160 protein-coding genes, 3 other RNA genes, 5 pseudogenes and 1 riboswitch are annotated in these 218,935 nt (G+C 64.9%); of the genes and pseudogenes, 69 read left to right on the forward strand and 99 right to left on the reverse strand.

Annotated features, from left to right (window positions below):
- Nucleotides 1–9: 9 nt before the first annotated feature.
- The 4 genes and pseudogenes from GGR61_RS10980 to GGR61_RS10995 all read left to right on the forward strand — a co-directional run.
- On the forward strand, nt 10–1,152 hold the full coding sequence (locus tag GGR61_RS10980) for a type IV secretion system protein (protein ID WP_184621505.1): 1,143 nt from the start codon (nt 10–12) through the stop codon (nt 1,150–1,152).
- A gap of 33 nt (nt 1,153–1,185) precedes the next feature.
- Complete coding sequence (locus GGR61_RS10985) at nt 1,186–1,701, forward strand: DUF4189 domain-containing protein (RefSeq protein ID WP_260287528.1); 516 nt, start codon at nt 1,186–1,188, stop codon at nt 1,699–1,701.
- 199 nt (nt 1,702–1,900) lie between these two features.
- A complete protein-coding gene (locus GGR61_RS10990; protein ID WP_184621395.1) occupies nt 1,901–2,575 on the forward strand; it encodes a hypothetical protein in 675 nt (224 codons plus the stop codon).
- Nucleotides 2,572–3,207, forward strand: a pseudogene (locus tag GGR61_RS10995) (DUF6792 domain-containing protein); the annotation flags it as partial. The gene GGR61_RS10990 and the pseudogene GGR61_RS10995, both read left to right, overlap by 4 nt.
- Nucleotides 3,208–3,463: 256 nt before the next feature.
- On the opposite strand, the gene GGR61_RS11000 reads toward GGR61_RS10995, so the two are convergent.
- On the reverse strand, nt 3,464–3,988 hold the full coding sequence (locus GGR61_RS11000; protein ID WP_326520247.1) for a hypothetical protein: 525 nt from the start codon (nt 3,986–3,988) through the stop codon (nt 3,464–3,466).
- A gap of 250 nt (nt 3,989–4,238) precedes the next feature.
- On the opposite strand from GGR61_RS11000, the gene GGR61_RS11005 reads away from it, so the two are divergent.
- Nucleotides 4,239–6,266: a sodium-translocating pyrophosphatase gene (locus tag GGR61_RS11005; RefSeq protein WP_184621397.1), complete on the forward strand. Its 2,028-nt coding sequence runs from the start codon at nt 4,239–4,241 to the stop codon at nt 6,264–6,266.
- Between the two features lie 266 nt (nt 6,267–6,532).
- On the opposite strand, the gene GGR61_RS11010 is transcribed toward GGR61_RS11005, so the two are convergent.
- Nucleotides 6,533–7,015: a hypothetical protein gene (locus GGR61_RS11010; RefSeq protein ID WP_184621398.1), complete on the reverse strand. Its 483-nt coding sequence runs from the start codon at nt 7,013–7,015 to the stop codon at nt 6,533–6,535.
- A gap of 197 nt (nt 7,016–7,212) precedes the next feature.
- Between GGR61_RS11010 and ppa the strand changes: the two genes are divergently transcribed.
- Nucleotides 7,213–7,749, forward strand: a complete 537-nt coding sequence (ppa, locus tag GGR61_RS11015; protein ID WP_005990841.1) for an inorganic diphosphatase — start codon at nt 7,213–7,215, stop codon at nt 7,747–7,749.
- A 113-nt stretch (nt 7,750–7,862) separates the two neighbouring features.
- A complete protein-coding gene (locus GGR61_RS11020) occupies nt 7,863–9,011 on the forward strand; it encodes an HDOD domain-containing protein (RefSeq protein WP_184621399.1) in 1,149 nt (382 codons plus the stop codon).
- 285 nt (nt 9,012–9,296) lie between these two features.
- On the opposite strand, the gene GGR61_RS11025 is transcribed toward GGR61_RS11020, so the two are convergent.
- The 4 genes from GGR61_RS11025 to thiC form a co-directional block, all read right to left on the reverse strand.
- Nucleotides 9,297–12,266 (reverse strand): TonB-dependent receptor, encoded by a 2,970-nt coding sequence (locus GGR61_RS11025; RefSeq protein ID WP_184621400.1) that lies wholly within the window; start codon nt 12,264–12,266, stop codon nt 9,297–9,299.
- Between the two features lie 48 nt (nt 12,267–12,314).
- Nucleotides 12,315–13,208 (reverse strand): helix-turn-helix domain-containing protein, encoded by an 894-nt coding sequence (locus GGR61_RS11030; protein ID WP_184407757.1) that lies wholly within the window; start codon nt 13,206–13,208, stop codon nt 12,315–12,317.
- Between the two features lie 110 nt (nt 13,209–13,318).
- Nucleotides 13,319–15,655 carry a winged helix-turn-helix domain-containing protein gene (locus GGR61_RS11035; RefSeq protein WP_184621401.1) on the reverse strand — a complete coding sequence of 779 codons (2,337 nt, stop codon included), beginning with the start codon at nt 15,653–15,655 and terminating at the stop codon, nt 13,319–13,321.
- A 428-nt stretch (nt 15,656–16,083) separates the two neighbouring features.
- On the reverse strand, nt 16,084–17,961 hold the full coding sequence (thiC, locus tag GGR61_RS11040) for a phosphomethylpyrimidine synthase ThiC (RefSeq protein ID WP_184621402.1): 1,878 nt from the start codon (nt 17,959–17,961) through the stop codon (nt 16,084–16,086).
- Nucleotides 17,962–18,075: 114 nt separating this feature from the next.
- Nucleotides 18,076–18,172, reverse strand: a riboswitch (TPP riboswitch).
- Nucleotides 18,173–18,514: 342 nt separating this feature from the next.
- Between thiC and GGR61_RS11045 the strand changes: the two are divergent.
- Nucleotides 18,515–18,793: pseudogene (locus GGR61_RS11045) on the forward strand (TonB-dependent receptor plug domain-containing protein); the annotation flags it as partial.
- A 290-nt stretch (nt 18,794–19,083) separates the two neighbouring features.
- Nucleotides 19,084–21,054 carry a prolyl oligopeptidase family serine peptidase gene (locus GGR61_RS11050; protein ID WP_184621403.1) on the forward strand — a complete coding sequence of 657 codons (1,971 nt, stop codon included), beginning with the start codon at nt 19,084–19,086 and terminating at the stop codon, nt 21,052–21,054.
- 9 nt (nt 21,055–21,063) lie between these two features.
- On the opposite strand, the gene GGR61_RS11055 is transcribed toward GGR61_RS11050, so the two are convergent.
- Both GGR61_RS11055 and ggt read right to left on the reverse strand, forming a co-directional pair.
- Complete coding sequence (locus tag GGR61_RS11055) at nt 21,064–22,902, reverse strand: methyl-accepting chemotaxis protein (RefSeq protein ID WP_184621404.1); 1,839 nt, start codon at nt 22,900–22,902, stop codon at nt 21,064–21,066.
- A gap of 78 nt (nt 22,903–22,980) precedes the next feature.
- On the reverse strand, nt 22,981–24,690 hold the full coding sequence (gene ggt / locus GGR61_RS11060; RefSeq protein ID WP_184621405.1) for a gamma-glutamyltransferase: 1,710 nt from the start codon (nt 24,688–24,690) through the stop codon (nt 22,981–22,983).
- 644 nt (nt 24,691–25,334) lie between these two features.
- Between ggt and ilvC the strand changes: the two genes are divergently transcribed.
- The 5 genes from ilvC (at nt 25,335) to GGR61_RS11085 (ending at nt 31,097) form a co-directional block, all read left to right on the forward strand.
- Entirely contained in the window at nt 25,335–26,336 is a 1,002-nt protein-coding gene (gene ilvC / locus GGR61_RS11065; protein ID WP_184621406.1) for a ketol-acid reductoisomerase, read from the forward strand.
- Nucleotides 26,337–26,378: 42 nt separating this feature from the next.
- Entirely contained in the window at nt 26,379–28,100 is a 1,722-nt protein-coding gene (gene ilvG / locus GGR61_RS11070) for an acetolactate synthase 2 catalytic subunit (RefSeq protein ID WP_184621407.1), read from the forward strand.
- Nucleotides 28,084–28,341, forward strand: coding sequence for an ACT domain-containing protein (locus tag GGR61_RS11075; RefSeq protein ID WP_184407634.1), 258 nt, complete (start codon nt 28,084–28,086; stop codon nt 28,339–28,341). Before ilvG ends, GGR61_RS11075 begins: the two co-directional genes overlap by 17 nt.
- Before the next feature lie 75 nt (nt 28,342–28,416).
- On the forward strand, nt 28,417–29,538 hold the full coding sequence (locus GGR61_RS11080) for a threonine dehydratase (RefSeq protein WP_184621408.1): 1,122 nt from the start codon (nt 28,417–28,419) through the stop codon (nt 29,536–29,538).
- Nucleotides 29,535–31,097, forward strand: coding sequence for a 2-isopropylmalate synthase (locus GGR61_RS11085; protein WP_184407636.1), 1,563 nt, complete (start codon nt 29,535–29,537; stop codon nt 31,095–31,097). Before GGR61_RS11080 ends, GGR61_RS11085 begins: the two co-directional genes overlap by 4 nt.
- A gap of 1,011 nt (nt 31,098–32,108) precedes the next feature.
- On the opposite strand, the gene GGR61_RS11095 is transcribed toward GGR61_RS11085, so the two are convergent.
- The 4 genes from GGR61_RS11095 to leuC form a co-directional block, all read right to left on the reverse strand.
- Entirely contained in the window at nt 32,109–32,909 is an 801-nt protein-coding gene (locus GGR61_RS11095) for an inositol monophosphatase (protein WP_184621409.1), read from the reverse strand.
- 44 nt (nt 32,910–32,953) lie between these two features.
- On the reverse strand, nt 32,954–34,027 hold the full coding sequence (leuB, locus tag GGR61_RS11100) for a 3-isopropylmalate dehydrogenase (RefSeq protein ID WP_184621410.1): 1,074 nt from the start codon (nt 34,025–34,027) through the stop codon (nt 32,954–32,956).
- Between the two features lie 76 nt (nt 34,028–34,103).
- A complete protein-coding gene (leuD, locus tag GGR61_RS11105; protein ID WP_184407639.1) occupies nt 34,104–34,751 on the reverse strand; it encodes a 3-isopropylmalate dehydratase small subunit in 648 nt (215 codons plus the stop codon).
- Between the two features lie 67 nt (nt 34,752–34,818).
- Entirely contained in the window at nt 34,819–36,267 is a 1,449-nt protein-coding gene (gene leuC, locus GGR61_RS11110; protein WP_184621411.1) for a 3-isopropylmalate dehydratase large subunit, read from the reverse strand.
- Between the two features lie 120 nt (nt 36,268–36,387).
- On the opposite strand from leuC, the gene GGR61_RS11115 reads away from it, so the two are divergent.
- The gene (locus GGR61_RS11115; RefSeq protein WP_184621412.1) at nt 36,388–37,272 is read left to right on the forward strand and encodes a LysR family transcriptional regulator; all 885 of its coding nucleotides are present in this window, start codon (nt 36,388–36,390) and stop codon (nt 37,270–37,272) included.
- 179 nt (nt 37,273–37,451) lie between these two features.
- Here GGR61_RS11115 and GGR61_RS11120 read toward each other — a convergent pair whose 3' ends face one another.
- Nucleotides 37,452–38,186 carry a class I SAM-dependent methyltransferase gene (locus GGR61_RS11120; RefSeq protein WP_184621413.1) on the reverse strand — a complete coding sequence of 245 codons (735 nt, stop codon included), beginning with the start codon at nt 38,184–38,186 and terminating at the stop codon, nt 37,452–37,454.
- A gap of 485 nt (nt 38,187–38,671) precedes the next feature.
- On the opposite strand from GGR61_RS11120, the gene GGR61_RS11125 reads away from it, so the two are divergent.
- From GGR61_RS11125 to GGR61_RS11135, 3 genes are read left to right on the forward strand one after another with little or no spacing between them, the layout of a single operon-like run.
- Entirely contained in the window at nt 38,672–40,051 is a 1,380-nt protein-coding gene (locus GGR61_RS11125; protein ID WP_184621414.1) for a cytochrome P450, read from the forward strand.
- Nucleotides 40,044–40,958, forward strand: a complete 915-nt coding sequence (locus tag GGR61_RS11130) for a sulfotransferase domain-containing protein (protein ID WP_184621509.1) — start codon at nt 40,044–40,046, stop codon at nt 40,956–40,958. Before GGR61_RS11125 ends, GGR61_RS11130 begins: the two co-directional genes overlap by 8 nt.
- Nucleotides 40,955–41,656, forward strand: a complete 702-nt coding sequence (locus GGR61_RS11135; protein WP_184621415.1) for a sulfotransferase — start codon at nt 40,955–40,957, stop codon at nt 41,654–41,656. Before GGR61_RS11130 ends, GGR61_RS11135 begins: the two co-directional genes overlap by 4 nt.
- 40 nt (nt 41,657–41,696) lie before the next feature.
- Here GGR61_RS11135 and GGR61_RS11140 read toward each other — a convergent pair whose 3' ends face one another.
- Nucleotides 41,697–44,651, reverse strand: a complete 2,955-nt coding sequence (locus GGR61_RS11140) for a ligand-binding sensor domain-containing diguanylate cyclase (RefSeq protein ID WP_184621416.1) — start codon at nt 44,649–44,651, stop codon at nt 41,697–41,699.
- A gap of 383 nt (nt 44,652–45,034) precedes the next feature.
- Here GGR61_RS11140 and GGR61_RS11145 point away from each other — a divergent pair, with 383 nt between their 5' ends.
- The 3 genes from GGR61_RS11145 (at nt 45,035) to GGR61_RS11155 (ending at nt 47,877) form a co-directional block, all read left to right on the forward strand.
- Complete coding sequence (locus GGR61_RS11145; protein ID WP_184407758.1) at nt 45,035–45,688, forward strand: TetR/AcrR family transcriptional regulator; 654 nt, start codon at nt 45,035–45,037, stop codon at nt 45,686–45,688.
- 129 nt (nt 45,689–45,817) lie between these two features.
- Nucleotides 45,818–46,474, forward strand: coding sequence for a protein-L-isoaspartate O-methyltransferase (locus GGR61_RS11150; RefSeq protein ID WP_184621417.1), 657 nt, complete (start codon nt 45,818–45,820; stop codon nt 46,472–46,474).
- 20 nt (nt 46,475–46,494) lie between these two features.
- Entirely contained in the window at nt 46,495–47,877 is a 1,383-nt protein-coding gene (locus tag GGR61_RS11155) for a TolC family outer membrane protein (protein WP_184407644.1), read from the forward strand.
- Between the two features lie 205 nt (nt 47,878–48,082).
- On the opposite strand, the gene waaA is transcribed toward GGR61_RS11155, so the two are convergent.
- Entirely contained in the window at nt 48,083–49,399 is a 1,317-nt protein-coding gene (gene waaA, locus GGR61_RS11160; RefSeq protein WP_184621418.1) for a lipid IV(A) 3-deoxy-D-manno-octulosonic acid transferase, read from the reverse strand.
- Between the two features lie 76 nt (nt 49,400–49,475).
- Here waaA and GGR61_RS11165 point away from each other — a divergent pair, with 76 nt between their 5' ends.
- Nucleotides 49,476–50,396: an LpxL/LpxP family Kdo(2)-lipid IV(A) lauroyl/palmitoleoyl acyltransferase gene (locus GGR61_RS11165; RefSeq protein WP_184621419.1), complete on the forward strand. Its 921-nt coding sequence runs from the start codon at nt 49,476–49,478 to the stop codon at nt 50,394–50,396.
- A gap of 64 nt (nt 50,397–50,460) precedes the next feature.
- On the opposite strand, the gene GGR61_RS11170 is transcribed toward GGR61_RS11165, so the two are convergent.
- Genes GGR61_RS11170 through GGR61_RS11180 form a run of 3 tightly spaced genes read right to left on the reverse strand, consistent with a single transcriptional unit; the run spans nt 50,461 to nt 53,096 of the window.
- Nucleotides 50,461–51,795: an O-antigen ligase gene (locus GGR61_RS11170; protein WP_184407647.1), complete on the reverse strand. Its 1,335-nt coding sequence runs from the start codon at nt 51,793–51,795 to the stop codon at nt 50,461–50,463.
- The gene (locus GGR61_RS11175) at nt 51,776–52,888 is read right to left on the reverse strand and encodes a glycosyltransferase family 4 protein (protein ID WP_184621420.1); all 1,113 of its coding nucleotides are present in this window, start codon (nt 52,886–52,888) and stop codon (nt 51,776–51,778) included. The genes GGR61_RS11170 and GGR61_RS11175 overlap by 20 nt, the downstream gene beginning before the upstream one ends.
- Nucleotides 52,889–52,898: 10 nt before the next feature.
- On the reverse strand, nt 52,899–53,096 hold the full coding sequence (locus tag GGR61_RS11180) for a zinc-finger domain-containing protein (protein WP_016902555.1): 198 nt from the start codon (nt 53,094–53,096) through the stop codon (nt 52,899–52,901).
- 319 nt (nt 53,097–53,415) lie between these two features.
- Between GGR61_RS11180 and GGR61_RS11185 the strand changes: the two genes are divergently transcribed.
- Nucleotides 53,416–56,778 (forward strand): GH92 family glycosyl hydrolase, encoded by a 3,363-nt coding sequence (locus GGR61_RS11185; protein ID WP_184621421.1) that lies wholly within the window; start codon nt 53,416–53,418, stop codon nt 56,776–56,778.
- A gap of 316 nt (nt 56,779–57,094) precedes the next feature.
- Here the strand turns inward: GGR61_RS11185 and GGR61_RS11190 are convergent, their stop codons facing one another.
- Together GGR61_RS11190 and GGR61_RS11195 are read right to left on the reverse strand one after the other, a co-directional pair.
- Complete coding sequence (locus GGR61_RS11190; RefSeq protein ID WP_184621422.1) at nt 57,095–59,413, reverse strand: NADP-dependent malic enzyme; 2,319 nt, start codon at nt 59,411–59,413, stop codon at nt 57,095–57,097.
- 166 nt (nt 59,414–59,579) lie between these two features.
- The gene (locus GGR61_RS11195) at nt 59,580–60,953 is read right to left on the reverse strand and encodes a dicarboxylate/amino acid:cation symporter (RefSeq protein ID WP_184621423.1); all 1,374 of its coding nucleotides are present in this window, start codon (nt 60,951–60,953) and stop codon (nt 59,580–59,582) included.
- Between the two features lie 284 nt (nt 60,954–61,237).
- Between GGR61_RS11195 and GGR61_RS11200 the strand changes: the two genes are divergently transcribed.
- The 3 genes and pseudogenes from GGR61_RS11200 to GGR61_RS11210 form a co-directional block, all read left to right on the forward strand.
- Complete coding sequence (locus GGR61_RS11200) at nt 61,238–62,410, forward strand: porin (RefSeq protein ID WP_184407652.1); 1,173 nt, start codon at nt 61,238–61,240, stop codon at nt 62,408–62,410.
- Between the two features lie 205 nt (nt 62,411–62,615).
- Complete coding sequence (locus GGR61_RS11205) at nt 62,616–65,261, forward strand: PAS-domain containing protein (protein ID WP_184621424.1); 2,646 nt, start codon at nt 62,616–62,618, stop codon at nt 65,259–65,261.
- Between the two features lie 250 nt (nt 65,262–65,511).
- A pseudogene (locus tag GGR61_RS11210) lies at nt 65,512–65,751 on the forward strand (Atu4866 domain-containing protein); the annotation flags it as partial.
- Nucleotides 65,752–65,849: 98 nt separating this feature from the next.
- Here GGR61_RS11210 and GGR61_RS11215 read toward each other — a convergent pair.
- The 4 genes from GGR61_RS11215 to GGR61_RS11230 are packed head-to-tail and all read right to left on the reverse strand — an operon-like array spanning nt 65,850 to nt 69,651.
- Entirely contained in the window at nt 65,850–66,488 is a 639-nt protein-coding gene (locus GGR61_RS11215) for a response regulator transcription factor (protein ID WP_024938967.1), read from the reverse strand.
- A 34-nt stretch (nt 66,489–66,522) separates the two neighbouring features.
- Entirely contained in the window at nt 66,523–67,575 is a 1,053-nt protein-coding gene (locus GGR61_RS11220) for an ABC transporter substrate-binding protein (RefSeq protein WP_184621425.1), read from the reverse strand.
- Nucleotides 67,572–68,957, reverse strand: coding sequence for a sensor histidine kinase (locus GGR61_RS11225; RefSeq protein WP_184621426.1), 1,386 nt, complete (start codon nt 68,955–68,957; stop codon nt 67,572–67,574). The genes GGR61_RS11220 and GGR61_RS11225 overlap by 4 nt, the downstream gene beginning before the upstream one ends.
- On the reverse strand, nt 68,950–69,651 hold the full coding sequence (locus GGR61_RS11230) for a response regulator (RefSeq protein ID WP_184407658.1): 702 nt from the start codon (nt 69,649–69,651) through the stop codon (nt 68,950–68,952). The genes GGR61_RS11225 and GGR61_RS11230 overlap by 8 nt, the downstream gene beginning before the upstream one ends.
- A 243-nt stretch (nt 69,652–69,894) precedes the next feature.
- On the opposite strand from GGR61_RS11230, the gene GGR61_RS11235 reads away from it, so the two are divergent.
- The 4 genes from GGR61_RS11235 (at nt 69,895) to GGR61_RS11250 (ending at nt 74,573) form a co-directional block, all read left to right on the forward strand.
- Complete coding sequence (locus tag GGR61_RS11235; RefSeq protein ID WP_184621427.1) at nt 69,895–71,088, forward strand: porin; 1,194 nt, start codon at nt 69,895–69,897, stop codon at nt 71,086–71,088.
- 106 nt (nt 71,089–71,194) lie between these two features.
- Nucleotides 71,195–72,523, forward strand: a complete 1,329-nt coding sequence (locus GGR61_RS11240) for a CitMHS family transporter (RefSeq protein ID WP_184407660.1) — start codon at nt 71,195–71,197, stop codon at nt 72,521–72,523.
- A 117-nt stretch (nt 72,524–72,640) separates the two neighbouring features.
- On the forward strand, nt 72,641–73,381 hold the full coding sequence (phbB, locus tag GGR61_RS11245; RefSeq protein WP_184407661.1) for an acetoacetyl-CoA reductase: 741 nt from the start codon (nt 72,641–72,643) through the stop codon (nt 73,379–73,381).
- Nucleotides 73,382–73,541: 160 nt separating this feature from the next.
- Nucleotides 73,542–74,573 carry a LacI family DNA-binding transcriptional regulator gene (locus GGR61_RS11250; protein ID WP_184407662.1) on the forward strand — a complete coding sequence of 344 codons (1,032 nt, stop codon included), beginning with the start codon at nt 73,542–73,544 and terminating at the stop codon, nt 74,571–74,573.
- 141 nt (nt 74,574–74,714) lie between these two features.
- On the opposite strand, the gene GGR61_RS11255 is transcribed toward GGR61_RS11250, so the two are convergent.
- Nucleotides 74,715–76,034, reverse strand: coding sequence for an MFS transporter (locus GGR61_RS11255; protein WP_184621428.1), 1,320 nt, complete (start codon nt 76,032–76,034; stop codon nt 74,715–74,717).
- A 266-nt stretch (nt 76,035–76,300) separates the two neighbouring features.
- On the opposite strand from GGR61_RS11255, the gene GGR61_RS11260 reads away from it, so the two are divergent.
- From GGR61_RS11260 to GGR61_RS11270, 3 genes are all read left to right on the forward strand, one after another.
- Nucleotides 76,301–78,754, forward strand: coding sequence for a TonB-dependent receptor (locus GGR61_RS11260; protein ID WP_184621429.1), 2,454 nt, complete (start codon nt 76,301–76,303; stop codon nt 78,752–78,754).
- Between the two features lie 81 nt (nt 78,755–78,835).
- Nucleotides 78,836–78,911, forward strand: a non-coding RNA gene (locus GGR61_RS11265) — sX9 sRNA.
- A 22-nt stretch (nt 78,912–78,933) separates the two neighbouring features.
- On the forward strand, nt 78,934–80,874 hold the full coding sequence (locus GGR61_RS11270; protein ID WP_184621430.1) for an alpha-amylase family protein: 1,941 nt from the start codon (nt 78,934–78,936) through the stop codon (nt 80,872–80,874).
- Between the two features lie 726 nt (nt 80,875–81,600).
- Here GGR61_RS11270 and GGR61_RS11275 read toward each other — a convergent pair.
- The 3 genes from GGR61_RS11275 to rsgA all read right to left on the reverse strand — a co-directional run bounded on the left by GGR61_RS11275 (nt 81,601) and on the right by rsgA (nt 84,875).
- Nucleotides 81,601–82,281, reverse strand: coding sequence for a type 1 glutamine amidotransferase domain-containing protein (locus GGR61_RS11275; protein ID WP_184407760.1), 681 nt, complete (start codon nt 82,279–82,281; stop codon nt 81,601–81,603).
- Between the two features lie 240 nt (nt 82,282–82,521).
- A complete protein-coding gene (locus tag GGR61_RS11280) occupies nt 82,522–83,784 on the reverse strand; it encodes a flavohemoglobin expression-modulating QEGLA motif protein (protein WP_184621431.1) in 1,263 nt (420 codons plus the stop codon).
- A complete protein-coding gene (gene rsgA, locus GGR61_RS11285; protein ID WP_184621432.1) occupies nt 83,784–84,875 on the reverse strand; it encodes a ribosome small subunit-dependent GTPase A in 1,092 nt (363 codons plus the stop codon). The genes GGR61_RS11280 and rsgA overlap by 1 nt, the downstream gene beginning before the upstream one ends.
- Before the next feature lie 153 nt (nt 84,876–85,028).
- Between rsgA and GGR61_RS11290 the strand changes: the two genes are divergently transcribed.
- The 4 genes from GGR61_RS11290 to GGR61_RS11305 all read left to right on the forward strand — a co-directional run bounded on the left by GGR61_RS11290 (nt 85,029) and on the right by GGR61_RS11305 (nt 88,322).
- Nucleotides 85,029–86,300, forward strand: a complete 1,272-nt coding sequence (locus GGR61_RS11290) for a pyridoxal phosphate-dependent aminotransferase (protein WP_184407668.1) — start codon at nt 85,029–85,031, stop codon at nt 86,298–86,300.
- The gene (locus GGR61_RS11295; RefSeq protein ID WP_184407669.1) at nt 86,300–86,959 is read left to right on the forward strand and encodes an SGNH/GDSL hydrolase family protein; all 660 of its coding nucleotides are present in this window, start codon (nt 86,300–86,302) and stop codon (nt 86,957–86,959) included. Before GGR61_RS11290 ends, GGR61_RS11295 begins: the two co-directional genes overlap by 1 nt.
- Complete coding sequence (locus tag GGR61_RS11300; RefSeq protein ID WP_184621433.1) at nt 86,956–87,381, forward strand: hypothetical protein; 426 nt, start codon at nt 86,956–86,958, stop codon at nt 87,379–87,381. Before GGR61_RS11295 ends, GGR61_RS11300 begins: the two co-directional genes overlap by 4 nt.
- A gap of 269 nt (nt 87,382–87,650) precedes the next feature.
- The gene (locus tag GGR61_RS11305; RefSeq protein WP_184621513.1) at nt 87,651–88,322 is read left to right on the forward strand and encodes a methyltransferase; all 672 of its coding nucleotides are present in this window, start codon (nt 87,651–87,653) and stop codon (nt 88,320–88,322) included.
- Between the two features lie 34 nt (nt 88,323–88,356).
- On the opposite strand, the gene GGR61_RS11310 is transcribed toward GGR61_RS11305, so the two are convergent.
- The 3 genes from GGR61_RS11310 to GGR61_RS11320 form a co-directional block, all read right to left on the reverse strand.
- Nucleotides 88,357–88,432, reverse strand: a non-coding RNA gene (locus GGR61_RS11310) — sX9 sRNA.
- Between the two features lie 314 nt (nt 88,433–88,746).
- Nucleotides 88,747–90,930 (reverse strand): TonB-dependent siderophore receptor, encoded by a 2,184-nt coding sequence (locus tag GGR61_RS11315; protein WP_184621434.1) that lies wholly within the window; start codon nt 90,928–90,930, stop codon nt 88,747–88,749.
- A 288-nt stretch (nt 90,931–91,218) separates the two neighbouring features.
- Nucleotides 91,219–92,010: a polysaccharide deacetylase family protein gene (locus tag GGR61_RS11320; RefSeq protein ID WP_184621435.1), complete on the reverse strand. Its 792-nt coding sequence runs from the start codon at nt 92,008–92,010 to the stop codon at nt 91,219–91,221.
- Nucleotides 92,011–92,055: 45 nt separating this feature from the next.
- Between GGR61_RS11320 and grxD the strand changes: the two genes are divergently transcribed.
- Nucleotides 92,056–92,982 carry a Grx4 family monothiol glutaredoxin gene (grxD, locus tag GGR61_RS11325; protein WP_184621436.1) on the forward strand — a complete coding sequence of 309 codons (927 nt, stop codon included), beginning with the start codon at nt 92,056–92,058 and terminating at the stop codon, nt 92,980–92,982.
- A 449-nt stretch (nt 92,983–93,431) separates the two neighbouring features.
- Here the strand turns inward: grxD and GGR61_RS11330 are convergent, their stop codons facing one another.
- Nucleotides 93,432–93,998 (reverse strand): DUF924 family protein, encoded by a 567-nt coding sequence (locus GGR61_RS11330; RefSeq protein WP_184621515.1) that lies wholly within the window; start codon nt 93,996–93,998, stop codon nt 93,432–93,434.
- Nucleotides 93,999–94,132: 134 nt separating this feature from the next.
- On the opposite strand from GGR61_RS11330, the gene GGR61_RS11335 reads away from it, so the two are divergent.
- The 7 genes from GGR61_RS11335 to GGR61_RS11365 all read left to right on the forward strand — a co-directional run bounded on the left by GGR61_RS11335 (nt 94,133) and on the right by GGR61_RS11365 (nt 101,627).
- Nucleotides 94,133–95,533 carry an amidohydrolase gene (locus tag GGR61_RS11335; protein WP_184407674.1) on the forward strand — a complete coding sequence of 467 codons (1,401 nt, stop codon included), beginning with the start codon at nt 94,133–94,135 and terminating at the stop codon, nt 95,531–95,533.
- Nucleotides 95,530–96,810: an amidohydrolase family protein gene (locus GGR61_RS11340; protein WP_184621437.1), complete on the forward strand. Its 1,281-nt coding sequence runs from the start codon at nt 95,530–95,532 to the stop codon at nt 96,808–96,810. Before GGR61_RS11335 ends, GGR61_RS11340 begins: the two co-directional genes overlap by 4 nt.
- Nucleotides 96,811–97,398, forward strand: a complete 588-nt coding sequence (locus GGR61_RS21375; protein ID WP_326520627.1) for a DUF2809 domain-containing protein — start codon at nt 96,811–96,813, stop codon at nt 97,396–97,398.
- Between the two features lie 138 nt (nt 97,399–97,536).
- Nucleotides 97,537–97,863 (forward strand): hypothetical protein, encoded by a 327-nt coding sequence (locus GGR61_RS11350; protein ID WP_184621516.1) that lies wholly within the window; start codon nt 97,537–97,539, stop codon nt 97,861–97,863.
- Between the two features lie 226 nt (nt 97,864–98,089).
- Entirely contained in the window at nt 98,090–99,688 is a 1,599-nt protein-coding gene (locus GGR61_RS11355; RefSeq protein ID WP_184621438.1) for a rhamnogalacturonan lyase B N-terminal domain-containing protein, read from the forward strand.
- Nucleotides 99,689–100,111: 423 nt separating this feature from the next.
- Complete coding sequence (locus GGR61_RS11360) at nt 100,112–101,056, forward strand: DegV family protein (protein ID WP_184407677.1); 945 nt, start codon at nt 100,112–100,114, stop codon at nt 101,054–101,056.
- Between the two features lie 232 nt (nt 101,057–101,288).
- Nucleotides 101,289–101,627: a hypothetical protein gene (locus GGR61_RS11365; protein WP_184407678.1), complete on the forward strand. Its 339-nt coding sequence runs from the start codon at nt 101,289–101,291 to the stop codon at nt 101,625–101,627.
- Between the two features lie 232 nt (nt 101,628–101,859).
- Here GGR61_RS11365 and GGR61_RS11370 read toward each other — a convergent pair whose 3' ends face one another.
- Both GGR61_RS11370 and GGR61_RS11375 read right to left on the reverse strand, forming a co-directional pair.
- Complete coding sequence (locus GGR61_RS11370; RefSeq protein ID WP_184621439.1) at nt 101,860–102,786, reverse strand: EamA family transporter; 927 nt, start codon at nt 102,784–102,786, stop codon at nt 101,860–101,862.
- Nucleotides 102,783–103,574: a PhzF family phenazine biosynthesis protein gene (locus tag GGR61_RS11375; protein WP_184621440.1), complete on the reverse strand. Its 792-nt coding sequence runs from the start codon at nt 103,572–103,574 to the stop codon at nt 102,783–102,785. Before GGR61_RS11375 ends, GGR61_RS11370 begins: the two co-directional genes overlap by 4 nt.
- A gap of 128 nt (nt 103,575–103,702) precedes the next feature.
- Here GGR61_RS11375 and GGR61_RS11380 point away from each other — a divergent pair, with 128 nt between their 5' ends.
- The gene (locus GGR61_RS11380; RefSeq protein WP_184621441.1) at nt 103,703–105,118 is read left to right on the forward strand and encodes a PLP-dependent aminotransferase family protein; all 1,416 of its coding nucleotides are present in this window, start codon (nt 103,703–103,705) and stop codon (nt 105,116–105,118) included.
- Between the two features lie 348 nt (nt 105,119–105,466).
- Here the strand turns inward: GGR61_RS11380 and fghA are convergent, their stop codons facing one another.
- The 4 genes from fghA to GGR61_RS11400 all read right to left on the reverse strand — a co-directional run bounded on the left by fghA (nt 105,467) and on the right by GGR61_RS11400 (nt 108,449).
- Nucleotides 105,467–106,297 (reverse strand): S-formylglutathione hydrolase, encoded by an 831-nt coding sequence (gene fghA / locus GGR61_RS11385; protein ID WP_184407682.1) that lies wholly within the window; start codon nt 106,295–106,297, stop codon nt 105,467–105,469.
- A 59-nt stretch (nt 106,298–106,356) separates the two neighbouring features.
- Nucleotides 106,357–106,932 (reverse strand): S-(hydroxymethyl)glutathione synthase, encoded by a 576-nt coding sequence (gene gfa / locus GGR61_RS11390; RefSeq protein WP_184407683.1) that lies wholly within the window; start codon nt 106,930–106,932, stop codon nt 106,357–106,359.
- 67 nt (nt 106,933–106,999) lie between these two features.
- Entirely contained in the window at nt 107,000–108,109 is a 1,110-nt protein-coding gene (locus tag GGR61_RS11395; protein WP_184407684.1) for an S-(hydroxymethyl)glutathione dehydrogenase/class III alcohol dehydrogenase, read from the reverse strand.
- 64 nt (nt 108,110–108,173) lie between these two features.
- The gene (locus GGR61_RS11400; RefSeq protein ID WP_184407685.1) at nt 108,174–108,449 is read right to left on the reverse strand and encodes a metal-sensing transcriptional repressor; all 276 of its coding nucleotides are present in this window, start codon (nt 108,447–108,449) and stop codon (nt 108,174–108,176) included.
- 493 nt (nt 108,450–108,942) lie between these two features.
- On the opposite strand from GGR61_RS11400, the gene GGR61_RS11405 reads away from it, so the two are divergent.
- A non-coding RNA gene (locus GGR61_RS11405) (sX9 sRNA) lies at nt 108,943–109,019 on the forward strand.
- A 46-nt stretch (nt 109,020–109,065) separates the two neighbouring features.
- Here the strand turns inward: GGR61_RS11405 and GGR61_RS11410 are convergent.
- Complete coding sequence (locus GGR61_RS11410; RefSeq protein WP_184621442.1) at nt 109,066–110,166, reverse strand: glycosyltransferase; 1,101 nt, start codon at nt 110,164–110,166, stop codon at nt 109,066–109,068.
- Between the two features lie 137 nt (nt 110,167–110,303).
- Between GGR61_RS11410 and GGR61_RS11415 the strand changes: the two genes are divergently transcribed.
- Together GGR61_RS11415 and GGR61_RS11420 are read left to right on the forward strand one after the other, a co-directional pair.
- Nucleotides 110,304–111,023, forward strand: coding sequence for a response regulator transcription factor (locus GGR61_RS11415; protein WP_326520249.1), 720 nt, complete (start codon nt 110,304–110,306; stop codon nt 111,021–111,023).
- Nucleotides 111,020–112,540 carry an ATP-binding protein gene (locus tag GGR61_RS11420; protein ID WP_184621443.1) on the forward strand — a complete coding sequence of 507 codons (1,521 nt, stop codon included), beginning with the start codon at nt 111,020–111,022 and terminating at the stop codon, nt 112,538–112,540. Before GGR61_RS11415 ends, GGR61_RS11420 begins: the two co-directional genes overlap by 4 nt.
- Before the next feature lie 230 nt (nt 112,541–112,770).
- Here GGR61_RS11420 and GGR61_RS11425 read toward each other — a convergent pair whose 3' ends face one another.
- Nucleotides 112,771–114,135, reverse strand: a complete 1,365-nt coding sequence (locus GGR61_RS11425) for a glutamate--cysteine ligase (protein WP_184621444.1) — start codon at nt 114,133–114,135, stop codon at nt 112,771–112,773.
- A gap of 215 nt (nt 114,136–114,350) precedes the next feature.
- Between GGR61_RS11425 and GGR61_RS11430 the strand changes: the two genes are divergently transcribed.
- The gene (locus tag GGR61_RS11430) at nt 114,351–115,046 is read left to right on the forward strand and encodes a VIT family protein (RefSeq protein WP_184621445.1); all 696 of its coding nucleotides are present in this window, start codon (nt 114,351–114,353) and stop codon (nt 115,044–115,046) included.
- A gap of 172 nt (nt 115,047–115,218) precedes the next feature.
- Here GGR61_RS11430 and yihA read toward each other — a convergent pair whose 3' ends face one another.
- On the reverse strand, nt 115,219–115,842 hold the full coding sequence (gene yihA, locus GGR61_RS11435) for a ribosome biogenesis GTP-binding protein YihA/YsxC (protein WP_184407691.1): 624 nt from the start codon (nt 115,840–115,842) through the stop codon (nt 115,219–115,221).
- A 144-nt stretch (nt 115,843–115,986) separates the two neighbouring features.
- Between yihA and GGR61_RS11440 the strand changes: the two genes are divergently transcribed.
- The 8 genes and pseudogenes from GGR61_RS11440 to GGR61_RS11475 form a co-directional block, all read left to right on the forward strand.
- Complete coding sequence (locus GGR61_RS11440) at nt 115,987–116,784, forward strand: c-type cytochrome (protein ID WP_184621446.1); 798 nt, start codon at nt 115,987–115,989, stop codon at nt 116,782–116,784.
- 97 nt (nt 116,785–116,881) lie between these two features.
- A complete protein-coding gene (locus GGR61_RS11445) occupies nt 116,882–117,532 on the forward strand; it encodes a thiol:disulfide interchange protein DsbA/DsbL (protein WP_184407693.1) in 651 nt (216 codons plus the stop codon).
- Nucleotides 117,533–117,623: 91 nt separating this feature from the next.
- Nucleotides 117,624–118,442: a thiol:disulfide interchange protein DsbA/DsbL gene (locus GGR61_RS11450; RefSeq protein WP_184621447.1), complete on the forward strand. Its 819-nt coding sequence runs from the start codon at nt 117,624–117,626 to the stop codon at nt 118,440–118,442.
- Nucleotides 118,443–118,491: 49 nt separating this feature from the next.
- Nucleotides 118,492–119,229 (forward strand): endonuclease/exonuclease/phosphatase family protein, encoded by a 738-nt coding sequence (locus GGR61_RS11455; protein WP_184407764.1) that lies wholly within the window; start codon nt 118,492–118,494, stop codon nt 119,227–119,229.
- A 134-nt stretch (nt 119,230–119,363) separates the two neighbouring features.
- Entirely contained in the window at nt 119,364–121,343 is a 1,980-nt protein-coding gene (gene betT, locus GGR61_RS11460; protein WP_184407695.1) for a choline BCCT transporter BetT, read from the forward strand.
- Between the two features lie 40 nt (nt 121,344–121,383).
- Nucleotides 121,384–122,856 carry a betaine-aldehyde dehydrogenase gene (betB, locus tag GGR61_RS11465; RefSeq protein ID WP_184621448.1) on the forward strand — a complete coding sequence of 491 codons (1,473 nt, stop codon included), beginning with the start codon at nt 121,384–121,386 and terminating at the stop codon, nt 122,854–122,856.
- A 157-nt stretch (nt 122,857–123,013) separates the two neighbouring features.
- On the forward strand, nt 123,014–124,684 hold the full coding sequence (betA, locus tag GGR61_RS11470) for a choline dehydrogenase (protein WP_184621449.1): 1,671 nt from the start codon (nt 123,014–123,016) through the stop codon (nt 124,682–124,684).
- A 192-nt stretch (nt 124,685–124,876) separates the two neighbouring features.
- A pseudogene (locus GGR61_RS11475) lies at nt 124,877–125,125 on the forward strand (MarR family transcriptional regulator); the annotation flags it as partial.
- 242 nt (nt 125,126–125,367) lie between these two features.
- Here the strand turns inward: GGR61_RS11475 and GGR61_RS11480 are convergent.
- The gene (locus GGR61_RS11480; RefSeq protein ID WP_184407698.1) at nt 125,368–128,247 is read right to left on the reverse strand and encodes a TonB-dependent receptor; all 2,880 of its coding nucleotides are present in this window, start codon (nt 128,245–128,247) and stop codon (nt 125,368–125,370) included.
- Nucleotides 128,248–128,517: 270 nt separating this feature from the next.
- Here GGR61_RS11480 and GGR61_RS11485 point away from each other — a divergent pair, with 270 nt between their 5' ends.
- Both GGR61_RS11485 and GGR61_RS11490 read left to right on the forward strand, forming a co-directional pair.
- The gene (locus GGR61_RS11485; protein WP_184621450.1) at nt 128,518–130,491 is read left to right on the forward strand and encodes a transglycosylase SLT domain-containing protein; all 1,974 of its coding nucleotides are present in this window, start codon (nt 128,518–128,520) and stop codon (nt 130,489–130,491) included.
- Between the two features lie 659 nt (nt 130,492–131,150).
- Nucleotides 131,151–132,383, forward strand: a complete 1,233-nt coding sequence (locus GGR61_RS11490) for a multifunctional CCA addition/repair protein (RefSeq protein ID WP_184621451.1) — start codon at nt 131,151–131,153, stop codon at nt 132,381–132,383.
- Between the two features lie 166 nt (nt 132,384–132,549).
- On the opposite strand, the gene GGR61_RS11495 is transcribed toward GGR61_RS11490, so the two are convergent.
- The 24 genes from GGR61_RS11495 to GGR61_RS11610 all read right to left on the reverse strand — a co-directional run bounded on the left by GGR61_RS11495 (nt 132,550) and on the right by GGR61_RS11610 (nt 167,395).
- Nucleotides 132,550–135,213: a TonB-dependent receptor gene (locus GGR61_RS11495; protein ID WP_260287569.1), complete on the reverse strand. Its 2,664-nt coding sequence runs from the start codon at nt 135,211–135,213 to the stop codon at nt 132,550–132,552.
- Nucleotides 135,214–136,433: 1,220 nt separating this feature from the next.
- Complete coding sequence (nagA, locus tag GGR61_RS11500; RefSeq protein WP_184621452.1) at nt 136,434–137,588, reverse strand: N-acetylglucosamine-6-phosphate deacetylase; 1,155 nt, start codon at nt 137,586–137,588, stop codon at nt 136,434–136,436.
- A gap of 2 nt (nt 137,589–137,590) precedes the next feature.
- Nucleotides 137,591–138,619, reverse strand: coding sequence for an SIS domain-containing protein (locus GGR61_RS11505; RefSeq protein WP_184407704.1), 1,029 nt, complete (start codon nt 138,617–138,619; stop codon nt 137,591–137,593).
- 5 nt (nt 138,620–138,624) lie between these two features.
- Complete coding sequence (locus tag GGR61_RS11510) at nt 138,625–139,692, reverse strand: LacI family DNA-binding transcriptional regulator (RefSeq protein WP_184407705.1); 1,068 nt, start codon at nt 139,690–139,692, stop codon at nt 138,625–138,627.
- Nucleotides 139,693–139,732: 40 nt separating this feature from the next.
- Nucleotides 139,733–141,070: a sugar MFS transporter gene (locus GGR61_RS11515; protein WP_184407706.1), complete on the reverse strand. Its 1,338-nt coding sequence runs from the start codon at nt 141,068–141,070 to the stop codon at nt 139,733–139,735.
- A 45-nt stretch (nt 141,071–141,115) separates the two neighbouring features.
- Nucleotides 141,116–141,838 (reverse strand): GntR family transcriptional regulator, encoded by a 723-nt coding sequence (locus GGR61_RS11520; protein WP_184407765.1) that lies wholly within the window; start codon nt 141,836–141,838, stop codon nt 141,116–141,118.
- A 258-nt stretch (nt 141,839–142,096) separates the two neighbouring features.
- Nucleotides 142,097–143,257, reverse strand: a complete 1,161-nt coding sequence (locus GGR61_RS11525) for a heparan-alpha-glucosaminide N-acetyltransferase domain-containing protein (RefSeq protein WP_184621453.1) — start codon at nt 143,255–143,257, stop codon at nt 142,097–142,099.
- A gap of 118 nt (nt 143,258–143,375) precedes the next feature.
- Nucleotides 143,376–145,751, reverse strand: a complete 2,376-nt coding sequence (locus tag GGR61_RS11530) for an alpha-N-acetylglucosaminidase (RefSeq protein ID WP_184621454.1) — start codon at nt 145,749–145,751, stop codon at nt 143,376–143,378.
- Nucleotides 145,748–148,642, reverse strand: a complete 2,895-nt coding sequence (galA, locus tag GGR61_RS11535) for a beta-galactosidase GalA (RefSeq protein ID WP_184621455.1) — start codon at nt 148,640–148,642, stop codon at nt 145,748–145,750. The genes GGR61_RS11530 and galA overlap by 4 nt, the downstream gene beginning before the upstream one ends.
- Nucleotides 148,643–148,801: 159 nt before the next feature.
- Nucleotides 148,802–151,510, reverse strand: coding sequence for a TonB-dependent receptor (locus GGR61_RS11540; RefSeq protein ID WP_184407710.1), 2,709 nt, complete (start codon nt 151,508–151,510; stop codon nt 148,802–148,804).
- 731 nt (nt 151,511–152,241) lie between these two features.
- Nucleotides 152,242–152,961, reverse strand: coding sequence for a type II secretion system protein N (gene gspN / locus GGR61_RS11545; RefSeq protein WP_184621456.1), 720 nt, complete (start codon nt 152,959–152,961; stop codon nt 152,242–152,244).
- On the reverse strand, nt 152,958–153,416 hold the full coding sequence (gene gspM, locus GGR61_RS11550; protein ID WP_184407712.1) for a type II secretion system protein GspM: 459 nt from the start codon (nt 153,414–153,416) through the stop codon (nt 152,958–152,960). The genes gspN and gspM overlap by 4 nt, the downstream gene beginning before the upstream one ends.
- Nucleotides 153,413–154,507, reverse strand: a complete 1,095-nt coding sequence (gspL, locus tag GGR61_RS11555) for a type II secretion system protein GspL (protein ID WP_184407713.1) — start codon at nt 154,505–154,507, stop codon at nt 153,413–153,415. The genes gspM and gspL overlap by 4 nt, the downstream gene beginning before the upstream one ends.
- Nucleotides 154,504–155,496, reverse strand: a complete 993-nt coding sequence (gene gspK, locus GGR61_RS11560; protein WP_184621457.1) for a type II secretion system minor pseudopilin GspK — start codon at nt 155,494–155,496, stop codon at nt 154,504–154,506. The genes gspL and gspK overlap by 4 nt, the downstream gene beginning before the upstream one ends.
- Entirely contained in the window at nt 155,493–156,095 is a 603-nt protein-coding gene (gene gspJ / locus GGR61_RS11565) for a type II secretion system minor pseudopilin GspJ (RefSeq protein WP_184621458.1), read from the reverse strand. Before gspJ ends, gspK begins: the two co-directional genes overlap by 4 nt.
- Entirely contained in the window at nt 156,092–156,472 is a 381-nt protein-coding gene (gene gspI / locus GGR61_RS11570; RefSeq protein ID WP_184621459.1) for a type II secretion system minor pseudopilin GspI, read from the reverse strand. The genes gspJ and gspI overlap by 4 nt, the downstream gene beginning before the upstream one ends.
- Nucleotides 156,456–156,908 (reverse strand): GspH/FimT family pseudopilin, encoded by a 453-nt coding sequence (locus tag GGR61_RS11575; RefSeq protein WP_260287580.1) that lies wholly within the window; start codon nt 156,906–156,908, stop codon nt 156,456–156,458. The genes gspI and GGR61_RS11575 overlap by 17 nt, the downstream gene beginning before the upstream one ends.
- 51 nt (nt 156,909–156,959) lie before the next feature.
- On the reverse strand, nt 156,960–157,424 hold the full coding sequence (gspG, locus tag GGR61_RS11580) for a type II secretion system major pseudopilin GspG (protein WP_184407718.1): 465 nt from the start codon (nt 157,422–157,424) through the stop codon (nt 156,960–156,962).
- Between the two features lie 28 nt (nt 157,425–157,452).
- The gene (gene gspF, locus GGR61_RS11585; RefSeq protein ID WP_184407719.1) at nt 157,453–158,655 is read right to left on the reverse strand and encodes a type II secretion system inner membrane protein GspF; all 1,203 of its coding nucleotides are present in this window, start codon (nt 158,653–158,655) and stop codon (nt 157,453–157,455) included.
- Nucleotides 158,642–160,141, reverse strand: a complete 1,500-nt coding sequence (gspE, locus tag GGR61_RS11590; RefSeq protein ID WP_260287583.1) for a type II secretion system ATPase GspE — start codon at nt 160,139–160,141, stop codon at nt 158,642–158,644. The genes gspF and gspE overlap by 14 nt, the downstream gene beginning before the upstream one ends.
- Before the next feature lie 4 nt (nt 160,142–160,145).
- The gene (gene gspD / locus GGR61_RS11595; protein WP_184621461.1) at nt 160,146–162,230 is read right to left on the reverse strand and encodes a type II secretion system secretin GspD; all 2,085 of its coding nucleotides are present in this window, start codon (nt 162,228–162,230) and stop codon (nt 160,146–160,148) included.
- Nucleotides 162,227–163,045: a type II secretion system protein N gene (locus GGR61_RS11600; protein ID WP_184621462.1), complete on the reverse strand. Its 819-nt coding sequence runs from the start codon at nt 163,043–163,045 to the stop codon at nt 162,227–162,229. Before GGR61_RS11600 ends, gspD begins: the two co-directional genes overlap by 4 nt.
- A gap of 159 nt (nt 163,046–163,204) precedes the next feature.
- Complete coding sequence (locus tag GGR61_RS11605; protein ID WP_184407723.1) at nt 163,205–165,844, reverse strand: TonB-dependent receptor; 2,640 nt, start codon at nt 165,842–165,844, stop codon at nt 163,205–163,207.
- Nucleotides 165,845–165,922: 78 nt separating this feature from the next.
- A complete protein-coding gene (locus GGR61_RS11610) occupies nt 165,923–167,395 on the reverse strand; it encodes a hypothetical protein (RefSeq protein ID WP_184407724.1) in 1,473 nt (490 codons plus the stop codon).
- 187 nt (nt 167,396–167,582) lie between these two features.
- On the opposite strand from GGR61_RS11610, the gene GGR61_RS11615 reads away from it, so the two are divergent.
- Both GGR61_RS11615 and GGR61_RS11620 read left to right on the forward strand, forming a co-directional pair.
- Entirely contained in the window at nt 167,583–168,443 is an 861-nt protein-coding gene (locus GGR61_RS11615; RefSeq protein ID WP_184621463.1) for a 2OG-Fe(II) oxygenase, read from the forward strand.
- Between the two features lie 339 nt (nt 168,444–168,782).
- On the forward strand, nt 168,783–170,828 hold the full coding sequence (locus GGR61_RS11620) for a TonB-dependent receptor (protein ID WP_184621464.1): 2,046 nt from the start codon (nt 168,783–168,785) through the stop codon (nt 170,826–170,828).
- Nucleotides 170,829–171,071: 243 nt separating this feature from the next.
- On the opposite strand, the gene GGR61_RS11625 is transcribed toward GGR61_RS11620, so the two are convergent.
- Both GGR61_RS11625 and GGR61_RS11630 read right to left on the reverse strand, forming a co-directional pair.
- On the reverse strand, nt 171,072–171,485 hold the full coding sequence (locus GGR61_RS11625) for a VanZ family protein (RefSeq protein ID WP_184621465.1): 414 nt from the start codon (nt 171,483–171,485) through the stop codon (nt 171,072–171,074).
- On the reverse strand, nt 171,473–172,726 hold the full coding sequence (locus GGR61_RS11630) for an SAM-dependent methyltransferase (protein ID WP_184621466.1): 1,254 nt from the start codon (nt 172,724–172,726) through the stop codon (nt 171,473–171,475). Before GGR61_RS11630 ends, GGR61_RS11625 begins: the two co-directional genes overlap by 13 nt.
- Between GGR61_RS11630 and GGR61_RS11635 the strand changes: the two genes are divergently transcribed.
- On the forward strand, nt 172,725–173,462 hold the full coding sequence (locus tag GGR61_RS11635) for a pteridine reductase (protein WP_184407729.1): 738 nt from the start codon (nt 172,725–172,727) through the stop codon (nt 173,460–173,462). The genes GGR61_RS11630 and GGR61_RS11635 overlap by 2 nt on opposite strands.
- Here GGR61_RS11635 and GGR61_RS21140 read toward each other — a convergent pair.
- The 6 genes from GGR61_RS21140 to GGR61_RS11660 all read right to left on the reverse strand — a co-directional run bounded on the left by GGR61_RS21140 (nt 173,455) and on the right by GGR61_RS11660 (nt 178,685).
- Nucleotides 173,455–173,583 (reverse strand): hypothetical protein, encoded by a 129-nt coding sequence (locus GGR61_RS21140; RefSeq protein WP_260287590.1) that lies wholly within the window; start codon nt 173,581–173,583, stop codon nt 173,455–173,457. The genes GGR61_RS11635 and GGR61_RS21140 overlap by 8 nt on opposite strands.
- A gap of 67 nt (nt 173,584–173,650) precedes the next feature.
- Nucleotides 173,651–174,166 carry a 2-amino-4-hydroxy-6-hydroxymethyldihydropteridine diphosphokinase gene (folK, locus tag GGR61_RS11640; RefSeq protein ID WP_184621467.1) on the reverse strand — a complete coding sequence of 172 codons (516 nt, stop codon included), beginning with the start codon at nt 174,164–174,166 and terminating at the stop codon, nt 173,651–173,653.
- A gap of 93 nt (nt 174,167–174,259) precedes the next feature.
- Entirely contained in the window at nt 174,260–175,762 is a 1,503-nt protein-coding gene (locus GGR61_RS11645; protein ID WP_184621469.1) for a hybrid sensor histidine kinase/response regulator, read from the reverse strand.
- A 3-nt stretch (nt 175,763–175,765) separates the two neighbouring features.
- Nucleotides 175,766–176,206 (reverse strand): response regulator, encoded by a 441-nt coding sequence (locus tag GGR61_RS11650; RefSeq protein WP_184407732.1) that lies wholly within the window; start codon nt 176,204–176,206, stop codon nt 175,766–175,768.
- Nucleotides 176,203–178,014 (reverse strand): ATP-binding protein, encoded by a 1,812-nt coding sequence (locus GGR61_RS11655; protein WP_184621470.1) that lies wholly within the window; start codon nt 178,012–178,014, stop codon nt 176,203–176,205. The genes GGR61_RS11650 and GGR61_RS11655 overlap by 4 nt, the downstream gene beginning before the upstream one ends.
- Nucleotides 178,015–178,313: 299 nt before the next feature.
- Nucleotides 178,314–178,685, reverse strand: a complete 372-nt coding sequence (locus GGR61_RS11660; RefSeq protein WP_184407734.1) for a BON domain-containing protein — start codon at nt 178,683–178,685, stop codon at nt 178,314–178,316.
- Nucleotides 178,686–178,834: 149 nt separating this feature from the next.
- Here GGR61_RS11660 and GGR61_RS11665 point away from each other — a divergent pair, with 149 nt between their 5' ends.
- On the forward strand, nt 178,835–179,893 hold the full coding sequence (locus tag GGR61_RS11665; RefSeq protein ID WP_184621471.1) for an oxidoreductase: 1,059 nt from the start codon (nt 178,835–178,837) through the stop codon (nt 179,891–179,893).
- A gap of 225 nt (nt 179,894–180,118) precedes the next feature.
- Here GGR61_RS11665 and gnd read toward each other — a convergent pair whose 3' ends face one another.
- The 8 genes from gnd to GGR61_RS11705 form a co-directional block, all read right to left on the reverse strand.
- Nucleotides 180,119–181,060, reverse strand: coding sequence for a phosphogluconate dehydrogenase (NAD(+)-dependent, decarboxylating) (gene gnd, locus GGR61_RS11670; protein ID WP_184621472.1), 942 nt, complete (start codon nt 181,058–181,060; stop codon nt 180,119–180,121).
- 21 nt (nt 181,061–181,081) lie between these two features.
- Nucleotides 181,082–182,395, reverse strand: coding sequence for a hypothetical protein (locus GGR61_RS11675; RefSeq protein WP_184621522.1), 1,314 nt, complete (start codon nt 182,393–182,395; stop codon nt 181,082–181,084).
- A gap of 186 nt (nt 182,396–182,581) precedes the next feature.
- Nucleotides 182,582–182,962 carry a glycine zipper 2TM domain-containing protein gene (locus tag GGR61_RS11680; RefSeq protein WP_184407738.1) on the reverse strand — a complete coding sequence of 127 codons (381 nt, stop codon included), beginning with the start codon at nt 182,960–182,962 and terminating at the stop codon, nt 182,582–182,584.
- Between the two features lie 126 nt (nt 182,963–183,088).
- Complete coding sequence (locus GGR61_RS11685) at nt 183,089–183,862, reverse strand: DUF2242 domain-containing protein (protein ID WP_184407739.1); 774 nt, start codon at nt 183,860–183,862, stop codon at nt 183,089–183,091.
- Nucleotides 183,863–183,935: 73 nt separating this feature from the next.
- Nucleotides 183,936–185,000, reverse strand: a complete 1,065-nt coding sequence (locus GGR61_RS11690; protein ID WP_184621473.1) for a DNA methyltransferase — start codon at nt 184,998–185,000, stop codon at nt 183,936–183,938.
- Nucleotides 184,993–186,099, reverse strand: coding sequence for a radical SAM protein (locus tag GGR61_RS11695; RefSeq protein WP_184621474.1), 1,107 nt, complete (start codon nt 186,097–186,099; stop codon nt 184,993–184,995). Before GGR61_RS11695 ends, GGR61_RS11690 begins: the two co-directional genes overlap by 8 nt.
- A 16-nt stretch (nt 186,100–186,115) precedes the next feature.
- Complete coding sequence (locus GGR61_RS11700; RefSeq protein ID WP_184621475.1) at nt 186,116–187,519, reverse strand: nicotinate phosphoribosyltransferase; 1,404 nt, start codon at nt 187,517–187,519, stop codon at nt 186,116–186,118.
- Between the two features lie 115 nt (nt 187,520–187,634).
- Nucleotides 187,635–188,690 (reverse strand): bifunctional nicotinamide-nucleotide adenylyltransferase/Nudix hydroxylase, encoded by a 1,056-nt coding sequence (locus GGR61_RS11705; RefSeq protein ID WP_184621476.1) that lies wholly within the window; start codon nt 188,688–188,690, stop codon nt 187,635–187,637.
- Between the two features lie 160 nt (nt 188,691–188,850).
- On the opposite strand from GGR61_RS11705, the gene GGR61_RS11710 reads away from it, so the two are divergent.
- Nucleotides 188,851–189,723, forward strand: coding sequence for an endonuclease/exonuclease/phosphatase family protein (locus tag GGR61_RS11710; protein ID WP_184621478.1), 873 nt, complete (start codon nt 188,851–188,853; stop codon nt 189,721–189,723).
- A gap of 57 nt (nt 189,724–189,780) precedes the next feature.
- Here the strand turns inward: GGR61_RS11710 and GGR61_RS11715 are convergent, their stop codons facing one another.
- Nucleotides 189,781–190,665, reverse strand: coding sequence for a LysR substrate-binding domain-containing protein (locus GGR61_RS11715; RefSeq protein ID WP_184621480.1), 885 nt, complete (start codon nt 190,663–190,665; stop codon nt 189,781–189,783).
- A 188-nt stretch (nt 190,666–190,853) separates the two neighbouring features.
- Here GGR61_RS11715 and GGR61_RS11720 point away from each other — a divergent pair, with 188 nt between their 5' ends.
- A complete protein-coding gene (locus tag GGR61_RS11720) occupies nt 190,854–191,597 on the forward strand; it encodes a sulfite exporter TauE/SafE family protein (protein ID WP_184621482.1) in 744 nt (247 codons plus the stop codon).
- Nucleotides 191,598–191,787: 190 nt separating this feature from the next.
- On the opposite strand, the gene GGR61_RS11725 is transcribed toward GGR61_RS11720, so the two are convergent.
- The 4 genes from GGR61_RS11725 to GGR61_RS11740 all read right to left on the reverse strand — a co-directional run bounded on the left by GGR61_RS11725 (nt 191,788) and on the right by GGR61_RS11740 (nt 196,330).
- On the reverse strand, nt 191,788–193,947 hold the full coding sequence (locus GGR61_RS11725) for a carboxy terminal-processing peptidase (protein ID WP_184407766.1): 2,160 nt from the start codon (nt 193,945–193,947) through the stop codon (nt 191,788–191,790).
- A 388-nt stretch (nt 193,948–194,335) separates the two neighbouring features.
- Nucleotides 194,336–195,349, reverse strand: a complete 1,014-nt coding sequence (gene lipA / locus GGR61_RS11730; protein ID WP_184621484.1) for a lipoyl synthase — start codon at nt 195,347–195,349, stop codon at nt 194,336–194,338.
- A 16-nt stretch (nt 195,350–195,365) separates the two neighbouring features.
- Nucleotides 195,366–196,064, reverse strand: coding sequence for a lipoyl(octanoyl) transferase LipB (gene lipB / locus GGR61_RS11735; protein WP_184621486.1), 699 nt, complete (start codon nt 196,062–196,064; stop codon nt 195,366–195,368).
- Complete coding sequence (locus GGR61_RS11740; RefSeq protein WP_184407749.1) at nt 196,052–196,330, reverse strand: YbeD family protein; 279 nt, start codon at nt 196,328–196,330, stop codon at nt 196,052–196,054. Before GGR61_RS11740 ends, lipB begins: the two co-directional genes overlap by 13 nt.
- A 262-nt stretch (nt 196,331–196,592) precedes the next feature.
- Here GGR61_RS11740 and GGR61_RS11745 point away from each other — a divergent pair, with 262 nt between their 5' ends.
- Entirely contained in the window at nt 196,593–197,654 is a 1,062-nt protein-coding gene (locus GGR61_RS11745; protein WP_184621488.1) for a lipid A deacylase LpxR family protein, read from the forward strand.
- Nucleotides 197,655–197,776: 122 nt separating this feature from the next.
- On the opposite strand, the gene GGR61_RS11750 is transcribed toward GGR61_RS11745, so the two are convergent.
- The 12 genes and pseudogenes from GGR61_RS11750 to GGR61_RS11805 form a co-directional block, all read right to left on the reverse strand.
- On the reverse strand, nt 197,777–198,982 hold the full coding sequence (locus GGR61_RS11750) for a D-alanyl-D-alanine carboxypeptidase family protein (protein ID WP_184407751.1): 1,206 nt from the start codon (nt 198,980–198,982) through the stop codon (nt 197,777–197,779).
- A 260-nt stretch (nt 198,983–199,242) separates the two neighbouring features.
- Nucleotides 199,243–200,637 (reverse strand): septal ring lytic transglycosylase RlpA family protein, encoded by a 1,395-nt coding sequence (locus GGR61_RS11755; RefSeq protein ID WP_184621490.1) that lies wholly within the window; start codon nt 200,635–200,637, stop codon nt 199,243–199,245.
- On the reverse strand, nt 200,634–201,782 hold the full coding sequence (mltB, locus tag GGR61_RS11760) for a lytic murein transglycosylase B (RefSeq protein ID WP_184621492.1): 1,149 nt from the start codon (nt 201,780–201,782) through the stop codon (nt 200,634–200,636). The genes GGR61_RS11755 and mltB overlap by 4 nt, the downstream gene beginning before the upstream one ends.
- A gap of 423 nt (nt 201,783–202,205) precedes the next feature.
- A pseudogene (locus GGR61_RS21380) lies at nt 202,206–205,151 on the reverse strand (peptidoglycan-binding protein).
- 740 nt (nt 205,152–205,891) lie between these two features.
- On the reverse strand, nt 205,892–206,350 hold the full coding sequence (locus GGR61_RS11770) for a hypothetical protein (RefSeq protein WP_184621494.1): 459 nt from the start codon (nt 206,348–206,350) through the stop codon (nt 205,892–205,894).
- Nucleotides 206,351–206,376: 26 nt separating this feature from the next.
- The gene (locus GGR61_RS11775; protein WP_184621496.1) at nt 206,377–206,838 is read right to left on the reverse strand and encodes a hypothetical protein; all 462 of its coding nucleotides are present in this window, start codon (nt 206,836–206,838) and stop codon (nt 206,377–206,379) included.
- A gap of 45 nt (nt 206,839–206,883) precedes the next feature.
- A complete protein-coding gene (locus GGR61_RS11780) occupies nt 206,884–208,587 on the reverse strand; it encodes a type IV secretory system conjugative DNA transfer family protein (protein WP_184621498.1) in 1,704 nt (567 codons plus the stop codon).
- A gap of 302 nt (nt 208,588–208,889) precedes the next feature.
- Nucleotides 208,890–210,008 (reverse strand): rod shape-determining protein RodA, encoded by a 1,119-nt coding sequence (gene rodA, locus GGR61_RS11785; RefSeq protein ID WP_184621500.1) that lies wholly within the window; start codon nt 210,006–210,008, stop codon nt 208,890–208,892.
- Complete coding sequence (mrdA, locus tag GGR61_RS11790) at nt 210,005–212,065, reverse strand: penicillin-binding protein 2 (protein WP_184409085.1); 2,061 nt, start codon at nt 212,063–212,065, stop codon at nt 210,005–210,007. The genes rodA and mrdA overlap by 4 nt, the downstream gene beginning before the upstream one ends.
- A gap of 3 nt (nt 212,066–212,068) precedes the next feature.
- The gene (mreD, locus tag GGR61_RS11795; protein WP_184409086.1) at nt 212,069–212,554 is read right to left on the reverse strand and encodes a rod shape-determining protein MreD; all 486 of its coding nucleotides are present in this window, start codon (nt 212,552–212,554) and stop codon (nt 212,069–212,071) included.
- Complete coding sequence (gene mreC / locus GGR61_RS11800; RefSeq protein WP_184409087.1) at nt 212,551–213,813, reverse strand: rod shape-determining protein MreC; 1,263 nt, start codon at nt 213,811–213,813, stop codon at nt 212,551–212,553. The genes mreD and mreC overlap by 4 nt, the downstream gene beginning before the upstream one ends.
- 165 nt (nt 213,814–213,978) lie before the next feature.
- Nucleotides 213,979–215,025, reverse strand: a complete 1,047-nt coding sequence (locus GGR61_RS11805) for a rod shape-determining protein (RefSeq protein WP_104533130.1) — start codon at nt 215,023–215,025, stop codon at nt 213,979–213,981.
- 286 nt (nt 215,026–215,311) lie between these two features.
- Here GGR61_RS11805 and GGR61_RS11810 point away from each other — a divergent pair, with 286 nt between their 5' ends.
- Nucleotides 215,312–216,244 carry a carbohydrate kinase family protein gene (locus GGR61_RS11810; RefSeq protein WP_184409088.1) on the forward strand — a complete coding sequence of 311 codons (933 nt, stop codon included), beginning with the start codon at nt 215,312–215,314 and terminating at the stop codon, nt 216,242–216,244.
- Between the two features lie 398 nt (nt 216,245–216,642).
- Complete coding sequence (locus GGR61_RS11815) at nt 216,643–218,616, forward strand: sigma-54-dependent Fis family transcriptional regulator (RefSeq protein ID WP_184621503.1); 1,974 nt, start codon at nt 216,643–216,645, stop codon at nt 218,614–218,616.
- Nucleotides 218,617–218,935 lie beyond the last annotated feature (319 nt).

The raw sequence follows: 218,935 nt of genomic DNA on the forward strand, positions 1-218,935 counted from the left end.
ACTGCCTCAATGCCGACTGTCACAGCAGCCCGGTGTGCGCCGCGTGCGACAAGCCGGTTGCAGCCGCTGGCGGACGCCAACCTCGGCGACTTCGTTTTCTTCAAGCTGGTCAACGACTACTTCAACCGGGAAATCCAGGAATTCGGCCTGGAGCTGATGGGGCGGGCCATGAAGTGGGTCAGCACCATCGCGTTGACCGTCACCACGCTGTGGGTGCTGATCCTGGGTTACCGCATCGCCACCGGGCAGTCGCGCGAGAGTGCCATGGCCACGATGATCAAGGCCGGCAAGGTCGCCATCATCATCAGCATTGCCTCGGCCCTCGGGGCCAACGGCGCCATGCTGCACCAGACCATGACCGAGAACCTGGACAAGGAAATCCATCATCTGTTCACCGGCGATGAGGGCACTGCCGCCGATGCCATCGACGAGAACCTGGCCTACACCCAGATTGCGCTGGCCACACTGGATGCGGTGCGGGTGGAGTCAAGCCAGCCGGAAATGCTGGAAAAGAAGGGCCGGGCCGTGATGCTGGCCGGCTTCGGTACAGCCAGCCCACCGATGGCCGCAGGCGCGATGCTGTTGCTGTTCAAGTTCACCATGGCCTTCTTGATCGGTATCGGGCCCCTCTTCATCCTGGCGCTGGTCTTCGACCAGACCAAGGATCTGTTCAAGAAGTGGCTGTTCTACGTCATCGGCACCTTGTTCTCGATGTCCATGCTGTCGGTGGTGACGGCCATGGTGCTCAAGTTCACTGCCAAGGTGGCCGCTGCCTACTGGGCGGTCAAGTTCATCCCCCTGGCCAGCGCCGAAGGCCTCTCCAGCCAGGCCCTGCAACAAGGCGGCATCGGCCTGATCATGACCATGCTCATCGTCACCGTACCGACCATCGCCGCCGCGCTATGGCAGGGCAATATGGGCACGTTCATGGCCTACTCGGCGTTTGGTGCCGCAGCAAGCCCCGGACCGCAGGGGCAGCCGGCTGGGTCGTATATGCCGCAGCAGGCTGCTAGAAACAACAGCCAAGGAGATGAACGCAGCACAGAGTCCGCTAACGCTACTAAAGCAATCGCTGGCGGTTCAAATCCAACATTAACGCAGGCTCCAGGTTCACGAGGCAATGCCGGCAGAAGTGAAGGCAGTGCTACATAGCCGACCTAGTTATCGGAACGCAGCGAATTATCAATGAAAATATATATTTTTCCTATTATTCTTGTGATGTTGAATGCTTTCCCAGCACTGGCAGAACAAGGCTGCCCACCCGGGCAATACCCAATCGGTGGACAGGGTGCAGCAGCATGCGCACCAATTCCACAAGGAAACTCCATCAATCAAGCCCCTCGTCCACTTGGGAAGTGGCTCAAAACTTGGGGCGCCATTGCCCATGATCCTGTTGATGGCGTGCTAGGCGTTTCATCAGGAAAGATTTCCAAGCGGGACGCTGAAAAGGACGCACTTATGAAGTGTACCGAAGCTGGAGGAACTAGGTGCAAAGACTGGGCAAGCTACCAAAATCAGTGCGCCGCAGTCGCAGGCCCGCAAAAAAATGGGGTTAACGTTGCAGGAGCATTACAATTTTCCAGGGGCCCATCTCTCGAAGACGTAAAACATAACGCGGAAAATGAATGCGCCTCTTCAAGCGGACTTACATGCGCTATCCTTTATTCCAATTGTTCGGAACAAGTATTTAAATCATACTGAATGTTCCACCTCTACAGCTGCAGGCTTGTGGCACGGCAATACAGGCAAGCTCTTCACCACATAGTATTTAATGATGTAACACCCCAAAACCCCTGCTCATAGCAGTGGTATTGCGCAGCGCTAATATCAACCGTAGCGTTCGCCAGCTGCATGATGCGATCACCGCCGCCGAGCGGTCTGCACGGTGCACAATGGCGACATGAACGGTTATCTGAAGATCAAGATTTTGGGCTGCCTTTTCCTCACGCTCCTGGCAGGGTGCAATCCCATGAACGCTGCTTCTGAGAAACACGACACCAACGCGACGACCGACGACGACGACGACGACGACGACGAGCCGGTCTATCGCAAGAATCCGAATCCGACGCAAGCGTACCGGATAACGATGACCATCGAGGATGCGCCCGGGCCGTTTGAGTGGATCTCGGGCACGGCCTTCTACCAGATGACCAATCACAAGCAATGCACTCCAATCGAGCCCATTGCCGGGGTGTGGAGCAAGCCTGATGAAGATGGCATCCCCATCCACTTTGAGAAGCGCGATGCATCCACATACGTCGCGACGATCTACGCAGATGGCATGGTTGATGCGGACAACTATGCCAAGGGAGTCTGCCGATGGGAGCTCACTAGCATAGATGTTTCGTTAAAAGCTACCGGAAAACACGAAGAAACCAGGTTTCAGCCAGGCCTATACAAAGATAAATTATTGAGCGGCAGTCCGGCTGCGACCTATTTCTGGTCAGGTGGGTATCCCGAAGATGAGATGAGCAACTACCCCGACTCAGGCCACTCAGACCCAAGTCAATTCAAGGAAGATTTGCGCAAAGAGTTGTTCAAAGTGACTTTGATAGCCAGAAAGGACGCACTATGACTCTGACCGCACAACAATATGCTGCGCTGGCAAGCGATGTTTATAAAAAGCCAGATGAAACTGGCGAAAATAGTCGGACGGCAAATATCGGCGACGCTCCCTATAAGCGGCTCGAGTACATTGATACTCCGTCCGGCTATCAAGGCATCATCTATCAGCGAATAGATACAGGCGAAATTGTCGTCGCCCATCGCGGCACCGAATTTGATCGTCAACCCAAACAAGATGGCGCCTACGCAGATGGTGGCATGGTTGCAGCTCGTCATAATAACCAAACTGCCGATGCAATTGAATTCACCCGACATGCAATGGAGATAGCTGAGCGGCGAGGCAAGCGTGACGGGCATACACCGGCAGTCACCGTCACTGGCCACTCGCTCGGGGGCGATCTGGCACAGGTCACGGCGCATCACTATGGCCTTAAAGGCGAGACCTTCAATGCGTACGGCGCGGTTAGCCTGGATCGCCGTATTCCCGAAGGTGGCTCGGATGTGATCAATCACGTGATGGCTGGCGACGCGGTCAGTGCTGCCAGCAAGCACTACGGCCAAGTGAAGCTCTATGCCGCGCCGCAGGAGATCGCTTTGCTGGAACAGGCCGGTTACGCCAGTGACCGCAGCGTGTTGAATGCTGGGCTTCGCGGCCAAGGTAGATTTGTCCGAGCGTGTGCCCTCCCAGCAGGAGAGCATTCGTCAGTTGCAGTTGCTGGATATGCATCTATCCCCGCAGGATGTTAACCGTCTTCCAAAGCCGCTTTCCCTAGCTTTCCCTATGAGCAATGAATATATGTACCTTAGTCCGTCAAGACTTTTTTAAAGGCAATCGTCATTCAAGCATCATATTCACTCTACGACTGTTAACTCGGCAACGGCTCACCCGCTTACATTTTCACTGGCAGGCCTTGCCTTCCATCGTCTGCTGCGCAGCAAACATCGGCACTTGCGGGATCTTGCCGGCGGCGGCCTGCTGCTTTGCCTCTTCCAGATAGATGCGTGACTGGCCTTGTCCGTCGAGTTGCGGCTTGGCATCCACCGGCTTGCGCCACACGCGTACAACCGCCTGCTGCGCTGGGCAAGCTGCACTCGGCACGCGGATCACATCGTTGAAGATCCAGCCCGACGCAACGCTGGGTGCAGCCTTGGCGAAATCCACGAAGCGCGCACGCGGTTGACACGTGGGGCTGCTACGTACCACCGACAAGGTGTAGGGCTGCGCCGCGTTGCCGGTGAACACACCTTCCAAGCGAGCGCAGGCTTCGGGAATCTGGCGCAAGGTGTGCACGGCACCGACCGCTTGCGCGGTTCCGGGTGCACGCTGTTTCAACTCGGGGGTCGGGTCGGCCGCAAGCGCGTGGCCACTGAGCAACAGTGCAGCGATGATCACGGCATATTTCGACGCGGCATGGTTTGACATAGTCACTCCTGGATCAGATCGGTCACGTTGCCCGCAGGCTGTCACGTGGCGACTGAACAGCACGCCAAAGCCGGCATGCTGGCAGCCACGCACTCCGCGGCGCATACTCGGCCGCAATCCGGCCACCATGAACACTCGCGACGCGCATCGCGGTCCCTGTGGCCGTCGAGTCTGTCTCCACTGTCCACTCGCTGCGTGCATCGCCCTTCGTTCGTCCGACCGGACGACATCCATTCTCTTGGGAGGGGTCATGCTGGAACACTACGGGTTACTGCTTGCGCTGGCTTGCGCGGTCTTGGCAATCGTCTATGGAATCGTATCGGCACGCTGGGTGATCGCGCAGCCCAGCGGCAACGCACGCATGCAGGAGATCGCCGCGGCGATCCAGGAAGGCGCGCGTGCCTATCTCAACCGGCAATACCTCACCATTTCGGTTGCCGGCGGCGTGTTGTTCGTGCTGGTCGGACTGTTTCTCAGTTGGTACACCGCCGTGGGGTTTGCGATCGGCGCGGTGTTGTCCGGGCTGGCCGGCTATATCGGCATGAACGTCTCGGTGCGCGCCAACGTCCGTACCGCCGAGGCGGCGCGGCATGGCATCGGCCGTGCGATGGATGTGGCGTTCCGTGGCGGCGCCATCACCGGCATGCTGGTGGTGGGCCTGGGGTTGCTCGGGGTGGCCGGCTACTACGCGGTGCTGCAGGCAATGGGATTGCCGTTGGAGCAAAACCTGCACGCGCTGGTAGGGCTGGCATTCGGCTCGTCGCTGATTTCGATCTTCGCCCGCCTCGGTGGCGGCATCTTCACCAAGGGCGCGGACGTGGGCGCGGACCTGGTCGGCAAGGTCGAAGCCGGGATCCCCGAGGACGACCCGCGCAACCCGGCGGTGATCGCAGACAACGTCGGCGACAACGTTGGCGACTGCGCAGGCATGGCGGCGGACCTGTTCGAAACCTTTGCGGTCACCGTGATCGCCACCATGCTGCTCGGCAGTCTGACGCTGGCCGAAACCGGGCCGCATGCCGTGCTCTACCCGCTGGTTCTTGGCGGGGTGTCGATCGTTGCGTCGATCGTGGGTGCGTCTTTCGTCAAGGTCAAAGCGGGCGGCTCGATCATGGGCGCGCTCTACAAGGGCGTGATCGTGTCCGGTGTGCTGGCCGCGCTGGCCTATTGGCCGATCACCCAGTCGTTGATGCGCGACAACAGCCACGGTGCAACATCGTTGTATGTCTGCGCCTTGATCGGACTGGTCCTCACCGGCCTGATCGTGTGGATCACCGAGTACTACACCGGCACCCAATACGCACCGGTGCAGCACGTGGCCTCTGCCAGCACCACCGGACACGGCACCAACATCATTGCCGGCCTTGGCATCTCGATGAAGTCCACCGCGCTGCCGGTGATCGCGGTGTGCGCAGCGATCTGGGGCGCGTTCCACTTCGGCGGCCTCTACGGCATTGCGATCGCTGCCACGGCAATGCTGTCGATGGCCGGCATGATCGTGGCGCTGGATGCCTATGGCCCCATCACCGACAACGCCGGCGGCATCGCTGAAATGGCCGAACTGCCGCCGGAAGTGCGCGCAATCACCGACCCGCTGGATGCGGTCGGCAATACCACCAAGGCGGTCACCAAGGGCTATGCGATCGGCTCGGCGGCGCTGGCGGCGCTGGTGCTGTTTGCCGACTACACCCACAACCTGCAGGCAGCCAATCCCACCGAGGTCTTCGCCTTCGACCTGTCGGACCACACCGTGATCATCGGTCTGTTGATCGGCGGCCTGATCCCGTATCTGTTCGGTGCAATGGCGATGGAAGCGGTGGGCCGCGCGGCCGGCGCGGTGGTCGAGGAGGTCCGCCGTCAGTTCCGCGAGATCCCCGGCATCATGGCCGGTACCGCCAAACCGCAATACGACCGCGCGGTGGACATGCTGACCCGCTCGGCAATCCGCGAAATGATCGTGCCCTCGTTGTTGCCGGTGGTGGTCCCGATCGTGGTCGGGCTGCTGCTGGGGCCGCGCGCTTTGGGTGGCTTGTTGATCGGCACCATTGTCACCGGGCTGTTTCTGGCCATTTCGATGACCACCGGTGGCGGCGCCTGGGACAACGCCAAGAAGTACATCGAGGACGGCCATTTCGGCGGCAAGGGCAGCGAAGCGCACAAGGCGGCGATCACCGGCGACACCGTGGGCGACCCCTACAAGGACACGGCCGGGCCGGCGATCAATCCGCTGATCAAGATCATCAACATCGTCGCACTGCTGCTGGTGCCGTTGCTTTGAGTGCAACTTGCAACCCGCCGCGCCGTTGGTGAGCGCGTGCGATCGGCGCCCCGGTGCGGGACGTGCCCCTGCACGTCCCGCCTCCTGCGCCAGCCCAGGCTGTGCGGCTGCCGCTAATAGCCATCGCGTTGGTCCCAATACCAACCGGTGTGCGGGCCTTCGATGTCCATTTGCAACAGGCCCGATCCCATCGCCACTGCACAGCCCCTGGGCACGGTCATTGCCTTGGGCGAGATGCGGGCCGCCGCAACAGACCTACCAGCCGCTTACAGACAACCGATCAGCCCGTCGTAGATGGGAGGCGCACCATGCGGCAGTGGCTCGAACAAGGGGTTGGTCACCGCCAGGGTGCGATACATCTCGTCCAGGCGGGTCCCCGCTTTCAAGGGTGCCGTGCAGCGCCAGACCCGGCTATCCGAACGTAGGAACCCACTGCGCGGATCCACACTCACCTCACTGGCGCCAAACGTCCAGATACAGCTGCCGATCACACCGGTCGCCTGGTTCACCGAGCAGCGAAAGCGCAAGGGCTGGTAGTCGCTGAAGTCCCCGCCGCAGAAGGTGTCGCCACAGATCTGGTCGAAGTCGTGATCCAGCCGCTGTTCCAGATCGACAAACGCCTCCCAGCCCTCGCCATTGGCGGGCCAGTCCACCGCGTCAACGAAGGTCGGCGGTGGCGTGGCGGCCACAGCCAGTTGGGCGAACGGCGACAGCAGCAAAACGACGAGTACACGTGCAAATCTGGACATGGCGATTCCCGCGCAGTGAATGAGCCTGCAGCGTGCGCTGTGGCGCTGGCTGCAACGATCGGGAACCTGCCCGCGATGAATGCAGGCTATGCCGCATCGCGCCCTCAGGAGATTGCCCATTCAGTGTCGCTGCACCGCAACAGCCGAACGCGTAGAATCGCGCCCTACACACTAGCTGACGCCTCGGAGTTACGCGCATGGGTCTTGAACTGGTCACCTCCGGCAAGAATCTGCCGGAAGAAATCAACGTCGTCATCGAAATCCCCAAGGATTCGGAGCCGGTCAAGTACGAAGTGGACAAGGCCAGCGGGGCGATCTTCGTCGACCGCATCCTGTCGACCCCGATGCGCTACCCCTGCAACTACGGCTACGTGCCCAATACGCTGTGCGGCGATGGCGACCCGGCCGATGTGCTGGTGGTGCTGCCGCTGCCGCTGGTGCCTGGCTCGGTGGTGCGTTGCCGTCCGGTGGGCGTGCTGCGCATGAGCGACGAAGCCGGTAGCGACGAAAAGATCCTGGCGGTGCCGATCGAGAAGATCTTCTCCGGCTATGCGCACATCGAGGACATCAACCAGGTGTCCAGCCACTGGATGGAACGCATCGGCCATTTCTTCGAGCATTACAAGGACTTGGAGAAGGGCAAGTGGGTCAAGCTGGATGGGTGGGGCGGCGCGGCAGAAGCCAAGCGCATCCTGGTGGAGTCGGTGGAACGCTATAATTCCGACGCTCCCTGATCCTTTGATCGTGGTGCAGCCCCGCAGCCAAGGGGCGATCGGGATCACGCTTTGGGCGTGATCCCGGTGACCGCCGTTGGCGGATTAGGTACATTGCCGACAGCGTTTGGCCGGTGTCTGTCACCGGTGACTCTTGGGGAAGTGTCTTGCGTATTCTGTTTGTTGGGGACGAAGCCAGTCTTCCGTCCGATCTGATCGACTATGTCGCCGATCTCGGCGATGACTGGCAAGCCCAGCGGGTAGCCGATGGCAATTCGGCGATCGAAGCCGCTGCCCTGTCGCCGTTCGATGCGGTCATCGTTGCACCCGTGTTGCCTGATCTCACGTCCGCCACGTTATTGGGGCAGATCCGGACACTGCGCCCGGACACCATCCGCATCGCGTTGATCGATGTCCAGGATGGCCAGCGCACGCCGCCGGCACGCATCATCGGCGTGGCGCATCGCTTTCTGCCGATGCCGCTATCGCCGGAAGTCATGCTCGAAGCGATCACCAGCCTGGAAGAGTTGCGCGACCTGCTCGGCAATCCGCGACTGCGCGCCACCATCGGACGCATCGAAAAACTGCCCTCGCCGCCGCATCTGTACCTGAGCCTGATGCACGCATTGGAGGAGGATGACGGCGCCGATGCTGCCGACATCGCCAAACTGATCACCGGTGACCCGGCAATTGCGGCCAAGGTGCTGCAGCTGTGCAATTCGGCGTTTTTCTCCGGCGGCCGCAGCATCACCGATTTGCGCACGGCCGTGACCCGCCTGGGCGTGGCGACGTTACGCGACCTGGTACTGGCCAGCGAGGTGTTCTCGGTGCAGACCCTGAGCCCCGCCGAGCGTAGCTCGATGCAACGCCGTGCCCTGCTCTCTTCGCGTCTGGCCGCCAAGGTATTGCCGCCGACCAGCGCAGAACTCGGCTCGACCGCCGCGTTGCTGGCCGATATCGGGCTGTTGTTGCCTGGTGTGCGCGACGAGCGTGAACCGCCAATGGAAGGCGGCGACGAGCGCCTGTGTCACACCGAAGCCGGTGCCTATCTGCTCGGCCTGTGGGGCCTGCCGATGCCGATCATCGAAGCGGTGGCCTTCCATCGCCACCCGCAGCGCTCGAGCCTGCGTAGCTTCTGGGTCACCGGCGCGGTGCACGTGGCCACCGCACTGGCCAGCGGCGAGGCCGTGGACGAAGAGTATCTGACCAAGGTCGGCGTCATTGCCCGCCTGCCCGCCTGGCGCGAGCAGGCCGATACGTTGTTGGGGCTTGCTGAGGCCTGAGTGCGGCAAGACTTGCGATCAAGCGAAAAGGGCGCGACATGGTCGTGCCCTTTTTCTTTGCGTCGTGGTTGAGCAGGCGGCGATCGATGCACCAGCTATCTGCACGGTGCATGGGACGGTTCTGATAGCTCTCGTCTCGATACCGACGTATGTTTTTCTGCAAGTGCTCGTACGGCTGCACGCAGCTTTTGCAAGCGAATCAACGCAACGCCGCTAACCCGCACGGTTGCGACGAATAAAAAAAGCGGGCCTTTCGGCCCGCTCTTTTTTCCGACGCTTCGATGATCAGAAGCGCTGGTTGTATTGCATGAACAGGAAGCGGTCGTAATCGAGCATCGGATCGATCGCAGCACTGCTGCTGTTGGTGATCGAGTAGCTGATCGGCGGCTTCTTGTTCCACACGTTACGTGCACCGATGGTCACGCTGCCGTCCCACGGCGCCTGCCAGGTGAGCGAGACGTCCTGGTAGGAGATCGAGCCCTTCTTGTTGGAGCCAGTGCCGCCGCCCCATGCCGGGTTCGGGGTCTGGTAGCCAGGGTTGTTGCACTCGATTCCAGCCTGTGCATCCCAGCAGTAGTCACGGAAACCACCGTAGTAACGCAGGTCCCAGCTGGCCGACAACGCATCACGCGACCAGTTCACGCCCAGCGTTGCACGCACGCGCGGGTAGTTCCAGTAACCCGCATTGTTCGCCCAATCCGCGCCCGCCTCTGCCTGCGACTTGTAGGTCGCCAGGTAGTTGGTGTCGAGGTTGACGGCGAACTTACCGATACCCATTTCCGGCAGACGGTAACGCACGCCGAAGTTGTAGCCTTCGGTTTCCAGGCGACCCAGGTTGACGTTGCCACGGCTCAGCGTGGTGACCTGACCGGTGACCGAATCACGGCCGTAGTCGGCGCAGTAGCTGGCCAGGTTGTTGAGGTAGCAATTGTTCAACACATCATTGGCGGTCAGCGCGGTGATGATGTTGGAGATCGAAATGCGGTACCAGTCCAGCGAGAAGTCCAGGCCCTGCACCCAATGCGGGCTGTACACCATGCCCACGGTACGGGTGATGCTGTATTCCGGCTCCAGCTCGGCATTACCCACGCCCGAGTTGAACGGCGCATTGCCCTGCACATCGCGGCGCGTCACCGGGTTGCCCGCGGTATCGGTCTGGCGGAAACCAGCCGGCAAGCCTTCGCCTGCGCAACGTGCTGCCACGCCGCCGGTGCCCAGCGAACCGAAGGTGGCATCGCATGGATCGGTGAAGGTATCGAACGTCTGCGAGCCGCCACCGAAGGTGTCCGACAGCGTCGGCGCACGGAAACCGGTGCCGTAGGTGCCACGCACCAGCAGGTCGTCGATCGGCTTCCAGGTGAAGCTGAACTTGGTGTTGGTGGTATCGCCGAAGCGGCTGTAGTTGCTGTAGCGCGCGGCGACGTCGAACGACAGTTCCTTGGCACCCGGCAGATCCTTCAGCACCGGAATCAACAGTTCCAGATAGGCTTCGTTGGTCTGGTAGCTACCTTCGGTTGCCTGCGCGGCCAGGTCGGTGGTGTAACCGGCGCTGGACAGCATGTCCGGATAGTCGTAACCGCTGATTTCGCGGTGTTCGAAACCGGCCGCAAAGCCCAGCTCACCTGCCGGCAATTCGAACAGGCCGCCAGTGATGTTGGCGGTCCACTGCTTGCTCAGGCTCTGCTGCGTCGACTGACCCAGTGCATTGATGTACTGCAGCACATCCGGGTTAGAGGCCGACGGGCCGCCCAGGATGTTGAACGGGGTGCACTGGCCCAGGGCGTTGCTGGTGCCCAATGGCAGCGGGCTGGCCGCAGTGCCGCACTGCACCTGACCCTGTGCATTGAGGAACGACGGACCGAGTGCTTTCTGCAACGCCAACAGGTTGATGTTGCCGCGCGACACCTGGGTGACGTCGTACTTGTTGTAGTTGAAGCCCACGTCCCAGTTCCAGCCGTGGCTGCCGACGTCGAACACGCCTTCCAGCGCCGCATCGAAGTGGGTGGACTTGACGTTGCCTTCGGTGGTGCGCGGCAACTCGATGGTACGGCGGAACCAGCTATTGATGTCCTGGCCCATCGGGTTGTAGTAGCTGCTGCCACTGATCGCCACCGGGAACTGTGGCTGCGAACTTGCTTGCAGCGGGTAACCAGCGATCTGGCGAAGGGACTCGCGCTCGGAGTACATCGCGGTCGACTTGAAGGTGATGCTGTCGGTGATGTTGTAGCTGCCGCTGGTGAAGACCGACTTGTTCTTGCTGGACTGCTGCAACATCATCTGGTCGACGGAGTTGTAGTAGTCGTCCACGCCCGCGCCAACGTGATAGTTGGAGAGGTCGCGCGAATCGGCACCAACGCCCTTGCCGTCGAAGGAGCCAGTGTGATTGAGCACCCACTGATTCGGCGTCCACGTCCCCTGGCCAGCACCGACAACGTTACCCCTGGCATCGCGATAATCGCCCGCGCCCACAGTACCCGCTGCACGCGGATCGTTGAAACGACCCCACGGGCCGGTCGCGCTCAAGCTGTCTTCGATATGGTTCGGGCCCGACGAGTAACGGGTCAGCGCGCGATCCTTGGCCCACACCGGGTCTTCCTGGGTGTAGTTGACGCCGAACACTAGCGAGGAGCGGTCATTGCTGGTGCCGGCGGTGAAGGAGTACTGCTCCTTGGAACCGTCGCCGCGACCATTCTGGCCAAAGTAGGCAGACGCTTCGGCGCCCTCGTAGTTCTTGCGCAGGATGATGTTGACCACGCCGGCCACTGCGTCGGAGCCGTAGATCGCCGAGGCGCCGTCCTTCAGGACTTCGATGCGCTCGATCAGCGAGCTCGGAATGGTGGACATGTCGCTCAAACCAGACAGGCTGCTGGTCCAACGCTTGCCGTTCACCAACACCAGGGTACGGTTCTCGCCCAGGTTGTACAGGTTGACGTACTGGCCGCCCTGCTCCGGGTCGGAGGTCAGCACGGCAGCCTTGCTGTAGGTCTGCGTACCGGCAATCGACAGGTTCTGGAGGATGTCGCCAACGCTGACCAGGCCGGACTTCTGAATGTCCTGCTGGGAGACGGTGAATACCGGCTGTGCGGTTTCGACGTCGACCGAGCGGATGCGCGAGCCGGTGATTTCGATGCGGTCCAGCGTCGTGGTCGACGGGGCGGACTGCTCTTGTGCATTGGCGGCAAATGCCGGCGTCAACGCGATCGCAATACCGGCGGGCAACAGGCCCAGCCGCACTGCGGAGGTGCGAAGGTTCATCAATCTCTCCAGGGTTCGTTAGTGGCGCGTTAAACGCCCCCGTGCAAATTACGTTTGCGTGAACGCCGTCGCTTTGCGCGTCACGTTACGTGGCTTTGCCGAATCTGGCGGATTTGTCGTTTGGTCGCGGTAATGCGAAGCGGAGACACCGAAGCGCGCACGAAAGGCACGCGCGAAGCTGCAGCAATTGTCGAAGCCGCTGGCGGCGGCAACCTCGCCGATCATCATCGACGTGTCGCGCAGCAGATCGGAGGCGCGCTCCAGCCGCAGGCGTGCCGACAAGGCCTGCGGGCTTTCTTCGTACAGGCTCTGGAACGTCTTGGAGACGTACCAGCTGGAGAAGTTGGTCAGCTGCGCCAGTTCGGCGATGCGCACGACGCGGTCGCTGTTGCCTTCCAGATACAGCCGGGCGCGTTGCATGCGCCCGAACACCTGACGGCGGCGGCTGCGCGAGCGGCCCGGGCACCGTTGTTCCTGTTCGGTGAAGCCGCGTTGCATCGCGGCCAGATGCAACAGCAACGGGCGTGCCGAGGCGCTGCCGCTCTGGGCCGCGGCGTTGCGCCACAACCGCAATGCAATGCGTAGGTCGCTGCGCGCCAGGTGGCTGCGTCCCGGATACAGCGTGGCGTCGGTCAGCTCGGCCAGCGACTGCAGGCTGTCGCCATCGAGGCTGACGCCGACGCACAAGGCGCTCCGGTCGGCCTGCACCGTCGGATGCGATTCCTTGTCGAAGGCGATCCAGTCACCGGCGCGCAGACGGAACCGCCCTTCCTTGGATTCCACCCAGGCGCGCCCGCGCAGCTGCACCCATAAGGTGAAGGTAGCCGCCGCAGTACGGATGCTGCCCAGGCGCGAGACTGCCAGACAGGTGGTCGATGTCGACCCGCTGGCACTATCCAGCGCGAGGGCGAGCCCACGATCTGCAGTGATGACCTGTTGCATGTTGGCAGCCCCCTGTACAAAAGAGGGCATAGTGTTTTGCCGAATCTGGCGCCCGTCAGGAAGTCCCGACGAAGGCGTTCCGAAATCGCCACGAAACCTTTCCGAAGAAGTTACGAGACGATTTTTCTCAGCAGGAACAACAGGTTGGATACCCAGCCTACGCTTACCAAAGCGCGTTCCGGCAGCGGCATGTAGGCGATAGCACTGCCATCTTCCTCTGCCAACGCCACGTAGAGCGCGCCACTGTGCTGATCCGCGCTGAACCCGTTGATGGTGGTGTACTTGGACACATCCAGGCATCGCCCGGCACCACCACGCAACTCGATGTCATAGGTGGCACAGGCGTCGTTGGACGCCAGGTAGTGCACCTTATTCGGCAGGCCAGGCGCCCAGCTGCGGTAGCGCCAGCGCGATGGCTGTTGCGGGTTGATCGAGTGCAATGTGTCGGCTGCCAGCGACGGCGCAATCTGCAACAGCCCTCCGCCACTCAACCGGGTCAGCAGCACCTGTCCGCTGGTACGGTCCAGCCGTAGTTGTGACACATCCTGCAACGACGCCAGCGCACGCCAGGGACTGCTGCGCCTGTCGTACAGCGTGGCGAAGGTGCGCCCATCGGCGGCGGCCGCAAGCACCATCAACCGGTCAGGATCGGGAAGATGGATCGCCTGCAACGGGTGGGCCTGCGGCACAGGCAGGCGCTCGACCTTGCCACTGCCCGGAGTCACCTCGAACAGCCCCACATGCCCTCGCGCGTCGCTGCCAGTGACCAGTATTCGCTGCGCATCGGCCGACCAGTCAGCGGCCTGGTGCGCATCGGGTTGTATCCCTTCGATCAACCGCACCGAACCCGGTTTGGTGACATCGCCCCACCACAGCGCATATGCACCGGAGCGGTTGGAGGCGAAGATCAGCTGGCGCCCGTCCGGCGCGATCATCGGCTGGCTGTCGCGCCCGTTCGAAGGGAACAGGCGTCGCCGGATGTAGCCACCATTCATCCGGTCGCCAATGACCTGGTACACCCCGAATTGCGGCTTGCGCTGCACGAATACCAGATGGCCATGCGCCACATCCGGCGCCTGCGCGTCATCCACCCCCAGGTCGTACAGGCGCCGGTCGTGCAAGTCCAGGCGATACAGCCGCGCCTCGCTATCGACCCGGCGCCCGAAAATCAGTCCACTGCCATCCGGCAACCAACTCCAGCCACGGATATCGGCGCTGTCGTGGGTGAGCCGTTCGGCGGTTCCGCCAGTGGCCGGAATGCGCCACAGATCGCCAAACTGCGGATTGCGCAGAAAGACGATCCAGCGGCCATCGGGCGAATAGCGCGGCTTGTAATCGAAGTCGTTCGGTTGCGCGCTGTAGGTCAGCGTCTGCCATTGCCCGGTTTCCAGATCCAGCCGGCGGATGCGCGGCGCGCCACGCGCACCGGTCATGCTGCCGAACAACAACGCGCGGCCGTCCGGCGACCAACTGAAACTCAGCATGTCCGCGCCGTCGCAGCGCGCCACCTCGTGGGCAGCGGCCGGACCGTGTGCGGCGGCCACCATGATCTTGCAGTGGCCATCCGGGGCCTGCCTGGAGAAGGCGATTTCGCGCCCATCCGGCGACCAGGCCGGCAATCGATCGGAGATGCCGGGCGCGGGTGTGTCCAGCACCCGTGGGTAAGCGTTATCGGTGGTCTTGACGAGAATCGAGGTGCCGAGTCGATCGCGGGTCAGCGAGGCATACGCCACCATTGCGCCGTCCGGCGACAGGCTCGGTGTGAGGTCGAAACCGCCACCTGCAGTGATGATCTGATAGGGCCGCTTGGGACTGCCCATTACCGCAGACGACGCCTCGACGGCGTCGGCCGGCGCACGCAACCACCAAGTGCGCGCAGCCAGGCCCAGCACCACCAGTAACGCCACGCTGGACACCGCCAATGCCATCCAACGGCGTTGCCGCGCCAGATTTGCAGGACGTGGAAGCGAGGATGCGGGTTGCTCGTCTGCAGCGTCGCCTGGCGATGCAGCTGCAGCAGTAGCCACTACCTCAGTGCCCAGGTCGTCCTGGGCATGCACGTCGCCAGACGCTGCGACGCCGATGCTGGCGGCAGTCCCGGCCGAGCTGTCCGATTGTTCTTCCCAGGCCACCGGCGCCAGCAGGCGATAGCCGGTCTTGGCGATGGTTTCGATATGTTCCGACCGCTGGCTGCCATTGCTGGCGAGCGCCTTGCGCAGCTGCGTGATCGCCTGGGTCACCACGTCGTTGGTCGGCAAGGTGTCGGGCCAGACCTCGGCCAGCAGCTGCTCGCGCGTGACGACTTGGCCGGGCCGCCGCGCCAGCGTCAACAGAACCGCCAGCGATTTCGGTGCCAGGCGCATCGGGTGCCTGGCACCTGCCACGTGCACTTCGCGCGAGGCAACATCGACCATGCACTGGCCGACACGCAGCCGGTCCGATGGCATTGCATTAACGGGAGGAACACTCATTGGCAAAACACGCATCGGCATGCAAGGACGGCAAGAGCGAATCGCGCAGACCCTGCGAAACGCCAAATTCAGCAAAGGACCACAACCAACTGTGTCATGCATCCAATTGGTGCAAATTTTACTCTATGCCCTGTTGCTTCCTTACGACGGGCGGCAACGTCAGGCTCTCTCTCTCGCCGACGAATTCAAATAATTACGATGTTCCCTTCGCGCCTCTGGCGCGATTTTTTTATCTGCGGTTCAGGGAAATCCGTCGAAATCCTTATGTGGTGTAACCGCTTGCACTGCGATCGCACGGCGGCACTTGCGGACCACGGTGCGATCTGATGATGACTAAGCTGAATTTTTCTTAAGCGCTCAGTCCGCGGCAATGTCGTCAATGCATGCCGGCATGCCGCGTGTTGTCAGGTGGCGCGATACACCTGCGCGCCTTGCGCAAGAAATTGCGCCGACTTTTCCTCCATCCCGACGGTCAGCGCGCGCTCTTCGCCCATGCCGTGCTCGGCTGCGTAATCGCGCACATCCTGGGTGATCTTCATCGAGCAGAAATGCGGCCCGCACATCGAGCAGAAATGCGCCAGCTTGTGCGCGTCCTTGGGCAGGGTTTCGTCATGGAACTCCTTGGCCTTCTCCGGATCCAGGCCGAGGTGGAACTGGTCGTCCCACCGGAACTCGAAGCGCGCCTTGCTCAAGGCATTGTCACGCACCTGCGCACCGGGATGCCCCTTGGCCAGATCGGCCGCATGCGCGGCGATCTTGTAGGCCATGATGCCGTCGCGCACGTCCTGCCGGTTCGGCAGGCCCAGATGCTCCTTTGGCGTGACGTAACAAAGCATCGCGGTGCCGAACCAGCCGATCATTGCCGCACCGATCGCGCTGGTGATGTGGTCGTAACCCGGCGCGATATCGGTGGTCAACGGTCCCAAGGTATAGAACGGCGCCTCGCCGCATTCGCGCAACTGCTTGTCCATGTTCTCCTTGATCAGCTGCATCGGCACATGCCCCGGACCTTCGATCATGGTCTGCACATCGTGCTTCCACGCAATCTTGGTCAGCTCGCCCAGCGTTTCAAGTTCACCGAACTGCGCCGCGTCGTTGGCATCGGCAATGCAGCCCGGACGCAACCCATCGCCCAGCGAAAACGCCACGTCGTAGGCCTTCATGATCTGGCAGATGTCTTCGAAGTGCGTGTAGAGAAAGTTTTCCTTGTGATGGGCCAGACACCACTTGGCCAGGATCGACCCGCCGCGCGAGACGATGCCGGTGACGCGTCTGGCCGTGAGCGGTACATAACGCAGCAACACACCGGCATGAATGGTGAAGTAGTCCACGCCCTGCTCGGCCTGTTCGATCAAGGTATCGCGGAAGATCTCCCAGGTGAGTTCTTCGGCACGGCCATCGACCTTTTCCAGCGCCTGATAGATCGGCACCGTCCCGATCGGCACCGGCGAGTTGCGGATGATCCACTCGCGCGTTTCGTGGATGTGCTTGCCGGTGGACAGGTCCATCACCGTGTCGCCTCCCCAGCGGATCGACCACACCAGTTTTTCCACTTCTTCGGCAATCCCCGAGGACACCGCGCTGTTGCCGATGTTGGCGTTGATCTTGGTCAGGAAATTGCGGCCGATGATCATCGGCTCGCTTTCCGGATGATTGATGTTGTTGGGCAGGATCGCGCGGCCACGTGCGATTTCGTCGCGCACGAATTCCGGCGTGATGCGTTGCTGGATCACGGCACCGAAGGCTTCGCCTGGGTGCTGCTTGCGCAGGATCGCGTCGGTCACCGCGTCCAGGCGCTGGTTTTCGCGAATCGCCACGAATTCCATTTCCGGGGTGATGATGCCGCGGCGCGCGTAATGCATCTGGGTGACGTTGGCACCGTCGCGCGCCACCCGTGGCAGGTGCCGCGCGGGGAAACGCACCGCATCCAGGCGCGCGTCGTGCTCGCGGCCGCGCCCGAAGCTGGAACTCAAGCCTTCCAGCGCCACGGTATCGTCGCGTTCTGAAATCCAGCGCGCGCGTAGCGGCGCCAGACCGGCGGCAAGATCGATCGCAGCGTGCGGGTCCGTATACGGCCCGGACGTGTCGTAGACACTGAGCGGCGCATTGTCTTCGCCACCGAACAAGGTGGGCGTGCGGGTCAAGACGATCTCGCGCATCGGCACCTGCAGATCGTCGCGCGAGCCCTGCACGAAGATCTTGCGGGACCCTGGAATCGGCTGGGTCACAGCCTCGGACAGCGACTGGGCTTGTTGCTGCAAAACGGTAGGCGCGGCATGCATGGCGTTCGTCCTGTGTGCTGGAAAACCAGCACCCACGGCGCTGGCTCTGCGAAGGATTCGCAGGCGGACGAAGCGGCGGCGCTCAATGGCGAGGTACCCGTGCAGGCACGGACCATCGCATCTAACGAAGCTTCCCTACGCCGGTATCAGCCGGATCAGGTTCGAAGGGACTGTCTCAACCGCAGCCATCGCGGTACCCCCACTTCGGCGGCGATTAGATCACATCGCACTCGGCGAGGACATGCGTCCACGCGCGTCTTGCAGGTCAGCACTGCGAACGCACTGCATGCGCCGAACCACAACGACGTAGCGATTTGCGAAAAACGGTCGCGAAAATCGCTCGCTCATTCTCGCTAAGCCTGCGTGCCATGCAGATGAAACCGCACGCACAGCCGGCGTCATTCAACCCGGACCACATCGCCGCTCATCCTCTACCGGGAAACCGCCGCACACATGACGATGCCGACGCTCCACCCGACCATGCGCAAGGGCTCGCTCGCGCTCGCGATTGGCTTATGTGTCACCCACGCAGCTGCTGCGCAGGGCCAGATCGACGGGCCTGTCCGGCTCGGTGGCTCTCAATCCCATGCCCTCGGCGATCGTCGAGCGGGTGGAAGTGCTCAAGGACGGCGCTTCGTCGATCTATGGTTCCGACGCCATCGCCGGCGTGGTCAACATCATCACCCGCAGCGATTTCGATGGTGCCGAAGTCAACGCCTATGTCGACCAGTACGGCCAGGGCGATGGTCAGCGCGGCTCGTTCGATACCGTGGGCGCCACCCGCGAGCGCGGCAATCTGGTGATCGGGCTGTCCAGCGTCAAGGAGGATGCGGCGTACCCCGGTCGTCCGACCCGATCCTGCGCCACGTCTGCGGACCACAACGGCCTCCCGCAGGAGGTCGTTGTCTTTTGCCAGCGCTGACACGCAACAGGCCGCCTGGCGCGTCGCCCCCGACAGCGCCATGCGAGGACATTCTCACAACACCCCCATCGGTAATCTGGCGGCAATACAACAAGAAACTGCTCGCTCTCCCTGCCGCCGATCTTCGGCGGCTTTTTTTCGCTTGTCATCGCCACCCGCATTTCGTTATGGTTCCGTGAAATAACCAATGGACGATGCAGATGCACGGGATGCAACGATGCGCTTGGGCCGCAGCGGCACTGCTGTCGCTGCTGGCGGGTGGTGTGGTGGCGGCTTCCCCGCCGCCTGTCGAGGCCTTTGTCGAATCGGGCCCGATTTCCTCGCCCTCCATGTCGCCCGACGGCAAGCATCTGGCGGTCAGTGCAGAGCTGGGTGACGGCAACTACGCACTGGTGGTCTACCGGATCGCTGACATGCAATCGACCACGATGCTGCGCCTGCCGCGCTATGAGCTGCCGGTACGGATTGCCTGGGTCAGCGACCGTCGTCTGGTGATCGGCAAGGGACGCAAGCTCGGCTCGCTGGAAGAACCCACCCCGATGGGCGAGATCATCGCCACCGACCTGGATGGCACCAATCAGCGCTACGTCTACGGGTATCTGCAGAGCACACGCAATGCGGGACTGGAGCGCGGATTCGGCTATATCGAAGGCCTGCCGAGTCGCCGCAATGGTCACTTCTACATGCGCCGCCTGTCGCTTGGGTCGCGCCACTCGATGCTCTACGACGTCGACACCACCACCACCACCCATCGCCTGATGGCCGACATCGACGTCCCCGACCTGCGGTTCGTACTCGATCACGATGGCGTGGCGCAATACGCCTACGGCACCGATGACGACGACAACTCGCTGTTGTTTCGCCGTGCGGGCAATGGCTGGTCGCCGATGCCCCAGGTCCAGGCCAACTGGCGCCCGATCGCATTTGCGCGGCAGCCGGGTCGGCTCTATGGCTGGTACACCGAGGCGGATGGCCCTGCGGTCCTGGTAACCACCGATCCCGATGGACAGCAACGCAGCGTGCTGGCGTCAGACCCGTTCTATAGCGTGGACGATCTGCAATGGGGGCCGGCGCCGCAGACGCCGTTCGCGGCTCGGCTCGGACCGGGCCGGCCGACGCTGCGCTACTTCGAGCAGGACACTACCGAGACGCAACTGCACCGGAGCCTGAGCCAGACCCTGGCCGGCCAGTACGTGGACTTCATCAATTTCACCGCCGACGGCAATGTCCTGCTGCTGAAGGCCTATAGCGACCGCGATGCCGGGGCCTGGTACATCTTCGACCGGCCGAGCAACACGCTGAAACTTGTCATCAAGGCACGCACTGCATTGCAGGCGGCGCAGATGAGCGAGCGTCGCATGGTGACGTTCCAGGCCCGCGACGGCTTGATCCTGGACGGCGTCCTCACCGTCCCCGGCACCGCTGCCGATGGCGTACGGCTGCCGATGATCCTGCTGCCGCACGGCGGCCCGCATGCGCAAGGAGATGGGTGGGCGTTCGATACCGACGCGCAGTTCTTGGCCAGCCGCGGCTATCTGGTGCTGCAGGTCAATTACCGCGGCGGGCTTGGCCGTGGCAACCGGTTCGAGCGCTTGGGCTATCGCCAGTGGGGCGAACGTATCCAGGATGACCTGATCGACGGCGTGCGCTGGGCGGTGAGCCAGGGGCTCGCCGATCAGACGCGTATCTGCAGCTACGGCGCCAGTTTCGGTGCGTATGCCGCGATGATGGTGCAAGTCAAGGCGCCGACACTGTTCCGCTGCGCGGTCGGCGTTGCAGGCATCTACGATCTGCAAATGATGTACAGCAAGGGCGACATCAATCGCAGCGACTACGGCATGAATTATCTGGAGCGCGCCATCGGCCATGACACTGCCGAACTGGCCGCCCACTCACCGGTGATGCTGGCCGATCGCATCAAGGTGCCGGTGCTGTTGGTACACGGCGAAGAAGACGAACGCGCACCATTTGCCCAGGCAAAGAGCTTGCGCGCGGCGCTGACGCGCAGCGGCAATGCGCCGCAATGGATGGCCGTTCCCAAGGAAGGACACGGCTTCTACAAGGACGCCAACCAGGTGACGTTTTATCGCACCCTGGAACGCTTTCTGGGCGAACAGCTTGGGAGCGCGGCGACACCGCCCTCCGCTGCGGCATCTACTGCGGCGCAGTAACGACGGCACCTACTCCAGCGTATAGCCCACCCGCAAGCCGCCCCAGTGCTTGCGGCCGACGAAGATCGGTGCCGACAGGTCGAACATGATCTGGCCGGTGTCGCGGCGGTAGACCTGCAGACGATAGGGGTCGGTGTGCGCACCGACGCTGCGGCCGACGCGGTCGGTGAACTTGCGCTTGGTGCGGTTGCCGACCAGGTCGCGCTTGGCGTCGCCGGTCAGTGGCTGGGTGAAACGCAGATTGTGGGTGGGCACATAGCCATCGGGATTGGCGCAAATGGCGAAGACGATCCACGGATGCGCCTCCAGCAATGGTTCTTGCAAGGCCGGCAAGACCTGATCGCAGAGCGCATCGAAGTCGGTACTGAACTTGGGTGGCTCCACGCCGGGGATCTGCGTATAGGTGCGTGCGAACAGCGACGCTTCATCGATCTGGCCGCGCGCTATCGCCTGCGCCAATGCGGCGCCGATGCGGCCGGCGGTGGCCACGGCCAGTTCCTTGACCAGGGCATGCCGGGGCACGTGCAGCGGGTCGGGCGGCAGGCGGAACAGGCCCACGCAATCGCGCAGTGTTTCGGTGCCACGCTCCAGCGCTTCGCTGCGTTCGGCCACATGCGCGGCGTGTTGCAGATTGCTTCGCCCCAACGCGACCACGCCCTCCACGGCACGCTCGATACCGCGAATCTCGCCATCTTGCGCCTGGATACGCCCGGCCACCGCCGTCATCGCGCCGCTGGCCTGGCCGAGCACGTGGGTGATGCCCTGAAGCACCGCCTCGGTGCCACGTGCCGAGGCGGCGCCCTCGCCCACTGCAGCACTGGTTTCGGCCAGAATCGCGCGCACGTCGCGGGCTGCTGCAGCGGCGCGCTCGGCCAGGCGACGGATCTCGGTGGCGACCACCGCAAACCCGCGCCCGGCATCGCCGGCATGCGCCGCTTCGATGCCGGCGTTGATCGACAAAATATTGGTCTGGAACGCCACCGAATCGATGACTTCGATGACTTCGCCGGCGCGCGCAGCGCGACGTTCCACTTCATGCATGGCCTGGCCCAGGGCATGTGCGGCAGCTACGCCTTGACGTGCGCTGTCATCGGCGCTGGCGGCCAGCCCAATGACCTGCGCCAGCTCGGTGTTGACGTCCTGCAGGTTCGACGACAACCGCTCCACTGCCGTACGTGCGCCATCCAGCGCCACGGTCTGCGCTTGCGACTGGCGCACCATCTCGTCGTTTTCGGCGACCAGCGGCGGTACTTCGGCAGCGATCTGCACCGACAACGCCACCGCCTGCCGGATCGCTTCGGCCAGGTTGCCGAAGCCAGCCTGCAGACGACGGCCGATGTCGGTCTCGGCCAGCGCGGGCGGCAACGACAGGTCCAGCTCGCACCCGGCCAGCGCCTCGGTGGTGCGCTCAAGCACGGTGCGATCGTCGTGTTCGGCCTGCAGTCGCGCCACCAACGGCTGCAGCAGTGGCGAAATCGGCACCGGCAGGCTGTCGTCGGCCAGCCGGGTCGCTTCGCGTAGCAGGATGGCGGTTTCCACATGCGGCAGCGACAGCATCCAGCCGCCATGCGCACGATCGCGCACATAGCGCACGCGCCTGGCCGGGTCGTCGCCCGGTGCGGCCCATACACCTTCTTCGCCGATCAAATCGGCTGCATCCAGGCCCCACAGCACCTGCGCGGGCGCGCCCTGCAACTCGCGCGCGGTCTTGCCCAGTAGGTCCAGGCCGGCACGATTGCAGGCCACCACGCAGGCATCGGCAGACAACCGCAACAAGGCGACCGGTGCATCGGGCAGCACGGCCGCATCCGTGTGCGGCGGCAGATCAGACGGTTGCATCGCAGTCATTAGGAGTTCTCCGAACCCAGTCGAACCATTAGCGGCATGGCATGCGGATATCTGCAGCAGTGGGCAGGCGCCGGCTGCTCAATAGCCGGCCGCCTGTCCGTCCTTGCGGCTTTCCGACGCGCCGTAATAGACCCCGTTGACCGGGTCGCGCGCAATGGCCTGGTAACCGCCGTAGGGGCCATCGGCAAAGATCACCCGGTGGCCCTTGCGCATCAGCGCACGGATGGTGTCGTAAGAGAAGCCGGTTTCCAGATTGAGTTCGCCGCCATCGCTCATCGCGGTCGCCTGGCCGGTCGGCTCGGTGGAGCCTTCGTGCTGGATGCGCGGGGCGTCGCCGGCTTCCTGCAGATTCATATGGAAGTCCACCAGATTCATCACGATCTGCGCATGCCCCTGCGGCTGCATCGCCCCGCCCATCACGCCGAAGCTCAGCCACGGCTTGCCGTCCTTGGTAACGAAGGCCGGAATGATGGTCTGGAACGGGCGCTTGCCCGGCGCATAGCCGTTGGGGTGATCCTTCTTGAGCACGAACATCTCGCCGCGGTCCTGCAGGATGAAGCCCAGCCCTGGAGGCGCCATGCCGCTGCCCATGCCGCGATAGTTGGACTGGATCAACGACACCATCATGCCGTCGGCATCGGCCACGGTCATGTAGATGGTGTCGCCCTCCTCCAACTGCTTGGGCGTGCCCGGCTGCACTTCCTTGAGTGCCTTGTCCATGGAGATCAGCGCGCGACGTTGTGCGGCGTAGTCCTTGGAGATCAGCTTTGCCAACGGCGCCGGTTGAAACGCCGGGTCGGCATAAAAGCGCGCGCGGTCGGCGAAGGCCAGCTTCTTGGCTTCGGTGAACAGATGCACATGCTCGGCAGAGCCGAACGGGATTTTGGAAAAGTCGTAGCCCTCCAGGATGTTGAGCATCTGCAACGCGGCAATGCCCTGACTGTTGGGCGGCAATTCCCACACATCGTAACCACGGTAGTTGGTGCTGACCGGCTCGACCCACTCACCGTGGTGGCTGGCCATGTCCTCGTAACTGAGAAAACCGCCGTTGGCCTTGAAGTACGTCCCGATGGTGCGCGCGATGGCGCCCTTGTAGAACGCATCGCGGCCGCCGTCGGCGATCTGCTGCAGCGTATTGGCCAGGTTCGGGTTCTTCCACAGCTCGCCCTTGCGCGGGGCATGCCCGTCGATGGTGAACTGCTCCTTGAAGCCCGGGTATTGCGACAGACGCGGCACCGAGCGGTCCCAGTAATAGGCGATCGTCTCGGCGACCGGATGGCCTTCGCGGGCGTAGCGGATCGCGGGCGCCAGATTCTGTGCCATCGGCTTGCGACCGAAACGCGCGTGCAGCGCGAACCAGCCATCCACCGCGCCCGGTACCGACACCGGCAACGGGCCGGTCGGCGGGATGTCCTTCAACCCGCGCCGCTGGAACTCGGCCAGCGTCAGCGATTTGGGCGAGCGGCCCGAACCGTTGTAGCCATAGAGCTTGCTGGTCTTGGGATCCCAGACGATGGCGAACAGGTCCCCACCCACCCCATTGCCGGTCGGCTCCATCAGCCCCAGTGCGGCATTGGCGGCGATCGCCGCATCCACCGCCGAGCCGCCGTCCTTCATCACATCCAGTGCGATCTGGGTGGCCAACGGTTGCGACGTGGCCGCCATCGCATGCGGCGCGATGACCTCGGAACGGGTGGCGAACGGCTGCCCGGTGATGCGATCGGCGGCGCCGAGAGGTGGCGCGAGCAGCGCCAGGGCAGACACCAACAAGACAGTTACGCGACGCATGACAGGAAGGCCCCCAAGACGCAATTTGTGAGTCGCCAACCATACCAGCGGGACATGCCAGGTCGCTCGATCCACGCCTTTGGGCATGGCAGATCCCGCGCAATGGGTGACCTGGGTTGTCTGTTTCCACGCAGCGCCGATCCTGTTTCAGCAGTAACCATGCTGTCACCACGCGGCTTCGCGCAATGGACTGCCTGTCTCTGCAGCCGTTTCACCCGCAAGGGTTGACACCCCACTGGCGACGATGGTTATCTCGGATCCATGCCGCAACGCCACACCACCTCGAATGCCCCGATGTCCGCGCCTGTCGGCGCGTCGGCAGCGTCGCTTCTTGTGCTCGTACTTATTACCTCGCCAACCGGTGCGGGACGAGACTTCGTGTAGGCAACAGACACACAAGGCTTCGATCAGACCCCGCACCGGCAACGGCGCGGGGTTTTGCTTTTCAGGGACAACCAAAAGTTTCGAATGACATGAACCACACCACTGACATCGCCGTCATCTGCCCCAGCCGCGCCGACCGCTGCGCTGGTGCTGTGCCTGCATCGCCGGTGTCATCGTCCATCCCCGCATTGCTCGGCCGGCCAGCCGCTGATGCTGCCCGCTGATCTTTTTCCCACTGCCAACCCCGCAAGGACTACTCCATGAGCAACGACATCCAACCGAAAATCGCGATCATCGGCTACGGCAGCCAGGGACGCGCCCATGCCTTGAACCTGCGCGATTCCGGCTTCGACGTCACCGTCGGCCTGCGTCCCGGTGGCCCGACCGAATCCAAGGCGCAGGCCGACGGCTTCACCGTCGTGGCGCCGGGCGAAGCGGCGAAGAGCGCCGACCTGGTCGCAATCCTGACCCCGGACATGGTGCAGAAGAAGCTCTACGAAGAGGTCATCGCCCCGAACATGAAACAGGGCGCCTGCCTGCTGTTCGCGCATGGCCTGAACGTGCATTTCGACATGATCAAGCCGCGTGCCGATCTGGACGTGGTGCTGGTCGCGCCGAAAGGCCCGGGCGCGTTGGTGCGTCGCGAATACGAAATCGGCCGCGGCGTGCCGTGCATCTACGCGGTCTACCAGGACACCAGCGGCAAGGCCGAGCAGTTCGCGCTGACCTATGCCGGCGGCCTGGGCGGCGCACGTGCCAACATCATCAAGACCACCTTCAAGGAAGAAACCGAAACCGATCTGTTCGGTGAGCAGGCGGTACTGTGCGGCGGCGCCTCGTCGCTGGTGCAGGCCGGTTTCGAAGTGCTGGTGGAAGCCGGCTACCAGCCGGAAATCGCGTATTACGAAGTACTGCACGAATTGAAGTTGATCGTGGACCTGTTTTACGAAGGCGGCATCACGCGCATGCTGGAATTCGTGTCCGAAACCGCACAATACGGCGACTATGTCAGCGGCCCGCGCGTGATCGACGCCAGCACCAAGGCGCGCATGAAGGACGTGCTGACCGATATCCAGAACGGCACCTTCACCAAGAACTGGGTGGCCGAATACGACGCCGGCCTGCCGAACTACACCAAGTTCAAGCAGGCCGATCTGGAGCACCCGATCGAGGAAGTGGGCAAGAAGCTGCGCGCCAAGATGGTGTGGCTCAACGGCGAACAACAGGCCGCCACCGCACCTGCGAATCAACAAGCGGCGTAATGCCGCCGCACCCCCACCGCTAACACCGAAGGTCCGCAACGCATGAACACCTCCGCACACAGCACGCCCCGCAACGGCGCGCGCTGGCTGACGCAGGCCCTGGAAGCCGAGGGCGTGGAAACGCTGTTCGGTTATCCGGGCGGCACCATCATGCCGTTCTACGACGCCCTGGTGGATTCCAGGCTCAAGCACATCCTGGTCCGTCACGAACAGGGCGCCGCGCTCGCCGCCAACGGCTACGCCCGCGCCAGCGGCCGGGTCGGCGTGTGCGTGGCCACGTCCGGCCCGGGCGCGTCCAATCTGGTCACCGGCATCGCCGACGCGATGCTCGACTCGGTGCCGATGGTGTGCCTGACCGGCCAGGTCGCCACGCCGTTACTGGGCACCGATGCGTTCCAGGAGCTGGACGTGTTCGGCATGACCATGCCGATCGTCAAACACAGCTTTCTGGTGCGGCGGGTGGAGGAGCTTCCGGAAATCGTGCGCGAGGCGTTTCGCATCGCGCGCGAGGGACGCCCCGGGCCGGTGTTGATCGACCTGCCCAAGGACGTGCAGATTGCCAATGCGGCGCATCTACCCGACCACGTGCCGGCGGCGGTGCTGCCGCCACCGGCACCGGCGGACGCGAAATTGGCCGAAGCACTGGCGGCCATCGCCAGTGCCGAGCGCCCGGTGGTATACGGCGGCGGCGGCATCGCCTTGGCCGGCGCGGTGGACGCATTTCGACACTTCGTCGAAGCCACCGGCGTGCCTACCGCGCTGACCTTGCGCGGCCTGGGTGCGTTGCCGCATGCACACCCGGACTACCTGGGCATGCTGGGCATGCACGGCACCCGTGCGGCCAATATGGCGATCCAGGAATGCGATCTGCTGGTGGTGGTCGGCGCACGTTTTGACGACCGTGCCACCGGCAAATTGAGCGAGTTCGCCCCGTTTGCGCGCGTCATCCATTTGGATGCCGACGCCTATGAAATTTCCAAGCTGCGCACGGCCGACATCGCCGTACCCGGCGATGTGACCATCAGTCTGAAAGCCTTGAGCGCGGCGCGCGGCAACTGCCAGGCATGGCGCACGCGCTGCTTTGCCAACCGCGAAAAATTCGGCGCGCGTTACGATGCGCCCGGTACCGATATCTACGCACCAGCGCTGCTCAAGCGCCTGAGCGAAGTGGCCCCGGCCGACACCATCATCGCCTGCGACGTGGGTCAGCATCAGATGTGGGTGGCCCAGCACTGCCGCTTCAATGACCCACGCAATCACCTCACCAGCGGCGCGCTCGGCACGATGGGGTTTGGCCTGCCGGCGGCGATGGGCGCGCAGTTCGCCTGCCCCGACCGCACCGTGGTGCTGGTCTCCGGCGACGGCAGCTTCATGATGAACGTGCAGGAGCTGGTGACGATTGCGCGCTGCAAGCTGCCGGTGAAGATCGTGCTGCTGGACAACAGTTCGCTGGGCATGGTGCGGCAGTGGCAGGAACTGTTCTTTGCCGAGCGTTACAGCGAAATCGATCTGTCCGACAACCCGGACTTTGCCGCGCTGGCGCAGGTCTTCGGCATCCCCGCCAAGCGCATCATCGCGCGTGGCGATGTGGATGCGGCGCTGGCCGAGCTGCTGGCGCAGCCCGGCCCCGGCCTGCTGCATGTATCCATCGATGCGCGTGCCAACGTGTGGCCGCTGGTGCCACCCAACAACGCCAACAGCACCATGCTGGACAGCAATCCCGCACACGCGGTCAAGGAGACGCCCAATGCGTTACCGGCTTGATCTGGTGCTGAAGTCGGCCGAAGGCGCACTGGTGCGCGTGATCGGCATGACCGAGCGACGCGGCTTCCGCCCGTGCGCCATCCAGGGCGGCACGGTCCCGGACGATGCCGGCCGCTGGCATCTGCAACTGGATGTGGACAGCACCCGTCCGCCGGAAACGCTGCGCCTGCAGTTGCAGAAGGTGTACGACTGCGAATCGGTGGCGATCACTGCACTGGATTCGGTCGAGGCCGCGGCATGAACGCCCCGACCTCGCACGACCAACAAACCGCTGTCCGGAGGTGTCTTCTTCCGGATTGGCCGTGCGCGTGCCGCAATGCCTGATTCCGGCCGCCCGTCACTGCAGGAGCCCGACGTAAGCGACGTGGCCGTCAGCGTAGCCGATGTGCTGGCTGCGCAGGCACGCCTGCGCAAGTACCTGTCGCCCACGCCGCTGCATTACGCCGAGCGCTTCGGGGTGTGGTTGAAGCTGGAAAATCTGCAGCGCACCGGCTCCTACAAGGTGCGCGGCGCACTGAACGCGTTGCTGGCCGGCCTGGAACGCGGCGACGAGCGCCCGATCATCTGCGCCTCGGCCGGCAACCATGCGCAAGGCGTCGCGTGGTCGGCGTATCGGCTGGGCGTGCAGGCCATCACGGTGATGCCGCACGGTGCGCCGCAGACAAAGATCGCTGGCGTCGCACATTGGGGCGCCACCGTGCGCCAGCATGGCAACAGCTACGACGAGGCATTTGCGTTTGCGCGCGAGCTGGCCGACCAGAACGGTTACCGCTTTCTGTCTGCCTTCGACGATCCCGACGTGATCGCCGGGCAGGGCACGGTCGGCATCGAACTGGCCGCGCATGCGCCGGATGTGGTGATCGTGCCGATCGGCGGCGGCGGGCTGGCGTCGGGCGTGGCACTGGCACTGAAGTCGCAAGGCGTACGCATCGTCGGCGCGCAGGTGGAAGGCGTCGATTCGATGGCGCGCGCGGTGCGCGGCGATCTACGCGAAATCACCCCGGTGCCGACGCTGGCCGATGGCGTGAAGGTCAAGATTCCCGGCTTCCTGACCCGCCGTTTATGCGCGAGCCTGCTCGACGATGTAGTGATCGTGCGCGAAGCTGAATTACGCGAAACCCTGGTGCGGTTGGCACTGGAAGAACACGTCATCGCCGAGGGCGCTGGGGCACTGGCATTGGCCGCTGGTCGCCGCGTTTCAGGCAAACGCAAATGTGCGGTGGTCTCTGGCGGTAATATCGACGCAACTGTCCTGGCCACCCTGTTGTCCGAGGTACGGCCGCGGCCGCCACGCAAGCCGCGCCGTCGCAATACCGAGCGACTTCGTAGCGAACGCAGCACCAAGCCACCTCCCGAAAAAACCAACGCACCTTCCCGCCCATCCGCAGTCGCTTCAACGCCTGTCACCGCCATCGCCGTAGAGGAGTCTTCCTGGTGAACACGACCGTATCCAACCAGACCCCGCGTATCCGAATTTTCGACACCACCCTGCGCGACGGCGAGCAATCCCCCGGCTGCAGCATGACGCCCCAGCAGAAGCTGGTGATGGCGCGCGCACTGGACGAGCTCGGTGTGGACATCATCGAGACCGGCTTCCCGGCCAGCTCGCATTCCGACCGCGAAGCCATCGCGATGATCGGCCGCGAGTTGCGTCGCCCCACGCTGGCAGTGCTGTCGCGCTGCCTGCAGGCCGATATCGAAACCTCCGCACGTGCGCTGGAGGCGGCCGCCAATCCGCGCCTGCATGTCTTCCTGTCCACCAGCCCGCTGCACCGCGAGCACAAGTTGCGCATGAGCCGCGAACAGGTGCTGGAATCGGTGCACAGGCATGTGACGCTGGCGCGCGGCTACATCGACGACGTCGAATTTTCCGCCGAAGACGCCACTCGCACCGAGGAGGATTTCCTGGCCGAGGTCACCCGCGTGGCGATCGCCGCCGGCGCCACCACGATCAACCTGCCGGACACGGTGGGCTTCACCACCCCGGAAGAAATTCGCGGCATGTTCTCGCGCCTGATCGCCAGCGTGGAAGGTGCCGACACCGTCATCTTCAGTGCGCACTGCCACAACGATCTGGGACTGGCGGTTGCCAATTCGCTGGCGGCTATCGAAGGCGGCGCGCGTCAGGTCGAGTGCACCATCAACGGCATCGGCGAGCGCGCCGGTAACTGCGCGGTGGAAGAAATCACCATGGCACTCAAGGTCCGTGGTGCGTTCTACAACATCGACTCGGCCATCAACACACCACGTATCGTGTCCACCTCGCAGCTGCTGCAGCGCCTGGTCGGCATGCCGGTGCAGCGCAACAAGGCGGTGGTGGGCGGCAATGCGTTTGCGCACGAGTCGGGCATCCATCAGCACGGCATGCTGCGCCATCGCGGCACCTACGAAATCATGCGCCCGGAAGACGTGGGCTGGGAATCCTCGCAGATGGTGCTGGGCCGCCACAGCGGCCGCGCGGCAGTGGAGCAGCGTCTGCGTGCGTTGGGGTACTTGCTGGAAGAAGAAGAGGTCAAGCTGGTCTTCGAACAGTTCAAGACACTGTGCGAGAAGCAGCGCGTGGTCTCCGACGCCGATCTGCAGGCGCTGATGCAAGACGCCACCGTGCAGGAAGGCTATCGTCTGGCCTCGATGACCATCAGTGATGTCGGCAGCCGCGCCAATGCGCTAGTTGAATTGTCCGATCCGGAAGGCAATCGTGTTGCCGAAACCGCGCAAGGCAATGGTCCGGTGGATGCGCTATTCGGTGCGCTGGCGTCGGCCACCGGTGTGAAGTTGGAATTGGACAGCTATCAGGTGCACAGCGTGGGCATCGGTGCGGACGCACGTGGCGAAGCCAGCCTGAGCGTGCGCCACGACGGCGTGGAATACGAAGGCACCGGCACCAGCAAGGACATCATCGAAGCCAGCGCGCTGGCGTGGTTGGATGTCGCCAACCGCTTGTTGCGTCAGCGCCAGCGTGGCGTGGTTGCTGGTAAGACGGCTGCGGTGGCGTAGCGCTGCCATCTGCTAAACGATGTAAACCTGACGGCCGGCGGAGTGATCTGCTGGCCGTCTTGCTTTTTGGTGGTTGGTGATTTGAACGTTTTCCAAGAATGCATTGCGTGCCGATCAGCAGCCGCGAAGAGTGGGAGCGCGGCGCCGCATCGACCAATCCCACGCACGACGTCTGCCGGTTTCGCGCAAACGCCTCGATCACTGAGGGCGCTTGCACGCGTACCGGCGTGGGACACGCCGCGAGTACGTCCCTGTAGGCTCTTCTGCGGCATCCATGCCGCAGAAGGTCCCACGCCGGTACGCGCACAAGCGCCTCCGAATATTGTTGGAGACTGAAGGAAAAGCGACGTCTGGTTGATTGATGGTGCTTCAGAACGCGGCTTTCGCTGCAACAGTAAAGGCGAAGCATTGAAGTGATCCTAGCGACATCGCCTGCCGAGTCGGCGGGCCCGGCGTGTGCCTGAAAGCATTGTTTGCCGATCAGCGGCAGCGATAGTGGGAGCGCGGTGTTACGTCCGGGGGCAGGACCATGTACCGGCATGGATGCCTCCACATAGTCCTCATGGATAAATCCACGGCGTGTCCGGATAACTGATGCGGCACCGCGCCATCAATGAGCACCACAAACGAAAACGGCCATCGCCCGATAAAGCGATGACCGGTATTACCTAATGAAACTCTTCCATGAGCAGGCCAACGATGCCGCGGCCATCGTACTTGCCAACGCGTGCAGATAGTCGCTGCCGGTACAGAAGGCGCGCACTCCCGCACCTGCCAAAACGATCACGCCGATGGTCCTGTCGTACCCGGCGCGGTGCAGCGCGGCTATGAGCTCATCGCAAGCCTGCCGACGAAATGCGTTCAGCTTGCCTGGCGGTTGATGGTGATCCACTCGAAGCCATTGCGTCGCTCGCACAACGGATCTTCAAACTCAATCGGCTACTCCAGTTGGTGAGGTACAGGGTCATGGGAAGACAAGACAGCGCACCGGCGTACCGCGCCGTAAATCTTCTAGAGATGTTTACGAACGAGCTTTGCGACTTGCCGATGTAGCGCGGGTGCACCGGCAAGGACTGCGTACTCCTTGTCGTGCGCGGTCTCGGTCAGATCGAAAGACAGAAGATCACCCGTGATGGTGGTGTAAAGCCCCCCAGATTCCTGGACAACCAGGGACGGTGCTGCGATGTCCCATAGCCGCGTGTTGCGGTTAAGCATCCCTCCAAGCCTTCCGGTGCACGTTAAGGCGGAATCGACCAGACTGTTGGTCGTCCTCAAATTTCGCACGCTCCGAAGAACGTCGAAAAGCAGCCGACCATCCCGTTGCTCGTGCAATTCATCAGGCGCGTCCATGCCGTACGCCCACAGTACGTTACTCAGCTCCGTCTCTTCAGTTACGCGAATCCGCTGACCATTAAGAAATGCGCCTCGACCGCGCTCGGCAACGAACAACTCGCTGCTTTCTGGCAAGTACATGACTCCGAGCTCTGGCGTTGCGTCGCGCATCAGCGCGATCAGTACGCCGTACCAGGGTAGCCCCGCCGCATAGTTGGAGGTTCCATCCAGCGGGTCGACGACCCAGGTATATGGGCTTTCGGGATGGAGCTTGACTCCACTCTCCTCCGCAATGGTCGAGTGGTTTGGAAATGCTCGGTGCAAACCATCAAGGATCAGCCTTTCCGCGCCGATATCCGCCTCTGTCACGACATTAAACTGGTCGCCCTTGGCGACTACCCTGCCGATGTTCGACCGGTTGCGCATCAGATAAGCGCCGGCCTCTTGAGCCACAGCCATGGCCACAGCCAGCATCTTCATCTAGTTGACCCTCGCCAGTACAAAAGACAAGCGAATGAACGGCTTTACAGCGCAGCCACCACCGCATCACCCATCGCGACCGTGCCGACCTTGGTCGTGCCTTCCGACCAAATGTCGGCGGTGCGCAGGCCTTGGTCGAGTACCTTGCCGACAGCGTGCTCGATCGCATCGGCAGCGGCGGCCTGCGCGAAGGTGTAACGCAACATCATCCCCACCGACAGGATGGTCGCCAACGGATTGGCGATTCCCTTGCCGGCAATGTCCGGTGCCGAGCCATGACACGGCTCGTACATGCCCTTGCTGTTGGCATCCAGCGACGCCGAGGGCAGCATGCCGATGGAACCGGTCAGCATGGAGGCCTGGTCGGACAGAATGTCGCCGAACATGTTGTCGGTCACGATCACGTCGAACTGCTTGGGTGCGCGCACCAGCTGCATCGCCGCGTTGTCCACGTACATGTGCGACAGCGCGATGTCCGGATAGTCCTTGGCCACTTCTTCGACGACGGCACGCCATAGCTGGCTCGACGCCAACACGTTGGCCTTGTCCACCGAACACAGCTTCTTGCCGCGCAGACGGGCCATCTCGAAGCCGGCCTTGGCGATGCGGCGGATCTCGCTTTCGCTGTACGGCAACGTGTCGTAGGCCTGGCGCTCGCCGTTGTCCAGCGTGCGGGTGCCGCGCGGCTGGCCGAAATAGATGCCGCCGGTGAGTTCGCGCAGGATCAGCAGATCCAGCCCGGCCACCACCTCCGGCTTGAGCGTGGAGGCATCGGCCAACTGCGGATACAACAGCGCCGGGCGCAAGTTGGCGAACAACCCCAGCTGCGAGCGGATCTTGAGCAGGCCACGCTCCGGGCGCAGCGCTGGATCGATGGTGTCCCATTGCGGCCCACCGACCGCACCCAGCAGCACCGCGTCGGCAGCGCGCGCGCGCTCCAGCGTTTGGTCGGCCAACGGGCTGCCGTATTTGTCGTAGGCCGCGCCACCCAGTTCGTCGTACACCAGGGTGAAGCCCAGGCCATGTTGCGCGTCGATCCGCGTCAACACCTTGACTGCTTCGGCCATGATCTCCGGGCCGATGCCGTCACCAGGAAGAATCAGAATCTGCTTGCTCATGCAATCCTCGTCAGTGAAATCAACACAGCGCAGCACGTCCCTGGCGTAACCGGATCGTTGGCACGTGCCGGCGAAATTACTGCAGCGCGCCGAACAGCCACGGTTGGCGCGCGCGATGGCCTTGCTCGAAATGACCGATTGCATCGGCGTCCTGCAAGGTCAGGCCGATGTCGTCCAGCCCGTTGAGCAGGCAGTGCTTGCGGAATGCATCGATCTCGAAGCTGTATTCCACGCCATCGGGACGGCGCACGCGTTGTGCGGCCAGATCCACGGTGAGCTGGTAGCCCTCGGTGGCAAAGCACTCCTCGAACAAGGCGTCCACTTCTGCTTCGGCCAACACGATCGGCAGCAAGCCGTTCTTGAAACTGTTGTTGAAGAAGATATCGGCAAAGCTGGGCGCGATCACTGCGCGGAAGCCATATTCGTCCAGTGCCCACGGCGCGTGTTCGCGCGAGGAACCGCAGCCGAAGTTCTCGCGTGCCAACAACACGCTGGCACCTTGATAACGCGGAAAATTGAGCACGAATTCCGGGTTGATCGGGCGCTGGCTGTTGTCGCGGCCGGGCTCGCCGATATCCAGATAACGCCATTCGTCGAACAAGTTCGGCCCGAAACCGGTGCGCTTGATCGACTTGAGGAATTGCTTGGGAATGATCTGGTCGGTATCGACATTGGCGCGATCCAGCGGGGCGACCAGGCCGGTGTGTTGGGTAAAAGGTTTCATAGGAAGGCCGGGATTAGGGATTGGGAATTAGGGATTCGAAAGGGCTGCGATACGCGAGAACGGGCTTTTACGAATCCCGAATCCCCATTCCCAAATCCCCAAGCTCACGCACATCGACGAAGTGGCCGCTCACCGCCGCCGCCGCCGCCATTGCCGGGCTGACCAGGTGGGTGCGTCCGCCGGCGCCCTGGCGGCCTTCGAAGTTGCGGTTGGAGGTGGAGGCGCAATGTTCGCCGCTGCCCAGCTTGTCCGGGTTCATCGCCAGACACATCGAGCAACCGGGCTCGCGCCATTCGAAACCGGCATCCAGAAACACCTTGTCCAGGCCTTCCGCCTCGGCCTGCGCCTTGACCAGGCCCGAGCCCGGCACCACCAGCGCCTGCTTGATGGTGGAAGCAACCTTGCGGCCCTTGGCCACCGCAGCGGCGGCGCGCAGGTCTTCGATCCGCGAGTTGGTGCATGAGCCGATGAACACCCGATCCAGGCGGATGTCGGTGATCGGCTGATTGGCCTTCAGGCCCATGTACTTGAGCGCGCGCTCGATCGAATCGCGCTTGGTCGGGTCCTGCTCGGCGGCCGGATCCGGCACCTGCTGATCCACCGCCAGCACCATTTCCGGCGACGTGCCCCAGCTGACCTGCGGCTTGATGTCTTCGGCGCGCAGCTCCACCACCGTATCGAAGTGCGCGCCCGGGTCGGAGACCAACGTCTTCCACAGCGCCACGGCAGCGTCCCAGTCCGCACCCTTGGGCGCGAACGGGCGGCCTTGCACGTAGGCAATGGTTTTCTCATCCACCGCCACCATGCCCACGCGCGCACCGGCTTCGATGGACATGTTGCAGATGGTCATGCGGCCTTCCATCGACAACGCGCGGATCGCGCTGCCGGCGAATTCCAGCGCATGCCCGTTGCCGCCGGCGGTGCCGATCTTGCCGATCACCGCCAGCACGATGTCCTTGGCGGTCACGCCGAACGGCAGCGTGCCGTCCACGCGGACCTGCATGTTCTTCATCTTCTTGGCGATCAGGCATTGCGTGGCCAGCACATGCTCGACCTCGGAGGTGCCGATGCCATGCGCCAGCGCGCCGAACGCGCCATGGGTGGAGGTGTGCGAATCGCCGCAGACCACGGTCATGCCCGGCAACGTGGCGCCCTGCTCCGGGCCGACCACGTGCACGATGCCTTGGCGCGCATCGTTCATCTTGAACTCGAGGATGCCGAAGTCGTCGCAGTTCTCGTCCAGCGTCTGCACCTGCAGGCGCGAGACTTCGTCGGAAATCGACTCCAACCCACCCTGACGCTCGGCGCGCGTGGTCGGCACGTTGTGGTCGGGTGTGGCGATGTTGGCGTCGATGCGCCACGGCTTGCGCCCGGCCAGGCGCAGGCCTTCGAACGCTTGCGGCGAGGTCACTTCGTGCAGGATGTGGCGATCGATATAGATCAGCGACGAGCCATCGTCGCGGCGCGTGACCTCGTGCATGTCCCACAGCTTGTCGTACAGCGTCTTGGCAGTCATTGCGGCGATCCGGTTGACGGTTGGTGGGAGCGCCCACCTGGCTGAGCTCGATGCTAGGAGCTTGCCTTGGATTACGCAAATTCATATTGTTTATTCAACAAATGAATTTTAGGAATAGAAGTGGATCTTGCGAGCCTGAGCGCGTTCGTGGCGATTGCCGAAAGCGGCAGCTTTTCGGCCGCCGGCGAGGCATTGCATCTCACCCAACCGGCGGTGAGCAAGCGCATCGCCATGCTGGAGGGCCAGTTGTCCGCCCGCCTGTTCGACCGCCTCGGCCGCCAGGTGGTGCTGACCGAAGCCGGCCAGGCCCTGCTGCCGCGCGCGCAACGCGTCCTCGCCGAACTGGATGACACCCGCCGTGTGCTGGAACATCTGGGTGCAGCCGTCGGCGGACGCCTGAGCCTGGCCACCAGCCATCATGTCGGCCTGCATCGCCTGCCCGCCCTGCTGCGCGGCTTTACCGCACAACACCCGCAGGCAGCTTTGGACATCCGGTTCCTGGATTCGGAATTGGCGTACGCGGCAGTGCTGCGCGGCGAGGTGGAACTGGCGGTGACCACCTTGGCGCCCGACACGCGTGCGCCGCTGCGTGCGCAACCGATCTGGCACGACCGCCTGCATTTTGTGGTGGCACCCGATCATCCGCTGGCAGCGATGACCACCGTCGCGCTGGAGGATGTGGTGGCACATCCGGCGGTGCTGCCGGATCCGGGCACCTTCACCCATCGCATCGTCGCCGGCCTGTTCGCCGCGCGTGGATTGGCCCCGAGCCTGCGCATGACCACGAATTATCTGGAGACGATCAAGATGCTGGTGTCGGTGGGCCTGGCCTGGAGCGTGTTGCCGCAGCGCATGATCGACCATCAGATCGTGGCGCTGCCGCTGGCCGATGTGACGCTGTCACGCGAGCTGGGCTGCGTGACTCACGGCGGGCGCACCTTGTCGCGCGCGGCGCAGGCCTTCGTTGCTTTGCTGAAGGCACAGGCCGATTTGCTGCAGCTCTAACGCTGCTCTGCTTCAAACCACGAATCGAATTGCAGCAATGGTCGATTGCTAGCGCAACACACGTGATGGACGAGAAACAGCACCCACATCGATCCCGGGATCGCGGGGCTTACACCGATCCGACCCCATGACGCAGCTGACCTTCCTGGGCTGCCTTGCGATGAAGCAGCGCGGACGACTCAGGCCGTGGAGGCGTCCGCCGGAACGTAAACCGAGATCTGGATTCGGCTATGCGCAGCATAGGGTTCGCGCCCCCAGTCCCCCCACCGCACCTGCAGGCGCAACCCTGCGATCCGCGCCATCAGATCAAGTTCCGATGGCCAGACATAACGCCGGCGCTCGGTGAAGATGCGCGTGCCATCCTCGCCCAGAACTACCACGCGCTGATCGAGGCGCTGCTGCACCGGGTCCGGTTGCGAGCACACCAGCATCACTGCGGCGCCCGTGCCCTGCGTCTCAGGTACGTTGATTACCTGGCTCACCTTTCCGCCGCTGTCGAACACTTCGGCGCCGGGCACTGCAGTCTGGATCACGAGCTTGCCATCGGGTGCCAAGCAGCGCGCCGCATTGACGATGCAGCGCAACTGCTCGGCCTGGGTGAACAGATAGCCGAAAGAGGCCACCGCGTAGATCAGGCCGAATGGGCCAGTTACGGGCATGTCGGCAAAATCGGCGCAAACCAGTTGCAGCTGTTCGCTACCGGGTTTTGCACGCAATGCCTCCAGCATCGCCGGTGCATTGTCGATACCAGCGACCGGCACGCCGCGCTGCGATAACGGCAGTCCGATGCGCCCGCTGCCGATACCCAACTCCAGTGATGTCCGTCCATCAGCCAGTTCGGCCAGGGTTTGCACGCATCGCTGCAGCGCCTGCGCCGGCCAACGATCATGAAAGCTGTCGTAGAACACGGACATCCGATCGTACTGGTGAGTGACAGGCATACACACCGCGCGCGCTTGCAGACCAACGACGATAACACGCGGCGATGGCTGCACTGCGGCGTTTGCAACAGAGGCAGGTGCGCAAGATACTTCGGATATAGCGACTTCCTTGCGCTATATGGATTGACTCATAGGGCACACAACCCAATGATAAATTTCAGCCATCCAATGATTCCTTTGATTCCTTACTAACACTTCCCCGTCACCCGCTTTCTTCCCATAACTCTTGAGGAATATCCTTATGAAGCATTTTTTCGAGGCACTGTCGCGCTGGGTTCAGGTCATCAGCGGCCGCAAGCTCGGCTATATCTACACATACTGACCATCCAGACTGTTGCGGGAACGGAGGTCTCCGCCCCCTTTCACGCGGCCGCGCACCCTGGTGCATTGCCGGCTGCTTTTATCTTCGGAATTGGTAACGTGCACATGTTCAGTCGCCGGCAATCTACGAGGCGAGCATGAGTTCAGGTGGCAAGAGCACTATCCCCCCCGGTCCGACCGGACACTGGGCATTCGGCAACCGGGGGCAGTTTTCCGACGATCCCTTGGCGTTCCTGCAAGACTGCGCGCGCAAGCATGGCGATGTAGTCAAGGTTGCTAAACGAACCTATCTGCTCGCCGCACCGGCCGCAATCGGTACGGTTCTGGGCGACGACGGTACGCTTTACGGCAAGGCCGATCCGGACCCGGGTGTGCGGCGCCCTGCATTTCCTGCTTCCGTGATGAACAGCACGGGCGCAGTCTGGCAGCATAAGCGGCGGACGCTGCAACCTGCATTTTCTGCGGCCTTGGTGCGCGAGGCCGCAGCACAGGCATTGGCTGCCACCCGGTCACTGCTGCGCGAGCAGGACGAGTGCAGTGCAACGCAGGACATGCGCGCACTAATGAATGGGCTGTGCGCGCAATTGGGCGCCGGCTTCCTGCTCGGTGATCCAGCGCACGCACCGGATCTGCTGCGCATGTTGCCTATGGTCGATGCCATCTTGCAGCAGACCCGCCGTCCATCCGTCGCGCCGGCGTGGTGGCCATCGGCAAACCGGCATCGCTTGCGCCGCGCACGCGCGGATCTTGACCTGGCGCTGGACCGGATACTGGCGCGAAGCGCGCAGCGGCCGCCGCACGCAGCATCGGCCTTGGCGCTGCTGCTAGCCGAAGCCACGCACGGCGACGGCGACTGGTGCCGCGACGAAGCGGCAGCGATACTGATGTCGGCACTGGAGCCGATGTCGGCAGCGCTGACCTGGACCGTGTTGCTACTCGCTCAGCACCCGCACATCGCGCAGCAGGTTGCGCAGGAAGCCAACGCGCTGGACGATGCCAACGGCGCATCAGGCACCAACTTGCTCGACCGGTTGCCGCTGGCGCGGGCCTGCGTTAAGGAGGCCTTGCGTCTGTATCCACCGGCCTGGATAACCGCAAGGATTGCGCAACGCGACACCACGCTGAATGGCTTCGATGTCCCCTGCGGCACCCAACTGCTCGTCAGTGCATGGGTCGTGCATCGCGACGGGCGCTATTTTCCCGATCCCGAAATTTTCCTGCCCGCACGCTGGCTCGACGACACCGCCACCCGCTTGCTGGCGCGGTATAGCTACTTCCCTTTTGGCGGCGGCCCGCGCAGTTGCATCGGCAGCATGTTGGCGCTGACCCAGATGACCGTAGTCATCGCCACCGTATTGCGTACGTGCAACCTGCAACTTGCACCTGACGCGCGGCCCTCGCCCTTTCCCGCGCTAGTGTTGCGGCCACTGGATGTGCGCATTGCGCTGCAGCCACGACCTATACGCGCAGCGCCTGCCGCCACAGTGTGTCCCGCTCCGGTGTCGCCCGATGCTTAGTCAGCAATTTCGCAAGAAAACCCGGGAATATTCCAACCGATTTTTCGATTCCAGCGTATGGAACGACCTGGCACTGCGCGAGGGCGATATCGTGATCGCCAGTTACGCCAAAGCAGGCACGACCTGGCTGCAGCAGATCGTGGCCCAGCTGATTTTCGCCGGCGAGCCGGACATTGATGTCTCGGCCATCTCCCCTTGGGTAGACGGCGTCTATCCGGACAAGGCGACCAAGCTCGCACTGCTGGAGGCGCAGAGCCACCGGCGCTTCATGAAGACACACCTGCCGGCCGATGCGCTGGTCACCAGCGCGCTCGCCAAGTATCTGTACATCGGCCGCGACGGCCGCGACATAGCGCTGAGCCTGTACGACCATCAATGCGCGGTGAGCCAGGATGCACAGGCACGCCTGCGCGCTGATGGCGGCACATCCGGGCAGTTGCGTGTGGTACCGCCGCCAAGCCTGCCGCGCGATGCCTACGTGGCGCACTGGCTGGAGTACGACGGGGCCCCGTTCTGGCCACTATGGGAAAACGTGCGCTCGTGGTGGGAACGAGGCGAGGATGCGAACGTGCTGCTGCTGCACTACGCCGATCTGCTCGATGACCTGCCCGGCCAAATCCGCCGCATCGCCGCTTTTCTCGGCATTCCGGTCCCTGCCGACAGGTGGGACGCGATTGTGGCGCACTGCCGCTTCGACTACATGCGTCAGCATGCGGCGCGTTATGTTCCGCAGGGTGCCGGGTTGTGGCGCGAAGGCGGCAAGGCGTTTTTCAACCGGGGCCAAATCGGCCGCTGGCGTACCGCCTTGCCGGCTGAGCTAAATAGCGCCTACTCCCGACGCGCAGACGCGGAGCTAGGCATGGATGCAGCACACTGGCTGGCACACGGCCGGGCGCGAACGTCGTGAGTCTCCAGCTGATTGGAGCCGGCCTGGGTCGTACGGGCACTCTTTCGCTGAAGCTGGCGATAGAGCGGCTCGGTGTGGGCCGGTGCTATCACGCGATGGAATTGGCGGCGAACCTGCGTCAGGACTTGCCGCAATGGGAGGCGGCGATCGATGGGCGCCCGGACTGGGACAGGCTTTTCGCCGGCTATGCGGCGACCACCGACTATCCCGGCTGCTGTTTCTGGATGGAACTGGCCGCGCGTTTTCCGCACGCCAAGGTGATCCTGACCGTCCGTGATCCTGACGCGTGGTTCGATTCGGTAAGCGCGACTATTTTTTCCGACAGCGACAGCGTGCCGTCGCTATTTGGCACCCAAGGCCAGCGCCTGAGTCAGTTCCTGCGCCGCGATCTGCGCGCGCACCTCGGCGAGCGCGCCTTCATGACTGACTACTTCCGGCGCTGGAACCAGGCGGTGATCGAGCATCTACCGGCGCCGCGCCTGCTAGTGCTCAACACCGACACCGAATCGAACTGGGAACGACTGTGCGCATTCCTGGAGCGGCCAGTGCCGGCGCTTTCCTATCCGCGCGTCCATCTGCGGGGCGCCGGCGTGCCAGCACCTAGGCTGCCGACGGAGCCGGAACTGATCGAACGCCGCATGCGCGCCTATCTAGACAGGCTCGCCGAGGAGGCATTCACGCCGCCAACGGGCGGATGAGCGGCGGCATGCGCATGAATCATGCAGCACTGCATCAGCGCTACGGGCCCACCAACTGCGCCCGCCCCTGCCGCTTTGCCTGATACAAGCGGCGATCGGCCAACCCCAGCAATTCGCGCCGCGTCGGTGCCTCTTCGCTCATCGCCATGCCCATGCTGGCAGTGCACTGCACCTGCACGCCCTGCACTTCCACGCTGATCGCAGCCAGGCGTTGGCGCATGCGCTCGAACAGCGCCTGGGCCTGCGCCACATCGAGGCCGGTCGCCACCAGCAGAAACTCCTCACCGCCATGACGCGCCGCGAAGAAATGCACCTGATCCTGTTCGCTCAAGGCCTGACCCACCGCACGCAGCACCGCATCGCCCACCTCGTGCCCGTACGCGTCGTTGATGCGTTTGAAGTGGTCGATATCCATCAGCGCCAGCGACAACGCGGCGCCACCGGCGTGCGCCTCGTCGAACCATTGCTGCAGCACCCGCTCTGCCTCGCGTCGGTTCGGCAATGCGGTGAGCACATCGTGGCTGGCGCGATATTCCAGCTGTCGCATCAACGCCTCGCGTTCCTGGCTGGCCTGCTGCAACGCGAGATTCTTGTCGCTCAGTTCGCGCGTACGACGGTCGATGACCGTATTGAGTTGGCGTTGACGACGACGATAACTGGCCGTGCGCCACAAATAAAAGCCGTAGATCAGCCCGCTCAGGCAGGCGATGCCCACCGCGAGCACTTCGGCGCGACGCCACCACGGCGGCGCCAACGCGATGAACAAGCTGGCCTCGCCCACCAGGTCGGCCTGTCGCCAGTCCACCGGCAGCGACATCGCCTGCACGCGAAACCGGAAGCGCCCCGGCGGCAGATTGGTGTAGATCGCTTCGCTGGCATTGTCGCTGTCGATCCACTCCGGATCGAACCCCTCCAGACGGTAGCGATAGCGCAACTTGTCCGGGCCGCGAAAATTCAGTCCCGCAAAATTGATGGCGATCCGTCGGGTCTGCGCGCCGAACCGATGCAGGCCGCTCAGCGGCTGCGCCATGCCATCGACCAGCAGCCGCTCGAACACGATCGGCACACGATGGCCTTCCAGGGTGCCCACCCGCGCCGGATCGATCACGCCCAGGCCGGCAGAAGTGGGGAACAACAGCTGCCCGGCGTGGGTCAGCCAGCCGGCCGGTGCACTGCTGCCGTTGCCTTGATTGCCAGGCATGCCATCGCTGCGATCCACCACTTCCACACTCAGTTGTTCGCGGATGCCGGCATCGACCTGATCGAAATCGCCGCGCGCGATGCGGAACACGCCGTGGTGGCTCGACAGCCACAAGTAGCCGCGGCCGTCGTCGATCACGCGAAACACCTTGTCGCGCGGCAGCCCGACGCGGTGGTCGTAGACGGTGAACTGCTCGCCATGCAGCCGCAGCAGGCCACGGTCGCTGGCAATCCATAGATCGCCACCGCCATCGCGCAGGAAATCGAACACGTTCTGCGCCGGGAAGTCCTGCTCCCCCAACCACTCACGCGTATTGCCGTTGGGCGCTAGCGCGGTCATGCCGCGATCGGTGCCGATCCACACCACGCCCAACGTATCGCGATACAGCACCTGCACCGAACCTTCCGGCACACCGTCGGCGGCGCCGTAACGGCGCGCCTGGCCATTGCGCCAGTGCACCAACCCGCCCGCCGTGCCGATCCACAGGGCATCGCCATCGGGCAACACCGAGCGCACCGTCATCGATGGCAGACCATCGGCCACCCCGATGCGCGACAGCGCGCGGCCTTGCGCATCCAGGCGTACCACTCCCTGGCTGTAGGTGCCGGCCCAGACACCGCCATCACCGGCATCGGCCAATGCCAGCACCGACTGCTCCCGCACGCGTCCGCGGTCGTCGGGCAGCAGCGACACCCGGCGGGTGATGCCGTTGCGTAATCGGTCCAGACCGACCGCGCTGCCTACCCACACCGTGCCATCGCCGGTCTGCAGCACGCTGCGGACGTAGTCCGACGCCAACCCGTCCTCGTGGGTGACGCCATGCGCGGCGCCTTCGGCAACCCGGAACAGGCCGTGCGTGCTGCCAGCCCAGATCAGGCCTTCGGCATCCTCCAGCAGCGCCGGACTGGAGACGCCGGAGATCGGGATTTCTTCGTCCGGGGTATTCCGGCTGCTGTGCACCATCAGCATGCCCGACGGCATGCTCATCCACAGATGCCCGCGGCGGTCCAACAGCAACGCATCCACGCGCTGGCCCCGATGGAATCGCTGCAAGCCGCCGCCGCCACGCTCCCACCACCACACGCCATCATCGCTGGCGACCAGCAAGCCGCCCTGACGGTCGCCGGCAAGCCGCCGCACCGGCACGCTGCGCATGCCGTGGGCCTTGCCCCAGGCTACCGCCGCGCCGCCCTCGCGCGGCAGGCGATACAACCCTACCTCGGTGCCGATCCACAGAGCGCCGCTATCGTCGGCCAGCAATGCCGTGATGCGCGCACGCGGGAGCCCGGCCCGTTGCCCCACATCGACCGCGCGGCCGTTCGCTTCGATCCAATACAACGTCTGCGGCGTGCCGACCCACAGCGCGCCGTCCGCAGCTCGCAACAGCGCACTGACGGCCAAATGGCGCGCGGACGCATCGCCCAATTGCTGCCATCGACCATCCTGATAGTGATAGACCCCATCGAAGGCAGTGCCGAACAGCATGCCGCCGGCGCTGTCGCGCACCACCACGAACACGCCTCCGAGTTCGACCCCCGGCGTGTTCTGCCTGTCGTAGACCGTGAAGTCGCGGCCATTGAAGCGCGCTGCGCCTTCCCAGGTGCCCAGCCAGAGCTGCCCATCCTCTGCCTGCGCCACCGTGTGCACCAGGTTGTGCGGCAGGCCGTCGTCCATGGTCCAGCGCGTGACCGTGTGGTGGGTGGTGTGGTCGAGCGCCTGCGCAACGGCCGGACAGGCGCCGAACAGCCCGCAGCAGAGCAACGCCCACAGCCACAGTCGCCCGATCCGCTGCACGCATGTGCTGCGAACGCAGCCTGCATGCGTATGCGCCCTGGACGTATCCACCCTCCAAATCCCCCTGTATCCATCTATCGAAGATACCCGCCGGTATGGTACAGACAGACTGCGGCAATCTATCACCGCAGTTTTCCTCGCATCCTAAAATTCCGCACCTGCCGGTAACCCACGGCATCCGGTGACATACGCTGTTTGCGGGGACCGCCCTGGAACGCCCCCACAGGACCGGATCGCAGCCGGCGATGCCATCGATTCCCCATGCATCGACGCCTACGGCACATCGCTTCGCCGCTCTCTCGAATCGCCCCTCCAGGCCCCGGCCTGATGCGTTCATCGCAGCCGAGTATAAATATAGAACCCGATGGTCTAGTATTGGCGCCATGTCCAGTTCGCCCCCCCTCACGTCCAAAACCAAGAGCAACGGTCCCGGGCGCCCCAAGGATCTTGGGAAACGTGCCGCCATCCTGGGCGCTGCCCGCACCATGTTCATGGAACAAGGCTATGCGGGGGTCAGCATGGATGGGATCGCGGCCCAGGCCGGCGTATCCAAACTGACCGTCTACAGCCATTTTGGCGACAAGGAGAGCCTGTTTTCCGAGGCGATCCGTGCGCAATGCCAGCACATGATGCCGGACGACCTGTTCGATCACGCCCCCAAGGGAACGCTCCGCGATCAGTTGATCGAAATCGCCAACGCCTTCTTCGCGATGGTCAGTACCGACTCGGCGATCGCCACCCACCGCATGATGATGGCGCCGGGGACCGGCGACGTGCATGTGCGCGAAATGTATTGGGCCGCCGGACCCACGCGAACCAAGCAGGCGCTCGCAGACTTTCTTTCGGCGCGCGTGGCCGATGGCCAGCTGGAGATCCCCGATCTGGCCCGTGCCGCCTCGCAATTCTTCTGCCTGCTCAAGGGCGAGCTGCACGCGCTGATGATGTGCGGCCTGCATGGTCAGCCCACCCGCGCACAGGTGGATGCACACATCCAGGCCAGCGTGGACTTCTTCTTGAGGGCCTATGCGCCCCGCTGATCGCCCCCGGCCTTTGGTGGCGATGACTTCCGGCACTGCGCCGGTTGCCGCCGCGCAGCGATGCTAGATGCACCAGGCGCCCCCGCGCACCGCTAAAATGTTTGCCCCACCGCGTTGGATACCCGCACCATGACGATCGATTTCTCCCAGGCCCGCGAAAAGATGGTCGAACAGCAGATCCGGCCGTGGGACGTGCTGGACCTGCGCGTGCTCGACGTGCTGGCGCGCCTGCCGCGCGAAGCCTTCGTACCGGAGGCCTACAAGACCCTGGCCTATGTCGATGTGGAGATCCCGCTGTCGGCCGGCCACAAGATGATGAAGCCGGTCGTGGAAGGCCGCATGTTGCAGGCGCTGGATCTGCAGCCGGGCGAAGATGTGCTGGAAGTGGGCACCGGCAGCGGCTATTCCACCGCCTGCCTGGCCGCGCTGGCGCGCGAGGTGGTCAGCCTGGAGATCGACCCGGCACTGGCGACGGCCGCACGCGCCAATCTGGACAGTACCGGCCTGGGCAGCAATGTGCGCATCGAAACCGCCGACGTGTTCGGCTGGCAGAGCGAGCGCCGTTTCGATGCCATCTGCGTGACCGCTGCGGTCGATACGCTGCCGACGCAGTGGCTGCAATGGTTGCGCCCGAACGGCCGGCTGTTCGTGGTGCGCGGTCACGAACCGGTGATGGAAGCAGTCCTGGTCCGTGGCGAAGTCAACGCCGCGCGCATCGAATCGTTGTTCGAAACCGACATCGCCTATCTCCAGGGCGCCGCACCGACGCCCCGATTCCAATTTTGATCCCCAAGGAAGCTTCCCCGATGATCCGCCGATCCCTCGTTCTGGCCCTGGCCGCCGCCCTGTCTCCAATGGCTGCGCACGCCACCGACCTGCTGCAGGTCTACGAAATGGCCCGCAACGGCGATCCGCAGCTAGCAGTGGCCGAGTCCACCCGCCTGGCGAATCGGGAGGGCCAGGTGCAGGCCCGCGCGGCGTTGTTGCCGCAACTGGATGGCAGCGCCGGTTTCACCCAGTCGCACCGTGAATTGGAAGGCGTGGACGGACGCTCCACCACCAAGCAACGCTCCTACGCGATCCAGGGCAGCCAGACCATCTTCAACTGGGCCCAGTTCGCCAACCTGCGCGCGCAGCGCGAAGTGGCCAAGGCCGCCGACTTCACCCTGGAATCGGCCAACAACGACCTGATCACCCGCACCTCGGCTGCATATTTCCAGGTATTGGTGGGCATCGAATCGCTGGCGGCAGCAGAAACCAACGAGGCAGCGGCCAAGAAGCAGTTCGACTACGCCGACAAGCGCCTGGAAGTGGGTCTTGCCCCGATCACCGACGTACACGAAGCCCGCGCCCAGTACGACCAGGCGCGTGCCGACACCATCAACGCACGTAATACGCTCAAGGATTACTACCAGGCGCTGACCGAGCTGACCGGCCAGCCGGTGGTCGGCTTGCGCGCGCTGCCGGAGGAATTCCGTCCGGAAGTGCCGGCCGCCTACGCCAATGTCGATCAGCTGGTGTCCACCGCCATCGCCGACAATCCGGCGCTGAAAGCGCAGCAGCTGCAGGTCAGCGCCGCCGAGGCCCAGGTCAATGCGGCACGTGCAGGCCATTACCCGACCTTGAACCTTGGTGCCAATGTCGGCCGCAGCAATAGCTGGGGCGGTGCCAGCACGGTCGATCAGGCGGCAGGCAACTTCACCACCAACGGCCGCGACATCGATACCGACTCGATCGGCATCACGCTGTCGATTCCGATCTTTGCCGGCGGCGCCACCCAGTCGGCGGTACGTCAGGCGCTTTCGCAGCGCGATATCCAGCAGGACACCTACGAGCAGCAGAAGCGCGCGCTGGATCGCAATACGCGCAATGCCTATCAGACCGTGGTCGCCGGCATCAGCGAAGTGGAAGCCCGCCGCCTGGCCGTGGTCTCCGCACAGGCCGCATACGACGCCTCGCAGGTAGGTCTGGAAGTCGGTACGCGCACCGTGCTGGACGTGGTGCAGAATCAGCGCACGCTGTTCCAGGCGCAGCTGAACTATGCGCAGTCGCGCTACAACTTCCTGCAGAACCGCCTGCTACTGGGCCAGGCCATCGGCAAGCTCGACATCAGCGACCTGCAGGATGTGAACCGCCTGCTGTCGCAGGACGCCGAGTCAAAGCTGCAGGGCAGTGGCTCGCTGCAGTAAAGCCGGCGGCGACATCACTGCAGAAGAAGGCGGGCACAGGCCCGCCTTTTTTGTGCGTGCCCTGGGTGGAGGTCGCCGCGTGCAATGATTGGGTTGTGCATCGCCGCGCCTGACTCCCGTCACGACAACAGCGCAAACGGCCGCGACGTGAAAGCATGTATGGCGTGACGGTCGCAATGCAACGATGCACTGCGCGAAGGCATCGTCAGGACGAAGCCCCGTCGTCGACCACTGGCGGCAGGTCCGGCGCAATCTGCACCAGCGTGCGCGCCACTGCCCCCTTGCCATTGGCAACCAACGCCAATCCGTTGGCCGCCATCGCCTCGCGCTGCGCCGGGTCGCCGAGCAGACGCGCCAGATCGTGATACACGCAATCGGCATCCTCGCAAATGGCCACCGCCTCGGCTTCGCGCATGCGCCGCGAAATCTCCGAGAAATTATGCAGATGCGGGCCGGTCACTGCAGGCGTTCCGACCGCTGCCGGTTCGAGCAGATTGTGCCCGCCGATCGGCTGCAGGCTGCCGCCGACGAAGGCGACCTGCGCGCAGGCATAGAAGCTCATCAGCTCGCCCAGGGTATCGAGCACGAACACCTTGTCGCGTGCCTGCGGCCATTGCTGCGTCTTGCGCGTGGACACTGCCCAGCCGCGCTCGCGCGCCAGCGCTTCGACCCTGGCAAAGCGCTCCGGGTGACGCGGCGCCCACAACAGCAGCAAATCGGGAAACTGCACCAGCAGGCGCGCATGGAGATCGGCCACCGCCGACTCTTCGCCTTCATGCGTGCTGGCCGCGATCCACACCGGTCGCGTTACCGGCACATGGGTGCGGAACTGCGTCACCAACGCCTGCAGTTGCGTCGGCGCGGCGATATCGAATTTCAGATTGCCCAGCGCGGTCACCTGATCGGGACGCGCGCCCAGCGTGAGGAAGCGCGCTGCGTCGTCCTGCGACTGCGCCGCCACGCAGGTGACGGTACGCAGTGCGCGGCTGATCAGCGGCGCCAGCACGCGGTAACCGCGCAGCGACCGCGCCGACAAACGCGCATTGAGGATGTACACCGGAATCTTGCGGTCGCGGCAGCCAAACAGCATGTTCGGCCACAGTTCGGTTTCCAGAATCAACGCCAGACGCGGGCGAAAGTGCTCCAGGAAGCGACCGACGCTGCCGGGCACGTCGTAGGGCAGATAGACATGGTCCACCGCATCGCCCCAGACCGCGCGCACGCGCTCGGAACCGGTCGGCGTGATGGTGGTGATGACCCAGCGGATATCCGGGCGCTGCGCACGCAGCGCATTGACCAGCGGCGCGGCGGCGTTGACCTCGCCCACCGACACCGCATGCAGCCATACGCGTGGACGCCCGCGGGCATGCGGATAGGACGCATAGCGCTCGTTCCAGCGATTGAAGTATTCGCGTACACGGAAGCCGCGCCACACCAGGTGGTACACCGTCACCGGCAGCAACAGGTACAACAGCGCCGAGTACAGCCCGCGCAACAGCCATTCGATCGGATCTTTCCGCATCGGTGCAGGATACGGGAGCGTTGCAGCGTGCGCATGTGCACGCTGCCCGGCGTGCGTGATCCCTTAGACTTGACGCATGTCCGAATCCGCCACCGTCGCCGTCCGCCCTTCCCTGCGCAACCCCAGGCACTGGCCCATGTATCTGGGTCTTGCGGTCATGGTGCTTGCCGGGCGCCTGCCCTGGATGCTGCAGCGTGCGCTGGGCCGTGGCGTGGGGTGGATCGCGATGCGTCTGGCGGGCACGCGTCGGCGCGCGGCCGAGGTCAACCTCAAGCTGTGTTTTCCAGAGCAGGACGATGCCTGGCGGGCGCGACTGCTGCGCGATAGTTTCGATGCGCTGGGCGTGGGCCTGTTCGAATTCGCGCGTGCATGGTGGGGCAGCATCGATGCCATTCGCCCCGGCGTGCAGATCGAAGGCCTGGAACACCTGCAGCAGCTGCAGGAGCAAAAGCGCGGCGTGTTGCTGGTGTCCGGCCACTTCATGACGCTGGAAATGTGCGGACGGCTGCTGTGCGATCACGTGCCGCTGGCCGGCATGTACCGCAAGCACCGAAACCCGGTATTCGAATGGGCGGTCAAGCGCGGCCGCTTGCGCTATGCCACGCACATGTTCGCCAACGAGGATCTGCGCGCCACCATCAAGCATCTCAAGCGCGGTGGCTTGCTGTGGTACGCGCCGGACCAGGACATGCGCGGCAAGGACACCGTGTTCGTGCCGTTTTTCGGGCATCCGGCCTCCACCATCACCGCCACCCATCAGCTGGCGCGGCTGACCGGTTGCGCGGTGGTGCCGTACTTCCATCGCCGCGAAGGCGGCCGCTACATCCTCAAGATCGCACCACCGCTGGCAGGCATTCCATCAGACGATGTGATCGCCGATACCACGCAGGTCAATGCAGCGATCGAGGACATGGTGCGCGAGGCGCCGGACCAATACCTGTGGATCCATCGCCGCTTCAAACGCCAGCCGGGTGGGCGCAGCGATTTCTATCGGTGATGTCGGTTGTTTGGATGCCTGCGATGCAGGCATCCGCAGATGCCACGCTTCGAGCCAACCTGGGTTATCGCGGCAGCAGCCGGTCTGCATCGTCGTTGAGCAAGGCGCCGGCATACAACGCGGCCAGCATCAGGCTCAGGCCGCCCCAGAAGCTGGAATAGAACGCCAGATGCGTATTGAACGGGAACACAGTGGCGACCAGTGCGATCATCGCCGGCCGCGCCTGCTCGCGTGCCGCCACACTGGAATAGCGCCACGCACGCCAGGCCTGCGCCGCACCGGCCAGCCACAGCAGTAAACCGATCACGCCGGTTTCGGCCAGGATTTCCAATACGATCTGGTGCGCATGGAAAGCCGGCCCGGCGCCCCAGGCAGGTGCCTGTCCGGGGGCCGGATTACAGGCTGGATATGCCTGACGGAAACCGCGCGCACCGACTCCATTGAACGGATGTTCGCGAATCATGCACAGCGCCGCGCCCCAGATCTGCGCACGCCCGGACAAGGCCTGATCCACGCCTTGTTCGCCATTGCCGAAGGCCAATGCGGTGCGCTGGACCCGCTCGCGCGCTTGCGGCGCCACGGCGACCACGCCGACGGCCAGGAGCGCGCCGACCAGCGCCACGCCCAGCAGACGACGGCCACCCAGCAACTGCCAGCCGGACAGCAGCACGATCACGCCATAGGTGATCCACGACGCGCGCGAGCCGGCCAAGACCAGCACCACCCCGACCGCCGCCGCCGCGCCTGCCCAGGCCCAGGCGTTGCGCCGCCCGAGCGCCAGCAACAGGAACGGCGACAGGCTGGCCAGGGTCTGCCCGAACTTGAGATTGCACGGCCCCAGCACGCCGCTGAGGCGGTCCACCAACGCCAACTCCTGCGGCGTACACAGGCCATGGCCACTGATCAGCTGCTTGAGCTGATCCAGCCCGAAGAACAGCGGACTGCTCCCGAATGCGGCCTGCAGCAACGCATCCAGCGTCCACACCCCGCCAATCACCGCCAGACCAGCGAAGGTGCGGCGGCGGCGCTGCGGATTGGCGACCGCAATCGCGCACAACCACATGAAAGGCAGGTAGCGCAGATCGGTCGCCGATTTGCGCAACGCGCGGCCGACATCCACCGCGTCGAACGCCGACAGCATCTGTGGCAACCAATAGGCCATGAACAACACGCTGGTCAGCGCCCAGGCCGCGCTGCTAAGCAAGCGTGTGCCGCCGCGGAACCGCGCATGCAGCAAGCGATATCCAGCGAATACCGCACCCAGCGACAGCACCGTTTCAGCCAATCCGGGCGTGGGCCATAGCGCCACGAACAGGATGACCCACAACGGGGCCCAGCGACCAGCATCGGGCGTCAACACAGGCGTGTGCGGGATGGCCTCAGCGGCGGAGTTCGTCATAGACCTTCAAGGTGGCCGATTGCATGGCCTGCAACGTATAGGGGAGGACGGCGGGCGGTGTCGGCGCCTGCTGCAGCAAGGCCAGCGCCTGCGTGCGCAGGGCGTTGGCATCGAAGGCCGGCACGGCGCCGCCGGGTTGCAACTCGGCGAGCAGTTCGCCGACGCCGCCGTGCGCCCAGCCCAGTACCGGCCGGCCCACCGACAAGGCCTCCACCACGGTGCGGCCGAAGGCCTCGGGTTTGCGCGACAGCTGCAGCACCAGATCGCTGGCTGCATAGGCCTCGGCGATGCGTGCGGTGGGCTCGGTGAACGCGACCGCATCGGCCACCCCCAGCCTGGCCGCCTCGGCCTCCAGTTCGCGCACATAGGCTTCGCGCCCCGGCTCGCGCGCGCCCGGCAACCACAGCCAGGCCGGCACGCCGGCAGCCCTTACATCGGCCAGCAATTGCAGGCCGTCGGCATGCCCTTTCAGGCGCGTGCCGCGACCGGGCAACAACAACAGCGGCGCGTCGACCGGCAGGCCGGGCAACAGCGTCTGTGCCCACTTGCGCGCGCGGTTATCAGGCTGCGGACGACGCGGAAACTGCACGATATCGACACCGCGCGGGATCGTGCGCAAGCGCGCGGGGTCGGTCTGCGGATAATGCGTGCACACATACTCGCGCACTGTCTGCGAGACGCAGATCACCCGCTCGCCGTAGGTCATCACCGCGCTATAGCGACTGGGCGAATTGAGCCCGTGCACGGTCGTGACAAAGCGCGGACGCGTCGCCTCGGACATACCCCGCAGCGCGTACCAGCCCAACCATGCGGGAAGGCGCGAGCGCGCATGCACGATGTCGGCGCCCAGTTCGGCAAACAACCGGCGCAGGCCGACCACGTGGCGCAAGGTCAGCAGCGACTTGCGCCCGATCTCCAGGGTGAGATGTTCGCCGCCCGCCTCCAGCAACGGCTGCACCAGGCGGCCGCCGGCCGAGACGACCACCGCGCGGTGGCCGGCGCGCACCAGCGCAGCGGCGATTTCCAGGGTGGAGCGCTCGACGCCGCCGGACTGCAGCGCCGGCAGCAGTTGCACCACGGTAAGGCGGTGCATCCGGCCAGGATCAGTCGGCGAGTACGAACAACGCGCCGCAATACGGGCACTTGGCTTCGCAGTTGGGCTCGTCTTCGATCGGCAGATACACCCGCGGATGCGAGTTCCACAACGCCATCTGCGGGGTCGGGCAGCTCAGCGGCAGATCGCTGCGGTGCACGGTGTAGCGCGATTCGGCATTGGCGGGCGCGGTGGCGGTCTGGCTCATGGCGTCACGATCAAGGGGCAAAGGCAGAGCGCGGATTCTAGCAGCCTGGGTGGTGATCGGCCCATTGACCTCGCCGCGCGCGATGGCGCAGGCGATCGTTTCACTGGTTGCCGGTCAGGTTGCCGAGGTGGTCTGCGGATGCGGTGGCCGCCTATGCGCTCCAACAGCCACTGTCGCTGCAGGGCACGACACTGCGCCCCCACCATCGCGCCTATCATCGGGGCAAACGGCGTTCCGTCATCCGGCTGGTTCAGCTGAAAGACGATGCAGTGACCCACCGAACGTCATGCCGTGTCCGCCGCCAAGGAGCCATCACTACGTGACCATGCCTATTGTCCTGCTGCGCCAACCTGGGCTGCTGCGCTCGATCGCTGTTGCCCTGGCTGGCATCGTACCGTTGCCGGTGATTGCAGCAACTGGGTTCGCAACCGCGTTCGAAGACGGCGAGCCGTTGCCGGTCAACGCCGAGGCAGGCGATGTACGGATTGCGATCGGCACCGGACCGGCGACGCCTTATGCGGCCAAACCGAACGCCGGCTACAGCGGTGCGCATGCGTTGCGGTATGACAGCCATGGTGCGGGCGGGCGACGCACCTTGTTTATGCGTGATATTGCGATCGGCGCCGATACGACGCTGTCGTGGCTGGTGTTGCCGGAAAGTGTGGGCAGCGATCATGTGGCCTCGACCTATGTGTCGCTGGATCTGTTGCTGGACGACGGCACGCGCGTGTCCGCCAGCACTGCGCGGGATCAACATGGCATTGCGCTCGGCGCGCGGGCGCAGGGCGCGTCGAAGACGCTGTATCCACAGCAATGGGCGCGCAAGGTCGTGCGACTCGGCGATGTGGCTGGATTGCGCGGGCGGCGTGTGGTGGCGATCGAACTGGACGTGGCACCGCCGGCAGGCGCGACTGGCGCTGGCTGGATCGACGACATCGCCATCGCCGAAGTACCGCGCGCGGTTCCCGCGCGGCCATCGGATTGGGTGCTGACCACGCGTGGAACGCAGTCCAACGGCACGTTTTCGCGCGGCAATAATTTCCCGGCAACGGCGGTGCCGCATGGCTTCAACTTCTGGACGCCGGTGACCGATGCGGGGACGCTGACCTGGCTGTATCGCTGGAACGAGCAGAACGACGCGGACAATCGGCCACGCCTGCAGGCGCTGTCGCTCAGCCACCAACCCAGCCCGTGGATGGGCGATCGGCAGACCTTCCAGGTGATGCCGTCGCTGAGTGCAGGCGTGCCGCAAGCCGATCGCAACAAGCGCGCGCTGGCGTTCTCGCATGCCAACGAAGTCGCGCGTCCTTACCGCTATGCAGTGCAGCTGGACAACGGTATCCATGCCGAGATTGCGCCGACCGACCATGCGGCGCTGTTCCGCTTTCGTTTTCCCGCCCAGGGCGATGCCAATCTGCTGTTCGACAACGTGGATGCACGCGGCGGGTTGCACCTGGACGCGGCAACGCAAACGCTCTCCGGCTATACCGACGTGCGCAGCGGTCTGTCCACGGGAGCCACGCGCATGTATGTCTATGCCAGCTTCGATACACCCTGGAAGCGCAGCGGCCTGAGCGAGACGGGCCGGCCGACCGGCTGGGTCAAGTTCGAGGCCGGCGCTACGCGACAGGTGCAGATGCGCATTGCCACCTCGCTGATTTCGCTCGATCAAGCCAGGCACAACCTGGCGCTGGAGATCGCACCGCAGGCAAGCTTCGAGCAGATCGCTGCACGTGCGCAGGATGCCTGGGATGCGTTGCTGGCGCGCTTCGAGGTGCCCGACGCCACGACCGACCAGAAGACCACCCTGTATTCCAATCTGTACCGACTGCATCTGTATCCCAACTCCGGCCATGAAAATGTCGGAAGCGCCAGTGCGCCGGACTGGCGTTACGCCAGCCAGAACAGCTGGTCCGACGACAACATCGACGGCAGCGCAGTGCGCAGTTTCGCCCCGATCCGCGATGGCCGGGTCTATCTCAACAATGGGCTGTGGGATACCTTCCGCACCGCGTGGCCGGCGTATGCGCTGTTCGCACCCGACGCTGCCGGCGGCCTGGTACAGGGTTTTCTGGAGCAATCGCGGGCCGGCGGCTGGGTGGCGCGCTGGTCTTCGCCTGGCTACGCAGATTTGATGGTCGGCACCAGTTCCGATGTTGCGTTTGCCGATGCCTGGCTCAAGGGCGTGCAGGGTTTCGATCCCGCCGAGGCATACGCTGCCGCGCTCAAGAACGCCACCGTGGTGGCGCCCGACAGACACGTCGGCCGCAAGGGCATGGCACGTTCGACCTTTCGTGGTTACGCCGCTACCGACACGCATGAAGGCATGTCGTGGTCGATGGAAGGTGCGCTCAACGATTTTGGTATCGCCAACATGGCCGATGCGCTGTCCAGGCAGGCGAATACGGCGGCAGCGCGCGCGCGTTATGCAACCGAAGCGCTGTATTTCCGTCACCGCGCGGCCGGGTATTCGGCGCTGTTCGATCCGGCAATCGGCTTTTTTCAGGGCCGCACACCCAACGGCGATTGGCGCGTGGATGCGGCGCACTACGACCCGCGCGTATGGGGCAATGACTACACCGAATCCAGCGGCTGGACGTTTGCATTCACCGCACCGCACGACGGCGAAGGGCTGGCCGCGCTGTATGGCGGACGCGCGGCGTTGGCCGCCAAACTGGATACCTTCTTTGCCACGCCGGAAACCGCCGAAGCCAAGTTCGCCGGTTCCTACGGCGACACCATCCACGAGATGACCGAAGCGCGCGATGTGCGCATGGGCATGTACGCGCACAGCAACCAACCGGCGCACCACATTCCATGGATGTATCTGTATGCCGGGCAGCCGTGGAAAACCCAACGTATCACCCGCGAGATCCTCGCACGCCTGTACCTGGGTAGCGACATCGGCCAGGGCTATCCCGGCGATGAAGACAACGGCGAGATGTCGGCGTGGTATCTGTTCGCGGCGCTGGGGCTGTATCCGTTGCGCATGGGCACGCCGGAGTATGTGATCGGCTCACCGCTGTTCAAACATGCCAGCGTGCGCTTGCCCGGCGGCGCTATGTTGACGGTCAATGCGCCACAAAACTCGCCGCAAAACGTGTATGTGCAGTCGCTCAGGCTCAACGGCAAACCATGGCGCAAGACCTGGTTGCCGCATGCAGACATCGCCAAGGGCGCAACGCTGGATTTCGTCATGGGCCCGGAGCCTTCGCGCTGGGGCACCGGGCCGAACGATGCACCGCCGTCGCTCACCGCGCCTGGTCAGCGCCCTGCTCCCTGGCGCGATGTGCTCGGAGACACCGCGCGCATTGCGCTCGCCGATGGCAGCGATATGGCTGCGTTGCACGATGACGATGCGGGGACGGTTGCGGCGGTGTCGTCTGCATCCGCGTTGACGCTGAGTGGCCTCGACCATGGCACGCCGACGCTCTATACCTTGACCAGCGGCAATGCGGCGATTGCGGCAAGTGGATGGACCTTGGAAGCGCGTGCGTCTGGCGGTGCGTGGACGCTGATCGATCAGCGCCGCGACGAGGCGTTCGACTGGCCACTGCAGACGCGACCGTTCCGTATTGCCGCGCCGGGCAGGTATGCGGAGTATCGGTTGCGATTGACCGCGCCTGCGAAGGTCCAGCTGGCGGAGATTGAGTTGCTGGGTGCGGAAAGTGCGGCGCGTTGACGCGGATCTTGTTGGACGTCCTCTTGAAACACGGCGCCCTGTGCGCGAGCGCTGTGCTGCGATCCAGGCGCACGCGATGGCCGCTCACTCCACCAGCTAGAGCGCTCTCACTTGGGAATGCTGGAAAACCGCACCCTCACCCGGACGGGCGAGGGGCTTGCAAGCGTTGCAGGCAGTGCCGGCAGGCCACGCACTGCCATTGCCGATTTGATCTTCCGGTCAACCAAAGGGCGTCAGGGCAACGACATTGCACGCCATAGCCGTTGCCTGATCAGCCAGCGCGTCTTCTGGCGTGGCCCTTCCCGCGAGGGCTATCTCAGCCGTTGCCCTTCTCGGCCTTTTCGGCAGCGCTCTTTTCGGCATCGCGCTGGCGGCGGATCTGCGCATCCACCGCAGCGATCGCGGTCATGTTCATCACCCGGCGCGAGGTGGCGCTGGTGGTGAGGATGTGCACCGGCTTGGAGATGCCCATCAGGATCGGGCCGATCGCCACGCCGTCGGTGAACACGCGCACCAGGTTGTAGGCGATGTTGGCCGCTTCCAGGTTCGGCAGCACGAACAGGTTGGCGCGACCCTTGAGCGTGCTGTTGGGCATGATCTGCTTGCGCAGCGCTTCGTCCCAGGCGGTATCGCCCTGCATCTCGCCATCGATGTTGAGCTCGGGCTTGCGCTTGAGCAGCGCCTCGCGCACCTGGCGCATCTTCAGCGCGTCGCGCGAGTCGTGGCTGCCGAAGTTGGAGTGCGACAGCAGCGCGATATTGGGCTCGATACCGAACAGCTTGAGGCGGTAAGCGGCCTGCAACGTGGCTTCGACCACCTGCTCCACGGTGGGGTCTTCCTGCACATGCGTGTCCAGGAAGAAGAACACGCCCAGCTGGTTGATTACACCGGTCATCGCCGAGGTGGAGCTCACCCGCGGTTCCAGCGGAATCACGCTGCGTGCGTAGCCCAGCTTCTTGTGGAAACGGCCCACCACGCCGGACAGCATCGCATCGGCTTCGCCGCGCGCCACCATCACCGCGGCGATCAGGGTCGGACGCGAGCGCATCAGTTCCTTGGCGGCGGTGACGGTCACGCCGCGACGTTCGGTGAGCGCGTGGTAGTACTGCCAGTATTCGTTGAAGCGGGGGTCGTCGAGGATGTTGGTGATCTCGAAGTCCACGCCGGCGGTCAGGCGCAGGCCCATGCGCTCGATGCGCGCTTCGATGACGTCCGGACGGCCGATCAGGATCGGGAACGCCAGGCCTTCGTCGACCACGTTCTGCACCGCGCGCAACACCACTTCTTCTTCGCCTTCGGCATACACCACGCGCTGCTTGTCGGCGCGCGCGCGGTCGTAGACCGGCTTCATCATCAGGCTGGTGCGGTAGACGAACTGGCCGAGCTTGTCGCGGTAGGCCTCCATGTCGTCGATCGGGCGCGTGGCCACGCCCGAATCCATCGCCGCCTGCGCCACCGCCGACGACAACTCCACCAGCAGGCGTGGGTCCAACGGACGCGGAATCAGATAGTCGGGGCCGAAGCTCGGGGTCTCGCCACCGTAGGCTGCGCCCAGGTCGGAGGCTTCGCGCCGCGCCATCGCCGCGATCGCCTTGACGCAGGCGATCTTCATTTCCTCGTTGATGCCGGTGGCGCCCACGTCCAGCGCGCCGCGGAACAGGTACGGGAAGCACAGCACGTTGTTGATCTGATTCGGATAGTCCGAGCGGCCGGTGCCGATGATGCAATCCGGGCGCACCGCCTTGGCCGCTTCCGGGGTGATCTCCGGGTTGGGATTGGCCAGCGCGAAGATCACCGGCTGGCGCGCCATCGTGGCGACCATTTCCGGCTTGAGGATGCCGGCCGCCGACAGGCCGAGGAAGATATCGGCACCTTCGACGATTTCGGCCAGGGTGCGCTTGTCGGTGTCGCGCGCATAGCGCTGCTTGTCCGGGTCCAGGTCGGTGCGGCCGGTGTGGATCACCCCGTCGCGGTCCAGCGCCAGGATGTTCTCCGGCTTCAGGCCCAGCGAGACCAGCATGTTGACGCAGGAAATGCCCGCCGCGCCCATGCCGGTGGTGGCCAGCTTGACCTCTTCGATCTTCTTGCCGGTGACCACCAGCGCGTTGAGCACGGCCGCGCCGACGATGATCGCAGTGCCGTGCTGGTCGTCATGGAACACCGGAATGTTCATGCGCTCGCGCAGCTTGCGCTCGACGATGAAGCACTCCGGCGCCTTGATGTCTTCCAGGTTGATGCCGCCGAAGGTCGGCTCCAGGCTGGCGATGATGTCCACCAGCTTGTCCGGGTCGTTCTCGTTGATCTCGATGTCGAACACGTCGATGCCGGCGAACTTCTGGAACAGCACGCCCTTGCCTTCCATCACCGGCTTGGACGCCAGCGGGCCGATGTTGCCCAGGCCCAGCACGGCGGTGCCGTTGGTGATGACCGCCACCAGATTGCCGCGCGCGGTGAGCTCGCTGGCCTGGGTGGGTTCTTCGACGATCGCCTCGCAGGCGAACGCCACGCCCGGCGAATACGCCAGCGACAGATCGCGCTGGGTCAGCATCGGCTTGGTCGCGGAGACCCTGATCTTGCCGGCCGGCTGCTGGCGGTGATAGTCGAGGGCGGCCTGTTTGAAGTCGTCGTTGGACATCGGCTGTGTGGTTCTCAAAGGCGCAGAAGAGTCGATTCTACCCGTCTGCCTGAACAAGGGCCTGTCGCGCAGCTGTCACTGCGGCAGGAACATCGAACGCACTGCAACGCGAAACGGCCCTGCACCCCATCGGGATCGCCGATGGAATGCAGGGCCGCAAGACGCATCAGCGCAAGCTGGCCGGTGCGGTGCCTGGTTCGCCGACCGGGGCCTGCAACGGCGGTTCGCCGCCATCCAGGGCCAGCTTCAGCTGGTCCCGATCCAGGGCATTTTCCCAGCGCGACACCACCACCGTGGCGACCGCGTTGCCGATGAAGTTGGTCAAGGAGCGGCATTCGCTCATGAAACGGTCCACGCCCAGGATCAGCGCCATGCCGGCCACCGGCACTTCCGGCACCACCGCCAGCGTCGCGGCCAGGGTGATGAAGCCGGCACCGGTGACGCCCGCCGCGCCCTTGGAGCTGAGCATCGCCACCGCCAGCAGCGCGAGCTGGTGACCCAGGGTCAGTTCGGTATTGGTCGCCTGGGCGATGAACAGCGCCGCCAGGGTCATGTAGATGTTGGTGCCGTCCAGATTGAACGAGTAGCCGGTCGGGACCACCAGGCCCACCACGGACTTCTCGCAGCCGGCCTTTTCCATCTTCTCCATCAGCGATGGCAGCGCCGACTCCGACGACGAGGTGCCCAGCACCAGCAGCAGTTCGGCCTTGAGGTAGCGGATCAGCTTGAGCACCGAGAACCCGCACAGCCGGCAGACCAGCCCCAGGATCACCAGCACGAACAACAGCGAGGTCAGGTAGAACGACCCCACCAGCCAGGCCAGGTTGACCAGCGATTCCACCCCGTACTTGCCGATGGTGAAGGCGATCGCACCGAAGGCACCGAGCGGTGCGGCGCGCATCAGGATGTGGACCAGCTTGAACACCGGCGCGATCAGCGCTTCCAGGAAGTGCAGCACCGGCTTGCCGCGCTCGCCCACCAGGGCCAGCGAGACGCCGAACAGCACTGCCACGAACAGCACCTGCAGGATGTTGGGCCCGGTCAGCTTGCCGTTGACGACCTGGTCGCCGGTGAAGGCCCCGATCAGCGAGTTGGGAATGATGTCCATCAGGAACCCGACCAGGGTCAGGTCGTGCGACTTCTCGACGTAGCTCTTGACCGCGCTCTGGTCCAGATCGGCCGGATTGATGTTCATGCCGGCGCCGGGCTGCACCACGTGCGCCACCACCAGGCCCACCACCAGTGCCAGGGTGGAGAAGAACAGGAAGTAGGCCATCGCCTTGCCGAACACCCGGCCCACCGTCTTGAGGTGGGTCATGCCGGCGATGCCGGTGACGATGGTCAGGAAGATCACCGGCGCGATGATCATCTTCACCAGCTTGATGAAGGCATCGCCCAGCGGCTTGAGGCTCTCTGCGAAGGCCGGTTCAAAGTGGCCAAGCAGGGCACCCAGGACGATCGCCACCACCACCTGGAAGTACAGCTGGCGGTAGAAGGGGACAGGCGCCGGCAAAGGGCCGGCAGGCTTGCTGATGTGCATGACGCCACTCCGAGGGAACTGGAAGGTGCCTGAGCAGGCACCCGGTGCACGCATTCTGGCCGTACGTCACAGCTGCGGCCGATAGCCCATTGGTACTACGCGCTGTCCGTGGGCTGAACGTGGTCTTACACTTCAGACGCGCCATCGCCGGCCGTTAATTGCGTTTAACGCAGACACCGCCTTCAGGGTTGTCGCCGTCCGGAACCTGCGCGCTTGCTGAAGCTATTCAGTGCGAACGCCATGGCAGGACGCCCGGCCCCTACTCACAGTCGAAGACCACTCCTATGCGCATCAATCCGCTCGTTCTTGCGTTGGCCATCGCCGCCGCGCCCGCTGCCGCCAACGCGGCCACCTCGCTGGAAAACTGGCCGACCAAGTACACCTTCGGTGATGGCACCGAGGTTGGCGTGACCGGCAACTATGCCTACGACGACAACAACTTTTCCGGCGACGACCGCCTGGAAGACCGCACCGATTTCCGCCGCAAGGAATTCGGCGCCACGATCCGGAAGAAGGGCGTGTACGACGCCGGCGTCAACTTCGATTTCGAAGCCAAGCTGTGGCTGGACGTGTTCTTCCGCGTCGAGACCAAGGCGCTGCTGGGCCAGGATTACGGCCGTGTGCGCCTGGGCTACATGAAGGTGCCGGTGGGCCTGGAAGCGCTGCAGGCCTCGCGTGCGGGGACCTTCATGGAACTGGGCCTGCCGATCCAGGCGGTGTTCCAGGGCCGTCGTACCGGTGCGGAGTGGACGCTGGAGCGTCCGCAATACCTGTTGCAGGCCGGCGCTTACGGCGGCAAGGACCTGCAGGGCGACAACCCCGGCACCACCCAGGCGCTGCATGCGGTGTGGACCCCGATGAAGGCCGAAGGCGACGTGCTGCACCTGGGCATCGCCGGCTCGGTCGAAAACCCGCGCGGTTTCAGCGACGGCCGCGGCGTGTCCTTCAGCCCGCGCGTGCGCCTGCGTGCCCGTCCGGAAGCCGGCCTGACCGACGTGCGCCTGATCGACACCGGCACCATCCTGGATGTGGACCACGTGATCCGCGCAGGACTGGAAGCGGTGTGGATCCATGGCCCGTTCTCGCTGCAGAGCGAAGCGCTGCGTGCCGAAGTGGCGCGCAACGACAACCAGCCGCACTTCATCGCGCAGGGCCAGTACCTCTACGGCACCTGGACGCTGACCGGCGAATCGCGCACCTATGTCGCTGGCGTGCCGGGCAACATCAAGCCGGCGCACGACTACGGCGCCGTCGAGCTGACGGCCCGCTACAGTCGCCTGGACCTGGAAGACAACCGCGTCAGCGGCGGCCGCCAGCACGACACCACCATCGGCGCCAACTGGTACCTCACCAGCCACTTCAAGATGCAGGCCAACTACAGCTGGGTGGATGCCACGCGCAACGGCGTGCATGAGACCCCGCACGTGATGGAACTGCGTGCGCAGGTGCAGTTCTAAGCGTCGTCGCCACATCCGCTGTACGGCGGTATGACCGCCGCGCAGCGTGTGTGATGCCTGTTTCAAGGCACCACTTCCGCCACTGCGTGGTCCCATGCGACCGCATCCTTCCCGGGTGCGGTCGCAGTCGTTTAGGGCAGTGGTCGGTAAGTGCGGTCACGGCAATGGCTGACCGATCGACCGACAGACCGCCATACTTGCCGGCATGTACGCCTCGCAACGTCGCCGCCTGCTGCTCACCCTGACCATCGTGCTGGGGGGCATGGTGGTGGCCATGGTCGCGGCAGGGCACTTTGTCGAACAGAGCGCCCTGCACGACGAAAGCGCCACCGTGCGGCGTCAGCTGCGCCTGTATGCGCAGGCCTTGCAGCAGCGCATCGATCGCTATCGCACCCTGCCGCAGATCCTGGCGCTGGACCCGGAGTTGCGCGCCGCAGTGTCCGTCCCGTTGTCGCCCGAACAGGTGGAAGGGCTCAATCGCAAACTGGAGCGCGCCAACAACGTCACCCAATCGTCCACGCTCACGTTGATCAACCGCAACGGCGTCGCGCTGGCCGCCAGCAACTGGCGCGGCGCGCGCAGCAACGTGGGCGTGGATTACGCGTTCCGGCCGTACTACCAACAGGCATTGGCCAACGGCACCGGCAGTTTCTACGGCATCGGCATGACCACCAGTGAGCCGGGCTATTTTCTGTCGCAGGCCATTGTCGACAGCGCCGGTCAGGTGCAGGGCGTGGTGGTGATCAAGATCGCGCTGGCCGCGCTGGAGCGCGAGTGGCTGCAGACGCCCGATATCGTGCTGGCTTCCGACGCGCACCAGGTAGTGTTCCTGGCCAGCCGCCCGCAATGGCGCTACCGCATGCTCGCTCCACTCAGCGTCCGCGATCGCAGCGAATTGCAGAGCACCCGCCAATACGCCGATCAGCGATTGCTGCCACTGCGGCGCCGGTTGATCGAGCAGACCGGCAACGGCGGCGTGCTGGCCGAGGTGCGCGACCCCGCACTCGCCAGCCCGGTGCTCTGGCAGAGCCTGGACGTGCCCGAAAGCGGCTGGCGCCTGCACCTGCTGCACGACACCCGCGCCAGTGCAGCGGCCGGGCGCGCCGCAGCGATTGCGGCCGCCGGTACCTGGTTGGCGCTGTCGTTGCTGTGGTTGTTCGTGCAGCAACGGCGACGGCTATCGGCCTTGCGCCAGCGCAGCCGGCACGAGCTGGAGACAGTGTTGCAGCAACATGCCGAGGAGTTGCGCACTGCCCAGGATGGCGTGGTCACCGCCGCGCAACAGGCCAACGCCGGCCTGAGCCGCAGCCTGGAACATCTGCCGCAGGGCGTGGTGGTGATCGACGAGGCGCTCAATCTGGTGGCGTGGAATTCGCGCTACGTGGAATTGTTCCGCTTCCCGCCGGAGCTGCTCAAGATCGGCCGCCCGATCGAGGAGTTGTTCCGCTTCAATGCGCGCCGTGGCCTGCTCGGCCCGGGGCCGATCGAGGCCGCCATCGAGCGCCGCCTCAACCATTTGCGCAGCGGCAAACCGCATATGCGCGAGAGCGAGAAGGAAGACGGCACGGTGCTGGAAATCCGTGGCAATCCGCTGCCCGATGGCGGATTCGTCACCAGCTACGCCGACATCACCAGCTACAAGAACGCCGCGCGCGAACTGCGCTCGCTGGCCGATGCACTGGAACACCGCGTGGCCGAGCGCACCCGCGACCTGGCTGCCGCCAAGCGCGAAGCCGAGAACGCCAACCGTTACAAGACCCGCTTCGTCGCCTCGGCGGTGCACGACCTGCTGCAACCGCTGAACGCCGCGCGCATGTTCGTGTCGGTGTTGCGCGGGCAGGTGCCCGACGCCGGCAGCGCGCGCGTGGTCGACAGCATCGAAGGCGCGCTGGCCGCGCAGGACGCCATCCTCAACAGCCTGCTGGATATCTCGCGCCTGGAAGCGGGCAGCCTGAAAACCCAGGTCCGCGATTTTGCGATCGCCCCGCTGCTGGAAACGCTGGCGCGCGAATTCGGCATCCTTGCCGAAGACCGTGGTCTGCTGCTGGACTGGGTGCCGACCTCGGCGGTGGTGTTGAGCGATGAAAACCTGCTGCGGCGCATCCTGCAGAACTTCTTGTCCAACGCCATCCGCTACACCCCGCGCGGCCGCGTCCTGATCGGTTGCCGCCGCCGTGGCGGCTGGCTGCGCATCGAAGTCCACGACCAGGGGCCAGGCATTCCCGAAGCGCTGCAGCACGAAATCTTCGAAGAATTCCGGCGCCTGGACGACGGTGTCGCCAACGATCGCGGCGCCGGCCTGGGCCTGGCGATCGTGGAGCGCATCGGCCGCCTGCTCGGCCACCGCATCGGCCTGCGTTCCACGCTTGGCGGCGGCAGCGTGTTTTCGGTCAGCGTGCCGCTGGGCGAGCGCGCAGCCATCGCCAGACAATTGCCACCACCCACCATCCCTGCGGAAAACGCCAACGACCCGATCCTGCACGGTTGCCGCATCTGGTGCGTGGACGACGACCCGCGCGTGTGCGAGGCCACCCGCACCCTGCTGGAACGCTGGGAATGCCGGGTGGATTTTGCCGGCGGCCCCGACGATGCGCTGGCCGCCGCCAATGCCGAGGACGTACCGGAACTGCTGCTGCTCGACGTGCGCATGGGCGAGCATGACGGCCCCACGCTGCTGCCGCAGTTGGTGCAGCGCTGGCACCGCGAACCGCGCGTCATCCTGGTCACCGCAGAGCCCGACCCTGCCCTGCGCGAACACGCGCTGGAACTGGGCTGGGGATTCCTGTCCAAACCGGTACGCCCGCCGGCACTGCGCGCGTTGGTGACACAGATGTTGCTGCGGCGCGGGTAGTTTCGAGCGGCCAGCGCTGCATGCTTCACCGCAACGGAGTCAGGGCGGCAGGCCACGCACCCATCGGAACTGACTCACGCTTCGGTGGATCGACAGAGCGCTCGCTGCGACGCCGGTGATCCACAAGCGCCTGCGCCTGGTGACGCCGGCTCGGCGCGGGCTGCGCGCGAGGTGGAAACGGTGTGGGTACCGAACGAACGACCCGGCACCACCTTGTCCGCGCTCCGGCACGGCGTCTTCCCGGCAACCGCATCCGTTCGTCGGCCTGTCGGTCACCCGCGATGGGCGCATCCGGCAGGCGTTGCTGCCCAATGGTCGGCACGACGAAACACGCGACAGGCGACAAAGCGCCTACCAAGGCCGTGATGCGATGGCCGGCAGCCAGACCCGCTATTGGGACGACAGCGGATTCACCGCCGATGGCAGCGTCGTCACCAACGACGCGCTGCAGCACGCTGGAATGCGGTTCCATCGTCGACGGACGGACTGACCACACGCACACCGCCGCCGCGCAGTGCATCGACGCGACGCGCAGCGCTGCACTGACCTCGCCGACCTCGAAAGCGGGCTGCCGAACAGTCGCCTTGCTCAGCCCTCGCCTTCCGGCTCCAGCGCCTTGACCAGCACCGCCGCTTGGGTGCGGCTGTAGCAGTCCAGCTTTTTCAGGATGGCGGTGACATGCACCTTAACGGTGTTTTCGGCCAACCCCAGCTCGTGTGCGATCTGCTTGTTGAGCAGGCCATCGGCCAGGCTCAGCAAGACCCGGAACTGTTGCGGGGTGAGCTGGGCGAGTTTGGATGCCAGTTGCGCATCGGCCTCCGAGCGCTCGGCGGTCATCGGCGGAAACCAGGTGCCGCCCTCCAGTACGCTGGCCACGGCGGTGCCGATCGATTCGGCCGGGGTGGATTTGGGAATGAAGCCGGCCGCGCCGAATTGCTGCGCGCGCCGGATCACACGGGGGTGATCGTTGGAGGAGATCACCACCACCGGGATGTCCGGATGCTCGCCACGCACGTGCAACAGCGCCGAGAACCCGCGTGCGCCCGGCATGGCCAGGTCCAGCAGCACCAGCTCGGCCTGCGGATGCGAGCGCAGCATCGCGCTCAACGTGGCAGCGCTGGAGGCCTCCACCACATCGGCCTGCGGCAAGGTCTGCTGCAGCACGTGGATCACGGCGGCACGGAACAGCGGGTGGTCGTCGGCGACGAGAATGGTGAGATCGGCCATGCGCCAAGTCTGGCACATGGGCGGTGTGCCGCAACTATCGCGGTGGCTGCGTGCTCGCGCGCCAGGCGTCCAGAAACTGCCGGCGCTTGAGTTTGTCCAGATACACCAGCAGGCCGGGGCCGAGCGGGATCGGGCGGAACGGCGGCTGCGCCGGACCGCCACGGCCACCGGCGGCCGGCAGGATCGGCAGCAGCCGCGCCTCGTGCGAGAGAACCTGCTGGCCGCGTGGCGACAGCAGGTAATCGAGAAAGCGGCGCGCTTCGGGTGCATGCGGCGCGCTCTTGGGAATCACCGCAGTCCGCAGCGCCACCAGGGTGTAATCCTGCGGCTGCACGATACCCAGCGGCGCGCCGGCATCGATGCGCGTCTGGGCGTAGGAACCGAGCACGTTGTAGGCCAGCAACAACTCGCCACGGCTGACGCGATCGAGCAAGGCACCGGTGCGTTCTTCCAGCTTGACCTGGTTTGCGCCCAACGCCGCGAGCAAGGCACCGGCGATGCTGCCCACTTGCCCGTCCTGGGTGGCGAACAGATAGCCCACGCCGCTGCGCTCCACATCGTACGTGCCGACCCGGCCACGCAGCGGCGCATCGGGCGCACGCAACAGGGCCAGCAATTGCCGACGCGTGCGCGGCACCCGCGCAGCATCGAGCTTGCGGGTGTTGTAGACGATGGCCACCGGCTCGTAGCTGATACCGAACACTTCGTGCCGCCATTGCGCCCATGCCGGCAGCGCTTCGGTCTGCGCGGAACGATGCGTCAGCGCGTGGCCGTCGTTCACCAGTTTGGTCTGCAGGTCCATGCTGGCGCTGATCAACATGTCCGCACGCGGCGCGCGCGGCTGCGGATGCAGATAGCCCTCGTAGATATCCCAGGCGATGATGTCTTCGTAGATCACCTCGGTGCCCGGATACAGGCGTTGGTAGTCCTGGATCACGGCACCGAACACGTCCAGATCGGTGGAGCCCTGCACGCGCAAATGCGCGCGCGCCGGTCCCTGCGCAGGAAACACACGCACATCGCCGGCTGCCGCCCAGGCAAGGCTGTGGGCGAACAGCAGGCACAGCAGGCACAGTACGCGGCTCACCGGGCACCTCCAGGAAAATGCAGCGAGGCGATCAGCCCGCCACCGACACGGTTGCTCAAGTCGATGCGCCCGCCATGCGCCTCGACCACACGTTTGACGATGGCCAGCCCCAATCCGGCGCCGCCGGCCGGTGCGTCCGGCCCACGCACGAAGCGCTCGAACACCCGCTCGGCCTCCGCCGCCGGAATGCCCGGGCCGTGATCGGCGATGGTGACCACGTGATGGCTGCCATCGCTGGTCAGCGCCACCTGCACCGCAGCGCCGCCACCGTATTTGCAGGCGTTGTCGATCAGATTCTTGAGCGCCTCGCGCAGCAGCAGCGCATCGCCGCGCAGCAGTGCCGGTTGCGGGTCGATCGCCAGTTGCACGCGTGGTGCCGCATCGCTGCGCGGCAGTGCGTCGTGCAGTGCCTGGTGCAGCACTTCGGCCAGATCCACGGTGGCGAAGCGCTGCAGATTGGCGCGGTGAATCACGCTGGCGTCGCTGAGCAATTGATTGAGCAGCCGGCTCATATGGCTGGCGTTGCGCTCGATCGCCACCAGGCTGCGTTGCATGTCGCGCGGGTCGTCGTCGTCCATCGCCAGCTGCGCCTGCGCACGTAATGCGGCCAACGGCGTGCGCATCTGGTGCGCGGCTTCGGCCATGAACGCGCGCAAGGTTTCGTTGCTGGACGACAGCCGCGCCATGAAGCGATTGAGCGCGGCCACCATCAGCTGCATTTCCTGCGGCGCCGGCACCGTGAGCGGCTTCAGATCGGACGGCTCGCGCCGCGACAGATCGCGCTCGATGCGCTGCAACGGGCGCAAGGCGCGATACACGCCCAGCCACACCAGGCCCAGCGCAAGCAGCGACAGCACGCCGATCGCCACCAAGGCATTGAGCACCACATCGCGTGCCACCGCGTCGCGCGCACGGCGGGTCTGGCCCACCTGCACGCGCACTTCGCCCTGCCCGGACGCCGACGCCACCCGATGCATCACCATCGCAAACCGCACCAGCTCGCCGCTGTAGTACGCATCGAACAACAGCGGGCGCTCGTCGCGGGGAGACCGCTGCGGCAACGGCAAGTCGTCTTCGCCGGTGATGGTGTGCCCTTGCGCATCGAAGACGCGGTAGAACACGCGATCTTCCGGCGCCATGCCCAGCAGATCCAGCGAGGCATACGGCAGATCCACCTGCCAGTCGCCGCCGACCAACGCCACGCTGTCGATGATCGACAGCGCCGAAGACACCAGCAAATGATCGTAGGAACGATTGGCCGCCCGCTCGCCGTAGTCGCGCGCGGCGAAGAACAACACCACCGCGCCCAGCAGCGACAGGCTGCCCAGATACAGCAGCAGGGTGCGCCGGATCGATGGCGCCACCACCAGCGGCTCAGCCATCGACGCCTGGCTCCACCGGCGCATGCCGGTCGGCTTCTTCCAGTTTGTAGCCGGCGCCGCGCACGGTGACGATGCGCAACGGCGCGGCCGCCAATTTGCGACGTAGCCGCCCGACATACAACTCGATCGCATTGGGCCCGGCATCGTCGTCGAAGCCGAACAAGCCGTTGCCGATCTCGTCCTTGCCCACCACATGGCCCAAGCGTCCGATCAGGATCTCGAACAGGCGGTACTCGCGATTGGGCAACTCGATCGGCACGCCGTCCAGCATCAACGTGTGCGCGGCGTTGTCGAACACGAAGCCGCCGAGCTGCACCACCTCGCTGGCCTGGCCGCGATTGCGCCGCAGCAGCACCCGGCAACGCGCCTCGAACTCGCGGAAGTCGAAGGGCTTGCCCAGGTAATCGTCGGCACCGACATCCAGCGCCTGCACACGGTCCTCGATGCCATCGCGCGCGGTGAGCATCAGCACCGGCGTGGTGTCGCCACGCTCGCGCATCCCGGCCAGCACCCGCAGCCCATCCAGCTTGGGCAAGCCGATATCCAGCACCACCAGATCGAAGCTCTGATAACGCAGCACGCTGGCCGCCGCCAGTCCATCGGACTGCCAATCCACCGCATGCCCGCTACGGCGCATGCGCCGCACGATGGCATCGGCGAGGTCGGCGTTGTCTTCGACTAGCAGCAGGCGCATGGGGCGGGGATTGGGGAGTCGGGATTGGGGAGTCGCAGCGGCGCTTGGCCGCGGCCGGAAGGTAACAGGCCCGACGGACAAAAGCTTCTTTCGCTCTTGCCAATCCCCAATCCCGACTTCCCAATCCCCGCCCCAACGACAGGTCCATGACAGCTTCACCGGTCTAGGCTGCTTCCAACGCGCCGCAGGGTAGCTCTGCGGTGCATCGCTGAACGTGATTCACACATGTACCTGGGAGGGTCTGTGAGCAACGACACTTTGCGTCTGCGCGTATTCACTGCCTGCGCTGCGCTGTGCCTGGTACCGGCGGCGCAGGCCGCCGATGACGATGGTCCGGTCACTGCCGAGATAGGCGGGCGTGTGCATTGGGACTTCACCGTGTTCGACAACGACGAACGTGGTGCGCCCGAGCGCAACGACACCCAGTTCCGCCGCGTGTGGCTGGATGTGGCGGGCAAGTTCTACGGCTTCAACTACAAGGCAGAAGCGGAATTTGCCGGCCTGCAGTACGAGCCCGGCGGGCGCGGCATTCTGGCGCGCGATGTGTACATCGCCAAGAAGTTCTCCGCCGGTACCCTGACCGTGGGCCAGTTCAAGCAATACTTCTCGCTGGACGATCGCACCGGCTCCAACTACGGCCCGTTCCTGGAACGCGGCTATGCCTCGACCACACTGGCGCCGATCTATCGCAAGGCCATTTCCTGGCAGGCCAATCGCCCCGACGCCACCTGGTCCACGGCGGCTTACAGCCTGGAAAGCATCGACAATTCGTCCACCAAGGGTGGCGCGCTGGGCACCCGTCTGACCTTCGCTCCGGAAATGGGCGAGGCGCGGCTGCGCCATCTGGGCGTGTCGCTGGCGCACGAGCGTTATTCGCACCCGGGCAGTGGCGGCGCGGCGACGCTGCTGATCCGTCCGCGTCCGGAAAACGACCTGGCCAACAACAGCCGCATCACGCTGGCGCGCTTTGCCGATGGCCGCGATACCGATTTCGACAAATGGTCGCTGGAATACGCCGAAGTGCTGGGACCGTGGTCGTGGCAAAGCGAATTCAGCGGCGGCCTGCTCGACGACGGCGCACAGCATGCCAAGGTGTTGGCCAGCTACGGGCTGGTCAGCTGGTTCGTGACCGGCGAGTCGCGCGGCTACGACCGCAAGACCGGGCGTTTCAGCCGCATCAAAACCCCCAATCATCCTACCGGCGCGTTCGAGCTGGCGCTGCGCTACGACTATATGCGCGGCGACCAGCATCTGGATGGCCAGCCCGATTTCATCAATGCCAGCACGCAATCGTGGACGCTGGGCGGCAACTGGTATTTCAAGCCGAACCTGCGCGTGATGCTCAACGTGATCGACAGCCGCAACCGCGACCGCATGTTCGATGCGGTAGTCGATCATACCCTGGCGGTGACCGGCCGGTTTCAGTACGACTTCTGATCCACATGCCTGAGGTTCCACCCTTGATGCATTACCGCGGCTGCATGACACCCGCCGCCGCGCGCTCCACTCTCCCCCTGCTGTACGCCTCAAAGGATTTGCCCGCATGCTGACCGCGCTCGGTTTCGGAATGGTGATCACCTTCATGTACCTGATCATGAGCAAGCGGCTGTCGCCGCTGGTGGCTCTGATCACGGTGCCGATCGTGTTCGCGCTGCTGGGCGGCTTCGGCACCGGCATCAACGAGATGATGCTCGACGGCATCAAGAAGATCGCGCCCACCGGCGTGATGCTGATGTTCGCCATCCTCTACTTCGGGGTGATGATCGACGCCGGCCTGTTCGATCCGCTGGTCGGCCGCATCCTGCGTCTGGTCAAGGGCGATCCGCTGAAGATCGTCATGGGCACGGCGATCCTGGCGATGCTGATCTCGCTCGACGGCGATGGCTCCACCACCTACATGATCACCGTGTCGGCGATGCTGCCGCTGTATCAGCGTCTGGGCATGAATGCGCTCAACCTCACCTGCGTCACCATCCTGGCCAGCGGCGTGATGAATCTGACCCCCTGGGGCGGGCCCACCGCGCGCGCCGCCACCGCCCTGCATGTGGACCCGGCCGATGTGTTCGTCCCGTTGGTGCCGGCGATGGCGATGGCGATCATCGGCATCCTCGCGCTGGCCTGGTATCTGGGCATGCGCGAACGCCGTCGCCTGGGCGTGGTGCGCCTGCCCGCCGACGGCAACTGGCTGGACACCAGCATGCCCGAAGAAAGCGATGCGCTGCCGCGCGTGGAAGACACCGAGGACATGAAGCGGCCCAAGCTGCTGTGGGTGAACCTGATCCTCACCCTGGCGCTGATGGCCGCGCTGGTGGTCGGTGTGCTGCCGATGCCGGTGCTGTTTATGATCGGCTTTGCGCTGGCGCTGATGATCAACTACCCCAACCTGGCCGAGCAGCGCCGTCGCCTGGTCAATCACGCCGGCAACGTACTGTCTGTGGTGTCGCTGATTTTCGCTGCAGGCATCTTCACCGGCATCCTGTCCAACACCGGCATGGTCGAAGCGATGTCGCGCAGCTTTCTGGCGGTGATCCCGGATAGCTGGGGCCCGTACCTGGCGGTGATCACGGCGATCGTCAGCATGCCGTTTACGTTCTTCATGTCCAACGACGCGTTCTATTTCGGCGTGCTGCCGATCCTGTCCGAAGCGGCCGGGCACTACGGCATCACCCCGGTGGAAATGGCGCGTGCCTCGCTGGCCGGGCAACCGGTGCATCTGCTTAGCCCACTGGTGCCCTCGACCTATCTGCTGGTCGGCCTGGCCAAGGTCGATTTTGCCGACCATCAACGCTTCACGCTGAAGTGGGCGGTGCTGATTTCGCTGCTGATGCTGGCGGGCGGATTGTTGTTTGGCCTGTTTCCGCTGGCGCGCTGATCGCGCGCCGGGATTCGGCATTCGGGATTGGGGATTCGCAAAAGCGAACGCCGGTGCCCGCTGTTGCGAATCCCATCCTCCCCAATCCCGAATCCCAACTCCGAAGGAGTTCACCCAATGACTCTCCGCATCGCATACGTCACCAGTGGCATGGGCAGTGTGGGTACCGCGATCTGCCAGAAGCTGGCGCGCAGCGGGCATACCGTGGTCGCCGGTTGCGGCCCCAATTCGCCGCGCAAGACCGCCTGGTTGCGTGAGCAGCGCGAACAAGGCTTCGAGTTCGTCGCCTCCGAAGGCAATGCCGCCGATTGGGATTCCACCGTGGCCGCCTTCGCCAAGGTCAAGGCCGAGGTCGGCGAGATCGATGTGCTGGTCAACAATGCCGGCGGCAGCCGCGATACCTTGTTCCGGCAAATGAGCCGCGACGACTGGAATGCAGTGATCGCCAGCAACCTGCACTCGCTGTTCAACATCACCAAGCAGGTCGTCGATGGCATGACGTCACGTGGCTGGGGGCGCATCGTCAATATCGGTTCGGTCAGCGCACACAAGGGCCAGATCGGGCAGATCAATTTCGCCACCGCCAAGGCGGCGATGCATGGTTTCAGTCGCGCGTTGGCGCAGGAAGTTGCCTCGCGCGGCGTCACCGTCAACACCATTTCGCCCGGCTATATCGCCAGCGCCTCGATCAGCAGTTTTCCGCCCGACGTGCTCGACCGCCTGGCCACCTCGGTGCCGATACGCCGGCTCGGCAAGCCGGCCGAAGTCGCCGGGCTATGCGCCTGGCTCGCCTCCGATGAGGCCGCCTACGTGACCGGCGCCGACTACGCGGTCAATGGCGGCCTCTACATGGGCTAAGGCATGCGCCCGCCGACGTGGGCGCCACGCCATGCACGCATGCCGCTTGCCATCGCGTCGGAGATGGCGTTCGGCCCGGGCACGCAAGCGACCGCCACTGCGCGATCGACCCGCCCCAGCGCGAACTGATTACACTCGGTGTTTTCCGCATCGCGCTGCCATGGTCAAACCTTCAGAACGCGCCACACCGGCTGCCCGCCCGCAGATGGCCGACATCGCCCGCATGGCGGGCGTCTCCGAATCCACCGTGTCGCGCGCGTTGGCTGGCAGCCCGGTAGTGGCAGAGCGCACGCGCGCCTACATCAAGCAGATTGCCGCCGATGCCGGCTATCAGGTCGACCCGGTCGCACGCAGCCTGCGCGCCAAGCGCTCCAACACCGTGAGCGTTGCGGTGCCGATGATGCACGCACTGGATCAACCGCTGTCCGACCCGTTTCTGATGACCATGCTGGCGCTGCTGGCCGAAGAACTCACCGGGCGCGGCTACAGCATGCTGCTATCCAAGCTGGACCGTCACCAGGACGGCTGGGTGGAACAGCTCGCGCGCGGCAGCCGCTCCGATGGCGTGATCGTGCTGGGGCAAAGTTCCGAACATGCCGCGCTGGACGAAGCCGCCCGCGACGGCCTGCCGATGGCGGTATGGGGCAGCCGCATCGACGGGCAGTCCTACATCAGCGTGGGCAGCAACAACTTCCAGGGCGGCGTGCTCGCCACCGAGCACCTGATCGCCAGCGGCCGCCGCCGCATCGCCTTCCTGGGCGACGATCAACTGCCCGAGGTGGCACCGCGCTTTGCCGGCTACCGCGATGCGCTGGAGCGGCACGGGCTGGAATTCGATACGCGCCTGCATGCGCGTAGCCACTTTCTCAGCGAAGATGCCTACCGCCTGACCCGCGCCATGCTCAAGAAAACCGATCCGCCGGACGGCCTGTTCGCCGCCTCCGACGTGATTGCGGTCGGTGCGATCCGCGCCCTGGTCGAAGCCGGCCACCGCGTCCCGCAGGACATCTCGCTGGTGGGCTTTGACGACATTCCGCTGGCCGCGTACAGCCAACCGCCGTTGACCACGGTACGGCAGGATCTCGGGCTGGCTGCACGCTTGCTGGTGGACCGGCTACTGGCGCTGATTGCCGGCGAGTCGGTGGAGTCGGTGGAAATGCAGGTGAAGCTGGTGGTGCGCGAGTCGGCGTAAGGCCGGGAATCGGGAATCGGGAATCGGGAATCGGGAATCGGGAATCGTAAGAGCGTGCGTCCGGGGCCGGTTGCACGCAATCAATTGGTGCTGCCACGCGGCGTTTCTTGGCGCCGAGGTAGTGCGGCACCGCCCCGGCGGCTACGCCACCACGGCCTTGGGCTTGCGCACTCGCACGCACAACATCGCTACCGCTGCGGCCAGCATCAGCGCGCCGGCCAGGCGGATCACGTTGCGTGGGTCGCCGTGCAGCAGCGGCTCGTAGTACAGAGGCAAGGTCACGATCTGGATCAGCATCGGCAGCACGATGAACAGGTTGAACAGGCCCATGTACACGCCGGTACGCTCGGGCGGAATGCTGTCGGCCAGCATCAGATACGGGTTGCCCATCATGCTGGCCCAGGCAAGCCCAATGCCGATCATCGGCACTAGCAACAACCAGCGATCCTGGATGCCCGGCAACACCCACATGCCGATGCCGGCCGCGACCAGGCAGGCCGCATGCGTGTACTTCGGGCCGAGGCGACGTACCACCGGCACCATCGCAAACGCCGCCAGAAAGGCGACGAAGTTGTAGAACCCACCGATCTGTCCATTGACCAGACCCGCCTCGCGAAAACCATGCGAGTTGGCTTCGGTGGTGCCGAACAAGGTGGTCGACAGCGACAGCACGATGTATTGCCAATAGCTGAAGATCGCATACCACTGGAACAACATCACCGGCGCGAGCTGGCGCATGGTCGGTGGCATCGCGCGCAAGGCACTGTAGATTTCGCGCACCGTCGCTCCCAGGCCCGCCCCGGTCTGGCGCATGCGCGCGATCTCTGCCGGCGGAATCACCGGTTCGCGCACGCTGCGCGCAGTGAGCAGGATCGATGCCGCAGAAAACCCTGCACCGATCACGAACGCCGCGATGGTCACGTAGGGAATATGGTGGGCGTTGGCGGCGTCCTGGTTTATGCCCATCCACACCAGCAAGGGCGGTGTGAGATAGGCCAGCGTCTGCGCCAGGCCGGTGAATGCGCTTTGGGTGAGATAGCCCAGCGGCCGCTGCGGCGGCGCCAATACATCGCTGACCAGCGCACGGTACGGCTCCATCGCCACATTGTTGGCCGCATCCAGCATCCACAACAGGCACACCGCCATCCACAGCGCGGTACTGAACGGCATCGCCAGCAGGCACAGGCTGCACACCAGTGCGCCCAGCACCATGTAGGGCATGCGCCGGCCCCAACGGGTCACCGAACGGTCGCTCCACGCGCCCACGAACGGCTGCAACACCAGCCCGGTGATCGGCCCGGCCAGCCACAGGTACGGCAGGCTGGCGTGGTCGGCGCCCAGGTAGTTGTAGATCGGGCTCATATTGCTCTGCTGCAGCCCGAAGCTGTATTGCACGCCGAAAAAGCCGGCGTTGAGCGCCAGGATGCGCGCAAAGGAGAGCGGTGGAGCGTTCGACGACATGCAAGGTCCTGAGCTTCGGTGCGGCTATCAGTGGCCGCAGCGCACTGTACGCTGACGTCTTTGCAATCGATTGTAACGCTGCGGTGCAACACGCTTATGATTTTCAAAGAACGCAACAAATGCCGATTTAAATGCTGCAATGCAGGATTGCAATCGATTGTAGTGCAGCAGTATTACTGCGCTCGCACTGCAGGCCCCACGGCCATTCCCTGGGAGGGGACGATGCAGGCGTCGGCACACCACCATCCGTGAGAGAGAGAATCGCGATGTCCACCTTGCACACCCTGCGCTTGCACGCCCTGGCCTGCGCGGTCGTTTCCTGCCTGTGCGCGCCAGCCGCGCTGGCCCAGGACGCCACTGCCGCACCCACCACTCCGCCGGCTGCCGACAGCGCCGCGGTCAACCTGGATTCGGTGTTCGTCACCGGCACCTCCACCGCCACCACCAAGCTCAAGTCCAGCGTCTCGGTCAGCACCGTCGGCGCCGAGGCGATCGAACAATCGGCGCCGCGCAGCACCGCCGAGATCTTCCGCAACATTCCCGGCATCCGCTCCGAATCCAGCGGCGGCGAAGGCAACGCCAACATCGCCGTGCGCGGCCTGCCGGTCGCCTCCGGCGGCGCCAAGTTCCTGCAGCTGCAGGAAGACGGCCTGCCGGTGATGGAGTTCGGCGATATCGCCTTCGGCAACTCCGACATCTTCCTGCGGTCGGATTTCACGCTCGACCGCATCGAAGCCATTCGCGGCGGCTCGGCCTCGACGTTCACCAGCAACGCGCCCGGCGGCATCATCAACTTCATCAGCAAGACCGGCGACACGGCAGGCGGCAGCGTCGGCGTGAGCCGCGGCCTGGATTACGACAACACGCGCGTGGACTTCAACTACGGCGCACCGTTTGCCGAGCACTGGCAGTTCAACATCGGCGGCTTCTTCCGCCAGGGCGATGGCGTGCGCGACGCCGGTTACACCACCGACAAGGGTGGCCAGCTCAAGGCCAACCTCACCCGTCTGTTCGACAACGGCTACGTGCGCCTGTACGGCAAATACCTCAACGACCGCGCCGCCGGTTATCTGCCGGTGCCGACCTCGGTGCGCGGCCGCGATGGCGCGCCGGACCTGGGTGGCTTCCCCGGCTTCGATCCCGGCAACGACACCTTGTACAGCCGCAACTTCCGCACCGATGTCGGTCTGGATGGCAACAATCAGCCACGCCGCACCGACCTGGGCGACGGCATGCATCCGATCTCGCGCACCATCGGCGCCGAGGCCTGGTTCGACCTGGGGAACGGTTGGAACCTGAGCGAGAAATTCCGCGTCGCCGACAACAGCGGCCGCTTCGTCAGCCCGTTCCCGGCCGAGGTCACCGATGCGGCCACGCTCGCCGCATCCATCGGTGGTGCCGGCGCGCAACTGGTGCAGGCCAGCGGCCCCGACGCCGGCCAGGCCTACACCGGCAATGCGATCCGCACACATCTGTTCAACGTGGCGATCAACGACCTGGGCAACGTCACCAACGACCTCAGCGTTTCGCGCGCATTCGGCGGCGACGACCGCACGCTCACCCTGCGCATGGGCTATTACAGCTCGCGCCAGACCATCGACATGGACTGGACCTGGAACTCCTACGTGCAGACCCTGGGCCGCGACTCGCGCCTGCTCAACGTCGTCGATGCCGGCGGCGCCGCGTTGTCGCAGAACGGCCTGTACGCCTATGGCGTGCCGTTCTGGGGCGACTGCTGCAATACCCGCAGCTACGACGTGCGCTACGACGTCAACGCACCGTACGTCGCGCTCACCTTCGACAGCGGCAAGTTCAGCCTCGACGGTAGCCTGCGCTACGACATGGGTGATGCGCGCGGCACGTACGCCGGCACCGCGATCGCGCAGAACCTGGACGTCAACGGCGACGGCGTGATCCAGCCGGTGGAGCAGAACGTGGCCACCGTCGATCTCGCCAACCCGAAGCCGGTGGACTACGACTGGAATTACCTGTCGTATTCGTTGGGCGGCAACTATCTGATCAACGACGACCTGGGTGCGTTTGCACGTATCAGCCGAGGCGCACGCGCCAATGCCGACCGTTTGTTGTTCGGCGTGATCCGCGACGATGGTTCGGTGTCCTCCGATGAAGGCGTCAATGTGGTCCGCCAGGCCGAAGCCGGCTTGAAGTGGCGCCGCGACGGCTTGAGCCTGTTCGCTACCGCGTTCTCCGCACGCACCGAGGAACAGAACTTCGAAGTCACCAGCCAGCGCTTCTTCAACCGCAGCTACAAGGCGCACGGCGTGGAGTTGGAAGCCAGCTATCGCTACGAGGGCTTCACCGTCAACGGCGGCCTGACCTGGACCGACGCGGAGATTTCCAAGGACCAGATCACCCCGGAAAACACCGGCAATGTGCCGCGTCGCCAGGCCGATGTCGTCTGGCAGCTCACCCCGAGTTATCGTGGCGATGGCTACCAGTTCGGCGTGAACCTGATCGGCACCACCGATGCCTACACGCAGGATTCCAACCAGCTGAAAATGCCGGGCTACACGCAGGTGAACCTGTTCGGCGACTATCGCGTGACCGACGCGCTGACCGTGGCGCTCAACGTCAACAATCTGTTCAATACATTCGGCCTGACCGAAGCAGAGGAAGCCACGATTCCCGCCAACGGCATCATCCGCGCGCGCTCGATTGCCGGCCGCACCACCAGCATCAGCTTGCGTTACGACTTCTAAGGACCCCTCGCCCCGCCCAAGAGCGACCAGCAACACGCCTGCGCGGCCGTCAGGCAGGCGCAGCCGGTGCAAGGAATCGGCGTGTATCGTTCGTACACGTCGGTTCCTTCGCGCCGTCCGTACCCACCTGACGACCGCTCGCTCCGTTTTGTTAGCCGCTTCAAGCCCGGCCCTTGCCAATGACCGCCTCCCCCATCGATTTCACTGCATTGCGCGCGGCCTTTGCCGCGCCATTGGATGCGCAGCGTGCAAGCGCGCTGCTGACGCGCTTCGACCGGCATGCACCGCGTCTGCTGGATGCGTTGCACATGCTGTATGGACAGCGCCCCGACTATGCGTCCTGGCTGACGCAATGGCTGGGCGCGCTCGGCACGCGCGCCCAGCAGCGCTCATCTGCACTGCAACAGCTCGACACGACGCGGCAGGCCGGCTGGTTCGGTCAACAACACATGCTGGGCTACAGCGCCTACGTGGACCGCTTCGCCGGCACCTTGCAAGGCGTGGCTGCGCGCGTGCCGTATCTGCAGGAGCTGGGCGTGCGCTATCTGCACCTGCTGCCGTTCCTGCGTGCGCGCGCCGGCGACAACGATGGCGGCTTTGCGGTCAGCGATTACGGCCAGGTCGAACCGAGCCTGGGCAGCAACGACGATCTCATCGCGCTCACCACGCGCCTGCGCGAGGCGGGCATCAGCCTGTGCGCGGATTTCGTACTCAACCATACCGCCGACGATCACGCCTGGGCACAGGCCGCACGCGCAGGCGATGCGCGCTATCTGGACTACTACCACCACTTCGCCGATCGCACCCTGCCCGACCGTTACGAGGCCACGCTGGGCCAGGTCTTCCCGCATACCGCACCCGGCAACTTCACCTGGGTGGACGCCACCGCGCAGTGGATGTGGACCACGTTCTATCCCTATCAATGGGATCTGAACTGGAGCAACCCGGCGGTGTTCGGCGAGATGGCGCTGGCGATGCTGCAGCTGGCCAATCTGGGTGTGGAAGCCTTCCGCCTGGATTCCACCGCGTATCTGTGGAAGCGCACCGGCACCGACTGCATGAACCAGCCCGAGGCGCACACCTTGCTGGTGGCGCTGCGCGCGGTCACCGATATCGTCGCACCGTCGGTGGTGATGAAGGCCGAAGCCATCGTGCCGATGACGCAGCTGCCGCCCTACTTCGGCAGCGATGCGGATCGAGGACACGAATGCCACCTGGCTTATCACAGCACGCTGATGGCGGCCGGTTGGTCGGCATTGGCACTGCAACGCGGCGATATCCTGCATAACGTCATCGCGCATAGCCCACCGCTGCCGCCCAATTGCGCGTGGCTGAGCTATGTCCGCTGCCATGACGACATCGGCTGGAATGTGCTGCAACACGAAGCGGCCGGCACTGCGGAGCAGCCGCCGTTCGCGTTGCGCGATGTGGCGCGTTTCTACGCCAACGACGTGCCAGGCAGTTATGCGCGCGGGGAGAGCTTCCAAAGCAGCGGCGACGGCGTGCACGGCACCAACGGCATGACCGCCGCGCTTGCCGGCATTCAAGCCGCCCACGCGGCCGGCGATGCGGCGGCATTGGCGACGGCGGTGGATCGCCTGGTGCTGCTCTATGCCATCGCATTGGCGATGCCAGGCGTCCCGTTGATCTACATGGGCGACGAACTCGCCCTGCCAAACGACAACAGCTATCGCAACGACCCGCTACGCCGACACGAAGGTCGGTGGCTGCATCGCCCGGCGATGGATTGGCAGATCGCCGCACAACGCGAGAATGCAGAAAGTGTGAGCGGCAAGGTCTATCGCCGCCTGCATGCATTGATCCAGCAACGCGCCGTACTTCCCGCGCTGGCGGCAGATCAAGCAGTGGGAAGCCTCGCGTTGAGCGACTCACGTCTGTTCGCATTGACGCGTGGCGACCGCTTTATCGCCGTGCACAACTTCAGCGACCGCGCATTGCAAGCACAGCTTCCGATCGGCGCACAGACGCAATGGAAGTTCAGTGCAGCCACGCAATGCGCGACCTCACGCGATGGCGGCGACATCGCGACCGAACCGCTGAGCGCAGGTACACACCTGCAGCTTCCCGCTTACGCAGTGCGATGGCTGGAGCGTTGCTGACCGCAAGCCACAAGCGGACGAACGCACCGGTTTGGTCAAGCCCGGATCGCATCCAGAGCGCGTTTTCCTGTCTGCGAACCTGTTCCAGCCTGCGCACTGACCGCCTCTTGCTTACAAACCGACGGCGCCCATTCTGCAGGCTGAGCTCCCTTCCCCCGCCTGCGGGGGAAGGTGCCCGACAGGGCGGATGGGGGCAGACCCGTCAAGCTCCCAGACTACGAAACGACTTCGCGTCAGCCTACTGCAGGCCGGCTGATCTGCGGCCTGGCTGCAGGGCCCTTGCCCGCCCAGCGTCGCGGGACACGCTGCAAGGACGTCCTTGTAAGCTCTTACGCGGCATCCATGCCGCGTAAGGTCCCGCGACGCTGGGCGGGCAAGGACCAGTCGAGATGGTCGGCATGCATGGGTTTAAACACAGCAACCAGCGGAGTCTCTGGTGCGGTGTCCTCGCCGCTTGCGGGACCGTGTGGCGGCATGGATGCCGCCACCGAGCCCCCAGGGACGGGTTCACGGCGTGTCCCGCCAGCGGTGAGGGCACCGCGCATTCGACCCACTCAGTGTTTGATCTGGACTTCTGACGGCATCCACCAAGATACGGCCGACAAACCACTGCACTCACTGACAGGCGCTCGCCAGGTTTTGTTAGCTGCTCTAAAACCGAAACGCGATCCGCCCAGCTAGCACCCAACATGGGTGTACCCACTCCCCCCTTCAACCGCCCATTCCTCAGCGCGCAAGCAACGCCAACAGCGCCTCGGCAGCCTTCTCCGACGACGCCGGATTCTGGCCGGTGACCAACGTGCCATCGGTGACCACATGCACGCCCCAGTCGGCACCCTTTTCGTAGCGGCCGCCGAGTTCGGTCAACACATCCTCGACCAGGAACGGCACGATCTTGGTCAGGCCAACGCCGTCTTCTTCGCCATTGGTGAAGCCGGTGACGCGGCGACCATTGACCAGCGGCTTGCCATCGCTACCCTTGACGCGACGCAGGGCGCCCGGCGCGTGACAGACCAAGCCATGCGGCTTGTTTGCAGCGGCAAATGCTTCGATCAGCGCGATCGAGTGCGCGTCTTCAGCCAGATCCCACAACGGGCCATGGCCACCGGGGTAGAACACCGCATCGAAGTCGTCGGCCTTGACGTCCGCCAGGCGGTGCGTGCTGGACAGTGCCTGCTGCGCATCGACGTCCTGCTTGAAACGCTTGGTGGCCTCTGTCTGAGCGTCGGGCTCGTCGCTCTTGGGGTCCAGCGGCGGCTGGCCGCCCTTGGGCGACACCAGGGTGATCTGCGCGCCTGCATCCTTGAAGACGTAATACGGCGCGGCGAATTCCTCCAGCCAGAAACCGGTTTTCTTGCCGGTATCGCCCAGCTGATCGTGGGAAGTGAGCACCATCAGGATGTTCATCGCATTGCCTCGTGTCATGGCCCATCTTGGGCAAGGCGAGCAGTGTCCGGCTCAACCCGTTGCAGCCTCGTGTAGAACGCGTGGGCACGATGCATACGATTCAGCGGCACCTTGCATGAGACCCGCAATCGCGATCACAACGCAGTCACATTAAACATCCGCATGTCACGTGCGATGACCACGCTACGTCGTGCAGCCGCACCTGGCGGGCGACTGCAGTTGAAGATCTGCCAGCGATGCTCAGACATTCATCGCAGGTGGCTGCAGCTGATCCATGCGAATGCGGTTGGCGAACAACGAGAACGCCAGCATGCCGGCCAGTCCACTGACCCGGCTCACCCAGGGCGGTAGCCAGCGCGGTGCGACCAGCACACCACTCTCGAACAACGGCGCAAGGCGCGCCACATCGCCCAGCGCCATCTTGCCGGCGAACAGATACCGGCACAGCTGCAGCTGGTCGCGCTGCAAGGCATGCCGGAAGAACGTGTGCACCGCCACCAGGCCACGCAGGTAGACGGTGTCTTTGGTAAACGCCCCCCCGCCGGAGGTGGGCACGCCGCGAAACACGCGCTGCGCCGAGGAAAAACTTTCCGCCGCGCTCTGCCCGCCGTCGGTGAAGTAGCGGAACACCTCGATGAAATCCGCGCCCGAACGCGCCATCGCAATCGCCTCGATACGCAGGCTGATGCGCTTCATGCGTTCGATATCGATGCTGCCGGTGATCTGCTCGGCAAACGTCGCCAAGCCTTCCTGCGTCGCGGTCGTGCGTGGCGAGGAAATGCCGAGGCTAGGAAGATGCAGCTGCGCGCGCCCGTTGAGTGCGGTGAGCGAATGCACCAGCGCCTCGTGGTGGAACAACTGTGCGCGGTCGTAATCGCTGAAGGTGGCGCCCGTGCGCAAGCGGATGCGATGCGCACCGGCCGCCGCCTTGGCGAGCAGATCGGGGTCCAGCGTGACGGTGATGACGCGCCCTTCGAAGAACGCATCCAGATCGTTCTGCAGCTGCATGCGCAAGGCGGTCGCGGAGACCGGCACCTGCTCTTCGGGCGCCAGCAGTTCGCGGTCCAGCTCCTGCGCAATCTGGATGAAATGCCGCGCCGCCTCGCGCGTGGTCGGGCCGTTGCCCGGCATCGGGTCGTCGGGCACGCCGAACAGTTGCGCCGAGTAATCGCTGACTGCGGGGGTCCCCAGCGATTCCAGCAAGCCGGCGGCCAGGCTCCAGCTATGCGTCGAATCGATCAGGTACGCACCCAGCGGATGATGCGGGTCGGCGTCCTTGGCGATGGCCGCCAGCTCGCGCCGGGTGTCGCCGAAATCCAGCGCCGGGTACTCCACCTGCGGCAACTCCGGCTGCCCACGCGCCACGCTCTGCAGGAACGGCTCCTGCAGCGAGCGCGGCCAGCTGGCCAGCGCAAGCAGGCGCACACCGCGTACGGCCTTGACCAGGCGCGCATCCAGCGTCGCGTGGTGGACGATGTCTGGAGGCCCCTTGCGCGTTGGCATCAGCGCCGTCCGGTGCGATCGACGCTGGCAGGCCGCCGGCCAGATCCCTTGCCACGATTGTTCTGCGCCAGGCGCGTGGCGAGCTTTTCGGCCGCTGCGGCCACTTCCACGCGCAGCTTCATGTAGTTGGCCACCCGCTCCGGATCCAGCGTATCGGCCTCGATCGCCGCACGCACCGCACAACCGGGCTCGGCAAGATGCGCGCAATCGTTGAAGCGGCACTGCGCCGCCAGTGCTTCCACATCGGAGAACCCGCCTTCGGCCAGATCCTCTTCGCCGGTCGGCTTGAGCTCGCGCATGCCGGGCGTATCGATCAGACACGCACCGGAGGGCAACGGAATCAACGCGCGATGGGTGGTGGTATGCCGGCCACGCGAATCGTTCTCGCGCACCGCATTGGTCTTCATCTTCTGCGCGCCGAGCAAGGTATTGGTCAGCGTCGACTTGCCGGCGCCGGACGAACCCACCAGCACCGCGGTACGGCCATCGCCCAGCCACGGCCGCAGCGCAGCGACACTGTCCGGATCCTTGGCATTGACCGCGCGCAGCGGAATGTTCTGCGCTTCCAGTTCCTCCAGCACCGCCAACGCGTCCTCGGCGTATTCGGTCTGGTCGGCCTTGGTCAGCACCACCACCGGCTCGGCACCGCCGCCGCCGACCAGCAACAGATAGCGCTCGATGCGGCGCGGATTGAAGTCCGCATCCAGCCCGCACACGATGAACACCGTATCGATATTGGCCGCGATCACCTGTTGGTGGTAATGCTCGCCGGCGGCCCCGCGCTTGATCGAGGTGCGGCGCGGCAGCAAGGCCACGATGCGCTTGCCCTCCATCAGCACCCAATCGCCCACCGCCGCCCGCTCATGGCTGGGAAACCGCGGCCGCTGCCACTCCGGCAACGACTCCGCCTTGAGACTGGCCTCCGGCGTATCGGCCACCACATAGCCGGTGCGATGCTGCTCCACCACCCGCGCCGGCATCGCCTGCGGATGCGCGGCGAAAAGAGCCTGCCAGGCCGGGTCCTCGGCAGGGCCAGGCCAGGGCCAGCCGATGGATTGGAGGGTGGGGTAATCGGGGGACACATTGCTCATGGGACGATTCTAGCCGGCTGGCTGCAGCAGCTTGTGCAATCGCACTCCGCGCAAGGCTTCAAGCGCCTCTTGACATCGTTGCCGATGCAAGCATGTCCGCCTGTCATATTTCCGCTACCATGCCAAGACTCACGCCTACAACCGGCCCGTCGCATGTCCACTGCCCCGCAAAAGCCGCTCGCCATCCGCGAGCGTCTGTCCGAAGTCCGCTACGAAATTCGGGGCGAACTGGCGCGGCGAGCGCGGGAGCTGGAGGCGCAGGGCCGCAAGCTGATCAAGCTCAACATCGGCAACCCGGGCGCGTTCGGGTTCCGGGCACCGGAGCATCTGCAGCGCGCGATCGCCGACGACATGGGCCGCACCGATCCGTACACCCATCAGCAAGGCCTGCCGGAAGCGCGCGAGGCGATCGCCAGCGCATATGCGCGGCGCCAGCACCCGGACGCGCACCCGGACCGCATTTTCATCGGCAACGGCGTCAGCGAGCTGATCGATCTGTCGCTACGGGCGCTGCTTAACCCCGGCGACGAAGTGCTGGTGCCCTCGCCCGACTACCCGCTGTGGTCGGCGGCGACCATCCTCAACGATGGCCGCCCGGTGTATTACCGCTGCGCGCCGGAAAACGGCTTCCAGCCGGACCCGGTGGAAATCGAGACGCTGGTGTCCTCGCGCACCCGCGCCATCGTGCTGATCAATCCGAACAATCCCAGCGGCGCCAGTTATTCGCGCGAGTTGCTGGAGCGCATCGTGGCCATCGCCAGCAAGCACAATCTGTTGCTGATGGTCGATGAGATCTACGACCAGGTGCTCTACGACGATGCCGCCTTCGTGCCGGTCGCGCCGCTGGCCGGTGCGCATCCGTGCATCACCTTCAGCGGGCTGAGCAAGGTGCACCGCGCCTGCGGCTGGCGCGTGGGCTGGGCACTGCTGTCGGGCGAGCAGTCGCGCATCAACGACCTGCGTAACGCGATGGACCTGCTTGGCGCCTTGCGCCTATGCGCCAATGTGCCGGGCCAGTACGCCATCGATGCGGCGGTCAACGGGCCGGACACTATTTCCGCGTTGTGCGCGCCCGGTGGCCGCTTGTACGAAACCCGCCGTGCGGTGATCGAGGCCTGTGCGGCCAGCGAGCATCTGCAGCTGGTGGCACCGGCCGGGGCGCTGTACGCATTCCCGGCGGTGGTCGGCGCGGCCGCGCGCAATTTCGACGATCACGCGTTCGCGTTGGATCTGATGAACGAGGAAGGCGTGCTGGTGGTGCCGGGTTCGAGCTTCAATGTGCCGTACCGCCATCACTTCCGCGTGACCTTGATGCCGGAAGCAGCCGTCATGCGCGATGTGTTTGCGCGCATCGACCGTGCACTGGCACGCCGTGCGGAAGCCGTGACCAAGGTGGTACCACTCAAGTCGCGCAGCGTCGCTTGATGGCGGCGCTTGGTACGCCGCTGCGCTATCTGGCGCTGGGCGACTCCTACACCATCGGCGAAGGCGTTGCCCCCGCGCAGCGCTGGCCGATGCAGTTGGTCGATGGCCTGCGTGCCCACGGTTGGAACGTGGCGCCACCGCAAATCATCGCCACCACGGGCTGGACTACCGACGAATTGCAGGCCGGTATCGATGCGGCCGCACCGCAGGGGCCGTTCGATCTGGTGAGCCTGCTGATCGGCGTCAACAACCAATACCGCGGGCGCTCACTGGATGAGTACCGCACCCAGTTCGATGCCCTCTTGCAGCGCGCGATCGCCTTTGCCGACGGCCATGCCGCGCGCGTGCTGGTGCTCTCCATCCCCGATTGGGCGCTGACCCCGTTCGCGCATGCGCAAGGCGGCGATGCAGCGCTGATCGCTGCACAGATCGACGCCTTCAACAGTGTGGCGGCAGAACGTTGCGCAGCGCGCGCCGTGCGGTTTGTCGACATCACCGCCACCAGCCGCGATGGCGGTGACGCCGTCGACATGCTGGTCGACGATGGTCTGCACCCCTCAGGTGCGATGTACGCGCGGTGGACAGCGGTCGCGCTGCCTGCTGCGCGCGATGCGCTGGGCGCTGTCGGTACGCTTGAGACGAGGCATGAGACCCTATGAAACTCGGTATTTCGGAAGCATTCCGAAGATACGGAGCAACGCTCAAGAACGTTAACTGGTCCGCCAGCTCGTGGACGGACGAAAGAACCTTGGTGGTGAGTCTCTGGGACCATCACCATCTCAAAAATTATGGTGTGGGAATTCTGGCATTCGGGGACCAATTTGATCGTTGGTCCGGGCCGGGCAACACTGAATTTCGTGCCAACGTGACCCGCGCTTATGAACAAGAATCGACGGTCCGCCTGGTCCTCGCTCGTGCTCTGGAACCGGACCGCGTCCAACGGGGCGAGGATGGCAGCAAAATCCCAAAAACGTTCGCTGTCCGCGATGACGTGCTCGGCCGGGTAGCGAATATCAGCGGAGAGACCTATGTCATCGAGTTCCGCAGACCAGCAAGCCAAGCGCTCTCAAACGCTGAATAACCAGAGAAATGACGCTGAATCTTTGTCGCATTTCCGCCACATGCGACAGCGTTGAGTTGGGGAGAGACAACGACATCTGCGGCCGATGCTGCCAGTGGTTGGCACCCCGATATTTCTTGAAATAGCGCAGTCGAGCCTGGACCGGCGACGCGCCCATGACGCGCCCCACCCAACCGGCCCTACCCCAATCAGCCCGACAAGCCCTAAGCTAGCCGCGCAGCACGCCTGATTGCCAAGGAACGACATTGCACAGCACCGCCACCCAACCGATGAGCCGCGCGCAGGCGCTGGCGATCGCACGCGCTTTTTTGCCCAAGCATCCGCTCGGCAACCGCTACGATTACTACTACACGCAGGCCAAGCTGCGCACCGACCCGTTGTACCCCGGTGTGCTGGCCGAGCTGCGCAGTACCACTGCGCCGGTCCTGGATCTGGGCTGCGGGCTGGGCTTGCTGGCGCATGCATTACGCGCAGACGGCCAGGCGCTGACGTATCACGGCGTGGATGTGGATGCGTCCAAGATCCGCCGCGCGCAGCACATCGCGCAACGCTCGAATTTGGGCGATACCAAGTTCGAAGTGGTCGATCTGAGCATCGCGTGGCCGCAGCATCAGGGCAGCGTCACCATCCTGGATGTGCTGCAGTATCTGCAGTCGGACATGCAGGCCAGTCTGCTGCGCAGCGTGGCGCAGATGCTCACACCCGGCGCCAAACTGGTCATTCGCAGTGCATTGGGCGATGCCAGCAGCCGTGGCCGCACCAGCCGCGTCACCGACGTACTGGCGCACCTGAGCGGCTGGATGCAGCGCATGCCGCGCAGCTACCCAACCCGCGACAGCCTGCAGGCGCAGCTGGATGCCGCCGGCCTGCGTGCGACGTTTGCGCCGCTGTATGGCAATACGCCGTTCAACAACTGGTTGATCGTGGCCGAACCGCGCTGAGCCGCTGCGCGAAGCGCTTGGTTCGATTGAGAGCGACTAACAAAACGTAGCGAGCAGTCTTCAGGCGGGTGCGGACGGCGCGGAGGAACCGGTGTGTACGCGTGGTACATGCTGCACCCAGCACCGGCCGCGCAGTCGTTCTAACAGCCGCTCTTGACGTTATGTAGATGGTCCCAAGCTGCGTTGGTCGAGTGCGGCGCCCTCACCGCTCGCGGGACACGCCGTACATCCGTCCATGGAGGCTCGGTGGCGGCATCCATGCCGCCACACTGTCCCGCAATCGGTGAGGACACCGCACCAGAGAGTTCGCTGGTTGCGTTGTTGAAAGCCATGCACACCGACCATCTCGACCGTCCCTTGCCCGCCCACCGTCGCAGACCTTTTGCGGCATGGATGCCGCCAGCGGCTGGCGCCTTGAGCAAAATCAGAACTTCCAGGACACCGTCAGCTCCACATCGCGCGGGTCGCCGTAGATCAGCTGACTCTGGTAGACGATGTTGGCGTAATACGTGCGATCGAACAGATTGCGCACGTTGAGTTGCGCCGACCACGCCTGGTTGATGTCGTAACGCGCCATTGCGTTGGCCAACACCACGCTGCCCTGATTCAAACGCACGGTGTTGCCCTGCGGTCCGGCCATCAATTCGTGGATCGCCGACTGCCAGCTCAGGCCACCACCAACGCGCCACGGGCCGGTCTGCCAGCTGGTGAACAGCGTGGCTTCGCGACGCGGGCTGGTTGGGTTCACATCGACGCCGCTGGCATCGTTGGCATCGAACTGGGCAAAACCGAAGGCGATGCGCCATTGCTCGGAGAGCTCGCCATCGAGCTGGAATTCCACACCCTGGCTGACCGTACCCTTCGCCGCCACGTACGCCTGATCGGTGGTACCAGGCACCAGCTGACCCGGGTCGTTGACCGCCAGGTTGTCCTGCTCGATACGGAACAGCGCCAGCGCCGCATTGAGCTGGCCGCCGAGGTATTGCCCCTTCGCACCGATCTCGTAGCTATTGCCTTCCAGCGGAGCGATGGTGCGCCCGCTGCGGTCGCGATTGTTCTGCGGTTTGAAGATGCCGGTGTAGCTGGCGTAGAGCGAATGGTGGTCGTCCACATCGAAGATCAGGCCGGCGTAGGGCGTGGTCCGGCCGCGGCGTTCATAGGTGTTGGCCGGCAACAGTTGATCGGTGTTCTTCCAGTCGGTGACGCGTGCGCCGATGATGGCCTTGAGCGAATCGGTCAGGTTGAAACGGCCTGCCGCGTAGGCGGCCACCTGGCGCACATCGCGCTCTTCGCCTTTCGCCAATGCGGTCCATTGCGGCTGCGCCATGGTGCCGGTCCAGGCGTACACGCTCTCGGCAGTCAGGGGCTGCAGCGGTGCGTTGGACCAGCTGCGCACGTTGCGGTTCATCCAGGTGGCGCCGGCCACCACTTCATGCTCGCGGCCCCACAGCTGCAGCGGCATGCTGAGGTAGGCATCCAGACTATTTTGCGCATTGAGCGCGGGGTAGCGCCCGCCAGAATTGCTTTCAAGGCCCAAGCCGGTGTCCCTGTCCGGATAGTCCAGGTAGCCGAACAGCACCGATTTCCAATCGGCTTCGAAGCGCTGATGCGAATACTCCACATGCAGCTGCGCACCGTTGTCGAAGCGATGGGTCAGCCCGGCGAAGGCATTGGTGGTATCGGCCACGCCGCGCGCCCAGCGCGGAGTGAACGAATCCGAGCGCGCGAAATCGGTGCGGCCACCATCGCTGAAGTAAGCCGGCACACCGCCCCAAGTGGTGCCCCGGCCGTCGTTGCGTTGCTTGTTGATGCCGATGTAGCCACTGGTGGCATCGCTGAAATCGGCATCGACGATGCCGTAGAACAGCGACGACTGCTTGCTGTAGTAATCGCGGAACGACTGCTTGTCTTCGTAGCTGGCCACCACGCGGCCACGCACGTTGCCGGCGGCATTCAATGGCGACTGCAGATCGACAGTGCCGCGATAGCGGTCCCAACGCCCAGCCGACAGATCGACCCGGCCAGTGAACACATCGCTGTTGGCATGTTTGCGCACCAGGTCGATGGAGGCCGCCGGGCTGCCGGCGCCGGAGGTAAGGCCATTGGCGCCCCGGACGATCTCGACCCGGTCGTAGATGGCCATGTTCTGCTGCACATCGCCGGTGTAATCGACGGGAATGCCATCGATCCGGTAGTAGTCCACCTCGAAGCCGCGCGCACTGATGTAGGTGCGCTCGGTGTCCCAGGTCGGCGAGTTGAAACCGGCCACGGTATCGGTCACGTCCTGCAGCGATTGCAGATTGCGGTCGGCGATCTGCTGGCGGGTCACCACCACCACCGACTGCGGGGTGTCGCGCAGCGACAGCTCCAGCTTGGTCGAACTGCGCGCGACATCGGCCGTGTAGGAGTCGGTGCCTTCGGTGGCGGCGCCGCGATGCGCCTCGATCTGCAGGCGGTCCAGATCGACCGGATCGCGCGCGCTCGACTGCGCCATCACAGACAACGGCCATGCACAGGCCAGGGCCAGCAAGGAGTACGACAGACGGGCGGGCGACGGGCGAAAATCCGCACGCACAACAGCGCGCGCAGGGACGATGCGATAGGACATGGGGTCAGCCTCAAGAGCAAAAATAATGCCGTCGGTGACGGCTGGTGAGGCTGGCGTGGCAGCGCCATGAACAGGCGCGCACCATTTGCTGGCTGGGGCGCATGTTCGATCCACGTTAAATCGCTGTCAATACATGCGTGGATTACAAGTGCGGTCGACCCTCGATCATTTCCAGCCATGTTGCACGCGGCAACGACCACACAGGCAGACGCAGCGCTCCACACCCCGACGCTGCCGCCATCGGCCTACGGCATCACGCCGGGCCGGCCAGGCTGCGTTCGCAGGCACTTAATCCGGACGCTGCCCCACCAGCCCCCGCTCCCGCATCGCCTCCAGCACGCCACGCAGGATGGTGAGGTTGTGCCCGTGCGCGGCGCCTTCGTGCAGCAGGACGATCGCGCCGGGACGCAGGTCGCGCACGATGCGGGCGATGGTGGCATCCGGCTCGCAGCGCACGCCATCGAAGCCGCGCGCGCTCCAGGCCACGCGGGTCAGGCCGTGCGCACGCAGCGGCGAGGCCACGAAAGGATTGGTCATGCCCACCACCGAGCGATACAGCCGTGGCGCCTGTCCGGTGATGGTAGCCAGCACGCGCTGCGTCTTGCCGATTTCCTGCGCCATGCGGCGCGGCCCCAGCGCCCAGAACCAGGCCTGCGGGTGACTGTGGCTGTGGTTGCCGATCCCGTGCCCGCGCCGCACCATCTCGCGCACCAGCTCAGGCCGCTGCTCGGCGCGTGCGCCGACCACGAAGAACGTGGCCTTGGCTGCGTAGGCGTCCAGCAGGTCTAGGATGGCCGGGGTGTCGTCGGACGGTCCGTCATCGATGGTCAGCCAGACCTGCGGTGCGCGGCCCGGCAGGCGTGCCAGCACCGGCGCGTACAGGCGCGCGCGCGGCAGGAACACCGGCACCACGAACAAGGCGTGCGACAACAACAGCCCCGACACCCCCCAGACCCAGCCCAGCTGCCACCACAGCAGTGCGACCGCCGCCTGCGAGAGGGCCAGCCAGACGATCCAGCGGTAGGGATGCGCGGGAATGCGATACAGCGTTTGCAGCGTGGTCATACCGCATGATGCCATGCGGCGTAGAATGGGCGGACTCCACGTTCTGACTGAAGTGCTGCCATGTCCCTCGATCCCGCCCTGCGTTCCCGTATCGATACGCTGCTGCAATCCAGCCGCGTGGTGCTCTTCATGAAAGGCCAGCCCGGCATGCCGCAGTGCGGTTTTTCGGCCAAGGCGGTCGGTGTGCTGGATGGTCTGGGCATCGACTATGCCCACGTCAACGTGCTGGCCGACCAGGAAATCCGCGAAGGCATCAAGGCCTATGGCGATTGGCCGACCATTCCCCAGCTGTACGTGGACGGCGAGCTGGTCGGCGGCAGCGACATCATTTTGCAGATGGCCGACAGCGGCGAACTGAGCAGCATGCTCGGCCTGCAGGCGCCAGACCGGACTCCGCCCAAGATCACCATCACCCCGGCGGCGGTCGAAATGCTCAAGGGCGCACTGGCCGACGCGCCGGATGCATCGCTGACGTTGTCCATCGATGCCAACTTCCAGCCGAATTTCCAGCTGGCGCCGACCAACCCGAACGCCATCGCGGCCGAATCCAATGGTCTGCGCGTGCAGTTCGACCTGGCCAGCGCACGCCGCGCCGATGGCATCACCATCGACTGGGTGGACGATATCCGTGGTCGTGGCCTGGCCATCGACAACCCGAATGCGCCCAAGCCGGTGCAGGAACTGTCGGTGCGCGATGCGGACGACCGCCTCAAGGCCGGCACCCTGACCCTGGTGGACGTGCGCCCGGCCGACGAGCGTGCGCTGGCCTCGGTCGCTACCCCGTTCCGCACGCTGGATGCGCACGAGCGTGCCGCCATCGAACAGTTGCCCAAGGACACCCCGCTGGCGTTCCTGTGCCACCGTGGCGGGCGCAGCCTGCAAGCGGCCGAGCACTTCCGCGGCCTGGGCTTCAGCAACGTCTACAACGTCACCGGCGGCATCGATGCCTGGTCGGACGAGGTGGACAACGGCGTGGCGAAATACTGAGCAAGACAGCCACTACGCAGCGGTACTGACTTGGCTGGCGCTGCGCTGTTCGGGAACTGTGTTGTGCCGGTTTAGCGCTCTGGTGTTCGGCAGTGGGTCGCGGGTGCGGTGTCCCCGCTACTCTCGCGGGACATGCCGTCAATCCGTCCATGGCGGCTCCGTGGCGACATCCATGCCGCCACAGGGTTCCGCAAGCGTCGTGCACACCGCACCAGCGAGTTTGCTGGCCGCTTTGTTGAAAACCACGCACACCGACCATCTCCACTGGTCCTCGCCCGCCCACCGTCGCTGGACCTTATGCGGCATGGATGCCGCATAAGCGCCTGCATGGACGGATTGACGGCGTGTCCCGCGACGGTGGCGGGCAAGGGCCCTGCAGCCAAAATACGGATCAGCCGCCCTGCAGCCGAAGTAGCAGCCTCCGATCGGCGCAAAACTGCCAGCGCCCCTTACCCGGCAAACCCACCGTCATCGAGAAACTGCTGTTCTTCGGCAGTGGTCTCACGCCCCAACACCGCATTGCGATGCGGGAAGCGCCCAAAGCGCTGAATGATCTGCTGATGTTCCACTGCCCAATGGGTGGTTTCGGCATCGTCCAGCGCGGTGATGAGCTGCACCGCGCGCGCCTGCTCGTGCAGATCTTCCGCATGCTCGAACGGCAGGTAGAAGAACAATCGCAATTGCGCGGAAACCTGTTGATCGAATCCTTCGGCTACCGCCTGTTTGGCGTAATGCAGCGCCAGGCCGTCGGTGGCGTAGGAATGCGCGCTGCCGCGAAAGGCATTCCGCGGAAACTGGTCGAGCAGGATCAGCAAGGCCAGCGCATCTTCGGCACGTTCCATCCAGTGCGCATACTCGCCGCGCGCCGCAGCGAAATGCTGCTCGCTGAAATGCTGGCGAAAGTTGGCGTCGAACGCATCGTTGTGGGTGAACCACCGGGCCGAACCGGCCAGTTCCCAGAAAGCCAACACCACATCGGCCTGCTTGTTGCGCTCTGATTTGGCGATCATCGACATCTCCCCTGACGAATAGGGCATAGCATGCACCCGCGTGTGTGATGAGGCCGCCGCCATCGCCCTGACAGCACTTGGCAAGCACCGCGCGGGCGGCTAGGTTTGCGGCCTACGCTTTCGTTGCATCGGGGAAATCCATGCGTTCCATCCTGTTCGCCGCACTGGGCGCGGCCATGCTGTGCCAGCCAGTGTCGGCCGCGTCACGCTTTGTCCAAGATCCCTATCCGAGTACCTACCGCGTGCTCGCCTCCGGGCCGGTGCTGATCCAGCACGCGACGGTCCTGACCGGAACAGGCCAACGGTTGGACGACGCCGATGTGCTCCTGCGCGACGGCAAGGTGGCGGCGGTCGGCCACGCGCTCGACACACCGGCCGATGTGCGTCGCATCGACGGCACCGGCAAGTGGGTCACGCCCGGCATCATCGATGTGCACTCGCATCTGGGCGTGTATCCCAGCCCCGGCGTCAGCGCGCACAGCGATGGCAACGAGATGACCGCACCGGTGACGCCGAACGTCTGGGCCGAGCATTCGATCTGGCCGCAGGACCCCGGCTTCGGCACCGCGCTGGCTGGTGGCATCACCTCGCTGCAGGTATTGCCGGGCTCGGCCAATCTGATCGGCGGACGCGGCGTCACGCTCAAGAACGTGGCGTCGACGACGTATCAAGGCATGAAGTTTCCCGGCGCGCCCTGGGGCCTGAAAATGGCCTGCGGCGAGAACCCCAAGCGCGTGTATGGGCAAAAGGGCGGCCCCGGCACGCGCATGGGCAATGTCGCCGGGTACCGCGCGGCCTTCATCGATGCGGCCGAGTATCTGCAGAAGAACGCGCCAAAGAAAAAGGCAGCGAAAAAGCGCCACTGGTGGAGCAGCGGCGGCGACAACGACAGCAGCGGCGATGCCGGCGGCAAGCGCGATCTCAAACTCGACACGCTGGCCGGCGCCATCAATGGCGACATCCGCGTGCACATCCACTGCTACCGCGCCGATGAAATGGCGACCATGCTGGACCTGTCCAAGGAATTCGGCTTCCATATCGCCGCGTTCCATCACGGCGTGGAAGCCTACAAGCTAGCCGACCGTCTGGCGCAGGAAAACGTCTGCGGTGCGCTGTGGGCCGATTGGTGGGGCTTCAAGATGGAAGCCTTCGATGGCATCCAGGAGAACATTGCGCTGGTCGATCGCCCGGCCAACAGTTGCGCCATCGTGCATTCGGATTCGGAAGAAGGCATCCAGCGCTTGAACCAGGAAGCGGCCAAGGTAATCGCCAACGCGCGCCGCAGCGGCATGGAGATTCCGCCCGAGCGCGCGATCCGCTGGCTCACCAGCAATGCCGCCAAGGCGCTGGGCATCGAGCAGCAGACCGGCGCGCTGGAGCCGGGCAAGATGGGCGATGTGGTGGTGTGGAACGGCAACCCCTTCAGCTCCTACGCACTGGCCGAACAGGTGTATATCGACGGCGCGCAGGTCTACGACCGGCATGACCGCAGGCTGCAGCCGGTGTCCGACTTCATGCTTGGCCAAGAGGTGGCACGATGAACCGCGCGAATCGGTTTCGCCCGCGTGTGCGCGTCCTGCCGGCGGTACTGCTGGCGGCGCTCGCGTTGCCCGCACTCGGCCAGCAGGTGCTGATCCGTGGCGCCACGGTGCACACCGCCACCGCCCAAGGCACGCTGCGCAACACCGATGTACTTGTGCAGGGCGGCGTGATCCGCGCCATCGGCAGCAACCTGGCCGTGCCCACCGATGGCCGCGTCGTCGACGCCAAGGGCCGGCCGCTGACGCCGGCACTGTTCGGCGGCATCACCGAGATCGGTATCGAAGAAGTCTCCGGCGAAGACAGCACGGTGGACAGCGGCGTCAAGCTGAGCGATCAGCCGATGCGCCCGGAATTCGACGTCACCCTGGCCTACAACCCCGACTCGGTGCTGGTGCCGGTGGCGCGGGTGGAAGGCATCGGGTTCACCGCGCTGGGCGCGACCACCAGCGGTGCGTTTATCGCCGGCCAGGGCGGCATCGTGCGGCTGGATGGCAGCCCCGATCCGATCGGCCCGCATGCGCTGTTTCTGCGTCTCGGCGCGGCGGCGTCCGACCTCACCGGCAGCTCGCGCGCGGCGCAGTGGATGCTGCTCGATCAGCTGGTGGCCGAAGCGCGTGGACGCGTGCCGGCCGACTCGCCGCATGCGCTGTTGACGCCGGTTGGCCGCAGCGTGCTGGCCAAGTACCTGGCCGGGCAAGGCCGCATCGTGGTGCAGGTGGAGCGGGCGGCCGACATTCGCCAGTTGTTGCGCTGGGCGCAGCGCGAGAAGGTCCGCATTGCCATCGCCGGCGGTGCCGAAGCGTGGAAGCTGGCGCCACAGCTGGCGCAGGCCAAGGTGCCGGTATTGGTGGATGCGCTGGCGGATCTTCCTTCGACCTTCGACCAGATCGGCGCCACCCTGGAAAACGCCGCACGGCTGCGCGCGGCGGGTGTGGATGTGAGCTTCAGCCAGAGCAACGATGCCTCGCACAATGCGCGCAAGCAGCGCCAGTTGGCCGGCAACGCAGTGGCCAACGGGATGCCGTGGGAGACCGCACTGGCCGGGCTGACCCGGGTACCGGCGGAGATCTTCGGCGTTGGCGACCGCATCGGCAGTATCGCCGTTGGCAAGCAGGCCGACCTGGTGTTGTGGGACGGCGACCCGCTGGATGTCGCCCACTACGCCGAGCAGGTGTGGCTGGGCGGCCGCGACATGCCGATGCGCTCGCGCCAGAGCGAGCTGCGCGACCGCTACATGCAACGAGCCGGATCGCTGCCGCGCGCCTATCTGAAGTGAGTGTCGCGGCAGTTGCATGCGGTGCGGGACAACACCCCGTCCCGCGCCTGCGACCTTGCCCCGACGTTTCGCCTGGGCCATGTGCGCCGGCAGCGCGCACGCACCGGCACCGGCACGATGCCCATCACGACACACTCGCCCGGGATTGCCGATGCACGCAATGACACGGATGCCGCCCGCTGCACGCGGTTTCTCCCTGTTGCTTGCCGTCGCCATGCTGTTGATCGGAGTGGCGATCGGCGCCGGCAAACTCGGCGGGCCATGGTGCGCGGCACCCTGGGCGATGTGCTGGCGGCGATGCTGGTTTACTGCGGGCTGCGCGGTCTGTTGGCCATGCCGCCGCATTGGGCCGGTGCGCTGGCCATGGCGCTGGGAGTGCTGATCGAAGCCATGCGGGCGATCCAGCAGGCCGACCGCCTTGGCCTTGGCCTTGGCCTGCGCCCCGGCAGCGCAGCGTCCATCGCGCGCGGCAACACCGCCACGCCGCGCGATCTGATGCTGTATCTGTCCGGCATTGGTATTACATACATCTGGGATGTGGTCTCATTACGTAGCACTGTGCCTGCCGGGAGTGCTTCGCCCCCTTGATGCCCTCCTTCAGGTCCCGCCCATGTCGTCCGTTTCGCCATCGGCTCCGACCGGCACATCCGGCACTTCGCCGCTAAGGGCTCAGCCGAGCCCTGCGGCGGGAGCGGAACAGTGACCGCGCTGTTTCAGGGCGGCGGATTGCGCTCGATCGATCGGGTGGTACTACGCCAGACCCCGGCCAATCTGCAACGCGGGTTGGGCGCGGTGGGCGGGCGCTTGATCCTCACTGTCGATGCGCTGTTGTTTCAGCCGCATAATTTCAATGTGCAGACCCGATCGCTGACGCTGCACCTGACCCGGATCGTAGCGATGCAGCGGCGCTGGACACGTGTGTTCGGGCTGCTGCCGTTGGCGCCGACATCGCTGGCGATACAGGTCGACGACGGTAGCAAATATCGCTTCGTGCTCGGCAAGCGCGTGGAATGGATCGCGGCCATCGAGGCGGCGCGCGCCGCATTGCGCTGAGATCAGCGGCCGATTGCAGCGCAGCACCTGTGCAGGACATCGGCGTACCCGCACCGCACGTCGCCGCATCCTGCTCCCAGGCCAGGCATGAAACGGCGTGCGTTTCATAGCGGTTGTCCAAGCGCGGCGCACGCTCTGCACACTTGGCCGGCGCTGCCATGGCGCACGCTACCTGGGACCGCGTGCCGGTAGAACGACGGCCACTTACCTCAACATGGAAAGCGCTATGCCCCGCTCCATCCTGCGCCTCCTGGGATACGCCTTGTTGTTGTACGGCGGCGTCAGCGCACCCGCCCTGGCCGCGTTCGGCGCCACCCGCAGCGGTGACCGCATCGTCGTGGATACAGGCGCCGAGCTGGTGTTTTCGGTAGACGCCAACAACGGCGATATCGTGTCGATGCGCTACCGCAACAATGAATTGCAGACCACTGAGCCCAAAGGCTCGCATCTAGCCTCGGGCCTTGCCAGCGCCAGCGTGCACACGCGCACGCTGGGCGAATCGATCGTGGTCTGGGCCAGCGCCGGCGACCTGACCCAGACCTACATCGCGCGCAAGGGCCGTAATGCGATCTACATGGCGACCTACGCACCGACCTTGCTGCCGATCGGCGAATTACGCTTCGTCGCCCGCTTGAACGCGTCCAAGTTGCCGACTGCACTGCAACAACCCGATTCCAACGTAGGCACGCCGATCGAGGGCCACGATGTGTTCCTGCTGCCGGATGGACGGACCAGTTCCAAGTTCTACTCGGCGCGACGCATGATCGACGATCAGCTGCATGGGGTCAGCGGCCCGGGCGTGGCGGTATTCATGCTGATGGGCAACCGCGAACGCAGTTCGGGCGGGCCGTTCTTCAAGGACATCGCCACGCAAAAGACGCGCACGACCCATGAACTCTATAACTACATGTATTCCGATCACACCCAGACCGAAGCGTTCCGGGCGGGGTTGCACGGTGTCTACGCGCTGCTGTTCACCGATGGTGGCGCGCCCTCCGGCATGCAGCTGGAGACCGGTTTTGTCGCCACGTTGGGGTTGAGCGGATATCTGGCCAACGCTGGGCGCGGCGCGGTGAGCGGGCGCGTGAGCGGCGTGCTGCCTGGGCAACCGGCGGTGGTCGGGCTAAGCAACGACCAGGCCGAATACTGGACCCGTGCCGATGACAACGGTCATTACCAGATCGCCGGCGTGCGTCCGGGCCGCTACCGCATGACGCTCTATCAGAACGAACTGGAAGTGGCGCAGTGCGATACCCAGATTTTCGCCAACGCGACCACGCAAGCCTCATTGCGAGCGGTCCCATTGCCGGGCACGGTGAGATGGCAGATCGGCATGCCCGATGGCACTCCGGCGGGCTTTCGCTACGCAGATCTGTTGCCGCACGCACATCCATCCGACCAGCGCATGCGCTGGACAGCGGCCACCTACAGCGTCGGCTCGAGCAGTGCGGACAACGTTCCGGCAGTGCAGTGGCGCGACATCAATTCGCCGACACGCATCGCGTTTTCCCTGGCCGCCGATGAGGTGCATGGCTATCGCCTGCGCATCTTCGTGCCGCTGGCCCAGGCCAATGCGCGTCCGCAGATCCGCGTCAATGCGCGCTGGAACGGACCGCTGCCGGCTGCGCCCAACCAGCCCAAGACACGCGGCATCACGCGTGGCACCGCGCGCGGCAACAACACGCTGTACGAAGTGGATATCCCCGCCTCCGCGTTGCAGGCCGGCATCAACCGTCTGGATATCGACATTGCCTCCGGTACACCGGACAACGGCTTCCTCGGCCCGGCACTGGTGTTCGACAGCATCCAACTGGTGGCGATGTGAACATGGCCGGCGCGGAGCGTGCCACGTGCAGCGCCGGTATCGCCGTGGTCGCGCGGCGCCATCGCAGTGACCGCGCTCGCCCGGCAATTGCGCCGATGTTTCTGGTGACTGCTACAGAGGCCCAGCCTGCGCCGATGCTCGATTCATCCGTCCACTTGCCATCGCTGCGCGGCTCTCGCTCCGATGCCCAGCAAGCTGGCGTGCATGCATGGTGCGTCGCCACATCCGCGCACCGTGGGGCTGGAGGCGCGCCCACTCGCCGGATCATGCAGGGCGCGCGACAGCTGTTGCAGCCCGAACGCACTATATGGAAGAGCTTGCCAGCAGGTGTCATGCGCCGCACCGGACCGACGGCGCTACGCCCAGCGGCCGTTTTGCGATAGCGTGCGCCCCTGGAAGACGCAATGGCCGAAGGGGGCGACGATGCGCATCGGAATCGTGGTGGACAGTGCGTGCGATCTGCCGCAGGACTTCATCCAACACAACGACATCATCGTGCTACCGATCAGCGTGCGCATCGGCGAAGCGGTGCTGGCCGATCACCGCGATGAGGAGGCGACGCTGAGCTTTCTGCAGGCGCACGTGGCCGAGCGCGGTCACGAAGCGGAGACCACCCCGCTGTCGGTCAACCAGATCCGCGACCTGTTCCTGCAACAGCTGGTCATCGATTACGACCACGTGTTCTGCCTGACCATTTCCAAGCTGCGCAGCCAGATCTTCGACAACGCCACCCAGGCCAGTTTCGCCATCCTCAACGATTACAAACCGGTGCGTCGCGCTGCCGGCCACAGCTCGCCATTTGCCTTGCGCGTGATCGACACCTTGAGCCTGTTCGCCGGCCAGGGGATCACAGCAGTGGAGGCGGTCCGCCTGCGCGAACAGGGCCAGGGCGTGGCGGCCATTCGCGCGCGCCTGGAACAGCTGGCCGAACATACGTACGGCTACATGATTCCGCGCGATCTCTACTACCTGCGTGCGCGTGCACGCACCAAGGGCGATCGCAGCGTGGGCCTGATCGGCGCAGCGCTGGGCAGTGCGCTGGATATCAAGCCGGTGCTGCGCGCCTATCGGGGTGTCACCGAGCCAGTCGCCAAACTCAAGGGCTTCGAGCCGTCGGCCGAGAAGCTGTTCGGCTTTGCCGTGCGCAAGATTCGCGAAGGCCTGATGACACCCACCGTGTGCGTTGGCTATGGCGGCGAGCTCGCCGAGTTGCACGCGCTGCCCGGCTACAGCACCTTGCGGACTGCCTGCCGGGACCAAGGCGTGGAATTGTTCGAAAGCGTGATGAGCCTGACCGGCATGGTCAACGTGGGCAAGGGTGCGCTGGCAGTGGCGTTCGCGGCCGAGCCGCATGCGTTCTCGGCCTGAGCGCCACGGATCCCACCTTGCGAGCGGTGGCCGCGTGGTCCGGGCGGCGTACACAGCCCCTGCATGCGCCAGATAGGCAGCGTTTGCCGGTCGTCCCGGGTGCGTCTGGCCGCATGCTGGTCGCGTCGCCGACTCCACTGCGTTCGCCGACGCGCATCTGCGCATGTGCGTCGACGGAGCACTCACCGCCGCTGCACTAACGTGCCGGCGTCATCCACCGGAGTCTTTGCCCATGCCCGTCACCTATTCGATCAGCCTGCCCGACCCCAAACTCGCCCGCAGCAGCGACCCGAGCGTGAGCTTCACTGCCCATGGTGCCGAGTCCTTCGCCGAGCAGTTGCAGGCCGCATTGCGTGATGGGTCCTGGTTCGAGCGCTGGCGCCAGCTGCAACCGGACCCGGATGCAGTGGACCCGAGCCTGGGCGTGACCGATCCGTCGGCGACGGTGACCGGTCAGCAGGGCGATCTGCGCATCGATCTGGTCGCCACCACCAGCATCCCGGGCGATCTGCTCAAGCTGCGCATGCAAGCGCTGGCCGGACATCACTGGGAACTGCGCGACGTACGTTGATCGCGTTTGAACACACCTGAACACCGCCGCGCAGCCAGTCTGGTCGCGCGGCTGCTTTAAGTGAGACGGCAGCGCCGCTTCAGTGCGGACACGTTCGCTGCATCTGCCTGCGCCAATCACCGCGCGTTGTCTCTGGCCTGAGCCTGGGAACCAGTGCGCGTATCCGCTCCGTTTCTCGGCACGCTGCCCACGCCTGAAAGACGACGGCTCGTTACGTGGTAGCGGCCACTCCTTACGTCAGTGCGCTGGCGGAGGCACGCCGTGGCCAACGCCACTTCAGATTCACTGCCAATGTCCCGAGCACGATAAGCGCCAGACCCACCCATTGCACCGGCACCAGCGCGTGGCCGTACAGCAGGTAATCCAGCACTAGCGTGACCAGTGGATACACGAATGCCAGTACTGCGATCGTGGCCACATGCAAGTGGCGATACGCCGAATAGAACAGCACGTAGACGATGCCGCTGTGGATCACGCCCAATCCCACCAGCCACAGCCAATGCACGCCCGGATGCAGGACAGCGCTGCTGGAAAATCCGGCAAGCAATACCGTGCCGACCCAGCATTGCACCGTCACCACCGCCAGCGGCCGCTCGCGACTGATGCGCCGCGACATCAGCAACGAGGCACCGCACAACAGCGCGGCCAGCAAGGTCAGCGCGATACCGATCACGTAGCCGCGATCGGCCGCCTGCCACAGCCGTGCCGGATTGGCCGAACAGGCCACGCCAACAAACGCCAATATCGTCCAGCCCAGATCGGCACGCCGCGTGCGCTCGCCCTGCAGCAACGCTGCCAGGATCAGGATCACGAACGGAAACACGTGGTAGACCATCGTCGCCACGCCGATCGAAGAACGCGCCATCCCCGCGAACAGGGCCACCCAGTTCAATACCAGCAGCACGCCGCTGATGCTGGCATCGCGCAGCAACGCACGCTCGCGCCATAGTCCGCGCAGCTGCCCACCGATCACCCCGCACACGGTGAGGAACAGGGCACCGAACAGGCAGCGGTAGAACACCGCAGTGACCGGATCCTGACCACTCTCGTGGACGAACACGCCGACCGAGCCGATCAGCACTTCGGCCACCAGCAGCTGCCAGACCGCGCGACGCGTCGCACCGGCCGTCGTCGTTTGCATCGAGAAGCACGTGCTCATACGGCGATCGTTCCCTGCAGATACTGGACAGCGCTACCGCGCACAGACACGTGCTGCGGCTCGACGCGGCAATCGAGCTCGCCGCCGCGTGCAGAGACCTGTCGCGCACGCAACTCGGTTTTCCCAAGCCGTTGCGCCCATAACGGCGCCAGCGCGGCATGAATCGAACCGGTCACCGGATCCTCGCTACCGCCATTGGCCGGCCAGAAATAACGCGAGACGAAATCGTGCCCGATGCCTGGTGCGGTGATCGCCACATCGCGCGGCGCCAGCGTCAACATTCGCCGCAGATCAGGCACCACGTCGCGCACCTGTGCTTCATCTGCATATACGGCGATATACGACTGCGCGTTTGCATGCACTGCCTGTGGCGGAATCGACAACGCTTCCAACAGCGCCGGCGGCGGCACCGCGACCACTGCTGTTGCCTGGTTGGGGAAGCGCAACTCGAACGTGTTCTCGTCCACCCGGGCGATCTCGATCTCGCCGACCGCCGCCGCGCGCAATCGCAACGGAAACGCGACGCGTTGATGCGTCGCAAGCACGAACGCACTGGCCAAGGTCGCATGCCCGCAAAAGCCGACCTCCCTGGTCGGGGAGAACCAACGAATATCGAACACACCGCTGGCGTCGCGGACGAAAAACGCGGTCTCCGACAGATTGTGCTCGCCCGCAATCGCCTGCATCAGCGACTCCGGCAGCCAGGCCTGCAATGGCACCACGGCTGCAGGGTTGCCGTTGAAACGTACCTTGGTGAACGCATCGACGATGAAGACAGGAAGCAGCACGACCAACCTCATGGGGAAGAGCATCGCCGGGCGTACTGACCGGGCACACGCAGTCTGCGCCGCAGCACACGACCATGACAGATTCAGATACGCTGAAAATAGACCAATACAGATGGAAGGCGCGGCGCATGCTTATGTACGAATCGTTGGCCATGCAATTGCGGCAGCAGATCGAAGGCGGCACCTTGCGGGCGGGCGAACGCCTGCCGTCGATCCGGCAACTGGCGGCCAATCACGGCATCAGCACGGCAACGGCCGTGCAGGCCTGCCTGCAGCTCGAACGCGAGGGACGTGTACAGGCGCGGCCGCGCTCCGGCTACTTCGTGCGCAGCATGGCGTCTGCGATGCCGGCGGCAGCACCGGCGGCACGGCGGCGCAAGCCGGGCATCATCGATAACCCGGCACTACAGCGCGTCCTCGACACCCTGGCGCGCACCGATCTACTGCCGCTGCACACCGCCACTCCCGCATCTGCGCTATTGCCGACTGCGCAGTTGGCGGCGGCCCTATCGCGCCAACTGCGTCGCCAACGCACGGCTGCGCTGGACTACGCACCGCCGCAAGGCCACCCCGCACTGCGACGACAGATCGCTCAGCGGTACGCCCACTGCGCAACGCCCGTCGCCGCCGACGAAGTAGTGATCACCGCAGGCGCGATGGAAGCGATCAGCCTGGCATTGCGCACGCTCACCGCACCGGGCGATGTGGTCCTGGTGGAAACACCTACCTACCACGGCATCTTGCAGGCAGTGGCCGCGTTGCGGCTCAAGGTGCTGGAAGTCCCCAACCGCGCCGGTCACGGCATCGATGTCGCGCGTCTGGAAGCGTTGCTGCAACGCGCCCCCGTGCGTGCGGCGGTGCTGGTGCCCAACTTCAACAATCCCAACGGCAGCCTGACGCCCGATACTGCCAAGCGCGCATTGCTCGACAGCTGCGCGCGTCACGGCACCGTGGTGATCGAGGACGATATCTACGGCGAGCTGGATTGGTCGGGACAACGCCCACGGCCGCTACGCCATTTCGACACCCATGCCAACGTCATCACCTGCGGCTCGTTCTCCAAGGTGCTGTCGCCTGGCTTGCGCGTCGGTTGGCTGCTCGGTGGTGACTGGACCGACGCCTTGGTGCGCGCCAAGTATTTTTCCACCGTCGGCAGCGCCAGCCTGCCGCAACTGGCCTTGGCAGATTATCTGGCGCAACACGATCTGGAACGGCATCTGCGCAAGCTACGCCGCACCCTGGCCGACAACGGCCAACGCCTGCGCGATGCGATCGTGCGGCATTGGCCTGAGGGCACGCGGGTGGGCGACCCAGCCGGCGGACTGTCGCTATGGCTGCAATTGCCTGACGGCGGAAGTGGTCAAGCCTTGTTCGAGGCGGCACTGGCCGAAGGCATCGGCACCTCGCCCGGCCATCTGTATTCCAGCCGTGGCGACTATGCCGATCATCTGCGCCTGACCTGCGGCCAGCCATGGAGCGACACACTGGAACGCGCCATGCGCCGCTTGGGCAAGCTGGCGGCGCAGGTGGCGTCTGAGCGATGACTGCAGGGTTGGCAGTGGCAGTGGATAACCAAGGATGTCGTGTCGCCGCAACTGCTCCGTCCGAATGTCCATGCGTGAGCCAAGGAGCCCGGCTCTTTCGCGGGACGTCGGTCTTCTTCGTTGGGCGCACCGCTGCCCTGATTACCAGCTGCGATCCGCGCCCTCATCCGCCCCTACGGGGCACCTTCTCCCACACGTGGGAGAAGGACGTCAAGATCGAACGCGCAGTAGCCCCTCTCCCACACGCGGGAGAAAGAAAATCGTCGAGTGGCAAGCGTACGTCATCAACCCTGGCAACACGGCCACGCCAATCGCGTCGCCGTGCGTCGACCTTACTTGAGCGCACACTCAGCCATGCAACGCCGCAGCATGATGCGCAATATGCTCGCCGATAAAGCTGGCGATGAAGTAATAGCTATGATCGTAGCCAGGCTGCAGCCGCACTGTCAGCGGATACCCGGCAGCCTTTGCCGCCGCCTCGAATAAGCCGGTCTTCAGTTGATTTTCAAGAAACTCGTCGGCATCGCCCTGATCGATCAACAGCGGCAAGCGCTCCTGCACCTGTGCGATCAATGCGGTGGCGTCGTACGCCTTCCAGCTGTCGCGATCGTCTCCCAGATACTGCCCGAACGCTTTCTCGCCCCACGGCACCTGGCTGGGTGCGACGATCGGCGAGAACGCCGACACGCTGCGATAGCGCCCCGGATTTTTCAACGCAATGGTCAAGGCGCCATGACCACCCATCGAATGGCCGCTGATCGCGCGCGCGCCGGTGGTGGCGAAGTGCGCTTCGATCAACGCCGGCAATTCGTTCACCACATAGTCGTACATGCGGTAATGCGCAGCCCACGGCTGCTCGGTGGCGTCCACGTAGAAACCGGCGCCCTTGCCGATGTCGTACCCCTCTGCATCGGCGACATCGTCGCCACGCGGGCTGGTATCCGGCGCGACCAGGATCACTCCATGCTCGGCGGCATAGCGCTGCGCACCGGCCTTGCCGATGAAGTTCTGCTCAGTGCAGGTCAGGCCGCTGAGCCAGTACAGCACCGGCAACGGGCCATCTGCGGCCTGGGGTGGCAGATAGACACCCACCTGCATGCTGCAACCCAGGCTCTGCGACTGATGCCGATACACATCCTGCCAACCGCCAAAACAGGCACGGTGTTCGATACGTTCCATGAAGATTCCTTACGAAGAGAAAACCCTGCGCCCGGATCAGCGGGCGCAGGGTTGGACCATCAGTGCAACACGCCCTTCTTGCGCGCTACCTGCGTCGACAGCGCATCCATCAACGCCGGCGACAGGCAGTCGTAGGGCGCCAACCCCAGCTCGGTCAGACGCGCACGCACGCCATCCATCTGCTCCGGCGGGGTGCCGGTTTCGATGATGGACGAGACGAATGCGGCAAAGCCTGGCGCCGACCATCCCTGCTGCTTGGACAGCTCGGTGTGCACGAAATCCAGCCCATAGAACGCATGCTCCTTGTTCTCGATCCGGCCGATCAGATGCACGCCGCATGCTGTGCAGGCGTGTCGCTGGATCATCGCGCTTTCATCGACGATCTTCAGCTTTTCTTCGTGCGCAAGCACCTTGACCTTGTCGCGCGGCGCTACTGCAATCACGGAAAACGTCGCGCCCGCGGGTTTCCAGCATTTGCTACAACCGCATGCGTGGTTGTGTGCGGTCTGCGCAGCCACTTCCACTACCACCTTGTCGCTGGCGCAGTGACATTCGAGGGTTCCCCCTTGAAAGTTTTCTGCACCACCTCGCGCAATGCCCCCATCTACCGAAGGATGAATCGACACGTTAGCCATCATGCCCCTCCCGGAGTCTCGGTCCCACGTGCGCGGAAGCGGCCGCGCGCCGCTCCTGGCCGTGTGGTCAGAAATGAATCACGGTGCGGATCGACTTGCCTTCATGCATCAGGTGGAAGGCTTCGTTGATCTCTTCCAACGGCATTGTGTGGGTGATGAACGGATCGAGATCGATCTCGCCCTTCATCGACTGCTCCACCATGCCCGGCAATTGCGTGCGCCCCTTGACGCCACCGAAGGCGCTGCCGCGCCACACGCGGCCGGTGACCAGCTGGAACGGACGGGTACTGATTTCCTGGCCGGCGCCAGCCACGCCGATGATGACGCTCTCGCCCCAGCCCTTGTGGCAGCACTCCAGCGCCGAGCGCATCACATTGACGTTGCCGATGCACTCGAAGCTGAAATCCACGCCGCCATCGGTCAACTCCACGATCACTTCCTGGATCGGCTTGTCGTAGTCCTTGGGGTTGATGCAATCGGTGGCGCCCATGCTGCGCGCCAGGTCGAACTTGCCCGGGTTGGTATCGATGGCCAGGATGCGCCCGGCCTTGGCCTGCACCGCGCCCTGGATCACCGCAAGACCAATGCCGCCCAGGCCGAACACCGCCACGCTCTCGCCCGGCTTGACCTTGGCGGTGTTGTGCACCGCACCGATGCCGGTGGTGACGCCGCAGCCGAGCAGGCAGACCTTTTCCAGCGGTGCTTCGGGATTGACCACCGCCAGCGAAATTTCCGGCACCACGGTGTACTCGCTGAAAGTACTGCAGCCCATGTAGTGGTAGATCGGTTCGCCGTTGTAGGAGAAACGCGTGGTGCCGTCGGGCATCAATCCCTTGCCCTGCGTGGCACGCACCGCCTGGCAAAGATTGGTCTTGCCGGACAGACAGAATTTGCACTTGCGGCATTCGGCCGTGTACAGCGGGATGACGTGGTCGCCGACCTTGACGCTGGTGACGCCCTCGCCGATCTGCTCGACGATGCCACCACCCTCGTGTCCCAGCACCGACGGGAAGATGCCTTCCGGGTCATCGCCGGACAGCGTGAAGGCATCGGTATGGCACACGCCGGTATGGGTGATGCGGACCAGCACTTCGCCGGCCTTCGGCGGTGCGACGTCGATCTCGACGATTTCCAGCGGCTTGCCGGGTCCGAATGCAACTGCTGCACGGGATTTCATTGGGATAGCGCTCCTGACGAGGATGTTCAAGGACGGGCGCGGCATGCGCCGGCCCAGTGGGAGTTCATTTGAGGTAAGACCGGACCAGGCCGAGCAATTCCTGCACGCGCGCTGCACGTTGTGCATCGGATGCGGCGGCATGCCCGAAATCTTCGCGGATGTGTGCCTCCAACACCTGCGACATCAGCCCATTGACGGCCCCCCGGATCGCGGCGATCTGCTGCAGAACGGGGCCGCAGTCTGCGCCCGCCTGCAACGCGCGCTCAAGCGCATCGCACTGCCCGCGCAACCGCCGCACGCGTGCCAGCGCCCGTTTCTTCTCTTGCGGCGAATGTGGCATGACGGCCCCGGCCGGATACTGGGGGGTAGTATATGACGTCTGGCGAAGAAAACTACAGGCCGCTGCTCCGCCAGGCGATACCGGTGTAGCGGTCGTCCGCGACGCCGAGACGGCCTGCCGGGCCATATGCTTTCCTGGGATCGCGCGCCCCTTGTCGACTCCGCCAGACAGCGTGGCCTTGTACCTGGTTCGCCTGGGCTGCGCACCTGGGCTACGCAGAGGTGCCGACGGCGCAGCAGCAGCGCACCGCGCAGATGCGCGTGTCGCACATATGCAGTGGAGATCGGACTGCACACACATCATTCCCCCCGTGGATCGCGCACCGCGCACGCCATGCGCGTAGGTGCAAAGCGGGCCGTACTGCGTGTGACCGGGGAAAGCGTTGTACGCGGATATGCGCGGCATTTGCCGCTCCACGCCGCTAACTGGCGCGGGCCGGCATGCACTCAGCGCGGCTCATGGCGCTACTGCGCAGCCAGTGCCTGCAAGCGGCATGTACGCTCCGTACACGCCGGTTCCGAGCGGGCCGTCCGCACCCACCTGACGGCCGCTCGCCATGTTGGGTCAGCCACTGTTCTACCGCTGCCGCAGATCCTGCGGAACCAACAGTAGAGCATCAGTTCTTGAGGACAGCCGGCGCCACACTGACGGCTTGCTCCACCGCGTGGCCAGGCAGGCTGGACAACACCGCTTGGCGAAAGCGCGGCGCAAATGCGGCGTCGTTGGCCTGATAGAACGCACGCGCATTGGCCGACAGCTGCTCCAGCTGTGCCTGCGGCAATGCCATTGCGGTTTCCACCGCCTGCGCGATGCCGATGGCGTCCACGTAGTAATACGAGGCCAACCGCCGCTGGCGCACCTCGGCCACCGGAATCAGCACGCCGTGTTCTGGCCTGACCAGTTCGTTCATGGGCTCGCCATCGGTGGCCAGCGTCACCGCGCCCACGCTCAACGCTTCCATCAGGTAATGACCGAAGCCCTCGGCCTCGGACGGGCAGATATGAAACAGATGCGCGTTCTGCAGCCGACGCAATTCGGCATCATCGCAATAGCGCACGCGGTGGTCGATGTTGGGCGCCACCACCGGCCTGCCGGCAGTGCGCGGATTCTGCACCACCGTCAGCAGCGGCCATTCCGGATGCCGCTGCCAGGTCTCCAGCAGTACGCGAGTCCCCTTGGCGGTACTGCGCCCGGCCAGATGGAAAAAGGCGCGCTGACGCGTCACTTGCCCATCGTGCCGGTCGGGGCTGGTGAAGCCGATATAGCGCGTGCTGCAGCCCAGACTGCGAAAGATACGCTCGGCGTGATGGGTCTTGCACAGCACCGCATCGAATTGCGGCAGACGCGGCAACCACTTGGGCAGCAACCACTCCGGATTGGGCACCAGCAGGTTGATCTGGCCCAGCGGCAGGCAACGCGCATACACGCGTTCTGAAAAGATCTGCAACGGCACCCGCCCGAACAGCGCGCGGCTGGCCCACAGACGGGCTTCGCGCGCGGTGTCCTGCAGACGCTGGCTGGTGAAACCAACTTCCTGCACCGGCACACCGCCGGCACGCAGTGTCTGCGCCATCAGCTCCATGTCTCGGGTCAGGCCCACGCCATTGTCGCGGCTGATCACCCGCATCATCGGAAACGCTTCGTCATGCGCACACGCGCCATTGCAGCGGCGGAGTGTCGATGTCGTGGGTTCCTGCGCGATGTTCCGTTCTGTCATGTTGCGTCACACGTGTGCCAATAGTTGACAAATTCGATCATTATGATGCGTGCTCCTGCCCTGCAACGAGGAGCACCATGTATCCGGTAGCCACTACCCTACGCGGGCCAACCTCCGCGCCACCGACAATGACCTCCATGGACATGCAACAACCCTGCGTTCTTGTGGTCGACGACGACCCGGACCTGCGCAAGCTGATCGGCGAGTTCCTCAGCGCCCATGGTTATCTGGTGGACGTTGCCGAAAACGTGGCAGAGATGCGCAATATGATAGCGCAGCGCCGCCCCGACCTGATCGTCCTCGACGTCATGATGCCTGGCGAAGACGGCTTGAGCGCCGCCCGCACCCTGGCCAGCGAGCGCGGCTCACCGGCGGTGATCATGCTCAGTGCGCTGGGCAACGACACCGACCGCATCATCGGGCTGGAAGTGGGGGCCGACGATTACCTGGCCAAACCCTGCAATCCGCGCGAATTGCTGGCGCGGGTGCGCGCCTTGCTGCGCCGCAGCCAGGCTGCCAGCGAGCAAGCCGATCACCGGGGCAATGTCTATGAGTTCGCCGGCTGGCGCCTGGATGTGGTGCGCCGCGATCTGCGCGACCCCACCGGCATCTTCATCAATCTGTCCGATGGCGAGTTTGCCTTGTTGCGCACCTTCGTCGAGCATCCGCAGCGGGTGCTGAGCCGCGATCAGCTGCTGGACTACGCCCGTGGCCGCGATACCGACGTCTACGACCGCGCCATCGACAGCCAGATCAGCCGCCTGCGCCGCAAGATCAACGAGCGCGTGCATACCGAGTTGATCCGCACTGTCCGCAACGAGGGATACATGCTGCTGCCGGGCGTCTCGCGTCTGTGAGCAAACCGGCACGTCGCGGGCTGTCGATCTTTGCCCGTACCTTCGTCTTGCTGGCGGTGGCCCTGCTCACCGCGCAGGCGGTGGGCATCTCCCTGCTGGTGATGCGCACGCCGGTCTACGAGCTGCCGGTGCATCCGCCGGAGGTGGTGGCGCTGCTGTCCACGCGCATGCCGGCCGGCACCCAGACCCTGAAGGTCAACGAGTCCGCCCAGGCCCCGACGCCGCCGGCAGGCCAGGTGCGCGACCATTTTGCCGAAATGCTGCTGGCCCACTGGCTGGACGTGCCCGAGCAACGCGTACGCTTCTACCGCAGCGCCGACGATCGCGAAGCCAATCGGCTCGAAATGCTCCAGCCGCAACCCGCGCCCAGCCAACCGCACGCGTCGGTTGCCAGTGCTGGCAACGACCATAGTGCTGGCAACGGACGCAACCGCGAGCCGCAGATACCGCCATTGCCCGACGACTGGCCAACCAACCGCCAGCCTGGCGAGCCGCCGTTCGGCAATGGGCTACGCCCGGACGATCTGCAGGCGGGGTGGGAAAGCGAGCGCCTGACCCCGGGCGTGCCGTTGCTGGATGGCTTCACCGCCGCATTGCAGCAACCCGATGGCAGCTGGCGCACCGTGGAATCTCCACCGCGGCGCCTGTCGGCCGAGTTCAAGACCCACGTCACGCTGTTGTTCCTGGCCGGCTTGCTGGCCAACGTGCCGTTGGCATGGTGGTTCTCGCGCGCGTTGTCGGCGCCGATCAAGCGCTTTGCCGAAGCTGCCGATCGCCTGGGCCGCAACCCGGATGCGGCCGCACTGCAACGTAGCGGCCCGCCGGAAATCGTGCGCGCAGCCGATTCGTTCAACGCCATGCAGGCACGCCTGAACCGGCTGATCAACGAGCGCACTCACATGGTGGCGGCCATCGCGCACGACCTGCGCACGCCGTTGGCGCGCTTGTCGTTCCGCCTGGATGGCCTGCAGCCGCCTCTACGCGAGAAGGCGCTGGCGGACATCGACGAAATGAAGGCGATGATTTCCGCAGCATTGAATTTCATCCAGAACGACCGGCACCGCGGCGAACGCGCACCGCTGGACCTGCGCCTGCTGGTGGAAAGCGTGGTCGACAATGCCGCCGACATCGGCGCGGATGCGGAGTTGCTACCAGGCCGGGCGATCACCCTGGACGGCGACCCGCTGGCGTTGCGTCGGGCCGTGATGAACCTGCTGGAAAACGCGTTGAAATACGGCAGACGCGCACGCCTGCAACTGCAACGTGATGGCGAAGACGGCGTGTTGTGGATCGACGACGACGGCCCCGGCATCGACCCCAGCCAGCGCGAGCAATTACTGCTGCCGTTCGTGCGTGGCGAATCCTCGCGCAACCGCGACACCGGCGGCATCGGGCTGGGCCTGTCGGTGGCGCACAGCATCGTGCTGGCACACGGTGGCGATCTGCGCCTGGACAATCGTGCCGGTGGCGGGCTGCGGGTCACGGTGCGCCTGCCGTGCATGCCGGAGCGCCGCTGAGCCCCGCAGCGGCGTCGGGCCTGCCATTCCGGGAGCGGCACGCGTCACTGCGACGGCATGGTCAGAAGCAGAGCGCGTCTGGCACCATCGCTAGCGGTGCGGCAGTCCGGGCAAGAACACGGTAGGCGGCAGGCCACCGGTAGCGCCGCGGCGCACCCGATCAGCGCGCGCGAACCTGCGCTCGGCGCGCCACAGCAACACGGCCGCGCCGCCTTGCCGTCAGCACGCGCTCAGTATGCAAACTCGCGGAATACGCGATCGATATCACCGTTCCATGCGCCGTGATACAGCGCCAGCTTGCGCTCGGCGGCAGTCACGCCGCTTTCGGCGATCTCGGCGATCACATCGACAAAGCCGGTTTCATCCTGACCGTCGGCATTCAACCGCGCGCGCCGACGCAGGCCTTCGCGGGCGATGTTGACCGCCTCCACTGCCAGGTCGCGCACGGTGCCGTTGCGGAACGGCAGGCCCAGCGCATGCTTGGGCACGCCGTCGCGCAAGGCGTGGCGCTCGGTGGGACTGAAATCCTTGACCAGGTCCCAGGCCGCATCCAGCGCGGTCTGGTCATACAACAAGCCCACCCAGAACGCCGACAATGCACACAGGCGATCCCACGGGCCTGCATCGGCGCCGCGCATTTCCAGATACTTCTTCAAGCGTACTTCCGGGAACGCGGTAGTCATGTGGTCCGACCAGTCGCGCAGCGTCGGCAACGCGCCCGGCAATGCCGGCAACTTGCCTTGCATGAAATCGCGGAAGCTCTGCCCGCTGGCATCGACATAGACGCCATCGCGGTAGGAGAAATACATCGGCACATCGAGCAGATAATCGACATAGCGCTCGTAGCCGAAGCCGTCTTCGAACACGAAATCCAGCATGCCGGTGCGGTCGGCGTCGGTGTCGGTCCAGATGTGCGAGCGGTAGCTCAGGTAGCCGTTGGGCTTGCCTTCGGTGAACGGCGAATCGGCGAACAACGCAGTGGCGATCGGCTGCAGCGCCAGCGACACGCGAAACTTCTGCACCATGTCCGCTTCGGTGGCGTAATCCAGATTGACCTGCACCGTGCAGGTGCGCGTCATCATGTCCAGACCGAGCGAGCCGACCTTGGGCATGTAGTTTTTCATGATCTGGTAGCGGCCCTTGGGCATCCACGGCATCTGGTCGCGCCGCCACTTCGGCTGGAAGCCCATGCCGAGAAACCCCAGTTGCAGCTCGCCGGCCACCTGGGCCACTTCGTCCAGATGGGTGCCGGTTTCCACGCAGGTGTGATGCAGGGTTTCCACCGCCGCGCCGGACAGTTCCAGCTGGCCGGCCGGCTCCAGCGTCACCGAGGCGCCGTCGCGCAGCAGCGCGATGGTGTGGCCGTTTTCCTGCACCGGCTCCCAGCCGAAGCGGGTCAGGCCGCTCAGCAAGGCCTGGATGCCGCGCGCGCCTTCGAAGGTGGGCGCGCGCAGGTCATCGAGCTGGAAGCCGAACTTTTCGTGCTCGGTCCCGATCCGCCAGTCGGCGCTGGGCTTCTCGCCGGAGGCCAGCACCTGGACCAGTTCCGCACGTTCGGTGATCGGCGTTTCGGCAACGTGGCTGGGACTCGACAAGGGCAGGCTCGCAGGAAAATTTAGGGGAACGATGTGGGGATCCTCCCCAGCCACCGCAAGGCCCGCACTATAACCGTAGGTCATGGAAGAATCGCGGTCACCGGCCAGGTCTGAGATTTCCATCCATGGGCACTAAGCGGCCCGATGCGATTGCGAGACAGTCACTCCGATGGCAATGGCTTGGCATACGCTCCTGGTAGCCAACGGACCCCGACATGCCTGCGCAACCCACCGAAACTCATCGCACCGACCGCAGCGGTTGGCTGCGTGCAGCCGTGCTCGGTGCCAACGACGGCATCGTCTCGATCGCCGGACTGGTGGTCGGGGTGGCCAGCGCAGGCGCTTCTGCCTCGGCGGTCCTGGCGACCGGCATTGCTGGAACCGTGGCCGGTGCGATGTCGATGGCAGCGGGCGAGTATGTCTCGGTGCAGTCGCAGGTCGACACCGAACACGCCGACCTGGCGACCGAGCGCCGCGAACTGAAGGACTTTCCCGAAAGCGAACTGGACGAGCTGGCTGCCATCTATTGCCAGCGCGGCCTCGACCCCACGCTGGCACGCCGTGTCGCAGAACAGCTCACCGCTCACGACGCCCTGCAAGCCCATGCACGCGACGAGCTGGGCATCACCGAAACGGCGCGCGCCCGTCCGCTGCAGGCCGCAGCAACGTCGGCGGCAGCATTCATTGCCGGCGCGGTCCTGCCGGTGTTTGCCGCTCTGCTTGCACCGGCCGGCGGGCAAATCTGGGCAACGGGCGCGGCGACGCTGGCCGGACTGACCTTCACCGGCGCACTGGCGGCGCGCGCCGGTGGCGCACGCATGTGGCGCGGCGCGCTGCGGGTGGTGTTCTGGGGTGCGGCGGCGATGCTTGCCACCGGCCTGGTCGGCAGCTTGTTCGGCGTGCAGGTCTAAAGCGCGGCAGGCCTAGAGCGTGATGGGCCGTGAGGCGAGTCCGCAGCGGCCGATCCCTTGACGGCGCCCGGCAAGTGGACCGTTCGTCGCATCGCACCAGGAACTGCACCGAACTCCGCCAGCCTCCGCCGAGCATCGCTGACCGCGCGCGCCCGATGCAGACCAGCGTCGATCACGCCTGCGCGGGCGGCGCCGTCTCAAGGCCCAGCCAGCCGCCGACGATGCCGCGCAGTTCGTCCACGCCCTGGCGCGATTCGCCGGAGTAGGTCTGCACCGTCACGCTGTCGCCGAAGCGCGAGGTCACTTCCTTCTTGACCTTCTGCAGGGTCTGCATCTGCTGGCCACGGCCGAGCTTGTCGGCCTTGGTCAGCAATCCGTGCGCGGGCAGGCCGCGTTCGGCGGCATAACCGAGCATCTGCAGGTCGTAATCCTTGAGCGGATGGCGGATGTCCATCACCACCACCAGGCCGCGCAGCGCCTCGCGGGTGCGGAAATAGCGGTCGATGAAGGCCTGCCAGTGCGCCTGCAGGTCCTGCGGCACCTTGGCGTAGCCGTAGCCGGGCAGGTCCACCAGATAGCGCTCGGGCTGGATCTGGAAGAACACCAGCTGCTGGGTGCGGCCAGGGGTCTTGGACACCCGGGCCAGCGCGTTCTGGCGGGTCAGCGCATTGAGCGCGCTGGATTTTCCGGCGTTTGAGCGGCCGGCGAAGGCGACCTCGTAGCCGCCGTCGTCCGGCAGTTGCCGGGCGTTGTGGGCGGACAGATGGTAGCGGGCTTGTTCGATAAGGAGCGACATCCCCCTAGGATCGCACGTTCGGGCGTTGGCAGTTTTGCTGCACTGTTCGTTGACCCTGGCGCAAAGGCGTGTCGATAATCGAAGTACGCCTGCCACTGCCAGCACCCAACGCGCGCGGGCCGGGTCCATACGGAGCTTTAGCTGATGCGCCATGCTCGTGTGCTAGTTCTCACCGCCCTCGCCGTGCCGGTCATTGCCGCCGTGGCGTTTGCGCAATCGGCAGTCACGCCGATCCCCGATCCGCCTGCCGTGCGCGTTGCGCCGCTGGAGGTGGACCTGTCCAAGACCACCTGGGGCGATGCCAAGGCCGGCCAGACCAAGGCGGCCGCCTGCGCGGCCTGCCATGGCCCGGACGGCAATCCGGCGCTGGCCATGTACCCGCGCATCGCCGGCCAGACCGAGCGCTACGTGGCGCATCAGGTCGCCCTGATCGCCAGCGGCGAGCGCAATAGCGGCATGTCGGCGGTGATGGTGCCGTTCGTCAAGGACCTCACTGCGCAGGACATGCGCGACCTGGGTGCCTACTTCGCCACGCAGAAGTCTGCCGCCGGGGTGGCCGACGATGCCGTGGTCAACGAGGGGCCGTACCAGGGCATGAAGTTCTACGAGGTCGGCGAGAAGCTCTACCGCAGCGGCGATGTCGCGCGCGGCGTGCCGGCCTGCATGGCCTGCCATGGGCCATCCGGCAGCGGCAATCCCGGTCCGGCGTATCCGCGCCTGGGCGGCCAGCATGCCGAGTACGTGGCGCGACGCCTGAAGGAATACCAGGCCGGTACCACCCAGGAGCGCAATCCGGCGCTGTTCAATATCATGGCGCAGGTGGCGCACCCGCTGACCGAGCAGGAGATCCAGGCGCTGGCCAGTTATCTGCAGGGTCTGCACAACCGCGCCGACGATGCCGCCGCCGCACAGGCACCGGCCACAACGCCGGCGCGCTCATGAGTTGACCGCCGCCACGGCCCCACCGCGTCACGACGCCGGTCCCGCGACCGGCGTCGTCGTTTCCCGCTCTCCCTCTCGCATCCCCTACGGAGCCTGCATGAATCTGTTTTCCCGCTTGTCCTTGCTGTTGTTGATCGTGGTACCGCTGGCGGCCTGTGCCGCCGACAAGAAGGCGGTGCCGGTCGAGGGCGAGGACTACACCCTCATCGAGGGCGGCCAGCCCTACGCGCCGCTGGCCGGCAAGGTGGAAGTGACCGAGATGTTCGGCTACACCTGCCCGCACTGCGCGCATTTCGAGCCGGTGCTGGAAGCCTGGGCGGCCAAGCAGCCGGCCTATGTGCGCTTCACCCCGGTGCCGGCGGCATTCGGCGGATTCTGGGATGCGTTCGCACGCGCCTACTTCGCCGCCGACATGCTGGGCGTGGCCAAGCGCAGCCATCGCGCGATGTTCGAGGCGATCCACGAAAAGCAGACCGTACCGACCCAGAACGTGGCCCCGGAAGAGCTGGCAGCGTTCTACGCCAACTACGGCATTGCGCCGCAGCGCTTCATCGATACGCTCAAGAGTCCGGCGGTGGAGGCCAAGCTCGATGCCTCGCGCGCCTTCGCCAAACGCAGCAAGATCCCCGGCACCCCGGCCATCATCATCAACGGGCGCTATCTGATCGGCGCGCGCAATTACCCGGACATGCTGCGCGTGGCCGACTATCTGATCGCGCGCGAGCACGCCGCACCTGCCAAGCCCTGAACTGCGTAACCGCCACCGACGGCGGCCCGTGGCATCATGCGCCCCGCGGCCGCCCGGCCCTTTCCTCGCCCCACGCTGGAGATCCAACCCGATGAAGACCCGCTTCGCCCTGACGCTGATGGCGCTGCTGCCGATCCTGGTCGCCTGCAAGGCCCAGGACGGCTCGTCCGACACCGCGCCGGCCGCCGCTACGCCGGCTGCCGGTGCCGCATCCGCGCCTGCCGCGTCCACGCCGGCCGCCGATCCGGCTGCACCGCCTGCAGTTGGCGAAAGCGCCACCACGCCGCCGCCGGCCGCCGCGCCCAGCGCCGCCCCGCGCGCACCGAATGGCCCGGAGCCGGTCGCCGGCACCGATTATCTGGATATCGAAGGTGGCCAGCCGTACCAGCAGGCCGCCGGCAAGATCGAAGTGGCCGAGGTGTTCGGCTACGTGTGCCCCGCCTGCAACGCGTTCCAGCCGCTGATCGGCCCGTGGAAGGCCGGCTTGCCGTCGGACGTGCATTTCGTCTACGTGCCGGCGATGTTCGGTGGCCCGTGGGACGACTACGGCCGCGCGTTCTATGCTGCCGAAACGCTGGGCGTGCAGGAAAAGACCCACGAAGCGCTGTACAAGGCCATCCACGTCGACCAGACCCTCAAGGGCGAGCGCGGCAAGGATTCGGTGCAGGACATCGCTGCGTTCTACGCCAAGTACGGCGTAGACCAGAAGACCTTCATCGACACCATGAGCAGCTTCGGCGTGTCGGCCAAGACCAACCGCGCCAAGCAGTTCGCCCAGCGCAGCAAGCTCACCGGCACTCCGTCGCTGATCGTCAACGGCAAGTACCTGGTCAAGGGCCAGAACTTCCCGGACATGCTGCGCATTGCCGATCACCTGATCGCGCGCGAACGCGCCACGCTGGCCAAGTGATCGCAGCGATCGCAGCCCCGTGAACGCGTCGGATTCGCGCACCCTGCGGGTGCTGACCGCCAATATCCAGGCCGGCTCCAGCACTCGCCGTTACAGCGATTACGTCACGCGCAGCTGGTCGCACGCGTTGCCGCTGGGCGCAAAGCGCACCAGCCTGGACAGCATCGCCAAGCTGGTGGGCGAACGCGACATCGTGGGGTTGCAGGAGGCCGACCCCGGCAGCCTGCGCTCAGGCTTCACCAACCAGACCCACTATCTGGCCGAGCGCGCCGGCTTCCATTACTGGAGCCACCAACCCAACCGCCGCATGGGCGGAGTGGCCTCCAGCGCCAATGGCCTGCTCAGCAAACTCGAACCGCTGGAAGTGCAGGATCACGCCCTGCCCGGTCGTATCGGCGGGCGCGGCATCCTGTTGGCCAAGTTCGGCGACGGGCGCGATGGCTTGGCGGTGGCGGTGGCGCATCTGTCGCTGGGTGCCAATTCGCGCATGGCGCAGTTGGCCTTCATCGCCGAGTTGTTGTCCGATCATCCCAACGCGATGTTGATGGGCGACTTCAACTGCGTAGCTGACCGGCCGGAAATGCAGGCCTTGTACCGCCACACGCGCCTGCAACCGCCAAGTTGCGTCGTACACACCTTTCCGAGTTGGCGTCCCGAGCGGGCGATCGACCATATCCTGGTCAGCGACAGTCTGGTGATCGAACATACCGAAGCGATTCCTGCGGCATTTTCCGATCATCTGGCAGTCGGCATGGATATCCGCGTTCCGCTGCAGTTGCTGCGCTAGCGCACGTAAAGTGCCGACGGGTTCGCACTGGCGAACTCGACCGACGACACCCCCTAGACGCCGCCTGTGCGATAACACAGGCGGTTTTTCGTTGGGAGCACGTCACGTGATACGCATCATATGAGTGCGTCGGTATGAGTGCAGTCGAACCGCAGCCGTTGCCGGTGCGCACCTTGCGGCCGGTGTTTTTGCTGGCGGCGACGGTGGTGTGCACATTCGCCTTGCTGGTTGCGCTGTTTCCGCTGGATGCAGGGCGTGTGCTGCTGGATGCGCAGACCTGGGCCTCGCACAACGTCGGCTGGTACTACCTGCTGGCGATGACGGTGTATCTGGTGTTCGTGCTGGGCGTGGCCTTGTCCAGCTACGGCAACATCAAGCTCGGCGCCGATCACGACGAACCGGAATTCAGCTATCTGTCCTGGGCCGGCATGTTGTTCGCTGCGGGCATCAGCATCACGCTGTTCTTCTTCTGCGTCTCCGAACCGCTCACCCATTATCTGCAACCGCCGCAAGGCGGCACCGGCAGCGGCGAGGCCTCCGCACGGCAGGCGATGCAACTGTTGTTCCTGCATTGGGGACTGCATGGCTGGGGCGTATTCGCATTGGCCGCAATGGCGCTGGCGTACTTCGCCTTTCGTCACAACCTGCCGCTGGCCTTGCGCTCGGCGTTGTATCCGCTGATCGGCAAGCGCATCAACGGCCCGATCGGCTACACCGTGGATGCGCTGGGCATCGTGGCGACGGTGTTCGGCATCGGTGCGGACATGGGCTTTGGCGTGCTGCATCTCAACGCCGGGTTGAGCACCTTGTTCGATGTGCCGCATACGCACTGGGTGCAGGTCGCGTTGATCGTGGCGATGATGGGCGCAGCGATCGTGGTGGCGGTCTCCGGCGTGGAAAAAGGCGTGCGCTGGATGTCGGACATCAACATGCTGCTGGCGATCGCGCTGCTGCTGTTCATGCTGTTCGCCGGCCCCACGCAGTATCTGCTCAACGCATTGATGCAGAACCTGGGCGACTACCTGGGCAGCGTGGTCAACAAGAGTTTCGATGTGTACGCCTACGGTGGCCGCAGCGACTGGCTCGGCAACTGGACGGTGTTCTACTGGGCGTGGTGGATCGGTTGGGCGCCGTTCGTGGGCCTGTTCATCGCACGCATTTCGCGTGGCCGCACCATCCGCGAGTTCGTGCTCGGCGTGTTGCTGATCCCGCTCGGCTTCACCCTGGCGTGGCTGTCGATCTTCGGCAACAGCGCGCTGGACCAGTTGCTGCATCACGGCCAAGGCGCGCTGGCGCAACAGGCCATCGATGCGCCGCAGACGGTGCTGTATTCGCTATTGCAGAGCTACCCGTGGAGCCGCACGGTGATCACGGTGACGGTGGCGATCAGCTTTGTGTTCTTCGTGACCTCGGCCGACTCGGGCACGGTGGTGCTGTCCACGCTGTCCTCGCACGGCGGCGAGCCGCATGACGATGGCCCGCGCTGGTTGCGGGTGTTCTGGGGCGTACTCACTGCGGTGGTGACCGCCGGTTTGTTGCTGGCCGGCAACATGGATGCACTGAAATCGGCGGTGGTGCTGGCATCGCTGCCGTTTTCTGCGGTATTGCTGCTGATGGCATGGGGGTTGTCGCGCGCCCTCAGCGAAGAGTCGCAGCGCAAGCGTGCGCAGCTCTACAGCCCCAGTCCGTTGATCGGGCAATCGCGGCATCACCGTGGTTGGCGTCAGCGTCTGGGCCAGGCGATGCATTTCCCGGCACGCGACGAGGTCTACCGTTTCATGCACGACCAGGTGCGGCCGGCGATCGAAGCGGTCACCGCGCAGCTGCAGGAAGAAGGCTGGCAGGCCGGCAGCCGGCTGGACGACGACGACATGGAAATCAGCGTCGATCACGGCGAGCAGCAGGGCTTCCGCTACCAGGTGGTGATGCGCGGCTACCTCACGCCGTCATTCGCCGCGCAGCGCCTGCGCAACGAACGTTATTACCGCGCCGAAGTGTATCTGTACGAAGGCAGCCAGGACTACGACCTGGTGGGATACAGCCGCGAACAGATCATCAACGACATCATCGATCAATACGAGCGCCACCTGCAGTTTTTGCATCTCACTCGCTGAGGTGCCGTCGCTGCGGCGTGCGCTCCACAGGAGGTTTGTCATGCCACGTTTCCCCGACCAGTTGCTGTATATCGGCGGCCGTTATGTTCCCGCCCGCGGCGGCCACACCTTCGAAGTGGTCAACCCTGCTACCGGCGAAGTGCTGGCCAATGTGCACAACGCCGGCGCCGACGATCTGGATGCCGCCGTCGATAGCGCCAAGGCCGGCCAACAGCAGTGGGCGGCACTGACCACGGTGGAACGCTCGCGCATCCTGCTGCGCGCGGTGGCGTTGCTGCGCGAGCGCAACGACGCGCTGGCCGAACTGGAAACGCTCAACACCGGCAAGCCGCTGAGCGAAACCCGCAGCGTGGATATCGTCACCGGTGCGGATGTGCTGGAGTACTACGCCGGGGTGGCGCAGGCGCTGCAGGGCGTGCAGGTGCCATTGCGCGAGGGCAGCTTCTTCTATACACGGCACGAACCGCTGGGCGTGGTCGGCGCGATCGGCGCATGGAATTACCCCATCCAGATTGCGTTGTGGAAGGCCGCACCGGCATTGGCCGCCGGCAACGCGATGATCTTCAAGCCCAGCGAAGTCACCCCGCTCACTGCACTCAAGCTGGCGGAGATCTTCACCGAAGCCGGCCTGCCTGATGGCGTGTTCAACGTGCTGCCCGGCGATGGCGCCAGCGTGGGCACTGCGCTGACCGAACACCCGCAGATCGAAAAGATCAGTTTCACCGGCGGCACCGCGACCGGGCGCAAGGTGATGGCCAGCGCGTCCAGTTCGTCGTTGAAAGACGTGACCATGGAACTGGGCGGCAAGTCGCCGCTGATCGTCTGCGCCGATGCCGATCTGGATCTGGCGGCCGACATCGCGATGATGGCCAATTTCTACAGCTCCGGGCAGGTCTGCACCAATGGCACCCGCGTGTTCGTGCCGCGCGCATTGCGCACTGCCTTCGAAGCGCGGCTGCTGGCACGCGTGCAACGCATCCATATCGGCGACCCGCTCGACGAACGCACCACCTTCGGCCCGATGGTCAGCGCCGCGCACATGCAGCGCGTGCTGGACTACATCGAACAGGGCAAGGCCGAAGGTGCACGCCTGCTCTGCGGCGGCGAGCGGCTACGCGATGGCGCGCTGGCACAGGGCTGCTATGTGGCACCGACCATCTTCAGCGACTGCACCGACGTGATGACCATCGTGCGCGAAGAGATCTTCGGACCGGTGCTGAGCCTGCTCACCTACGACGACGAAGACGAAGCGATCGCACGCGCCAATGCCACCACTTACGGCCTGGCCGCAGGGGTGGTGACGCCGGATCTGGCGCGCGCGCATCGGCTGATCCATCACCTGGAAGCAGGTATCTGCTGGATCAACACCTGGGGCGAATCGCCGGCACCGATGCCGGTGGGTGGCTACAAGCAATCCGGCGTGGGTCGCGAGAACGGGCTGGCGACATTGCAGGCCTATACGCGTACCAAGTCTGTCCAGGTCGAACTGGAACGCTATGCGTCGGTGTTTTGAGTGACTGACGAAAGTTAGCAAGTAGCCGCCAGCAACATCGGCGGCATGCAGAAGTCGCAGTGCGGTCGGTGCGGTCGTTTCGATCACACGCATCGCCAGCCCACTGCGCAATCGTTTTAGACGTCGCTTCACACCGACACCGCAACAGGAGCACAGCATGCAACGCGAATACGACTACATCATCATCGGCGCAGGTTCCGCAGGCAACGTACTGGCCGCGCGCCTGACCGAAGATCCGGGCGTCACCGTGTTGCTGCTGGAAGCCGGCGGGCCGGATTACCGGCTGGATTTCCGCACCCAGATGCCGGCCGCGCTGGCGTTTCCGTTGCAGGGCCTCCGCTACAACTGGGCCTACGAGACCGAGCCGGAGCCGCATATGGACAACCGGCGCATGGAATGCGGGCGCGGCAAGGGCCTGGGTGGTTCGTCGCTGATCAACGGCATGTGCTACATCCGCGGCAATGCGCTGGATTTCGATCACTGGGCCAAGCGCCCGGGCCTGGAGGACTGGAGCTACCGCGATGTGCTGCCGTACTTCCGCAAGGCCGAGACGCGCGACATCGGCGCCAATGACTATCACGGCGGCGAAGGCCCGGTGAGCGTGGCCACGCCGAAGAACGACAACAACGTGCTGTTCCACGCCATGGTCGAGGCCGGCGTGCAGGCCGGCTATCCGCGCACCGACGATCTCAATGGCTATCAGCAGGAAGGCTTCGGGCCGATGGACCGCACGGTGACGCCGCAGGGCCGGCGCGCAAGCACCGCGCGCGGCTATCTGGACATGGCCAAGCCGCGCGATGGCCTGCATATCGTCACCCACGCCACCAGCGACCGCATCCTGTTTGCCGGCAAGCGCGCGATTGGCGTGCATTACCTGGTCGGCAACAGCAGCGATGGGATCGATGCGATGGCACGCCGCGAAGTGCTGGTGTGCGCTGGCGCGATTGCCTCACCGCAGCTGTTGCAGCGCTCCGGTGTCGGTGCGCCGGATCTGCTGCGCGCACTCGACGTGCAACTGGTCCACGACCTGCCCGGCGTCGGCCAGAACCTGCAGGATCATCTTGAGGTCTACATCCAGTACGCCTGCACCAAGCCGGTGTCGTTGTACCCGGCACTGCAATGGTGGAACCAACCCGCGATTGGTGCCGAGTGGCTGTTTGCCGGCACCGGCACCGGCGCCAGCAATCAGTTCGAAGCCGGCGGTTTTATCCGCACGCGCGACGAGTTCGACTGGCCCAACATCCAGTACCACTTCCTGCCGGTGGCGATCAATTACAACGGCAGCAATGCGGTGAAGGAACATGGGTTTCAGGCGCATGTGGGCTCGATGCGCACGCCCAGCCGCGGGCGCGTACATGCCAAATCACGCGACCCGCGCCAGCATCCGTCCATCCTCTTCAACTACCAGTCCACCGATCAGGACTGGCAGGAGTTTCGCGATGCGATCCGCATCACGCGCGAGATCATCGCGCAGCCCGCGCTCGATGCTTACCGCGGGCGCGAGATCAGCCCCAGCGCCGATTGCAAGACCGACGCCGAGCTGGACGCATTCGTGCGTTCGCGTGCGGAAACCGCGTATCACCCGTCGTGCTCGTGTGCGATGGGCACCGATGACATGGCCGTGGTGGATGGACAAGGCCGCGTGCATGGCATGGAAGGCCTGCGTGTCATCGACGCCTCGATCATGCCGCGCATCATCACCGGCAACCTCAATGCCACCACCATCATGATTGCCGAGAAGATCGCCGACCGGATGCGGGGACGGACTCCGTTGCCGCGCAGCACGGCCGATTACTACATCGCCGGCGATGCGCCGGTGCGCCGATAACGATCGGCCACGAGTGAGGCCAACGGATGCGCGACGCACTGATGCGTCGCGCATCCGCCACAGCCCATTGCAAGTCGCTGCGTCAGCGTCGAGAGATGCGCCTCGCCATGACCTGCCAGCCACACTCCCCCGCCGCGCGACAGCGCCCGTCGCGCGGCGCCATCGCCCACACGCGTGGGATATGCTTCGCGCATGAACTCGGACATTCACCCGGAAGCCGCCATCGCGCCCGGCTATCTGGCCAACCATGCCGCGCGCGTTTTCAATCGCAGTGTCGACGCACGGCTACGCGAGCACGGGCTGACGCTTGCGTTGATTGGGCCGTTGCTCCTGCTCTCGTGGAAAGGCCCCATGCTGCAGCGGGACCTGGTGCGCGACTCCGCAGTGAAGCAGCCTGCGATGGCCGCGCTGCTGGACAAGCTCGAAGCAATGGCGCTGATTGCGCGCGATTCCAGAAGCATCGCCTTGCCAGACTATCGGCCGGTGGAGCCATGCTGAAGCAGGCGTTGTCGCCGGCTCCGACACCCACTGCACGGCAACGCGCCGGTGATGCGCGGGCAATCGGCACCTGCGCATCACATGCCATCACCAGGCGCGCTGCGACGACGACACCTCCGCAGCGCTGCGGTTACCCAATCAGCCTGCATGGTTCTCGCTGAAGAGCCACGCAGCACCCGGCCGCCCTAGAACTTCAGATCCGCACGCACATACCAGAAGCGCCCGCCGGGGATGTCGTATGTGGAGGCGTCGTAGCCGTTGAGTGAGCACGACAGGCAGATCGGCGGATCCTTGTCGAAGACGTTGTTCAAGCCGGCGTTGAGTTGCAGGCCCTTGAGCCAGGCGAAGCGGTACCCCACCTGCGCATCGTGATAGGTGATCGCATCCAGCCGGTTGGTGCCTTCGCTCGGGTTGGAGCACACCGCAAATTCCACCGCATCGCCGCACTGCTCGGTGAGCTTGGAGATGTGGCGCGCCGTCCACGATGCGGTCCAGTTGCCCAGCGACCAATCCAGCACGGCATTGCTGGTCCACTCGGGAATCGCACTGTCGACCACTTCGATGCCCGGCCCCTGCGGCTGCCGCTGCCCGGCCGCGCCCAGTGCTTCGTAACGGCCAACGAAGGTGTTCTGCCACGACAACTTGAAGCGGCCGAGCGCGCTTTCCGGCAGCGTCCAGAACAGGTCCACGTCCCAACCATCGGTCTTGATCGAGCCAAGATTGGTCAGGCGGTTGTTGAAGGCGTTGATGCCGCCGGTGGATGCACGCCCGATGCCGTCGCAATACAGCGCATCCAGCGTGTCCACGCACAGATCCAGCTGCGTCTGCGCATTGATGGCCTGGATCGCGCCATCGACATGATGGCGATAGAACGTCACTTCCATGTCCAGCCGGTCGGACCAGCTGGCGTTGCTGGCAAAGCCAGGACTGAACACAAAGCCGGCGCTGAAGCTGCGCGAACGCTCCGGATCCAATTGCTCATTGCCGCCGGTGGTGACCGAGATCTGCTGGTTGGCCTGCTGGTAGCCACCCGGCACGCCCAGTGCGGCGCAGTTGGCCGCACTGCCGCGCGGCGCGGTGCCGCCCAGGCCGATCGAGCAGGGATCGGACAACTGCAGATCGGCGCGCGCGGCCGAACCGAACAACTCGCCGATGGTCGGCGCACGGAAGCCTTCGGCGTAGCTGGTGCGCAACACCAACTCATCGGTGACCTGCCAGCGCAGGCCGTACTTGGGGGTGAACTCGCCGCCGAAGGTGGAGTAATCCGAGTAGCGGCCGGCGATATTCAGATCGAGTTTGTCGCCCAACGACGAGTTGGCGAAGATCGGGATATTGAGTTCGAGATACGCCTCGTTGACGTCGTAGCTGCCGGAGGTCGGCAACGACGGCACGCCGTTGTAGCGGCCGGCCACGGTGAGCGGATCGGGTTGATACGCGCCTTCGTACTTGCGGTATTCGTAGCCGCTGGCAAACGACACCGCGCCGCCTGGCAGCTGGAACAATTCGCTGCTGAGGTTGGCGGTGAACAGGCTCAATTCGTTCTGGCTGCGATCGCGCACCACCGGCTGGATCCAGCGCAACATGTCCGGCGTGATGCTGCCCGCACCGCTGAAGATATCCAGCGGCACGCAGCCGGCCACCGCCGCGCACGCGGCCGGGTCGCCCAACGCCAGATTGATGTTGAACAGGTTGTAGCTGCCGTAGTTGGTCTGCTCGGCCTTGTTCTTGCTGTACATGCCGTTGACGTCCCAGTACCAGGTGCGCGCGGCCGCTTCGAAGGTGCCCACCAAGCCGGTACCGAAATACTGCGTATCCACCTGCTGCTCGTAGCGACGCGGCCCGCCTTCCACCGGACGCCGGCCGATCTGGATCAGGTTGGTCGCCGAGTTCAGATCGAAGCCGAACGGATTGAACGGATTCAAGCCGGAAATCACGATGTTGTCGGCGAGCGGATTGCCGGTGCCGGCATCGGGGCCGAGAAAGATCGGCTCCGGCGCGGCCTGGTTGGTCGACTCGCGGCGATTGCCCAATGCCTTGACGTACCACTGCACGTCGTCGTTGAAGTAATAGCGGAATTGCGCAAACACGCCCTTGCGCTCGGATGGTGTCAGCAGCAGGTTCTGCTCGGCAAAGTTGTAGCGGTCTGCGGTGCCGAAGCAGTGGTAGTCGTCGCTGCGCGTGCATCCGGCGCTGCCGTCGTATTGCGGCGTGCCCACGCCGGCATTGGGCGTGAGGTTCTGGCGTGCGCCGGTCGTGGGATCGACGAACTGAAAGCGCCCATCCGGCGTGGCCGAGCTGCCGAAGGTCAGGCCGGTGCCCGGGATCGGAAAGCGCGCCTGCGCACGGTCGCGCGCATAGATCGGATCCTGCTTGACGTAGCTGGCGCCCAGAAACAGGCTGAAATCCTCGCCACTGGTACCCCAGGCCAGGTCCACCCCCTGGTTGGCACCGTCGCCCTTGCCGTACTGGCCATAGTTGAGCGTGACCTGCGCGCCGTCGAAGCTGCGCCGGGTGATGATGTTGACCACGCCGGCAATCGCGTCCGAGCCGTACAGCGACGAGGCGCCGTCTTCGAGCACTTCGATGCGCTCGACGATCGCCAGCGGAATGGTGTTGAGGTCGGTCGAAGAGCCCACACCCGAGGCGGACGACTCGTTGACCCAGCGGATGCCATCGACCAGCACCAGCACGCGCTTGGAGCCGAGGTGGCGCAGATCGACCTGCGCCGAGCCGGCGCCCACGCCGCCGCCATCGGGCGGAAAGCCGAAATTGCCGGACGAATTGAACTTGGCGTTGAGCGCCGAGCCGGAGGCGGTGAGCTCCTGCAGCACCTCGCCGATCGAGGTCAGGCCGGTACGCTCGATGTCGGCGCGATTGAGCGTCTGGATCGGCACCTGGCCTTGCAGCTCGGCAGTCCTGATGCGGGTACCGGTGACTTGCACGCTATCGAGCGTGCGCGTACCGGGGGCGGCTTCGGGCTGTTGCGCCCAGGCCAGCGTGGGGATCAGACACAACGACAACTGCACGGCCAGGCATGACCGAGAAGGGCCAATCAGACGCTTCATCCTTTCTCTCTCCAGAAGGATCTTTAAGTGTCCGCACGCCCCCGTGCCCTGCGGTCCGGCCCAAGTTGTAAACGAAACCTTAACGCACCGCAATCTGGCTGTGCAGCACTGCGATGCGCGTCGCAGTGCGGGGCGTAAGCGCCGATGCCCATCTCGATGCGCGAGCGCATCGCCCAGACCAAGCTCGCAGAGCGACAGCGAGAGGCGCGTGCTGGCAGGCGCGGTGCGTGTTCACTCAAGTGCTCAGGCGTGCTTCGGTATAGTCGCGCGATGACTTATTTCCCGCGTCTTGCCACTGTTTTCGTCGGCCTGTTGTGCCTTGGCAGCACTGCGCTGCATGCGCAAAGCCTGGATCCGCAATTGACTGCCATGCGCGATGCGATCGCGGCCGCAGAGCGCGGCCAGTCCGATCCCGCCCAGCTCGCTGCATTGAGCCGCCATCCGCTATACGGCTGGTTGGAGTACGCCACGCTCAAGCGCAACATCGACAGCGTCTCCAACGCGCAGGCGCAGGGATTCTTGCAGCGCTACGCCGGCCAACCGGTAGCCGAGAGCTTCCGCAGTACCTGGTTGCCGGCGGTCGCGCGCCGCCAGGACTGGACCACGTTGCTGGCCAACTGGAAGACCACCGACAACGTGGGTTTGCGCTGCGCGCAGCTGACCGCGCGCCAGGCCACCGGCAAGCTGGACGCACAGTGGAGCCGCGATGCGTTGACGTTGTGGCGTAACGGCAAGGCTCTGCCCGATGCCTGCGACCCGGTGGTGGCGGGGCTGGAGTCACGCGGCGACCTCACCCCGGCACTGCGCTGGGAGCGGGTGGAAGCCGCTGCCGATGCGCAGCTGCCGGCAGTGATGCGTGCGGCGGCGCGCGGCTTGCCGGCGGCCGATCTGGCACTGGCCACCGATTACGCCGCCTTTCTCGACAAGGTCCACCCGCGTGCACTGGGTTGGCCCAAGACCGAGCGCAGCCGTGGCATCGCGGTCGATGGCCTGGCCAAACTGGCCAAGAGCGACCCGGATGCCGCCGAGCAACAGCTGCCGCAGTTTGCCAGCGCGCTGGGTTTCAGCGAGGCGCAGCGCGGCCAGGTGCTGTATCAGATCGCGTTGTGGACGGTGGCGTCGTACCTGCCGGATTCGGCGCGCAGGCTCAATGCAGTGCCCGATGCAGCGTACGACGAGCGCCTGCACGAATGGCGAGCGCGTGAGGCGATGTCGCGTGGCGATTGGCCGGCCGCGCTGGCCGCGATCCGCAAGATGCCGGCAAGCCAGCGCAGCGATTCGCGCTGGCAGTATTTCGAAGCGCGCCTCACCGAGAAGACCGGCTCGGCAGCGGCCGCGCAACCGCTGTACCGCGCCGCCGCGCAGTCGCCCACCTTCCACGGCTTCCTGGCCGCCGACCGCCTGCAGCAACCGTATCGGCTGTGCCCGTGGGAGCCCAAGGACAGCCCGCAGGCCAAGGCCGCAGTGGCGCGCGACCCGGCACTGACCCGTGCGATTGCGTTGTTCCAGATCGATCGCCCAGGTTGGGCCGTGGCCGAATGGAACGATGCCGCCAGCCGCTTCGACGACACCCAGCGCCGCCTCGCGGTGGAAGTGGCTGGCGATAACGGCTGGTTCGACCGCGCGGTGTTTGCGCTCGGCAAGCAGCCCGACGAGCAACGGCTGTATGCGCTGCGTTTCCCGTTGCATCACGATGAAAGCATTCGCCGCGAAGCCGCCAAGAACGCCATCGACCCGGCCTGGGTTGCCGCGGAGATCCGCGCGGAAAGCATCTTCAATCCACGCGCACGCTCGCCTGCCAACGCCATGGGCCTGATGCAGGTCTTGCCGGGCACCGGCGCAGCGGTGGCCAAGGGTATCGCGCTCCCCGGCTATGCCGGCGCCGCCAGTCTGTACGAGCCGGACACCAACATCGCCATCGGCACCGCGTACCTGCGCCAGCTGCTCAACACCTATGGCCTGCCCTATCTCACCATCGCCGCCTACAACGCCGGCCCTGGCCCGACCGGCCGCTGGCAATCGCAGCGACCGAATTTCGAGCCGGACTTCTGGATCGAGACCATCAGCTACAAGGAAACCCGCGAGTACGTCGCGCGCGTGATGGCGTTCAGTGTGATCTACGACTGGCGCCTCAACGGCGACATGCTGCCGCTGAGTGATCGCCTGATGGGCAAGCTGGTCGACAAGCGCCTGAAACCGCTGTGCACGCCAGGCCAGGCGACCAATAACGCGGCGCAGGACTGAGCTCCGAGTCAACCGACGAGCACGCCGGGTGGATGAGCTAGTCGTGCTTGCGCGGTTGCACGTGTCTGTCTCGGCCTGGGGCGCATGCTACCTCCGAGACTCGTCTCTCGGCACTCTCTAAGGCTCTAGGGCTCTAGGGCTCTAGGGCTCTAGGGCTTCAAGGCTTCAAGGCTTCAAGGCTTCAAGGCTTCAAGGCTTCAAGGCTTCAAGGCTTCAAGGCCAAGCAAGATATCGCGTCGTTGCGTCGTTTAGCTGCAGTCGAAGGCTCGGGCCGTCGAGGGCGCGGTGCCCTCACCGCTTGCGAGACACGCCGTACATCCGTCCGTGCCGCCACACGGTCCCGCAACCGGCAAGGACACCGCATCAGGACACTTGCAGGTTGCTTTGTTGAACGCCCGCCTGTTGCTCTGCCTGTCTTGGCAAGCTGATTGGGCGCGCCGTTACCCGAACAACGGGGGTGATGCATTGCCTGCACCATGCATACCGACCATCTCGACTGGCCCTTGGCCGCCCACTGTCGCGGCACCTTATTGCTGCATTAGAGCATCTAGGGACGGATTCACGGCGTGTCCCGCGATGGCGGACGGCCAAGGGTCCGGCAGCCAGGCCGTAGATCAGTCGCGCTACGACCCGCGCAGCGCATCGGGCATCATGTCGCCATGAAGATCTATCTCGTTGGCGGAGCAGTCCGCGATGCCCTGCTTGGTCAGCCCGCCGGCGACCGCGACTGGGTGGTGGTCGGCGCCGATCAGGCGCAGATGGAAAGCCTTGGCTTCAAACCGGTGGGCAAAGATTTCCCGGTATTCCTGCATCCGCGTAGCGGCGAAGAGTATGCGTTGGCGCGTACCGAGCGAAAATCGGGGCGCGGTTATCGTGGCTTTGTGGTGGATGCCGATCCCTCGGTAACACTGGAAGAAGACCTGCTGCGCCGCGACTTCACCATCAACGCGATTGCGCGCGACGAAGACACGGGCGAGTTGTTCGATCCTTACGGCGGCGCACGCGATCTGCAGGCACGCGTGCTGCGGCATGTCGGCCCGGCGTTTGTCGAAGACCCGGTGCGCGTCCTGCGTGCGGCGCGCTTCATGGCACGGCTGGCACCACTCGGCTTCAGCATTGCGCCGGAGACGGCCACACTGATGCGCGAAATGGCCGCCAGCGGCGAGCTGGACAGCCTGGTGCCCGAACGCGTCTGGCAGGAGTTGCGCCGCGTATTGCAGAGTGCACAACCTTCGGCATTCCTGCGTACGCTGCACGACACCGATGCGCTGCGCGTCATCCTGCCGGAAATCGACGCGCTGTATGGCGTGCCGCAACGTCGCGCGTTTCATCCGGAAGTGGACACCGGCATTCACCAGGAAATGGTCAGCGACATGGCCGCGCGGCTGGCGCCCGGCGACGCACTGGTCGGCTTTGCCGCATTGACCCACGACCTGGGCAAGGCGCTTACACCGCAGGAACAATGGCCACGCCATGTGATGCACGAGCAACGCGGTGTCGCACCAGTGCAGGCATTGTGCGAACGCCTCAAGGTGCCGCAGGATTATCGCCAGCTCGCCATCACCACCTGCCGCGAACACTTGAACGTGCATCGCCTGGCCGAACTGCGCGACCGCACCGTGCACGACGTGCTGGTGCGCTGCGATGCGTTTCGCCGGCCCGAGCGCATCGCACAACTCGCCCTGGTCTGCGAAGCCGACAAGCGTGGCCGCTTGGGCAGCGAGGATGCACCCTACCCGCAGGCCGAAGAAATCAAGCGTCTGCATGCCGCCGCGATGGCGATCAATGCACGCGACCTGGCAGCCGACGGCCTGCAAGGGCCGCAAATCGGCGAAGCATTGGCCAAGGCACGGATTGCCGCGATTGCGGCTGCGCGAAAGGCCGGCGCATAAGCAATAGTGCGCATCGTTGCCCAGGTGCAACCGTGGTGGGCGCGTGCTGCGCCAAGGCGTGCAGCAACGGTCAAACCGGGCCAAAGGCGGTCGTCATCGCAACCGATGCAACCTGCCCGCCATGACGGCCGGAGCGGCTGCACGAACGCAGCCGCCCGGCGATGCATCACAACTTGAAGTTCAGACTCAGCATGAAGGAACGGCCGTTCTTGTAGATGTAGTACGGCTGATCTTTATTGCCGATGTAGCTGTAATAGGTTTCGTCCAGCAGATTGGTGGCTTCCAGCGCCACGCGCAGGCGTTCGGTGGCCTGGTAGCCGAACGACGCATCGACCTGGGTAAAGGCATCGGTCATCTGCTGGCCGTTGAGCCGGCCGATCTGGGTAAAGTATTCCGAACGCCAACCCAGATTCACCCGCGCGCTCCATTTGCCCTGCTCGTAATACGGGCTGATGTTGTAGGCGTTGCGCGAGTTGTACGGCAGGCTGTAGTCGCCGTCGGTCTTGGAATCGGAATACGTGTAGTTGGCCACCACGCCGAATCCGTTACCGAAGTTGTGCTGCAGATTCACCGCCACACCGCGCACCTTGGCATCGCCGGCATTGGTCGGCACCGAGGTCTGATAGGTGCTGGAGCCGCCGGTGGCGTTGTTGAAGAACACCCGGTCCTGCACGGTGGTCAGGATGTAGTTGGAGATATCGCGCGAGAAGAACTCGCCGCTGAGCAGACTGCTGTCGGAGAAATACCATTCCAGCGATGCACCCAGGTTGGTCGACTCGTACGGCATCAAACCCGGGTTGCCGGAAGAGGCGGTCAAGGTGGTGTCGTCGGTTGCCACGTACGGGGTCATGTTGGTGTAGCGCGGCCGCGCGATGACCTTGGACGCAGCAAAACGCAGCATCAGATCGTCGCGCAGGTCGTAGGCGATATTGAAGGACGGCAGCCACTTGCCGTAACTGCTGAGGAAATTGACCGGCGTATAGCCGCCACCCGGTGCATAGCTGTAGCCGTCGGTGGAATCACGCGAATGCACATAGCGCACGCCGATGTTGCCGCGATAGCGCTCGCCGGAGAAATTGCCTTGCAGGAACCAGGCTCGGTTCTGTTCTTCGATGCTGTAGTTGCCGGCGTAGCTGATCGGCAGCCCGCCGTCGCCTTCCAGGCCGCTGATGTACCGGCTGATCGCGCCGCTGTTGATGGTCGACCAGCGCTGCATATCGGCACTGGTCGATAAACCACTGAGATAATCCGATGGCGTGGTGCCCGGCGAGAACGCCGCCAGCGTACTGCCGTCGTTCGGCGCCCAGGTACGGCTGTAGGCCGATTGCCCGGTAGCGTGGTTGGTGAGCTTGATGCCGGTCAGGATCTGCGTGAACGGCCCCCACTCCACTGCATGATCGAAGTCCAGCTGCAGATAGCGCTCCTTGTCGTACTGCGGGCTATGGCTGGCCGATGCGTTGTTGAGCTGCATCGCGGCAGCATTGGTCGGGTCGGTGCTGTAGTCCATGCCGGTGCGGCGGCCGTCGATGTTGTAGCTGTAGCCGGCAAGATTGCGGAACTGGATACCATAGATGCGCTCTGCACCGCCTTGCGAGCTGGTGTAGCCCACCTGGCTCGACGCATTCCAGCCATCGCCATGCCAGTCGGCACGCAGATGGATGCTGCCGGTGGTGACGTCGCTGTTGCGTAGGTAGCCGTCCAGGAACGTGGTGGATTGATCGCCGAACGTGCCCGAGGTGGCTACCCCGTTCTCGAAGCCCAATGCCTGTGCGTCGCCGGGATTGGAGCCCCAATAGCCGTAGCGGCTCTGATTGTAGTTGTCGAAGCTTTCCTTGACGTACAGGCCGGTCAGATTGAGCTCGAAGTCGGCATCCGGTTTCCATTGCAGCGCTGCGCTGACACCATCGCGCTTGCGCGTTTGTTGAAACAGCGCCGTATTGATCGAGGTGGGAAACACACCGGTGTTGTTGCCGACCACTGCCGGCGGGAAGCCGGCATCTTGCACGTCGTCATAGCCGAAAATTTCCACGCCATCCCGACGCAGCACGCGCTGCGAATGCATCACCGAGGTGAGCACGCCAAACGTCTCGTCCTGATTCTTCCAGCTGTACAGCGCCGATGCGTTCGGCTTGCCGTCTGCGGAACGATCGTTGTATCCGTAGCTCACCGTGCCGGTCAGCGTGTTGCGGTCCAGCTCCAGCGGCTTGCGCGTGTGCACGATCACGGTGCCGCCGATCGAGCCTTCATCGATCCGCGCCTCCGGGGTCTTGTAGACCTCCATCAAGCCGACCACTTCCGGCGCCAGCGTGCTGTAGTTGAACGAGCGGCTGTCCGGATCGTTGGGATCGCCGCCCCAACTGGTGGAGGCGATGGTCTGGCCGTTGAGCAGCACGCGATTGAGCGCCGGGTCGGTGCCGAGAATACTGACCTTCTCGCCCTCGCCGAATTGCCGATCCACCGTGATGCCGGACAGCCGCGACAGCGATTCGGCAACATTGGTATCCGGGAACTTGCCGATGTCTTCGGCACTGATTGCATCGACGATGGCATCGGCGTTGCGCTTGACATTGAGCGCCTTGCCGAGACTGGCCTGATAGCCCACCACCTTGACTTCATCCAGCGTGGAAACGGATGGATCGGTTTGCGCAGGCGTTTGCGCTTGCGTGGGTGCAGCCTGCTCCTGCGCAAACGCCGGTAGCGTTGTCGCACCCACAAGGGCCACACCACCGATCAGCAGACCGCGTACCGCAGCACTCAGCGGCGAGCGACGCGGCGCATGCGGATGACACGACAGGTGACGGGACAACTCGAACACACGGGGAGACGGCATGACGTGGACCTCTTGGTGATGTCTGGTAGCAACCCTGCGGTTGCACAACGACGCGCGATGCGCGTGCCATGCCCGCGATCCGTCCCCTGTACCGGATGCGAGCGAGGTCCCGCACGACCGTAACGGCATGCGGGACCAGCCAACCCGATCAACGATCGGGCGGCAACTATGCTTCGTGAACTCGGACGTAAGCTCCTGCACGCTGACAACGTTATCGGCGAAGGTGCCTCCCGCACGCTGCGCTGTCAACACATCGCCGAATCGAGCCAGTGCGGATGCTGCACGATGCACGCCATGCAGACGCAAGGATCCCCGGGTGTCGGCCACTGGATTTTTTCTGTGGCGCATGCAGACCACTGCGTGTCGCGGCCTGATGGCACAAGGCTGTGCAGCCGGATGATGCGATGCACCGTGTTTTATGGGCGCAAATGTGCATCGTCGGCCCATGCCTTATCCACACCGACGCTTTTGCGAGGCACCCATGTTCAGTCCGTGACTGCGGAATGCGCCATCTCTGCGATGCAGTCGGCTACCTCCACCACACAACGTGCGATGCACTGTCGAGCGCAGAACCTTCGTTCGCATCGACATGGCGCGCATCGGCTTGCACACCCGTACGCCATCACGCGAAACAACGCGCCTACTTCACGCCCGCGCACGCCTGCGTCCGCAACCACTGCGCTGCCAACTCGATCGCATCGGCTTGCGGGTCAAGCACCGCATCCGGTTGCAGTGCGCTATCGCTACGATGGCCGCTGCGATCCTGCGTGCAGCTGTGGGCAATCGCAACGGGCATCCAACTGCACGAAACCAGTCCCTTCTGCTGAAATAGGCGCGGAACCTGCGGTCAGACGTCACTGCGCACCTTCAGCAGGTTGCAGATCACCTTCCACCGCAGTCACTTGGTAGTCGGTCACCGGCAACTACGCGCCAATGTGGAACTGCTGCCATCGCGTGCACGCTGCACAGCAGGCTCAGCACCAGCCCCCCCCCCATCGGCGCGTTCTTCATCAGCCACTCGTCGCAACCTGAAGTCAGGCGTAACTGAATCAGCCGTTGCATACCACGTAAGGCTGTAGGGAACGTCGCGACATGCAACCTGCTCCATGTGCAACGGCACTGCAGGCGGCTGCAACAATCGCAGCGCGACGGTTGTACCCATCGCGTCGCACGGTCATCGCTGCCGCTTGGCGGGAGCGCGTTCGGTCTGAGCGATACGCTTAGGCGCGCTGCCCGGCCACCCAGGTGGCAAGCACCTGTACATCGGCATCCACCAGCACCAGATCGGCCTGATACCCCGGCGCGATCCGGCCAAGGCGCTCACCCAAGCCAATGCACTGCGCCGGATATGTCGATGCCATGCGTGCGGCTTCGGCCAGATCCACGCCCAGCCACTGCACGCTGTTACGCACGGCCGTGGCCATGTCCAGCGCCGAGCCGGCCAACGCGCCGTCGGCATTACGCACCACGCCGTCGATGGCAGTGATGGTTTCGCCGTACAGATCGAAACTGGGACTGTCGGCGCCGACCATCGGCATGGCGTCGGTGACCAGCAGCACCGTGCCACGCGGTTTGGCGGCCAGCGTCAGGCGCAGGCTGGCCGGATGCACATGCACGCCATCGACGATGATGCCGCACCACACGTTGGCATCTTCCAGCGCGGCGCCCACCGCATTGGGCTCGCGCCCTGCCAGTTGCGACATCGCGTTGTAGAGATGGGTGAAGCCGCTGACGCCTGCGGCGATGCCGTCGCGCGCCTGCGCGTAGGTTGCGGCGGTGTGGCCGGCAAAGACAATCGCGCCGCCGGCGACGAAGGCGCGGATATCGTCCAGCGGCACGCGCTCGGGCGCGAGCGTGATCAAGGTGACGCCGTTGTCCAGCGAGGTATCGACCGCAATCTCGTGCGCGTTCGGCAGGCGGAACCTCTGCGCGTCGTGCGTCCCCTTGCGGGCCGGACTCAGGTACGGGCCTTCCAGATGGATGCCGAGTATCCCGGGCACGCCTTGCGCGATCGCCTGCCGCGTGGCGTCGATGGCCTCGGCCATGACCTCGGCGGTGTCGCTGATCAGCGTCGGCAGCATGCCGGTGGTGCCGAAGCGACGATGCGCAGCAGCAATGGTGGCCAGCGCCTGCGGGTCGCGTGCGTTGTTGAACAACACGCCGCCACCGCCATTGACCTGGATGTCGATGAAGCCCGGCAACAACGTCGCCCCGCCCAGATCCACACGCGTAGGCGCCTGCGCAACGCGCGCATCGTCAGCCGGCACGACCGCCTGGATCTGCGCGCCGGCCAGCAGGACGACCCATCCATCCTGCAGGCCATCGTCGGTCAGCACGCGTGCATTGCACAGCGCTTGAAGCGGGGAAGCATCCATGTTCAAACGGTTTCCGTAACCTTGTTCAAATGCGGCGGTAAATCGGGATTGTTGCCACGTTGCAGTGCCAGCGCGTTGATCGCGCGATAGAAGCTCTGCACGGTCAACAGCGGTGCGGCGGCCGGGTGTGCGTCGGCGGCAAGCGGCAGATCGCCATCGGGCGCGGCCAGCCACACCTGCGCGCCACGCGCACGGAATTCGGCGGCGAGCGCACGCGTGCCGGCGCCGGTTTCGTCGGGCTGGGCGAATACCAGCACCGGGAAGCCCGGTCCCACCAACGCCATCGGGCCGTGTTTGACCTCGGCCGAGCTATAGGCTTCGGCATGCAGGCCGCAGGTTTCCTTGAACTTCAAGGCCGCTTCCTGCGCCGCGCCCAGGCCCAGGCCGCGACCGAGCACGAACAGGTTGTGCGCCGGCACCAATCCGGCAGTGAGTGCGGACCAGTCGGCCTGCCAGGCGGTGCGCAGCTGCTGCGGCAATGCATCGACCGCCGCGAGCAACGCCGGGTCGTTCTTCCACACCGCGCCCAGATGCAGCACGGCAGCCAGCGAGGCGAGATAGCTCTTGGTGGCGGCGACGCTTTTTTCCGGGCCTGCGCCGAGCGGAATCACCACCTCGGCCAGCTGCGCCAGCGGCGAATCTTCGACGTTGACCAGCGCGACCACGCGCGCGCCAGCGGCCTTGGCGGCTTCGGCGTTACGTAACAGGTCAGGGCTCTTGCCCGATTGCGAAATCACGATGTACAGCGCGCCGCGCAACTGCAGCGGCGCTGCATAGACCGAGCCCACCGAGGGCGATGCGGATGCGGTGACGATACCCAGCTGCGTTTCGAACAGATACTTGGCATACGTCGCTGCATGATCGGAGCTGCCGCGCGCACAGGTCACCACGAACGGCGGCGGCGCAGCGCGCAGCGACTGCGCGAGTGCGGCGACGGTATCGGCGTTACGGGCGAATTGGGCGGCGACCACGTCGGCGGTCTGCGCCGCCTCGCGGAACATCAAGGTCTCGGTTTCGGTGGGAAGGCTCATCGGGCTCAGGTGGATTCGGGGGGAAGGGAGTTGGTGGCCGGCGTCTGCGCCGGTGCAGTGGAACCGCGCACCACCAACTGCGGCACAAAGCCGCGGTTCTGCAGTTGCGCGGGCTGATCGTCGTAGGCGTCGCTGCGCAACTGGCTGATCAACAGGCGTGCAGCATGCCGTGCGATGTCGTCGGTGGCCTGCTTGGCGGTGGTCAGTGCCGGCCAGGACTGGCGCGAAAACGGGCTGTCTTCGAAGCCGGCGATCGACAATTGGTACGGCACGTTCATGCCGGTGGATTTGGCTGCGGCCAGCACCCCGGCGGCGATTTCATCGTTGCTGCCGAAGATGGCGGTAGGCGGTTCGCGCAACGACAACAGCCGGCGCGCGCCACGGAAGCCGTCGTCGAAGGTGTAGTCGCCGGGAATCACCAGATGCTTGTCCAGGGTGATGCCGTAATCCTTCAACGCCGCCTCGTAGCCGGCGTAGCGCTCGCCGCTGGAGCGATGTTGCGGGCCACCCCACAGGAAGCCGATGCGCTGATGACCGAGCTGGATCAGATGCTCGGTGATCTCGTAGGCGGCAGCGCGGTCGTCGATGTAGACGCAGGGGCCATCGCCCGGATCGTCGGTGGCGGCGATGATGCGCACGCTCTTGATGCCGCGTGCGGCCAGACCGGCCATCAGCTCGGGGCGCTCGGACATCGGCGCAGTCAGCACAACGCCGGCCAGCCGCGAACGCTGCACCCATTCGGCCAGTTCTTCGGCCAGCAACGGCGAGGTGGAGTCGCAGGGATGGATCTGCAGGCCGAAGCCGGTTTCGCGGCAGGCGGCCAGCACGCCGTTCTGGATGCCGATGATGTGATACGGGTTGGGATTGTCGTACACCAGCCCGATCACGAACGGCGTGCCGCTGCGCAGATTGCGCGCGGACGGATCGGGTTCGTAGTCGAGATCGGCGATGGCACGCAACACACGTGCGCGGGTTGCCTGCATCACCGATGGTTCGTTGTTGATCACCCGCGACACGGTCTTCAACGAGACCTTGGCGCGCTCGGCGACGTCTTTGATGGTGGGCCTACGCATGGATGTACCTTGTTCGTCGGAAGCTATCATGCTGCCGCGCTCACTTTGCCTGGGCCGGCAGGCCCACGCGATGACCGCGCAACGAATAGAACAGGATGTACAGATAGCACGGCACCATCAGCGCAGCGAACACGACCTGGAAGTCGTAGTGCTGTTTGAGAATGGCGAACAGCTGCGGAATGATCGCGCCGCCGGCAATGCCCATCACCAACAATGCCGAACCGATCTCGGTGAAGCGACCAAGTCCGCGAATGGCCAGCGGAAAGATCGCCGGCCACATCATGGCGTTGGCAAAGCCGAGCGCGGCGACGAAGCCCACCGACACGTAGCCCGGCCACATCATTGCGTTGGCGAAGCCGAGAGAGGCGAAAAAGTCCACCGACACGTAGCGCTGGGCGAACAAGGCACCCAGCGAGAACAACACGCCCAGCACCGCCGACACGCTCAGATAGCGCGCCTGCGAGATCACACCAGGAATCAGCACCAGACCGGCGATGTAGCCCAGCAACATCGCCCCCAGCGTGTAAGAGGTGAAAAGCTTGGTGCTGTCCAACGGCAGATTGAGGCTGTGGCCATAGGTACCGATGGCATCGCCGGCCATCACTTCCACGCCCACATAGACGAACAGGCACAGCACGCCCAGCCACAGGTGCGGGAACTGGAAGATGCTGGATTTCTGCACGCCACCGGTCGCGCCCGGCGTGGCATTAGCTTCGGAGGCCTTGAGCTCCGGCAACGGCGAAAACAGCACGCCGATGGCCAGCAGCAGCAGCACGCCGGACATCACCAGATAGGGGGCGTGAATCTTGGCGGCGAAGGCAGTGAGCAACGTCTCCTTGGTCGCCGCATCGGCACTGGCCACCTGCTCGGACAGATCGCCGATGCCGTGCAGCACCAGCGAGCCGATCAGGATCGGCGCCAGGATGCCGGCGATCTTGTTGCAGATGCCCATCAACGCGATGCGCCGCGCTGCGCTTTCGATCGGCCCGAGGATGCTGATGTACGGGTTGATCGCGGTCTGCAGCAGCGCCAGGCCGCTACCGATCACGAACAAGCCGCCCAATGCGCCCGGATACCAACGCTGGGTGGCGAACTGACCGAAGCCGGCCGCGCCCACCGCCATCACCACCAGACTCAGCGCCAGGCCTTTCTTCATGCCGGTGCGCTTGAGAATCCACGACGACGGCAACGCCAGGAAGAAGTACGACAGGTAGAACACCATCAGCACCAGAAACGCGTTGACCTCGTTGAGGTCGAACGCCAACCGCACGAAGGTGATCAGCGGCCCGTTGATCCAGGTGAAAAAGCCGATGATGAAAAACAGCACGCCGACGATGGCGATCGAGACAACGGGATTTGCGGGCCTGGCGGTAGTCATGGATCGGCTGGCTCTTGAGTTGTCGTTGGGGGACGCCGCGCTGGATCAGCGACGCAGTTCGGCAACGAAATCGTAGAAATCGTTGTGGCAATAGGTGTCGGTCAATTCGATCGCGCTGCCATCGCGCGCATAGCCCACGCGCACCACATGCAGGATCGCCTCGCCGGTTTTCATGCGCAGGTGTTCGGCCAGGCGCGCGGGCAGATTGATCGCACGGAAATACTGCAGCGCGCGCACCACCGGCGTGCCCTGTGCATCCAGATAGCTATAGAGCGAATCGCCGATCTGCTGCGGGTCGGCGACGATGCGTTGCGGCAACACCGCATGCTCGTAGGCCATGACGCGGTCGTCGGCGCTGCGCAGGCGGGTGAGCGAGGCCACCGCCGCATCCGGCGACAACCCCAGGCGCAGGATTTCTTCGCCGTGGGCCGGGCGCAAGCGCCGCTCCAGCCAACGCGTGCCCGGCTCGTAGCCCTTGATGCGCAGCGTTTCGCTGAAACTGGTCAGGCCGCTGAGCTGATGCTGGATCTGCGTGGTGACGAAGGTGCCGGCGCCCTGCCGACGCGAGACCAGACCCTGTTCCACCAGTACATCCACGGCCTGACGCAGCGTCACCCGCGAGATCTGCAGCCGTTCGCACAGCTGGCGCTCGGCCGGCAGCGCTTCACCCGCCTTCCATTGGGCGCTGCGGATCTGCTCGTCCAGCTTGCTCGCCAACTGCAAGTACAGTGGCGTGGGCGCGGAGGCGTCCAGCGCCAGCGCATCCACCCTGGGGTCGCTGTCCGTCCTGGCATCGGTTTTCGGTTTGACCATTGCCTGTCCTCTGGACCGACTTGGATTCGTTAGGTCCAATATAGTACCAATTTGCCGGGAGCGCATTAGCCGCAGCCGGGCCCGGAAGCGAGACATCTGCCAGGGGATCGCCCCACGGCGCATCGAAGGAAACCAACCGGGCCGGCCATCACAGCGCCGCGCCGGAACTGACCGCGCCCCGCGCCTTGCGCCACCGCCCGGGTGGCGATGCCGTTACAGCCGTAGATACCAGCGCCGCCGATCCATCCACCAGCCCACGCCCCAGCACAGCAGGGTGTAGCCCAGCGCGCACAAGAAAGAACCCAACGGCCCCGGCGCGATGGTCTGGAACACGCGGATACCGGCCCAGGCGTACAGGTCCAGGCCGGAGCTGCCGGCCGGCAGCAGCCGCAGCACGACCACGAACAACTCGGAGAACAGGTAGATCGCCAACGGGTTGCGCCCCAGCACGGTGAAAAAGCCGCTGCCGCCGACCCAGCCACGCAGCTCCAGCAGGTAGACCAGTGCGCCCAGCGCCAGCAGATCCAGTCCCACCGTACAGGCGACGAACGCGCCGCTCCAGAGCTTCTTCGACAGCGGCCAGGCGGGGTGCCAGAGCAGCGCCAGCAGTACCAGGCCCACGCCGGCCAGCAGCAACGCGCGCGTGGCGGCACCGGTCTTGCCGCGCCGCTGCAGGAAACGCCCGGCCAGATAGCCGGCCAGTACGTTGACCGTGGCCGACAACGTGCCGAGCAGGCCCTCCGGGTCGAAGCCGCCATCCTTGCGATACAGATGCGCGCGCCCGAACAGCCACAGATCCAGCCGGGTGCCGGCATTGCCGGTCTTGCTCAACTCCGCGCCGGGCTGGCCGAAGGCATACAACAATGCCCAGTAGCCCAGCAGCAGCGCCACGCACGCCGGCGCGATGCCGCGCGGCGGCAGATAGCGCACCAGCAATGCCGCCAGCAGATAGCACAGGCCGATCCGTTGCAGTACGCCAGGCAGGCGGATCTGATCGATCGCAGTGAACGCCCATCCGCCACCGGGCTGCAGATGGAAGAACGGGAACCAGTACATCAGCACGCCGCACAGAACGATCAGCGCGGCGCGCTTGCTCACGCGGCCGAGGAACTGCCGATGCGGCGTGTCGGTGGCCAGTGCGAAACTCATCGCGCTACCGACGGCGAACAGGAACGAGGGAAACACCAGGTCGGCGAGCGTGAAGCCGAACCAGGGTGTATGTGTCAGCTGCGCATACGCCTGCGCGCCCGGCCCGGGGGTGTTGACCAGAATCATCAGGAAAATGGTCAGGCCGCGAAACACGTCCAGCGATAGAAAACGTTCGCGCTTCGGCGGCGCGGCGCTGGTTGCGGCAACAGCGGCCGGTGCGCTCATCGGACTGCCTCGCCGATCCACCGCGGTGTGCCAGGTGCGCACATGACGCCGGTGAACTGCGGCATTGCATCGCCGCTATCGCCGTCCTGCATGGCCACGCTATGCGGCACGCAGCCGATCATCGAACGGCGCCTTCGGCCGCGCCATGCGTGGTGCCCTGACTCTCGCCTTGCACGTCGCCGCGGACGCCCTGTTGCGCATCCACCTGCGCCAGCAAGCGACCCAGCAGCTTCAGCGGGTCGCGCGGTGGTTGGCGCTGCGGCGCCGTGCCCTGCTCGGCCCAGTCGCGTTCCCACGCGACCAGCTGCGCGTTGACCGCCGCTGCATCGAACGGCGTGCCGGCCTTGCGTGCAGCACGATACGCGCCCAGAAAGCGCGTCCAGCGCTGCAGATAGAACTCCGCGTACATGCCCTGCCACGCCTTGGACGCGTAATCGGCCAGATTGCCGTCGCCGCCCCAGACGCTGACCTGCGCACGCGCATTGCCGACATAGGCACGACGCAATCCGGCATCGTTGCCAGCGGCCGCTGCGGCCTGCCCGGTCCAGTCGGCCAGGGTTTCGTGTTGACCGCCGACCAATGCATCCAGTCCCTGCACCAGTCGCGTGGTGCGCGCCAGCAGCGCATCGCCGCGGGCGAAGTCGCCGGCGTCGTATGCCTGCACAACCGCCTGCAATTGGCGGTCGGCGTGCAGGCTGAGGTAATGCCGCGCGTCTTCGATCAGGTCGTAGCGGTACAACGGCGCATCGGCATAGCGGTCGGCCTGCTGCAGCAAGGCATCGATGGCCCGGCGCAGGCGTTGCGGATCGCCGGGGCGGTCGTCGAAGCCGACGATGTCGGCCGTCGGCCGCTTGAACAGCAGGTAGGCACCGGCACGCTTGTTCCACCAGCGCGGCGACCAGTAACGGGTCTGGTAGATCCCCGCTTCCAGATCCGACCAGGCCTGCAGCACTGCTGCATCGCTGCGGCCGTAGCGCGCACGCGTGTACTGCGCGAGCCATTGCGACCAGGACTGCTGCGGCCCTTCCCAAGCCAGCGCGTAGAGATACTCATAGACCACCGAGTTGCTGTGCAAGCCTTCCGGGAACACCCCAAAGCCGCGCAGATTGCGTTTGTCCGGGTCGGCCAGCAAGGCCTGCAGATCCTGCCGATAGAACGCGAAGTCGCCGTACAGCGGATTGCTGGCACCGTAGTTGTGCACGTAGCCGTAGATCCACTGCTTGTTGTCGAAGGCCTGGGAGGCCTTCCAGGTGCCGGGATAGCGGTCGTTGCCGATGTCCAGCACCATCAACCGCGCATCGGGCACCTTGCCGAGAAATGCGGCGATCGCCTGCGGTTGCCAGAAGTCGCGGTCGGCACCGAACAGCCAGCCCTGCATCACCCAGGTGGCCTGCGGGTTGACCTGCGCGATGGAGCGATACAACGCCTGCCCGTACTCGGCCAGGCGTGCATCGCGTTGCGCTGGCGGTACCGCTTTGGCGCGTGCGGCGTCGGAGTTGGCGATGCCGTCGCCGTACTTGGCGGCGGCCACATCGCTGCCATCGTCGGCCACTGGCGGCAACATTTCGTTGAAGGCATCGGCCAGATAGAACTCGCCTGCGCCATAGGTCTGCGTGTACAGCTCCAGGAACCGCCGCGCGACCTTGGCGAACAATGGATCGCGCGGATCCAGCCAATAGGTTTCGTGAAAGCCTTCCCAGGCACGCATGCGGTAGATGCGCGCCTTCGGATGCGCCTGCGCGAACGCCTTGGGCACGTAGCCGGCAAACGCCGGCAGCACCGGTTGCATGCCCAGCTCGCGCATGCGCGTGAGGATCTGCGTCTGCAGCACGCGCTTGCTGTCGATCCATTGCTGCGGCAGTGGCGCACGATAGCCTTCGATATTGCCCATGCGCTGCCAAGGGGTGAAGGCCGGGCCGGAGAAATACTCCGCCAGCGCCTCATCGCCCACATCGAACTCGCGCCACAGCGCCTGCCAGATGGCTTCCTGCCCTTCCATGGCCAGCGGCATGTCGATGCCGTGCAGTGCCATCCAGTCGATCTCGCGCTGCCAGCGCGGCCAATCCCAGAACGGCGTGGTGTACCCGTAGGTGCAGGTATTGAGATAGGCGCGATGGGCAAACGGCGTACGCACCTGGCCGCTGTTGTAGGCAGGCCATTGCGCCGGCAGCGCCACGCGGTCGCCTTCCCAACTCATCGAGGCCGCGCCGGCCTGACCCAGATACGCGTAGGCGCCACGCGCCAATGCCACCTGCGAGGAGCCGGCAATGCGCACCGTGTCGCCACCGGCATCGATGCGGTACCAGTCTGCGCCATCGCCGCGCGGTGCCACGGTCATCTCGAACTGGGCGGCGCGCGCGCCGATCAGGCGCTGCAGCACCGCCTGCGCAGGCGGCGTGGCCAGCACGGTGACGGGATTGGCGAGCAGCGCGCTCAGCACGGCGCCGGCGAACAGGCGCGCGGGCGACGACAGGGAAAACAGTGAGGCGATCATGGCGAGTTCCGATAATGCACGGTGACGACGTCGTGGAATCCAAACGGTTGATCGGCAGCGACCTGCAGGATCACCGCCAGCGTGCGCGCGCCGGTCGCGGGTGCAAGCGCCAATGTGATCGGCGTGCCGGCCGCCGCCTGCGCGACCGCGCGGCCATCCAGAAACACCTGCGCCGGCCCGCTGAGCCGGCCCAGATCGAGCGTGCCGCCGTGGGCCTGCACGCCTTGCCAGGGCGTGAACTGGGTGCGGTACAACACGTAGCCAGCGCGTTCGGGGGCGGTTTCCAACGTGCCGGGCAGCGTATTGCTCCAGCTGTTGTTGTCGTTGGGGCGGCGCGATAGATCCGGTGCCGGCGGCTGCGCGAAGGCAGCGGTGTGGCGCCAGCTTTCGACCACCATCACCGGCGCCACGATCGGCACTGTGGCTGGTAGCGGGGCTGCCACGCGTGCGATCTCGACCACCGCATCGCGCAGGCCTGCGCTACGCGCCTGCAGCCGTAGCACGCCAGCGCCGCGCCCGGCCTGCACGATCGCCTGCGCCAGCCCGTTGAACAAGGCCACCTGCGTACTCTGATCGGCGGCATGCGCATTCGGGTCGCCATTGCCGACGCCCAGCAAGCGGCCGCCGCTGATCTGCAGCGTCAGCAACGCATTGCAATCGGGTACGTGGCGGCCCTGCGCATCCAGCGCTTCCAGCGTCAGCGGTTGCGCGTCGCGACCATCGCCACGTAGCTGCGTGCGGTCGGGCGTGAGCCGCAGCGCGACCGCTGCGCCGGTGGTTTCCACCCGCGTTCGCGCCACCTCGCGCCCGTCGCGCCAGGCCACCGCTTCGAGCACGCCTGGCGCATAGTCCACCTGCCACCGGTTCATCTGCGCGCGATCCACCGCCTGTTTTCCCAGCGAGCGGCCGTTGAGCCACAGCTCCACCTGCGCGGCATTGCAGAACGCCATCACCTTGATCGGCTGGCCTTCGCGTCCGCGCCAGTTCCAGTGCGGCAACAGGTGCAGCACCGGCGCGTCGTCGATCCACAACGCACGGCGCAACCAATACGCCCCCTTGGCAAATCCGCATTGGTCCATGATGCCGAAGAACGATCCCACCGACGGCCATTCGAACGGCGTGGGCTCGCCGCGATAATCGAAGCCGGTCCACACGAAACTGCCGGCGACGAACGGGCGTTCGGCGATCAGCTGCCAGGCGCGCCGATGGGTATTGCCCCAGTCGGCCGCCAGGCTGTCGTCCTCGGCCACCACGTGCGCGTCCAGGTCGGTGAACCAGGCGCCACGCGTCTGGAAGGCGCTGGTGTCCTCGCTGGACAGCATCGGCGTGCGCGGCCGCGCGGCATGCACGCGGTCGTAGTTGAACTGGCGATAGTTGAAACCGAGTACATCCACCACATCGGCCGCGCCGCGCGTGGCGAACATGCCATCGTTCATGCCGGCGGTGATCGGGCGGGTGTCGTCGAGCGCACGCACGGCGCTGGCGGCGCGCGCCATGATCGCGTAACCGACTGCGGTGCCCTGCAGCGGCTCTTCGTTGAGCAGCGACCACAGGAACACGCTGGGATGGTTGCGCTGGCGCCGCACCATGTTGCGCAATAGCGCCACATACTCGGGCGCCGGATTGAACAGGCGGTTCTCGGCCATCACCAGCATGCCGAGCCGGTCGCAGGCCTGCAGCAGTTCCGGCGCCACCGCATGATGCAGGCGGATGGCATTGCAGCCCATCGATTTCAGGCGCTGCAGACGAAATGCATGCAACGCATCGGGCAGTGCCACGCCGACGCCGGCATGGTCCTGATGCAGGCACACGCCCTTGATCTTGAGCGCGCGACCATTGAGTAAGAAGCCGTGGTCGGCATCGAAGCGCAGGCTGCGAAAACCGATGTCGCACTCGGCACGATCGTTGCGGCCGTCTGCGCCGCGCACGTTGGCCTGCACGCGATACAGCACCGGCGTGTCCACGCTCCAGCGCTGCGGCTGCGGCACCGACAGGTTGATCGCGGCCTGCGCGTTACCGAACGCGGCGACGCGCAGTTGCGTCTCGCCGTGCGCCACCACAACACCGTGTGCGTCGTGCAGCGCCACATCCACCCATGCCTCGGCAGGCTGCTGGCCGCTGTTGACCAGCTCCAGCTGCACCGGCATCTGCCAGACGTCGCCCGGACCCTCGCGCGGCACCGCTGCCAGGCCATCGCCGGCGATATGCAGGGGTGCACGCAACACCAGCCAGGTGTGCCGATAGATGCCGCCGCCTTCGTACCACCAGCCATCCATCGCCTCGGCATCGACACGGATGGCGATGCTGTTCAAGGCATTGCCGTAACGCGCGACCGGCGTGAGGTCGATGACCAGCCCGTTGTAGCCGCTCCAACTGCGCGCCATCAGCATGCCGTTGACCCACACGGTGGCGTGGCTGGCGATGCCGTCCAGACGCAGCTCCAGCGCCTGGCCGCGCACGGACGCGTCCAGCCGCAGCGTGCGCCGATACCAGGCAATCCCGCGCGGGCGATAGCCTTGCGCGATATTGGCGTCGGCGCTTACCGCCTGTTCCACCACAAAATCATGCGGCAGTTGCAGCTGTCGCCAGCCGGTATCGTCGAAGTCCGGTGCCGCCGCGCCCCAGGCCCGGCCCGCCTTGGCATTGTCGTAGGTCTCGTCCTGCCCGACCAACGGCGGGAACGGCAGGTCGCCGGCATGGAAGCGCCAGCCTTCGTCCAGATCCAGCCATTGGCCGTTGTCCGCTGTGGCCGCTGCGACTGGCGCGGGACGCGGTGTCCCGCTGCTGCCCGTGCGCCCCGAGGCAGCGCTCGCCATGCCGGGTACCAACGCCGGAACGCCGAGCAGCGACGAGGCACAGACGCTTCCGGCGAGGAAATCACGCCTGCGCATGGCAGCACCGAATCGACCGCAGCGCATGCGCGCCAGGCAGCAGGCGTCGCGCAGCGGCGTCCGGTAGGTCAGGTGCCGGCACAGCCACCGCAGCGACGCATGCGCTGCCTGCTGCCGCACGCAGCGCTACACGCTGGCGCAGCGATCGCTCAGCCACCATCAAAGCATGTCCCACTGCATCGACAGGTAGTAGCTGCGGCCGGTGACGCCGGTCATTTGCCAGCGGCTGGGGATGTCCTTGTACGCCTCCTCGGTGCGGTTGGTGAGGTTCAGGCCACCTAGCTGGAAACTCAGCTTGTCGTTGACCTGATAGCCAAGCACCGCATCCAGCTGCGTGCGCGCCTTCATGGTATGGCCTTCGCGGGCGAAGAAGCTGTCGCTGCTGTCCTGTTCGTACTCACTGCGATGGTTGAGCGAGACGCGCGCCGAATAATGTTCGCTCTCCCAGTATGCGGTGGCGTTCCAGGTCTGTTCGGACAGGTTGCGGATCTGGAACGCGGTGCCGCGCTGCGGAATCACCCGGGTGAAGTTGGAGGTCACGCCGAAGCCGTCGATCGGCAACCAGGCATCCAGCGATTGCGTCCAGCCAAGCTCGTAACCGCGGATCTTGACCTTGCTCGGATCGTTGGCGGTGGCGGTGATCTCGTAGATATCGCCGCCACTGTCCACGCAATCGCCGGCCGCATTGCTGGACAGCGCAGTGCCGTTGAACGTTGTCGGGCATACGATGCTGTTGAAGGTGCCGTTCTTGATGTTCTTCCAGAACCCGGCCACGGTCAGCGCGCCGCCGTTGCCGTAGTACCACTCCAGGCTCAGGTCGGCCTGCTCGGCGGTCAGCGCCTTCAGGTCGGTCTGGCCCTGGGTGACGAAAAACGTGGTGGTGCCGCCGGTGTTGGTGCCGGTGGAGATCGTCGAGGCGATGGCGGTATTGCTGTCCAGAATCGGCCGCACCAGCACCTTGGCGGCGGCAAACCGCAGCAGCAGGTCCTCGCGCATGTCCAGCACCAGATTCAAGCTGGGCAACCAGTTGGAATATTCGTACGGCGCACGCGCGGTGCCGATCACCAGGTTGGCATCGTCGCTGGCGGCCTGCGCCTGGGTCAGGTAGGTATCGGTGGTGCGCTTGGTGTTTTCGTAGCGCATGCCGACATTGCCGCGCAGGCGCATGCTGCCGATATCGGTATCGATGCGCGCCATCGCATACGCGGACGAGATATCGTTTTCGATGCTGTAGCTGCTTTGCGGCGCGAACAGCACCGGCACGGTGATGCCCGCAGCGGCCAGCGAGCGCGCATAGGCGTCGATGTCCGGGGTGACCCAGCTGTCCTGCGAGGCGAGCTGCCCGTCGAGAAAATTATTGACCGTGCTGTTGGCGGCCGACAGTTCCGGGAACATGTCGAAACCGGAGACGGCACCGGTCCTGAGCAGATACAGAAAATCGCGCCGGCGCACGTCGCGCTCGAAGGTTTCGCGGCGGTATTTGGCACCGAAGCGCACCGCATTCAACGCGCCCATGTCCAGATACCGCTCGGCATCCAGTTGCAGCGACCATTCCTTGTTGCTGAGCGACTGGATGGAACCGTTGGGATATTCGCTGCGCACCAGATTGGCCTTGTCCCAGGCGCTGGCATCGGTGGCGTCGGCATCGGTGGTCAGCGAGATCGCGTCGGAATTGGAGGTATCCAGCAGTGTCGAGGTCGGCTTGCGGCCCAGGATCGCCGCGCGTTCGTTCTCGTCGGTCTTGCCCTGGGTGTAGTTGGCCGCGCCGCTGAGGGTCCAGGCATCGCCCTTCCACTTGAAGTCGTAGGTGAGCAACTGCGTGGACAGGTCGTGTTGTTCGATCTGGCGATTGTTTTCCAGCCAGTAGTCCGATGCCGACACCTGGGTGGCGGTCAGTCCGTTGGTCTGCAGCACCGTCAGCGGGTTGCGCTCGAACGAGTACACCAGCTGATTCATGTCGTTGGCGGTCCTGTCCTGCGAATACAGCGCCGTGAGGTTCATTTCCAGCTGGTCGTTGGGCTTCCACTGCAAGCCGCCGTTGAACATCTTGCGCGTGGTTTCGCGCTCGATCGAGCGATAGCGCGGACGGCGCGGGATATACAACGTGCCGGCGTCGGTTTCCTGTGTATACCACCGGTCGATCCACAGATAATCGGCGCGGTCCTTGAGCTTCTGATAGCCGGCACTCAGGAACACGCCCACATTGCCGTCGCCGACCTTGAACTGGTCGATATAGGTCAGCACGCCCTTGGGCGTGGGCGAGCCGCCGGCGAATTCGGCGTACTGGGTCTTGGCCGAGAACAGCAGCTTGGTCTGTTGATAGTCCAGTGGCTTGGTGGTGTTGATGTTGACCGTGCCGGACAGGCCGCCGGCATCCATGTCCGCCGAGGGCGACTTGATCACCTCGATCCCGGCGGCCACTTCCGGCTGGATGATGTCGTAGCGAAACCCATCGGTGAAATCGGCGCTCTTGATCACCTGTCCGTTGATGGTGGTGGCCGAGTACTGCGGCCCCAGACCGCGCACGCTGATGGTGGAGCCACGCCCGTTGATGGTGGAGATCTGCACGCCGGGAATGCGCTGGATCGCTTCGGCGATATTTTCGGCGGGGAATTTGCCGATGTCCTGCGCCGAGATGCCATCGGTCATGCGCACGTCGTCGCGCTTGTTGTCCATCGCAGTGATCAGACTCTTCTGGTACGAGCTGGTGACCTTGACCGTGTCGAGCTGGGAAATCGGCGCAGGATCGGCAGGCGGCGACTCCTGCGCCTGCGCTGCGCCGCCACAGGCAAGCAGCGACAGTGCGATGGCAATGGACAGGGAGGAAGGCGAGCAACAGCGCACGGCGGCACGGGACACGGACGGCATAGGAGTTCCTGGTTGGAATGGCTGGACGACAACGCGACTGGCATTCCGATTGACCAGCGATCAACAGACCGACACGGCGGCAAACACCACCCGACGCGCACAGGCCAGCCGCCCCGGATATCCGGAACCGCCTGCGATCTGTTGTTTGCAAACACCCCGTACGGCCCCCCGTGGGTGCCGATGTCACGCCCCCTTCCCAGGACCGGACACCGCAAACCGTTGCTGATCAACGGTCCTGATTGGCAAATACCAATTCAGTGGTTTCGATTCTTATGGTCTTTAAAAGATTGTGTCAACAGTCACTGATGAAAGCGTCTGCCGGAACGGGATACCCGATGACGAAGCCTTTTCCAGCAGGGATTTCGTCAATCTGCGTGGGGGAAGGCGGATCGACGCGGGGCATCGTTGTCATGGGACCAGTCAGTTACCAATTTATCGAGACCAGACCAATCGTGGCGCTGCGGCCGGCGGCCGGCTCCCTGTAGCTGCTGCGAACCAGGTCACAGTGCGTCAATCACACGCATCAGCACGGTCGAAGCGGGCAAGCGTGCCTCGCCAGCATGGCGCGCCGGGGAACGGATGACTCAAGCGAATCAGCTGGAGACAACGTTGTCAGCGATCGCGTCGCTCCATCGCCGGTACGGACCACCGACAAACTCCAGACAGGCGCATGCGCGTACTCACCGCAGGCGGGTAAGGCTGCGCACATTGGCGTGCAGCGCAAGCTCGCCTCAGTACAGCTGCCCTTGATCGGTGCGCACCAGCATGCGTTCGGGCGTGGCGGCAAAGCCGAGCAGTTGCAGGCCCATGGCCAGCGCGGCGTCCTGGCCCGGGTCCACGCGCGACTGCAACTGCCAGCGACCATCGCGCTGCAGGCGCAACTCGGCGCTGAGCTGCATGCCCTCGGGCACGCCGCCATCGGGCATCAGCGCCAGCACCACTGCCGCGTCCACGCACTGCGGACTACCCCGCAGCCGTAGCGGCAACAGCCCCACCGCTTCGCCGCGTTCGTTGGGCAGGAGCTGCACCGCAACGTCGCCGCCGGCCTGCATGCAGCGCGTGCTGTCGAACAGCGCACGCACATCGCGCAGGTCGATCGACACATCCATCAAGGTCACCCCACCCGGCTTGCGCAGCAACAGCCGCCCATTGGCCTGCTCCACGCCGTGACGTGCGCCCTGCAGCGCTACCAGATGTGCGCTGGCCGAGCTCAGCTGCAGCTTGCGCTCGCCGCGCAGCAGCGGCAACGGATGCAGGCGCACGCCGACATCGCCAAGCTCCATCGTGTTCCAGGTCACCGCACGCAGGGTGCCGTTCCAGACCGAGCCCTGCACGTCCAGCGCAGAGAACGGCAAATCCCTGGTGGGCAGCACCCAGCGCAGCGGCAAGGTAGCGATCACGCCACCGATCAGCAACGCCAGGACCAGCAACATCCAACGGACGACGTTCATGCTGCCACCTCCGGGAACACGCAACGCACCTGCAACTGGCCATCGCGGCGGGTGATGGTGAGCTCGCTTGGGGCCAGGTTGTCGCGCTGGCGCAGTTGCTCGAGCCAGGCGAACAAGACGGCGCTGGCGACCGCATCGATCTGCAGTTCGAGCGCGCCGGTCGCACTACGGCCTTGCCTGGTGATGGCGATGCCGGCGTCTTGCGCGCTCTGCAGGACACGCGCAAGTGGAACAGGGCCGGACGCGCTGCGCTGTGTGGCGCGCGCGCGCAGCGCTGCCTGCGCGGCGAGGTCATAGCGCGCCTGCGCACTGCTGTGCCAATGCCGCAACGGCACCACCACGGCATACCAGGCTACGCATGCGGCCACCGCCAGCAGCATGACCGTGAGCATGATCCGCTCGCGCGGTGCGCGCGCCTGCCACCAAGCGTGCGTGCGCTGCTGCAGGTTGCTCATCGCGGTGGCTCCAGTTGCAGCGGGGTACGCACTCTATCGTCCTGCGCCTGGCTGGCGCCGGCTTGCAACTGCCAACCGGCGCGGCTCAACTGTGCAGACAGCTGCTGCAACTGGGCCGCGTCGTCATGCACCAAGGTGACACGTAGCGGGCCGGCGTGCCGATACGCCAGCGTGTCCAGTTCTGCACCCGGTACGGCCTCCACGGCCGCAAACAGCGTTGCCAGTTGCGTGGCGAACGTGCTCGCTGTGGCAGCGCCATGCTGCGGCGTTGCGGCCGCATGCGGATCGGCAGGTGGTTGCACGCCAGGCATGGCTGCACTGCGCCGTTGCAGCAGCTGCGCCCCGGTCTCGTACCGCACGGTCTGCGCCAGCAACAGCAGCAACGGGGAAATCGCCAGCACCACAAGCAGGATCGCCAGCTTGCGCGTGGTGAGGCCGGCGCGCGCCTGGGTTGGCGCGGCAAACCGGTGTTGCCGCAGATTGATCGGCACCACCGCGGCATGCCGTGCGAACAGTGCGATGGCATGCTGCGGATCGGGGTTCGGTGGCAGCGACGGCGTAACTGGCTGCGTGGCGAGCAGCAGCTCGGCCAGCGGCGGCTCCAGACTGCAGGCCATCTGCGCACCATGCATTAGCCAGCGCCCATCCCACTGCACGAGCGTGGCCGCGTGGTCGGCGTCTGCGCCAGGCAGCAACAGACACTCCGGCACCACCGCGTCGGGCACCACGCCCAGGCGTGCCGCGCGCTCCAGCCACTGTTGCATCACCTCCGCCTCCACTGCGGCGACCAGGCGCATGCCGTCGGCGTCGGCGCTGTCGGCAATCACCACATGCACCGTTTGCGCATCGGTGGCCAGATGCTCGGCCAATTGCAGGCGTGCGGCAGCCACCGACTGGGCGACGCTGCGGCCCGGCAAGCGCATCCAACGCAGATGCACGTGCGTACCCGGCACCACCAACACGGTGCGCGCGGCGGGGTCGTGCAACGCGCCGCCGGTGCCCTGCGCCAGTACCCGCCCCTGCGCATCAACGCGCACAGCGATGGCCTCGGTGGCCGCGTCGGCCGGCAGCAACACCAGGGTGGTACTCATTCGTCGGAACTCCATTGGCGTGCCACCAGCCGCACGCGGCCGGCCGGTTCCTGCTGCAGCAAGGCATCCAGCACGACCTGCGCGCCGGCATGGTCGACCTGGCTGAGAAGAGAAAAGTAGGAGGTGCGCAGTTGCAATTGTTCGAACACCGCATCGGAAAGACCGGCCTGCATCAATGCAGGCTGGCTCAAGAACGTCTTGGCGTCGCGCCAGCCGCCGGCCGGCCGCGCCGCGATGACACGTCGTGCCGCCGGCAATTCCAGCGCCCCGTCGCTCAATGCCACCAGCACCGGCGCGTCTTCCAGTCGCAGGGTATTGATGTTGATCGGCGATAACCGCCCTTCCGGCAATGCGCACACATACGGCCGCAGTTGCGCGATCACCTGTGGCGTGTAGCCGACGATGGCGCGGAGCTCGCTGACGCCTGCCAGCAAGGCGGCCCCGGTGCGTGACGGCACCGCTGACTGGACGTAGCGATCGTCCTCGGCGCCTTGCGCACCGGGCTGGCTGTCGCTGTCGATCCAGTCCACCAGCGCATCGGTCAACGCCTGTGACTGTTGCGGTGCGATGCCAAGCACCTCCAGCAATGCGCGGTACTGGCGTGCGCCAGCGTCGCTGCGCTGCCATTGCTCGGTGGCGCCGAACACCACGCTGTTGAGGTTGAAGCAGCCGCCGCGGTCGCGCAGACGCACGCTCACCAGGCCATCGTCCAGCGGGAAGCTGATCGGCTGATCGCTCCAACCGCCGTCCAACGTGGTACGCAACGGATCGCGCCTGGCCAACGCCTGCAAGCGCTGGCGCGCGATGGTTTCGGTGCCCAGCGCATACCACTGCGCCTGGGTCATCGCTTCGCCATTGCCGCTGCGGCGCAGGCCGAAGCGCAGGTCGTCCAGCACCGCGACCATCAGCAGCGTCATCACCGCAACCAGCAACAACACCGTCAGCAACGCGACGCCGCGCTGCCGGCGACTGGAACGTAGCACCTTCATCCGCGCCCCTCCGGCAGCAGGAACAACTGGCGCACGCGCCCCCATTGCTCCAACTCCAACTCCAGCGCTATCGCATCCGGCAGCGCTTCCAGACCGCCACTCCAGCCGTCGCTCCATTGCGCGCGATAGTGAAACGCCACCGCCGCAGAACGAACGCCGCGCAGCAATACCTGTGGTGTGCCGGCCGCCGTGCCGTCGAGCGCAGGACGCGCACTGCGCTCCAGCCGGCCATCGATGACGCGGTACTCGACATATTGCAAGGACGCGCGCGGCGCCTGATCCGGGTTGCTCCAGCCGCGTCGCACGAAGCCGAACAAGGGTCCGGACACGCCCGGCGGGCTGGCCACAAATGCCGTGCGTGCAGCGCCACCATCGCGATGGCGGGTCCGCCGCACGGCAGCCTGTTGCAGATCGCTCCGCAACAGGCCATGGGCCAGTTGAAACTCGCGGATCTGCTGCAGGCGCGCGCGCACGGCGTCGCGCTGGTCGATGCTCTGCCGCATCACCACCACTGACGCTGCAGCCACCAGCGCGAATACCGCCAATGCGACCAGCAGTTCGATCAGGGTGAAGCCGGCAGTGCGACGTCGGCAGTTCATTCGGTGCTCCGCAACACGCTCAGGCCGTCGATTTCCTGCACCTGGCCCGCCGCGCGCACCTGCACCTCGATGCGCACCATGCCGGCAGTGCCTGCCGGTAGCGCCCGGCGCTGCCAGTCCCAGCTGCGTTCGCCCAGCGTTTCCTGCCCGGCTGCCGGCGCCAATGCTGCGGCCGTGGGCGCAAGCATCGCCTCGATCGCCTGATTCTCCACAACCACTGCCGCGAGCGCGCGTTCTTCCAGCACCACCGCAGTGCGCGTGCTTTCGCCGGAGAGATTCAACAAGCCCACCACCGCCATGCCGAAGATCGCCAGCGCGACCAGCAGTTCGAGCAGCGAGAATCCTGCGCTATGTCTTGGATTACTGGCGTGGCGCATCGACCCGCACCACGCCGGCAGCATCCACCATCACCTGCACCTGCTGCCGGCCATCGGCCAGCGCAATGCGTTGCGGCGTCGCCGCGCCGGTGGGATCGAAGCGCACGCTGAGTTGGTTGCCGCCCGCCGGCAATCTCGCCTGCACGCCGGCCGGCCAGCGCACGCCAGCGAACGGTTTGTCATCCAGTGGCACCCAGCGCTGTTGCGCCTGACGACGAAACGCGTAACCGCCGGCATCGATGGTCACCTCGACCATGCGCAGGCCCAGGATCGCCTCGTCGCGCGCATTGACCAGCGCACTGGCCAACGCATCGGCCTGATCTTGCAGATCGCGCCGCGTGTCGGGCAAGGTCAGCACCACCAGCGTACTGGCCAGCGCGGTGATCACCAGCACCGCGAGCAGTTCGAGCAGGGTGAAGCCACGCATGCGCGGCATGCGCACGCGTGGTCGCCTTGCAATGGACGGTTGCAAACGCACGGCAGTGACTCAGCGCCAGTTGCCGATATCGGCATTGTCGGCATCGCCGCCTTCTGCCCCGTCGGCACCCAACGAGTACACGTCGAAGCCGCCATTGCGGCCGGGACGACGGTATTGATACGCATGCCCCCACGGATCTTCCGGCAGCCGGCGGATATAACCACCCTGGCGATAGCGCTCCGGCCGGGTCAATCCGCCCGGTGCAGTGAGCAGGGCCTGCAGGCCTTGTTCGGTGGTGGGATAGCTCAGGTTATCCAGGCGATAGGTCTCCAGCGCCTGCTCCAGCACGGCGACGTCGGCGCGCGCTTTCTCCACCATCGCGCGGTCCTGGCTGGGCATCACGTTGATCATCACCACGGTGGCGAGCAGGCCGATGATGACGATGACCACCATCAACTCGACCAGGGTGAAACCGCGTGCATGTCCGCGCTGGGCGAGCGAGCCGATACGTGCACGGGAATGGATGGACTGCATGACGATCTCCGAAGATGGGCGGCTGCGCTCAACCAAGCGCAAGAGTGTTGAATTGCAGGATGGGCAGCAGGATCGACAGCACGATCACCGCCACCACGCCGCCCAGCAGCACGATGATGACCGGCTCCAGCAGGCTCATCGCCGCAGTGGTGAACGACTCGAACTCGCGCTCCAGATAATCGGCGGCGCGTTCCAGCATCGGCGCCAGGCGCCCACTGTTTTCGCCGCTGGAGGCCATGTACAGCAGCGTTGGCGGGAACACACCGGCACGCTTCATCGCCGCCGCCAGGCTGCCGCCTTCGCGGATGGCGGTGACCATGCTGTCGGTGGCCAGGCGCAGCGCGCGGTTGTCCACGGTGCGTGCGGCGATCATCAGGCCTTCCATCAGCGGCAAGCCGCTGTTGACCATGATCGCCAAGGTGCGTGCCATGCGTGCGGCATGCAGGTCGCGGATCAGCCGGCCGAGCAAGGGCGCGCGCAAGAGCAGGCGATCGGCCGCCAATCGCAATGCGGGACGCTTGAGCAGGCGCAGCGCTGCAATCACCGCAACGACCAACGCAAGCAGCAGCGGGATGCCCGCATGCAGCAGGAAATTCGACACCCCGATCACCGCACGCGTCAGCCAGGGCAGTGCGCGCCCCATCGAATCGAACTGGTCCACCACCTTGGGCACCACGAAGGTCATCAGCACGATGACCACCGCACCGGCCGTCAAGGCCAATGCGGCCGGATAGACCAGGGCGGATTGCAGCTTGCTGCGCACCTGGGCTTGCCGTTCGAGCAGGTCGGCCAGGCGTTCCAGCACCTGCGGCAGGGCGCCGGCACTTTCGCCTGCGGCCACCATCGCCCGATACAGCGGGGGGAACGCGTTGCCCTGGCGTGCCATCGCATCGGACAGACGAAAGCCTTCGACCACCAACCCATGCGTCTGGCTGGTGACCCGACGCACGCCACGGCGTTCGGACTGCGTCCCGATGGTGCGCAATGCCTCTTCCAGCGGTGCGGTCTCCACCAACGTGGCGAGCTGGCGGGTGAACAGCACCAGATCCTTACCGCTGAAGCGCGCCGGCCGCGCCGTCGTCGTGGCGACCGCCGCAGCCGCTTCGACGCGCACCGGCAGCCACTGCCGCCGCTCCAGCTGCGCACGCGCACCCTGCACGCTGTCGGCGCTGATCACGCCCTGGCGGCTCTGCCCATGCAGGTCGAGCACGGTGTAGTCAAACCGCGGCATCGGCCTGATCCTGCTGACGGGTCACGCGCAGCGCTTCTTCCAGCGTGGTCAGACCTTGCAGCACGGCGGCGCACGCGGCATCGCCCAGCCGCTCTGCGCGTGCGAACGCCGTTGCGGCCAGTGCCTCTTCGTCGGCGTTGTCGCCGATCAGCCGACGCATCGCATCGTCCACCGCGATGGCTTCGTAGATGCCCACCCGCCCGGCATAGCCGCTGTGATGGCAGGCGCTGCACCCCACCGCGCTGTAGAGCGTCGCAACGCCAACTGCATCATCATCGACAGCGAGCATCTGTCGCGCCGACGCATCCAGCGGGCGCGGCGTGCGGCAGTGCGGGCACAGGCGCCGCACCAGGCGCTGCGCCAGGATCAAGCGCAGACTCGATGCAAGCAGAAACGGCTCGATGCCCATGTCGCGCAAGCGCGTGACCGCACCCACCGCATCGTTGGTGTGCACGGTGGACAGCACCAGATGACCGGTGAGGCTGGCCTGCACGGCGATCTGCGCGGTCTCGGTGTCGCGGATCTCGCCGATCATCACCACGTCCGGGTCCTGCCGCAGGATGGCGCGCAAGCCGGCCGCAAACGTCATGCCGACACGCGCATTGACCTGGGTCTGGCCGACGCCGTCGATGGCGTATTCCACCGGGTCTTCCACCGTGAGGATATTGCGCGAGCCATCGTTGAGCAGGCTCAGCGCCGCATACAGCGTGGTGGTCTTGCCCGAGCCGGTCGGGCCGGTCACCAGCACGATGCCGTTGGGCACCTGCAAGGCGCGCTGCACCGTGTGCATCACCGCAGCCGGCATGCCCAACTGCGTCAATGACAGCGTGCCCTGCTCCTTGTCGAGAATACGCAGCACCACCCGCTCGCTGCTGCGGGTCGGCAGCGTGGACACGCGCACATCCAGTGCCTTGGCGCCCATCACCAATGACACACGGCCATCTTGCGGAATGCGTTTTTCGGCGATGTCCAGGCGCGCCATCACCTTGACGCGCGACACCAGCAGCGGCGCGATGCGTCCGGGCAAGGTGGCCGCCTCGCGCATCACGCCATCCACGCGCAACCGTACGCGCAGGTGCGATTCGTAGGATTCCAGATGCACGTCCGAAGCGCCCAGGCGCGCGGCCTCGGCGATGATGCCGTTGATCAGGCGGATGATCGGCGCATCGTCCTGGCTGTCGAGCAGGTCGGCGGTGGGGATATCGTCGATCAACGAATCCAGGCTGCCGTGCAGATCCAGCGCTTCGACCTGCACGCCCTGCTCCAGGCCGGCATCGGCATAGATCTCCGACACATGCCGGTCGAACACCGACGGGGCCAGGGTGCGCACCTGCAGCGGCATGCCCAGCGCACGCCGCAGCTCGATCAAGGCCTGCACATCGCCGCCTTCGCGCAGGCCGATCTGCGCGGCGCTATCGCTGCCGAGCAGCACCACGCCGTGACGCTTGGCGAATGCATAGGAAATGCTGGTGCGCACGCTGCTCATGGCATCAGCGCTGCGATGGACGCGCGCCGGGCGCAGGTGCTGTTGCCGGTGTCGGTGCTGGCGCAACCGACGCGGGTCCGGCCGGCAGCTGCGGCGGCTGCGCACGCAGATAGTCGCGTACCAGCGCATCGAGCGCGGCTTCCGGGTCGCCATCGGCCAGCTGGCGATCGCGCAGATAGGTGTAGCGCGGTGCGGTCATGCGCTGCGCATCGGCCGCATCGCGGATGATGGTCGGGCGGATGAACACCATCAGGTTGGTCTTGTCGCGGTTGCGCGACTTGTGCCGGAACAGCGCGCCCAGACCCGGCACGTCGCCGAGCAACGGCACTTTCTCCACGGTCTGGCGATCGTTCTGATCGAGCAGGCCGCCCAGCGCGACGATGGCACCGTTTTCCACCACCACGCGTGTTTCGATCTGGCGCTTGTTGAACACCAGTTCCGAGGACTGCGTGCTGACCGGCCCGGCGATGGCCGAGACTTCCTGCTTGATCGCCAGGGTGATGCCGCCGGCGGTATTGATCTGCGGGCGCACTTCCAGTTCCACGCCCACGTCCTGCCGCTGGATGGTGCGGAACGGGTTGTCGTTGGCCGCGCCCAGCACTTCGCCGGTGGTGATCGGCACCTCCTGGCCCACCAGGATGCGTGCCTGCTCGTTGTCCAGGGTCATGATCGACGGGGTCGACAACAGGTTGGAGCCGGTATCGCTCTTGACCGCATCGATGATCATGCCGAACACCGCATCGTTGCTTTGCCCGGCCAGGCCGATCAGGCCGCCACTCAACCCCAGCAGCGATTGCGCGGCGACATTGCGCGCCTGTTCCAGCACCGAATCGTCTTCGCCGTTATTGCTGCGCGTGCCGGCAGCGGCCGCAGCCAGCGGCACGATGCCCGGCGCTGCGCCGCTGTACTGCGTGGCGATCAACGGCACCGTGCCATTGCGGCCAGCCAGCAGCAGCTGCACGCCCAGGCGCTTGGCGGCGGTGTCGGAGATCTCCACCACGATCGCTTCCACCAGCACCTGCTCGCGATGCACGTCCAGCTGGCGGATCACATCCATCAAGGCGCGCTGGGTTTCAGGATCGGCATTGATGATCAAGGCATTGGAGCCGGGATACCGCACGATCACCGGGCGCTTGCCGGCCGCCGGTGCGATCACCTGCGTCTGCGCAACGCCGGCAGCGGCCGCCACATCCACCGCGTTCGATCGTGTCTCCTGCCCAGGCTGCGCGTCGTTGCCTGGCGTCTGCCCGACCAGTTGCTGCAGCACCGGGAGCAATTGCTCGGCGCTGGCGTGTTGCAGACGCACCACGCTGACATCGCCACGCCGTTCGGCGCGCCCGTCCAGATCCACCGCAGTGCGCACCACGCGCTGCACCAGTGCCGGATCGCCGCGCACGATCAACGAATTGCTGCTTTCCACCGGCAGGATCGACAACACTGCGCTGCGCTCGCCGGCCTGACCGAACAACGAGGTCAGGGTACGTGCCAGCTCCTGCGCAGAACTGTTGCGCAGGGTCAGCGTGTCGATCGCCGCACGGTCGGTATCGATCTGCGCCACCAGGCCACGGATGCGGCGCAGGTTGTCGGCGTAGTCGGCAATCAACAGGCTGTTGCCTTGCGGCATCGCCATGATGACGCCGCCGCGTCCTACCAGCGGCTTGAGGATTTCGGCAGCACTGCGCGCATCCACGCGTTGCAGCGTGAACACCTGGGTGGCAAAGCCGAGGTTGCCGCTGGCCGCACTGCCCGGCTGCTGCGCGGCAGTGTCGTCGGGAATGATGCGATACGTCGACGGCCCGCTGGACACTGCGATCAGGCCATTGGCACGCAGCACCGCCAGCAGCATGCCGAGCAGGTCCGCTTCGCTCATCGCCTGCGCGCGTGCCACATTGACCGTGCCCTGCACGCGCGTGTCCACGATGAAGGTGATGCCGGTGGCGCGCGAGACATCCTGGATGAAGGCGCGCAGGTCAACGTCCTGCATGCGCACGGCGGGCGCGTCGGCAGCCTGCAGCGCCGTCATCGGCACGGCGGGCAGCACCAGCAACAAGGTGGCCGAAAGCAGCCAGAGCGGGCGAACAGCGATCATTGCGGGCGCTTCAAGGTCATGGTGTGGGTCTGGCCATCGCGGCGATAGGTGAGCGTGGCCGCCTGGCCGCCGCGCAGTTCGTCCTGCAGCTCGCGCAGATGCTCGGCATCGAGCGTGCGGCCGTTGATCTGGGTCAGCACATCGCCCGGCGCCAGGCCGGCCTGGCGCAGCAATGCGCCATCGCCACGCGGCATGACGGTGAAGCCACTGCCGTCCTCGCTGGCACGCAGGCCGGCGCTGGTCAGCAGTTGCTGCGGGTCCACGGCAGTCGCTCCGGCAGGAGCAGCGGCGGCGCCGACATTGGATACCGCTGCAGGCGCAGCCGTGGTTGACGTGATGGTCGCGCTGGGTGATGGCGTTGCTGCAGTCCCCGTGGCGACGACCTCGGCCAATGCCAGACGCTGCACGCCGGCACCGGTCCGCAGCAGCACGTGGTCGGCGGCGATCGCCTGCACCACCACACCAGGCAAGACGCCGTCACCGACGCGGTACGCGCCCTGCCGGCCATCACCATGGCTGAGAAATGCTGCCGCCTGGGTACCGCCGGCGCGCACGCCATGCAGGACGATGCCCTCACTGTTGCCATCGCCAACGCGGCGAAAGAACACATCGCGGCGCAATGCAGACAGGTCGGCATCGGCATCTGCGGCAAGCTGTGCGGTGCCCACGGGCCCGATCGGCGTGATCAGCAACCACAGCAGGCGCAGGCACTGCACTGCCAGCAAGGCGACCATCACCCACACCACCGCAGCGCGCACGCCACGCGCCGACAGAATGGTGTTGAAGGTGGGCGAAAGGCGCTGCAAGGCGGACATCCGTCATCAGGATTGCGGTCGGATGACAGAATGCGGCAGCAATGTGTCAGCCAGAAGAAACTGATGACACAACCTGACACACGGCTGGGTCACTTGAAACGCAAACGCCCGCCATGCGAGGCACGGCGGGCGTTTGCGCTCATCTCCGCGCCTGCTGGATCAGAAGCGTGCTGTCACACTGATGTCATAGGTGATGCCGGGCTGGTACTGATACAGATCCACCCGGTTGCCACCCTGGCTCTGATATTCCTGGTACTTGGTCTTGAGCAGATTGCGGGCGGCGAAGTTCACCGACAGCGTATCGCCCGACCACACCAGGCCCTTCTTGATCACCAGATCCAGCGACGTCCCCGGCTTGTCGATGTAGTCCGGCTGACCCGGACGGCCACGTGCCGAGACCCGCTCGCCGACATAGTTGGCAATCAACGTCGCCTGGCTGTGGGTGCTCTCGCTTTCCACGCCGATCTGCAGGTTGGCGATGTCATCGGACTGGCCCTGCAAGGCAGACCCGTCGCGGATGAACAGGTTTGCCTGCACCGGCGCGCTGAAGCCGAACGGCTGCACGGTATCGCTGGCGCTGGCGCTCACCTTGGACTTGGTGCGCGTGTAGTTGCCGGACACGAACACGCGGTTGTCGCCCCACCAGTTCGCCGCGATCGGCAGATCCACATACTTCTTGGCTTCCAGCTCGATGCCGTACAGATTGGCCTTGGGTGCATTGATGAAGCTCTGCACGATGCCGCCGCCCGGTGCATCGTTGACGATGGCTTCGATCGGCTTGTCGATATCCTTGTAGAACGCACCGACAGTGACGTATTCGCCAGGCTCGAAGAACCATTCGTAACGCGCATCCAGATTGACCAGCTCGCTATCGACCAGGAACGGGTTGCCGAAGAACTGGCGGTCGATATCCGGGTCCATGTACTGCTGCGGGGCCATTTCGCGGAACTGCGGACGCGCGATGGTCTTGGACGCACCAAAGCGCAGCTGCTGGTTCTCGGCGAAATTCCAGGTCACCGTCGCCGACGGCAGCGCATAGCTGTTTTCCAGCGGCGCCACGCTGTCCTGACGCGTTCCGCTGAAGATGTCGTACGGATGCACCGCCTGGGTGGCATCTTCGTAACGCACGCCAACGGTGGCACGCAGGGTCGGCACGATCTCGCCTTCGGCCTGCAGATACGCAGCCTTGACCTTCAAGGTTGCGTCGTATGCAGCCGCACCGAAGCTGCCGGTGGTCTCGCGCAGGCGCAGCAGATCGTTACTGATGTTGTAGTCGGAGATCAGGTAATCCACGCGCTGGAACTGGTTGTAGAACGGCAACGGGCCATCCAGTGCCAGGAAGCGGAATTCGCGGCTCCACGCGCTACGGTCGTTATCCAGATAAGCCAGACCGCCCTTGACGGTGAAGTCGTGCTCGATCGGCAAGCGCCAGGTCACGTCCACGCCGCCGCTGGCCACCTTGTCGTCGACCTTGCTGAAGCGCGTGTAGTTCTGCACGCGCGAGGCATCGTGCGCCCAGTAGCCATCCAGCCGCTCGTAACGGATACCGGTTTCGTACGGCACATCGCGGCTGGCATTGGCCACTGCCGCGCGCCATTCGATCTTGAGGTCGTCGTATTCGCCGAAGGCGTGGGTGCCCCGCAACTGGTTGTTGATCAGCTGACGCTCGTACCACTCGGTGTTGTCGTCGCGCACATCGAACCCGGCCAGCTCGTCGCGCCCTGCACGACTGCGCGCAACCTTCAGGGCATCGTGCACATACAAGGTGGTCCAGCCGATCTTGTGCCGCCCGTACTCCCAGCCCAGGCCCAACATGCCATTGGTGCGCACGTTGTTGCGGGTGGTAGCGAAGTCGTAGTCGGAATTGTATTCGACCGTATCACCGACAAAGATGCCGTCCTGCTGCTTGCCGGTACGCGTACGCCATTCGTTGTCGTAACCGGCAACGGCAATGATGCCCAGCTTGGCCTCGCCCACGTCCATGCTGTAACCGGCGCTGCCGCCCACATTGACGTCAGGATCGATGCTGTCCTTTTCCTGCAGCACGTACAGATTGGCGTTGTTCAAGCTACGCCCGATGTTGCGGATGTCCTCGCGCGAGAAACTGCCCAGATCGACACGGCGGCCACTCTGGATCGCATCGCGCAACGCGGCGGGCTGCTTGCGTGCACCGTCGTCAAAGCCCCACTCGTCATCGCCGGAACCGTAATAGGTCAGGCCCTTTTCGCCGGTGCTGACGCTGTTGGCGCCGCCCCCGACGGTCAGTGACAGAAACGCCTTGTCGGGCACCGTCATCGATTGCAGATCGATCACGCCGCCGCCGAATTCGCCCGGATAATCGGCCGAATAGGTTTTTTGCACGGTCACGCTGGCCAGCACATCGCTGGGAAACAGATCCAGCGGCACCACGCGTTGCATCGGCTCGGGACTGGGCAACGGCGAGCCGTTGAACAACGCCGACGAATAGCGTTCGCCCAGGCCGCGCACATACACATACTTGCCGCGCGACAGGCTCAAGCCGGTCACGCGCGTCAACGCCACCGCAGCGCTGCTGTCGCCGGTGCGCTCCATGTCTTCGCGGGTGACGAATGACGCCACCTCGGAAGTCTGCAGCATCGGTTCGGGAATGTAGTCGCCACGCACCACGACCTGGTCAAGCTGCTTGGGCGTGCTGGTGTTGCCGGTAGCGCCGGCATCGGTGGTGGTCGATTGCGCCAACGCAACACCGGAGAACAACAAGGTGGAAATGGAAAGAGACAGGCCCGTCCGCGAGAGACGGGCGACGGCAGAGGTTCGCATCGTGGGAGCCCTGGCAACAGAAAGATGAAGCTGGACGCATCACGCGGCGACCATCAGGCCGCCGCGTGATGCTATGCCTCAGCAGGGACGATCGGCGGTCAGGCCGCAGGTCCAACCCTGCCACCAGGTATCGTTGGCATCACGCACGCCACCGATGTAATTCACCTGCTGGAAGAAGCTGCTCACCCCGTTCAAGCCCTGGAAGGCCGGTACGGCGGTTTCGTTGGCGCCGTTGATGAAGGTGCTCTGCAGCGTGGACACCCCGTTGGCGACGTTGTTGGTGCCGGCCGCAAACTGGGTGGCCGCACGTGCATCGCTGCCGAAGGCGGTCGGGCAGGCGAAGAACACCGAGTTGAACGTCCCGAGCGTGTCGGTATCGGCCAGGTTGAAGCACACCAGGCCATCACCGGTGCCACCGGCCGGGCGGGTGAATACCGAGTTGTAGAACGCGGCCTGGGTGCCCTGGTTGAGCATGATCGCCGCACCGGCGCGTGCATTGCCCACGTAGGTGAAGTTGGCCACCTTCGGACGCGAGTACGGCTGGCGACGCAGGCTGCTCCACTCGTTCATGCGGTCGCCGCCACCGGCGCGCTGCACCACGATGCCGAACTGCAATGCGCCGCTCCAACCGGCATCGGTGTCGAGCGAATCGTCGTCGGCGCCGGTGATGACCACGTGGCTACCGTTGACCGTACCGCCGAACCATTCGATACCGTCGTCGGAGCTGTTGTGGATCTGCACGTAGTCCAGCTTGGTGCCGCTGCCCACGCCGGCAAGGGTGATGCCCTGCAGCTCGTTGTTGGGCGAAATTTCAAAGCCCGAGTACATCACGCGCAGATAGCGCATGGAACCGCTGTTGTCGGTGGCGCTGTTGCCGCCGTAGAACGCGTTGGTGCCTTCGACCTGCGCCTGGCATTCCGGCGTACCGGAAACCGTGGTGCCCGGGCAGTTGTTGATGGCCGCACGGCCCAATACCACGATGCCGCCCCAAAGACCGATGGTGTTGGCGCTGACCTGCCCCTCCAGCGCCTGACGCGCGGTGAACACGATCGGTGCGGTCGCGCTGCCTTCGGCAAAGAGTTGCGAGCCACGATTGACCACGATGTAGTCGCTGCCCGACGAGCCGTACAAGGTCGTGCCCGGTTCGATGGTCAGCACGCCCTGCGTGCTGCCGGCTGCCGGCGCGGTGGCGTTGCCGCCGCGATCGGTACCGACGTTGACGCGGCCGCTGATCGAATATGCGGTGCCGGCGCGCGCCGGGACCACCAGATTGCCGTTGATGGTTTCCGGCAACTGGCAGGCACGCAAGCTGTTGTTGGCAATGGTGCCGACGTTGGAGAAACCAGTCGGGCAATCCGCAGCCGGGCCGGTCGGTGAAGGGGCCGGTGTGGGTGCCGGCGTCGGCGCGGGCGTTGGCGTCGGCGCGGGTGCCGGCGGGAAGGCGCCCTCGCCCGGCGAGGCGACACGGTCGGCGCCACCACCGCAGGCCGACAACGCCAGCGCGGTACCGAAAGTCATAAGAAGTGTCTTACTGCTGTTGCGAACGGACATGCGGCTGATCTCCAGGTCAAGAAAGGTCCGGTATGAAGAGGAGTCGTCAAGAATGGTTGCGTTCCGCTCACTGCAGTGGCGAGCACGTTCAAGATCCCCGCCGCTTTTATAGAGGTCGTCTGTTGCATTTGTCTTACGGCGACATAATTGACACATTACTGCCACACACCGACACGACTGTAGCGGCATGACTTCCCACCCCATCCCCGCCCCCCTGGGCGACTGGATCATCGCCCAGGCGCTGGCCGGCCAAGCGCCCGAGCAGGCATTGCAGCCGCTGCTGGAGCAAGGCTGGAACGAGCAGGACGCCATCGACGCGGTCGAAGCGTTGCTGCGCGAGCACATCCAGCAACATGCGCGCACGCACGCGCTGCCACTGCCGGTGCGCGTGCCCGCACTTCTGCAGGACAACGACGCTTCGCTGCTGGACCTTGGCGATCGCCAGGTGCATGTGCTGGTCAGCCTGTTGCTGCCACGCGTGGTCGTGCTCGGTGGCTTCCTGTCCGATGCCGAATGCGATGCACTCATCGCGCTGGCGCAACCACGGCTGGCGCGTTCGCGCACGGTGGATCATCGCAATGGCGCGCAGATCGTGCATGCCGCACGCACCAGCGACAGCATGTGCCTGCAACTCGGCCAGGACGCACTGTGTGCGCGTATCGAAGCACGCATCGCACGCCTGCTCGACTGGCCGGTCGATCACGGCGAAGGGCTGCAAGTGCTGCGCTATGCCACCGGTGCCGAATATCAACCGCACTACGATTACTTCGACCCTGCTGCTGCAGGCACGCCGGTGTTGTTGCAGGCCGGCGGCCAGCGCGTCGCATCGCTGGTGATGTACCTCAACACGCCCGAACGCGGTGGCGCCACGCGCTTTCCCGACGCGCATCTGGACGTGGCCGCAGTCAGAGGCAATGCGGTGTTCTTCAGCTACGACCGCCCGCATCCGATGACGCGTAGCCTGCATGCCGGCGCGCCGGTCCTGGCCGGCGAAAAGTGGGTGGCGACCAAGTGGTTGCGCGAACGCCCGGTGCGCATGCCCGGTTGAGCGCGGCGACAGACACACCGCACGCAATGGCCGGCGGCGCGGCGGCGGCAGGAACGAATCAGCATGTTCTGCGGCGGCGGCATCTCCCCCGCCCGGGGTGCCCCGAGCGCGCCTGATCGCGCCACCCACGCGACGTCTGCCAGCAAGCGCGAACCAGATCCAGCCACCGGCTGCTCCTTGGTGCGATGCGGTGTGCTGCAGCGCCATTGCGTCCAGGCAATGCTCGGGCAAGAGGCGGGGACGCCTGAACCATCACCATCCATTTATGTTATAATATTGCACACGCTGACACATACACGCCGGTCAGCCTCGTCACTTCGCATTGGTGCTGTCCGATCCATGAAAACCCACATTCTTGCGGCGGCTGTCGTCGCCGTTCTGCTTGCCCCCGAAGCGCGCGCACAATCGTCGGATTCGGCGCTGACGCTCGGCAAGGTCGATGTTCACCAGCATGGCGAAGGCCAGCTCACCGCACACCAGGTATTGACCTCGGTGGATGTGCTCGGCGCCGACCAGATCGCAGACAAGAACGTCTCCTACAGCTGGGAACTGCTCGGACAGATGCCGGGCATCCAGCTCACCGAGACCCGCCAGGGCGCCGAGTCCGGCAAGGTCAGCTTCCGCGCCTTCAACGGCGAGGGCTATCTCAATGCGATCAAGACCCTGATCGACGGCATTCCCAGCAACGTCAATAGCGGCAACCAGCGTTTCATCGACATGCTGTTTCCGCTGGAAATCAGCTACATCGAAGTGGTGCGCGGCACCAACGACCCGCGTTACGGGCTGCACAACATCGGCGGAAACATCAACTTCGGCACCCGCCAGGGCGGCAACTACACCGACGCCCGCCTGACCTACGGCAGCTTCAATACCCGCGATGCACAGCTCGCCGTGGGGCGCGAACGCGATGGCTTTGCGCAGAACTACTTCGTCGGCGTCCAGGCGTCGGACGGCTATCGCGACCACGATACCTCCAGCAAGTATTCGTTGGGCGGCAAGTGGTTCTACGGCAATCTCGATGACGGCATGCGCATCGGCCTGACCGCACGCGTGTACCACAACCAGGCCGATGAACCCGGCTTTATGACCGCAGCGGAGATGCGGGCAGACCGCCGCGCCTCGGACCTGCGCAATCGCAACGATGGCGACGACCGCGACATGCGCCAGCTCGGCGTACACATGGACCTGAAGCTGGCCGAAGGCCTGTTCCTGGGCACCAAGCTGTACTACAACAGCTACGAGGACGACCGCCGGGTGACCTTCAGCGACCTGCCCACCGGCAATGCGCCGCGCCAGCGCCGGATGTGGGACGAGTCGCAGGTCGGCATGCTCAACACGTTGACCTGGCGCAGCAGCGACACGCTCACCCTGGAAGGCGGCGTCAACTACGAGCATCAGGACAACGCCTACCGACGCGAGCGCTTCAGCTACGCCGAGCCCACCAACTTCAACGCCACGCCGGCACGCATCCAGAACGACGACCGCCATACCTTCGACAACTGGGGCGCCTACGTGCAGGCGATCTACCAGCCGATCGAGGCGCTGAAGATCGTCCCGGCCTACCGCGTGGATCGCTTCGACGGCGACACTCAGTTGCCGGGCGGCGTGCGCGCACCACTGCAGCGCTACGGCACCATCGAGCAACCCAAGCTCAGCCTGGTCTACGCGTTTAATCCAACGACCAACCTCTATGCCAACTGGGGCCGCACCTTCCAGGTGCTGACCGGCTCCACCGCCCCGGCCTATCTCACCGCCGGCCAGGCCGACGTGCGCCCGTCCACCAACACCGGCATGGAGCTAGGCATGAAATTCAGCCCGTTTGCGGGCAGCCAGGCACGCATCGCGGTGTGGCAGCAGGATGCGGCAAACGAGGTCTCCAACATGCCGGCCACCGGCACCACCGTCACCCTGGGCAAGACCCGCCGTCGCGGCGTGGACGCGCAGATCAGCGCGCAGCTGGGCGACAAGTGGACGCTGTGGGCGTCGCATGCCTACCAGGAAGCCAAGATCGCCCGCGACGACCGCGATGCCAGTGTGTCGCTGCAAGGCAACGAAGTTGCCGCAACGCCGCGCTACATCAGCAACATCGGCGTGGACTACCGCGCAACCGATGCCCTGCAACTGGGCCTGCAGGGACGCGCCCAGGGCGATTACTATCTGGAAGAGCGCAACGTAGCCGGCAAATACGGCGGTTTTGCAACGCTGGACCTCACTGCCAGATACACCATCAACCCGGCCTGGAGCGTGGACCTGCAGGTTCGCAACGCCACCGGCCGCGAGTACGCCTATGTCTGGTACGACAGCTTCTTCTGGTCACAGGCGCAACCGATGTTTTCGCCAGCGGCCGGGCGTCAGCTCTACATCGGTCTGAACATGAAGCTGTGACGCGGCGCGATCAGATCGGTTGACCGAATCGCTCGCACGCGGCAACGTCCGCGTGCCCGCCGACTGCGCCACAGGCACTCGCTGTGGCATGGCGACAGCTCACCAATAATGCGGTGAGTCTGGTGGCGACGGTCCGCCGATCGTCGCCACGTCACTGCTGCGGCCACACCGCAGGCCGCTTACCGGTATTGATCTGGCTCAACGCGTCCGGGCACCCACGCCAGGCACGCGAGCACGGTGCACTCATCGCCGCGCGAACAGGCGCTGATCCATCCGCAGCATCACAAAGCGCAGCCGCGTCCTGGCCAGACACAACCCGGCCAGGATGCCCAGCGTATCGGCCAGCGCATCGAACGGGTCGGCGCTGCGATTGGTGGTGAACGCGCCTTGCGCAATCTCGATGCCGATGCCCAACAGCACCAATCCGAACGCCGCAAGCAGCAGCGCGCGGCGCGTGGCGAACAATTGCACCGCGCCCCAGCACAGCAACGCGAAGGTGAGGAAGTGCTCGCCCTTGTCACTATTGGACGGCAGCTCCGGGAACTCCGGCGGCGGCCCCAGGCAGACCGCAATCACCACGACGATCGCTGCGATCCACAACCCCACCCACAGTCGCGGCCGATGGAACGGGCGCAGCGGCGGGGTCACAGCCGCCATGTGAGATCGCCCAGCAGAAATGCCGGCGAAAAATCCACATCGCGGGCAAAGCCCATCACCTGGAAGCGCTCGCCCATTTCGCTGGGCAGTGTCAGCCGCTTGATCTGCTCACGCAGCCGCATGCGCCCCACTTCATCGGTGCGCGTATCGGCCCGCGCCAACAGCGTGTCCAGGCCATTACCGAGCAGGAAACTCGCCTGCGTGCAGTAACCCGCCAACTCGAAACCGGCCCCGGTGCCGGCCTCGGCCAGCGCGGTGAAGTCCACCGACGCGGTCAGATCCTGCAGGCCGGGCCAGCGATATAGATCTTCGTGCATGCGATGGCGGTAGAACGCCCGCAAGGTGCCGTCCTCGCGCTGCGCACGATAGAACTCGCCACGCGGGTAGCCGTAATCGACGAACAGCATCGCACCGCGCTTCAGGCCACCGGCCACCGCCTGGATCCAGTACGGTAGCTGCGGCAGCAGCTCGGAGCGATACCCATCGGCGAACGGCTGCTCCAGATACCGCTCCAGATGCCGTACCGCCGCACCCAGCAATGCATCGGCCGGCTGCTCGCCACGCGCAAAGTGCTGCTGCGCATCCAGCACCACGGTTTCCTCATACACCTCGCCATCGCGCAGCGCGAAGCGCGGCGTGGGCAAGGCGTCGATCACTTCGTTGGCGAACAGCACCCCGTCCCAATCGTCGGGGAACGGACCATCCAGCCATTCGACCAGATCGAACACCGGTGGGATCAACGTGCGTCCCAGCCGCTCGCGCTGCCGTTCGCGCAGATCCGCACTGGGTTCCAGGATCGCGTAGCGCTCGGGTAGCGCATCCAGTTCGAGCAGGCGCTTGAGCGTGACTTCGGCAAATGCGCCGCTGCCGCCGCCCACTTCCAGCACGCGCGCCTGCGGGCCGAGCTGCTGCAGCACCGGCGCCAGCGCGCCGGACACGGTGGCCGCGAACAAGGGGCCCAGCTCCGGTGCGGTGACGAAATCACCAGCCTCGCCGAACTTGCTGGACCCGGCGCTGTAATAGCCCAGGCCCGGCGCATACAGCGCCAGCTCCATGAAACGGGAGAACGGAATCGCACCACCGGCAGCGGCGATTTCGGCGCGCACATGCGCAGCCAGGCGATCGCTGTGCGCCAGTGCATCCGGATCGGGAGTGGGGAGGTCGGCGTGCATGCGGGCACCGGTTGCGAGGACAATGCACAGGATAGCCGAGCCCTTTGCAACGCCGAGCGAGTACGCCATGACAGACAGTTCCAAGGTGGTGTTGATCACCGGCGCAGGCCGCCGTATCGGCGCGCAGATCGCCACCACGCTGCACGCGGCCGGTTATCGGCTTGCCCTGCATGCGCATCGCTCCGGCGAAGCGCTCGACGCGCGCGTGGCCGCGCTGTGTGCGCAGCGTGCGGGCAGCGCGCTGGCCTTGCACGCCGATCTGCGCTTGCCCGAAGCACCAGCGCAATTGGTCGATGCCTGCATCGCGTCGTTCGGCCGCCTGGATGGGGTGGTCAACAATGCCTCGGCGTTCTATCCCACCGCGCTGGGCGAAGCGACTGCAGCGCAGTGGGACGAGCTGTTCGCAGTCAACGCACGCGCGCCGTTCTTCATCGCCCAGGCCGCTGCCGCGCAGTTGCGCCTGCACCACGGCGCCATCGTCAACCTCACCGATCTGCATGCACAGCAACCGATGCGCGATCACCCGCTGTACGGCGCCTCCAAGAGCGCGCTGGAAATGCTGACCCGCTCGCTCGCACTGGAACTGGCACCGCAGGTCCGGGTCAACGCGGTCGCGCCCGGCGCGATTCTGTGGCCGGAACAAGGCAAAGCATCGGACGCAAAACAGGCGTTGCTCGCACGCACGCCGCTGGCACGTATCGGCACGCCGGAAGAAATTGCCGAAGCGGTGCGTTGGCTGCTGGACGAGGCCAGCTTCGTCACCGGCCACACCTTGCATGTGGACGGTGGCCGCCAGCTCAGTTGAGCGGCACGCGACCACGCCAAACGCCACCAACTGCGGACGGCCGGCACCGCTGCGCGGCATCCAACGCGACGACGGCATCGGCCAGCATGGCCTTGGCCGCGCCGTCGCCGTCCTCATCCATCCAAGGGCTGCTCGTGAATGTCCTAGCGGTCCTAGCGGCCAGGCACTGGCCGCACCGCACCGCCGCGCTAACGCGCCACCACCGCCGCTGCAGGGTCCGCATCCAGCTCCACCGTGGCAAACGCGTCGCCGTAGTGCGGGTGCGCCTGCCATAGCGTGGCCAGCGTCTGGCCGCTCAGCGGGTCGACGAAGTCGGGCGCGATATCGGCCAGCGGCTTCAACACGAATGCGTGCTTGAGCTCGGGTCGCGGAATACGCAGGTGGCCCGGCCCTTCGACGATGCAATCGCCGAAGAACACCACATCCACGTCCAGGGTGCGGTCGCTGAAACGCGGGCCGCTGCGGTCGCGGCCGTGCGCGTCTTCCAACGCATGCAGCCAATGATCGAGCGCGTGCAGGCCCAGATCGCTCTCCAGCACCACCGCGTTATTGACGAAGTCCGGCCCGTCGAAGCCCACCGCCGGCGTGCGATACGCCGGGGAGACACGCAGCGGGCCAAAGCGCGCGCGTAAGGCATCGACGGCCAAGCGCAGGTAATGGGTCGGCTGGACGTTGCTGCCCAGGCTGAGAAGCACGGTGGTCATGCGTTATTCGCGCATGCGGCCGGCACCAACGTCAACCGTCGCCAGCGCGCTGCGCTTGCAGCAGTGCGCTGGCAACACACCGGAACCAGACGGTCAGGCCACTTCGAGCGCATGCGATACGGCACGGAACACACGGCGCATCTCCAGCGGCTTGCGCAGCACGTGCACCGGGATGTCCGCCGGAAAATGCACGCGTTGCAGCGGCGCGCCAACATCTTCGAGCACGATTGCCGGGCCTTGATAGCCAAGCTCCTGCATGCTCAACAACACGCTGACCGCCGAGAGCAGGATGATGTCGCTGTCGATGATCACCAGATCCGGCATGGCGTGCTGCTGCACCAGTTGCAGGGCAGCGGCGCCGTCGGTCGCCAGCTGTGGCTGATAGCCCTGACTGGACAACGCATTGCCCAGCAACGACAGGCGCGTGGCCTCGCCATCCACCAGCAGGATGCGCTGCCCATGGCCCAGCGCCAGCGGCGGCTCGGCGTCGGCGACGGCAACCACGGCCCCGCGCATCGGCACGATCATGTCAAAGCGCGTGCCCTCCCCCAGCCGGCTATCGACCAGGATGCTGCCGCCATAGCTTTCCACGATGCGCTTGCACGAGATCAGCCCCAGGCCGGTGCCATCGGCCTTGGTGGTGAAAAAGGGACTGAACAGGCGCGCGCGCGTTTCATCGCTCATCCCCACGCCGGTGTCGGCCACGCTCATGCGCACGCGCGCCTCGTCGTAGCGATCGGCCGACAGGACCAGCGTTCCGCCCGCCGGCATCGCCTGGATCGCATTCAAGCCAAGGTTGAGCAGGCACTGCTGCAATTCGGTGTGGTTGGCTTCGATGGTCAGATCCGCAGTGATCGTGTCCATCTGCAACCGCACGCCATCGGGCAGGCTGCTCTTGAGCAGCATCTGCACGCCCTGGAACAGATTGGCGATGGACACCTGCTCGCGCGGTTTGTTGGAGCCGCGCACGAACGACAGCATCGACTCGGCCATCTCGTGCCCACGTCGGCCGCACTCGGCCACCACGTTGGCCAGCTGACGCAGCTGCGGGTCGTCGGTGCGTCCGGCCAGCAGGTCGGGCACGATCAGCAACGGCTGCAGGATGTTGCGCAGGTCATGGCTCAAACCGGCCGCCAGCATCGCCAGGCTTTCCAGCCGCTGCGCGCGCATCAACTCGCTCTCCACACGCTGGCGTTCCAGGTCCGCACGCGCTTCGCGGATCGCGCGGATCACCGCGCTCGGCAGGCGGGTCGGGTTGTGCTTGATGATGTAATCGTTGGCGCCGTCCTGCAGCGCCTTGACCGCCGTCTCCTCGCCCATGGTGCCGGAGACGAAGATGAAGGGCGTGGCGCCGCCCTGCCGCACCAGACGCAGCGCCTGGTGGCCAGAGAACCCGGGCATGCTCAGATCCGACAGCACGATGTCCGGCTGAAACTGATCCAGCGCCGCGCGCAGCGACGGCTCGCTGTCCACGCGCTCGAAGGACGCATCGATGCCGGCCTCCAGCAACTGATCGGACAACAGCTCGGCGTCTTCCGGTGAATCTTCCACCAGAAGGATCTTCAGCTGCTCCAGCTTGCCACCCTCATGCGGCATGATTCAGTCCAGCTCCGGTGCCTGATTGATGACCGCCCAGAACGTACCGAGCGTCTTGACTGCGTTGAAGAACTGATCCACGTCCACCGGCTTGACCACATAGGCGTTCACGCCCAGGTCCCAGCTACGAGCCAGGTCGCTCTCTTCGCGTGAGGACGACAGGATCACCACCGGCAAGCGCTTGAGCGCCTCATCGCTGCGCACCTGCTTGAGCACTTCCAGCCCGTCCAGGCGCGGCATCTTGATATCCAGCAGCAACACGGCCGGCAAGCCTTCCTCGCGGTCGGCAAACATGCCACGACGCAGCAGATAGTCCATGGTTTCCACGCCGTCTTCGACGTGCACGATGGGATTGGCCAGACGGGCTTCGCGCAGGGCGTCGACCGCCATCTCCGCATCGGCCGGGCTGTCTTCTGCCAGAAGAATGGTACGGATGGCGGTCATACGGTGAGCTCTTGGTTGGGCGCTTCATGCGCAGGGGGAAGCACAAAATAAAAAGTAGCACCTTCATCGACCACGCTTTCGGCCCAGACCCGGCCGCCGTGACGCGTCAGCACGCGTCGCACGCTGGCCAGACCGATACCGGTGCCGGGGTATTCGCTGGCCTTGTGCAGGCGCTGGAACACACCGAACAACTTGGCGCTGTATTCCATGTCGAAGCCTGCGCCGTTGTCGCGCACGCTGAACTGATGGCCGCCGTCGGCCATGGGTGTATAGGCGACCTCGATCCTGGCCACTTCGCGCTTGGCGCTGTACTTGACTGCATTGCCCAGCAGGTTCATCCATAGCTGGCGCATCATGTTTTCGTCTGCCACCAGCACCGGCAGCGGCGCGATATTCCAGTCCACACGGTGGCCGGTATTTTCGCTCTGCACACTGGAATCCAGAATCGCGCGTGTTTCGGCGACCAGCGACTGCATGTCCACCGCCTGCAGACGCAGCGCACTGCGGCCCAGGCGCGAATACACCAGCAGGTCGTCGATCAGCGAGGCCATGCGCCGCGCCGAACTGCTGATCACTTCCATGTAGTGGCGCGACTTCTCGTCGGCCGCATCGCCCAGATGACGCGCCAGCTTGTCGGAGAACCCGGCCACGTGACGCAATGGCGCGCGCAGGTCGTGCGAGACCGAATAGCTGAAGGCTTCCAGCTCGCGGTTGACTTCCGACACCTGCTCCATCTTGCCTTCCATCTGCCGGTTGAGCTCCTGGATGCGCAGTTGCGAGGCTTTCTGCAGGCTGATGTCGCTGACGGTCATCAGCACCACGTCTTCGTCGCTGGTGTCCGGCAACGGCATGCGGCGGGCGTTGATCAACATGGTGCGCAATACGCCATCGGCGGCGCGCTGCTCGTGCTCGAAATCCCACAATTCGCGGTCGCGCAGCAACACGTCGGCCAGCCGCTGATGGATCTGCGGATCGCGCCACACGCCCTCACCCACCTCTTCCAGGGGCATCGCTTCATTGCCCTGCTCTTCCAGTCCATACAGCTCGGCAAAGGCCGGGTTGTGCAGCAGAATGCGCTGCTGCGCATCCAGCAACACGATCGGCTCGCGCACCGTCTGCAGCACCGAGGACGCACGGCCGTTGGCGCGCAGGTATTCCTGTTCGGCCGCCAGGCGTCGCCGGATCTGCCGCTGCAGCAACCAGGTCACCGTGCCCAGCAACAGCAGCTGCACCACCAGCGCCGCCCAACTCAACACCACGTAATGCCCGCGGTCGGTCTCGGCCCGCCGGTTGCGCAGATCCAGCAAGTAACCCTCGGCCGTTTGCAAATCGTCGATCAGCGAGCGAATCGGGTTGTTCGCGGTCATGTCTTCGATCAGCGCCCGGATCTCATCCGGTGCGGTCGTCGATGCGATGCGCTCGGCAAGCTGCAAGCGACGCTCGATCGTGCTCTGGATACGCCCCAGGCGCACCTGCTGCGGCGGGTTGTCCTTGGTCAGGACGATCAACCGCTCCACTGCGGCCAGCGACTCGCGCCGGCCGCGACGCATGCGTTCCAGCAACGCCGGGCGCTCTACCCCGTGCGAACGCATCAGCGCCGCCGATTCGGTATCGCGCATCGCAGATTCCAGGCGCTGGGCGGTTTCCTGCACGTCCTGGCTGTGCGAGACCCAGCGCGCGGCCTGATTGGCGCTACGCGCCATCTGCTGCAGCAGCAAGGACGGCACCACCACGATCAGGAACACGGCAACCACCAGTAAAGGCAGGCGCCAGCGATCCCATCTGTCTGCGTGGACCGTTGTCTGCATCGGTAATCCAAATCCGCTCGCTACGAGGCCCAAGGCCGACCCGGTATTGTCCCCGATCGGGCGCACATTAAGATTAATGATTCAGACAAATCTACCGGAGAGGCGACATAGCTGAATGGGCATATCATAAGTGTTGCCGCGCCGAAACGGTGAGCGCGTCTTGCTGTTGCATGGATCGCATCGATGCGCCCCATTGGCACGGCCCGCGCGGGCCAAAAAAAAGGCGCACTCCGTAGAGTGCGCCCGGTGCGCGGGTAGACCGCCTCGCCTCGGTCAGCCCGGCAGTGCAGCAGCTGCGCTTACTTTTTCGCAGCGGTGACCTTCAGCCCGGTGGACTTGACGCTCTTGACGCCTTCGATGCCCTTGGCGGTCGCCACGGCCTTGTCGTGCTCGGCCTGGGTGGCAACTGCGCCGGTCAGGGTCACGATGCCGTTCTTTGTCTCGACCTTGACGTCGGTGCCCGACACATTATCGGTGGCCAGCAGGTCGGCCTTGACCTTGGTGGTGATCCAGGTATCGGTCACCGGCTTCTTGGATTCGTTCATGCCAGCGGCATGATCCTTGTGCGCAGCCATCTCCTGCGGCGCGGCGAATGCCTGCGCGGCACCCAAGGTCAGACCGAGCGACAACGACAGCGCCAACAGCGTGCGTGCATGTTTGATGTTCTTCATTCGATCTACTCCCGTTGAATGTATCGCCAGCTTGCGTCAGTACTCGTCGACCAGGCGTGACCAGCGCATGCAGAGGTTGTGAACCCTGCGCACACAGTTGTGTGCAATACCATGCAGGCTTCCCCGGTCGTTGCGATGAACCGTTTTCAATGCCTAAACCGTTCAATCTGGCTGTCGTCGGCTACGGCTACGTCGGCCGCACCTTTCATGCACCGCTGATCGCCAGTACGCCTGGCCTGCACTTGCACAGCGTGGTGTCGTCCAAACCGCAGCAGGCCCAGGCCGACTTCCCGGATGTGCGTGTCGTTGCCGATCTCGACATTGCCCTGGCCGATCCCGCGCTCGACGCGGTGGTCCTGGCCACACCCAACCAGACCCATGCACCGCTCGCGTTGCAGGCCCTTTCCGCCGGCAAGCACGTACTGGTGGACAAACCCTTCGCACTGGACGCCGCACAGGCACGCGCGGTGGTGGAGGCTGCAGCAAACGCCGGGCGTATCGTCAGCGTGTTTCAGAACCGTCGTTGGGATGCGGATTTTCTCACCGTGCGCCGGCTGATCGACGAAGGCCAGTTGGGCGAGGTGATGGAATTCCACTCGCACTTCGATCGCTTCCGTCCGCACGTGCGCGACCGCTGGCGCGAGAGCGATCTCCCCGGCGCCGGACTCTGGTACGACCTTGGCCCGCATCTGCTCGATCAGGCGCTGCACCTGTTCGGCATGCCGCAGGCCATCGGTGCGGATCTGCAACGTCAGCGCAACCAGGCGCGCAGCGACGATTATTTCCACGTCACCCTGCACTACCCACGGCTGCGGGTGATCCTGCATGCCGGTTCGCTGGTGGCCGACGGTAGCTTGCGCTTTGCCGTGCATGGCACGCGCGGCAGTTATCTCAAACACGGGCTGGACACCCAGGAAGACCAGCTGCGCGCCGGCCGTCGCCCTGGCACGGCCGGCTGGGGCGTGGATCCGCTCCCGGGCACGCTCACGCGCGTGGACGACGAGGGACGCGTTCATGCCCATCAACCCGACACGCTGCCGGGCGACTATCGACAGTGCTATGCCGCCTTCCGCGATGCCTTGGCCGGCACCGGACCGGCGCCGGTCAGCGCGACCGATGCCGTGCAGTTGATGGAACTGCTGGAACTGGCGCAGCGCAGTACGGCGTCGGGCCAGCTGCATCGGCTGGATGCTGCACGCACGCGGTAACCTGCCAGACGCGCATCTGCACTTGCGCCAAGCCATCGACGCGTCACGCGGCCGGTGCTACACATGCGTTGCGGCTCGCAGGGGCGCTCGCAACCTCCGCAAGAGGCGCAATCGGCGCCTTCCTGAGAACGTGTATCAGCACTGCAGTCACCGCGTTGAAGGACACCTCGCACCCCACTGCGCGCCCGATGCCCCAAGACGCGCAGTGCGATCGCAGCGGGTCGCTTACGCGTCCTTGCGACCGATCGTCGGCGATGCGGCACCGGTCGTCATCACCGCATGGCCGCCGAACTGGTTGCGCATCGCAGCCAGCAGCTTGTCGGTGAACGAATCCTTGTCGCGCGAACGTAGCCGCTCCATCAGCGACAGCGTGATGATCGGTGCCGAGACTTCCAGATCGATCGCCTCGGCCACGGTCCAGCGGCCCTCGCCCGAATCGGCCACGAACGGGGCGATGCCGGCCATGGTCGGGTTGTGCGTCAGCGCATCGGCGGTGAGGTCCAGCAACCACGAACGCACCACGCTGCCATCGCGCCAGATCTCGGCCACCTGGTGCAGGTCCAGCGCGAAATCGGTCTTGTGCTGCATCAACGAAAAGCCTTCGGCATAGGCCTGCATCATTCCGTACTCGATGCCGTTGTGGACCATTTTGGTGAAGTGGCCGGCACCGCTCGGGCCCACCCGTCCCCAGCCCTTGTCGGGCGCAGGCGCCAATGTGGCCAGGATCGGATGCAACGTGGTCACTGCGGTTTCGTCGCCGCCGACCATCAGGCTGTAGCCTTCTTTCAGGCCCCACACGCCGCCACTGGTTCCGCAATCGACAAAGGCGATGCCGCTGGCCTGCAGCAACGTGGCGCGACGCTGCGAATCCTTGTAATACGAATTGCCGCCATCGATGACGATGTCGCCTGCCTGCAACAGCGGTAACAACTGTGCCACCGTGTCATCGACGATCTTGCCGGCAGGCACCATCAACCACACCACCCGCGGGCTCGGCAATGCGGACACCAGCGACGCCAACGCATCGGCAGTGACAATGCCTTTGGCCTGCGCACTGCTGCGTGCAGCCTCGCCCGGATCGTAGCCGTGCACGCGGTGTCCGCCGTGTACCAGGCGCTCGGCCATATTGGCGCCCATGCGGCCCAAACCCACCATACCCAGTTCCATAATCGCTCCTCAATGCTCTGATCAGTGCAGGGTGCCATGCCCGGCGTAAGCCGGCGTGGCGGAATTCTCAATGGATTGTTCCGTTGCGGTACCGGCGCTGCATTGCTGCAGCTGCCAATCGATCCATCGCCAGTACAAGGTGCTGCGCAGATTGTGCAGGGTCAGTTCGATGGCATACGGCGTGCGCGGATTGCGGTCGAGCAGGCGCGCCACGTGATACCCGATCGGCTTGCTGCCTTTGGGATGCACGTAAACCAGAAAGCCTTGATAGAACGGATCGTCTAGCAACGTCTGCAGTTCCTGCAACGTTGCCTGTTGTTGCGGATCGAGCGTGGCGCGCAGGGCTGGGTCGCGTTCGTACAGCAACCGCTCGAAACGGCGCTTGTCGCCGCCGCGCAGCTGCTTGGCCAACTCCCAGATCTGGCGATTGAGCGCGTCGTAATGCGAAAAGCCGCCGTGCTGGGCGAGCGCCTGCGCGGCCGCGTCGCTGACATCGACCACCACGAAGTTTTCGGCCTGGTTATGGATATCGTCCAGAGACGACTTGTCGAACACATGCGCGATGAAACCCGGCGCACCGACAAATGCCTGCCGCCCCATCCGCGATGTCTTGACCGCCTTGCCGTCGGCAAAAAACTCGCCTGCATGCGCCCCCAGCAAAATGCTGTCGGTGTCGTGCAAGGTCCAGAACGTGCCGATCGACAATTCGCCGGAGGTAAATACCCGATCGAATCCCGCATCGCCGTACAGTTCGCGCTGCGTGGCCAGCTGCGCCACCTGCCGCCCGACCCCGCATTCGGAACGCACCCGACCACGATAAAACGCATCCAGCGCCTGCGCGTTGCTGCCGCGCGGCTGATACCCGCGCCCGAAACTGCGAAAGCCACTCCAGCCTTGCGCCGCCGCACCGCGCCAGCCAAATCCGATCCATCCCAATTGCACCGCCGAAAACCGGTAATGCGGATTGTTTTCCAACTGCGTCACCGCGCGTCGCGTGGCGGCACCTAGTTCGAAGGCATAGGCGCATTGTGTAGCAGAATCGTCCAGCAACGCCTTGAGCGATGCGCCGCGTTGGTGATCGTCCCATCCCGCCGGCAATGTCGCCTGCAGATCGCCAGCCGCGCGCGCCTGCGCAAGCGAGCCACGCGTGCACGGCGCGCCACGCTGGATCACGGGCGCACCCACCTGTGCGTATCCAATTTTCCATCCCAGCCGCCGCAACAGGATTTCCACGCACTCGTCGCTTGCGGCGTTGACGGTCGCACTCGGCGCGGCGCGTGCGGTCTGCGGCCACTGCGCCGCAATCATTGCCGCCACGCACAGCAACGTGACCATGCGCCGGCACGACGCGCGCGGTCGTTCTGCCTGCCGATGACCCGGCGATGTTGCCGACAACTGCAGGCGGTACGCGTTGAAAGAAGTCATCGATCAGCGGTGTATGTGTCGGCAGCGCAGTGCTGCATTGTCGCGCAAAAGAAAGCCCCGGCATGACCGGGGCTCGCAGGATTCAGTCCGGCATGCTCAACGACGTTCGCAGACGCGCTCGACCTGACGGTTGCCGTTGGCTTGCTGGCGATTGCCCTGGATCGTACGACCCGCCGCACCGCCGGCCACGGCGCCGGCCACGGTGGCGAGCTTCTTGCCATTACCGCCGCCAACCTGGTTGCCCAGCAGACCACCGATTGCAGCGCCGGCAAGCGTGCCGCCGATGCGATTGGGGTCGGTCGAATTCTTCTGCACTTCGACATTGCGGCAGCGTACGCGCGTGCCGTCGGAGAACTTGCGCCCTTCGTCTGCTTCCGAATAGCGCTGCTGATGCGAGTGGCTTTGCGCCTGCGCGAAGGTGCTCGTGGCCATCAGGCCGATCAAGGACATACCCAGCAGTGAATTGCGCATCTTCATCGTCATTTCTCCATCGTTCTCGCCCGCTCGGCGCGTCGTGGATGCACTCTGGTCGCTGCGTCGAGAACGGAACGTGAAGCGCGCGCCCCTCCATTCAGGCTTTGGACCGCAGCGTGAATCACGCCGTCACGGCTGTGTGGCGGGCTCGGTCTGCGGCACATTGGCCGGTGCTGGCGGCGGATCCTGCGCCTCGACCGGCAACGGTGCGACCGGCGGTTGTGCAACCGATGGCGTCGACGCTGGCGCTGCAGGCGGCGTGGTCGGCGCGGCGGCGTTCGGTACCGCTGGCGCTGGCGCTGGAGGCGGCGTGGCAGTCGGCGCACGCGCGGCCGGCGCAGGGGCGGCATTGGCCGCGGCCGGAACCGCTTCGGTCACCTTGGGCAGATACGAATTCAGACGCTCGAAGAAGCGCTTGTAGAAAGCGGCGTCCTGCACCGTGGTGCTGGACACGCGTACCAGCGAATCGCCGCTGCTGCCGACCGGCAGCGACAACGAGCCGAGCACGCCGACACCGACGCTGGCCGAGGTCGAGCTCTTCTTCAACGCATAACGGTCTTGAAGCGCGCTCACAAACACCTGCGCCTTGCCACCGTCCTGGGTGGCGCAGGAGATGCGCAGATTGAGCTGTTCGCTCTGGTCGGCTTCCTTGAGCTGGAAGTTCTTGCTGCCCTCCACGGCACTGGCATCGGCACGCGTGACCGCATAGCCCTGGCTCAACAACACCCGCCGGGCCGCCTCGCAGGCTTGCGGCGAGGTGGACGCCACGCTGCGGGAATAAGTGTCGTCGGAATTGAACGACTCGCGCATCAGCATCGTATCGCCCTTGCTGCCACCGCAACCGGCCAGGGTTGCCAAGGCACCAAGCAATGCGCCGCGCGCGATCAGGGTAGAACAAGACATAGATGACTCCGGCATCCAAAACCGAGGTAAAGCATAGCCGCAACCCATGTGCGCACGGCGTCGCGTTGCCGGATCACGGCAACGGCGGTTCATCCGCTGGCAGTTGCAGGTCCACCTGCAGGCGGCGGCCATCGGCGCCGATGCGCTCGGCACGCAGGTAATGGTGCGCACGCACCGACGCCAGCGTCACCGGTGCCTGGCACGGCGCGCCCCACAGGCTCAATGCGAAGCCTTGTGCCTGCAGCCAGTGGCTGAGGCGATCCCACAGCGGCTGCTCGGCCGGCAGCATCAGGTCCAGATCAGCCGGGCCCTCGGGCACCAGCGCCGGCGACTCCAGCCAGCGCGCGTAGCTGCCGTGCACCTGCACCGGCAGGCGTTGTGCGCGTAAGGCCTGCAACAGCTGCGCCGCCTGCTGCAGGTCCAGCTGTGCACGGCAATGCTGAAAGATCAGCGCGTATTCGTGGCTGCGGTTGCTCTGGGTGTCTGCATGCGCCAGGGCGGCCGCTGGACGCTGGTAGCACAGCACGCGTTCCTCGCGCAGCGTGAACAGGCTGGCAAGTATCCGGCCCAGATCCCAGGCCTGCGGAATCACGCGCCCGCCCACCACCACATTTTCGACCATCGCCACACCGAAGGCGTCTGGCCGCATGCGTTTTCGCAGCGCATGCAACACCGCACGCATGCCCGCCAGATAGCCTGCGTAATCGGCACTGGCATACAGCTGCCCCGGCGGCGCCTCGCCACGCCACCGACATCCGAAATACGGCACATTGGTCAGGCATAGATCGACCGCCCCGGCTGGAGCGGTATCCACCAGGCCGCCGATCACGACCGGCGCCGCCACCGCCTGCCGCTGCAGGCGCGTGCGTGCGATCTGTGCACGTGCAGGATCGATCTCCATGCCATGCGCACGACGGCCTTCCAATGCAGCAGCCAGCAAGGTGCTTGCGAAACCGCAGAACGGATCGAACACCTGCTCGCCCGGTCGGCTGAAATGGCGCACGAATGGACGCATCTGGTTGACCCAGCCACAGTCGCGTCCGTTCAGTGGATCGGCCGCACGCAGGTCGTCGGGCAAGGCCCAGGCGGCATCGTCCGGCGTTGGTGTCCACCAACTGTGCTGATCGAGCTCATCCATCGGCCGGCTCCCAGAGCACATCCGTATCTGGATCCCAGCCCGCGCACAGCCGCCCGTTGGCGAAGAACACCAGCTTGTACAGATCGCCGGTTGCGTGCCGCGCGTGCATGGCTGCGTAGTCGGCGCTTTCGAAGACCACGTCCAGGCCGTCTTCGCTGCGCATGCGCAGATTCCAGAAGTAATAGCCTTCCGTCACTCCCAGCGCCTGCCAGCGCCCCCACCACGGCTGCTGCATGCAGTCGGCCAGCAGGTCCTCCACACCGACACGGTGCCGGGCGATATAGCGCCAGGTGCCATTGCTGCGGTACGCATCGTCCAGGCGCGACAGCTCGCGAAAGATCACCTGGGTCGCGCCACAGCGGCGTGCCCAAGCGATGTACTGCGCCACCGTATCGGCACTGTCCACGCCACCACGCTGCACGATGCAGACCAGCCGCACCGGCAGCCGCGCAGCAATGCGCTGCGCCACGTGCCTGAAGGTTGTCGCATCGGCGATCGGCTCATCGGGCCGGAAGCGCATGATCGCATCGTTGCCCGTTTGCAGCGGATGGTGACGCGACAGCTCGATCCACGACAGACCGAAGTCCACCAACGCATCGATCAACTGCTCGCCCTGTGCGCGCGCAAATCCTGCGCCGTTGCTGTACAGCACGCGCTGCTCGACGCGCGGCCCATCGGGCGTTGTCGACAAGGTGCGCAGCAATACCTGCAACCACTCGGGGTCATCGGTCATTTCCAGGCCGGACAACGAATACGACAACGGTACCTCGCGCAGCAGCTGCAGTGCAGCGCTCAACTGCGCGAAGTAGTCCGGCCCCGGCCGCAACGTCGCTGCAGCCACGCCACCATGCGTTTGACGCAAATTTTCCGAACAGAACCCGCAACGCGCCGAACATGGCCGCACCGACGCATACGGGGTAAGGGTGACCGGCAGCGCGACCCGATAGTCACGTTCGCCGATGCGCAGTGCGTGCCACCGGCTGGCCTGGTTCTGCAGCGGCACGCGCCGCTGCAGATTGGGGGCCATGGTGCGCAACTGCGCCAACAGCGGCGATACCGGCAAGGCCGAAACAGCATCGATGGCGGCGTGCGTGGTCATGCCTGCGCACCGCCCATCAACGACGCGCGGCATCGGCGCGCGCGCGCACCTGCTCCAACGTCCACTCCTGCTGCATCACGCCGTTTTCCCATACCGTCACCAATGCATCTTCGCTGTCGACCTGCGCTGCAACCTCGTCCAGCAAGGCGCTGCGATAACTGCCGTCGCGCCGATCGCGCAGCAAGGTCAGGCGACCACGCTTGCTCTGCTTGCCCTTGTCGGTGATCGGATCCTTGTAGACATCGATCCACTGCCCGTCCACGCGCACTGCCGAGCACTTGAGCGCAAACTTTTGTGTATCGCGGTCCACCTTCTGCAATAGCGCACCGCCCATGCCGAAAGCGACGTTGTCGGTGGCATAACCGGCGGCGGTGATGCGTTCGAGAATCGCGCGCAACGACTGCGGGTTGATGCCATCGCCCTGGATCGCCCGCACGTGGTTGAGCACCTTGTAGCCCTTGCCGTTGACCTGGTGACCAAACGCTTCATCCAGCAGCAGCAGGCATTGCTCGACCACATCCACCGGATCGCCCGAATCCGGACGGATCACCACCGTCGCGCCCGAGGCGATGACGTCATCGCGCAGGGTCGTGCCCCAATGCTCGCGGATCGCGCGATAGATGTCGTAGCTGTCCGATACCACCGCCACAACCGAACCGGGCCGCCCAAACTGCGCCAGCATGTTGCGATACGCATCCACCTCGCGCTCGCGCCCCCAACTGGTGATGGTGCTGTGCTCGGCGGCGGGAATCGAGTACCCCGCTACTGGTGTGTGGTAGTGCGCGCGCGCCAGCAACAACGCCGACAAGGTATCGGTGCCGAGGAAATTCACCAGATGCGCCGCACCGCCCAGCGCAGCCGAACCGAGGCTGGACACACCACGCGCACCGAAATCGTGCAGCTTGAACGGCAACTGCCCTTGCGGATCGTCGCTGGTACGCTCCAGGTACTCGCGCACGACCTGCTTCACCTGCCAGCTCACCGTGGCCACGGTCACCGGGTACCACACGCGCAACAGCAGCGTTTCCAGATACGAGGGCACCCAGAACGCCTTGGCATCGGTGGATTCGATCGTCATCAACACGTTATGCGTCGGCACCACGGCGCCTTCGGGCACGGCGCGGATGCGGATCGGCAACTGCCCGCCGAGACGATCGACGATATCGCGCCAGCCGGCTTCGTTGAACGGCTCGCCGTGCGCGGCCAGCAACGCCTTGGCATCGTCGATGTCGGCGTGCGTCACCGGCCGGTTGATCGCTTCTTTCAGAATTGATTGCAGGCCGAAGAACACGGTCTGGTCGTAGATGCCACCGCGCGACTCCACATAGAAAAACGCCGCATCGGTGCCGGGCGGATATTGCAGCCAGTGGCTGGCCTTGTAGCTGTCGGTATTGAGCAGCAGGTTATCGAGGTAATGCATGACGGAAGCTCCTTCGCGTCGAATGAACCAGCGGTCTATCCGCCGGCGGGAGGTCGCAGTTCAAGCCGATCAGGCTTGCGAGCGGCCGTGTGGCGGCACGCAAGCAGTGTCGCGCTCAGCCACGGCCCAGGAAAAATTCGAGAATGTGCAGATGATCTTCGTACAAGCGCGGCCCCATCGCCATGACTTCGGCAATGGGAATCCAGCGTGCCTTGTCGGCATCGTCACCACCGCGCACCGCAGGCAGTTCGCCAGCCGGAAACTCGAAGTGGAACGCATGGGTGATGGTGCGCCCGCGCAGGCTGCGTTCGGGGTGATCGAACACCTGACGCCCCCGCAGCGAGCCCTTGAGGACCGGCACCGGCACCTTGAGCCGGGTTTCTTCGCGCAGCTCGCGCAGGCAGCCATCCAGCAAGCCTTCGTCCTGGCCGACAAACCCACCTGGCAATGCCCACAAGCCCTTGCCCGGCTCGGCGCGACGACGCACCAGCAGCACGTGACCGGAATGCACCACCACCGCATCGGTAGTCACGAAGGTCGGTGCATAGGGTGCATCTTTCCAGGCCGCGCGGTACTGCTCGATGAAACGGTATTCGGCCACCAGCTGCGCGTAACTGGGCGAATTGCGCCGGAATGCTTCCAGCATGTCGTAGACCGGCGCCGGCACATTGCCGCGCAACATCAGCAGCCCGCCGTGGAAACCGATCTCGCCGGCCTCGAACAGATACCGGCGCAACTCGGTGGCCGATAGCGTGGCGGTGTGCTGCACATCTTCCAGCGGCCACTGCGGGAACTCACGCAGGTAATAACTGCTGGCATCCTTGTCCATGCCGATCAAACCGATGCGTGCATCGAGCGTGCCGCCATCGGCCTGCACGGCCTCGGCCACCTGGCGCTGCACTTCGGCGATCCACAGGCTTTCGTTATACAGATGGTCGCGCAACGGCCGCAGGATCAGCCGCTCGCCCTCGCCCGGCAACGCAGACTCGATCATCACCGCGCGCTCGGCGACGGTCCAGGGATTGCGAATGGTACGTGGCGTGTCGGCCGAGCCGATCAACACAATGAGCTTGTTCGCCTTGCCCAGCGCGTGGCGGGCGACGGCGGCGTGGCCGTTATGAAAGGGCTCGAAACGCCCGATGAACACGAGATAGTCATACTGCGGTGCCATGAGAATCCCTCACGGTTGAGTGGTCAGCCAGCGGTCTATCCATTGGCTTGGCGCAAATGCTACGCCGATGCGCGGCGACGTCAAGCGACCGCTGTCGCGGTGACATTTCGGTCATGCGCGCCGACTAGACTTGGCGTCCGGTCCCGTTGGAAGCGCCTGTATGCCACGCCTGTTGAGTCGCGTTGTGTCACGTTCCTTGCTCGCAGCAATCGCGGTGCTGTGCATCGCAGCACCGGCGCTGGCACTGGCAGCGCCGACGCCGGATCCATTGCGGGTCATGTCGTTCAACGTCCGCGTGCCGGTGGATACCGATGGCGACAAGCGCTGGGCGGTACGCCGTACGGCGATGGTCGCGTTGATCGAGCAAGTCCACCCGGACGTCTTCGGCACGCAGGAACTGGTCAAGGAGCAAGCGCAGTACCTGGCTGCGCAATTGCCTGATTACCGCTGGTTCGGCAAGGGCCGCCGCGCCGACGGCAGCGACGAGCACATGGGTGTGTTCTATGACAGCCGTGCGTTGTCGGTGGTGGAATCGGGCGATTTCTGGCTATCGGAAACGCCCGAGGTGCCGGGCAGCAGCAGTTGGAACACCGACCTGCCGCGCATGGTCACCTGGGCACTGTTCGAGCGCCGCAGCGACAAGCGTCGTTTCTATTTGCTCAACACCCACTTCGCCCACCGCGATCAGGACGAGGCCGCGCGCGAGCACAGCGCGCGCGTGATCCTGTCGCGCATCGCCACGCTGCCCGCCGGCATCCCGGTGGTAGTGACCGGCGACTTCAACAGCAACCCCGATCAAGGCACCTACCGCATCCTCACCGCCGCGCTTGGCGATGCACGCGCCCGCGTCTCCGAGCCGCAAGGCCCGGAAAAAACCTTTCAGGATTTCACCACCCATCCGACCCGACGCATCGACTGGATTCTCTTCCGTGGCCTGACACCGACCGGCTTTTCCACGCTGGATAATCGCCCCGGCGGCGTGTTGCCGTCCGACCACTACCCGGTGCTGGCCGAGTTTGCCTGGCCACGTTGAGCGTGCCGGCGACGTGACACGCTCACGGTGCCGATCGGTGTGACGATACCCTGGTGGTCAGTCGCGTTGCAGCCAATCGACCAGCGCTTTCAGCAGGGTCGACGACGCCGGCTCGTGCCGCAGCACGATTGAAAGTTGCCGAGGTGCCCAGGCTTCCTCCAAGGGCACCGTGACCAGCTGATCGCGCACGCATGCGCGTTGCACTGCGGCGTGCGGAAGAATCGCCATGCCCATGCCTCGCGCGAGCATGCGACACAACGCATCGATTCCTTGCACCTTTGCACGCATGCGCAACTGCACGCCGGCTCGGTTCATTTGCACGCGCAGATGCCGTTGCAAGGCGCTGTCGCCAGCCAGCCCCAGCATGTCCATTCCCGCAAGCTCGCTCACCCGCAGCGTCGAGGCACCGGCCAGTGGATGACCGGCGGCCACCACCAGCACCAAGTGATCCTCGCGGAATGGCAACACCTGCAGCCCACTGACATCGGCATGGCCTGCGACCACGGCGAGGTCGGCGCGTTCCTCGCGCACCGCATCGGCAGCTTCGTCGCTGCCCTGCTCGGTCAACGCTAGATCCAGCTGCGGATGTGCGATGAGAAAATCCGCCAGCCGTTCGGGCAGCCATGCCGACAGCGCCGCCGTATTGGCCGCCAGACGCAGCGTCACCTGTCCACCGCCCCCGTAGGCGCTCAACTCCAGCTGCAGCGCCTCGGTCTGCCGCTGTAGGTGGCGTGCGTGTCGTAGCAGCACACCACCGGCCGGAGTCAGGCTGACGCCGCGGCGCCCGCGTTCCAGCAGCGCGGCGCCCACTTGCAACTCCAGCGCACGAATACGCGCACTGGCAGCCGCCAACGACAACGCCGCACGTTCCGCGCCGGCCGTGATGCTGCCTGCCTCGACCACCGCGACGAACAACCGTAAATCGACAAATTCCAGATGCATGACCGCTCCACAAGCACGCGTACGTCAATCAGAGTGCGCTCGCCGCCAGCGAAACAGGCCGGGCAGGCGATTGCTGCATCGGATCTTTCCACGCCCCGGTCCCCATGTGTCAGCCTTCGGCTCGACCGAAGCCTGCATCACACAATCACGAATTGTCTGCTGCGGAGCAAGCCCGGATCCTTGGCTGCATGGAAACCTTGCACACCCACTGGTATCTGATCGCATGCATTTTCTTGCTGGCTGGCTGGGTCAAGGGCGTGGCCGGGATGGGCTTGCCAACCGTGGCTATGGCGCTGCTGGGTCTGTGGCTGACGCCTGCCGAAGCGGCAGCATTACTGGCACTGCCCTCGCTTGTGACGAATGTGCAGCAAGCCTGGGGGCCAGACACCGCAGCCCTGTTGCGACGTCTGTGGCCATTGCTGGCAGCGGTGACACTCGGCACCTGGCTGAGCGCAGGGGTGATGACAGGCGCCGACCCCAGCCTGGTCCGCGCCGGGTTGGGCGCGCTGCTGGCGCTGTATGCCGTGCTTGGGTTGGCGCGCCGACACTGGAGTGTGCAGGCGCGCCACGAACCCTGGGCAGGGCCAGTGGCCGGACTGGTCACCGGCCTGTTGAGTGGCGCCACCGGTGTGTTCGTGCTGCCATCACTGCCCTACCTCACCGCACTGCAACTACCGCGCGAGCTGTTGATCCGTTCGCTGGGCTGGTGTTTCGGCGTTGCAACGCTGGCGCTGGCCAGTGCCCTGGCGTGGCGTGGCGCGCTACCCGGCGCGGCGATCGCTCCGTCGTTTTTGGCGCTGCTGCCCACTGCCCTCGGTATGTCGCTGGGTGCCTGGGCGCGTCGCCGCATTTCCGCCGATACGTTTCGGCGCGTGTTCTTCGCCACATTGCTGGTGCTTGGCCTGCAAGGAATGTGGCAGGCAATGACGTAGGTCTGCGTCGGGCTGACGACGCGTTGCACGGCAAGCCGGCAACGCTCCCTGCCAATCAATCCATCAGTCCCAACGCGCGCTTGCCGTGGTGCCCGATATAAGGCGGCGACCAACAAAAAACGCCACCGCGAAGCGATGGCGTTTTTGGTCCTTCAGCCTGTCTTTCGTATTTCAGGCTGTCGGCAAACGATCAGTCGGCCCAGCGTCCCGGGGCGGTCGACTGCGGCAATACCTGCGCCGACAGCGGCTGGTCCTGCGAGAGCAGCCCCAGCGCATCGGCGAGGATCGCAGCCGACTCGTGCAGCAACGGATCCGGGCGCTTTTCTGCGGCCTTCTCGCGTGCGGTGTCCTTGACGATGTCGCGCTCGTTACCGGTCAGGCCGTCGTCGCTGTCTTCCGACAGCGGATCCAGCGGCAGGCCCAACTGCTTGCGCATCTGTTGACGATCCTTGCGCTGCTGGTCCTGCTTCTGACGCTCCGCAACGCGCTCGGCCTCGTTTAACGAGATGTATTTCTTGGCCTTCTCATCGCGGAACTGCTTGACGTCCTCTTCCCACCACTGGAATTCCTTGTCGGTGGCGATGCGCGCAGTGTGCAGGCCCTGCAGCTTGGGCAGCAGCGGCGCGAAGTTACCGTACTGGGTATGCGGCGAGGCGGCGATGCGCGTCCACGGCAACGCATTGTCGTAGGTGCTTTCACCGAACTCGGTGGCATCCACGCTGGCCGGGAACGCGATATCCGGCACCACGCCCTTGTGCTGGGTGCTGGAACCACTGACGCGGAAGAACTGCGCGATCGTCAGCTTGACCTGCCCGTAGCGCTGGCCTTCTGCGGCCGGCCAGCGGTCCAGGTCGACGATGTTCTGCACCGTGCCCTTGCCGAAGCTGGTTTCACCGATCACCAACCCACGACCATAGTCCTGGATGGCGCCGGCAAAGATCTCCGACGCCGACGCCGATCCGCGGTTGATCAACACGCCCAGCGGACCATCCCAGGCCACCTTGGGATTGCTGTCGCCATTGACGGTGACCCGGCCGCCGGACTCGCGCACCTGCACCACCGGCCCCTGTTCGATGAACAGGCCGGTGAGCTCGATCGCCTCGTCCAGCGAGCCGCCGCCATTGTTGCGCAGGTCCAGCACCACACCGTCGACCTTGTCGGTCTTGAAGCCGGCCAGCAGCTTGGCGACGTCGCGCGTTGCCGAGGCATAGTCGGTCGCGTTGCGGCGACGGCCTTCGAAATCCTGATAGAAGCCCGGCAACTTGATGATGCCGATACGACGTTCCGGCTCACTGCCATGCGCGGGCAAGGTGATGGTCTCGCCCTTGGCCGCCTGCTCGGCCAGACGCACTTTCTGCCGGGTCAGGGTCACGGTGCGGTGCTTGCCGTCGATGCCGGCTTCGGCCGGGATGTACTCCAGGCGGACCTGGGTGTCCTTGCTGCCGCGGATCTTGGCGACCACGTCGTCGATGCGCCAACCGATCACATCTTCGATCGCGCCGTTCTTTGCCTGGCCCACACCGACGATGCGATCGCCCGGCTTGAGCGTGCCATCCACCGCTGCCGGACCACCCGGGATCACCTCGCGGATCACCACCATGTCCTCCTGCTTCTGCAGCTGCGCGCCGATGCCTTCCAGCGACAACGACATCTGCTGGTTGAAGTTTTCGGCCGTGCGCGGGGTGAAGTAATCGGTGTGCGGATCGACCGCGTTGGTGTAGGCGTTGAGGAAGAACTGGAACACGTCCTCTGCTTTCAATTCTTTGACCGAGTCGGCCAGCGCCGCATAGCGCTTGTCCAGCGTCTTGCGAATTTCCTCAGGCTTCTTGCCGGCCAGCTTCAGGCGCAGCCAATCGTTCATCACCGACTGGCGCCACAGCACGTCCAACTGCTTGTCGTCGGTCGCCCACGGCACATCCTTGCGGTCGTACTCGAACTTCTCGTTGCCGGTGAAATCGAAATCCTGCTTGAGCAGGTCGCGCGCATACTTGACGCGTTGATCGACCCGCTTCCGGTAGACCGCGAACACCTGGAACGCCGGCTCCAGATTGCCGCCGCGCAGCGCGTCGCCCACGCCGGCTTCCAGCGGCGCAAAGCCGGTGATGTCGGTCTGGGTAAAGAACTGTTTGCTGCCGTCCAATGTTTCCAGATAGCGCTTGAACACGTCCTTGGACATGGCCTCGTCCAAGGTGCGCGGACGATAGGCGTAACGGCTATCGGAGAGCAGGCCGTAGACCAGCTTGGTCGCGGTCGCCTGGTCGGGCGTGGCTGCCGCCGGCAGCGCCGTGTCGGCGCGTGCAAGCAATGCCATCGGAGTAGTCAACACCAGCGCCAGCAGGCCGGCCTTCATGGACGCAGAAACGTTGTAGGTCATCGAATGGCTCTCGGCACAGGGCCGACGAAAGAAAGGCGGTGAACGGATCAGACAGCATGACAGTGCCGAAAGTTGCTGGCGTTGTCATCTACTTGCTGAATCAGCCTAGCGCCGGGCCTGTATCAGATTGTGAACGCGACCGTACCCTCAGGCGGCGGTGCCGATGTCGGATACGACACGGCCCTGCCGCGTGGGCAGGGCCGTATGGAGTGCTCGACACCGGCCTGCCTGGAGGCAACTCATCCAGGTCACCAACGGCGGTCAGGCCGGGACCGACCACCCGCCATGATCGCGTGCTACGTGCCGCTCCCACTACGCGCCGCGCCCGCCCGACGATGGGCGCAGACGGCGCCACCGGGTTCGACTAAGCCGCGACGCCGGCGCCAGCGGCCTGGCGATCTGCGTGATACGACGAGCGCACCATCGGACCGGAGGCGACATGGCTGAAACCCAGCGCATTGCCGTACTCCTCCAGCGCCTTGTATTCCTCCGGCGTCCAGTAACGCATCACCGGGTGGTGGTGCGGCGTCGGCTGCAGGTACTGGCCGATGGTAATCATGTCCACATCGTGCGCACGCAGGTCGCGCAAGGTGGCCTGCACCTGCTCCATCGTCTCGCCCAGGCCGAGCATGATGCCGGACTTGGTGGCGATGGACGGATGCTGCGCCTTGAAGCGCTGCAGCAGGGTCAGCGACCACTGGTAATCGGCACCGGGGCGCACGTTCGGGTACAGGTCCGGCACGGTTTCGATGTTGTGGTTGAACACGTCCGGCGGGCTGAGCGCAAGGATCTCCAGCGCGCGGTCCATGCGGCCCTTGCCACGGAAGTCCGGGGTCAGGATCTCGATGCGGGTGTTCGGCGAGCTGACTCGAATGGCCGTGATGCAATCGACGAAATGCTGGGCACCGCCATCGCGCAGGTCGTCACGGTCCACGCTGGTGACCACCACGTACTTCAGGCCCATGTCGGCCACGGTGGTGGCCAGGCTGGCCGGCTCGCTGGCGTCCGGCGGCTTGGGCCGGCCATGCGCCACATCGCAGAACGAGCAGCGCCGCGTGCACACCTCGCCCAGAATCATGAACGTTGCGGTGCCGTGACTGAAGCACTCGTGGATGTTCGGGCAGCTGGCCTCTTCGCACACCGTGACCAGGCGGTTTTCACGCAGCTTGGCCTTGAGGTTCTGCACCGCATTGCCGGATGGGATCCGCACGCGGATCCAAGACGGCTTGCGCAGCACCGGCGCATCGACGAACTGCACCGGCGAACGATTGATCTTGTCGCCACCGATCTGCTTGACGCCGGTCTGCAACGACGCAGGCGCGGCGGTGTCGCCGGAGACGACCTGCAAGGGGATGGAACGGGCGATAGGCTGGGTCATGGCAATAAACGGGCGCTCAGGCCGGAAGCGAAAGGTCGGGCAACGCGGAAACAGGCTGCAACACGAGACCGAATTGGCGCGCCAGCTGATCGAGCAGCACCGCCTTGACGGCGTCCATCCCGGAGGGGCCGCCCAAGTCTAGCACCGAGGTCACTTGCAGGCCCTGATAGCCACAGGGATTGATGCGGTGGAACGGTTCCAGATCCATCGCCACGTTGAACGACAGCCCATGGAAGGTACAGCCGCGCCGTACCCGGATCCCGAGCGCGGCGATCTTGGCCCCGCCCACGTACACGCCCGGCGCGCCATCGCGGCGCTCGGCGACGATGTTCCATTCGTCCAGGGTGTCGATCAAGGCCTGCTCGATCTTGCACACGTAGTCGCGCACGCCGATCTTGAGCCGGCGCAGATCCAGGAGTGGATAGACCACCAGCTGGCCGGGACCGTGATAGGTGACCTGGCCGCCGCGATCGACCTGCAGCACCGGGATCTCGCCCGGCGCCAGCACATGCTCGGGCTTGCCGGCCTGGCCCAACGTAAATACCGGCGCATGCTCGACCAACCACACTTCGTCGGCCGTGGCTTCATCACGCACATCGGTGAAACGCTGCATCGCACGCCACACCGGCGCATACGGCTGCCGGCCGAGGTCGCGCACCTGCGCCGGCTGCACGGGGACCGATGCCAACACGGGAGCGGCCGCTACAGCGTCCACTTCACTTCCGGGTGATCGCGCAGCGCCTGGTGCGCGGCATCGAATTGCTCGCGGCTCTCGGCGCGAAAGCCGATTTTCACCGAGACGTATTTGCCGCTGGAGGAGTGCTTCCAGCTGATGCTTTCCTCCAGCAGCTCCACGCCCGTGGCCGCGAGCAGACGCGGCAGTTCGGTTTCCAGCCCGCGCTCGGCAGCGCCCATCGCGCTGAGCTCGAACGTCCCTGGGAATTGAAAGCCGTGATCGGGGTTGTCGGTACTGATTTCCATCCGCCCATTATCGGGCCGGCGAAGAGCAAACCCAAGCCTTGCCAGGCAACCGAGACATCCGCCTGCCAACAGCTATGCGCACACCCTAAACATTCGCCAACCTCCTGGCGTTACCGTCGAGACCAAACGCATGTGCATGGGGCAGGCGGTTGTCGAAGACGAATGCGCCGCCAGACATGGCGGGTTGCATCCATTTTCACGCGACGCAGCAGCGGCCGCAGGCACCTTTCTGAATATTGTCCTTCTACCTTTCAGGCTCTCCATGCTTCGACCGCGCGCGTTGTCTGTTGCCCTGCTGTTTTCTCTATCCGGGCTGTCGATGCCTGCCCTGGCGGCTGACCAGTGCGATTCCAGCAGGTTGGGCAGTACTCCACCGGCGGTGAACTTCCGTGTCGACAACGACCTGTTCGGCGGTGAGGATCAGGATCAGGGCTATTCCAACGGCGCCGTGCTCACCCTGGTATCGCCCAATGTGGTCGACTACACCAACGACCCGTGTCTGCCGCGCACTGCGCGCTGGGTCAACAGCTACCTGGAACGTCTGCATCCTGGCGAATTCGACCAGCAGAACATGGTATTCGCGTTCGGCCAGGCAATCTTCACCCCGAGCGACTACACCCGCCGCGATGTGATCCCGGACGACCGTCCGTATGCGGGCATCCTGCTGGCGAGCTTCGGCTACAACGCCCGCAACGAGGCGCACCTGCGCACCACGCAATTGCAGATCGGCGTGGTCGGGCCGTGGTCGCTGGCCAGGCAGACCCAGAACGCGGTGCACGATGTGCTGGGCGACGAGAAATTCCAGGGCTGGGACAATCAGTTGCACAACGAACCGCTGATCAACCTGGTGCACGAGCGCATGCATCGCTGGCCGGCCGATTCGGCGGCCAATGCCGACGGCTTCGGCTGGGATTTCATTTCGCATTGGGGCGGCGCGGTCGGCAACATGACCACGCATCTGAATGCCGGCGGCGAAGCGCGCTTCGGCTGGAAGCTGCCGGACGACTTCGGCAGCACCCCGACCCGGCCGGCCGGCGAAAACACCGCACCCAGCCGACTTGGGCGCGCCAGCGGTTGGTCGGGCCATCTGTTCGTGACCAGCGATGCACGCTGGGTGCTCCGTGACATCACGCTGGACGGCAACACCTTCCGCAACAGTCACAGCGTGGACAAGCGCCCCTTCGTCGGCGAGGTCGGTTACGGCCTGGCGGTGATGTACGGCCGCTGGAAGTTCGCCATCGCCCGCTACCACCGCACCCGCGAGTTCGAGACCCAGCGCGAAACCCCGGTGTATGGGAGTTTCACGATCAGTCGGATGCTTTGAGGGCGGGGAATCGGGATTGGGGAATCGGGAATCGCAACAGCAAACGCTGTGCTCCTGCATCTACCGATTCCCGACTCCCCATTCTCGATTCCAAAAAAAAGCCGGCTTTCGCCGGCATTTTTTTATTCGGATTCCCACCACATCCAGAACGCATCCCAGAGGCGCTTGAAGAACCCTCCCTCTTCGACGGCGTTGATCGCCACCAATGGGGCCTGGGCGATGATCTTGCCGTCGAGGCTGACCTTGACGGTGCCCATCTGCTGGCCCTGCTTGATCGGGGCCTGCAGGTTCTTGGCCACTTCCATGCTGGGCTTGAGGTCGTTGTAGCGGCCGCGCTGCAGGCTGACCAGCAGCGGTTGGGCCACGCCCAGCTGCACTTCGTCCTGCTCGCCCTTCCAGACCTTCTGCTTGGTCACGACCTTGCCGGGCGCGTACAGGCTGTGGGTCTCGAAGAAGCGGAAGCCCCAGTTGAGCAGGGCCAGGCTGTCGGTCGCACGCTGCGCTTCAGAGCTATCGCCCATCACCACCGCAATCAGGCGCTGGTCGCCACGCTTGGCCGAACTCAGCAGGCAGTAGCCGGCCTCGGAGGTGTGGCCGGTCTTGATGCCGTCCACGGCCGGGTCGCGCCATAGCAGCCGGTTACGGTTGCTTTGCTTGATGGTGCCGACCTGGAACTCCTTGATCTTGTTGTAGGCATAGGTTTCCGGGTAATCGCGCACCATCGCACGGCCCAGTATGGCCAGATCGTAGGCGCTGGAGTGATGGCCTTCGGCGCTCAACCCGTGCGCGTTGACGAAGGACGAATCCTTCATGCCGATCTTGGCGGCGTAGCTGTTCATCAGTGAGGCGAAGGCTTCCTCGCTACCGGCCACATGCTCGGCCAGCGCGATCGCGGCATCGTTGCCGGACTGGATCGCCATGCCCTTTTCCATGTCTTCCAGACGCGCGGTCTGGTTGACCGGGAAACCGCTGTAGCTGCCGTCGGTGCCGGCGCCGCCCTCGCGCCAGGCGCGCTCGCTCATCATGACCTGGTCGTCGCGCTTGACCTTGCCGTTCTTGATCTCGGCGGCCACCACATAGGAGGTCATCACCTTGGTGATGCTGGCCGGGGCCAGTTGCTGATGAATGTTCTCGCCGGCCAGGACCTGCCCGGTGGCGTAGTCCATCAGGATCCAGGACTTGGACACTGCCGGTGCGGGTGCCGGCGGAACCGGCAAGGCGGCGGGCGCAGCGGCCACGGCAGGCGTCGGCTGCGGCGCGGGCGTCTGAGCGCAAACCAGCCCAAAGGCGAACGTGGCCACGGCAGCGGCGGCGAAGCGGAATTTCATTGAAGAACGACTCCTGACGGGCCCGAAGGCTGGGTAATGCGAAATTGTAAGGTGCCACGGCGATCAGGGCGACGCATAAAGAACAGGCGCGCCTGCGCAGTTCAGCGATGACGGCAGTTGCGGCGCCCAGGCGTTCCACCAAAACAGATTGTTCTGGTCGGTCCGCGCACAGCGCGCCGAAGCCAAGGCGTCTGGGCCAGCCCGCCGATTCCGGTCAGCGGCAAGGCCAACCGGCGCCTGGGACGGCCTGTGGATCGCCCTTAGTTGGCGACGATCTGCGGGCGGCCGAAGCCAAGACCGGCGATGCGCTGGGAGATTTCCGACGCATTGGCGTGATCGCGTGCATTGACCCGCAACCGCCACAAGGTACGGCCGCCGCTGACGATATCGCTGACACTGGCACCGGCAATACCGGCCGAGGCCAGTTGCGACAGCGCCCGATTGGCGTTCTCGCGGCTGGCAAAACTGGCGACCTGCAGCAGGATGTCGCCCAGTGCGGCTTCCGCCACGCTCGGGGTCTTGGCGGGAGCCGGCTCGCTCTTGAGCGGACGGGTGGGCGCGCTGTCTGCCGGCTTGATCGCGGCAACCGCGACCGTGGCTGGTGCCGCCGGGACAGACGCCGCCGGCCGTGGCGCAGCGGCGGTCGGCTTGCCGGTGGCCACGCGTACGCCCTGCGCCTTCATCCAGGCATCGAAATTGTCGGCATTGCCGGGCTGGCGCGAATCGGCCACGCGATAGCGCCACCGCTCGCCTGCCGGGACCGCTGCGGTCGCGGCGCCGGCTGCTGCCCCCGCTGCAACCGGGGCGGCCGCAGCTGCGCCGGCCGGCACGGTGCGCGTGGGTAACCGCTGGACCAGGCCATCGATCTGGCTACCGCCTGCAACCGGGCGCGCAGCTGCAACGGCCGTGTTGCCCCGCGCCGGACCGGCACGGCGCTTGGCCAGCAGATCGCCGTTGTCCGCTTCGGTCAGGCCGCGCACTTCGACATTGCCGGTGCCCTTGCCGGTGATGCCCAGCTTGACCGCAGCGGCGTAGCTCAGATCGATCACCCGACCATCGTGGAACGGGCCACGGTCGTTGACGCGCACCACCACCGAGTCGCCGGTGTCGGTATTGGTCACCAGCGCAAAGCTGGGCAGCGGCAAGGTCTTGTGGGCGGCAGTGAAGGCGTACATGTCGTAGACCTCCTTGTTGGAAGTCAGGCGGCCGTGGAATTTATTGCCGTAGTACGAGGCGGTGCCACGTTCGACATAGCCACCCGGGCCATCCCTCACCACGTAGCGCTTGCCCAGCACCTCGTAGGGCGAGCGATTGCCCACCGCCGAATACGGCTCGTTGGTGACCAGCGGTTCGGGGATGCAGGCCACGTTGGGCACGTGGTCGGGCGTGGTGTCCTTGACGCCGGGCTTGTACAGGCCGCCGGCGGTGTAGTCGCCGCGCGTGGACGGATCTTCCTTGGCTGCCGCGTAGGGCGAGGTCGAAGGACACCCGGTGGCGACATACGCCGGCCCCTTGCCTTCGACCTTGACGCCCTTGCTGGCGCCAGCACCGGCACCAGCATTGCCGGCGCTTTTCTTCGGTGCACTGCTACAGGCCGCCAGGCCGAGCATCAGCGCCATCAGGATCAGCCACTTGAGGCCTGTCGTGTGATTCATGCCGGGGGTAACTCCTTGCCGGCGATGGCGTCGGACAGCTGGAACACGGCCATCGCGTACATCTTGGAAATGTTGTATCGGGTGATCGCGTAGAAATTCTGGAAGCCCAGCCAGTACTGCTTGCCGGTGGCGTCGTCCAGGGTGATCGGGGTCGCCATGCTGCCGGCCACTACCGGCGCATTCGGGTGGTAGCCACGCGCCGACAGATCGGCCAGCGTGTAGACCGGCGACCAATCGGTGGGATTGAATTCCTCGTGCCCGGCCGCCAGCGTGGCCGGTACCGCGACCTGACCACCGCGCACCCAACCGCCCTTCTTGACGAAGTAATTGGCGATCGAGGCGAAGACGTCGTTGTGGTCGGTGAACAGATTGCGCTTGCCGTCGGCATCGCCATCGACGGCGAACTGGCGGTAGCTGGACGGCATGAACTGGCCCATGCCCATCGCACCGGCATAGCTACCAATCAGTGTGGTGACATCGAGTTGCTCTTCCTTGCCGAGCGCGAACAGCTGGCCGAGCTCATCGCGGAAGAACAGCTCGCGGCGCACTTCGCGCTCCAGCTTGGCCGGGTCGCCGCTGCGCGGATAACGGAACGCCAGCGTGTACAGCGCGTCCAGCACGCGGTACTTGCCGGCATTGCTGCCGTAGCTGGTTTCCACCCCGATGATGGCCACGATCACCTGCGCCGGCACGCCGGTGGCGGCTTCGACCTTGCTCAGCTCGGCGCGGTGTTCGGCCAGGAACTTGCGGCCGCCATCGATCCGCGCCTGGGTGATGAACATCGGGCGATATTCGTTCCACGGCTTGACCCGCTCGGCCGGACGCGACATCGCGGTGACGATCGCGTCCTTGAATTGCGCCTGCGCCAGTACCGCGTCGATCTGTGCCGCGTCGATGCCGTACTTGGCGGCAGTGTCGCGGACGAAGTTGGCGCGTGCGATGTCGAACGGCACCGGGGTCAGATCCACCGGCGGCAGCGCGGGCGCTTCAGCCGCGGCGCTGACGGGCGCAACCGGCGCAACCGCTGCACTCGGCGGCTTGGCTGGGGGCGCGCTGGTGGCCGGCGGCGGGGTCGGAGGGCTGGGCTGGGTCGCGCAGGCGACAAGGCCGAGGGTGAGCAGGCAGGTCAGGGTGCGTCGAATCATCGGCCGAGAGTAACAGAGATCAGATGAACTTCTGACAATAAGGCCATGAAACGAAACAACTTTAGTCAAAGTCAAGATCTACCGCTTTAACGGCGGGACTTTGGGTGCAACGAATGACACCGGCGGGCCTGAGCGAGCCAAGCATGGCCGATATGCTGAACGATGTTCAGATTGGGGGTAAATAGCGTGCTGCCGGGGACAACCGGCTAGCTATCTCAGGGGAGCAGCATGCCGCCATCCGCGTCGGCAACGCAGGCACCCCGGCCATGCACTGCAGCCCCCACCCCTTTCCTTCGGTTCAAGGCATCGCATGCAGGCATATCAAACTCAGCACCGCCTGCAACGCAGGCCTACCTTCCTACTTTGACGCATATCTTGCGCGCTGCATTGACAGGCATCGTTCCTTGTTTAGTTCGGCAAACATCAACCGCCGTCACCACCGGCCCCATCTCCGCCAGGGCCGCCCGACATGACCTGTTGCTGAGGGTGGGTCGCAAGCGTCATCACTGGGCCCGTTGGGTTCTTGTCGATTTCTTCGCGCTCGCGCTGGAACTGCACCATCTCCTGCGCACGTTGCTGATCCAACGTCTCCGTCTTCTGCAAGGTTTCATAGATGCCAGGCGATGGCGTGTCGAGCGCGACTTCCGAATGGAACCCTGGCGTTTTGCCGAAGACAAAAGCGACATCATCTTGGATGGTCACTTTCCGCAACCCATCCACGCGCTCGATCCCTGACTCTTTGACGGCATGCAGCACTTCGGCCGTTTTCTCATCGGATGTGCCCTTGGGGAGCTGCGCCTGGATTGCAGAAAACAGGGCGTAATCCCGATGGTCCGAGGGAAACGCCTGCTGGGCGACGTTTGGGGATGGCCTGATTTGCTCGACCCGATCCTCATCGTTCACGCCTGCGTTTGAACGCCCGCCAGTCCCACCAAAGCCAGGCAATGACGTATAGGAGGACGTGCGCTCAGGCAAGACGATCTGTGCCGGCATTTCGCTCTGCGTTGCGGTTGCCGGCGACGGCGCTCGCACCGCCTCTTGCTGCTCTGCCTGCAATGGGACAGGCGATGGCGCATCGCTCTGTGGCGTGACTACTCGGGCTTGCTGCTCACTGCCCTGCTCCACTGCTGTGTTTGTCGATGCCGGCTCTGTGGGTTTCAAGGCTTCTCGGCGCGCGTGTTGTGCCTGGGACAACGCCGCATCCAGGTCTTGGCCGGCAATGCCCGTTGCCGGCACACCTTGGTCTTGCTGGAACTGCCTCACCGCGTGTTCGGTCTCTAGACCATAGTGCCCGTCTTGCGGCACGGCCTGGCCGTTTGGGCCACGGGCATCCACCTGCTGCAAGCGATACTGCAAGAACTCGACCTCTTGCCCTCGGTCGCCCAGGCGCAGCCCTTCCACTTCATGGGATGCCGGCGATACTGGGGCAGCGGCCTGAGTAGGCGCCTGATCGGGAGCAGTCGAAGCGGATGATGCCGGCCCGGCACTCGGCGCAGATACGCTTGCCAAGGCTGGGCCCACGGTCTCTGCCTTCGGCTGGACTGCATCAGCTGTCGAGGGTGCAGCAACCACAGGTGCTTGGGTCTCTTGGGGTTCGCGTTGCGGGACAGGTTCGGGCTTCGGCTCAGCGGGCTTGGCGACCGGGCGCATGTCTTCTTGTAGCGGCGCGTGGACGGATGCAGGCATCACGACCGGGGCCGGCGTTGCCGCCTCGGCAACAGCAGGCGTGTCGGGTGTGCGTGCAACGTCTCGATCCCGCTGCGCATCAATGGCTGCCTGAGGCGCTTGGGTTTCATCCACATGCGGGGCGGTAACCGTCGTTGCGGCGAAGTTTGCGACCTGTTGCGCTTCTTGCGTGGAAACGCCCTGCCGATTGGCCTCCCGCAACGCTTGATCGTAGGCATCGCGCTCTTGGGGCGACTGCGCGTCAATACGCCGCTCTGTTGCACCGGCCGAAGGGGATTGCTCCTGTCGGAGCGACTGCACCTCACCCAGTGCCTGATGGATCTCATCGGTGCTGGTGGTTGCCGCTACACGCACTGCACCATCGGCGTCCCGCCTCAGATGCTGGATGGGACTGTCCACCGAGTATTGACCGGTCGCATCACGCTCCAATGCCAAAGAGCTGGTCACTGCATCGATCCCGTTTGCCTCACGTGTCCGTTGCACCGCGAGCTGGATCGCGCCTGCGGTCTGGGCATTGGGCGCAACGCCATAGGCGGCATAAGTGGCCTCGGTATTGGCCTGGTCTTGCTGCTGTGGCGTTGGCGTTTGCCTTGCCGGCATCTGTGCCAACGCCTGCGCGTGCTGCTCCAATGCCGGTTGCAAGCGTTCGCGCGTTGCGTTGAGTTCCAGCGGGACATTGCCTTCGGCAGCAACGCCGTCATGCCACCACTGGCCCTGGATATCGCGCTGATACTGCTTGCCGTCCGAGGCTTGCAGAGAGTCCGGGTTCAAGGCTGTTTGCACGGCAGGCGGCACGGGGCCGAAGTCCTCCCAGCCATTGCGCTGATAGGCAGCTTGATAGGTTGCCGCAATTGCAGCTGGGCCACGGGCAATGTTGGCATCCACCACCTGGGCTGCTTGTTAATCCAACGCGGCACTGCGCTCGGGGCTTGCCGGATCAACCGTCCAGATGGGCCGATCGTTCCGATCGACGTCGTCGGCGACCATCCGTGACCACTGGCCACTCGCCGGATCGTGTCTCCAATCCCGTGCATAAAGATGCGAGGCATCTGCCTCACTGGATGGCTGCACATAAGGATTACTGGGTTGCACCTTGCCCAGCGCCTGCTCGGTTGCTTCGCCACTGGCGTGATAGTTCAGCTCGCGCGCTTTTTCGGGCAGTGCGAACATGGCCTGCTTCTGCGGCGCATCGACGCCATCGTCCGGCAGATCGGCCTTTTCTTGTCGCAGCCACTGATTGCCATTGAACTCCCAGCTGACGCCATCCTTGTCGGTCTGTGTGTAGATCTGGCGGTTGTCCCAGAGCGTCACCGCCTTGTCGGCAGCAGCACTGAACAAATAACCATCGGCCACCACCAGCGCGACAGGCCCGGCGCCGGTTGTGCCAACAACGGCAGCGGCGGCGGCACCTCCCGCCCAGCCGCCCACGCCTCGGGCACCAAAGTGCAGCGCTTCTGAGCGCGCAGCGGTAAGGTTGTCTTGTGCCAAGAGTGTGCCAACACGCTCTCCGGTTTGCGACGCGTCGTAGGCGGTCGCGGCAACGCCCAAACCCGCGAGCCCTGCTGTCATCCCGGCGCGACGCAAGCCTGGGATTTCAGGTTCCGGCGTGGTTTGCATGTTGCGTCCCTGCCACTCATCCCAGCGCTGCTGGCCCGCCTGGGCATGCTCGGTTGGCGGATTCATGCGCTGACTGAGCGGAAGCGTGCTCTGGTCTAATGCCTTTGACGTTCCCTCAATGGCCGTTCCACGAAAATACTCTCTGTTGTCGAGCCTCAGAACTTTGTTCTCGCGGAGCGCATCATCACTGGCCGGGATGCGCAGCATGCCTTCGTGTTCACGCGCACGGGCCACGATCAGCTCAAAGGCTGCTTGCTGACCGAGCCGATCTTTGACACCAACCAGCGCTTCACGTGGAAGGCCCTCAATCGAGGTGACGTTTGGATTTGCAAGAATGCGAGGCACTTCAATTTCGCCAAAGACACGGCTTGGCTGAGCGTCGCCCACGATGGCATGAACTTCACCTACGGTTGCATCGGCAAACCGTCCCGAAGCATCTGCCCAAGGACCTTGCGTATGGTGGTAAAGCCACTCTGTGGCGGGTCCTCTGTGGGTCCCATCAATCAGTTGATCAACATCGATATCGTAAGCGTCGGCCAGCGCGCTATAGAAATCTTTTGACTCCAAAAATTTCGCTGCCTCACTTCTATTGATGACTCTAACGTCTTCGCCCATTTCAACCATCGCGGCGATGACATCTGTTGACCAGATCCCCTTCGCTGCCGGACCGCTATAAAGAACAGTCACACGGCCTGGTGCATTTGCATCTACCTGTGCTGCAAGTGTGCGCAGATCTTCGCCTGAACGATACGCATCCGGTCGCTCCCTCAGTAAAGTAATGGCCTCTTCCGCACTCAATGCATTTTTCATATCACACAGCCTTCCGATATCTCAATCTTGGCGTTGTAGTCGGTATACTTTGAGTGAACCCCCCCAAATCCTTTATGTGCCGTCAGCGCCACGCCTAAGTCTTCAACAAATTGTGGCGCATCTGACTTGAGATGAGCCGGGAGGCCTTTCCCGCCATTGATCCAAATTAACATCCAACGAGACCAGCCGGCCCCTTTTCTTTCTCCTCCACTTTCAAGCATATCAAGTCGCAATGTCAGCAATTCACCGCGCCAATAAAATGTCCACTGTGTTTGATTGCGGATTTCAGGCTCACTCCCTCCACCATGCGCCACATTTCGCAAATAGATTTCACGCTCACGATCAATGACCCAACCTCTGGCATTGGTTCCGCCAATCAGAAATTTACGGTCAATCGATAAAATATCGTATCTAGCAACATCATCTGGGGAAATAAACTCGCTTACGAATGCCATGGTGACACCCCTACCTTATGGCTGAATTATATTTTAGAAGATAAATTATCATCGACTTCAAAAACGATGTGGTAGTCCGTGTTTCTGGAGTGGACGCCAAAATCCTTGTATGCGAGCAAGGCCTCTTTGAGGTCAGCTATGAATTGCTCCTTGTCAGCCTTGAGATGCTCAGGCAGTCCTTTCCCGCCATTGATCCACATCAGTTTCCAATGGGACCAACCGGGCTGACCTCGCGCGCCTCCACCGTCGACCAGATCCAGTCCCAGTGTTAGGAGTTCGCCATGCCAACAGAAGGAGAACTTTGTCTGGTTTCTGACCTCGATTTCGGTGCCGCCACCGTTTGCGACATTGCGCAAATAAAGGTCGCGATCACGATCTATTGTCCAGTCTCTTGCATTGGTGCCACCGACTACAAAGTCTCTATCGATTGCTTCCAAGTCGCATTTCACAACATCCGGCTCCGGAATAAATTCATTTACAAACGGCATCTTCGTTTCCCGGCATGGCTTAAATTTGTGGTCGAGAGCTATTTTTTATGAGCCCGAGACGGCGGCAGACAGCTTCTTCACCTCGGCTTTTGGTAGCAGCCGTTTGGTGAAGTAGGCATCTTCGTAATACTTGATCTTCTCGCAGAGCACCGGGCTTGGGATGCCTTCATAGAGGAAGACTTCCTTGTCAAAGCCCATTGCCTTCAACTCCTGCGGCAGCATCAACGCGCGGCGTTGCTCGGTTTCTGAGTAAGACACACTGCTTTGCTTGCCACTGGTGTGCGACTTGTTCTTCTTGCGCACCGTGGTGTAGCCGAGCATGTCCGAGTAGTCGTTGGCGTCTTGCTGCTCACGCGGGGCGTAGACGATTTGCAAGGCATGGTTGGTGATGATGGTGCGCGAGACATCCTTGCCATAGGTCGCATCCAGCTGCGCCATGCTCTGGATGATCGGCAGCAAGCGGATGTTGTAGCCGGCCATGTAGCTCACTGCACTGGCGATGATGTCAACCCGGCCGATGGACGTGAACTCATCCATCAGCAGCAAGCACTGGTGTTTGAGCGCCGGGTTGTTCTGCGGTAGCTCTTTGGTGTTGAGGTTGATGAGCTGACTAAAGAGCAGATTGATCAGCAAGCGACTTTCGGCCAGCTTGTTCGGTTGGATGCCGATGTAGATGCTCATCTTCTTCTTGCGCACATCAGTCAGCAAAAAGTCATTGCCGCTGGTTGCCGCATCGAGAATCGGATTGATGAACTGGTTGAGCGGCTCCTTGAACGTGCCCATGATCGACGCGAAGGTCTCCTCGGCTTGCGAGAGCAAGTTGTCGAACGCCGTCTTGGCGTCGCGGCCCAGGAACTCGCGCTGCGAGAGCTTTTTGAGGTAGTCCTTCAAGTCGCTTCCGTCCCCAGACGACACGCGATAGAGCATCCCAAGCGTTGGGAACATCCAGGTGTCTTTCGGGTGCTTGCGCTTGATCTGGTCATCGAGGCTATCGAACAGATAGAGCGTAAACGCCATGAAGGCATTGCGCGCCTGGCTCACCCAGAACTTCTGGGCGTCCGAGCCATCTGGGTAGAGCATGGCCGCGACACTCATCAGATCCGAGACGCGAAATGCGGGATCCGGTGAGATGTAGCTGAGTGGATTCCAGCGGTGGGTGCGCCCGTCTTCCGCGAAGGGGTTGAACAAGAACACCTCTTGACCCTGGCTCTTGCGCCAGCCAGACGTGAGGTCGAAATTTTCTTGCTTGATGTCCAGGACCACAACCGAGCCTTGGTAGTCGAGCAGATTGGGAATGACGATGCCCACGCCCTTGCCCGAGCGCGTGGGTGCGGCCAGGATCACAAACTGTTGCCCAGGTAGGCGCACCAACTTGCTACCGTGCTTGCCGACCACGATGCCGGTCGGCGACGGTTTGAGCATGTCCTTCTTGGCGAGATCACTGCCAGAGGCAAAGCGCGCGTCGCCATGCAAGGCGGCGGCTTTGGGCTTGAACAACAGGATCAGCAGTGCGAACGAGGCCAGGACCGGCACGCCGAAGCCAATGGCGCCAGCCAGCTTGATCTTGCTGGCATAGGGAGCGAACTGCGGGAGGTCCAGCGCGTTGATGTAAGACCAGTAGGTGCCGACGTTGAGCGGCCCGCCCACCTTCAGCAACACCAATATCAATTTGCCGGAAAGGAAAAGCCCTGCGATCAAGGCACACAGCAATAGTCCAATGGCGACGCCGATCTTGATCTCTCTGCTCATAGCGCAATGCCTTCCATCCTCGGATCCTTGGCTTGTTTTGATCAGGCAATCGCTTGTGAGATTACAGGATCACGCCATGCGGCCGGCTCGTCATGCATCGCCATGAATAAGGCGGGGCACCTGATTGCCCGTATCAAATAGCACACATACCGAAACGGTAATTCAGCTCATGGACCATGCGCCCGATGCGGGATCGGGATCGGGATCGGATCAGGTACCTCGGCGTTGAGTGGTGCCTGGTATCGAGAGTTTGTCGTCAGTCAACGCAACGCTTTGCAACTGCCGGCATAGCCAAGGCTTGGTCAGTAACCATGCACCGGACGATGCGCCTTGACCGCCATCACCAGGCCCAGCCCGGCCAGCAGCGACACCGCCGAGGTGCCGCCGTAGCTCATCAGCGGCATCGGCACGCCGACTACCGGCAGCAGGCCGGAAATCATCCCGCCGTTGACCAGCACGTAGACGAAGAACGCCAGGCCGGTGGCGCCGGCAACCAGGCGCGAATAGGTGTCGCGCGCTTGCGAGGCGATCCATAAACAGCGACCGATCACGATCAGATACAGGGTGAGCACGGTCGCCACGCCGATCCAGCCGAATTCTTCGCTGAGCACCGAAAACGCAAAGTCGGTGGTCTGCTCTGGAATGAAGTTCAGATGCGACTGCGAGCCCAGTCCCCAGCCCTTGCCATCCAACCCGCCCGAGCCAATGGCGATCTTGGACTGGATGATGTTCCAGCCGGCGCCGAGCGCGTCGTTTTCCGGGTTGAGGAACATCATGATGCGGTCTTTCTGGTACGGCCGCAGCAGCCAGAACCAGGCCACCGGCGCGGCCGCCGCCACGCCCCCCACACCCACCGCCACCCACCACCACGGCAGTCCGGCCAGCAACAGCACGAACACGCCACTGGCGGCGATCAGCACGCCGGTACCGAAGTCCGGCTGCAGCATGATCAAGGCGGTCGGCACGCCGATGATCACCCCGGTGACCAGCACGGTGGAGATGCGCGGCGGCAGCGGCATGCGGTGCAGATACCAGGCGGCCATCATCGGCAGGCTGATCTTGAGCAGCTCGGCCGGCTGCAGGTAGAACACTTTCAGATCCAGCCATTGCCGGCCGTACTTGCCAGTGCCCAGCGCGAACACCGCAAGCAGCGGCAGCATCGACAGGCCGTACACCCATGGCGTCCAGGCGCGCAGGCGCAGCACCGACATGCGCGAGATGCCCCACATCGCCACAAAACCGACGAGGAAACGGATGCCCTGCGCCATTACCAGGTGGTCGCCGTTGGCGGTGCCGCCAGCGCTCTTGAGCACCGACAGCCCGATCACCATCAACGCCGCCAGCGCCAGGCACAACACCCAGTCCAGGCTGCGCGTGACGCGCGCGGCCATGTCTACCAGCCAGCGCAGGATGTCACTCAATGGTCGATCTCCTGGACCACATCGGGTACATCCGGCACCACCGGTTGCGCCGGCGTGTTGGGGTCCAGTGCCACTGCCGTCTGGCCGATCACCACCGGCAACTCATCCAGCGTGGCGGCGGCCGCATCGCCGGCCTGACGCGCATCGGTGGCGCCGGCTTCGAACTGGTTGACGCCCACTGCGGTCATGCCGAGCTCGCTGTCCAGCGGCTCCAGGCCGGCCGGCATCTTGCCGAGCAACCAGGCATCGAAGATCTTGCGTGCGATCGGCGCCGCCGAGCTGGTGCCGAAGCCGCCGCCTTCCACCGCCACCGCCACCGCAATAACCGGGTTGTCGGCCGGCGCAAAGCCGACGAACAGGCCACGGTGACGCAGATGCAGTGGCAGGCTGCGCGGGTCCACCGCCGCCACACCGCGACGGCTGACCACCTGCGCGGTGCCGGTCTTGCCGGCCATCTGATACGGCGCGCCGGGCGTGATGGCATAACCGGTACCGCCGGGGCGCATGGTGTCCATCATGCCTTCGCGCACCACCTGCAGATGCGCCGCGCTCGGGCTGATCGGCTTGCCGGGCGGCTGGATCATCGGCTGCCAGGGGTGGTCGAAGCCGGTCCGTTGTTCCAGCACCAGGTGCGGACGCAGCAGCAGGCCGCTGGCGATCGCCGAGACGCCGCGTACCAGCTGCAACGGGGTCACCTTCCAGTCGCCCTGGCCGATGGCGATGTTGACGGTGTCGCCCGGATACCAGCGTTCCTTGCGGGTTTTGTACTTGTAGGCCGGCGACGGCAGGATGCCGCCGATTTCGCCGAGCAGGTCCACCCCGGTGGGAGCGCCGAAGCCGTATCCGCCCATGTAGTGGTCGAAGCGCTCGACGCCCATGTCCACCGCCAGGCGGTAGTAATAGGTGTTGACCGACTGGGCGATCGACTTGCGCAGGTCGGTCCAGCCATGGCCGCCGCGGTGCGAGTCGCCCCAGCCGCGGCTGACCCCGGGCAGGTAGAACATGCCGGTGGACAGCACCCGGTCTTCCGGCCGACGCAGGCCGCTGTCCAGGCCGGCCAGGGCGATCAGCGGCTTGAGCGTGGAACCCGGCGCCACCCCACCCAGCACCAGCCGGTTGAACTGCGGCCGCGACGGGTTGTCGTTGAGCGCCTTGAAATCGGTATGCGAGATGCCGTTGACGAACAGGTTGGGGTCGTAGCTGGGCAGGCTGACCATGCCCAGGATCTCGCCGGTGCGCGGGTCCATCGCGATCGCCGCGCCTTCGTGCTCGCCGAAGGCGGCCACCATGGCGCGCTGCAGGTCGGCATCCACCGCCAGGCGCAGATCTGCACCCGATTGCGGCGCAACCCGGCCCACGGTGCGGATCGCCCGGCCCTGCACGTTGGTCTCGACCTGCTCGTAGCCGACCTGGCCACGCAGATCCTGCTCGTAATAGCGCTCCAGGCCGGACTTGCCCATGTGGGTGAGCGCGGCATTGCCCTCGCCCAGCACCGCCAGGTCCTTTTCGTCGATGCGGCCGACGTAACCGATGATGTGCGCGAACAGCGGGCCGTACGGATAGCGCCGGGTCAGATACGGCTCCAGTTCCACCCCGGGGAAGCGCCAGCGCTCTACCGCAAAGCGCGCCATTTCCTCGTCGCTCATGCGCAGCTTGAGCGTGACCGGCAGGAAGCTGCGGCGCGCGCGACGCTCGCGGTTGAAGCGCTCAAGATCCTCCGGCGCGATCGGGATCACCTTGCCCAGCGCCGCCAGCATGGCGTCCATGTCGGCGACCTTGTCGGGGGTCACGTCCAGACGGAACGCCGGCACGTTCTCGGCCAGCAGCCGGCCGGTGCGGTCGTAGATCATGCCGCGCCCGGGCACCACCGGCTTGGGCTTGATGCGATTGGCTTCCGAGCGCGTGGCGTAGACCTCGTGGTCGAGCACCTGCAGCTTGAAATACCAGGCGCCCAGGCCGACCAGGCACAGCACCACCATCACAAAACCGAGCACTGCACGCCGGCGGAACTGCTCGGCCTCCGCATGCGGATTCTTGGGCTGACGGCGACCGTGCATGGCTTACTTCTTGCTCCGCTTGCCCAACCGCACCGCATCCAGCAACACGAACAGCGGCGGCCACAGCGCCATGCCCAGCAACGGCGCCCACCAGTAGCTCCAGGGCAGGGTCGGCTCGCCGATGGCCAGATGCACGGCCGACGACACGATACGGTCGTTGAGCAGCAACCCGCCGATCGCCAGCGCCTGCTGCGAGACCGGGAAGAAGCGCAGCCGGGCGCGGAAACGCTGCAGGATGAAGGTCATGATCACCAGCCGCAGCGCCTGCTCGCCGAGCAGCCCGCCATACAGCAGGTCGGCCAGCACACCGGTCACGAAGGCGATGCCCAGCCCGACCCGGTCCGGCTCTTCGATCACCCAATACGCCAGCACCAACGCCAGCCAGTAAGGACGCAGCGGCTGCACCACCAGCGGCAGCGGCAGCAGGCCCAGCACCAGCGCGATGAAGATGCTCGCCGGCAGGATCCAGGTGTTGCGCATGCGGGTCATTGGTCCGTCTCCTGCGGAGCCGGACGGGATTGGGGATTGGGGATTGGGGAATCGTTGGAAGCAGCGCCCTGCGGCGGAGCCGGACGGGAATCAGGCATCGGGATGTTGGCTGCGTTCGACACCGGCGCGCGCGCGGGCGTGGTGGCCGGGCGGCTGGATGCCGGCGCGCGGGCCGGCTGCACGCCTGGCGCGGCAGGCGTCGGCGCGGACTGGGCGCGCGGCGTGGTGCCGGTGCCGGTGCCGGTGCCGGATGCTGCATCCGCCGTCGGGCGTGCGGTATCCATCGCCGCGTCGGACACTCCGCTCGCCGGCGTGCGTGGTGTTGCGGTCACCGGCGCGGCAGGTGCCGCGACGCCGTTGCGGTTGCCGTTGCCATTCCCGATTCCCGACTCCCCACTCCCGGCCCCCGGCTCCACCCGCAGCGGCTTGCCGGCGCGCAGCAGCAGCACGTCGCGGCCGCGATCCAGCTTGGCGGCCGGGGTCAGCTCGCCCACCAGGAAGGCGTGGGTGTCATCGGGATGCAGTTCGGAGACCTTGCCGACCGGGAAGCCGGCCGGGAAACGGCCGCCCAGGCCGGAGGTGACGATCTCATCGCCCACCTGCACCCCGGCACTGAGCGGGATGTCGCGCAGTTCGAGGCGGTCGCCGCGGCCGTAGACGATCAGGCGCACGCCGTTGCGCGCCACGCTGACCGGCACCGCATGGTCCGGGTCGGTGAGCAACAGCACGGTGGAATGCAGCGGCGTCACTTCGATCACCTGGCCCATCAGGCCGCCGGCGTCGATCACCGCCTGGCCCATCAGCACGCCATCGCGGCTGCCGGCATCCAGCAACAGGCGCTGGCGGGTCGGGTCCAGGTCGATATCCAGAATCGGCGCCAGCTGCACGTCCAGACCACGGCGCTCGGCCACGTTGAGCAGTTCGCGCAGCTGCGCATTGTCCAGCGCGGCGGTCTGCAGGCGGGTCAGGCGGGCGTTGGCCACCAGCAGCTGATTGCGCAGGTCGCGGGTCTCTTCCACCAGCTGCGCGTGGGTGGCAGCGTTGTCGCGCACTTGCGAGCCGATCCGCCCCGGCAATCCCGCCACCGCCCAGATCGGCTGGATCAGCAGATTGGCCTGCATGCGCATCTGGCTTAGCCAACCGCCACGGCTATCGAGCGCGATCAACACGATCGCCAGCACCAGATAGACCAGCAGGCGCAGCGTGGAAGTGACTTCGCCCGGACGGGGAGCGACGGGAGGACCGGCGTAGGAGGGCACTTTAAGGCCGGGATTTGAGAGTCGGGATTGGGGATTCGAGGAGCGGTCGGCTGCCCCCGATACGACTAAGCGTTAGACACACAGGGCTGTACCGCAATCGGTCAAGGCCGAAGGCCGGGACACGCGTTGCGAATCCCAAATGCCGACTCCCGAATCCCGAAAGCTTCACTCCGGCGCGAAGAACTCGTTGCCGTGCATGTCCACCAGCTCCAGCGCGCGACCGCCGCCGCGTGCGACGCAGGTGAGCGGGTCGTCGGCCACCTGCACGTGCAGGCCGGTTTCCTCGGAGATCAGGCGGTCCAGGTCGCGCAGCAGCGCGCCGCCACCGGTGAGCACGATGCCGCGCTCGGCGACGTCGGCGCACAGTTCCGGCGGGGTCTGCTCCAGCGCCAGCTTGACCGCCGAGATGATGCCCGACAGCGGCTCGTGCAGCGCTTCGAGCACTTCGTTGGAGTTGATCTTGATCATCTTCGGCACGCCCTCGGCGAGGTTGCGGCCGGAAATTTCCATCTCCTGCACCTCCTCCTGCGGATAGGCGCAACCGATCTGCAGCTTGATGCGCTCGGCAGTGGCTTCGCCGATCAACATGCCGTGGTTACGGCGCACGTAGTTGGTGATCGACTCATCGAAACGGTCGCCGCCCACACGTACCGACTGCGAGTAGACGATGCCGTTGAGCGAGATGACCGCCACCTCGGTGGTGCCGCCGCCGATATCGATGACCATCGAGCCACGCGCTTCGGTCACCGGCATGCCGGCGCCGATCGCAGCGGCCATCGGCTCTTCGATCAGATACACGTCGCGTGCACCGGCCTCTTCCGCAGATTCCTTGATCGCGCGGCGCTCGACCTGGGTGGAGCCGGCCGGCACGCACACCAGCACGCGCGGGCTCGGGCGCAGGAAGCGCGATTTGTGCACCTTCTTGATGAAGTGCTTCAGCATCGCCTCGGTGTAGGTGAAGTCGGCGATGACGCCGTCCTTCATCGGGCGGATCGTGGTGATGTGGCCGGGGGTACGGCCGAGCATCTGTTTGGCCTCGGCACCGACCGCCGCCACCGAGCGCGTGCCGCCGATCGCGCGGTCTTGACGCACCGCCACCACCGATGGTTCGTTCAGGACGATGCCCTGCCCGCGCACGTAGATCAGCGTATTGGCCGTGCCAAGGTCGATGGACAGGTCGTTGGAGAACATGCCGCGGAGTTTCTTGAACATCGAGGGAGCCGTTCCTGAAAGAGTCGCTTGCCCTGTCGCCAATGCAGAAACAACTGGTCGATAAGCGGGCAGAAAACGAAGTCCACTAGCCTAGCAATCCCCCCCGGTGCGGGCAAGGAAAAAACAGCCGTTTCGGCGCGATTTTCATGCGGGGGTCACACCGGGCATGGCATGCGGTTGTGGCCCTGATCGGTCGCAGCCGTTACCCTTTGCGCCGCGGCGCTCGCGTCGTCCCGCTGCCAGCCCGGCAATCGGCGGGTATTTCCCAACGCAAAGGCCTGACTCGATGTCCGCACTGATCTGTGGTTCCCTCGCCTACGACACCATCATGGTGTTTCCGGACCAGTTCAAGAACCACATCCTGCCGGACAAGGTGCACATCCTGAATGTGTCGTTCCTGGTGCCGCGCATGCGCCGCGAGTTCGGCGGCTGCGCCGGCAATATCGCCTACAACCTGCATCTGCTCGGTGGCGCGCCGATCCCGATGGGCACCGTGGGGCAGGACTTCGGCCCCTACCGCGAACATTTCGAGGCGCTGGGCATCGACCTGTCGCGGGTGAAGATCATCGACGACCTGTTCACCCCGCAGGCCTTCATCACCACCGACCACGACAACAACCAGATCACCGCGTTCCATCCGGGCGCGATGATGCGCAGCTACGAAAACCACGTGAAGGACGTGCCCGGCGTGACCCTGGGCCTGGTCGGCCCGGACGGGCGCGAGGGCATGATCCAGAACGCGGAAGAGTTCGCTGCCTCCGGCATTCCCTTCATCTTCGATCCCGGCCAGGCGATGCCGCTGTTCAACGGCCCGGAGCTGCGCGAGTTCATCGAGCAGGCCGACTACGTGGTGGTCAACGACTACGAGTCCAACCTGCTGCAGGAACGCACCGGCTGGAACGAGCAGGACATCGTCTCGCGCGTTCAGGCCTATATCACCACGCAAGGCCCGAAGGGCGCGTTGGTGCATACACCGGAAAAGACCTATGACATCCCGCCGGCGCACGAGCGCCGCGTGGTCGACCCGACCGGCTGCGGCGATGCGTTCCGCGCCGGCCTGATCTACGGCATCCAGGGCGGTTACGACTGGCTGACGATCGGGCGGATGGGCAATCTGATGGGCGCGTTGAAGGTGGAGCATCCAGGTACGCAGAACCAGCGCTTCGACTTTGCCGAGTTCAACGACCAGTTCAAGCAGCAGTTTGGGTATGCGCTTTGATCCGCACCGCCGCTGATCAGCGTTGAGTGCCGCTTTACCCTTCTCCCATCGGGAGAAGGTGGCGCCTAGCGCCGGATGAGGGTACGAGCGAAGCCACGTGCAGTTGGCATTATGCAAGGGCTTGGCCCCGTATCCCTCCCCCAATCCCCGCTCCGCGCCCCGGCCCGCGCTTGCGGCACGGGCGCTCCAGGGCACGCGCCGGTAGCGCGCTGGCCGTACCTTCTCTCCCCCGGGGGAGAAGGGTTCTCGCGGATTAGGAGAGCCGCCTACTCCATCGCCCCTGCCATCGCTGGACGTGGCGCACGCATCGGCATTCGCAATTTGCTGCAATGCAGTTTGAGCATCAGGCCGATCTGTGCCTCTACTGACGCTTCGCGCTCATTGAGGAACGCTGGCCCATGTCCGAGCCAAGCGTTGTCGCCGCTACGTCCACTGCCCTGCCGGAGATCGAACCGGATGCGCTCCGGCAGATCCGCCGGCTGCGCGACATTGCCCCGTTGGCCGCGCCACTGTCGCGCTCGTGGCGACGCTGCCTGGAAGAACACGCACTCCTGCCCGAGGCTGCGCCCGAGCCGCTGGTGCACGACGCGCTGCATGTGCGCGAGCGCCAGCAACGCCTGGGCGAGGTGTTGCGCATCGCCAAGGTGGAAATGGAAAACCTCTACGAGCAGATCGCCGGCAGCGGCTATGCGGTGATCTTTGCCGACGCCGAAGCGACCGTGCTGCACAGCGTGCACGACCCGACCCTGCTGCGCGATTTCCGCCAGGCCGGCCTGTTCTGCGGCGCCAGCTGGGCCGAGTGCCACCAGGGCACTAACGGTCTGGGCACCTGCGCTGCCGAATGCACCGCGGTGAGCGTGCACCGCGGCGAACATTATCTGACCCGCCATCTGCCGCTGTCGTGCAGCGGGGCGCCGATCCTGGACCCGCATGGCGGCCTGCTGGCAGTGCTGGATGCTTCAACGCCCAATGCGCAGGACGGCAAGCAGATTCAGCGGCATACCGTGGCGCTGGTGAGCATGTCGGCAGCGCAGATCTCGCGCTCGCATTTCCTCAACCAGTTCGGCCACGCCTTCATCCTGCGCTTCCATAGCCGGCCCGAGTTTGCCGGCCTGCTGCACGAGGCACTGATCGCGATCGATACCGACGGCCGTGTGCTGGCGGTCAACGAGGCGGTGCTGGAGCAACTGGGCAAGATCGACCGCAGTCAGCTGGTGGGCCGCAACATCTCGCAGGTGATGCAGCTGGATTTCGACACCCTCGAGCACCGCGCCGGCAGCGACGCCGGCACCTTGTGGTCGATCCGCTGCGCCTGTCACGGGCGGCGTTTCTACGCACTGGTGCGCCCGCCGCGTGCACGTCCTGCGCTGCCGGCGGTGGGCGGACCGGCGCAGCTGGCGCCGGATACCGAGCTGCAGCCCGGTGACCATGTGGGCTCGGATCCGCGCATGCGCCACAACCTGGCCAATGCGCTGAAACTGGCCGCGCATCGCGTCTCGATCCTGCTGAGTGGCGACACCGGCACCGGCAAGGAAGAATTCGCCAAGGCAGTGCATCTTGGCTCGCCGTGGGCGCATGGCGCATTCGTGGCGATCAATTGCGCGGCGATTCCCGAGGCGCTGATCGAAAGCGAATTATTCGGTTATGCACGCGGCGCGTTCACCGATGCCGCGCGCGAAGGCCGCCACGGCAAATTGTTGCAAGCCAGCGGCGGCACGCTGTTTCTGGATGAAATCGGCGACATGCCGCTGCCATTGCAAAGCCGCCTGCTGCGCGTGCTGGAAGAACAATGCGTCACCCCGCTAGGCAGCGAGCGCGCAGTGCCGCTGGAGCTGCACGTCATCAGCGCAAGCCACCGCGACCTGGCGCAGCGGGTGGCCGCCGGCGAGTTCCGCGAGGATCTGTATTACCGGCTCAATGGCGTGGTGTTGCACCTGCCGCCGCTACGCGAGCGCAGCGACAAGGCGGAGTTGATTCGCACCTTGCTGCGCGAAGAAAACAGCGAGCACAGCGTGCGCATCAGCGAAGAAGCCATGCACAAATTGTTGAGCTACGCCTGGCCCGGCAATCTGCGGCAATTGCGTAACGTGCTACGCACGGCGGCCGTGCTGTGCAGCGATGGCGTGATCCGCTTACCGAATCTGCCGCAGGAAATCGTCGATGCCGGCAGCGCGCCGTGTCTGGTCGATGGCCGCGCGGTAGCCGCCGACGACATGCCCGGTCGCGTTGCACTGGATCAAGCCGAACGCCTAGTGCTGCAGCAGCAACTCGAACGCCATCGCTGGAATGTCAGCCGCACCGCCGATGCCTTGGGCATCAGCCGCAATACGCTGTATCGCAAGCTGCGCAAGCATGGGTTGGATACCGGCTGATTGAGGGGCGGTGATTCGGGATTGGGAATTGGGGATTCGTAAAAGCCAAGGCAGCGTCTCTCAGCGCTGGCACTTGGCGCGATCAACAAAAAGCATTCTTTGCCATCAAGGCGGGCACCGCTGTTGCTCGGTGCGGCATGCACCACGTACATGCCGTAATTGCGGAGCGGTGATCTGTCGCTTGGCTGCAGGGCCCTTGCCCGCCCAGCGTCGCGGGACATGCTGCAAGTACGTCCTTGTAGCAACTGTGTTGTTGGAGGGGCTTTGGCCACTCCGTCAGCCGGGCACGGTGGTGCCGGCTGCTGTCAGCAGCCATCGT

Source organism: Xanthomonas sp. 3058, from assembly GCF_014199765.1.
In the GTDB taxonomy this organism is placed as follows: Bacteria; Pseudomonadota; Gammaproteobacteria; order Xanthomonadales; family Xanthomonadaceae; genus Xanthomonas; species Xanthomonas campestris_B.

Excerpts from the sequence above, each read along its gene's own strand:
- GGR61_RS10980 (WP_184621505.1), top strand. The coding sequence starts at position 10 with ATGCCGACTGTCACAGCAGCCCGGTGTGCGCCGCGTGCGACAAGCCGG.
- GGR61_RS10985 (WP_260287528.1), top strand. The coding sequence starts at position 1,186 with ATGAAAATATATATTTTTCCTATTATTCTTGTGATGTTGAATGCTTTC.
- GGR61_RS10990 (WP_184621395.1), top strand. The coding sequence starts at position 1,901 with ATGAACGGTTATCTGAAGATCAAGATTTTGGGCTGCCTTTTCCTCACG.
- GGR61_RS11000 (WP_326520247.1), bottom strand. The coding sequence starts at position 3,988 with ATGTCAAACCATGCCGCGTCGAAATATGCCGTGATCATCGCTGCACTG.
- GGR61_RS11005 (WP_184621397.1), top strand. The coding sequence starts at position 4,239 with ATGCTGGAACACTACGGGTTACTGCTTGCGCTGGCTTGCGCGGTCTTG.
- GGR61_RS11010 (WP_184621398.1), bottom strand. The coding sequence starts at position 7,015 with ATGTCCAGATTTGCACGTGTACTCGTCGTTTTGCTGCTGTCGCCGTTC.
- ppa (WP_005990841.1), top strand. The coding sequence starts at position 7,213 with ATGGGTCTTGAACTGGTCACCTCCGGCAAGAATCTGCCGGAAGAAATC.
- GGR61_RS11025 (WP_184621400.1), bottom strand. The coding sequence starts at position 12,266 with ATGAACCTTCGCACCTCCGCAGTGCGGCTGGGCCTGTTGCCCGCCGGT.
- GGR61_RS11030 (WP_184407757.1), bottom strand. The coding sequence starts at position 13,208 with ATGCAACAGGTCATCACTGCAGATCGTGGGCTCGCCCTCGCGCTGGAT.
- GGR61_RS11035 (WP_184621401.1), bottom strand. The coding sequence starts at position 15,655 with ATGCCATCGGACCGGCTGCGTGTCGGCCAGTGCATGGTCGATGTTGCC.
- thiC (WP_184621402.1), bottom strand. The coding sequence starts at position 17,961 with ATGCATGCCGCGCCTACCGTTTTGCAGCAACAAGCCCAGTCGCTGTCC.
- GGR61_RS11050 (WP_184621403.1), top strand. The coding sequence starts at position 19,084 with ATGCACGGGATGCAACGATGCGCTTGGGCCGCAGCGGCACTGCTGTCG.
- GGR61_RS11055 (WP_184621404.1), bottom strand. The coding sequence starts at position 22,902 with ATGACTGCGATGCAACCGTCTGATCTGCCGCCGCACACGGATGCGGCC.
- ggt (WP_184621405.1), bottom strand. The coding sequence starts at position 24,690 with ATGCGTCGCGTAACTGTCTTGTTGGTGTCTGCCCTGGCGCTGCTCGCG.
- ilvC (WP_184621406.1), top strand. The coding sequence starts at position 25,335 with ATGAGCAACGACATCCAACCGAAAATCGCGATCATCGGCTACGGCAGC.
- ilvG (WP_184621407.1), top strand. The coding sequence starts at position 26,379 with ATGAACACCTCCGCACACAGCACGCCCCGCAACGGCGCGCGCTGGCTG.
- GGR61_RS11075 (WP_184407634.1), top strand. The coding sequence starts at position 28,084 with ATGCGTTACCGGCTTGATCTGGTGCTGAAGTCGGCCGAAGGCGCACTG.
- GGR61_RS11080 (WP_184621408.1), top strand. The coding sequence starts at position 28,417 with ATGCCTGATTCCGGCCGCCCGTCACTGCAGGAGCCCGACGTAAGCGAC.
- GGR61_RS11095 (WP_184621409.1), bottom strand. The coding sequence starts at position 32,909 with ATGAAGATGCTGGCTGTGGCCATGGCTGTGGCTCAAGAGGCCGGCGCT.
- leuB (WP_184621410.1), bottom strand. The coding sequence starts at position 34,027 with ATGAGCAAGCAGATTCTGATTCTTCCTGGTGACGGCATCGGCCCGGAG.
- leuD (WP_184407639.1), bottom strand. The coding sequence starts at position 34,751 with ATGAAACCTTTTACCCAACACACCGGCCTGGTCGCCCCGCTGGATCGC.
- leuC (WP_184621411.1), bottom strand. The coding sequence starts at position 36,267 with ATGACTGCCAAGACGCTGTACGACAAGCTGTGGGACATGCACGAGGTC.
- GGR61_RS11120 (WP_184621413.1), bottom strand. The coding sequence starts at position 38,186 with ATGTCCGTGTTCTACGACAGCTTTCATGATCGTTGGCCGGCGCAGGCG.
- GGR61_RS11125 (WP_184621414.1), top strand. The coding sequence starts at position 38,672 with ATGAGTTCAGGTGGCAAGAGCACTATCCCCCCCGGTCCGACCGGACAC.
- GGR61_RS11130 (WP_184621509.1), top strand. The coding sequence starts at position 40,044 with ATGCTTAGTCAGCAATTTCGCAAGAAAACCCGGGAATATTCCAACCGA.
- GGR61_RS11145 (WP_184407758.1), top strand. The coding sequence starts at position 45,035 with ATGTCCAGTTCGCCCCCCCTCACGTCCAAAACCAAGAGCAACGGTCCC.
- GGR61_RS11150 (WP_184621417.1), top strand. The coding sequence starts at position 45,818 with ATGACGATCGATTTCTCCCAGGCCCGCGAAAAGATGGTCGAACAGCAG.
- GGR61_RS11155 (WP_184407644.1), top strand. The coding sequence starts at position 46,495 with ATGATCCGCCGATCCCTCGTTCTGGCCCTGGCCGCCGCCCTGTCTCCA.
- waaA (WP_184621418.1), bottom strand. The coding sequence starts at position 49,399 with ATGCGGAAAGATCCGATCGAATGGCTGTTGCGCGGGCTGTACTCGGCG.
- GGR61_RS11165 (WP_184621419.1), top strand. The coding sequence starts at position 49,476 with ATGTCCGAATCCGCCACCGTCGCCGTCCGCCCTTCCCTGCGCAACCCC.
- GGR61_RS11170 (WP_184407647.1), bottom strand. The coding sequence starts at position 51,795 with ATGACGAACTCCGCCGCTGAGGCCATCCCGCACACGCCTGTGTTGACG.
- GGR61_RS11175 (WP_184621420.1), bottom strand. The coding sequence starts at position 52,888 with ATGCACCGCCTTACCGTGGTGCAACTGCTGCCGGCGCTGCAGTCCGGC.
- GGR61_RS11180 (WP_016902555.1), bottom strand. The coding sequence starts at position 53,096 with ATGAGCCAGACCGCCACCGCGCCCGCCAATGCCGAATCGCGCTACACC.
- GGR61_RS11190 (WP_184621422.1), bottom strand. The coding sequence starts at position 59,413 with ATGTCCAACGACGACTTCAAACAGGCCGCCCTCGACTATCACCGCCAG.
- GGR61_RS11195 (WP_184621423.1), bottom strand. The coding sequence starts at position 60,953 with ATGCACATCAGCAAGCCTGCCGGCCCTTTGCCGGCGCCTGTCCCCTTC.
- GGR61_RS11200 (WP_184407652.1), top strand. The coding sequence starts at position 61,238 with ATGCGCATCAATCCGCTCGTTCTTGCGTTGGCCATCGCCGCCGCGCCC.
- GGR61_RS11205 (WP_184621424.1), top strand. The coding sequence starts at position 62,616 with ATGTACGCCTCGCAACGTCGCCGCCTGCTGCTCACCCTGACCATCGTG.
- GGR61_RS11215 (WP_024938967.1), bottom strand. The coding sequence starts at position 66,488 with ATGGCCGATCTCACCATTCTCGTCGCCGACGACCACCCGCTGTTCCGT.
- GGR61_RS11225 (WP_184621426.1), bottom strand. The coding sequence starts at position 68,957 with ATGGCTGAGCCGCTGGTGGTGGCGCCATCGATCCGGCGCACCCTGCTG.
- GGR61_RS11230 (WP_184407658.1), bottom strand. The coding sequence starts at position 69,651 with ATGCGCCTGCTGCTAGTCGAAGACAACGCCGACCTCGCCGATGCCATC.
- GGR61_RS11240 (WP_184407660.1), top strand. The coding sequence starts at position 71,195 with ATGCTGACCGCGCTCGGTTTCGGAATGGTGATCACCTTCATGTACCTG.
- phbB (WP_184407661.1), top strand. The coding sequence starts at position 72,641 with ATGACTCTCCGCATCGCATACGTCACCAGTGGCATGGGCAGTGTGGGT.
- GGR61_RS11250 (WP_184407662.1), top strand. The coding sequence starts at position 73,542 with ATGGTCAAACCTTCAGAACGCGCCACACCGGCTGCCCGCCCGCAGATG.
- GGR61_RS11255 (WP_184621428.1), bottom strand. The coding sequence starts at position 76,034 with ATGTCGTCGAACGCTCCACCGCTCTCCTTTGCGCGCATCCTGGCGCTC.
- GGR61_RS11260 (WP_184621429.1), top strand. The coding sequence starts at position 76,301 with ATGTCCACCTTGCACACCCTGCGCTTGCACGCCCTGGCCTGCGCGGTC.
- GGR61_RS11270 (WP_184621430.1), top strand. The coding sequence starts at position 78,934 with ATGACCGCCTCCCCCATCGATTTCACTGCATTGCGCGCGGCCTTTGCC.
- GGR61_RS11275 (WP_184407760.1), bottom strand. The coding sequence starts at position 82,281 with ATGAACATCCTGATGGTGCTCACTTCCCACGATCAGCTGGGCGATACC.
- GGR61_RS11280 (WP_184621431.1), bottom strand. The coding sequence starts at position 83,784 with ATGCCAACGCGCAAGGGGCCTCCAGACATCGTCCACCACGCGACGCTG.
- rsgA (WP_184621432.1), bottom strand. The coding sequence starts at position 84,875 with ATGAGCAATGTGTCCCCCGATTACCCCACCCTCCAATCCATCGGCTGG.
- GGR61_RS11290 (WP_184407668.1), top strand. The coding sequence starts at position 85,029 with ATGTCCACTGCCCCGCAAAAGCCGCTCGCCATCCGCGAGCGTCTGTCC.
- GGR61_RS11295 (WP_184407669.1), top strand. The coding sequence starts at position 86,300 with ATGGCGGCGCTTGGTACGCCGCTGCGCTATCTGGCGCTGGGCGACTCC.
- GGR61_RS11300 (WP_184621433.1), top strand. The coding sequence starts at position 86,956 with ATGAAACTCGGTATTTCGGAAGCATTCCGAAGATACGGAGCAACGCTC.
- GGR61_RS11305 (WP_184621513.1), top strand. The coding sequence starts at position 87,651 with ATGAGCCGCGCGCAGGCGCTGGCGATCGCACGCGCTTTTTTGCCCAAG.
- GGR61_RS11315 (WP_184621434.1), bottom strand. The coding sequence starts at position 90,930 with ATGTCCTATCGCATCGTCCCTGCGCGCGCTGTTGTGCGTGCGGATTTT.
- GGR61_RS11320 (WP_184621435.1), bottom strand. The coding sequence starts at position 92,010 with ATGGCATCATGCGGTATGACCACGCTGCAAACGCTGTATCGCATTCCC.
- grxD (WP_184621436.1), top strand. The coding sequence starts at position 92,056 with ATGTCCCTCGATCCCGCCCTGCGTTCCCGTATCGATACGCTGCTGCAA.
- GGR61_RS11330 (WP_184621515.1), bottom strand. The coding sequence starts at position 93,998 with ATGTCGATGATCGCCAAATCAGAGCGCAACAAGCAGGCCGATGTGGTG.
- GGR61_RS11335 (WP_184407674.1), top strand. The coding sequence starts at position 94,133 with ATGCGTTCCATCCTGTTCGCCGCACTGGGCGCGGCCATGCTGTGCCAG.
- GGR61_RS11340 (WP_184621437.1), top strand. The coding sequence starts at position 95,530 with ATGAACCGCGCGAATCGGTTTCGCCCGCGTGTGCGCGTCCTGCCGGCG.
- GGR61_RS11355 (WP_184621438.1), top strand. The coding sequence starts at position 98,090 with ATGCCCCGCTCCATCCTGCGCCTCCTGGGATACGCCTTGTTGTTGTAC.
- GGR61_RS11360 (WP_184407677.1), top strand. The coding sequence starts at position 100,112 with ATGCGCATCGGAATCGTGGTGGACAGTGCGTGCGATCTGCCGCAGGAC.
- GGR61_RS11365 (WP_184407678.1), top strand. The coding sequence starts at position 101,289 with ATGCCCGTCACCTATTCGATCAGCCTGCCCGACCCCAAACTCGCCCGC.
- GGR61_RS11370 (WP_184621439.1), bottom strand. The coding sequence starts at position 102,786 with ATGAGCACGTGCTTCTCGATGCAAACGACGACGGCCGGTGCGACGCGT.
- GGR61_RS11380 (WP_184621441.1), top strand. The coding sequence starts at position 103,703 with ATGCTTATGTACGAATCGTTGGCCATGCAATTGCGGCAGCAGATCGAA.
- fghA (WP_184407682.1), bottom strand. The coding sequence starts at position 106,297 with ATGGAACGTATCGAACACCGTGCCTGTTTTGGCGGTTGGCAGGATGTG.
- gfa (WP_184407683.1), bottom strand. The coding sequence starts at position 106,932 with ATGGCTAACGTGTCGATTCATCCTTCGGTAGATGGGGGCATTGCGCGA.
- GGR61_RS11395 (WP_184407684.1), bottom strand. The coding sequence starts at position 108,109 with ATGAAATCCCGTGCAGCAGTTGCATTCGGACCCGGCAAGCCGCTGGAA.
- GGR61_RS11400 (WP_184407685.1), bottom strand. The coding sequence starts at position 108,449 with ATGCCACATTCGCCGCAAGAGAAGAAACGGGCGCTGGCACGCGTGCGG.
- GGR61_RS11410 (WP_184621442.1), bottom strand. The coding sequence starts at position 110,166 with ATGACAGAACGGAACATCGCGCAGGAACCCACGACATCGACACTCCGC.
- GGR61_RS11415 (WP_326520249.1), top strand. The coding sequence starts at position 110,304 with ATGGACATGCAACAACCCTGCGTTCTTGTGGTCGACGACGACCCGGAC.
- GGR61_RS11430 (WP_184621445.1), top strand. The coding sequence starts at position 114,351 with ATGCCTGCGCAACCCACCGAAACTCATCGCACCGACCGCAGCGGTTGG.
- yihA (WP_184407691.1), bottom strand. The coding sequence starts at position 115,842 with ATGTCGCTCCTTATCGAACAAGCCCGCTACCATCTGTCCGCCCACAAC.
- GGR61_RS11440 (WP_184621446.1), top strand. The coding sequence starts at position 115,987 with ATGCGCCATGCTCGTGTGCTAGTTCTCACCGCCCTCGCCGTGCCGGTC.
- GGR61_RS11445 (WP_184407693.1), top strand. The coding sequence starts at position 116,882 with ATGAATCTGTTTTCCCGCTTGTCCTTGCTGTTGTTGATCGTGGTACCG.
- GGR61_RS11450 (WP_184621447.1), top strand. The coding sequence starts at position 117,624 with ATGAAGACCCGCTTCGCCCTGACGCTGATGGCGCTGCTGCCGATCCTG.
- betT (WP_184407695.1), top strand. The coding sequence starts at position 119,364 with ATGAGTGCAGTCGAACCGCAGCCGTTGCCGGTGCGCACCTTGCGGCCG.
- betB (WP_184621448.1), top strand. The coding sequence starts at position 121,384 with ATGCCACGTTTCCCCGACCAGTTGCTGTATATCGGCGGCCGTTATGTT.
- betA (WP_184621449.1), top strand. The coding sequence starts at position 123,014 with ATGCAACGCGAATACGACTACATCATCATCGGCGCAGGTTCCGCAGGC.
- GGR61_RS11480 (WP_184407698.1), bottom strand. The coding sequence starts at position 128,247 with ATGAAGCGTCTGATTGGCCCTTCTCGGTCATGCCTGGCCGTGCAGTTG.
- GGR61_RS11485 (WP_184621450.1), top strand. The coding sequence starts at position 128,518 with ATGACTTATTTCCCGCGTCTTGCCACTGTTTTCGTCGGCCTGTTGTGC.
- GGR61_RS11490 (WP_184621451.1), top strand. The coding sequence starts at position 131,151 with ATGAAGATCTATCTCGTTGGCGGAGCAGTCCGCGATGCCCTGCTTGGT.
- GGR61_RS11495 (WP_260287569.1), bottom strand. The coding sequence starts at position 135,213 with ATGCCGTCTCCCCGTGTGTTCGAGTTGTCCCGTCACCTGTCGTGTCAT.
- nagA (WP_184621452.1), bottom strand. The coding sequence starts at position 137,588 with ATGGATGCTTCCCCGCTTCAAGCGCTGTGCAATGCACGCGTGCTGACC.
- GGR61_RS11505 (WP_184407704.1), bottom strand. The coding sequence starts at position 138,619 with ATGAGCCTTCCCACCGAAACCGAGACCTTGATGTTCCGCGAGGCGGCG.
- GGR61_RS11510 (WP_184407705.1), bottom strand. The coding sequence starts at position 139,692 with ATGCGTAGGCCCACCATCAAAGACGTCGCCGAGCGCGCCAAGGTCTCG.
- GGR61_RS11515 (WP_184407706.1), bottom strand. The coding sequence starts at position 141,070 with ATGACTACCGCCAGGCCCGCAAATCCCGTTGTCTCGATCGCCATCGTC.
- GGR61_RS11525 (WP_184621453.1), bottom strand. The coding sequence starts at position 143,257 with ATGAGCGCACCGGCCGCTGTTGCCGCAACCAGCGCCGCGCCGCCGAAG.
- GGR61_RS11530 (WP_184621454.1), bottom strand. The coding sequence starts at position 145,751 with ATGATCGCCTCACTGTTTTCCCTGTCGTCGCCCGCGCGCCTGTTCGCC.
- galA (WP_184621455.1), bottom strand. The coding sequence starts at position 148,642 with ATGCGCAGGCGTGATTTCCTCGCCGGAAGCGTCTGTGCCTCGTCGCTG.
- GGR61_RS11540 (WP_184407710.1), bottom strand. The coding sequence starts at position 151,510 with ATGCCGTCCGTGTCCCGTGCCGCCGTGCGCTGTTGCTCGCCTTCCTCC.
- gspN (WP_184621456.1), bottom strand. The coding sequence starts at position 152,961 with ATGAACGTCGTCCGTTGGATGTTGCTGGTCCTGGCGTTGCTGATCGGT.
- gspM (WP_184407712.1), bottom strand. The coding sequence starts at position 153,416 with ATGAGCAACCTGCAGCAGCGCACGCACGCTTGGTGGCAGGCGCGCGCA.
- gspL (WP_184407713.1), bottom strand. The coding sequence starts at position 154,507 with ATGAGTACCACCCTGGTGTTGCTGCCGGCCGACGCGGCCACCGAGGCC.
- gspK (WP_184621457.1), bottom strand. The coding sequence starts at position 155,496 with ATGAAGGTGCTACGTTCCAGTCGCCGGCAGCGCGGCGTCGCGTTGCTG.
- gspJ (WP_184621458.1), bottom strand. The coding sequence starts at position 156,095 with ATGAACTGCCGACGTCGCACTGCCGGCTTCACCCTGATCGAACTGCTG.
- gspI (WP_184621459.1), bottom strand. The coding sequence starts at position 156,472 with ATGCGCCACGCCAGTAATCCAAGACATAGCGCAGGATTCTCGCTGCTC.
- GGR61_RS11575 (WP_260287580.1), bottom strand. The coding sequence starts at position 156,908 with ATGCCGCGCATGCGTGGCTTCACCCTGCTCGAACTGCTCGCGGTGCTG.
- gspG (WP_184407718.1), bottom strand. The coding sequence starts at position 157,424 with ATGCAGTCCATCCATTCCCGTGCACGTATCGGCTCGCTCGCCCAGCGC.
- gspF (WP_184407719.1), bottom strand. The coding sequence starts at position 158,655 with ATGCCGCGGTTTGACTACACCGTGCTCGACCTGCATGGGCAGAGCCGC.
- gspE (WP_260287583.1), bottom strand. The coding sequence starts at position 160,141 with ATGAGCAGCGTGCGCACCAGCATTTCCTATGCATTCGCCAAGCGTCAC.
- gspD (WP_184621461.1), bottom strand. The coding sequence starts at position 162,230 with ATGATCGCTGTTCGCCCGCTCTGGCTGCTTTCGGCCACCTTGTTGCTG.
- GGR61_RS11600 (WP_184621462.1), bottom strand. The coding sequence starts at position 163,045 with ATGTCCGCCTTGCAGCGCCTTTCGCCCACCTTCAACACCATTCTGTCG.
- GGR61_RS11605 (WP_184407723.1), bottom strand. The coding sequence starts at position 165,844 with ATGCGAACCTCTGCCGTCGCCCGTCTCTCGCGGACGGGCCTGTCTCTT.
- GGR61_RS11610 (WP_184407724.1), bottom strand. The coding sequence starts at position 167,395 with ATGTCCGTTCGCAACAGCAGTAAGACACTTCTTATGACTTTCGGTACC.
- GGR61_RS11615 (WP_184621463.1), top strand. The coding sequence starts at position 167,583 with ATGACTTCCCACCCCATCCCCGCCCCCCTGGGCGACTGGATCATCGCC.
- GGR61_RS11620 (WP_184621464.1), top strand. The coding sequence starts at position 168,783 with ATGAAAACCCACATTCTTGCGGCGGCTGTCGTCGCCGTTCTGCTTGCC.
- GGR61_RS11625 (WP_184621465.1), bottom strand. The coding sequence starts at position 171,485 with ATGGCGGCTGTGACCCCGCCGCTGCGCCCGTTCCATCGGCCGCGACTG.
- GGR61_RS11635 (WP_184407729.1), top strand. The coding sequence starts at position 172,725 with ATGACAGACAGTTCCAAGGTGGTGTTGATCACCGGCGCAGGCCGCCGT.
- GGR61_RS11630 (WP_184621466.1), bottom strand. The coding sequence starts at position 172,726 with ATGGCGTACTCGCTCGGCGTTGCAAAGGGCTCGGCTATCCTGTGCATT.
- GGR61_RS21140 (WP_260287590.1), bottom strand. The coding sequence starts at position 173,583 with ATGGATGAGGACGGCGACGGCGCGGCCAAGGCCATGCTGGCCGATGCC.
- folK (WP_184621467.1), bottom strand. The coding sequence starts at position 174,166 with ATGACCACCGTGCTTCTCAGCCTGGGCAGCAACGTCCAGCCGACCCAT.
- GGR61_RS11645 (WP_184621469.1), bottom strand. The coding sequence starts at position 175,762 with ATGCCGCATGAGGGTGGCAAGCTGGAGCAGCTGAAGATCCTTCTGGTG.
- GGR61_RS11650 (WP_184407732.1), bottom strand. The coding sequence starts at position 176,206 with ATGACCGCCATCCGTACCATTCTTCTGGCAGAAGACAGCCCGGCCGAT.
- GGR61_RS11655 (WP_184621470.1), bottom strand. The coding sequence starts at position 178,014 with ATGCAGACAACGGTCCACGCAGACAGATGGGATCGCTGGCGCCTGCCT.
- GGR61_RS11660 (WP_184407734.1), bottom strand. The coding sequence starts at position 178,685 with ATGAAGAACATCAAACATGCACGCACGCTGTTGGCGCTGTCGTTGTCG.
- GGR61_RS11665 (WP_184621471.1), top strand. The coding sequence starts at position 178,835 with ATGCCTAAACCGTTCAATCTGGCTGTCGTCGGCTACGGCTACGTCGGC.
- gnd (WP_184621472.1), bottom strand. The coding sequence starts at position 181,060 with ATGGAACTGGGTATGGTGGGTTTGGGCCGCATGGGCGCCAATATGGCC.
- GGR61_RS11675 (WP_184621522.1), bottom strand. The coding sequence starts at position 182,395 with ATGGTCACGTTGCTGTGCGTGGCGGCAATGATTGCGGCGCAGTGGCCG.
- GGR61_RS11680 (WP_184407738.1), bottom strand. The coding sequence starts at position 182,962 with ATGAAGATGCGCAATTCACTGCTGGGTATGTCCTTGATCGGCCTGATG.
- GGR61_RS11685 (WP_184407739.1), bottom strand. The coding sequence starts at position 183,862 with ATGTCTTGTTCTACCCTGATCGCGCGCGGCGCATTGCTTGGTGCCTTG.
- GGR61_RS11690 (WP_184621473.1), bottom strand. The coding sequence starts at position 185,000 with ATGGATGAGCTCGATCAGCACAGTTGGTGGACACCAACGCCGGACGAT.
- GGR61_RS11695 (WP_184621474.1), bottom strand. The coding sequence starts at position 186,099 with ATGACCACGCACGCCGCCATCGATGCTGTTTCGGCCTTGCCGGTATCG.
- GGR61_RS11700 (WP_184621475.1), bottom strand. The coding sequence starts at position 187,519 with ATGCATTACCTCGATAACCTGCTGCTCAATACCGACAGCTACAAGGCC.
- GGR61_RS11705 (WP_184621476.1), bottom strand. The coding sequence starts at position 188,690 with ATGGCACCGCAGTATGACTATCTCGTGTTCATCGGGCGTTTCGAGCCC.
- GGR61_RS11710 (WP_184621478.1), top strand. The coding sequence starts at position 188,851 with ATGCCACGCCTGTTGAGTCGCGTTGTGTCACGTTCCTTGCTCGCAGCA.
- GGR61_RS11715 (WP_184621480.1), bottom strand. The coding sequence starts at position 190,665 with ATGCATCTGGAATTTGTCGATTTACGGTTGTTCGTCGCGGTGGTCGAG.
- GGR61_RS11720 (WP_184621482.1), top strand. The coding sequence starts at position 190,854 with ATGGAAACCTTGCACACCCACTGGTATCTGATCGCATGCATTTTCTTG.
- GGR61_RS11725 (WP_184407766.1), bottom strand. The coding sequence starts at position 193,947 with ATGAAGGCCGGCCTGCTGGCGCTGGTGTTGACTACTCCGATGGCATTG.
- lipA (WP_184621484.1), bottom strand. The coding sequence starts at position 195,349 with ATGACCCAGCCTATCGCCCGTTCCATCCCCTTGCAGGTCGTCTCCGGC.
- GGR61_RS11740 (WP_184407749.1), bottom strand. The coding sequence starts at position 196,330 with ATGGAAATCAGTACCGACAACCCCGATCACGGCTTTCAATTCCCAGGG.
- GGR61_RS11745 (WP_184621488.1), top strand. The coding sequence starts at position 196,593 with ATGCTTCGACCGCGCGCGTTGTCTGTTGCCCTGCTGTTTTCTCTATCC.
- GGR61_RS11750 (WP_184407751.1), bottom strand. The coding sequence starts at position 198,982 with ATGAAATTCCGCTTCGCCGCCGCTGCCGTGGCCACGTTCGCCTTTGGG.
- GGR61_RS11755 (WP_184621490.1), bottom strand. The coding sequence starts at position 200,637 with ATGAATCACACGACAGGCCTCAAGTGGCTGATCCTGATGGCGCTGATG.
- mltB (WP_184621492.1), bottom strand. The coding sequence starts at position 201,782 with ATGATTCGACGCACCCTGACCTGCCTGCTCACCCTCGGCCTTGTCGCC.
- GGR61_RS11770 (WP_184621494.1), bottom strand. The coding sequence starts at position 206,350 with ATGGCATTCGTAAGCGAGTTTATTTCCCCAGATGATGTTGCTAGATAC.
- GGR61_RS11775 (WP_184621496.1), bottom strand. The coding sequence starts at position 206,838 with ATGCCGTTTGTAAATGAATTTATTCCGGAGCCGGATGTTGTGAAATGC.
- GGR61_RS11780 (WP_184621498.1), bottom strand. The coding sequence starts at position 208,587 with ATGAGCAGAGAGATCAAGATCGGCGTCGCCATTGGACTATTGCTGTGT.
- mrdA (WP_184409085.1), bottom strand. The coding sequence starts at position 212,065 with ATGCACGGTCGCCGTCAGCCCAAGAATCCGCATGCGGAGGCCGAGCAG.
- mreD (WP_184409086.1), bottom strand. The coding sequence starts at position 212,554 with ATGACCCGCATGCGCAACACCTGGATCCTGCCGGCGAGCATCTTCATC.
- GGR61_RS11805 (WP_104533130.1), bottom strand. The coding sequence starts at position 215,025 with ATGTTCAAGAAACTCCGCGGCATGTTCTCCAACGACCTGTCCATCGAC.
- GGR61_RS11810 (WP_184409088.1), top strand. The coding sequence starts at position 215,312 with ATGTCCGCACTGATCTGTGGTTCCCTCGCCTACGACACCATCATGGTG.
- GGR61_RS11815 (WP_184621503.1), top strand. The coding sequence starts at position 216,643 with ATGTCCGAGCCAAGCGTTGTCGCCGCTACGTCCACTGCCCTGCCGGAG.